At 65.6% G+C, this 221,959-nt stretch carries 227 protein-coding genes, 2 tRNA genes and 1 pseudogene (2 of these 230 running past the window's edge); 91 read left to right on the plus strand and 139 right to left on the minus strand.

Annotation, left to right across the window (positions count from 1 at the left end):
• The 5 genes from ACZ1I2_RS17945 to ACZ1I2_RS17965 all read right to left on the minus strand — a co-directional run.
• A protein-coding gene (locus ACZ1I2_RS17945) for a prolyl oligopeptidase family serine peptidase (protein WP_465176322.1) crosses the window boundary here: on the minus strand, positions 1-46 show its start. 1,952 nt of this gene lie to the left of the window's left edge; 46 of the gene's 1,998 nt are visible here — the first part of the coding sequence; it begins with the start codon at positions 44-46; its stop codon lies off the left edge, out of view.
• A gap of 59 nt (positions 47-105) precedes the next feature.
• Positions 106-942 (minus strand): alpha/beta hydrolase, encoded by an 837-nt coding sequence (locus ACZ1I2_RS17950; protein WP_465176321.1) that lies wholly within the window; start codon positions 940-942, stop codon positions 106-108.
• A 50-nt stretch (positions 943-992) separates the two neighbouring features.
• On the minus strand, positions 993-2,348 hold the full coding sequence (locus tag ACZ1I2_RS17955; protein WP_465176320.1) for an MFS transporter: 1,356 nt from the start codon (positions 2,346-2,348) through the stop codon (positions 993-995).
• A 71-nt stretch (positions 2,349-2,419) separates the two neighbouring features.
• The gene (locus tag ACZ1I2_RS17960) at positions 2,420-4,471 is read right to left on the minus strand and encodes a TonB-dependent receptor (protein WP_465176319.1); all 2,052 of its coding nucleotides are present in this window, start codon (positions 4,469-4,471) and stop codon (positions 2,420-2,422) included.
• Between the two features lie 246 nt (positions 4,472-4,717).
• Positions 4,718-5,713, minus strand: coding sequence for a GlxA family transcriptional regulator (locus tag ACZ1I2_RS17965; protein WP_465181494.1), 996 nt, complete (start codon positions 5,711-5,713; stop codon positions 4,718-4,720).
• Between the two features lie 61 nt (positions 5,714-5,774).
• Between ACZ1I2_RS17965 and ACZ1I2_RS17970 the strand changes: the two genes are divergently transcribed.
• Genes ACZ1I2_RS17970 through ACZ1I2_RS17990 form a run of 5 tightly spaced genes read left to right on the plus strand, consistent with a single transcriptional unit; the run spans position 5,775 to position 12,005 of the window.
• Complete coding sequence (locus ACZ1I2_RS17970) at positions 5,775-7,028, plus strand: sarcosine oxidase subunit beta family protein (protein ID WP_465173902.1); 1,254 nt, start codon at positions 5,775-5,777, stop codon at positions 7,026-7,028.
• Between the two features lie 13 nt (positions 7,029-7,041).
• A complete protein-coding gene (locus ACZ1I2_RS17975; protein WP_465172799.1) occupies positions 7,042-7,299 on the plus strand; it encodes a sarcosine oxidase subunit delta in 258 nt (85 codons plus the stop codon).
• A complete protein-coding gene (locus ACZ1I2_RS17980) occupies positions 7,287-10,250 on the plus strand; it encodes a sarcosine oxidase subunit alpha family protein (RefSeq protein ID WP_465176318.1) in 2,964 nt (987 codons plus the stop codon). Before ACZ1I2_RS17975 ends, ACZ1I2_RS17980 begins: the two co-directional genes overlap by 13 nt.
• 34 nt (positions 10,251-10,284) lie before the next feature.
• Entirely contained in the window at positions 10,285-10,752 is a 468-nt protein-coding gene (locus ACZ1I2_RS17985) for a sarcosine oxidase subunit gamma (protein WP_465172797.1), read from the plus strand.
• Positions 10,753-10,763: 11 nt separating this feature from the next.
• Positions 10,764-12,005 (plus strand): metal-dependent hydrolase family protein, encoded by a 1,242-nt coding sequence (locus tag ACZ1I2_RS17990; protein WP_465172796.1) that lies wholly within the window; start codon positions 10,764-10,766, stop codon positions 12,003-12,005.
• 307 nt (positions 12,006-12,312) lie between these two features.
• Here the strand turns inward: ACZ1I2_RS17990 and guaA are convergent, their stop codons facing one another.
• Both guaA and ACZ1I2_RS18000 read right to left on the minus strand, forming a co-directional pair.
• Positions 12,313-13,869, minus strand: a complete 1,557-nt coding sequence (guaA, locus tag ACZ1I2_RS17995; RefSeq protein WP_465172795.1) for a glutamine-hydrolyzing GMP synthase — start codon at positions 13,867-13,869, stop codon at positions 12,313-12,315.
• 59 nt (positions 13,870-13,928) lie between these two features.
• Positions 13,929-14,450 (minus strand): hypothetical protein, encoded by a 522-nt coding sequence (locus ACZ1I2_RS18000; RefSeq protein WP_465176317.1) that lies wholly within the window; start codon positions 14,448-14,450, stop codon positions 13,929-13,931.
• 105 nt (positions 14,451-14,555) lie between these two features.
• Here ACZ1I2_RS18000 and ACZ1I2_RS18005 point away from each other — a divergent pair, with 105 nt between their 5' ends.
• Positions 14,556-15,653, plus strand: a complete 1,098-nt coding sequence (locus ACZ1I2_RS18005) for a 50S ribosomal protein L11 methyltransferase (RefSeq protein WP_465176316.1) — start codon at positions 14,556-14,558, stop codon at positions 15,651-15,653.
• A 658-nt stretch (positions 15,654-16,311) separates the two neighbouring features.
• On the opposite strand, the gene ACZ1I2_RS18010 is transcribed toward ACZ1I2_RS18005, so the two are convergent.
• The 35 genes from ACZ1I2_RS18010 to rpsL form a co-directional block, all read right to left on the minus strand.
• The gene (locus ACZ1I2_RS18010; protein WP_465176315.1) at positions 16,312-18,444 is read right to left on the minus strand and encodes a prolyl oligopeptidase family serine peptidase; all 2,133 of its coding nucleotides are present in this window, start codon (positions 18,442-18,444) and stop codon (positions 16,312-16,314) included.
• Between the two features lie 97 nt (positions 18,445-18,541).
• Positions 18,542-18,964, minus strand: coding sequence for a 50S ribosomal protein L17 (rplQ, locus tag ACZ1I2_RS18015; protein WP_465172791.1), 423 nt, complete (start codon positions 18,962-18,964; stop codon positions 18,542-18,544).
• 186 nt (positions 18,965-19,150) lie between these two features.
• On the minus strand, positions 19,151-20,215 hold the full coding sequence (locus ACZ1I2_RS18020; RefSeq protein ID WP_372852003.1) for a DNA-directed RNA polymerase subunit alpha: 1,065 nt from the start codon (positions 20,213-20,215) through the stop codon (positions 19,151-19,153).
• A 94-nt stretch (positions 20,216-20,309) separates the two neighbouring features.
• A complete protein-coding gene (gene rpsK, locus ACZ1I2_RS18025; RefSeq protein WP_034161671.1) occupies positions 20,310-20,699 on the minus strand; it encodes a 30S ribosomal protein S11 in 390 nt (129 codons plus the stop codon).
• A 60-nt stretch (positions 20,700-20,759) separates the two neighbouring features.
• Entirely contained in the window at positions 20,760-21,128 is a 369-nt protein-coding gene (gene rpsM, locus ACZ1I2_RS18030; protein ID WP_465172789.1) for a 30S ribosomal protein S13, read from the minus strand.
• A 218-nt stretch (positions 21,129-21,346) separates the two neighbouring features.
• Positions 21,347-22,696: a sensor histidine kinase gene (locus ACZ1I2_RS18035; RefSeq protein WP_465176314.1), complete on the minus strand. Its 1,350-nt coding sequence runs from the start codon at positions 22,694-22,696 to the stop codon at positions 21,347-21,349.
• Positions 22,696-23,388, minus strand: a complete 693-nt coding sequence (locus tag ACZ1I2_RS18040) for a winged helix-turn-helix domain-containing protein (protein ID WP_465172787.1) — start codon at positions 23,386-23,388, stop codon at positions 22,696-22,698. Before ACZ1I2_RS18040 ends, ACZ1I2_RS18035 begins: the two co-directional genes overlap by 1 nt.
• Before the next feature lie 382 nt (positions 23,389-23,770).
• Positions 23,771-24,328, minus strand: a complete 558-nt coding sequence (locus tag ACZ1I2_RS18045) for an SRPBCC family protein (protein ID WP_465176313.1) — start codon at positions 24,326-24,328, stop codon at positions 23,771-23,773.
• A gap of 64 nt (positions 24,329-24,392) precedes the next feature.
• A complete protein-coding gene (locus ACZ1I2_RS18050) occupies positions 24,393-25,043 on the minus strand; it encodes an adenylate kinase (protein ID WP_465172785.1) in 651 nt (216 codons plus the stop codon).
• 31 nt (positions 25,044-25,074) lie between these two features.
• Complete coding sequence (gene secY / locus ACZ1I2_RS18055; protein ID WP_465176312.1) at positions 25,075-26,439, minus strand: preprotein translocase subunit SecY; 1,365 nt, start codon at positions 26,437-26,439, stop codon at positions 25,075-25,077.
• 190 nt (positions 26,440-26,629) lie between these two features.
• Entirely contained in the window at positions 26,630-27,172 is a 543-nt protein-coding gene (gene rplO, locus ACZ1I2_RS18060) for a 50S ribosomal protein L15 (RefSeq protein ID WP_465176311.1), read from the minus strand.
• Between the two features lie 119 nt (positions 27,173-27,291).
• Complete coding sequence (rpmD, locus tag ACZ1I2_RS18065) at positions 27,292-27,492, minus strand: 50S ribosomal protein L30 (protein ID WP_272626183.1); 201 nt, start codon at positions 27,490-27,492, stop codon at positions 27,292-27,294.
• Positions 27,493-27,497: 5 nt separating this feature from the next.
• The gene (gene rpsE / locus ACZ1I2_RS18070) at positions 27,498-28,220 is read right to left on the minus strand and encodes a 30S ribosomal protein S5 (protein WP_465176310.1); all 723 of its coding nucleotides are present in this window, start codon (positions 28,218-28,220) and stop codon (positions 27,498-27,500) included.
• Between the two features lie 2 nt (positions 28,221-28,222).
• Complete coding sequence (gene rplR, locus ACZ1I2_RS18075) at positions 28,223-28,582, minus strand: 50S ribosomal protein L18 (RefSeq protein ID WP_465172781.1); 360 nt, start codon at positions 28,580-28,582, stop codon at positions 28,223-28,225.
• Positions 28,582-29,115, minus strand: coding sequence for a 50S ribosomal protein L6 (gene rplF, locus ACZ1I2_RS18080; protein ID WP_465172780.1), 534 nt, complete (start codon positions 29,113-29,115; stop codon positions 28,582-28,584). Before rplF ends, rplR begins: the two co-directional genes overlap by 1 nt.
• Positions 29,115-29,510, minus strand: a complete 396-nt coding sequence (rpsH, locus tag ACZ1I2_RS18085; protein ID WP_272626176.1) for a 30S ribosomal protein S8 — start codon at positions 29,508-29,510, stop codon at positions 29,115-29,117. The genes rplF and rpsH overlap by 1 nt, the downstream gene beginning before the upstream one ends.
• A gap of 10 nt (positions 29,511-29,520) precedes the next feature.
• A complete protein-coding gene (rpsN, locus tag ACZ1I2_RS18090; RefSeq protein WP_372852027.1) occupies positions 29,521-29,826 on the minus strand; it encodes a 30S ribosomal protein S14 in 306 nt (101 codons plus the stop codon).
• A 1-nt stretch (position 29,827) separates the two neighbouring features.
• Entirely contained in the window at positions 29,828-30,385 is a 558-nt protein-coding gene (gene rplE / locus ACZ1I2_RS18095) for a 50S ribosomal protein L5 (RefSeq protein WP_465173901.1), read from the minus strand.
• A gap of 31 nt (positions 30,386-30,416) precedes the next feature.
• On the minus strand, positions 30,417-30,734 hold the full coding sequence (rplX, locus tag ACZ1I2_RS18100; RefSeq protein ID WP_301085640.1) for a 50S ribosomal protein L24: 318 nt from the start codon (positions 30,732-30,734) through the stop codon (positions 30,417-30,419).
• Positions 30,734-31,102: a 50S ribosomal protein L14 gene (rplN, locus tag ACZ1I2_RS18105; protein WP_332716285.1), complete on the minus strand. Its 369-nt coding sequence runs from the start codon at positions 31,100-31,102 to the stop codon at positions 30,734-30,736. The genes rplX and rplN overlap by 1 nt, the downstream gene beginning before the upstream one ends.
• A gap of 60 nt (positions 31,103-31,162) precedes the next feature.
• Entirely contained in the window at positions 31,163-31,435 is a 273-nt protein-coding gene (gene rpsQ, locus ACZ1I2_RS18110) for a 30S ribosomal protein S17 (protein ID WP_372852031.1), read from the minus strand.
• Positions 31,436-31,446: 11 nt separating this feature from the next.
• A complete protein-coding gene (rpmC, locus tag ACZ1I2_RS18115) occupies positions 31,447-31,665 on the minus strand; it encodes a 50S ribosomal protein L29 (protein WP_465172779.1) in 219 nt (72 codons plus the stop codon).
• A 1-nt stretch (position 31,666) separates the two neighbouring features.
• Positions 31,667-32,101 carry a 50S ribosomal protein L16 gene (gene rplP, locus ACZ1I2_RS18120; RefSeq protein ID WP_272626165.1) on the minus strand — a complete coding sequence of 145 codons (435 nt, stop codon included), beginning with the start codon at positions 32,099-32,101 and terminating at the stop codon, positions 31,667-31,669.
• A gap of 12 nt (positions 32,102-32,113) precedes the next feature.
• Positions 32,114-32,809 (minus strand): 30S ribosomal protein S3, encoded by a 696-nt coding sequence (gene rpsC, locus ACZ1I2_RS18125; protein WP_372852037.1) that lies wholly within the window; start codon positions 32,807-32,809, stop codon positions 32,114-32,116.
• On the minus strand, positions 32,809-33,186 hold the full coding sequence (rplV, locus tag ACZ1I2_RS18130) for a 50S ribosomal protein L22 (protein WP_272626161.1): 378 nt from the start codon (positions 33,184-33,186) through the stop codon (positions 32,809-32,811). Before rplV ends, rpsC begins: the two co-directional genes overlap by 1 nt.
• Entirely contained in the window at positions 33,186-33,461 is a 276-nt protein-coding gene (gene rpsS, locus ACZ1I2_RS18135; RefSeq protein WP_034161646.1) for a 30S ribosomal protein S19, read from the minus strand. Before rpsS ends, rplV begins: the two co-directional genes overlap by 1 nt.
• Before the next feature lie 5 nt (positions 33,462-33,466).
• Positions 33,467-34,303 (minus strand): 50S ribosomal protein L2, encoded by an 837-nt coding sequence (gene rplB, locus ACZ1I2_RS18140; protein WP_272626159.1) that lies wholly within the window; start codon positions 34,301-34,303, stop codon positions 33,467-33,469.
• Positions 34,303-34,620 carry a 50S ribosomal protein L23 gene (locus tag ACZ1I2_RS18145; protein WP_465176309.1) on the minus strand — a complete coding sequence of 106 codons (318 nt, stop codon included), beginning with the start codon at positions 34,618-34,620 and terminating at the stop codon, positions 34,303-34,305. The genes rplB and ACZ1I2_RS18145 overlap by 1 nt, the downstream gene beginning before the upstream one ends.
• Positions 34,613-35,242 carry a 50S ribosomal protein L4 gene (gene rplD / locus ACZ1I2_RS18150; RefSeq protein ID WP_465176308.1) on the minus strand — a complete coding sequence of 210 codons (630 nt, stop codon included), beginning with the start codon at positions 35,240-35,242 and terminating at the stop codon, positions 34,613-34,615. The genes ACZ1I2_RS18145 and rplD overlap by 8 nt, the downstream gene beginning before the upstream one ends.
• 2 nt (positions 35,243-35,244) lie before the next feature.
• Positions 35,245-36,000: a 50S ribosomal protein L3 gene (gene rplC / locus ACZ1I2_RS18155; RefSeq protein WP_465172776.1), complete on the minus strand. Its 756-nt coding sequence runs from the start codon at positions 35,998-36,000 to the stop codon at positions 35,245-35,247.
• Positions 36,001-36,201: 201 nt separating this feature from the next.
• Complete coding sequence (gene rpsJ / locus ACZ1I2_RS18160) at positions 36,202-36,513, minus strand: 30S ribosomal protein S10 (protein WP_034161642.1); 312 nt, start codon at positions 36,511-36,513, stop codon at positions 36,202-36,204.
• Positions 36,514-36,631: 118 nt separating this feature from the next.
• Positions 36,632-37,825 carry an elongation factor Tu gene (gene tuf / locus ACZ1I2_RS18165; protein WP_343890830.1) on the minus strand — a complete coding sequence of 398 codons (1,194 nt, stop codon included), beginning with the start codon at positions 37,823-37,825 and terminating at the stop codon, positions 36,632-36,634.
• A gap of 77 nt (positions 37,826-37,902) precedes the next feature.
• Positions 37,903-39,978: an elongation factor G gene (fusA, locus tag ACZ1I2_RS18170; RefSeq protein WP_465172775.1), complete on the minus strand. Its 2,076-nt coding sequence runs from the start codon at positions 39,976-39,978 to the stop codon at positions 37,903-37,905.
• Positions 39,979-40,047: 69 nt separating this feature from the next.
• Positions 40,048-40,518, minus strand: coding sequence for a 30S ribosomal protein S7 (gene rpsG, locus ACZ1I2_RS18175; protein ID WP_272626145.1), 471 nt, complete (start codon positions 40,516-40,518; stop codon positions 40,048-40,050).
• 76 nt (positions 40,519-40,594) lie between these two features.
• Positions 40,595-40,966, minus strand: a complete 372-nt coding sequence (gene rpsL / locus ACZ1I2_RS18180) for a 30S ribosomal protein S12 (protein ID WP_019516007.1) — start codon at positions 40,964-40,966, stop codon at positions 40,595-40,597.
• A 328-nt stretch (positions 40,967-41,294) separates the two neighbouring features.
• On the opposite strand from rpsL, the gene glpD reads away from it, so the two are divergent.
• Positions 41,295-42,749 (plus strand): glycerol-3-phosphate dehydrogenase, encoded by a 1,455-nt coding sequence (glpD, locus tag ACZ1I2_RS18185; RefSeq protein WP_465176307.1) that lies wholly within the window; start codon positions 41,295-41,297, stop codon positions 42,747-42,749.
• On the opposite strand, the gene ACZ1I2_RS18190 is transcribed toward glpD, so the two are convergent.
• The gene (locus tag ACZ1I2_RS18190) at positions 42,742-43,305 is read right to left on the minus strand and encodes a DUF4337 domain-containing protein (protein ID WP_465176306.1); all 564 of its coding nucleotides are present in this window, start codon (positions 43,303-43,305) and stop codon (positions 42,742-42,744) included. The two genes, glpD and ACZ1I2_RS18190, sit on opposite strands and share 8 nt — an antisense overlap.
• Positions 43,306-43,425: 120 nt before the next feature.
• Between ACZ1I2_RS18190 and trhO the strand changes: the two genes are divergently transcribed.
• From trhO to ACZ1I2_RS18205, 3 genes are all read left to right on the plus strand, one after another.
• Positions 43,426-44,364 (plus strand): oxygen-dependent tRNA uridine(34) hydroxylase TrhO, encoded by a 939-nt coding sequence (gene trhO, locus ACZ1I2_RS18195; protein ID WP_465176305.1) that lies wholly within the window; start codon positions 43,426-43,428, stop codon positions 44,362-44,364.
• A gap of 85 nt (positions 44,365-44,449) precedes the next feature.
• Complete coding sequence (locus ACZ1I2_RS18200; protein WP_465172771.1) at positions 44,450-44,800, plus strand: YciI family protein; 351 nt, start codon at positions 44,450-44,452, stop codon at positions 44,798-44,800.
• Entirely contained in the window at positions 44,797-46,014 is a 1,218-nt protein-coding gene (locus ACZ1I2_RS18205) for an RNA polymerase sigma factor (protein ID WP_465176304.1), read from the plus strand. The genes ACZ1I2_RS18200 and ACZ1I2_RS18205 overlap by 4 nt, the downstream gene beginning before the upstream one ends.
• A gap of 4 nt (positions 46,015-46,018) precedes the next feature.
• On the opposite strand, the gene ACZ1I2_RS18210 is transcribed toward ACZ1I2_RS18205, so the two are convergent.
• From ACZ1I2_RS18210 to ACZ1I2_RS18225, 4 genes are read right to left on the minus strand one after another with little or no spacing between them, the layout of a single operon-like run.
• Positions 46,019-47,437: a coniferyl aldehyde dehydrogenase gene (locus ACZ1I2_RS18210; RefSeq protein ID WP_465176303.1), complete on the minus strand. Its 1,419-nt coding sequence runs from the start codon at positions 47,435-47,437 to the stop codon at positions 46,019-46,021.
• Between the two features lie 34 nt (positions 47,438-47,471).
• Positions 47,472-47,921, minus strand: coding sequence for a hypothetical protein (locus tag ACZ1I2_RS18215; RefSeq protein WP_465176302.1), 450 nt, complete (start codon positions 47,919-47,921; stop codon positions 47,472-47,474).
• The gene (locus ACZ1I2_RS18220; protein ID WP_465176301.1) at positions 47,918-48,673 is read right to left on the minus strand and encodes a prepilin peptidase; all 756 of its coding nucleotides are present in this window, start codon (positions 48,671-48,673) and stop codon (positions 47,918-47,920) included. Before ACZ1I2_RS18220 ends, ACZ1I2_RS18215 begins: the two co-directional genes overlap by 4 nt.
• Positions 48,666-48,923, minus strand: a complete 258-nt coding sequence (locus tag ACZ1I2_RS18225) for a hypothetical protein (protein WP_465172766.1) — start codon at positions 48,921-48,923, stop codon at positions 48,666-48,668. Before ACZ1I2_RS18225 ends, ACZ1I2_RS18220 begins: the two co-directional genes overlap by 8 nt.
• Positions 48,924-49,042: 119 nt before the next feature.
• On the opposite strand from ACZ1I2_RS18225, the gene ACZ1I2_RS18230 reads away from it, so the two are divergent.
• Complete coding sequence (locus tag ACZ1I2_RS18230; protein WP_465176300.1) at positions 49,043-49,447, plus strand: acyl-CoA thioesterase; 405 nt, start codon at positions 49,043-49,045, stop codon at positions 49,445-49,447.
• Positions 49,448-49,707: 260 nt separating this feature from the next.
• Complete coding sequence (locus ACZ1I2_RS18235) at positions 49,708-50,895, plus strand: acetyl-CoA C-acyltransferase (protein ID WP_465176299.1); 1,188 nt, start codon at positions 49,708-49,710, stop codon at positions 50,893-50,895.
• A 347-nt stretch (positions 50,896-51,242) separates the two neighbouring features.
• Here the strand turns inward: ACZ1I2_RS18235 and ACZ1I2_RS18240 are convergent, their stop codons facing one another.
• The 4 genes from ACZ1I2_RS18240 to ACZ1I2_RS18255 form a co-directional block, all read right to left on the minus strand.
• Positions 51,243-52,151 (minus strand): IS3 family transposase, encoded by a 909-nt coding sequence (locus tag ACZ1I2_RS18240; RefSeq protein WP_465176237.1) that lies wholly within the window; start codon positions 52,149-52,151, stop codon positions 51,243-51,245.
• Positions 52,148-52,549 (minus strand): transposase, encoded by a 402-nt coding sequence (locus ACZ1I2_RS18245; RefSeq protein ID WP_465172448.1) that lies wholly within the window; start codon positions 52,547-52,549, stop codon positions 52,148-52,150. Before ACZ1I2_RS18245 ends, ACZ1I2_RS18240 begins: the two co-directional genes overlap by 4 nt.
• A gap of 144 nt (positions 52,550-52,693) precedes the next feature.
• A complete protein-coding gene (locus ACZ1I2_RS18250) occupies positions 52,694-53,149 on the minus strand; it encodes a GNAT family N-acetyltransferase (protein ID WP_465176298.1) in 456 nt (151 codons plus the stop codon).
• Positions 53,150-53,157: 8 nt separating this feature from the next.
• Positions 53,158-53,661 carry an SH3 domain-containing protein gene (locus tag ACZ1I2_RS18255; RefSeq protein WP_465176297.1) on the minus strand — a complete coding sequence of 168 codons (504 nt, stop codon included), beginning with the start codon at positions 53,659-53,661 and terminating at the stop codon, positions 53,158-53,160.
• Between the two features lie 96 nt (positions 53,662-53,757).
• On the opposite strand from ACZ1I2_RS18255, the gene ACZ1I2_RS18260 reads away from it, so the two are divergent.
• Positions 53,758-54,756 (plus strand): 2-hydroxyacid dehydrogenase, encoded by a 999-nt coding sequence (locus ACZ1I2_RS18260; protein ID WP_465176296.1) that lies wholly within the window; start codon positions 53,758-53,760, stop codon positions 54,754-54,756.
• Between the two features lie 10 nt (positions 54,757-54,766).
• The gene (locus ACZ1I2_RS18265) at positions 54,767-55,444 is read left to right on the plus strand and encodes a transglycosylase domain-containing protein (protein WP_465176295.1); all 678 of its coding nucleotides are present in this window, start codon (positions 54,767-54,769) and stop codon (positions 55,442-55,444) included.
• Here the strand turns inward: ACZ1I2_RS18265 and ACZ1I2_RS18270 are convergent.
• Positions 55,434-56,285: an ABC transporter permease gene (locus tag ACZ1I2_RS18270; RefSeq protein ID WP_465176294.1), complete on the minus strand. Its 852-nt coding sequence runs from the start codon at positions 56,283-56,285 to the stop codon at positions 55,434-55,436. The genes ACZ1I2_RS18265 and ACZ1I2_RS18270 overlap by 11 nt on opposite strands.
• A 63-nt stretch (positions 56,286-56,348) precedes the next feature.
• On the opposite strand from ACZ1I2_RS18270, the gene ACZ1I2_RS18275 reads away from it, so the two are divergent.
• The 3 genes from ACZ1I2_RS18275 (at position 56,349) to ACZ1I2_RS18285 (ending at position 59,601) form a co-directional block, all read left to right on the plus strand.
• Positions 56,349-57,053 carry a GcrA family cell cycle regulator gene (locus tag ACZ1I2_RS18275; RefSeq protein ID WP_465176293.1) on the plus strand — a complete coding sequence of 235 codons (705 nt, stop codon included), beginning with the start codon at positions 56,349-56,351 and terminating at the stop codon, positions 57,051-57,053.
• A 101-nt stretch (positions 57,054-57,154) separates the two neighbouring features.
• The gene (parE, locus tag ACZ1I2_RS18280; RefSeq protein WP_465172757.1) at positions 57,155-59,134 is read left to right on the plus strand and encodes a DNA topoisomerase IV subunit B; all 1,980 of its coding nucleotides are present in this window, start codon (positions 57,155-57,157) and stop codon (positions 59,132-59,134) included.
• 71 nt (positions 59,135-59,205) lie between these two features.
• Positions 59,206-59,601: a hypothetical protein gene (locus ACZ1I2_RS18285; protein ID WP_465176292.1), complete on the plus strand. Its 396-nt coding sequence runs from the start codon at positions 59,206-59,208 to the stop codon at positions 59,599-59,601.
• Positions 59,602-59,645: 44 nt separating this feature from the next.
• On the opposite strand, the gene ACZ1I2_RS18290 is transcribed toward ACZ1I2_RS18285, so the two are convergent.
• Genes ACZ1I2_RS18290 through ACZ1I2_RS18310 form a run of 5 tightly spaced genes read right to left on the minus strand, consistent with a single transcriptional unit; the run spans position 59,646 to position 62,809 of the window.
• On the minus strand, positions 59,646-59,900 hold the full coding sequence (locus ACZ1I2_RS18290) for a hypothetical protein (protein ID WP_465172755.1): 255 nt from the start codon (positions 59,898-59,900) through the stop codon (positions 59,646-59,648).
• Positions 59,897-60,424 (minus strand): GNAT family N-acetyltransferase, encoded by a 528-nt coding sequence (locus tag ACZ1I2_RS18295; protein ID WP_465176291.1) that lies wholly within the window; start codon positions 60,422-60,424, stop codon positions 59,897-59,899. Before ACZ1I2_RS18295 ends, ACZ1I2_RS18290 begins: the two co-directional genes overlap by 4 nt.
• Complete coding sequence (locus tag ACZ1I2_RS18300) at positions 60,421-61,212, minus strand: LysR family transcriptional regulator (protein ID WP_465172753.1); 792 nt, start codon at positions 61,210-61,212, stop codon at positions 60,421-60,423. Before ACZ1I2_RS18300 ends, ACZ1I2_RS18295 begins: the two co-directional genes overlap by 4 nt.
• Complete coding sequence (gene apaG, locus ACZ1I2_RS18305; RefSeq protein WP_465172752.1) at positions 61,209-61,607, minus strand: Co2+/Mg2+ efflux protein ApaG; 399 nt, start codon at positions 61,605-61,607, stop codon at positions 61,209-61,211. Before apaG ends, ACZ1I2_RS18300 begins: the two co-directional genes overlap by 4 nt.
• A complete protein-coding gene (locus ACZ1I2_RS18310) occupies positions 61,604-62,809 on the minus strand; it encodes a trans-sulfuration enzyme family protein (protein WP_465176290.1) in 1,206 nt (401 codons plus the stop codon). The genes apaG and ACZ1I2_RS18310 overlap by 4 nt, the downstream gene beginning before the upstream one ends.
• An 83-nt stretch (positions 62,810-62,892) precedes the next feature.
• On the opposite strand from ACZ1I2_RS18310, the gene ACZ1I2_RS18315 reads away from it, so the two are divergent.
• Positions 62,893-64,182 carry a phospholipid carrier-dependent glycosyltransferase gene (locus tag ACZ1I2_RS18315; RefSeq protein WP_465176289.1) on the plus strand — a complete coding sequence of 430 codons (1,290 nt, stop codon included), beginning with the start codon at positions 62,893-62,895 and terminating at the stop codon, positions 64,180-64,182.
• A gap of 7 nt (positions 64,183-64,189) precedes the next feature.
• Here ACZ1I2_RS18315 and ACZ1I2_RS18320 read toward each other — a convergent pair whose 3' ends face one another.
• The 4 genes from ACZ1I2_RS18320 to ACZ1I2_RS18335 all read right to left on the minus strand — a co-directional run bounded on the left by ACZ1I2_RS18320 (position 64,190) and on the right by ACZ1I2_RS18335 (position 69,884).
• Positions 64,190-65,293, minus strand: a complete 1,104-nt coding sequence (locus tag ACZ1I2_RS18320) for a glycosyltransferase family 2 protein (RefSeq protein ID WP_465172748.1) — start codon at positions 65,291-65,293, stop codon at positions 64,190-64,192.
• A complete protein-coding gene (gene leuB, locus ACZ1I2_RS18325; protein WP_465176288.1) occupies positions 65,290-66,336 on the minus strand; it encodes a 3-isopropylmalate dehydrogenase in 1,047 nt (348 codons plus the stop codon). The genes ACZ1I2_RS18320 and leuB overlap by 4 nt, the downstream gene beginning before the upstream one ends.
• A gap of 82 nt (positions 66,337-66,418) precedes the next feature.
• On the minus strand, positions 66,419-67,045 hold the full coding sequence (gene recO, locus ACZ1I2_RS18330) for a DNA repair protein RecO (protein WP_465172746.1): 627 nt from the start codon (positions 67,043-67,045) through the stop codon (positions 66,419-66,421).
• Positions 67,046-67,088: 43 nt separating this feature from the next.
• Positions 67,089-69,884 carry a DUF3857 domain-containing protein gene (locus ACZ1I2_RS18335; protein WP_465176287.1) on the minus strand — a complete coding sequence of 932 codons (2,796 nt, stop codon included), beginning with the start codon at positions 69,882-69,884 and terminating at the stop codon, positions 67,089-67,091.
• 818 nt (positions 69,885-70,702) lie between these two features.
• Here ACZ1I2_RS18335 and ACZ1I2_RS18340 point away from each other — a divergent pair.
• Positions 70,703-71,560: a helix-turn-helix domain-containing protein gene (locus tag ACZ1I2_RS18340; RefSeq protein ID WP_465181495.1), complete on the plus strand. Its 858-nt coding sequence runs from the start codon at positions 70,703-70,705 to the stop codon at positions 71,558-71,560.
• Positions 71,561-71,682: 122 nt separating this feature from the next.
• Here the strand turns inward: ACZ1I2_RS18340 and ACZ1I2_RS18345 are convergent, their stop codons facing one another.
• Positions 71,683-72,213, minus strand: coding sequence for a hypothetical protein (locus tag ACZ1I2_RS18345; protein ID WP_465176285.1), 531 nt, complete (start codon positions 72,211-72,213; stop codon positions 71,683-71,685).
• A 628-nt stretch (positions 72,214-72,841) separates the two neighbouring features.
• Between ACZ1I2_RS18345 and ACZ1I2_RS18350 the strand changes: the two genes are divergently transcribed.
• Genes ACZ1I2_RS18350 through ACZ1I2_RS18360 form a run of 3 tightly spaced genes read left to right on the plus strand, consistent with a single transcriptional unit; the run spans position 72,842 to position 77,333 of the window.
• Entirely contained in the window at positions 72,842-73,573 is a 732-nt protein-coding gene (locus ACZ1I2_RS18350; protein ID WP_465176284.1) for a helix-turn-helix domain-containing protein, read from the plus strand.
• The gene (locus ACZ1I2_RS18355; RefSeq protein ID WP_465176283.1) at positions 73,573-75,840 is read left to right on the plus strand and encodes a KGGVGR-motif variant AAA ATPase; all 2,268 of its coding nucleotides are present in this window, start codon (positions 73,573-73,575) and stop codon (positions 75,838-75,840) included. The genes ACZ1I2_RS18350 and ACZ1I2_RS18355 overlap by 1 nt, the downstream gene beginning before the upstream one ends.
• Positions 75,837-77,333, plus strand: a complete 1,497-nt coding sequence (locus ACZ1I2_RS18360; RefSeq protein ID WP_465176282.1) for a hypothetical protein — start codon at positions 75,837-75,839, stop codon at positions 77,331-77,333. Before ACZ1I2_RS18355 ends, ACZ1I2_RS18360 begins: the two co-directional genes overlap by 4 nt.
• Before the next feature lie 116 nt (positions 77,334-77,449).
• Here the strand turns inward: ACZ1I2_RS18360 and ACZ1I2_RS18365 are convergent.
• Positions 77,450-77,751: pseudogene (locus tag ACZ1I2_RS18365) on the minus strand (helix-hairpin-helix domain-containing protein); the annotation flags it as partial.
• 212 nt (positions 77,752-77,963) lie between these two features.
• On the opposite strand from ACZ1I2_RS18365, the gene ACZ1I2_RS18370 reads away from it, so the two are divergent.
• Positions 77,964-79,346: a PI-PLC domain-containing protein gene (locus tag ACZ1I2_RS18370; RefSeq protein ID WP_465176281.1), complete on the plus strand. Its 1,383-nt coding sequence runs from the start codon at positions 77,964-77,966 to the stop codon at positions 79,344-79,346.
• 758 nt (positions 79,347-80,104) lie between these two features.
• Entirely contained in the window at positions 80,105-82,894 is a 2,790-nt protein-coding gene (locus ACZ1I2_RS18375; protein ID WP_465176280.1) for a TonB-dependent receptor domain-containing protein, read from the plus strand.
• 198 nt (positions 82,895-83,092) lie between these two features.
• Here ACZ1I2_RS18375 and ACZ1I2_RS18380 read toward each other — a convergent pair whose 3' ends face one another.
• On the minus strand, positions 83,093-83,779 hold the full coding sequence (locus ACZ1I2_RS18380) for a TetR/AcrR family transcriptional regulator (RefSeq protein WP_465181496.1): 687 nt from the start codon (positions 83,777-83,779) through the stop codon (positions 83,093-83,095).
• 208 nt (positions 83,780-83,987) lie between these two features.
• On the opposite strand from ACZ1I2_RS18380, the gene ACZ1I2_RS18385 reads away from it, so the two are divergent.
• Positions 83,988-85,220, plus strand: coding sequence for a DUF3089 domain-containing protein (locus tag ACZ1I2_RS18385; protein ID WP_465176279.1), 1,233 nt, complete (start codon positions 83,988-83,990; stop codon positions 85,218-85,220).
• A gap of 171 nt (positions 85,221-85,391) precedes the next feature.
• Here the strand turns inward: ACZ1I2_RS18385 and uvrC are convergent, their stop codons facing one another.
• Positions 85,392-87,314, minus strand: a complete 1,923-nt coding sequence (gene uvrC / locus ACZ1I2_RS18390; protein WP_465176278.1) for an excinuclease ABC subunit UvrC — start codon at positions 87,312-87,314, stop codon at positions 85,392-85,394.
• A 69-nt stretch (positions 87,315-87,383) separates the two neighbouring features.
• On the opposite strand from uvrC, the gene ACZ1I2_RS18395 reads away from it, so the two are divergent.
• The gene (locus ACZ1I2_RS18395) at positions 87,384-88,103 is read left to right on the plus strand and encodes an SDR family oxidoreductase (protein WP_465176277.1); all 720 of its coding nucleotides are present in this window, start codon (positions 87,384-87,386) and stop codon (positions 88,101-88,103) included.
• Positions 88,104-88,106: 3 nt separating this feature from the next.
• On the opposite strand, the gene ACZ1I2_RS18400 is transcribed toward ACZ1I2_RS18395, so the two are convergent.
• From ACZ1I2_RS18400 to cyoA, 16 genes are all read right to left on the minus strand, one after another.
• Entirely contained in the window at positions 88,107-88,448 is a 342-nt protein-coding gene (locus tag ACZ1I2_RS18400; protein ID WP_465176276.1) for a hypothetical protein, read from the minus strand.
• A 130-nt stretch (positions 88,449-88,578) separates the two neighbouring features.
• Positions 88,579-90,462, minus strand: a complete 1,884-nt coding sequence (locus tag ACZ1I2_RS18405; RefSeq protein ID WP_465176275.1) for a M48 family metalloprotease — start codon at positions 90,460-90,462, stop codon at positions 88,579-88,581.
• Between the two features lie 5 nt (positions 90,463-90,467).
• A complete protein-coding gene (locus ACZ1I2_RS18410; RefSeq protein ID WP_465176274.1) occupies positions 90,468-90,830 on the minus strand; it encodes a hypothetical protein in 363 nt (120 codons plus the stop codon).
• Positions 90,739-92,610 (minus strand): hypothetical protein, encoded by a 1,872-nt coding sequence (locus ACZ1I2_RS18415; RefSeq protein ID WP_465176273.1) that lies wholly within the window; start codon positions 92,608-92,610, stop codon positions 90,739-90,741. Before ACZ1I2_RS18415 ends, ACZ1I2_RS18410 begins: the two co-directional genes overlap by 92 nt.
• Before the next feature lie 74 nt (positions 92,611-92,684).
• Entirely contained in the window at positions 92,685-93,239 is a 555-nt protein-coding gene (locus ACZ1I2_RS18420) for a F0F1 ATP synthase subunit B family protein (protein ID WP_465172729.1), read from the minus strand.
• Positions 93,232-93,726, minus strand: a complete 495-nt coding sequence (locus ACZ1I2_RS18425) for a F0F1 ATP synthase subunit B family protein (protein WP_465172728.1) — start codon at positions 93,724-93,726, stop codon at positions 93,232-93,234. The genes ACZ1I2_RS18420 and ACZ1I2_RS18425 overlap by 8 nt, the downstream gene beginning before the upstream one ends.
• A gap of 16 nt (positions 93,727-93,742) precedes the next feature.
• On the minus strand, positions 93,743-93,955 hold the full coding sequence (locus tag ACZ1I2_RS18430) for a F0F1 ATP synthase subunit C (RefSeq protein ID WP_055777096.1): 213 nt from the start codon (positions 93,953-93,955) through the stop codon (positions 93,743-93,745).
• A 64-nt stretch (positions 93,956-94,019) separates the two neighbouring features.
• Positions 94,020-94,787 carry a F0F1 ATP synthase subunit A gene (locus ACZ1I2_RS18435; RefSeq protein ID WP_465177113.1) on the minus strand — a complete coding sequence of 256 codons (768 nt, stop codon included), beginning with the start codon at positions 94,785-94,787 and terminating at the stop codon, positions 94,020-94,022.
• Positions 94,788-94,847: 60 nt separating this feature from the next.
• Positions 94,848-95,138, minus strand: a complete 291-nt coding sequence (locus ACZ1I2_RS18440) for an AtpZ/AtpI family protein (RefSeq protein ID WP_465172727.1) — start codon at positions 95,136-95,138, stop codon at positions 94,848-94,850.
• Between the two features lie 206 nt (positions 95,139-95,344).
• Positions 95,345-95,878, minus strand: coding sequence for a response regulator transcription factor (locus ACZ1I2_RS18445; RefSeq protein WP_465176272.1), 534 nt, complete (start codon positions 95,876-95,878; stop codon positions 95,345-95,347).
• Complete coding sequence (locus ACZ1I2_RS18450; protein WP_465176271.1) at positions 95,879-97,192, minus strand: ATP-binding protein; 1,314 nt, start codon at positions 97,190-97,192, stop codon at positions 95,879-95,881.
• Positions 97,192-97,890 carry an SURF1 family protein gene (locus ACZ1I2_RS18455; protein WP_465177112.1) on the minus strand — a complete coding sequence of 233 codons (699 nt, stop codon included), beginning with the start codon at positions 97,888-97,890 and terminating at the stop codon, positions 97,192-97,194. The genes ACZ1I2_RS18450 and ACZ1I2_RS18455 overlap by 1 nt, the downstream gene beginning before the upstream one ends.
• Positions 97,887-98,237: a cytochrome o ubiquinol oxidase subunit IV gene (cyoD, locus tag ACZ1I2_RS18460; protein WP_465172724.1), complete on the minus strand. Its 351-nt coding sequence runs from the start codon at positions 98,235-98,237 to the stop codon at positions 97,887-97,889. The genes ACZ1I2_RS18455 and cyoD overlap by 4 nt, the downstream gene beginning before the upstream one ends.
• Positions 98,234-98,893, minus strand: coding sequence for a cytochrome o ubiquinol oxidase subunit III (gene cyoC / locus ACZ1I2_RS18465; RefSeq protein ID WP_465172723.1), 660 nt, complete (start codon positions 98,891-98,893; stop codon positions 98,234-98,236). The genes cyoD and cyoC overlap by 4 nt, the downstream gene beginning before the upstream one ends.
• A 2-nt stretch (positions 98,894-98,895) precedes the next feature.
• Positions 98,896-100,896 (minus strand): cytochrome o ubiquinol oxidase subunit I, encoded by a 2,001-nt coding sequence (gene cyoB, locus ACZ1I2_RS18470; protein WP_465176270.1) that lies wholly within the window; start codon positions 100,894-100,896, stop codon positions 98,896-98,898.
• Positions 100,897-101,913 (minus strand): ubiquinol oxidase subunit II, encoded by a 1,017-nt coding sequence (cyoA, locus tag ACZ1I2_RS18475; protein WP_465177111.1) that lies wholly within the window; start codon positions 101,911-101,913, stop codon positions 100,897-100,899.
• 183 nt (positions 101,914-102,096) lie between these two features.
• On the opposite strand from cyoA, the gene ACZ1I2_RS18480 reads away from it, so the two are divergent.
• The gene (locus ACZ1I2_RS18480) at positions 102,097-103,428 is read left to right on the plus strand and encodes an MFS transporter (protein WP_465176269.1); all 1,332 of its coding nucleotides are present in this window, start codon (positions 102,097-102,099) and stop codon (positions 103,426-103,428) included.
• Positions 103,429-103,444: 16 nt separating this feature from the next.
• Here ACZ1I2_RS18480 and ACZ1I2_RS18485 read toward each other — a convergent pair whose 3' ends face one another.
• The 4 genes from ACZ1I2_RS18485 to ACZ1I2_RS18500 all read right to left on the minus strand — a co-directional run bounded on the left by ACZ1I2_RS18485 (position 103,445) and on the right by ACZ1I2_RS18500 (position 108,955).
• Entirely contained in the window at positions 103,445-103,816 is a 372-nt protein-coding gene (locus ACZ1I2_RS18485) for a YdbL family probable chaperone protein (RefSeq protein ID WP_465177110.1), read from the minus strand.
• A gap of 8 nt (positions 103,817-103,824) precedes the next feature.
• Positions 103,825-104,007 (minus strand): YnbE family lipoprotein, encoded by a 183-nt coding sequence (locus ACZ1I2_RS18490; protein ID WP_465176268.1) that lies wholly within the window; start codon positions 104,005-104,007, stop codon positions 103,825-103,827.
• 47 nt (positions 104,008-104,054) lie between these two features.
• A complete protein-coding gene (locus tag ACZ1I2_RS18495; RefSeq protein ID WP_465176267.1) occupies positions 104,055-107,261 on the minus strand; it encodes an intermembrane phospholipid transport YdbH family protein in 3,207 nt (1,068 codons plus the stop codon).
• A 122-nt stretch (positions 107,262-107,383) separates the two neighbouring features.
• Positions 107,384-108,955 carry a hypothetical protein gene (locus tag ACZ1I2_RS18500; RefSeq protein WP_465176266.1) on the minus strand — a complete coding sequence of 524 codons (1,572 nt, stop codon included), beginning with the start codon at positions 108,953-108,955 and terminating at the stop codon, positions 107,384-107,386.
• Between the two features lie 172 nt (positions 108,956-109,127).
• On the opposite strand from ACZ1I2_RS18500, the gene radC reads away from it, so the two are divergent.
• Entirely contained in the window at positions 109,128-109,811 is a 684-nt protein-coding gene (gene radC / locus ACZ1I2_RS18505) for a RadC family protein (RefSeq protein WP_465172717.1), read from the plus strand.
• A 257-nt stretch (positions 109,812-110,068) separates the two neighbouring features.
• A complete protein-coding gene (locus tag ACZ1I2_RS18510; protein ID WP_465176265.1) occupies positions 110,069-111,298 on the plus strand; it encodes a mandelate racemase/muconate lactonizing enzyme family protein in 1,230 nt (409 codons plus the stop codon).
• An 80-nt stretch (positions 111,299-111,378) separates the two neighbouring features.
• Here ACZ1I2_RS18510 and ACZ1I2_RS18515 read toward each other — a convergent pair whose 3' ends face one another.
• A complete protein-coding gene (locus tag ACZ1I2_RS18515; protein ID WP_465176264.1) occupies positions 111,379-111,867 on the minus strand; it encodes an EF-hand domain-containing protein in 489 nt (162 codons plus the stop codon).
• 314 nt (positions 111,868-112,181) lie between these two features.
• Between ACZ1I2_RS18515 and purB the strand changes: the two genes are divergently transcribed.
• Positions 112,182-113,489, plus strand: coding sequence for an adenylosuccinate lyase (gene purB, locus ACZ1I2_RS18520; protein ID WP_465176263.1), 1,308 nt, complete (start codon positions 112,182-112,184; stop codon positions 113,487-113,489).
• Positions 113,490-113,762: 273 nt separating this feature from the next.
• Here purB and ACZ1I2_RS18525 read toward each other — a convergent pair whose 3' ends face one another.
• Positions 113,763-114,626 (minus strand): sigma-70 family RNA polymerase sigma factor, encoded by an 864-nt coding sequence (locus ACZ1I2_RS18525; RefSeq protein ID WP_465176262.1) that lies wholly within the window; start codon positions 114,624-114,626, stop codon positions 113,763-113,765.
• A gap of 148 nt (positions 114,627-114,774) precedes the next feature.
• Here ACZ1I2_RS18525 and ACZ1I2_RS18530 point away from each other — a divergent pair, with 148 nt between their 5' ends.
• Entirely contained in the window at positions 114,775-115,080 is a 306-nt protein-coding gene (locus tag ACZ1I2_RS18530) for a hypothetical protein (RefSeq protein WP_465172712.1), read from the plus strand.
• Between the two features lie 53 nt (positions 115,081-115,133).
• Here the strand turns inward: ACZ1I2_RS18530 and dnaJ are convergent, their stop codons facing one another.
• Both dnaJ and dnaK read right to left on the minus strand, forming a co-directional pair.
• Positions 115,134-116,252 (minus strand): molecular chaperone DnaJ, encoded by a 1,119-nt coding sequence (gene dnaJ / locus ACZ1I2_RS18535; protein ID WP_465172711.1) that lies wholly within the window; start codon positions 116,250-116,252, stop codon positions 115,134-115,136.
• Between the two features lie 64 nt (positions 116,253-116,316).
• Complete coding sequence (gene dnaK / locus ACZ1I2_RS18540; protein ID WP_465172710.1) at positions 116,317-118,221, minus strand: molecular chaperone DnaK; 1,905 nt, start codon at positions 118,219-118,221, stop codon at positions 116,317-116,319.
• A 160-nt stretch (positions 118,222-118,381) separates the two neighbouring features.
• Here dnaK and ACZ1I2_RS18545 point away from each other — a divergent pair, with 160 nt between their 5' ends.
• Together ACZ1I2_RS18545 and ACZ1I2_RS18550 are read left to right on the plus strand one after the other, a co-directional pair.
• Positions 118,382-118,819 (plus strand): copper chaperone PCu(A)C, encoded by a 438-nt coding sequence (locus tag ACZ1I2_RS18545; RefSeq protein ID WP_465172709.1) that lies wholly within the window; start codon positions 118,382-118,384, stop codon positions 118,817-118,819.
• Positions 118,816-119,298 (plus strand): vgr related protein, encoded by a 483-nt coding sequence (locus tag ACZ1I2_RS18550; protein WP_465176261.1) that lies wholly within the window; start codon positions 118,816-118,818, stop codon positions 119,296-119,298. The genes ACZ1I2_RS18545 and ACZ1I2_RS18550 overlap by 4 nt, the downstream gene beginning before the upstream one ends.
• Position 119,299: 1 nt before the next feature.
• Here the strand turns inward: ACZ1I2_RS18550 and ACZ1I2_RS18555 are convergent, their stop codons facing one another.
• Positions 119,300-120,205 carry an ROK family protein gene (locus ACZ1I2_RS18555; RefSeq protein ID WP_465176260.1) on the minus strand — a complete coding sequence of 302 codons (906 nt, stop codon included), beginning with the start codon at positions 120,203-120,205 and terminating at the stop codon, positions 119,300-119,302.
• A gap of 117 nt (positions 120,206-120,322) precedes the next feature.
• Between ACZ1I2_RS18555 and ACZ1I2_RS18560 the strand changes: the two genes are divergently transcribed.
• A complete protein-coding gene (locus ACZ1I2_RS18560; protein WP_465176259.1) occupies positions 120,323-122,899 on the plus strand; it encodes a TonB-dependent receptor in 2,577 nt (858 codons plus the stop codon).
• Between the two features lie 63 nt (positions 122,900-122,962).
• On the opposite strand, the gene ACZ1I2_RS18565 is transcribed toward ACZ1I2_RS18560, so the two are convergent.
• Positions 122,963-125,314, minus strand: a complete 2,352-nt coding sequence (locus ACZ1I2_RS18565; RefSeq protein ID WP_465176258.1) for a TonB-dependent receptor — start codon at positions 125,312-125,314, stop codon at positions 122,963-122,965.
• 460 nt (positions 125,315-125,774) lie between these two features.
• Between ACZ1I2_RS18565 and ACZ1I2_RS18570 the strand changes: the two genes are divergently transcribed.
• The 12 genes from ACZ1I2_RS18570 to ACZ1I2_RS18625 all read left to right on the plus strand — a co-directional run bounded on the left by ACZ1I2_RS18570 (position 125,775) and on the right by ACZ1I2_RS18625 (position 137,325).
• On the plus strand, positions 125,775-126,734 hold the full coding sequence (locus ACZ1I2_RS18570; RefSeq protein WP_465176257.1) for an aldo/keto reductase: 960 nt from the start codon (positions 125,775-125,777) through the stop codon (positions 126,732-126,734).
• A gap of 22 nt (positions 126,735-126,756) precedes the next feature.
• Positions 126,757-127,734 (plus strand): TauD/TfdA dioxygenase family protein, encoded by a 978-nt coding sequence (locus ACZ1I2_RS18575; RefSeq protein WP_465172703.1) that lies wholly within the window; start codon positions 126,757-126,759, stop codon positions 127,732-127,734.
• Positions 127,734-128,822, plus strand: coding sequence for an ABC transporter substrate-binding protein (locus ACZ1I2_RS18580; protein WP_465176256.1), 1,089 nt, complete (start codon positions 127,734-127,736; stop codon positions 128,820-128,822). Before ACZ1I2_RS18575 ends, ACZ1I2_RS18580 begins: the two co-directional genes overlap by 1 nt.
• Positions 128,823-128,833: 11 nt before the next feature.
• Positions 128,834-129,694 (plus strand): ABC transporter permease, encoded by an 861-nt coding sequence (locus tag ACZ1I2_RS18585; protein ID WP_465172701.1) that lies wholly within the window; start codon positions 128,834-128,836, stop codon positions 129,692-129,694.
• Positions 129,691-130,437, plus strand: a complete 747-nt coding sequence (locus ACZ1I2_RS18590; protein WP_465172700.1) for an ABC transporter ATP-binding protein — start codon at positions 129,691-129,693, stop codon at positions 130,435-130,437. Before ACZ1I2_RS18585 ends, ACZ1I2_RS18590 begins: the two co-directional genes overlap by 4 nt.
• Positions 130,434-131,798 (plus strand): LLM class flavin-dependent oxidoreductase, encoded by a 1,365-nt coding sequence (locus ACZ1I2_RS18595; RefSeq protein WP_465176255.1) that lies wholly within the window; start codon positions 130,434-130,436, stop codon positions 131,796-131,798. Before ACZ1I2_RS18590 ends, ACZ1I2_RS18595 begins: the two co-directional genes overlap by 4 nt.
• Positions 131,795-132,604: an NADPH-dependent oxidoreductase gene (locus tag ACZ1I2_RS18600; RefSeq protein WP_465176254.1), complete on the plus strand. Its 810-nt coding sequence runs from the start codon at positions 131,795-131,797 to the stop codon at positions 132,602-132,604. The genes ACZ1I2_RS18595 and ACZ1I2_RS18600 overlap by 4 nt, the downstream gene beginning before the upstream one ends.
• A gap of 73 nt (positions 132,605-132,677) precedes the next feature.
• Positions 132,678-133,490, plus strand: a complete 813-nt coding sequence (locus ACZ1I2_RS18605) for a helix-turn-helix transcriptional regulator (RefSeq protein WP_465176253.1) — start codon at positions 132,678-132,680, stop codon at positions 133,488-133,490.
• A gap of 51 nt (positions 133,491-133,541) precedes the next feature.
• Positions 133,542-135,305: a serine hydrolase domain-containing protein gene (locus ACZ1I2_RS18610; RefSeq protein WP_465176252.1), complete on the plus strand. Its 1,764-nt coding sequence runs from the start codon at positions 133,542-133,544 to the stop codon at positions 135,303-135,305.
• An 81-nt stretch (positions 135,306-135,386) separates the two neighbouring features.
• Complete coding sequence (locus tag ACZ1I2_RS18615; protein WP_465176251.1) at positions 135,387-135,803, plus strand: DUF4383 domain-containing protein; 417 nt, start codon at positions 135,387-135,389, stop codon at positions 135,801-135,803.
• Positions 135,800-136,876, plus strand: a complete 1,077-nt coding sequence (locus tag ACZ1I2_RS18620) for a hypothetical protein (protein ID WP_465176250.1) — start codon at positions 135,800-135,802, stop codon at positions 136,874-136,876. Before ACZ1I2_RS18615 ends, ACZ1I2_RS18620 begins: the two co-directional genes overlap by 4 nt.
• A gap of 131 nt (positions 136,877-137,007) precedes the next feature.
• Positions 137,008-137,325: a hypothetical protein gene (locus tag ACZ1I2_RS18625; protein ID WP_465172693.1), complete on the plus strand. Its 318-nt coding sequence runs from the start codon at positions 137,008-137,010 to the stop codon at positions 137,323-137,325.
• On the opposite strand, the gene ACZ1I2_RS18630 is transcribed toward ACZ1I2_RS18625, so the two are convergent.
• Entirely contained in the window at positions 137,300-138,889 is a 1,590-nt protein-coding gene (locus ACZ1I2_RS18630; protein WP_465176249.1) for an FAD-binding oxidoreductase, read from the minus strand. The genes ACZ1I2_RS18625 and ACZ1I2_RS18630 overlap by 26 nt on opposite strands.
• A 130-nt stretch (positions 138,890-139,019) precedes the next feature.
• On the opposite strand from ACZ1I2_RS18630, the gene ACZ1I2_RS18635 reads away from it, so the two are divergent.
• On the plus strand, positions 139,020-139,892 hold the full coding sequence (locus tag ACZ1I2_RS18635) for a PhzF family phenazine biosynthesis protein (protein WP_465176248.1): 873 nt from the start codon (positions 139,020-139,022) through the stop codon (positions 139,890-139,892).
• Between the two features lie 155 nt (positions 139,893-140,047).
• Here ACZ1I2_RS18635 and glmS read toward each other — a convergent pair whose 3' ends face one another.
• From glmS to glmU, 3 genes are read right to left on the minus strand one after another with little or no spacing between them, the layout of a single operon-like run.
• Complete coding sequence (gene glmS / locus ACZ1I2_RS18640; protein WP_465176247.1) at positions 140,048-141,871, minus strand: glutamine--fructose-6-phosphate transaminase (isomerizing); 1,824 nt, start codon at positions 141,869-141,871, stop codon at positions 140,048-140,050.
• Positions 141,872-141,893: 22 nt separating this feature from the next.
• Positions 141,894-142,205, minus strand: coding sequence for a hypothetical protein (locus ACZ1I2_RS18645; protein WP_465172689.1), 312 nt, complete (start codon positions 142,203-142,205; stop codon positions 141,894-141,896).
• The gene (glmU, locus tag ACZ1I2_RS18650; protein ID WP_465181669.1) at positions 142,202-143,521 is read right to left on the minus strand and encodes a bifunctional UDP-N-acetylglucosamine diphosphorylase/glucosamine-1-phosphate N-acetyltransferase GlmU; all 1,320 of its coding nucleotides are present in this window, start codon (positions 143,519-143,521) and stop codon (positions 142,202-142,204) included. The genes ACZ1I2_RS18645 and glmU overlap by 4 nt, the downstream gene beginning before the upstream one ends.
• Before the next feature lie 164 nt (positions 143,522-143,685).
• On the opposite strand from glmU, the gene ACZ1I2_RS18655 reads away from it, so the two are divergent.
• Positions 143,686-144,360: an HAD-IA family hydrolase gene (locus ACZ1I2_RS18655; protein WP_465176245.1), complete on the plus strand. Its 675-nt coding sequence runs from the start codon at positions 143,686-143,688 to the stop codon at positions 144,358-144,360.
• Positions 144,357-144,734, plus strand: coding sequence for a hypothetical protein (locus ACZ1I2_RS18660; protein ID WP_465172686.1), 378 nt, complete (start codon positions 144,357-144,359; stop codon positions 144,732-144,734). The genes ACZ1I2_RS18655 and ACZ1I2_RS18660 overlap by 4 nt, the downstream gene beginning before the upstream one ends.
• Before the next feature lie 32 nt (positions 144,735-144,766).
• Here ACZ1I2_RS18660 and plsY read toward each other — a convergent pair whose 3' ends face one another.
• Positions 144,767-145,429, minus strand: a complete 663-nt coding sequence (plsY, locus tag ACZ1I2_RS18665; RefSeq protein WP_465172685.1) for a glycerol-3-phosphate 1-O-acyltransferase PlsY — start codon at positions 145,427-145,429, stop codon at positions 144,767-144,769.
• 166 nt (positions 145,430-145,595) lie between these two features.
• On the opposite strand from plsY, the gene ACZ1I2_RS18670 reads away from it, so the two are divergent.
• Positions 145,596-146,009: a nuclear transport factor 2 family protein gene (locus ACZ1I2_RS18670; protein WP_465172684.1), complete on the plus strand. Its 414-nt coding sequence runs from the start codon at positions 145,596-145,598 to the stop codon at positions 146,007-146,009.
• Between the two features lie 47 nt (positions 146,010-146,056).
• Here ACZ1I2_RS18670 and ACZ1I2_RS18675 read toward each other — a convergent pair whose 3' ends face one another.
• The 3 genes from ACZ1I2_RS18675 to ACZ1I2_RS18685 form a co-directional block, all read right to left on the minus strand.
• The gene (locus tag ACZ1I2_RS18675; RefSeq protein WP_465172683.1) at positions 146,057-146,581 is read right to left on the minus strand and encodes a hypothetical protein; all 525 of its coding nucleotides are present in this window, start codon (positions 146,579-146,581) and stop codon (positions 146,057-146,059) included.
• A 63-nt stretch (positions 146,582-146,644) separates the two neighbouring features.
• Positions 146,645-147,439 (minus strand): NPP1 family protein, encoded by a 795-nt coding sequence (locus ACZ1I2_RS18680; protein WP_465172682.1) that lies wholly within the window; start codon positions 147,437-147,439, stop codon positions 146,645-146,647.
• Between the two features lie 312 nt (positions 147,440-147,751).
• Complete coding sequence (locus ACZ1I2_RS18685; RefSeq protein WP_465176244.1) at positions 147,752-148,288, minus strand: RNA polymerase sigma factor; 537 nt, start codon at positions 148,286-148,288, stop codon at positions 147,752-147,754.
• Positions 148,289-148,505: 217 nt separating this feature from the next.
• Between ACZ1I2_RS18685 and ACZ1I2_RS18690 the strand changes: the two genes are divergently transcribed.
• The 10 genes from ACZ1I2_RS18690 to ACZ1I2_RS18735 all read left to right on the plus strand — a co-directional run bounded on the left by ACZ1I2_RS18690 (position 148,506) and on the right by ACZ1I2_RS18735 (position 158,152).
• Positions 148,506-149,732 carry an ATP-binding protein gene (locus ACZ1I2_RS18690; RefSeq protein WP_465172680.1) on the plus strand — a complete coding sequence of 409 codons (1,227 nt, stop codon included), beginning with the start codon at positions 148,506-148,508 and terminating at the stop codon, positions 149,730-149,732.
• Positions 149,733-149,805: 73 nt separating this feature from the next.
• Positions 149,806-150,855 (plus strand): substrate-binding domain-containing protein, encoded by a 1,050-nt coding sequence (locus ACZ1I2_RS18695; protein ID WP_465172679.1) that lies wholly within the window; start codon positions 149,806-149,808, stop codon positions 150,853-150,855.
• Complete coding sequence (pstC, locus tag ACZ1I2_RS18700) at positions 150,856-152,232, plus strand: phosphate ABC transporter permease subunit PstC (protein WP_465172678.1); 1,377 nt, start codon at positions 150,856-150,858, stop codon at positions 152,230-152,232.
• Positions 152,229-153,494 (plus strand): phosphate ABC transporter permease PstA, encoded by a 1,266-nt coding sequence (gene pstA, locus ACZ1I2_RS18705; RefSeq protein ID WP_465176243.1) that lies wholly within the window; start codon positions 152,229-152,231, stop codon positions 153,492-153,494. The genes pstC and pstA overlap by 4 nt, the downstream gene beginning before the upstream one ends.
• On the plus strand, positions 153,494-154,258 hold the full coding sequence (gene pstB, locus ACZ1I2_RS18710; protein ID WP_465172676.1) for a phosphate ABC transporter ATP-binding protein PstB: 765 nt from the start codon (positions 153,494-153,496) through the stop codon (positions 154,256-154,258). The genes pstA and pstB overlap by 1 nt, the downstream gene beginning before the upstream one ends.
• Before the next feature lie 17 nt (positions 154,259-154,275).
• Entirely contained in the window at positions 154,276-154,962 is a 687-nt protein-coding gene (phoU, locus tag ACZ1I2_RS18715; protein ID WP_465172675.1) for a phosphate signaling complex protein PhoU, read from the plus strand.
• A gap of 13 nt (positions 154,963-154,975) precedes the next feature.
• Positions 154,976-155,668, plus strand: a complete 693-nt coding sequence (gene phoB / locus ACZ1I2_RS18720; RefSeq protein ID WP_372852268.1) for a phosphate regulon transcriptional regulator PhoB — start codon at positions 154,976-154,978, stop codon at positions 155,666-155,668.
• 102 nt (positions 155,669-155,770) lie between these two features.
• Complete coding sequence (locus tag ACZ1I2_RS18725; RefSeq protein ID WP_465172674.1) at positions 155,771-156,061, plus strand: hypothetical protein; 291 nt, start codon at positions 155,771-155,773, stop codon at positions 156,059-156,061.
• A 92-nt stretch (positions 156,062-156,153) separates the two neighbouring features.
• Positions 156,154-157,053 carry an SDR family NAD(P)-dependent oxidoreductase gene (locus ACZ1I2_RS18730; protein WP_465176242.1) on the plus strand — a complete coding sequence of 300 codons (900 nt, stop codon included), beginning with the start codon at positions 156,154-156,156 and terminating at the stop codon, positions 157,051-157,053.
• A 67-nt stretch (positions 157,054-157,120) separates the two neighbouring features.
• Positions 157,121-158,152, plus strand: coding sequence for a hypothetical protein (locus ACZ1I2_RS18735; RefSeq protein WP_465176241.1), 1,032 nt, complete (start codon positions 157,121-157,123; stop codon positions 158,150-158,152).
• 59 nt (positions 158,153-158,211) lie between these two features.
• Here the strand turns inward: ACZ1I2_RS18735 and ACZ1I2_RS18740 are convergent, their stop codons facing one another.
• Both ACZ1I2_RS18740 and epsC read right to left on the minus strand, forming a co-directional pair.
• The gene (locus tag ACZ1I2_RS18740) at positions 158,212-158,556 is read right to left on the minus strand and encodes a DUF2794 domain-containing protein (protein ID WP_465172671.1); all 345 of its coding nucleotides are present in this window, start codon (positions 158,554-158,556) and stop codon (positions 158,212-158,214) included.
• A gap of 21 nt (positions 158,557-158,577) precedes the next feature.
• A complete protein-coding gene (gene epsC / locus ACZ1I2_RS18745) occupies positions 158,578-159,270 on the minus strand; it encodes a serine O-acetyltransferase EpsC (RefSeq protein WP_465172670.1) in 693 nt (230 codons plus the stop codon).
• Positions 159,271-159,425: 155 nt separating this feature from the next.
• On the opposite strand from epsC, the gene ACZ1I2_RS18750 reads away from it, so the two are divergent.
• A complete protein-coding gene (locus ACZ1I2_RS18750; RefSeq protein ID WP_465172669.1) occupies positions 159,426-160,196 on the plus strand; it encodes a sulfite exporter TauE/SafE family protein in 771 nt (256 codons plus the stop codon).
• A 127-nt stretch (positions 160,197-160,323) separates the two neighbouring features.
• Here the strand turns inward: ACZ1I2_RS18750 and ahpD are convergent, their stop codons facing one another.
• Positions 160,324-160,845 (minus strand): alkylhydroperoxidase, AhpD family, encoded by a 522-nt coding sequence (gene ahpD / locus ACZ1I2_RS18755; RefSeq protein ID WP_465172668.1) that lies wholly within the window; start codon positions 160,843-160,845, stop codon positions 160,324-160,326.
• A gap of 65 nt (positions 160,846-160,910) precedes the next feature.
• Positions 160,911-161,453, minus strand: a complete 543-nt coding sequence (locus ACZ1I2_RS18760; RefSeq protein WP_465176240.1) for a peroxiredoxin — start codon at positions 161,451-161,453, stop codon at positions 160,911-160,913.
• 143 nt (positions 161,454-161,596) lie between these two features.
• On the opposite strand from ACZ1I2_RS18760, the gene ACZ1I2_RS18765 reads away from it, so the two are divergent.
• Both ACZ1I2_RS18765 and ACZ1I2_RS18770 read left to right on the plus strand, forming a co-directional pair.
• The gene (locus ACZ1I2_RS18765; protein ID WP_465172666.1) at positions 161,597-162,496 is read left to right on the plus strand and encodes a hydrogen peroxide-inducible genes activator; all 900 of its coding nucleotides are present in this window, start codon (positions 161,597-161,599) and stop codon (positions 162,494-162,496) included.
• Positions 162,497-162,583: 87 nt separating this feature from the next.
• Positions 162,584-163,201 carry a fasciclin domain-containing protein gene (locus ACZ1I2_RS18770; RefSeq protein ID WP_465176239.1) on the plus strand — a complete coding sequence of 206 codons (618 nt, stop codon included), beginning with the start codon at positions 162,584-162,586 and terminating at the stop codon, positions 163,199-163,201.
• 6 nt (positions 163,202-163,207) lie between these two features.
• Here ACZ1I2_RS18770 and ACZ1I2_RS18775 read toward each other — a convergent pair whose 3' ends face one another.
• The 3 genes from ACZ1I2_RS18775 to pgsA are packed head-to-tail and all read right to left on the minus strand — an operon-like array spanning position 163,208 to position 164,465.
• A complete protein-coding gene (locus ACZ1I2_RS18775) occupies positions 163,208-163,651 on the minus strand; it encodes a molybdenum cofactor biosynthesis protein MoaE (RefSeq protein ID WP_465172664.1) in 444 nt (147 codons plus the stop codon).
• On the minus strand, positions 163,648-163,905 hold the full coding sequence (locus ACZ1I2_RS18780) for a MoaD/ThiS family protein (protein WP_465176238.1): 258 nt from the start codon (positions 163,903-163,905) through the stop codon (positions 163,648-163,650). Before ACZ1I2_RS18780 ends, ACZ1I2_RS18775 begins: the two co-directional genes overlap by 4 nt.
• Positions 163,906-163,913: 8 nt before the next feature.
• Complete coding sequence (gene pgsA, locus ACZ1I2_RS18785) at positions 163,914-164,465, minus strand: CDP-diacylglycerol--glycerol-3-phosphate 3-phosphatidyltransferase (protein ID WP_465172662.1); 552 nt, start codon at positions 164,463-164,465, stop codon at positions 163,914-163,916.
• A gap of 170 nt (positions 164,466-164,635) precedes the next feature.
• On the opposite strand from pgsA, the gene ACZ1I2_RS18790 reads away from it, so the two are divergent.
• A complete protein-coding gene (locus ACZ1I2_RS18790) occupies positions 164,636-165,925 on the plus strand; it encodes an MFS transporter (RefSeq protein WP_465177109.1) in 1,290 nt (429 codons plus the stop codon).
• A 76-nt stretch (positions 165,926-166,001) separates the two neighbouring features.
• Here the strand turns inward: ACZ1I2_RS18790 and ACZ1I2_RS18795 are convergent, their stop codons facing one another.
• The 3 genes from ACZ1I2_RS18795 to ACZ1I2_RS18805 all read right to left on the minus strand — a co-directional run bounded on the left by ACZ1I2_RS18795 (position 166,002) and on the right by ACZ1I2_RS18805 (position 167,783).
• A complete protein-coding gene (locus tag ACZ1I2_RS18795; RefSeq protein ID WP_465176237.1) occupies positions 166,002-166,910 on the minus strand; it encodes an IS3 family transposase in 909 nt (302 codons plus the stop codon).
• Positions 166,907-167,308: a transposase gene (locus ACZ1I2_RS18800; protein WP_465172448.1), complete on the minus strand. Its 402-nt coding sequence runs from the start codon at positions 167,306-167,308 to the stop codon at positions 166,907-166,909. The genes ACZ1I2_RS18795 and ACZ1I2_RS18800 overlap by 4 nt, the downstream gene beginning before the upstream one ends.
• Before the next feature lie 301 nt (positions 167,309-167,609).
• A complete protein-coding gene (locus ACZ1I2_RS18805) occupies positions 167,610-167,783 on the minus strand; it encodes a hypothetical protein (RefSeq protein WP_465172661.1) in 174 nt (57 codons plus the stop codon).
• Between the two features lie 157 nt (positions 167,784-167,940).
• Between ACZ1I2_RS18805 and ACZ1I2_RS18810 the strand changes: the two genes are divergently transcribed.
• Positions 167,941-169,482: a cation:proton antiporter gene (locus ACZ1I2_RS18810; RefSeq protein ID WP_465172660.1), complete on the plus strand. Its 1,542-nt coding sequence runs from the start codon at positions 167,941-167,943 to the stop codon at positions 169,480-169,482.
• Between the two features lie 32 nt (positions 169,483-169,514).
• A complete protein-coding gene (locus ACZ1I2_RS18815) occupies positions 169,515-170,354 on the plus strand; it encodes an oxygenase MpaB family protein (protein WP_465177108.1) in 840 nt (279 codons plus the stop codon).
• Positions 170,355-170,473: 119 nt separating this feature from the next.
• Here ACZ1I2_RS18815 and ACZ1I2_RS18820 read toward each other — a convergent pair whose 3' ends face one another.
• Both ACZ1I2_RS18820 and ACZ1I2_RS18825 read right to left on the minus strand, forming a co-directional pair.
• Entirely contained in the window at positions 170,474-171,373 is a 900-nt protein-coding gene (locus ACZ1I2_RS18820) for a diacylglycerol/lipid kinase family protein (RefSeq protein WP_465172659.1), read from the minus strand.
• Between the two features lie 30 nt (positions 171,374-171,403).
• Positions 171,404-172,270, minus strand: a complete 867-nt coding sequence (locus ACZ1I2_RS18825; RefSeq protein ID WP_465176236.1) for a metallophosphoesterase family protein — start codon at positions 172,268-172,270, stop codon at positions 171,404-171,406.
• 170 nt (positions 172,271-172,440) lie between these two features.
• On the opposite strand from ACZ1I2_RS18825, the gene ACZ1I2_RS18830 reads away from it, so the two are divergent.
• Positions 172,441-172,677, plus strand: coding sequence for a hypothetical protein (locus ACZ1I2_RS18830; protein ID WP_465172658.1), 237 nt, complete (start codon positions 172,441-172,443; stop codon positions 172,675-172,677).
• Positions 172,678-172,911: 234 nt separating this feature from the next.
• Here the strand turns inward: ACZ1I2_RS18830 and ACZ1I2_RS18835 are convergent, their stop codons facing one another.
• The 6 genes from ACZ1I2_RS18835 to ACZ1I2_RS18860 form a co-directional block, all read right to left on the minus strand.
• On the minus strand, positions 172,912-173,388 hold the full coding sequence (locus ACZ1I2_RS18835; protein ID WP_465176235.1) for a hypothetical protein: 477 nt from the start codon (positions 173,386-173,388) through the stop codon (positions 172,912-172,914).
• Positions 173,389-173,550: 162 nt separating this feature from the next.
• Positions 173,551-174,354 carry an alpha/beta fold hydrolase gene (locus ACZ1I2_RS18840; RefSeq protein WP_465176234.1) on the minus strand — a complete coding sequence of 268 codons (804 nt, stop codon included), beginning with the start codon at positions 174,352-174,354 and terminating at the stop codon, positions 173,551-173,553.
• A 19-nt stretch (positions 174,355-174,373) separates the two neighbouring features.
• Complete coding sequence (locus tag ACZ1I2_RS18845; protein WP_465176233.1) at positions 174,374-175,147, minus strand: SDR family oxidoreductase; 774 nt, start codon at positions 175,145-175,147, stop codon at positions 174,374-174,376.
• Positions 175,144-175,773 carry a glutathione binding-like protein gene (locus ACZ1I2_RS18850; protein ID WP_465176232.1) on the minus strand — a complete coding sequence of 210 codons (630 nt, stop codon included), beginning with the start codon at positions 175,771-175,773 and terminating at the stop codon, positions 175,144-175,146. The genes ACZ1I2_RS18845 and ACZ1I2_RS18850 overlap by 4 nt, the downstream gene beginning before the upstream one ends.
• Before the next feature lie 28 nt (positions 175,774-175,801).
• Positions 175,802-176,215 carry a hypothetical protein gene (locus tag ACZ1I2_RS18855; protein ID WP_465176231.1) on the minus strand — a complete coding sequence of 138 codons (414 nt, stop codon included), beginning with the start codon at positions 176,213-176,215 and terminating at the stop codon, positions 175,802-175,804.
• Positions 176,216-176,231: 16 nt separating this feature from the next.
• Complete coding sequence (locus ACZ1I2_RS18860; RefSeq protein WP_465176230.1) at positions 176,232-176,993, minus strand: SDR family oxidoreductase; 762 nt, start codon at positions 176,991-176,993, stop codon at positions 176,232-176,234.
• Between the two features lie 333 nt (positions 176,994-177,326).
• Here ACZ1I2_RS18860 and ACZ1I2_RS18865 point away from each other — a divergent pair, with 333 nt between their 5' ends.
• Entirely contained in the window at positions 177,327-178,148 is an 822-nt protein-coding gene (locus tag ACZ1I2_RS18865) for an alpha/beta fold hydrolase (protein ID WP_465176229.1), read from the plus strand.
• A gap of 45 nt (positions 178,149-178,193) precedes the next feature.
• On the opposite strand, the gene ACZ1I2_RS18870 is transcribed toward ACZ1I2_RS18865, so the two are convergent.
• From ACZ1I2_RS18870 to ACZ1I2_RS18895, 6 genes are all read right to left on the minus strand, one after another.
• Positions 178,194-179,906, minus strand: coding sequence for a sensor histidine kinase (locus ACZ1I2_RS18870; RefSeq protein ID WP_465176228.1), 1,713 nt, complete (start codon positions 179,904-179,906; stop codon positions 178,194-178,196).
• A 1-nt stretch (position 179,907) separates the two neighbouring features.
• Positions 179,908-180,309, minus strand: coding sequence for a response regulator transcription factor (locus ACZ1I2_RS18875; protein ID WP_465181497.1), 402 nt, complete (start codon positions 180,307-180,309; stop codon positions 179,908-179,910).
• A gap of 82 nt (positions 180,310-180,391) precedes the next feature.
• The gene (locus ACZ1I2_RS18880) at positions 180,392-181,039 is read right to left on the minus strand and encodes a response regulator transcription factor (RefSeq protein ID WP_465176226.1); all 648 of its coding nucleotides are present in this window, start codon (positions 181,037-181,039) and stop codon (positions 180,392-180,394) included.
• Positions 181,036-181,587 carry an RrF2 family transcriptional regulator gene (locus ACZ1I2_RS18885; protein WP_465176225.1) on the minus strand — a complete coding sequence of 184 codons (552 nt, stop codon included), beginning with the start codon at positions 181,585-181,587 and terminating at the stop codon, positions 181,036-181,038. Before ACZ1I2_RS18885 ends, ACZ1I2_RS18880 begins: the two co-directional genes overlap by 4 nt.
• A gap of 644 nt (positions 181,588-182,231) precedes the next feature.
• Positions 182,232-182,307, minus strand: a tRNA-Ala gene (locus ACZ1I2_RS18890).
• Positions 182,308-182,458: 151 nt separating this feature from the next.
• A complete protein-coding gene (locus ACZ1I2_RS18895) occupies positions 182,459-182,776 on the minus strand; it encodes an FYDLN acid domain-containing protein (protein ID WP_465172646.1) in 318 nt (105 codons plus the stop codon).
• 100 nt (positions 182,777-182,876) lie between these two features.
• Between ACZ1I2_RS18895 and aroA the strand changes: the two genes are divergently transcribed.
• The 8 genes from aroA (at position 182,877) to ACZ1I2_RS18935 (ending at position 190,627) form a co-directional block, all read left to right on the plus strand.
• Positions 182,877-184,223 (plus strand): 3-phosphoshikimate 1-carboxyvinyltransferase, encoded by a 1,347-nt coding sequence (gene aroA / locus ACZ1I2_RS18900; RefSeq protein WP_465176224.1) that lies wholly within the window; start codon positions 182,877-182,879, stop codon positions 184,221-184,223.
• The gene (gene cmk / locus ACZ1I2_RS18905; RefSeq protein ID WP_465172644.1) at positions 184,220-184,858 is read left to right on the plus strand and encodes a (d)CMP kinase; all 639 of its coding nucleotides are present in this window, start codon (positions 184,220-184,222) and stop codon (positions 184,856-184,858) included. Before aroA ends, cmk begins: the two co-directional genes overlap by 4 nt.
• Before the next feature lie 212 nt (positions 184,859-185,070).
• Positions 185,071-186,804: a 30S ribosomal protein S1 gene (rpsA, locus tag ACZ1I2_RS18910; RefSeq protein ID WP_465172643.1), complete on the plus strand. Its 1,734-nt coding sequence runs from the start codon at positions 185,071-185,073 to the stop codon at positions 186,802-186,804.
• 226 nt (positions 186,805-187,030) lie between these two features.
• On the plus strand, positions 187,031-187,309 hold the full coding sequence (gene ihfB, locus ACZ1I2_RS18915) for an integration host factor subunit beta (protein WP_465172642.1): 279 nt from the start codon (positions 187,031-187,033) through the stop codon (positions 187,307-187,309).
• A gap of 51 nt (positions 187,310-187,360) precedes the next feature.
• Positions 187,361-187,447, plus strand: a tRNA-Leu gene (locus ACZ1I2_RS18920).
• Between the two features lie 394 nt (positions 187,448-187,841).
• Positions 187,842-188,294 carry an RNA polymerase sigma factor gene (locus ACZ1I2_RS18925; RefSeq protein ID WP_465181498.1) on the plus strand — a complete coding sequence of 151 codons (453 nt, stop codon included), beginning with the start codon at positions 187,842-187,844 and terminating at the stop codon, positions 188,292-188,294.
• Positions 188,291-189,301, plus strand: coding sequence for a FecR family protein (locus ACZ1I2_RS18930; protein WP_465176222.1), 1,011 nt, complete (start codon positions 188,291-188,293; stop codon positions 189,299-189,301). Before ACZ1I2_RS18925 ends, ACZ1I2_RS18930 begins: the two co-directional genes overlap by 4 nt.
• 15 nt (positions 189,302-189,316) lie before the next feature.
• On the plus strand, positions 189,317-190,627 hold the full coding sequence (locus tag ACZ1I2_RS18935) for a M28 family peptidase (protein ID WP_465176221.1): 1,311 nt from the start codon (positions 189,317-189,319) through the stop codon (positions 190,625-190,627).
• Between the two features lie 122 nt (positions 190,628-190,749).
• On the opposite strand, the gene ACZ1I2_RS18940 is transcribed toward ACZ1I2_RS18935, so the two are convergent.
• The 5 genes from ACZ1I2_RS18940 to ACZ1I2_RS18960 form a co-directional block, all read right to left on the minus strand.
• Positions 190,750-193,950 carry a TonB-dependent receptor domain-containing protein gene (locus tag ACZ1I2_RS18940; RefSeq protein WP_465172638.1) on the minus strand — a complete coding sequence of 1,067 codons (3,201 nt, stop codon included), beginning with the start codon at positions 193,948-193,950 and terminating at the stop codon, positions 190,750-190,752.
• Positions 193,951-194,069: 119 nt separating this feature from the next.
• Positions 194,070-194,384, minus strand: coding sequence for a hypothetical protein (locus ACZ1I2_RS18945; protein ID WP_465176220.1), 315 nt, complete (start codon positions 194,382-194,384; stop codon positions 194,070-194,072).
• Between the two features lie 9 nt (positions 194,385-194,393).
• Complete coding sequence (locus tag ACZ1I2_RS18950) at positions 194,394-195,806, minus strand: MBOAT family O-acyltransferase (RefSeq protein ID WP_465176219.1); 1,413 nt, start codon at positions 195,804-195,806, stop codon at positions 194,394-194,396.
• 2 nt (positions 195,807-195,808) lie between these two features.
• Positions 195,809-197,044, minus strand: coding sequence for a GDSL-type esterase/lipase family protein (locus ACZ1I2_RS18955; RefSeq protein ID WP_465176218.1), 1,236 nt, complete (start codon positions 197,042-197,044; stop codon positions 195,809-195,811).
• Positions 197,041-198,024, minus strand: coding sequence for an SGNH/GDSL hydrolase family protein (locus ACZ1I2_RS18960; RefSeq protein ID WP_465181499.1), 984 nt, complete (start codon positions 198,022-198,024; stop codon positions 197,041-197,043). Before ACZ1I2_RS18960 ends, ACZ1I2_RS18955 begins: the two co-directional genes overlap by 4 nt.
• Before the next feature lie 557 nt (positions 198,025-198,581).
• Between ACZ1I2_RS18960 and ACZ1I2_RS18965 the strand changes: the two genes are divergently transcribed.
• Genes ACZ1I2_RS18965 through ACZ1I2_RS18975 form a run of 3 tightly spaced genes read left to right on the plus strand, consistent with a single transcriptional unit; the run spans position 198,582 to position 201,964 of the window.
• Positions 198,582-200,069 (plus strand): peptide ABC transporter substrate-binding protein, encoded by a 1,488-nt coding sequence (locus tag ACZ1I2_RS18965; protein ID WP_465176216.1) that lies wholly within the window; start codon positions 198,582-198,584, stop codon positions 200,067-200,069.
• Positions 200,066-201,526 carry an ABC transporter substrate-binding protein gene (locus tag ACZ1I2_RS18970; protein WP_465176215.1) on the plus strand — a complete coding sequence of 487 codons (1,461 nt, stop codon included), beginning with the start codon at positions 200,066-200,068 and terminating at the stop codon, positions 201,524-201,526. The genes ACZ1I2_RS18965 and ACZ1I2_RS18970 overlap by 4 nt, the downstream gene beginning before the upstream one ends.
• Positions 201,527-201,553: 27 nt before the next feature.
• Positions 201,554-201,964, plus strand: a complete 411-nt coding sequence (locus ACZ1I2_RS18975; protein ID WP_465176214.1) for a DUF4112 domain-containing protein — start codon at positions 201,554-201,556, stop codon at positions 201,962-201,964.
• A 17-nt stretch (positions 201,965-201,981) separates the two neighbouring features.
• Here the strand turns inward: ACZ1I2_RS18975 and ACZ1I2_RS18980 are convergent, their stop codons facing one another.
• The 9 genes from ACZ1I2_RS18980 to ACZ1I2_RS19020 all read right to left on the minus strand — a co-directional run bounded on the left by ACZ1I2_RS18980 (position 201,982) and on the right by ACZ1I2_RS19020 (position 209,349).
• Positions 201,982-202,692: a ribonuclease T2 family protein gene (locus ACZ1I2_RS18980; protein ID WP_465176213.1), complete on the minus strand. Its 711-nt coding sequence runs from the start codon at positions 202,690-202,692 to the stop codon at positions 201,982-201,984.
• The gene (locus tag ACZ1I2_RS18985) at positions 202,689-203,105 is read right to left on the minus strand and encodes a hypothetical protein (RefSeq protein WP_465172629.1); all 417 of its coding nucleotides are present in this window, start codon (positions 203,103-203,105) and stop codon (positions 202,689-202,691) included. The genes ACZ1I2_RS18980 and ACZ1I2_RS18985 overlap by 4 nt, the downstream gene beginning before the upstream one ends.
• A gap of 61 nt (positions 203,106-203,166) precedes the next feature.
• A complete protein-coding gene (gene nadC / locus ACZ1I2_RS18990) occupies positions 203,167-204,057 on the minus strand; it encodes a carboxylating nicotinate-nucleotide diphosphorylase (RefSeq protein WP_465176212.1) in 891 nt (296 codons plus the stop codon).
• Between the two features lie 138 nt (positions 204,058-204,195).
• On the minus strand, positions 204,196-204,711 hold the full coding sequence (locus tag ACZ1I2_RS18995) for a cupin domain-containing protein (protein WP_465176211.1): 516 nt from the start codon (positions 204,709-204,711) through the stop codon (positions 204,196-204,198).
• Between the two features lie 29 nt (positions 204,712-204,740).
• Complete coding sequence (gene nadA / locus ACZ1I2_RS19000; protein WP_465172626.1) at positions 204,741-205,751, minus strand: quinolinate synthase NadA; 1,011 nt, start codon at positions 205,749-205,751, stop codon at positions 204,741-204,743.
• A gap of 2 nt (positions 205,752-205,753) precedes the next feature.
• Complete coding sequence (locus tag ACZ1I2_RS19005) at positions 205,754-206,437, minus strand: DUF4230 domain-containing protein (RefSeq protein ID WP_465176210.1); 684 nt, start codon at positions 206,435-206,437, stop codon at positions 205,754-205,756.
• A complete protein-coding gene (locus tag ACZ1I2_RS19010) occupies positions 206,434-207,291 on the minus strand; it encodes an MBL fold metallo-hydrolase (protein ID WP_465176209.1) in 858 nt (285 codons plus the stop codon). Before ACZ1I2_RS19010 ends, ACZ1I2_RS19005 begins: the two co-directional genes overlap by 4 nt.
• Positions 207,292-207,370: 79 nt before the next feature.
• Positions 207,371-208,984 (minus strand): M56 family metallopeptidase, encoded by a 1,614-nt coding sequence (locus ACZ1I2_RS19015; RefSeq protein WP_465176208.1) that lies wholly within the window; start codon positions 208,982-208,984, stop codon positions 207,371-207,373.
• On the minus strand, positions 208,981-209,349 hold the full coding sequence (locus tag ACZ1I2_RS19020) for a BlaI/MecI/CopY family transcriptional regulator (RefSeq protein ID WP_372852358.1): 369 nt from the start codon (positions 209,347-209,349) through the stop codon (positions 208,981-208,983). The genes ACZ1I2_RS19015 and ACZ1I2_RS19020 overlap by 4 nt, the downstream gene beginning before the upstream one ends.
• Before the next feature lie 271 nt (positions 209,350-209,620).
• Here ACZ1I2_RS19020 and ACZ1I2_RS19025 point away from each other — a divergent pair, with 271 nt between their 5' ends.
• A complete protein-coding gene (locus ACZ1I2_RS19025) occupies positions 209,621-210,535 on the plus strand; it encodes an SMP-30/gluconolactonase/LRE family protein (protein ID WP_465176207.1) in 915 nt (304 codons plus the stop codon).
• A gap of 1 nt (position 210,536) precedes the next feature.
• Here the strand turns inward: ACZ1I2_RS19025 and ACZ1I2_RS19030 are convergent, their stop codons facing one another.
• The gene (locus tag ACZ1I2_RS19030) at positions 210,537-211,448 is read right to left on the minus strand and encodes a glycoside hydrolase family 25 protein (RefSeq protein WP_465176206.1); all 912 of its coding nucleotides are present in this window, start codon (positions 211,446-211,448) and stop codon (positions 210,537-210,539) included.
• A 2-nt stretch (positions 211,449-211,450) separates the two neighbouring features.
• Positions 211,451-211,885, minus strand: a complete 435-nt coding sequence (locus ACZ1I2_RS19035) for a hypothetical protein (protein ID WP_465176205.1) — start codon at positions 211,883-211,885, stop codon at positions 211,451-211,453.
• A 215-nt stretch (positions 211,886-212,100) separates the two neighbouring features.
• On the opposite strand from ACZ1I2_RS19035, the gene ACZ1I2_RS19040 reads away from it, so the two are divergent.
• The 11 genes from ACZ1I2_RS19040 to leuC form a co-directional block, all read left to right on the plus strand.
• Positions 212,101-212,808, plus strand: coding sequence for a CoA transferase subunit A (locus tag ACZ1I2_RS19040; RefSeq protein WP_465176204.1), 708 nt, complete (start codon positions 212,101-212,103; stop codon positions 212,806-212,808).
• A 272-nt stretch (positions 212,809-213,080) separates the two neighbouring features.
• Positions 213,081-213,842: an HAD family acid phosphatase gene (locus ACZ1I2_RS19045; RefSeq protein ID WP_465176203.1), complete on the plus strand. Its 762-nt coding sequence runs from the start codon at positions 213,081-213,083 to the stop codon at positions 213,840-213,842.
• Between the two features lie 3 nt (positions 213,843-213,845).
• Positions 213,846-214,481 (plus strand): 3-oxoacid CoA-transferase subunit B, encoded by a 636-nt coding sequence (locus ACZ1I2_RS19050; RefSeq protein WP_465172618.1) that lies wholly within the window; start codon positions 213,846-213,848, stop codon positions 214,479-214,481.
• Positions 214,481-215,365, plus strand: a complete 885-nt coding sequence (locus ACZ1I2_RS19055) for an alpha/beta hydrolase (RefSeq protein WP_465176202.1) — start codon at positions 214,481-214,483, stop codon at positions 215,363-215,365. Before ACZ1I2_RS19050 ends, ACZ1I2_RS19055 begins: the two co-directional genes overlap by 1 nt.
• A 177-nt stretch (positions 215,366-215,542) precedes the next feature.
• Positions 215,543-216,985: a S41 family peptidase gene (locus ACZ1I2_RS19060; RefSeq protein ID WP_465176201.1), complete on the plus strand. Its 1,443-nt coding sequence runs from the start codon at positions 215,543-215,545 to the stop codon at positions 216,983-216,985.
• A complete protein-coding gene (locus ACZ1I2_RS19065) occupies positions 216,986-217,948 on the plus strand; it encodes an NAD-dependent epimerase/dehydratase family protein (protein WP_465176200.1) in 963 nt (320 codons plus the stop codon).
• A 93-nt stretch (positions 217,949-218,041) separates the two neighbouring features.
• Complete coding sequence (locus ACZ1I2_RS19070; RefSeq protein ID WP_465176199.1) at positions 218,042-218,875, plus strand: c-type cytochrome; 834 nt, start codon at positions 218,042-218,044, stop codon at positions 218,873-218,875.
• A 291-nt stretch (positions 218,876-219,166) separates the two neighbouring features.
• Positions 219,167-219,697: a DUF5681 domain-containing protein gene (locus ACZ1I2_RS19075; protein ID WP_465176198.1), complete on the plus strand. Its 531-nt coding sequence runs from the start codon at positions 219,167-219,169 to the stop codon at positions 219,695-219,697.
• A 184-nt stretch (positions 219,698-219,881) separates the two neighbouring features.
• On the plus strand, positions 219,882-220,562 hold the full coding sequence (locus ACZ1I2_RS19080) for a Fe2+-dependent dioxygenase (protein ID WP_465176197.1): 681 nt from the start codon (positions 219,882-219,884) through the stop codon (positions 220,560-220,562).
• Complete coding sequence (locus ACZ1I2_RS19085; RefSeq protein ID WP_465176196.1) at positions 220,547-221,701, plus strand: alpha-hydroxy acid oxidase; 1,155 nt, start codon at positions 220,547-220,549, stop codon at positions 221,699-221,701. Before ACZ1I2_RS19080 ends, ACZ1I2_RS19085 begins: the two co-directional genes overlap by 16 nt.
• A gap of 69 nt (positions 221,702-221,770) precedes the next feature.
• Positions 221,771-221,959, plus strand: partial view of a 3-isopropylmalate dehydratase large subunit gene (leuC, locus tag ACZ1I2_RS19090; protein WP_465176195.1) — the 5' end (the start) only. The gene runs 1,254 nt beyond the window's last position; 189 of the gene's 1,443 nt are visible here — the first part of the coding sequence; the start codon lies at positions 221,771-221,773; its stop codon lies beyond the right edge, outside the window.

Consider the following 221,959-nt stretch of genomic DNA (forward strand, 5'->3'; position numbering starts at 1 on the left):
ATTCTTCCAGCCAGCGAAACGGATCGGCATACCGGACCGTCCCCATGCCGAATTCGACCCCTTCCGGACGCGCCTCGGCGGGTGGGTAAACAAGTGTCTCCAAGGTCACTTCGCGGGATTCAGCGTATCCGCCCACACGGCGCGGACGCCTTCGGCGACGATGTCGGCGATCACGGAACTATGGTCCTTGCCGGGAAAGATCCGCGTCGTGACCTTGAGCGACGGATACTGACGCAGCAGCAGCGTCTCGGCCATCAGGACCGGCGCGCTGACGATCCCCCAGGCGGCGAGGCTGAGCTTCCCGATCTCCAGTTCCCCTGCGCCGAAAAAAACGTCTGCCTTCAGGTCCTCGTTGGCGGCGGCATAGTCGGTCTCGAGCCGGAAAGCCGCCCGGTCCGCAGCGTTGCTGGACGGACTGCCAATGATGTAGCGGCGAAACGCGCCGGGCCGCGCGAACAGGGCATAGCTGGCGAACATACCCCCGCCGGAATGGCCCAACAGGCCGTGATCGTCGCTCATGCGGTATGTCTGCGACAAGGAAGGCCTGACCTCGTCGACGAGGAAGGCCAGGAAATCGTCGGCCTGTTGCGCCCCACCTTCGGGCACGCCAAGCTTACGGAAATAGTCGCCACCCGGCCCATCGAACAGGATGGACTTTCCGGGAGGCGCAAAGTCGATCGAGCGCCGGCGGCCGAACTCGCTCGCGCCTGCGTCGCTGGTGCAGCCGACCCCGACAATGATCATCTCGGGGGCCAACCCACCGACCACGAGGGTGTTGAGCAAGCCTACCGCCAGATGGAGCAGGAACGGCCCGTCGGTCAGCCAGAGCACGGGATAGCTTTTTTCAGGCATGACACCATAGCTGGTGGGCAACGCGACCTGGACCTCATAGTCCCAATCGAACGCAGCCGTGCGCATCGCCACCGCGGGTTCGATCGACATGGTGCATCGGGCGCCGGGCCGTTGCCAATCGGGTACGGACACTTCCATGACTATGCCTCCGTTCGAGCGGCCGGTGCTGAAACGTCGAGCGGGTGATTCATTCCCGTGCTCTCACGAGCGGTACTCTCGAAGGGCTTCTCGACAAGCCGCATCAGCACGATGCAGGCAATCCACGCCGGCACGGTTATGCAGAGGCCACCCCAGAACAGGCTCCTTGGTCCAGCGTTGATGACGTCTCCCAGGAACGCGGATCCCGCGATGCCCAGCCCGACCGCTGGCCCGTTCGTCATTGCGCGAAGCGCCATGATCCGCGCCCGAACTTCGGGCGGCGCCAAATCCTGCAACAGGGTAACGCTCGAGGCCCCGGCGATCGTCGAAACGACGACCTGAATGCCGACGCACGCAAAGACCTGCCAAGGCGACGTCGCAAAGGGGACCAGGCAGATCAAGGGAAGCGAAACGAGCAGCGACACCCAGATGGCGCGTGGGGCCGCGCGATAGCCAAGTCGCCGCTGCAGCAGACGCAACACGAAGTTGCCGGCGACGACCCCAATGATGCTCGCCACTGCGATGACCGAGCCCAGGACCATGCCGATATGAGCGGGACTGAGTCCGAAGATTCGCGTGAGCGATACCGGTGTCCATGCCAGAATGCTCGTCACCCCGAGCGCGAAGAAGGTCATTCCGGCGAAGACGAAGCCAACCGACTTCATGTTGGCCTTCAGAAAAGGCAGGATGGGCGCCGCGACCGGCCTTGCGCGCGCGCTGACACCCTGCACCGGCCCAATCGGCAACAGGAACACCATCGCCACGAAGACCGGGAAAGGCGCCGCAGCCACCAGGAAGGCCAGGCGCCAGTCTTCTAGCCCACCCAATGGCGCGGGGAGTGGCTTCAGTGCCTCAAGCAGCGCAAGCATTGCGCCGATCAGGATGAGGCCGCCCGCCATGCTCAGCGACACGGCGATATAGTAGATCATTGTCGCGGTTATTCGCGCCTTGCCGCGAAACAGTTCCGGCAACATCGACATGAAGATCGGCGCAATGCCAGCCTCGGACACCGCCACCGCCGCGGAGGCGACGAACAAGCCCAAAAATCCTCCGGCGAGGCCGCAGGCGGCCGTTCCAAGGGCCCAACTGAGGATACAGGCCGCGAGTATCCAGCGCCGGTCGTACCGGTCGGCCAACCAGGCGATGGGATAGGCGGCGATGACGGTAAACGCCGCGAAGCCAAGGCCCTGGATGAGACCGAGCTGCGTGTTGCTGAGGCGCAGCGTGCTGCTCATCTCGGCGGCGACCAGTCCGAATACCTGGCGGTCCACGATCGCATACAGCATCGATGCAACCATGACCGCGAGGGCCAGCCATGCGCGGATATCCGATACTTGCCGAAGGGATGATCGTTGCATTGGCCAGTCCTTACTTCATCAGCAATCGGTGGTGCGCAATCGCGCGAGCGTGCGCCACCGCTCGATCCCTATCAGAACCCGGCCTTGAACCGCGCGCCGATGATCCTTGGCGCCGGCTCGATATCCTGGCGGATCGCGCCGACCGGACCCGGGATGATCGGCGTTTTCACGTCCAGCAGATTGCTGGCGAACACCGAGACCTCATACTTCCCGAAATCCACCCCGAGTTGCGCATTGAGCAGGTCGCGTGAGCCGATCGCCACGTTTAATGCCGAACTGCGATTGATCAACGCGGAGCGTCCCGCATGCTGATAGTCCAGGCGGGCGAAACCCTGCGCGTCTCCGATCACCGGACGGCGATAGTCGATCGATCCCGACCAGCTCTCCCGCACCGCATAATCGACGGGGTCGCCGGGCCGATGCTCAGCGGTCGTGCCCTTATATTCAAGGTTGTTCCAGCCATAGGTTGCGCTGAGCGTCAGCCCGTTCACGGGACGCGCGCTCATCGAGATATCCGTACCCCAACCGTTCACGTCGCCGCCGTTCGTGATGTAACCGAAGGCAGCGCCGGTGGGGACGAACGAGCTCTGAACGTCCGTCCAGTCGGTATAGTAGACCGCCCCTTCCAGTGTCAGCCTACCGTCCAGCAATTGATGCTTGGTGCCGAACTCATAGGTCCACAGTCTGTCGGGATCATAGCTGGGCGGCCCGCCCGTGACCGACAGGTTGAAGCCGCCGCTGCGGAAGCCCTTGGCGCCGCTGAGATAGACCATCGATGTGGGCGAGAGATGGTAGCTGATGTTCAGGCGCGGGTTTAAGCTGGAAAAGTCGCCGCTATTGAAGAGCTTCGTATTGGCACCGAAGCTGCGGTTTACGGTATCGAGCGTCCGCGTCTCATGGAAATAGCGAAGGCCGCCGGTGATCGTCAGCACATCGGTTGCATTGAAGGTCAATTCGCCGAACGTCGCCCAGGCCTTGGATTTGAAGATCGCGGTGATCGAGGTAATGTCGAGGGGTAGCGTGCCAGGCGTCGTGACGGTCCGCGACGTTCCCGTCCGGTCGAGTTGCCGCCCGTAGACCCCGACCGTCCAGTCGAACCTGCCGCCCGGCGCGGACATCAGCCGAAGCTCGTCGCTCACCACGTCGATATTCGAGACCGATCCCAGACCGATGCCGGTAACATTGCAGGTGGCACACAGAATCGGCACGAACGGCACATAGGTGAAAGACTGATCCGTCACCGTATTGTTCTGGGCGTTCTGATATCCGAAGCTGTTGGTAAGAGAAGCCACTCCGAGATCCCAGTGAATCACGGCGTTCACGAGATCGTAGTTCGGATTGTTCCGTTCCGCGACACGGGAGGAGGTTTTCCTGGCCTTGCCGAAGTTCTGGTAATCCTGCGTCTGGTCCTGATGGAGCGCCAGGATCGACAGCTCCAGATTGTCGGCGAATTTGGCCAGGAGCTTGCCACGCAGGGTGAAGATCGTGGCGTCGTTCACGTCCTTCCTGCCGGTGACCGTGCTGTCGATCCAGCCGCCGGTATGTTCATAGCCCGCGACGAGGCGCACACCGAGCTGGTCCTTGGCCAGCGGCAGGTTGAGGACGCCGTTGACCCGCCAGGCGGTGTTGCCATCCTTCACCGACCCAATCTGGCTTTCGACACTTCCGCCGATCTGGTTCAGGTCTGGATCCGCGGTCAGGTAGCGGATCGTTCCGCCCATCGAGCCTTCGCCATAGAGCGTGCCCTGCGGACCGCGCAGCACCTCGACCTGCTTCATGTCGATGAGGCGCAGGTCGAGCGCCTGCGTCTGATCGTCGATGCTGATCGGCATCTCGTCGATATATTGGCCGAACGTCGGCAACCCGTTGGAGTTGGCCACGCCGCGTATCTGGATGCGCTGCTGTCCGGGACCCTGCTCGACGATCGACAGACCGGGGATGGAATATTGAAGGTCCTGCAAGCTGGCGGCCCCGCGCCGCGCGATTTCTTCGCCGGTAACGGCCGAGATCGCCAGCGGGACGTCGAGCAGGCGCTCTTCCCGCTTCTGCGCCGTCACGATGATATCATCCGCCTGGTCGACGCCTGGCGCTTCCTGCGCCTGCGCGCCAGCGGGAAGGAGCATTGCTGCCGTCGCTCCGAGGAGGAGCCGACTGCGCATCCGCGATAGATATTCGCAACCCCTTGTCATTTGCGTCCCTCCCAATATGAGCGCCGATGTCTGAGCGTATGATCCCCGATTTCCGTGTCCGTGTTCGGTTGGTGCCGAGTGGCCGGTGGATCATGGATACATTCGCAAAGAGCGCCGGAGTGACCGCGGGCGACAGAAATGCGCCCATTAGCGACATCGACGATTAGCCGATACGAGCCGCTAGCGCTGAGTGCGTATTTTGCCGGGCGATATCGCGAAGCGCTTCCGAAAGCTGCGCGAGAAATGGCTGGTGCTGGTAAATCCGCAGGCAATGGCAATCATCACTCTCGACAAATCCGTCTCCCGCAGAAGCCGCATCGCCTTGTCGAGCCTGATCCGCAGATAATGCTCCCGGATGGAGGTGCGCATGTGGGTTTTGAACAACCTCTCGAGTTGACGCAGCGAAAGGCCCGCGACCGACGCCAGTGCATCGCGTTCAAGCGGCTCTTCGATATGGGCTTCCATCGCTTCGAGGGCGGTGACCAGTCCTGGATGCGACACCCGATAGCGCTGGCTGATGGCTGCCCTTTGCGCGCCCTCGGCAGGTCGCTTCTGGGTTCGAATGAACCAGTCGCTGACAAGCTGGGCCAGTTCCGGGCCGTGCGCGTCGGCAATCAATTCCGTGACAAGATCGAGGCCGGCGGTTCCGCCGGCACAGGTGATGCGGGTCCTGTCGATGACGAACAAACCACGCTCGAACGCGAGGTTCGGGAATTCTTCGACGAATGCCGGCTCATGTTCCCAATGGATCGTGCAGCGATGCCCGCCCAATATCCCCGCTCGAGCAAGCAGATAGCCCCCCCCAGAGACACCGCCGACGACGACTCCGCGCGCGGCGAGCCGGCGAAGAACGGCAAAGGTAGGGCGATGGTCGAACAACGCCGGATTGCCGCCGGCACAGACGAGCAGCATGTCGACATTCAGAGTGCCGTCGACGATCCCGTCGACCTGCATGGCGACGTCCGTCGAAGGCCGGACGGGCTGGCCGTCGATCGAATAATGCGACCACTCATATAGCGCGCGTCCCGACAGGCGATTTGCTGCGCGAAACGGCTCGATGAGCGACGCATAGGACATCAGCGCGAAGTCCTCGATCAAGAGAAACCCCACACGCATCGGACGATCTCGCTGACCCAAAGTGTCGCCGCTGGACCCGGCTTTGTCGCTGCTGTGCATCACCGGTTCGTCGATAAGATCAAAGATGGGTCAGAAGCAACCAGCGGGGATGAGGAGGGAAATGCGCTATTCTTGGTCGAGCCTGATAACGCAGTCCCTCGGCAGGCATCGTGGCTGGACCCGAGTCTGGGCCGACCGCCCCGTCCAATCCGAGTATGACATCGTCGTGGTGGGTGGCGGCGGGCACGGTCTCGCCACTGCTTATTATCTGGCGAAGAACCACGGCATCAAGCGTATCGCGGTGCTCGAAAAAGGCTGGATCGGCGGCGGCAATGTTGGCCGAAACACGACGATTATCCGGTCCAACTATCTGTTGGATGGCAATATCCCGTTTTACGAATGGTCGCTCCGGCTTTGGGAAAAGCTCGAGCAGGACCTTAACTATAACGTCATGGTAAGCCAGCGCGGCGTCCTGAACCTCTTCCATAATGACTCCCAGCGGGACGAGGCCGTCCGGCGCGGCAATGCGATGCGGTTGCACGGCGTGGATGCGGAATTGCTCGATCGCGATCGGGTCCGCCGAATGGCGCCGTTCCTGGATTTCGAAAATGCGCGTTTTCCCATCATGGGCGGCCTGTTGCAGCCTCGCGGCGGAACGGTCCGCCACGACGCGGTCGCCTGGGGCTATGCCAGGGCTGCTTCGGCGCTCGGAGTCGATATCATCCAGGAGTGCGAAGTGCTCGGGGTCGAACGCGACGCGTCGGGCGCGGCAGTTGCACTGGAAACGAGCCGCGGCCGGATCGGGGCCGGACGCATCGGCCTTGCCGTTGCCGGCAACAGCTCGAGGGTAGCCGCACTGGCCGGCCTGAAGCTCCCGATCGAAAGCCATGTGCTGCAGGCTTTCGTCTCCGAAGGCCTCAAACCCGTCATTCCGGGTGTCATCACCTATGGAGCTGGGCACTTCTATATCAGCCAGTCGGACAAGGGCGGGCTGGTATTCGGCGGCAATCTCGACGGCTATAACAGCTATGCCCAGCGCGGGCAGATGACCACCGTGGAAGATGTCTGCGAGAGCGGCATGGCGCTCATGCCGATGATCGGACGCGCACGCATTCTGCGCAGCTGGGGCGGAATCATGGACATGTCGATGGACGGTTCGCCGATCATCGATACGACGCCGGTGTCCAATCTCTTCCTGAATGCCGGCTGGTGCTATGGCGGGTTCAAGGCGACGCCCGCGAGCGGGTGGTGCTTCGCCCATCTTCTCGCGACCGGTTCGTCCCACGCGCTGGCGTCGGCCTATCGCCTCGACCGCTTCGCGACCGGCGCGCTCATCAACGAAAAGGGCGAAGGCGCCCAACCCAACCTTCACTGAGACGGGCGAAGATATGCGTATCGATTGTCCTTATTGCGGCCCGCGCGATTCCGGCGAGTTCGTCTATCGAGGGGATGCCAGGCCAAGCCGACCCCTCTCGTCGGATACCGAAGCGTTCGTGGATTATGTCTATCTGCGCGACAACGTCGCAGGGTCGATGGACGAGCATTGGTATCATCTCCACGGCTGCCGCCAGTGGCTGAGGGTGCGGCGCAATACGCTCTCGCACGAGATCGAATCGTCCGTTCTTGCACGGGAATGCGGCTGGTGAGCCGTCTTCCCAATGGCGGGCAGCTGGATCGGTCGCGTGCCCTGAACTTCACCTTTGACGGACGCGACCTTTCCGGTTTCGCGGGCGACACGCTGGCTTCGGCATTGGTGGCCAATGGCGTGAAACTGGTAGGCCGGTCTTTCAAATATCACCGGCCGAGAGGATTGCTGTCCGCCGGCTCGGAAGAGCCCAACGCGCTGGTGACCCTGCGTGAAGGGGCGTTCGCCGAGCCCAACACCCGGGCGACGCTGGTCGAATTGTTCGATGGCCTGCAGGCGAAAAGCCAGAACCGCTGGCCCAGCCTCCGCTTCGATATGCTGGCGCTCAACCAGGCGATCGCGCCGCTGCTGGTCGCCGGATTCTACTACAAGACCTTCATGTGGCCGGCCGCCTTCTGGGAGCGTGTCTACGAACCGTTGATCCGACGCGCGGCTGGCCTTGGGCAACTTTCCGCGCTTCCGGATCCCGATCATTATGATCGCGAGCATGGCTTTTGCGATCTGCTGGTTATTGGCGGCGGACCGGCAGGACTGGCCGCCGCGCTGGCCGCGGCGCGATCCGGCATACGCGTGATCCTCGCAAACGAGGACTTTCAGCTTGGCGGCCGCCTGCTGTCGGAGCAGCATCTGATCGCCGACATGCCAGGCAGCTTATGGGCTGGTGAGACTGCCCGTGAACTCGAAGCGATGCCGAACGTCCGGATCCTCAATCGCACCACGATAGTGGGCGCCTATGACGGCCGGGAATATATCGCGGTCGAACGGCTGGCCGATCACCGCGCGCGGCCGGAAGCCGGTCAGCCCCGGCAGCGACTGTGGAAGATCGTCACGCGCGAAGCGGTTCTCGCGTCGGGTGCCATCGAACGGCCGCTCGTCTTCGGGGGAAATGATCGGCCAGGCGTTATGCTGGCCTCCGCGGTATCGACCTATATCAACCGCTTCGCGGCGCTTCCGGGCAAGCGCGCGGTGGTTTTCACGACCGGGGACAGCGGCTGGCGCACGGCTGCCGACCTGATCGCCGCCGGCGCCGAGATCGCGGCGATCGCGGATGCCCGCGACGCGGTTCCGGCGGCAGCGCGCGCGCCGGTGTCCCGACAGGTTCCCACCTATCTCGGGGCACGCATCGGCGATGCCCATGGCGCACCGCTTCGTTCGGTCGATCTGTACGCCGGTAACACGCGGCATCGAATCCGCACCGATCTCCTGGCGATGGCGGGCGGCTGGAATCCGGCCATCGGGCTTGGTTCGAACCTGGGCTCGCGGCCGGTCTGGTCGGAAGCGCTGGACACGTTCGTGCTGGAAAAGGGGCCGCCGGGGCTCCGGGTAGCCGGCGCCGCGAACGGGCGATATTCGCTCGGCGAGGCCGTGCGCGACGGCTGGTCGAGCGGCATCGAAGCAGCCCGTGCGCTGGGCCGCACAATTCCCGCAATGCCCAATCTGGCGGCGAGCGACGATCCATGCTCCGCCCGGCCGCTATGGTACATCCCCGAGCGCCGCGGAAAGGCGTTCGTCGATTTTCAGAACGACGTGACCGACAAGGATCTCGACCTTGCCGTCCAGGAAGGCTTCACCTCCGTCGAGCATCTGAAGCGGTACACCACGCTTGGCATGGCCACCGATCAGGGAAAGACCAGCGGCGTCAACGGCCATGCGCTTCTCGCCCGGGCGACCGGCAGATCGCTGGCCGAGACCGGCACGATCTTGTCCCGCCCTCCGTGGCAGCCGGTCGCCATCGGTGTGCTCGCGGGCCATCACCGCGGTCGCGATTTCAGGCCGGAGCGCCTTACCCCCAGCCATCACTGGGCGACCGAACAAGGCGCCGTCTTCACGGATGCGGCTTTGTGGAAGCGCGCGCAGTGGTTTCCGAAGCCTGGTGACAAGAACTGGCGCGAGACGGTCGATCGCGAGGTACGGCTGACCAGGACCGGCGTTGGGGTTTGCGACGTCTCGACCCTTGGCAAGATCGACATCCACGGACCCGATGCAGGAACGCTTCTCGACCGGCTGTACACCGGCACCTTCTCGACCCTGGCCATCGGGCGCGCGCGTTACGGCCTGATGCTGCGCGAGGACGGGTTCGTCTTCGACGATGGTACGACGACCCGCTTTGCGACGGACCGCTATTATCTGACGACGACGACCGTGAATGCCGGCCGGGTCATGCAGCATATCGACTATGCGCGGCAGGTGCTGTGGCCGGAGCTCGACGTCCAGGTGATCTCGGTGACCGAGCAATGGGCGAGCTTCTCCATCGCCGGGCCCACGTCACGCGCGCTGGTAGCGGATATGTTGCCCGGGTTCGACGTCTCCAACCAGTCATTCCCGCCGATGGCAGCCGCGGAACTCCTATGGGAAGGAATGGCGGCGCGACTGTTCCGGCTCTCTTTTTCCGGCGAGCTTGCCTACGAACTCTGCGTGCCGGCAAACGCGGGCGATGCCTTGATACGCCGGCTTTTCGAGTTGGGGGAGCGACATGGCATCACGCCCTACGGCACCGAGGCGCTCGGTGTGATGCGGATCGAGAAAGGACATGTGGCGGGCCCCGAGCTGAACGGGCAAACCACGGCCAAGGATCTGGGCGTGGCTCGGATGATGTCCACCAGGAAGGACTATATCGGCCGCCCCCTTTCGGGCCGCCCTGCCCTTGTGGACCCCGAACGCCCCGCGCTGGTCGGACTGATGCCTGTCGATCGAAGCCAGGCTTTCGTCAGTGGCGCGCGCCTGATCCCAGCCGGGCACCTCGCGACGGCTGCGAATGTCGAGGGGCATGTCACCTCAGTCGCCCATTCGCCGACGCTCGGCCACGGCATCGCCCTTGCGCTTCTCGCACGCGGACGGGACCGACATGGCGAACGGATCGTCGCGCACGATCCCTTGCGCAGCATGACCGTGGAAGCGGAGGTCTGCGATCCCGTGTTCTTCGATGCCGGGGGAGCGCGTGCCCGTGGGTGATGCCGTACGAATTACGGAGAAGCGGGACTTCTCCATGGCGGCGATCCTTGCGCGTCGTGGCGCAAGCGCGGCGATGATAAGCGACGTGCTGGCAGCCGATCTGCCGCTCGGCTCGAAGTGGATCGACTGCGGATCGCTGGTGATGATCGGCAGCGGGCCGGGAACCTGGCTGGCGCACCGGGAGCGCGATGGGGAAACTACTGGTTGGGTCGGTGACTTGCAGACGCGTCTCGCCGGCGTCGCCAGCGTATCCGATCAAAGCAGCGCCTATCGCATCTTCCGGATCGAGGGGCCCGGTGCGCGCACATTGTTGCAGCGCGGGGCGTCCGTCGATCTGGATGACTCGGCATTCCCGGCCGGCTCCGTCGCGTTCACCGCCATCGCGTATCTGGACGTCGTCATCCGGCGCCTCGACGAGGCGGATTGCTATGAACTGGCGGTCTTTCGCAGCTCCGCGGAGGGGTTTGTCCGTTGGCTCGAAGCTGCCGTCGACAGGCTCTGAAGGAAGCACTCGTGACGCAGATCGTCCTTGAGAACGCGCGGATTTTCGATGGCGCCTCGGCGGATTGTGCCGAGGGGATGTCCGTCGTGATCGAAAACGACATGATCCGCGAAATAACCGATCGTCCCGTCAAGTCTGAGGACGCGCATCGCATCGACATCGACGGCAAGACCCTGATGCCCGGGCTGATCGACCTGCATATCCATGCCTATTTTTCCGATCTCAACACGCAGGTGGTCGATCGGCGGGACGCGCCCTACCGCACCGCGCATGCTGCCAGGATGCTCGGCCATGCGCTCGACTGCGGCTTCACGACCGTGCGGGATATCGGCGGCGGAGATTACAGCCTCGCGTCCGCGATTGCCGACGGCCTGATCCGGAGCCCGAGATTCTTCTACGCTGGCAAGGTCCTGTCGATGACCGGCGGCCATGCCGACATGCGTTTGCCCGGCGAATCCCGGCACACGCATGGCTATTGCTCATGCGGATCGATGAACTTTGCCGGCGTGATCGTTGACGGCGTCGACGAGTGCCTGAAGGCGACGCGCGAGGAACTGCGCCGCGGCGCCCATTGCATCAAGATCATGGGATCGGGCGGCGTGATGTCCCCCACCGATCCGATCTGGATGAACCAGTTCTGCGAGGACGAAATCCGCACGATCGTCAGGGAATGCACGGAACGGCGCACCTATGTCGCCTCGCACTGCCACCCCGTCAGCGCGATCCGTCGTTCAATCGACTATGGCGTCCGCTGTATCGAGCATGCCACGCTGATCGACGCCGGAACCGCCGACTATGTCGCAACAAAGGGCGCCTATGTCGTGCCGACGATGGCGGTGATCTTCGCGACGATGGAGGTCGGCGCTCGCCTCGGCACGCCGCCGGAGAATCTGGAGAAGTTCAAGGTCGCGCATGAAATGGCCATCGCCGGGCTCGACCACATGCGCAACGCCGGCGTGAAAATGGGATACGGCACCGATCTGATGGGCCCCACCTACGACCAGCAGTGCCGCGAGTTCGAGTTGCGCGCCGAGGTGTTCACGCCGCTCGAAATGCTGCGCCAGGCTACGTCGGTGGGGGCGGAGATTCTCATGGAGGAAGGCAAACTCGGCTGTGTTCGACCCGGCGCGTACGCTGACCTGATCGTGGTCGACGGCGATCCATTGACCGACATAGGCCTCCTCACCGCCAATGGTCGCAACCTGGACCTGATCATGCGCAGCGGCGAGATCATCAAAAACAGGCTAGGCTAACGCACCAGCGGTACACCGGCGCCCAAGGAGCGGGATGCTCGGCCTCGGTCACAGGACGATGGTCTTGTTCCCGTCCTGGAAAGTCCGATGCTTGGTGTGCCGGCGGACCGCGCGCGAGAGGGGCTGTCGTACCCCTGACGGTATCGGCGGTTTTGGGGAGGACTAGCAGGTGGCACCGTCAGCGCGCCCGTCAATGCCGAGCGCTACTCTCGGATTGTCGTCGAATGTCTCTGTGCAGAACTGATTTTTAATCAGGTGCTTAGGTCGCATTCTGGCGTAGTCCCAGGCCCCTCTGGAGGGGCCTAAATCATTCCCACTCGATCGTGCCCGGCGGCTTCGACGTGTAGTCATAGGTCACGCGGTTGATGCCCTTCACTTCGTTCACGATGCGCGTCGCGACACGGGGGAGGAAGTCACCGGGGAACTGGAAGGCGACCGCGGTCATGCCGTCGGTCGAGGTGACCGCCCTGAGCGCCAGCACATTGTCATAGGTGCGGCCGTCGCCCATCACGCCGACGCTGCGCACCGGCAGCAGCACCGCAAAGGCCTGCCAGATCGCGTCATAGAGGCCCGCGTTGCGGATTTCCTCGAGATAGATGGCGTCGGCCTTGCGCAAGATGTCGCAGCGTTCCTTGGTGACCTCGCCGGGGATGCGGATGGCGAGGCCGGGGCCGGGGAACGGGTGCCGCCCGACGAAGATCTCCGGTAGGCCGAGCTCGCGGCCGAGCGCGCGGACTTCGTCCTTGAACAGTTCGCGCAGCGGCTCGACCAGCTTCATGTTCATGCGTTCGGGCAGGCCGCCGACATTGTGGTGGCTCTTGATCGTCACGGAAGGGCCGCCGGTAAAGCTGACGCTTTCGATCACATCGGGATAGAGCGTGCCCTGGGCGAGGAAATCCGCGCCGCCGATCTTGCGCGCTTCCTCCTCGAACAGGTCGATGAACGCGCCGCCGATGAACTTGCGCTTCTTTTCCGGATCAGTGAGGCCGGCAAGACCGCCCAGGAACTGCGCCTCCGCGTTCACATGGACCAGCGGGATGTTGTAATGGTTGCGGAATAGGGTGACCACCTGGTCCGCCTCGCCCGAGCGCATCAGGCCGTGATCGACGAACACGCAAGTCAGCTGCTCGCCGATCGCCTCGTGGATCAGCACCGCGGCGACCGCCGAATCGACGCCGCCGGACAGGCCGCAGATCACCTTGCCCTTGCCGACCTGGGCGCGGATGTCGGCGATCTTGGCGGCGCGGAATTCCGCCATGGTCCACTCGCCGGACAGGCCGCAGACATGGCGAGCGAAATTCGCGATCAGCTTCGCGCCGTCGGGCGTGTGGACCACCTCGGGGTGGAACTGCATCGCGTAATAGTGACGCTCGTCATCGGCGATGATCGCATAGGGCGCGCCCTTGCTGGCGGCGACGGGACGGAAGCCCGGGGCGAGCGCGGTGACCTTGTCGCCATGGCTCATCCAGACCTGGTGGTTCTCGCCCTCGCTCCACAGGCCGTCGAACAGCGCGCAAGCGTCGGTCACCTCGATCACGGCGCTGCCGAACTCACCGCTGTCGCCCAGGGTGACGGTGCCGCCGAGTTGCGCCATCAGGACCTGCTGGCCGTAGCAGATACCCATGATCGGCAAGCCGCTGTCGAGGATCTCCTGCGGGATACGCGGGCTGCCCTCTTCCAGCACGGAGGCCGGGCTGCCCGACAGGATCACGCCCTTGGGCTGCATCCGGGCAAAGGCCTCGGCGGCGGAATTGAACGGGGCGATCTCGCTATAGACCCCCGCTTCACGCACGCGGCGGGCGATGAGCTGAGTCACCTGGCTGCCGAAATCGACGATGAGGATCGAGTCGCTGGGCTGTGTCATGCGGCCAGATAGCAGATGCGGCCCGGGGGGGAAGCCCCGCCGAGGCAGTAGCGCGGCGTTTAGTTCGCCGCGACCGCCGGGCCGTCGATCGTGACCTGCTCCACGCCGCGCTCGCCGACGCGGCAGGTGAAGTCGCGGTGCTCGGACGCCGTGTCGCGATAATCCTCGCGCAGGCCGAGCGTGCCGCGGATGATCCAGTCGGACGCGACCGCATCGACGATCGTCACCTTGTCGATCTTGGCGACGCGGGCGTAGCGGCGCCCTTCCGATTCGGCCGAGGACACGCAGGCGTCGACCGCGGCTTCCTCGTCGGAGCGGGCGACCGAGACGGTACGGTTGCCTTCCTCCGGCCCGATGACGGGCGTCGGCTCGACTTCCTCGGCCGCCTTCTTCTTGCCGACGCCCGACAGGATCGCGAACAGGCCGCCGGCGAGAACCGCGCCGAGCAGCACGTCGCCACCGTCGATCTTGTCGTGATCGCCACGATGCCGCGAACCGTGGCGCTCCGCCTGGGCGGGAACTGAAGTGAGGCTCATCGCCACCAGCGCGGTGGCCGCGACTGCCTTGCCGAAAATCGTCATGTCCCGTCCCTTTCGATTCGATGACGTATCGATAGGTGAGTCGTGCTGTCCCGTCGATGAACCGCTTGTTTGGACAGCGGCCCCGCAACGTGCGAGGGGCCGCAGATGACGGATGACGGCAAGCTGGACGATATGGCGCGAGCCGGGTTCGAAGATCGAGTGGCGGCGGCGCAGGGCGACGGGCGGCAACTCGCCGATCTGGCGATGACCGCGAGCCGGATCGGCCTGGGTCCGCGCGTCTATGCACTCGCGCGCGAGGCGCAGGCACTCGCGCCCGATGACGCCGATGTCGCGAGCAGCACCGGCGAGCTGATCGCGGGCGGCGTGCCCGGATGGCATTTCTACATGGTGCTCGACGAGGCGCGCAACAGAGCGTTCGAGGCAGCGATCAAGCGTGCGGTGACGCCGGAGAGCCGCGTGCTGGATATCGGCGCCGGGACCGGACTGCTCGCGATGATGGCCGCGCGGGCCGGGGCAGCCTCCGTCACGAGCTGCGAGATGAACCCGGCGATTGCCGACGCCGCAACCGAGATCGTGGCGCTGAACGGCTATGCCGACCGGGTGCGCATCCTGTCGGCGCCATCGACCGCGATCGGACCCGAGGATCTCGGCGGCAAGGCGACGCTGATCGTCTCCGAAATCGTCTCCAACAATCTGCTGTCCGAGGACGTGCTGCCGACCATGGCGGACGCCGTCGAGCGGCTGCTCGCGCCGGGCGGCAAGATGATCCCCGAGGCCGGGCAGATCGTCGTCTCGCTGGCCGACTGGGACGGCTATGGGCGCGACGGGATGGAGGATGTCGCCGGGTTCGACATGCGGCCGTTCAACCGGCTGGAGCAGCGCCCCCTGCGGCTGAAGGTCGGCGATCGCGGAATCGAACTGCGCGGCGAGCCCGCCGATCTGTTCGATTTCGATTTCACCACCGGCGGCCCCTGGCCGCACGAGCAGCGCAGCATCGACCTGGTCGCCGACGGCAATTACATCAACGGCGTGATCCAGTGGATCCGCCTGAAGGTGGACGCGAAGAGCAGCTATGAGAACCGGCCGAAGCCGGAGACCATGTCGAACTGGGCCGCGCTGTTCGTGCCGTTCGGGCGCGAGATCGTGCCGCCGGCGGGCACCATCATCCGTGTTTACGGCGCGCACGACCGGCACAGCGTACGCATCTGGGTCGACGAGCAGATGATCGGAGCGGATCGCTAGAGCGGCGAGCGGAAATCTGATCCTTTGGGATGGAGCACCCGAAGGCGTATCGAGAGCCCGTATTGAAGGACAGGTGGTCGCGCGGAGCCTGTCCTTCGATACGCCCTCTCGATACGCCGCTACGCGGCACCTCGATGGCTACTCAGGACGAACGGGTGTTGGTGGCCGCGATTTAATGCAAGCTACTCTAGCCGCTCTCGTCATCTCCAAGCTGCAGCCTGGCAATGGTTCGACAATCGGAAAGAGCGCGCCGATCCAGGTCCGGCGAGGCGTGACATGCCAGATGCTGGATCATGGTTGAATCACTGCCGACGAGAAATGCGGGAGATATGGGACACCTAGGATGTCCCATATCTCCTGCCTGATGGCGTTAGATTTGATAATAATCGTTATATATCAGATTCTTATTCAAAACCTTCGATGCCGGCCAGCAACGAATATGGGACACGCGAAAGCCGTCGAGCGACCGGAAGGTGGCGCAAACGCAACTCCGCGTCCTCCTTTTGCTTCCCCGGCGAAGGCCGGGGTCCAGTTGGAATGGCGTTCGTGACGACGCGCAGCATCCGCTACCACCCCCCCAACTGGGCCCCGGCCTTCGCCGGGGAAGCGCGATGGGATAGGCGGCGTACGCGACCGCGGACAGGCAATGCTTCCCGCTTTAGCGCGTCGCCTTCACCGTCATGCCGGTCCAGGCCGCGGCGAAGGCCCAGCTGTCGGCGGCCTCGGCGATCACCTTGTCGGTCGGTTTGCCGGAACCATGGCCGGCGCGCGTCTCGATGCGGATGAGATGGGGCTTGGGCCCGATCCGCGCGGCCTGGAGCGCGGCGGTGTATTTGAAGCTGTGCCCGGGCACGACGCGGTCGTCGGTGTCGGCGGTCGTCACCATGATCGCCGGGTAATCCTGACCGTCCCTGATGTTGTGATAGGGCGAATAAGCGCGGAGCACGCGGAAATCGGCTTCCTTCGAGGGATAGCCATAATCGTCGACCCAGTAACGGCCTGCCGTGAAGCGATCGAAGCGCAGCATGTCCATCACGCCGACCTGCGGCAGCGCCGCGGCGAAGAGATCGGGGCGCTGATTGACCACCGCGCCGACCAGCAGGCCGCCGTTCGAGCCGCCCTGGATGGCGAGCTTGCCCTTAGAGGTCACGCCCTGCGCGATCAGGTCCTCGCCCGCCGCGATGAAATCGTCGAAGACATTCTGCTTGTGCGCCAGCCGGCCGCCATCGTGCCAGGCCTTGCCGTACTCGCCACCGCCACGGATATTGGCGACCGCGAGCACCCCGCCCTGCTCGAGCCAGGCGATCCGGGTCGCGGAAAAGGCCGGGTTCATCGAGACGTTGAAGCCGCCATAGGCATAGAGCAACGTCGGCGCCGGCCCGGCCGGCAAATCCTTGCGGCGGACGATGAACATCGGGACCTTCGTGCCGTCCTTCGATGCGTAGAAGCGCTGTGACACGTCATACAGGCCGGGCTCGAACGCCACCTTGGGTTTGGCCCAGGGCGTCGCGGCACCCGTCTTCAGATCGTAGCGATAGATGGTGGTGGGCGTCGCGAAGCTGGTGAAGGCGTAGAACAGCTCGTCATCATCCGCCGCGCCGCTGGTGCCGGCAACGCTGCCGATGCCGGGGAGCGCGACGACGCCGTCAGGCGTGCCGTCCAGGGCGTAGCGCCGCAGCTCCGACTTCACATCGACCAGATAGGAGGCGACCAGCTTGCCGCCGACGATCCCGGCACCCTCCAGCACTGCCTTGTCCTCCGGCACCACTTCATGGATCGCGGGCGCGGCCTGGCGCACGTCCATCGAGACGATGCGCAGGCGCGGCGCATTCTTGTCTGTCGTCCAGTAGAAGGTCGCGCCCACATTGCCGGCGAGCGACCATTCATTCTCCAGCCCCTTTACGATCGTGCGCGGCGTCGCTGCCGGATCGGTCAGGTCGAGGATGGTGATCTCGTAACGATTGTCAGTGCCTTCGGTGGTGGTGATGACCAGCCATTTGCCGTCCTCGGTCACCTGGGCACCATGCCCGCGCTTCGGCGCATCGGGCGTGGCGTAGATCAGCCGGTCCGCCGACTGGGCAGCGCCGAGCTTGTGGAAATAGACCTGCTGGTTCTCGTTCAACGCCTGGAACTTGGCGCCCTCCGCCGGCGCGGCGAAGCGCGAATAATAGAAGCCGGAGCCGTCCTTCGCCCAGGACAGGTTGGAGAATTTGACCCATTCGACCGTGTCGACGGCAATGGCGCCGGTCGCGACGTCGAGGATCTTCACCGTGCGCCAGTCGGTCCCGCCGTCCTGCACCGAATAAAGGATGTGCGTGCCATCCTCGGACGGGACCCATTCGCCGAGCGCGGTCGCGCCGTCCTTTGCCCAGGCATTCGGGTCGATCAGGACCCGGCCGGCACCATCGAGGGAGTCGCGGACGTACAGCACCGCCTGGTTCTGCAGGCCGCTGTTGCGCATGTAGAAATAGCGCCCACCCTTCTTCACCGGCACGCCGAACCGCTCATAATCGAGCAGCTGCTTCATGCGTGCAGCGAAGATGTCGCGCCCCGGCAGGCTTGCGAGATAGGCGTTGGTCACCGCATTCTCGTCGGCGACCCATTTGGCCACCGCCGTATCGGTGCGCACGTCATTCTCGAGCCAGCGATAGGGATCGGCGACCTTCACGCCGAACTGCTCGTCCACCGTGTCGCCACGGGTCGTCTGGGGATAGATCATGCTGGGGGCCTTGGTCTGAGCGGCGGCGGGAGTGGCGAGAAGGGACAAGATCAGCGGCAAGGCGCGACGCATCAAGGGCTTCCGGACAAGAAAAAAGGAGCCGCACCGTATCAGGTGCGACTCCTTTCTCAACTGATCCTCCCCGAGCAAGCTCGGGGAGGAATTAAATTTACGCGGCCTGATCGTAATCCTCGTCGGTCTGCACCGGGCCCGAATCCTGGCCCTTGGCGCTGACGTCGCGATCGACGAACTCGATGATCGCCATCGGCGATGCGTCCGAGGCGCGGATGCCGGCCTTGATGATGCGGGTATAGCCACCGTTGCGATCGGCGTAGCGCGACGCCAGGACGTCGAACAGCTTCACCAGCTGCGCATCGTCGAGCAGACGGGCATGCGCCAGGCGGCGGTTCGAAAGGCCGCCCTTCTTGGCGAGCGTGATCAGCTTCTCGACATAGGGGCGAAGTTCCTTCGCCTTGGCGGTCGTGGTCAGGATCTGCTCATGCTTGATGAGCGACGCCGACATGTTGCGGAACAGGGCGGTGCGGTGGGCCGAGGTCCGCTGAAGCTTACGGCCGCCTACGCGATGGCGCATGGTATCTTTCCTTCGTTCGTTAAGGGGCCGTTTGACGGAACCCCAGACCAGGCGAGGACGGTACGCTCGCCGATTAAACCGTCTCCCCGGCGAAGGCCGGGGCCGCTGTGTAACAAGGGAACCGGGTGCCACAAACCCAGCGGCCCCGGCCTCCGCCGGGGCGACGCCAGGTTTGTGGCGCGCCGCTTACCCCATGATTTCCTGCTCAAGCTTCTTGGCCATCTCTTCGATGTTCTCAGGCGGCCAGCCCGGGATTTCCATGCCGAGGCGCAGACCCATCGACGACAGCACTTCCTTGATTTCGTTCAGCGACTTGCGGCCGAAATTCGGGGTGCGCAGCATCTCTGCTTCGGTCTTCTGGACCAGATCGCCGATATAGATGATGTTGTCGTTCTTGAGGCAGTTGGCCGAACGCACCGACAGTTCGAGCTCGTCGACCTTCTTGAGAAGGTAACGATTGATCTGCTGGGTATCGCCCGAAACCTCGCCGGCCGAAGACGGCGCGGCATGGCCGATCGGTGCCGACGGACGGACCGACGAATCGTCGAAGTGAACGAACAGCGCGAGCTGGTCCTGCAGGATGCGGCCGGCATAACCGACTGCGTCCTCGGGCGTGATCGTGCCGTCGGTCTCGATGGTCAGCGTCAGCTTGTCGTAATCCAGTTCCTGGCCGACGCGGGTGTTCTCGACCTTGTACGACACCTGGCGCACGGGCGAGTAGAGCGCGTCGATCGGGATCAGGCCGATCGGAGCATCCGCCGGACGGTTTGCAACCGCAGCGACATAGCCCTTACCAACGTCAGCGGTCAGCTCCATGTTGAGCGTCGCGCCTTCGTCGAGGTGGCAGATCACGAGATCGGGGTTCATCACCTCGATATCGCCGGACACGGCGATGTCGCCGGCCTTCACGTCGGCCGGGCCGGTCGCGGAAAGCTGGAGACGCTTCGGGCCTTCGCCCTGCATGCGAAGCGCGATCTGCTTCACGTTCAGGACGATGTCGGTGACATCTTCACGCACGCCGGCAAGCGACGAGAATTCGTGAAGAACATTCTCGATCTTGATCGAGGTAACGGCAGCGCCCTGAAGCGAGGAGAGCAGCACGCGACGCAGCGCGTTGCCGAGCGTCAGGCCGAAGCCACGCTCGAGCGGTTCGGCCACGAAAGTCGCCTTGCGCTTGGGATCACCGCCCGGCTTCTTTTCGAGGCCATTGGGCTTCTTCAGTTCCTGCCAGTTCTTAGCATTGACGGACACGGGCTTCCCCTTGGTTTTGGGCCTGAGCGGGGTAACTCAGACCATGTGGGAATCGTCCGCGCGGCGCGATCAACCGCGCGCGGACGAGACGAAATCAGACGCGGCGGCGCTTGGAGGGCCGGACGCCATTATGCGGGATCGAGGTCACGTCGCGGATCGAAGTGATCTGGAAGCCGACCGCCTGCAGCGCGCGAAGCGCCGACTCGCGGCCCGAACCCGGACCCTTTACTTCCACTTCGAGCGTGCGGACGCCGTGCTCGGCGGCCTTCTTGCCGGCATCCTCGGCTGCGACCTGGGCCGCATACGGAGTCGACTTGCGGCTTCCCTTGAAGCCCATCATGCCGGCCGACGACCACGAGATCGCGTTGCCCTGGGCATCGGTGATCGTGATCATGGTGTTGTTGAAGCTGGCGTTCACGTGCGCGACGCCAGAGGTGATGTTCTTGCGCTCACGCCGCTTAATGCGCTGAGGTTCGCGTGCCATGTTGAAATCCTAACCCTGTAGCTGGAAGGCGAGCCGCCCCGAAAGGAACGGCTCAGCGCATCACTTCTTCTTGCCGGCGATCGGCTTGGCCTTGCCCTTGCGGGTGCGCGCATTGGTATGCGTGCGCTGGCCGCGGACCGGAAGGCCCTTGCGATGGCGAAGGCCGCGATAGCAGGCCAGATCCATCAGGCGCTTGATGTTCATCGCCGTCTGGCGACGAAGATCACCCTCGACCGTATAGTCGGCGTCGATCGCTTCGCGGATGTGCAGCACTTCCTGATCGGTCAGGTCCTGCACGCGGCGCTCAGGGGCGATGCCCAGCTTGGTGGTGATTTCCTTGGCCTTGGTATCGCCAATGCCGTGGATGTAGGTCAGCGCGATAACAACGCGCTTGTTGGTCGGGATGTTGACACCCGCAATACGAGCCATGAAATTTATTCTCCTGCTCCACAGGGCGTGCATGGCTGCAGCCGCCCCATCTCAACGCGTTAACATCCGAACGCAAGATAACGGCGTGCGCAAACATGCGCCGCCGGGACCCGGTGTTTCGGAATAATCGCCAAATAGGAGAGCGAGTCGCCCATGTCAAGCGCGACACCCCGATTCCCGACTATCGACCGGTTCGTCGCGCGTCCGCCGCAGGTCCTTTACGCCGGCAGAACGATCGCCGCAATCAGCCCTGGCGCATTATCGCCCAGCTCGAGCCGCCCGCCATGCAAGCGGGCGACCGCCTCGATCAGCGACAGACCAAGTCCGGCGCCGGGCGTGCTGCGCGCATTGTCCAGCCGGCCGAAGCGGCGCAGCGCCTGCTCGCGGTCCTCCGCGGCGATGCCGGGCCCACGATCCTCGACCTGGATTCGGACCTCACCCCCCTGCCCCGTCAGCCGCAAGGTCACCTCGCCACCCTGGGCGCCGTGGCGCAGCGCATTGTCGACCAGGTTGGCGATCGCCTGGGTCATCAACTCGCGGTGGAGGATCAGGCGCGGCGGATGAGTGTCGAGCACCGTCGCGAAGCGCAGGCCGGCATCCTCGGCCACGGGTGCGTAGAGTTCGGCGATCTCCTCGATCAACGCCGCGGGATCGATGCTGGCGAACCGATCGCGCGACACCGATTCCGACCGGCTGATCTCAATCAGCATGCTCAGCATGCGCATCACCAGATCGGTCTCGGTCAGGAGTCCGCCGAGCGCCGCCTCGCGCTGTGCCGGGTCGGCGAGCAGGACCGCGTTCTCGGTCTTGGTCCTGAGCCTGGCCAGCGGCGAGCGCAGATCATGCGCGAGGCTGTCGGTGACCAGCCGCAATTCGACCATCAGCCGCTCGACCTTGTCGAGCATCGCGTTGAGGCGGGTGGCAAGCCGGTCGAACGCATCTCCGCCGCCCGAAGCGCTGGCGACACGGCGTGACAGGTCACCGCCGGCCACGCCCTCGATCACGTCGGCGACCCGGTTCAGGCGGCGTCCGACATAGCGGGTCACGACCAGGCCACCGACGATGCCGAGCCCAAGCGACAACAGCATGGCAAGCAGCAATGCACGTTCGATCCCGCGTTGCACCTGTTCCCAGTCGTCGAGCATCCGCCCGCTGATGAGGCGCAGGGCGCCGATCCGCCGCACCGAATAGCCGGCATCGCGCAACGACCAGGGCGGCGATGCGCCGATCCGGCCAATGCGGAAATCGACCGATTCGGATGGAGCGATCGTCGCAATTTCCGGGCCGATGCCCGCCACGCGCTTCCCCCGCCCGTCGATCACCGCGATGATCAGCGAGAGGTCGCCAGGGGCCCGCGCTTCCTCGATCGTCTGGTCGAGCGCGCGCAGCCCACCTGCCCGCCAGACCGAGACGAGCGCATCGGCCTGTTCGGCGGTATCGCGACGCAGCGAATCGATCGCGTCGTCATGTACCTGCCGCCAGATGAAGGTCACCAGGACAAGATTTGAAACAAGGGCCAGCGCGATCGCGAGCAACGCAATGCGCGCCGTGACCGACAGACGCCACATCAGGTATCGGCCGAGAGCCGGTATCCCGCGCCGCGCACCGTGTGGAGAATCGGGGCGGCGAACCCTTCCTCGATCTTGCGGCGCAGCCGCCCGATATGGACGTCGACCACGTTCGATCCGGGATCGAAATGATAGTTCCAGATCTTTTCGAGCATCATCGTGCGCGTCACCACTTGCCCGGCATGGCGGGCGAGGAATTCGAGCAGGTTGAATTCGCGCGCGCCGAGCGCGATCGGCCGGCCGTCGCGCGCGACCGTGCGGGCGAGCAGGTCGATCTCCAGATCGCCGACGACAAGGCGAGTCGTCTGGTTTTCGCTGGCGACGCGATCGGCGCGGCGGAGCAGCGCCTCGATCCGCGCGGAAAGCTCCGCGAAGGAAAAGGGTTTGACGAGATAATCGTCAGCGCCGGCATGAAGCCCATCGACCCGGTCGTCGACCGTCGCCAGCGCGGACAGGATCAGGACGGGAGTACGGATGCCGGCCGCGCGGATCGCGCCGATCATCGCCAGGCCGTTCAGCCCGGGCAACATGCGGTCGGCAACGATCAGATCGAAAATGCCCTCGCTGGCGAGAAACAGGCCGTCGCGGCCGTCCCCACAGGTTTCGACGGCAAAACCGGCCTCTCCCAGCCCCTTGGCGAGATAGCCGGCCGTCGCGGCGTCGTCTTCGACGATCAGGATCTTGCGGGTCATCGGCGGCATTCCGGTCGGTGCCTTTCTGCCTTTACAGCAAAATTGGCCGGCGGAAAGCGAACCTTCCGCCGGCCACGACGCCCCCGGGAGTGCGGACGCCGATTCAAGGAGTTTGGTGCCCGGCGCGCTGGGCACGGACCCTGAGTAGCGGCCCGCCCCGCACCTGCCGATGACGGCGATGTGAAGAATTCGTCATGAAGCGCCGGCGAAGCGGCAAAGGCGCAAATCGCCCCTCCGTTCGTCCTGAGTAGACATTGAGCTTGTCGAAATGGCGTATCGAAGGACAAGCCTCGCGCCATGTCCTTCGATACGGGTCTTCGATACGCCTTCGGCTACTCAGCCCCTACTCACGACGAACGGAAGGGTTCAGCTTTGTCCGGCCCTAACGCTGCGGCGCCGGGGCGGGCGGCGGTGGGGCCTCGGCGGCGGATTTCAGGTTCAGCACCTGCAGCGCCAGGACCTCGTCGACCTTGGGCGCAAGCGTATCGGCGCCGGCGCGGACATAGCCGCTGACGATATAGCTGAGCGTCAAGCGCGTGGCGTTCGCGCCTTCAGGGGCAAGCTTGAAGGTCAACGTACCGACCACCGCTTCGGCCTGGAGCGGCCCCAGCGCGCCCGACAGGCGGATCATCTGGGGCGGCTGGATATAGAGGATCCGGGCATGCTCGACGCTGCCCCGACGATCGGGGAAACGTTCGCAGAAGCAGCCGGTCGCCTGGCCGTCCATGTAGAGATTGGTCGCATTGTCGCTGTAGGTGTGTTCCTTGCTCCACCAGCGCTGGGGCGAGCGCAGCGTATCCCAGGCCCTGGCAATCGGCGCGTCGATCGTGACGACCTGGCTGATCTCCATCGTGGTCGGGGTGGCGGACACGACTTCGGCTGCCGCCGGGCCGGCAAACGACAGCGCGATGACGGCGCCCAAAGGACCGAAAGGCTTCATCGACGCTCTCCCCCTGACCCGGCGCATCATATGCCCTGCGCCGGGAACGGCAAGCGACGCGGGCCTATTTCCCGTCGAGGATTGCCTCGATCGCCTGAGTCACCTGGTCGATATCCCCCATGCCGTCGACGCGCGACACCAGGCCGCGGGCCTCGTAGATCGGCAGGATCGGCGCGGTCTTGGCGCGATATTCGGCCATGCGGGTGCGCACGGTTTCCGCATTGTCGTCGGGACGGCGCTTGAACTCGGTCGAGCCGCACACATCGCAGACGCCCGGAACCCTGGGCTGCTTGTAATGATCGTGATAGCCCTCGCCGCACTTGGCGCAGGTGTAGCGACCGACGATGCGGTCGACGAGCGCCTCCTCATCGACGCTCAGCTCGATCACATGGTCGAGGGTCCGGCCGCGCTCGCTCAGCAACGCGTCGAGCTGCTCGGCCTGGGCGGCGGTGCGGGGATAGCCGTCGAAGATCACGCCATTGGCCGTGTCGGGCATGTCGAGCCGTTCACCGATGATGCCCGAGACGATCTCGTCCGAGACGAGTTCCCCCGCCTCCATCACCGATTTGGCCTTGAGGCCAACCGGGCTGCCGGACTTCACCGCGGCGCGCAGCATGTCGCCGGTGGAAAGCTGGACCATGCCCCGATCGGCCATCAACCGGCTCGCCTGGGTGCCCTTGCCCGCGCCCGGCGGACCCAGGAGAATGATATTCAAGGCCGTTCCCCTCATTTCGATGTCACCCCTCTCAACGGAGGCGGCCACCCTTCAACTTGGCCTTCTTGATCAGATCGCCATATTGATGCGCGAGCAAGTGGCTCTGGATCTGAGTCACCGTATCCATCGTCACGTTGACGACGATCAGCAGGCTGGTGCCGCCGAGATAGAACGGGATGCTCAGCGCCGACACCAGATATTCGGGCAACAGGCAGATGATCGTCAGATAGGCCGCACCGATCACGGTAATGCGCGTCAGCACATAATCGAAATAGGTTTCGGTGTTCTTGCCCGGACGGATGCCCGGAATGAAGCCGCCATAGCGCTTCAGATTGTCGGCCGTCTCCTCGGGATTGAACACCACGGCGGTGTAGAAGAACGAGAAGAAGATGATGCCCGCGCCGTACAGCCCCATATATACGGGCGATCCGTGCTGGAGATACTGGTTCAGGCCGATGATGACATCACCCCACCAGCTCTCGCCCGCGACGCGGTTGCCGGCGAACTGAGTGATCGTCAGCGGCATCAGCAGCAGCGACGAGGCGAAGATCGGCGGGATCACGCCCGCGGTGTTGAGCTTGAGCGGCAGATGGCTGCGATCGGCCTGCATGCCGCGCTGCGTCTGTCGCTTCGGATACTGGATCAGGATGCGGCGCTGCGCGCGCTCCATGAAGCAGATGAAGAGGATCAAGGCCACGACCGCGATGATGATGCCGATCAGGCGCACCGCATCGAGCGAGCCGGAGCGGCCGCCCTCGAACAGGTTGTACAGAGTACGTGGCAGGCTGGCGACGATGCCGGCCATGATGATCAGCGACATGCCGTTGCCGATGCCGCGGCTGGTGATCTGCTCACCGATCCACATCAGGAACATGGTGCCGCCGACCAGGCTGACCACCGCGCCGATACGGAACAGCATGCCGGGTTCGATCACGGCCTGCAGGCCATTGCTGGCACCCAGCGCCTCGAGCCCGACGGCGATGAAATAGCCCTGCACCGCGGTGAGGCCGACGGTGCCGTAGCGGGTATATTGGTTGAGCCGCTTGCGGCCGCTTTCGCCTTCCTTCTTGATCGCGGCGAGCGTCGGCGACAGAGATGTCGCGAGCTGAACGACGATCGAGGCAGTGATATAGGGCATCACGCCGAGCGCGATCAGGCTCATCCGGCTGAGCGAGCCGCCCGAAAAGGCGTTGAAGAAATCGAGCACGCCGCCCGACGTGTGCTGCGAAAGCTGGGCGAGCACGGACGGATCGATGCCCGGCAGCGGCACATAGCTGAGCATGCGGAAGATGATCAGCGCGCCGATCGTGAACCACAGGCGCTTCTTGAGATCAGTCGCCTGGGAGAATTTCGACAGGCTGATGCCGGAGGCCATCGAGTCGGCTGCGGATGCCATAAGTGTGATCGTCCCAAAAAAGCCTGGGGGGGAAACAAAAGCGGCGGGAAACGTTTTACCGCCCCGCCGCTCATATAGGGGCCCGATCGGGCTTGTCTAAGGGCTTTGATGCCGGATCCGCGACAACGGCGCGAGGCCGATCACAAAAACCCCTCGCGGTACCCGGCTCGCGCCGGGGCCCGCCGGGGCATTACGCCTTGAACGAAGCCTTGTGCGCGATGCGCTCGAGACGGGCCACGCCCTTCTTGGCCTTGGCCTTTTCGGCGGCGGGCACGACGACGAGAACGTCGACCTTGCCGCCTGCCTTCTCGACCGCCTCGATCGCGCCCTTCGACGCGCCGGCCACGGTGAAGCTGAGCTTCGCCGAGAATTCGCCCTTGCCGAGCAGACGGACGCCGTCCTTGCCGCCACGGGCCAGGCCAGCGGCCTTCAGCGCGTCATGGTCGAGCGCGGCACCGGCCTCGATCTTGCCGGCATCGACGGCCTTCTGGATCGCGCCCAGGTTCACCTCGGCATAATCCTTGGCGAAGATGTTGTTGAAGCCGCGCTTCGGCAGACGCATGTGGAGCGGCATCTGGCCGCCTTCGAAGCCGGCGATGGACACGCCCTCACGGCTCTTCTGGCCCTTGATGCCGCGGCCGCCGGTCTTGCCCTTGCCGGAACCGATACCACGGCCGACCCGCATACGGGACTTGCGGGCACCTGCATTGTCGCGGAGTTCGTTCAGTTTCATGTCGTGCACTCGCTTTCGCTTTTGTCGCGCTGATTAAAAAGGCTGAGGGCGGAACAGGTCGAACCTGCGTTCGAGCCGTTCCGCCCCTCACCCTCCCCTGACGGGGAGGATCATTGAGGTCAACCCTCGACCGATACCATGTGCGCGACCTTGCGGATCATGCCCCGAACCTCGGGGCTGTCCTGCAATTCGCGCGTCTTGTGCATCTTGTTGAGGCCGAGACCGATCAGCGTCGCGCGCTGATCCTTCTCGCGGCGGATCGGCGAACCCGTCTGGGTCACCTTGATCGTGCCGCCGGCGGCTTCTTTCTTCTTCGCCATCTGTCTTACTCCGCGATCGCTGCGGCGTCAGCCTCGGCGGCCTGCGAGCCACCACGGCCGAGCAGGTCGGCGATCTTCTTGCCGCGACGCTGCGCGACCGACTTCGGGCTGACCTGAGTGGTCAGCGCCTCGAAGGTCGCACGGATCATGTTGTACGGGTTCGACGTGCCGACCGACTTGGTCACCACATCGGCCACGCCCAGGCTCTCGAAGACGGCGCGCATCGGGCCGCCCGCGATGATGCCGGTGCCCTGCGGCGCCGAACGCACCGTCACGAGGCCGGCGCCGAAATGGCCCTTGCCGTCATGATGCAGCGTGCGACCCTCGCGGAGGGGAACGCGGACCATTGCCTTCTTGGCAGCAGCCGTCGCCTTGGAAATGGCTTCCGGCACTTCGCGCGCCTTGCCATGACCGAAGCCGACCCGGCCCTTGCCGTCGCCCACGACGACGAGTGCTGCGAAGCCGAAGCGCTTGCCGCCCTTCACCGTCTTCGAGACGCGGTTGATGTGGACCAGCTTCTCGATCAGCTCTTCGCCGCCATCGTCGGTCGCGCCGCGACGATCGTCGCGACGGCCACGATTGCCGTCACGACCGCCACGGCCGCGATTGTCGCCGCCGCCCGGGCCGCCACGGCCACGGCCGCCACGCGGACCACGGCCCTGCGGCGCGTCCTGCGGGGCAGTTTCGCCGCCGGCAACGACGTCCGTCGTGTTGATTTCGTCGGCCATTCTTAGAACTCCAATCCGGCTTCACGCGCGGCTTCCGCCAGCGCCTTCACGCGACCGTGGAACAGGAAGCCCCCACGGTCGAACACGACCTTGGTGACGCCTGCCTGCTTCGCCGCTTCGGCGACGCGCTTGCCGACCAGGACGGCAGCATCGATGTTCGCGCCGGACGTGCCGCGCACGTCCTTCTCCAGGGTGGAGGCGGAAGCGACCGTCTTGCCCTGGGCGTCGTCGATCACCTGAGCATAGATGTGCTTGCCCGAACGGTGCACCGACAGCCGCGGACGGCCGGCAGCACGACCGCGGAGCGCGGTGCGATTGCGAAGACGGCGCTTCGCAAAGAGGGAGAGACCTTTGGTGCTCATTACTTCTTTTTCCCTTCCTTGCGGAAGATGAACTCACCGTCGTACTTGATGCCCTTGCCCTTATAGGGCTCCGGCTTACGCCACTGACGGATCTCCGCGGCCAGCTGACCGACCTTCTGCTTGTCGGTTCCCGAAATCTCGACGGTCGTGTTGTCCGGCGTCTTCACCTCGAGGCCTTCCGGCACGTCGATGTTGACGTCGTGGCTGTAGCCGAGCTTCAGGTTCAGCACCCGGCCCTTGGCGTCCGCACGATAACCCACGCCGTTGATCAGCAGCTTCTTGGTGAAGCCGTCCGACACGCCGGTGATCAGGTTCTGCACCAGGGTACGCTGCATGCCCCAAAAGGCACGGGCGCGCTTGGTGTCGTTCGCCGGGTTCACCGAGATGCCGTCGTCCTCGAGGACGTAGCTGATCTCTTCGCGCAGCGGCATGGACAGGGTGCCCTTGGGGCCCTTGACGCTCAGCTGCTGGCCTTCGATCGTCGCGGTCGTACCGCTCGGGATCGCGACCGGCTTTTTACCGATGCGGCTCATCAGAATACCTCCGCCAGCACTTCGCCGCCGACATTCTGCTCGCGCGCTTCCGCGTCGGACAGAACGCCGCGAGGCGTCGAGACGATCGTGATGCCCAGGCCGTTCATGACGCGGGGCAGCTCGGTTGCGCCCGAATAGACGCGGCGACCGGGCTTCGAGACGCGCGCGACATGCTTGATCGCAGGCTGGCCCTCGAAATATTTCAGCTCGATGCGGATGCCCTTTGCGGGACCCATCTCTTCTTCGCTGTAGCCACGGATATAGCCCTCGCGCTGAAGCACGTCGAGCACACGGGCCCGCAGCTTGGACGCGGGCGACAGGACGGAGTCCTTGCGCGCGCGCTGGCCGTTGCGGATGCGGGTGAGCATATCACCCAGGGGATCGGTCAATGCCATCTCGTGATCCTTACCAGCTCGACTTCGTAACGCCCGGGATCAGGCCCTTGTTGGCCAGATCGCGCAGCTGAATACGGCAGAGGCGGAACTTGCGGTAATAAGCGCGGGGACGACCCGTCACCTCGCACCGGTTGCGGATGCGCGTCGGGTTACCGTTGCGCGGGATTTCCGCCATCTTCAGGCGAGCGATCAGGCGATCGCCGTCATCGAGCGAATTGTCCGCCGCGATCGCCTTCAGCTTCGCATAGGCGCCGGCGTATTTCTTCACCAGCAGCTTGCGACGCTCGTTCTTGTTCACAGAACTCTTCTTAGCCATCTTACGCTGCCTTCTTTTCTTCGTCGGCTTCGATCGGGAACGGGAAGCCGAACAGGCGGAGCAGCTCGCGCGCTTCGTCGTCGGTCTTCGCCGTGGTCGTCACGATCACGTCCATGCCGCGGATCTTGTCGACCTTGTCGTAGCTGATTTCCGGGAAGATCAGCTGCTCCTTCAGACCGCAGGCATAGTTGCCGCGACCATCGAAGCTCTTCGGGTTCAGCCCGCGGAAATCGCGAACGCGCGGCAGCGCGATCGTGATGAAGCGGTCGAGGAACTCGTACATGCGCTCGCGGCGAAGGGTGACCTTCACGCCGATCGGCATGCCTTCACGCAGCTTGAACTGCGCGATCGACTTCTTAGCCTTGGTGACGACGGGCTTCTGACCTGCGATCAGCTCCATCTCGCCAGCGGCCTGATCGACCTTCTTCTTGTCCTGCGTCGCTTCGCCAACGCCCATGTTCAGGACGATCTTGTCGAGGCGCGGGACCTCCATCACGTTCTTGTAACCGAACTTCTCGGTCATCGCCTTGACGATGCGATCCTCGTAGATCGCCTTCATCCGCGGCTTGTGCGCCGCCTTCTGATTTGCATCAGCCACTGATCGTCTCCCCGGACTTCACGGCCACGCGGACCTTCTTGCCGTCCTTGGTTTCAAAACGAACGCGCGTCGGCTTGCCGTCGGCGGTCACATGAGCGACCTTCGAGACGTGCAGCGGCGCTTCGGCGCGCTTCAGGCCGCCCTGGGGGTCGCCCTGGCTCGGCTTGGTGTGACGGATCGCGATGTTCACGCCCGACACGATGACCTTGCCGTCCTTGGGCAGGGCCTGGGTGACTTCACCGGTCTTGCCCTTGTCCTTGCCGGACAGGACGATGACGCGGTCACCCTTCTTGATCTTCGCAGCGGCCATTACAGAACCTCCGGCGCCAGGCTGATGATCTTCATGTGCTTGCGCGCACGCAGCTCGCGCACCACCGGGCCAAAGATACGGGTGCCGATCGGCTCCTCGTTCTTGTTGACCAGCACGGCCGCGTTCGAATCGAAGCGGATCACGGTGCCATCGGCGCGGCGAATGTCCTTCGCCGTACGCACGATGACGGCACGGTGCACGTCGCCCTTCTTCACGCGGGCACGGGGTGCCGCTTCCTTGATGCTGACGACGATGATGTCGCCAACGCCTGCCGTCCGGCGCTTGGACCCGCCAAGCACCTTGATGCACTGCACCCGCTTCGCGCCGCTGTTGTCAGCGACCTCGAGATTGGACTGCATCTGGATCATCGATCCGGTTCCTTCTCACATGGGGTCCGATTCCGACCGGGCCCCGCCTAAAACTCGGCCTTAGCCGTCGATGGTTGCCCGCTCGGGGGTCGCGTGGGTGTTGACCCGCTCGATCACCTTCCAGGTCTTCAGCTTGGAGATCGGCGCGGTCTCTTCGATCCGCACGGTTTCGCCCTGCTTGAACTCGTTGCCCTCGTCATGGGCATGATACTTCTTCGTACGGCGGATGATCTTGCCGTAGAGCGGGTGCTTCACCTTACGCTCAACGTTCACCACCACCGTCTTGTCGGTCTTGTCCGAGACGATCACCCCGGTCAGCACACGCTTCGGCATGTCGGTCTTCCTTACTTGGCTTCGGCCGAGCGCACGCGCTGGCTCTGCAGGGTCTTGATGCGAGCGATGTCGCGGCGGACCTCACGCACCCGGCTCGGCTTTTCGAGCTGGTTCGTGGCTGCCTGGAAACGGAGGTTGAACGCCTCGCGCTTCAGGTTGCCCAGCTCCTCGTCGAGCTGGTCCTCGGTCTTCGCCTTGAGGTCGGAGCGACGGGTGTCGATCTTGCTCATGTTATGCAACTCCCAGATGCGAGGTGTCGCCGAGACGGGCAACGACCTTCACCTTGATCGGCAGCTTCATCGCGGCGCGGCTGAACGCCACGGCAGCGATATCGCCAGGGACACCGTCCAGCTCGAACAGGATCCGGCCGGGCTTGACCCGGGCGGCCCAATATTCGGGCGAACCCTTGCCCTTGCCCATGCGGACTTCGGCGGGCTTCGACGTGACCGGAACGTCCGGGAACACGCGGATCCACAAACGCCCCTGGCGCTTGATGTGACGCGTGATCGCGCGGCGAGCCGCCTCGATCTGGCGTGCGGTGATCCGCTCCGGCTCCATCGCCTTCAGCCCGTAAGAGCCGAAGTTGAGGGTCGTGCCGCCCTTGGCATCGCCATGGATCCGGCCCTTGAAGGCCTTGCGGAACTTGGTTTTTTTCGGTTGCAGCATTGCTCTTGTTCCTTAGCGCGCCGGACGGACGCCGGAGGTTTGAGCCTCCATCATGATCCGGTCCTGCGCCATCGGGTCATGGCCCAGGATTTCGCCCTTGAAGATCCAGACCTTCACGCCGCACACGCCATAGGCGGTGTGTGCCTGCGCTTCGGCATAGTCCACGTTCGCGCGCAGCGTGTGCAGCGGAACGCGGCCTTCGCGGTACCATTCGGACCGGGCGATCTCGGCGCCGCCGAGACGGCCGCCGCAATTGATCCGGATACCCTCTGCGCCAAGGCGCATCGCCGACTGCACCGCACGCTTCATGGCGCGGCGGAACGCGATACGACGCTCGAGCTGATCGGCGATGCCCTGGGCGACGAGCTTGGCGTCGACTTCAGGCTTGCGAATCTCGACGATGTTCAGCGACACGTCGGACGAGGTCATCTTGCCGAGGAGACGGCGCAGCTTCTCGATGTCCGCACCCTTCTTGCCGATGATCACGCCGGGGCGCGCGGCATAGATGGACACGCGGCACAGCTTGGCCGGACGCTCGATCACCACCTTGGAGATCGCGGCCTGGGGCAGCGTCTTCATGATGAAGGTGCGGATCTTCAGATCCTCGAGCAGGAGGCGGCCGTAATCGGCGCCTTCCGCATACCAGCGGCTGTCCCAGGTACGGTTGATCTGGAGACGCAGACCGATCGGATTGCTCTTTTGACCCATTATGCTTCTTCCTGCTCGCGCACGACGATCCGCAGCCGCGAGAACGGCTTGAGGATGCGCGTCGACTTGCCACGACCGCGGGTCGCGAAACGCTTCATGACGATCGACTTGCCAACCGAGGCCTCCGAGACGACGAGCGCGTCGACGTCGAGATTGTGGTTGTTCTCCGCATTGGCGATCGCCGAGGCGAGAACCTTGCGGGCATCGACGGCCATCGCCTTGGTCGAGAATGCGAGGATGTTCATCGCATCGCCGGCCTTCTTGTTGCGGATCAGCGCCGCGACGAGACCGAGCTTCTGAGCCGAGCCGCGAATCTGCGTACCGACCGAGAGAGCTTCCTTCTCACCGACCTTGCGGGGGGATTTTGCCTTCGACATCAGCGCTTGCCCTTCTTGTCGGCGGCATGGCCGGGGAAGTAGCGGGTCGGCGCGAATTCGCCGAGCTTCATCCCAACCATGTCCTCGTTGACGGACACGGGCACGAACTTGCGACCGTTATAAACGGTGAAGGTCAGGCCAACGAACTGCGGCAGGATCGTGGAGCGGCGCGACCAGGTCTTGATCGGCGCACGCGCGTTGGTTTCCTGCGCGGTCTCTGCCTTCTTGAGCAGATGGAGGTCCACAAAGGGACCCTTCCAGACGGAACGAGCCATTGCGGTTAGCCCTTCTTCTTCGCGTGACGCGACCGGATGATCATCTTGTCGGTCGCCTTGTTGTGACGGGTGCGTGCACCCTTGGTCGGCTTGCCCCACGGGGTGACCGGATGACGGCCGCCCGAGGTCCGGCCTTCACCACCGCCGTGCGGATGGTCGACCGGGTTCTTGGCGACGCCGCGGGTCAGCGGGCGCTTGCCCAGCCAACGGTTGCGGCCGGCCTTGGCGAGGTTGGTGTTGCCGTTGTCCGGGTTGGACACCGCACCGACGGTCGCCATGCAGTTCGAGTGGATATAGCGCTGCTCGCCCGAGTTGAGGCGCACCATCACCATGCCCTTGTCGCGACCCACGACCTGCACATAGGTGCCCGCCGAACGTGCGAGCTGACCACCCTTGCCGGGCTTCATCTCGACGTTGTGGACGATCGTGCCGACCGGCATCTGACCGAGTTCCATGGCATTGCCAGGCTTCACGTCGGTCTTCTTGCCGGCAACCACCTTGTCGCCGACGGCAAGCCGCTGCGGCGCGATGATATAGGCAAGCTCTTCGTCCGGATACTTGATCAGGGCGATGAAGGCGGTGCGGTTGGGATCATATTCGATCCGCTCGACCGTGCCGTCCACGTCCCACTTGCGACGCTTGAAGTCGATCAGACGATAGCGCTGCTTGTGGCCGCCGGCGATGCCGCGCGAGGTCACATGGCCCTTGTTGTTGCGGCCGCCAGTCTTGCGCTTGCCTTCGGTCAGCGCCTTGATCGGGCCGCCCTTGTGCAGACCGCTGCGGTCGACGAGGATAAGTCCGCGTCGTGCCGGGCTGGTCGGGTTGTAATGCTTGAGTGCCATTACTGGATTCCCGTCGTCACATCGATCGACTGACCATCAGCCAGCGTCACGATCGCCTTCTTCATGTCGGAGCGCGTGTAGGGCGTGCCCTTCCACTTCTTTGTCTTGCCCTTCTGGACGATCGTGTTGACCCCCAGGACCTTGACGTTGAACAGCGCCTCGACGGCCGCCTTGATCTCAGGCTTGGTCGCGTCGTTCGAAACCTTGAACACGACCGCGTTCTGCTCGCTGAGCAGGGTCGCCTTCTCGGTGATGTGCGGAGCGACGATCACGTCATAATGACGAATGTCGATCTCGGCATTCTGCTTCTTAGCCATTGAAGCGCGCCTCCAGCTTTTCGACAGCGGAGCGCGTCAGCACCAGCGTGTCATGCTTCAGGATGTCGTAGACGTTCGCACCAGCGGCGGGCAGAACGTTGATCTGACGGAGGTTGCCGGCGGCGAGCGCGAAGCTCGTCTCGACTGCATCACCGTCGATCACCAACGCGGTCTTGCCGAAGCCGAGCTTCGCCAGGTCCGCGGTCAGCGCCTTGGTCTTGTTGTCCTTGACGGTCAGGCTGTCCATGACAATCAGCGAGCCGGCCTTGGCGTGGCTGCTGAGAGCCATGCGCAGACCAAGAGCGCGGATCTTCTTGTTCAGCGACGGATTGAAATCGCGAACGCGGGCGCCGTGAGCCTTACCGCCGCCGACGAAGGTCGGAGCGCGGCGATCGCCGTGACGCGCGGTACCGCCGCCCTTCTGGCGACCGAACTTCTTGCCGGTGCGGGCAACATCGGCGCGCTCGCGCGTGCCGCGTGCCGTGGCACGACGCTTTTCGAGCTGCCAGGTGACGACGCGGTGCAGGATGTCGGCGCGCGGATCGAGGCCGAAGACCTCGTCGTTGAGCTCGATATCGCTGGCCTTCGCGGCAGCGTCGAAGGACTGAATAGTGACCTTCATGTTCAGCCCTCCTGGCCTTCGGTCGCTTCCACGGCCTGGACGTCTTCTGCAGGCGTCTCGGCGGGAGCGGTGTTGCTGTTCGCGGCGGCCTTCAGGCCGGCCGGGTACGGTGCATCGGCGTGACGGGCGACCTTGACGGCGTCCTTGACGAGCAGCCAGCCGCCCTTCGAGCCGGGCACGGAGCCCTTCACGAAGATCAGGCCACGCTCGACGTCGGTCGATACGATTTCGAGATTCTGCTGGGTGCGGTTCTTGTCACCCATCTGGCCGGCCATCTTCTTGTTCTTGAAGACCTTGCCCGGATCCTGGCGCTGACCGGTCGAACCGAGCGAACGGTGCGAGACGGACACGCCGTGGGTGGCGCGCAGACCGCCGAAGCCCCAACGCTTCATGCCGCCCGCGAAACCCTTACCCTGGGTGACGCCCTGGATGTCGACGATCTGGCCGGCAACATAATGGTCGGCCGAAATCTCGGCGCCCACTTCGAGCACGGCGTCGTCGGAGACGCGGAATTCGGCAACCTTCGCCTTAGGCTCGACTTCGGCCTTGCCGAAGTGGCCGCGCTGCGGCTTGGCGACATTCTTCGCCTTGGCGGTGCCAGCACCAAGCTGGACAGCGGTATAACCATCACGGTCGGCCTCGCGAACGGCCACTACCTGCAGATTTTCCAGTGCCAGGACGGTGACGGGCACATGGCGCCCATCGTCCTGGAACAAGCGGGTCATCCCCATTTTCTTCGCGATCACGCCAGTGCGCATGATCAATGCTCCTATTACAGAGGCCCGCCGGAACGATTTCCGACGGGCGTGTCAGCCCAAAATATAATGCGTGCCCCGTCCCGGGCTGGTGTTCCCGCGAGAGCGGGAACGTGACGGGGGACGCAGACCCCGGCAAGCCGGGCGGTATCCCTGTATTTGATCTCGCCAGTGGCGAAACCGAACTCTTTTGGAGCGCGGCCTTTAGGCCAGCTTGATCTCCACGTCTACACCCGCGGCGAGATCGAGCTTCATCAGCGCGTCCACCGTCTGCGGGGTCGGCTGAACGATGTCCAGCATCCGCTTGTAGGTACGGACCTCGAACTGCTCACGCGACTTCTTGTCGATGTGCGGTCCGCGGTTCACCGTGAACTTCTCGATGCGCGTCGGGAGGGGAATGGGGCCGCGGATGAGTGCGCCAGTGCGGCGCGCCGTGTCGGCGATGTCGCCGGTGGCCTGATCGAGCACACGATGATCGAATGCCTTCAGACGAATCCGAATATTCTGCGTTTCCATAACCCTACCGATGCGAAAGAGCGGGTTGCCCGAGAGCAACCGAACCATTGTTCACTGAAATAGCAACCGCCCGATTTGCCACCGAGAAAGCGGCGAATCGGGCGGAGGCGCGTCTATATTACTTCGAGATGCCGCTGACAATCCCCGAACCAACGGTACGGCCACCCTCACGGATGGTGAAACGCTGGCCGACGTCCATGGCGATCGGCGCAATGAGCTTGACGCCCAGAGCGATGTTGTCGCCAGGCATGACCATCTCGGTGCCCTCGGGCAGCTCGACGGTGCCGGTCACGTCCGTGGTGCGGAAGTAGAACTGCGGACGATAGTTGGCGAAGAACGGCGTGTGACGGCCGCCCTCGTCCTTCGACAGCACATACACTTCCGACTGGAAGTCGGTGTGCGGCTTGATCGAGCCCGGCTTGCAGAGAACCTGGCCACGCTCGACCTCTTCACGGCCGACGCCGCGGATCAGCGCACCGATGTTGTCGCCGGCCTGGCCCTGGTCGAGCAGCTTGCGGAACATTTCGACGCCCGTGACGGTGGTCTTGCGGACTGCCGGGTGGATGCCAACGATCTCGACTTCCTCGCCGACCTTCACAACGCCGGTCTCGACGCGGCCGGTGACGACCGTGCCGCGACCCGAGATCGAGAACACGTCCTCGATCGGCATCATGAACGGCTTGTCGAGCGGACGCTCGGGCTGCGGGAGGTACTCGTCGACCGCCTGCATCAGCTTGAGCACGGCGTCATGGCCGATCTCGGGCTGCTTGTCGTCGAGCGCGCACACGGCCGAGCCACGGATGACCGGGATGTTGTCGCCGTCGAAATCATACTTCGAGAGCAGCTCGCGGATTTCCATCTCGACCAGTTCGAGGATTTCCTCGTCGTCGACCAGATCGACCTTGTTCATGAACACGACCATCGTCGGCACGCCGACCTGACGGGCGAGCAGGATGTGCTCGCGGGTCTGCGGCATCGGGCCGTCGGTGGCGGACACGACCAGGATCGCGCCGTCCATCTGGGCGGCACCGGTGATCATGTTCTTCACATAATCGGCGTGGCCCGGGCAATCGACGTGCGCATAGTGGCGCGCGGTCGTCTCATACTCGACGTGTGCGGTCGAGATGGTGATGCCGCGCTCGCGCTCTTCCGGAGCCTTGTCGATGTTGGCGTAGCTCGTGAACGTAGCGCCACCGGTCTCAGCCAACACCTTGGTGATGGCGGCCGTCAGCGACGTCTTGCCGTGATCGACATGGCCGATCGTGCCGATGTTGAGATGCGGCTTGGTCCGCTCGAACTTTGCTTTAGCCATTTTTCCTACCTTCTAGAATCAGATTCGCGGCCTTCAGGGCGCCACGCGAACGCGGCCCCTTAACGACCTATTTCAAGTTACGCCAGCTTCGCCTTCACTTCTTCGGCAACGTTGGCTGGCACTTCGTCATAATGCGAGAACTGCATGGTATATTGCGCGCGGCCCTGGCTGAACGAGCGGAGCTGGTTCACGTAACCGAACATGTTCGCCAGCGGGACGATCGCCTCCACCGCAGTCGCGTTGCCGCGGCTGTCGGTGCCCTGGATCTGGCCACGACGGCTGTTCAGATCGCCGATCACGTCGCCGAGATAATCCTCCGGCGTCACGACCTCGACCTTCATGATCGGCTCGAGCAGCTTGATGCCCGACTTCTGGGCCGCTTCGCGCATGGCGCCACGGGCACAGATTTCGAACGCCAGCGCCGACGAGTCGACGTCATGATATTTGCCGTCGATCAGCTGAACCTCGAAATCGATGATCGGGAAGCCGATCAGCGATCCGGTCTCGGCCGTCTCGCGCATGCCCTTCTCGACCGACGGGATATATTCCTTCGGAACGTTACCGCCCTTGATCTGGTCGGAGAAGACGAAGCCAGAACCGCGCTCGCCGGGAATGACCTTGATCTTGATCTCGGCGAACTGACCCGAACCACCCGACTGCTTCTTGTGGGTGTAGCTCATCTCGATCGGCTTCGCGAGATATTCGCGATACGCCACCTGCGGCGCGCCGACATTTGCCTCGACCTTGAACTCGCGCTTCATGCGATCGACCAGGATCTCGAGATGGAGCTCGCCCATGCCCTTGATGATGGTCTGGCCGCTCTCGACATCGGACGTAACGCGGAACGAAGGATCCTCGCGAGCGAGACGATTGAGCGCGATGCCCATCTTCTCCTGGTCGGCCTTCGTCTTCGGCTCCACCGCGACCTCGATGACGGGGTCCGGGAATTCCATGCGCTCGAGGATGATCGGAGCGTTCTGCGCGCAGAGCGTGTCACCGGTCGTGGTATCCTTGAGGCCCGCGAGAGCGACGATGTCGCCTGCGAACGCTTCCTGGATGTCCTCGCGGCTGTTCGCATGCATCAGCAGCATGCGGCCAACCTTTTCCTTCTTGTCCTTCACCGAGTTGGTGACGATCGAAGCGGCGTCGAGCTTGCCCGAATAGATGCGCGCAAAGGTCAGCGTACCGACGAACGGATCGTTCATGATCTTGAACGCCAGCGCCGAGAACGGGGCATCGTCGGCCGGCGGACGCGTATCCGGCGTCACGCCGTCGAGCTTCAGACCCTCGACGTCCTTGATGTCCAGCGGCGACGGCAGATAGTCGACCACTGCGTCGAGCAGCGGCTGAACGCCCTTGTTCTTGAACGCGGAGCCGCAGAGCACCGGCACGAACGAGAAGTTCAGCGTGCCCTTGCGGATCAGCTTCTTCAAGGTCGCAACGTCAGGCTCGTTGCCCTCGAGATACTGCTCCATGATGTCGTCGTCCTGCTCGACGGCCATCTCGATCAGCTCGGAACGCGCGTTTGCAGCCAGGTCGGCCAGGTCGGCCGGGATGTCCTGATATTCGAACTTCGCGCCGAGCGACTCTTCGAGCCAGATGATCGCGCGGTTCTCGACCAGGTCGACCAGGCCCTTGAAGTCGCCTTCGAGGCCGATCGGCAGATAGAGGACGGCCGGACGCGCGCCGAGGCGGTCCTTGATCATCTGCACGCACATGTTGAAGTTCGCGCCGGTGCGGTCGAGCTTGTTGATGAAGCACATCCGCGGGACGTGATACTTCTCGGCCTGACGCCACACGGTCTCGGACTGCGGCTCGACACCGGCAACGCCGTCGAAGCATGCAACCGCGCCATCGAGCACGCGCAGCGAACGCTCGACTTCAATGGTGAAGTCGACGTGGCCGGGGGTGTCGATGATGTTGATGCGGTGATCGTTCCAGAAGCACGTCGTTGCGGCCGACGTGATCGTGATCCCGCGCTCCTGCTCCTGCTCCATCCAGTCCATCGTGGCGGTGCCCTCATGGACCTCGCCGATCTTGTAGGACTTGCCGGTGTAATAGAGGATGCGCTCGGTCGTCGTCGTCTTGCCGGCGTCGATGTGCGCCATGATGCCGATGTTGCGGTACATGTCGAGCGGATGGCTGCGGGCCATGATCGGATTTTCCTTAGCGATGTAGGAGGCCGGGGAACTCCCGGCCTCTCGACATATAGGTAGTGGAGATTACCAGCGGTAGTGGCTGAAGGCGCGGTTCGCTTCGGCCATACGATGGGTGTCTTCGCGCTTCTTCACCGCGTTGCCGCGGTTGTTGGCGGCATCCATCAGCTCGCCCGACAGGCGGGCCGACATGGTGTTCTCCGACCGCGCGCGCGCAGCGGAGATCAGCCAGCGGATGGCCAGCGCCTGGGCGCGCTCGGGGCGCACTTCGACGGGGACCTGATAGGTCGCACCACCGACGCGGCGCGAACGGACTTCGATGCCCGGCTTCACATTGGCGAGCGCCTCGTGAAACACGCCGATCGGATCCTTCTTCGCGCGCTGCTCGACGGTTGCGAGAGCACCATAGACGATCAGTTCGGCGACGGACTTCTTGCCGTCCAGCATGACGCTGTTCATGAACTTGGAGAGAACCTCATCCCCATACTGGGGATCAGGCAGGATGACCCGCTTTTCGGGACGACGACGACGTGCCATTTCAATTTCCTTCTAAACTTCAGCCCTGGGGGTCGGAAGCTCCAGCACCGGCTTTCGCAGGGTGGAGCCGACCGGCTTACTTCGGACGCTTAGCGCCGTACTTGGAACGCGACTGGCGGCGATCCTTCACACCCTGCGTATCGAGCACACCGCGGAGAACGTGATAGCGGACGCCGGGAAGGTCGCGAACGCGGCCGCCACGGATCAGCACCACGGAGTGCTCCTGGAGGTTGTGCCCCTCGCCGGGGATGTAGCTGATGACTTCGCGCTGGTTGGTCAGGCGGACCTTGGCAACCTTGCGCAGAGCCGAGTTCGGCTTCTTCGGAGTCGTCGTATAGACGCGGGTGCAGACGCCGCGCTTCTGCGGGTTCTGCTCCATTGCAGGGACCTTGGACTTGGCCTTCTGCGGATCGCGGCCCTTGCGGACCAGCTGGTTGATCGTCGGCATGAATCTCTTCACCTTAGACTGTGGTTACTTTGCTGGAGCCATGACGCTCGGGAATACAAAAAGGACCGCTGGGTGGACTTTCGACCCCCCGGGCCCTGGAATGCATCCAGCAATGTTCAAGCTTGTCCCGACAGGTACGGTCCCGTCGGAGCAGCGGCGCCTATACAAGCCGACTCGGGGGTGGTCAATGGCGTGCGCCGGAACTCTTCCGATCGCGGTTCCCGCCGGGCGAGCGGTCGCCCGCAATATGACATTTCGAGAAGGCCGAATAGAATATTGAGCGGGCGCCGCGGCTATCCAGCGGCGGCGGCTGTGGTAACAGCGGCAGATGACTTACGACCTTCTCATCATCGGCGGCGGCATCAACGGCTGCGCGATCGCGCGCGAGGCATCGCTGCTCGGCCTCAAGGTGCTGCTGGTCGAGCGCGACGATCTGGCCGGGCATACATCCTCCGCCTCGACCAAGCTGATTCATGGCGGCCTGCGCTATCTCGAATATTACGAGTTCAAGCTGGTCGCCGAGGCGCTGCGCGAGCGCGAGCGGCTGATCCATGCCGCGCCGCACATCATCCGTCCCCTGCTGTTCGTGCTGCCGCAGGAGAATTCGGTGCGGCCCTGGTGGATGATCCGGCTTGGCCTTTATCTCTACGACATGCTGGGCGGGAAGATGTCCCTGCCCCGCTCGCGCGGCCTGCGTGTCGGCGACACCGCCTATTCCGCACCGCTCAAGGGCGGCAACCATGGTTTCGTCTATTCCGACGCGTTCGTCGACGATGCCCGGCTCACCGTGCTCAACGCGGTCGATGCGGCCGACAATGGCGCGGAGATAGCCGTCGGCGTAGCGCTCGATTCGGCACGGCGCGACGGCAATGTCTGGCGGGCGACCTTGTCCGACGGCCGCACTGTGGAGGCGCGGGCGATCGTCAACGCGGCCGGACCCTGGGTGCATCGCATGCTCGACGATCTCGGCGTCAGCGCGAAGAGCGGCGTGCGGCTGGTCAAGGGCAGCCATATCGTCGTGCCGAAACTCTATGAGGGCGAGCACGCCTATATCCTGCAGCTGCGCGACCGCCGCATCGTCTTCGCCATTCCCTATCAGGGCGACTTCACCGAGATCGGCACGACCGACATCCCGGTCGACCGTCCCGAGGATGCGACAATCAGCGCGGAGGAAGTCGCCTATCTGTGCGACGCGGCCAATACCCATTTCGTGAAGCAGATCGCGCCCGCCGATGTGACATCGACCTGGTCCGGCGTCCGGCCGCTCTATGACGACGGCGCCAGCGAAGCGAAGGCCGTCACGCGCGACTATGTGCTCGAGCTCGACACTGAAGGCCCTGCCCTGCTCAGCGTGTTCGGCGGCAAGATCACCACGGCGCGGCACCTTGCCGAGGAAGCGATGGGCAAGCTGGCCAAGCCGCTCGGCCTGACCGTTCATCCGGCGACACGGGCACGTGTCTTTCCGGGCGGCGCCATTCCCGACTTCGCGCTGTTCCTCGCGCAGGTCCGCACGACCTGGCCTTTCCTCGGCGAAGCGCGCTCCGAGCGCATGGCGCATGCCTATGGCACGATGCTGGCCGAGATGCTGGACGGCGTGACGGACGAAGCCGGCATGGGCGCGGATCTCGGCGGCGGGCTGACCGAGATCGAGGCGCGCTGGATGAAGCGCCGCGAATGGGCCCGCACGCCCGAGGATGCGCTGATGCGCCGGAGCAAGATCGGCCTGCACCTGACCGAGGCCGAGCGCGCCACCTTCGCCGACCGCTGGAACGCGCTCAGCTGAGAAAGCTCGCCAGCGCGTTCGGGTGGATCGCCCAGCCCGCGAAGCCGGCGATACCCATCAGCAACCCGAACCCGCCAAAGCCCCAGGCCGCGACCAGCAGCCACCGCGTCTCGGCCAGCGCGGCGACCGCCGCCAGCGACACCGCGATCGAGATGAGCGCGTCGCACATGTCGAACTGGTCGTCATGCAGGTTGAGCGCATCATATTGCGCGTCGTCCGCTTCAGCCTTCGCCTTGAGCCGCGGCGTCTCCGCGGCATATTTCGCTGCCTCGGCATCCATCGAGACGAGGGCCGTGCGCGCCGCGACGGAGGGCGCCGCTCCGGCGATCACCGCGATCTCGGCCTTGGCCGTCTCGACGATATGCGCCTTGGTCTTCGTTGCCTGATATTCCGACCAGGTATCGATCGCATCGCTTTTCGCGAGCTGCATCGCCTGGACCAGATTGTCGTCCTTGATGTTCGCCACCGCCATGAACACCGAGAGGATGACCACCGTCATCGCCACCAGTCGATTCAGCGTGCGGTCACGCCCACCCTCGGGGAGATCATCCTCCATGCATTGTCCTTCGTCATGAACATTCTCCCGGGAGCGAGAGAGTGGTGAGCGTGCCGGCCGCGCGCAATAGGGACTCGCCATTTTTGACGTAAGGGGCCGGGATACTCTAGCGGAGCCGGCATGGCCCCTCTTCGCGTTACCGCCCTTTATCGTTTCGCCCGCTTTCCGGATCCTGCCACGCTGCGCGATCCGCTCGCGCGCCTGTGCGACGAGAACGGCATCAAGGGCACGATCCTGCTGGCGAAGGAAGGCATCAACGGCACCATCGCCGGCGCGCCCGATGCGATCGAGCGCGTGCTCGACCATATCCGCGCCCTGCCCGGCTGCGCGGATATCGAGGTGAAGGACAGCCATGCGGAGAAGATGCCGTTCCACCGCATGAAAGTGCGCCTCAAGCGCGAGATCGTGACGATGGGCGAGCCCGATATCGATCCGCTGGAAGAGGTCGGCCATTATGTCCCGCCGGCGGAATGGAACGCGCTGATCGAGGCGCCCGGCACGATCCTGATCGATACCCGCAACGATTATGAGGTCGCGATCGGCACCTTCTCCGGCGCGATCGATCCGAAGACTCACAGCTTTCGCGATTTCCCCGCCTGGTTCCGCGCGCACCGCGACGAGTTCGCCGCCGCGCCGAAGATCGCGATGTTCTGCACCGGCGGCATCCGCTGCGAAAAGGCCACTGCCTTTCTCAAGGCGGAGGGACTCGAGGAGGTCTATCACCTCGAAGGCGGGATCCTGAAATATCTCGAAGAGGTGCCGGCCGAGCAGAGCCGCTGGGAAGGGGAATGTTTCGTGTTCGACCAGCGCGTCGCGGTGAAGCACGGGTTGGAGCTCGGCACGCACGCGCTCTGCCACGCCTGCCGCATGCCGGTGAGCCCGGAGGACCAGGCTTCCCCGCTTTATGTCGAGGGCGTCAGCTGCCCCGCCTGCCACGATTCCCGCAACGACGAACAGCGCGCGAGCTATGCCGAACGCCACCGCCAGGAACGCCTCGCCGAGGCGCGCGGCGAAGTCCATGTCGGCCGGCGCTTCCCGGACGACGGCGGCGCAAAATAAATTTCCGGACGCTGTCGAATCCGCTGCCCGTCGCCCGTCTCCGCTATACGATCGCAGGCCGCGATCGCTGATGGAGGACAAACCGATGCAGTACATACTCCTGGTCTATGAGGACGAGACGGTTTACGGCGACGAGCGTGACAACCCGGCCATGACGGAGATCATGCAGCGTCACATGGCGTTCGGCACCGAGCTCGGGGCGCGGCGCAAGGGTGGCGCCGGCCTGATGCCGACCAGCATGGCGACCACCGTGGTCACCCGCTCGGGCACGCAGACCATCCATGACGGCCCCTTCGCCGAGACCAAGGAGCAACTCGGCGGCTTCTACATCGTCGACGCGCCCGATCTGGATGCAGCGATCGCGATGGCGAAGAAACTCCCGGTCTATACGGACGGGTCGATCGAGATCCGGCCGGTGCTCGGCGGGAGCGATTGACCAGGGCGCTGGACCGGGCCGCGCGCGATCACGGCGCGCGCGTTCGCGCCGCGCTCGCGGCCCGGTTCCGCGATCTCGATATCGCCGAGGAAGCCTTTGCCGAGGCCTGCGCCCGGGCGGTGACGGCCTGGGCGACCGAGACTCCGCGCGATCCGGCCGCATGGCTCTACCGCGTCGCCGAGCGCGCCGCGCTCGATATGGTGCGGCGGCGCGCGGTGCGATCGGGCGCCACGCTGCCCGATCCCGAACCGCCGCCCAGCCCGGAGGAGGACATGATGGCCGACACCAGGCTGATCCCGGACGAGCGGCTCAAGCTGATCTTCGTCTGCTGCCATCCGGCGATCCACCCCGAGGCGCGCGCGGCCCTGACGCTCAAGCTGGTCTGCGGCCTGTCGACGCCCGAGATCGCCCGCGCCTTCCTCCTGCCCGAATCGACCTTGGCGCAGCGGCTGGTGCGCGCGAAGAACAAGATCGCCGGCGCTGGCGTACCCTTCGAGGTGCCCGGTCCCGATGCGTGGCCGGACCGGCTCGACGCAGTGCTGAGCACGATCGAGATCGCTTATGCCAAGGCACATGAGGATGGCGGCGGCAGCGGCCGCCACGCGGGCTATGCGCAGGAGATGCTGGGCATCACCGCCACGCTCGCCGCGCTGGCGCCGAACGAGCCCGAGGTGCTGGCGCTGGCGGCGACGGTCCGCTTCGCCGAGGCGCGCCGGCCGGCGCGGGTGGACGCCGCTGGAACGATGGTACCGCTCGACCGGCAGGATCCGGCGGCATGGGACAAGGCGCTGATCGCCGAGGCCCGGCCCTATCTCGCCCGCGCGCTTTCCGCCGGGCCACCGGGCAGGCGTACCCTGCAGGCGCTGATCCATGCGGAATGGTGCGCGCGGCTGTCGCTGGACCAGCGGGCGCCGTGGCGATCAGTGCTCGTCCTCTACGACGCGCTGCTCGCCCTGCGCGACGATGCGATCACCCGGCTCAACCGCGCCGTGGCGCTTGCCGAGATCGCCGGGCCGGAAACCGCGCTGGAGGAAGTCGATGCGCTGGACGCGCCGGGGCTGGCGGATTTCCTGCCCTATCACGCGGTGCGCGCCGATCTGCTTGCGAAGCTCGGGCTGACCGACGCGGCGCGAGAGGCTTATGACGCGGCCCTGAAGCTGGGTCCGGAACGCGCCGAGCGGCTGTGGCTGGAAGGTCGGCGCGCCGCGCTGTGAGGCCCTACCCCTTCATCTGCCGCGCGACCGCCTTCATCGTCGCCTTGCCATAAGGCGGCTTGAGCCCGGCGATCTTCGCCACGTCGAGCTTGACCTGCTTGTAGACGCTCTTGGCGTGGCTGAACGTGCGGAATCCATCGAGCCCGTGATAGGCGCCCATGCCCGATGGCCCGACCCCGCCGAACGGCAGATCCTCCATGCTGATATGGAAGATCACGTCGTCGAGCGTCACGCCGCCCGCGATCGTGCGGTCGAGCACCTGCCGCCGCTCCACCTCGTCGCTGCCGAAATAATAGAGACCGAGCGGCCGGTCGCGACGATTCACCTGGGCGATCGCGTCGCCGATCCCGTCATAGCGGCGCACCGGCAGGATCGGTCCGAAAATCTCCTCCTGCATCACCGCCATGTCGTCGGTCACGTCGGTCACGATGTGCAGCGGCATCTTCCGCGCATTGGAGGCGCCGAAATCCTCGTTCGCCGGGTTGATCGCCTCGACCTTCGCGCCCTTCGCCCGCGCATCGTCGAGCAACCCCTCGAGCCGCGCAAAATGCCGGTCGTTGATCACCGAGGTATAATCCGGATTGGCGAGCAGAGTCGGATACATCGCCGAGGCCGAGGCCTTCAGCCCGCGCACTACCTCAGCCTCCTGTGCTGCCTCGACCAGCATGTAATCCGGCGCGAGGCAGATCTGGCCGGCGTTCAGCATCTTGCCCAGCGCCACCCGCTCGGTCGCCTTGGCGAGGTCGGCCGACTTGCCGATGATCACCGGCGATTTGCCGCCTAGTTCCAGCGTCACTGGCGTCAGATTGTCCGCCGCGGCATGGAGGATATGCTTGCCCACTGCGGTCGCGCCGGTGAAGATCAGGTGATCGAACGGGAGTTCCGCAAACGCCTTGCCGACATCCGGCCCGCCCGACACGAAGGCGAGTTCGTCAGCCGCGAAATAATCGCCCACCACTTCCTCGAACAGCTCGGCGACGCGCGGGGTATATTCGCTCGTCTTCACCATCGCCCGGTTGCCCGCCGCGAGCACCCCGGCGAGCGGCGACATGACGAGATTGACCGGGAAATTCCACGGCGCGATCACCCCGACCACGCCCTTGGGCTGATATTCGATCCACGCTTTCGCGCCGAGCAGGCCAAGCGGGAACAGCACCGGGCGCTTTTCCGGGCGCGCCCATTTCTCGACCGATTTGAGCGCATGGTTGATTGGCGCGATCGAACTGGCGATGTCGGTCAGCATCGATTGCTCGCGGCTGCGATGGCCGAAATCCTCGCTCAGCGCGTCGCAGAACTTCGCGGCATTGTCGCTGATCATTGCCGCGGCGCGCTTCAGCCGGTCCTTGCGGACGGCGATCGACACCGGCAGTTCGGCCATGAACGCCGCGCGCTGCTGCGTGAGGATTTCCTGCATTGTCGCCATCGTCTCTCTCCCCTGCCCGCCCTTCGGCGTGGCGTTATGCAGCGCAGCCGATCAGGCCGGCCACCGGCACCACCACGCTGTCCTGTCCCGTCCGGTCGATCCTGAGCGTCGCCTCCGGCACCGAGGCGCCGTCCTTCAAATCGCCGCGCGTCACGATCGACATGGTCACCACCGCGGTCACGTCGCCCGCCTGGTACTGAGTCGTGCCGGCAAAGCCGAATCCGCCGGGATCATGCTGCTCGGTGCGCGGCAGATCGGCCACCGTGCCGCCGATCGACAGGCGGAGCTGCGCCGGATCGGCGCCCGCCATCGCGACCAGCGCGCGGCTGCCGGTCGCAGTCCACAGGAACGCGGCGCAACCGGTCTTGGGCAGTGCCTGAGTCGGGATCGCACCGATCGGCAGGCCGTCGATCGCGGCCGGCGGCGGAGTCTGGGCGGAAGCGGCGCCGGCGAGAAACAGCGGCAGGATCGCGAAAAACCTCATCCCGCCGATCCTAACAGGAACAGCCAGGCCGGGTAAGCGGCGATCGCAAGCAGCGCGCCGAACGGCATCCGGTCGTCGAGTTTCGCTGCCCGCCCGCGCACCATCCCGACCAGCACAAAGGCAAGCCCGGTCAGCGCCGCGAGCAGCAACACCGCCGGCAACATGCGCCAGCCGAGCCACAATCCGATCGCACCGAGCAGCTTGGGATCGCCCCCGCCCAGCCCCTCCCGGCCGCGGAGCCGCTTGTAGGAAAAGCCGATCAGCCACAACGATCCGAACCCCGCAACCCCACCGATCAGCCGTTCGGTCAGCACCGGCTCGACCCCGGCGACTCCCGCCGCCAGCCCGGCCAGCGCCAATGTGAGGGTCAACCGATCGGGCAACCAGAAATCGGTCACGTCCAGCGCCGCCAGCGTCAGCAACAGCCAGCCGAACACCGCTCCGGCCAAGGCGACAGGCCCCGGCACGACCAGCCCGGCGATCGCGCCGATGCCGAGCGCGGCAAGCTCGATCTGCCAGTGCAGCGGATCGATCGGCGCGCCGCAATGCCGGCACCGCCCCCGCGCCAGCGCGGCGCTGACCAGCGGAATCAGGTCGCGCGACCCCAGCACCGCGTCGCACCCGTCGCAATGCGAGCGCCCTTTCAGCACTGACCGGTCCTGTGGCCAGCGAATCACGATCGTGGCGAGGAAGCTGCCGATCACTGCGCCCAGCACCCCGAGCGCGACCGGCCACAGCCAGGACTCAGCCATTGGGCTTCTTGCGGATCAGGTACCGATACACGCCGACCATGTTGATCCCGAACAGCACGACATTCTGCGTGCCGAGCGCGAAGTCCTTGGTCAGCACCGATCCGGAAATCCACGCTATCGACGAGGCGAGGAACAGGACGAACCCCCAGCCCGTCACCTTCCGCCCCAGATCCAGCGAGACCATGGCCGCGGCGATCATCCCGCTGCCCGAAGCGAACCATTTGAGCGCGGTGGTGAGCGTGTCTTCCATCGTCCGGCGATACCCGCCCGCGCCTCCCGCGTCATGCCCAAGTTGGTACGTCGAATCTTTACGACGAATCCTTCTGCTTCGCTCTCGCCAAAACTTGCCGTTTACGATAAGGTAAGCCCATGCCCGACCCCCAATATGCCTCGCATAGCTATGCCATCGCGATCCATGCCGCCGACATCGATTTCATGGGGCATGTGAACAATGCGAGCTATCTGAAATGGGTCCAGGAAGCCGTGATCAACCATTGGCAGCGTTTCGCGCCCGCCGATGCCGTCGCCGCGCATCTCTGGGTCGCGCTCAAGCATGAGATCACCTATCGCCGCCCGACCTTCCTCGACGACGACGTCATCGCCACCGTGCTGCTCGAAAAGGTGCACGGCGCGCGCGCCTTTTACGAAACGGTGATCAAGCGCGGCGAGGAAGTGCTCGCCGAGGTCAAGTCGAGCTGGTGCTGCATCGATGCCGAGACGCTGCGTCCGGCACGCATCGCGCAGAATGTGATCGAGCGCTTCTTCAAGGACTGACGCGGGCACTTTGGCGCTAAAACCTTGTCCTTCCCCGGCGCAGGCCGGGTCCAGGTGAAAAGGTGGATGTAGCAGCGCGAGACGGCCATCATCATCGTCTCCCAACTGGACCCCGGCCTTCGCCGGGGAAGGCGCTAAACTTTGTCGAACACCGTAACCGCCGCCCTGCAAAACTGCAGTGCCGGGCTGCCTCACGGCGGTTTGTATTCGATCGCCCAGGCGCCTAGATCGCGGCCACCCCTCCCAACCGGAGCTCAAGCATGTCCGCCGATCCGATCGTCATCCTGTCCTATGCCCGCACGCCGATGGGCAGCTTCCAGGGATCGCTCTCCGGCGCGACTGCGACCGAGCTGGGCGCGACCGCGGTCGGCGGCGCGGTCGAGCGTGCGGGGCTTTCGGGCGAGGCGATCGAGCGCATCTATATGGGCTGCGTGCTGCCCGCCGGCCTCGGCCAGGCGCCGGCGCGCCAGGCCGCGCTGAAGGCGGGCCTGCCGAACCATATCGAGGCGACGACGGTCAACAAGATGTGCGGATCGGGCATGCAGGCAGCGATCATGGCGTCCGACGCGCTGGCGGCGGGCTCCGCCGACCTGATCGTCGCGGGCGGCATGGAGAGCATGACCAACGCGCCCTATCTCTCGATGCGGCACCGCGGCGGCGCGCGCATCGGCCATGACCGGCTGATGGACCATATGTATCTCGATGGCCTCGAGGATGCCTATGAGCCCGGCAAGCTGATGGGCAATTTCGCCGAGGATAGCGCCGCCGAATATCAGTTCACCCGCGCCCAGATGGACGATTTCGCCATCGCCTCGCTCGAGCGCGCGCAGAAAGCGCAGCAGTCGGGCGCGTTCGACCGGGAGATCGTGCCGATCGAGATCGCCGGTCGCAAGGGCCCGACCCAGGTCACCCTCGACGAGCAGCCGGCCAAGGGCGACGCCTCGAAGATCCCGACGCTCAAACCCGCCTTCTCGAAGGATGGCACGATCACCGCCGCCAATGCTTCCTCGATCTCGGACGGCGCGGCCGCCCTGGTGCTGACCCGTGCCTCGATCGCGGAGAAGCTCGGCCTCGACCCGATCGCCCGCATCGTCGCGCACGGCGCCCATGCTCATGCCCCGGCGCTGTTCACTACCGCCCCGGTCTTCGCGATGCGCAAGACGCTGGAAAGGGCCGGCTGGTCGGCGGAAGAGGTCGACCTGTTCGAGGTCAACGAGGCCTTTGCCGTCGTGGCGATGATCGCGATGCGCGACCTCGGCATCAGTCATGACCGCCTCAACATTCATGGCGGCGCTTGCGCGCTCGGCCACCCGATCGGCGCTTCGGGCGCACGCGTCCTCGCGACCCTGCTTTCGGCCCTGCAGACGGCCGGCGGCAAGCGCGGCATGGCTTCGCTCTGCATCGGCGGCGGCGAAGCCACCGCGATGGCCGTGGAGTTGATGCACTAGGCCGGAGCCGCGATGAAGGTGGATCGAGACAGCCGAAGTCGCCGTCACGCCGGACTGCATATTCCCGACACTCGTCGATTCAACATCGCGCGACTTTCTGCGATCTGGCGTTCGACGAAACTTGCCCGCGTTCCGTCCGCTTTTTCTCATGACCTGCGTGTGTTGGACGACGCGCGGTCCCTGTCTCAACCGAAAATTCGCTGATCCGGGACGGATTTCCCTGTTACCGCGGAACAGGGAATCGTTCATCAACATCTTGTTATTCAGTGATATATTGATGATCAGCCGGCCCCGAACGGCGAAAGAAAAAAAGAATTCCCTGATAATTCCCTGTGGAGTGACCCCCTTTAGTGAGACACGTTAATTAGAGAGAGCTCGGTTGCTTGTTTGAAGGGCTGCTGCGCAGCAGCCCTTCGCATGGTTTCCTCATACTCGTCGGGCGACCTGTAGGCCAAGGCGGAGTGCAGGCGCTGGCGATTGTAGACCTGCTCGATGAAGGTCCCGATCCGCTCGCGTGCGTCGGCGAGGTCGCGATAGCCGGTACCGTCGACCTCCTCCTGCTTCAGGGTCTTCATGAAGCTCTCGGCCATGGCGTTGTCGTAAGGGCAGCCCGCACGGCTCATGCTGGGGATGATGCCGGCGGCTTCGAGCCGGGCGATGTACGCGCCGCAAGCATATTGCACGCCTCGGTCGGAGTGATGGACCAGACCGTCCGCGGTCACCCTGCGTCGCTCCAGCGCCATGGCGAGCGCCTCGAGCGCCAGCTCGGCGCGCAGATGGTCCGCCATCGCCCAGCCGACCACCTTGCGGCTGAACGCGTCGAGGATCACCGCCAGATAGACGAACGCCTCGGCCAGATGGACATAGGTGATGTCCGCCACCCATAGCTGGTTGATCGCCATCGGTTGCATCGCGCGCGCCAGATTGGGCCACACCCGCCAGCCGTGCCGCGCATCCGTCGTCGCCGGCCGGAACGTCCGACCCCGCAGGCACAGCAGATTGTCCTCGCGCATCAGCCGGGCCACCCGCTTGTGGTTGACGCACCAACCGTCACGCCTGAGCAGCGCGGTGATCCGGCGATAGCCATAGAAGCGCTGCGCCAGGCACAGCCGCTGCACCTGATCGCGCAGCGCCGTCTCTTCCACTTTTGGCGCATGCTCGCGCCAGCGCCGGTAATAGCTGGCCCGGCTTACCCCGGCCAACTGGCACAGCGCCTCTGTCGACAGCGCCGATCCCTCGCCTTGCGAACCCGTCATCGCCTGGATCTCGGCGAAGACGTCGTCTCGCCAGCACCGTCGCTCGGCTGGCGTGACGCCTCGATACGCCGCAAGGCGCCTTTGAAAAAATCCAGCGCCACCTGCTGCTCGCCGATCTTGCGCTGCAAGGCCTCGATCTGACGCTGCGCTGTGGCAACATCGCGGATCTCACCAACCGCCGCCTGGCTAGCCATCGCATCCGCTACGCGCCCCGGACGACCCGGATCGCGCAGCGCCTGCTCCCCGCCCGCCCGCACCGCATTGCGCCACCGGTACAGCAGATTATCCCTGATCCCCAACTCGAGCGACAAGGCTGACACCCGCTCGCCCGACTCAATCCGACCCACAACCCACAGCTTGAACCCCCGGTCGTGCCGTCGTCGATGGTCCTTCGACATTCTTGCCCTCCATCCAGAGAGCTCTCTCTTATTTCATGTCTCAGTCTAGGGGGTCATTCCACCTGTTCCCTGCCCCGAAACAGGGAAATCGTCGGGTCTCCTGGCGACAGCGCCTGTTGGAGAATCCGCGGCCGCGCGGCGCCGCTAAAGCTCCAGCCGATAATAGCGGCTGAAATCCGTATCGATATAATCCGCGAACGGCCCGCAAGTCATGAATCCGGCCCGTTCGTACAATGCCCTGGCCGGCGCGAAGGGCGCGTTCGATCCGGTCTCCAGGCTCAGCCTCCTGTACCCGCGCGCCCTGCCCTCCGCGATCAGATGGTCGAGCATCGCCGCCGCCACGCCCTTGCGCAGGTGCGCCGGGGTGGTCCGCATCGACTTCAGCTCGCCATGATCGGCATCGAGCGCCTTCAGCGCACCGAGGCCGAGCAGATGCTCGCCCTCCCAGGCCGACCACAGCGAGACCGCCGGATCGCGCAACCCCGTCAGGTCCAGCGCGAAGACGCTTCCAGGCGGCGAATTCTCGAAGGCGGCGCGCAGATGGAATTCGAGCAGGGCGATGACGTCCGGATGAGTCAGGTCGTCACGAACGATCCGCATGTCCCGAATCAGCCCAGCGTCTCGTCCGGCGTCACGCCCCAGAGATGGTTCGCCTCGACATACCCCCCCTGCCCGCGCACGTCGAAATAGCACCAGCCCCGCGCGCATTTGCTGACCCGGCCGACCACGCCGGGCTCGGCCCGCCACACCACCCGGCCACCATAGCGCGGCGTGTCGCGCAATTCGGCGATGGTGCCGGTAACCAGCCCGGTGCGGGCGTCGCTGATCAGCGTGCCCATCATCCAGCCCTGGGTACCGCTCGGATCCTCGATCTTCACCCAGGCGCCGCGATCATAGCGGTCGATCACCTTCACCGGCAGGTCGGCACGCTGATAGAGCCAGCTGGCCGGATAGGTCTTGCCCGGACCGGTGCGCATCCGCGCCTTGCTGGCGGAGATGGAAGCGAAATAGGGCGTCTTCTTCTCCACCGACGCGGCGAGGGCAGGCGCAATGGCAGCTACGGCGACGCTTGCCGCGGCTGCTGCGAGCACGATGGTCGGTCCGAAACGCATAACTGGCCTTCTCTTGACGAGATTTCGTTTACCCCGTTCGGCACGCACGCTTCAACCACCGTTGACGGAGACAAAAGCCTTCGCCAAGCGAGTCTCATGGCCGAAACAAGACGCGTCCCGAACCCGAAGGTAATCGTCACCCGCGAACTCGCCGATCTGGTGATGGAGCGGATGGAGCAGTTGTTCGACACGACGCACAACCGCGGCGACGTTCCGATGAACCGTGCGCGGCTGGCCGAGGCGATGGCCGATTGCGACGTCTTCGTGCCGACCGTGACCGATACGATCGACGCGGCACTGATCGAGGGCGCGGGCGACCGGCTCAAGCTGATCGCCAATTTCGGCGCCGGCGTGAATCATATCGACCTGAAAGCGGCGCGCGCGCGCGGCATCGTCGTTACCAACACACCAGGCGTGCTGACCGAGGATACCGCCGACATCACCATGGCACTGATCCTCTCGGTGCCGCGCCGCCTCGCCGAGGGCGAGCGGCTGGTACGCGACGGCCATTGGAAGGGCTGGGCGCCGAGCGGGATGCTGGGGCACCGGATCGGCGGCAAGGCGCTGGGCATCGCCGGCATGGGCCGCATCGGCCGGGCGGTCGCCAGGCGGGCCCAGGCCTTCGGCCTGTCGATCCATTATCACAACCGCCACCGCCTGCCCGAAGCGGTCGAGGCGGAATTCGGCGCGACCTGGCACGATTCGCTCGATGGCATGCTCGGGGCGATCGATATCCTGACGATCCACACGCCGCGCAATGCCGATAGCGAGAACATGATCGACGCGCGGCGGCTCGCCCTGATGCGGCCCACCGCCTGCATCGTGAATACCGCGCGCGGCGGCATCGTCGACGAGGACGCGCTGATCGACGCGCTGGAGCATGGCCGGCTCGCCGGTGCCGGTCTCGACGTGTGGAAGTTCGAGCCGGAGATCGATCCGCGCATGCTGGCACTGCCCAATGTCATGCTGATCCCGCATATGGGTTCCGCCACCTATGAAGGCCGGATGGCGATGGGCGAGAAAGTGATCGCCAATATCCGCATGTGGGCCGACGGCCACCGGCCGCCCGACCAGGTGCTCGAGGGCTGGGTATAACGGAGCGACAATGAGGCGGGCACTTGGGCTCACCGCCGGCGTACTGGCTGCGGCGATCCTGCTCTTTGTCGCATTCGAGGGATATGCGCTGATCCGCGCCAATGCTCGCACCCCGACGATCATCGCCGAGAATGCGCAGCGAGAGGTGAAACTCGGCGATATCGGCAAGCGCCGCCTGACGATGCTGTTGCGAGTGGAGGACCCAGGCTTCTTCCACCATCGCGGCGTCGATTTCTCGACGCCTGGCCAGGGCGCGACTACGATGACCCAATCGCTGGTCAAGCGCCTCTACTTCGACGGCGGCTTCAAGCCGGGCTTCGCCAAGATCGAGCAGAGCCTCATCGCCCGCTTCGTGTTCGATCCGACGGTGAGCAAGCGCGACCAACTCGAGATATTCCTGAACAAGGCAAGTTTCGGCAGCGTTCACGGCCGCCCGGTGATCGGCTTTGCCGATGCGGCCCGCACTTTCTACCCAAGCACTTTCCATCAGACCGACGGCGCGTTGAGCGATCGACAGTATCTGGCGTTGGTCGCGATGCTGATGGCGCCAAACGCCCTAGATCCGGTACGTCACCCACATGAGAATGCGGAGCGGGTCGACCGGATCATGGCGATGCTTGCGGGAAAGTGCCGGCCGCGCGACCTGCGTGACGTCAGTTATCGGGATTGCGCGGCGATCAGTTCTTGAGCTTCCAGCCGCTCCGCAGCAGGCGGTAGCAGAGGATCGCGAGCGCCACGTCGAGCGCCAGGATGATGATGCTGCCCAGCATCACCGGCGAATCGGCTGTGCCGAGAAAGCCGTAGCGAAAGCCCGAGATGACATAGAAGAACGGGTTCACATGGCTGAACACGCGGAATGCGGGCGCGAGGTGATCGACCGAATAGAAGGTGCCGGAGAGCAGGGTCAGCGGCGCGATGAAGAAATTCTGCACTGCGGCGGCATGATCGAACTTCTCCGCCCAGATCGAGGTGAGGATGCCGATCAGCGCGAGGAATACCGATCCGAGCAGCCCGAACCACAGGATCGCGATGGGATGGCTCGGCGTGACATGCACGCCCGGCCACAGCGCCATCGCCAGCCACACCGTCAGCCCCACGCAAAAGGCGCGGGTTACTGCGCCACCGATCATCGCAACCAGCAATTCGGCGGTCGACAGCGGCGGCATCAGGTAGTCGACGATCGTCCCCTGGATCTTGCCGACCAGCAGCGAGAAGCTCGCATTGGCGAAGCTGTTCTGCAGCATGCCCATCACGATCAGCCCCGGCGCGATGAAATCGGCGAAGGGAACATCGACTCCGCCGACATGAACCGGGCGTTTTCCGCCCGTCGCGACGGTGAAAATGATCAAAAACAGCAGGGTCGTGATCGCCGGCGCCCATACCGTTTGAAGCTGCACCTTGAAGAAACGGCGCACCTCCTTGATATAGAGCGTTCGAAGACCGCCCCAATTGACGTTTCTGATCACGGGAACGCCGGGGGCGTTCATCACCGCCGACTGGATTTCGCCGATTGGGGGCTGGCTGCTCATCGCGGACGCGCTAATAGCTGCCGCCGCCGCCCGCAACCCGGCAATGCGATTTGAGGAATAAAGATGGCCTGGACCGACGAGCGAATCGATACGCTGAGGAAGATGTGGGAAGCTGGCCAGACCGCCAGCCAGATTGCGGAAGAACTGGGTGGCGTCAGCCGCAACGCCGTGATCGGCAAGGCGCATCGCCTTGGCCTGCAGTCACGCCCCTCGCCGGTGAAGCCGAACGAGCCCGACAAGGCGACCGCGGCTGCAGCGACCGCCGCCGCCGCGCCGCAGGCCAAGCCGGCGCCGCCCAAGGCGCCCGAGCGCGCGCCTCAGCCGGCCCCCGCCCCCGCGCCGATCGCCGCCAAGGTCGAGATCGACGAAGAGGATGAGGACGACGACGGCGACACCGATGCGCCCGTCGTCGCGGCGCCCGCTGCGCCGCAGCCGATCATGCGCTCGGTGGGCCCCGGCGGCTTCCTCCGCCAGGCACCGGGCGAGCAGCAGGCGCCGATCACCCCGGCCCCGCCACGCCGCCTCGTGCCGGCCAAGCCGTCGGCCGACATGGCGGGCAAGACCACGCTGCTCGATCTCAATGACAAGATCTGCAAATGGCCGCTCGGCCATCCCGGTGAGCCCGACTTCCATTTCTGCGGCGACAAGGTGAACCCGGGCTTCCCTTATTGCGTCGCGCATTGCGGCCATGCCTATCAGGCGCAGCTTCCGCGCCGCGATCGCCGCCCGCCGCCGCCCCTGCCCTTCGGCGGCCCGCGGGTCCGCTGATTCAAACCCTCTCCTCTCGTGGGAGAGGGGACAGGACCACCCTTCTCCCGGCGGGAGAAGGATTCTTGCGCTCCTGACTCACCGGACCCTATAGCTCTTCCATGGCCGAAGACCTTTTCGCTTCCTCATCCAAAGCAACCGCCGATTACAACGCCTCCTCGATCGAGGTGCTGGAGGGGCTCGAGCCCGTCCGGCGGCGGCCCGGCATGTATGTCGGCGGCACTGACGAACGCGCGCTGCATCATCTCGCCGCGGAGGTGCTCGACAATGCCATGGACGAGGCGGTCGCGGGCCATGCGACGCGGATCGAGGTCACGCTCGAGCCCGGCAACCGGCTGACCATCGTCGACAATGGCCGCGGCATGCCGGTCGATCCGCATCCGAAATTCCCGGACAAGTCGGCGCTCGAAGTGATCATGTCGATGCTGCATTCCGGCGGCAAGTTCGAGGGCAAGGCGTACAGCACGGCAGGCGGCCTCCACGGCGTCGGCGTCAGCGTGGTCAACGCGCTCTCGTCGGACACGGTTATCGAGGTCGCGCGGAACAAGGAGCTGTACCGCCAGCGTTTCTCGCGCGGCATCACGCTCGGCCCGCTCGAATCGCTGGGCGGCACGCCCAACCGGCGCGGCACCTCGGTCAGCTTCGTGCCCGACGAGCAGATCTTCGGGCCCGAACTCCACTTCAAGCCGGCTCGGCTCTACAAGCTCGCCCGCTCCAAGGCCTATCTCTTCGCCGGCGTCGAGATCCGCTGGAAGTGCGCGCCGGAGCTGATCGGCGACGATACCCCGCCCGAGGCCGTGTTCCAGTTTCCCGGCGGCCTGGCCGATCATCTGCGCGAGCAGATCAACGGGCGCGAATGCGCGACCGCGGATTTCTTCACCGGCAGCCAGGAATTCGCAGAGGGCAAGGGCCGCGTCGAATGGGCAGTCGCCTGGCCGTTGTGGAGTGACGGCAGCTATAGCTGGTACTGTAACACCATCCCGACTCCCGATGGCGGCACGCACGAGGCGGGCCTGCGCGCGGCGCTGGTGAAGGGCATTCGCGGCTTCGGCGAGCTGGTCGGACAGAAGAAGGCCAAGGAGATCGCGGCCGAGGACGTGATGACCGGCAGTGAGCTGATGCTCTCGGTCTTCATCCGCGATCCGCAATTCCAGAGCCAGACCAAGGACCGGCTGACCTCGCCCGAAGCCGCCCTGCTCGTCGAAAAGGCGATGCGCGACCATTTCGATCATTTCCTCGGCAACAATATGGAGCGCGGCAAGGCGCTGCTCGGTTATGTGCTGGAGCGGATGGACGAGCGCCTGCGTCGCAAGCAGGAGCGCGAGGTCAAGCGCAAGACCGCGACCTCGGCGCGCAAACTGCGACTTCCGGGAAAGCTTACCGACTGCTCCGCCGACGATCCGACGGGCACCGAGATTTTCATCGTCGAGGGCGATTCGGCCGGCGGTTCGGCCAAGCAGGCGCGCGACCGCAAGACCCAGGCGATCCTGCCGATCCGCGGCAAGATCCTGAACGTCGCCTCCGCCACCTCGGCCAAGATCCTCGCCAATCAGGAAATCGCCGACCTGATCCAGGCGCTGGGCTGCGGCACGCGCAAGGACTGCATTCCCGACAATCTGCGCTATGAGCGCATCGTCATCATGACCGACGCCGATGTGGACGGGGCGCATATCGCGACCCTGTTGATGACCTTTTTCTTCCAGGAGATGCCGGAACTGGTCCGTCGCGGGCATCTCTATCTCGCCCAGCCGCCGCTCTACCGCCTGACCGCCGGCACGAAGAGCCTCTACGCGATGGACGACGCCCACCGCGCGTCGATCGAGGCGAACGAGTTCAAGGGCAAGAAGGTCGATGTCGCGCGCTTCAAGGGCCTTGGCGAGATGAACCCGATGCAGCTCCGCGAAACCACGATGGATCCCAAGACCCGCGGCATGCTCCGCATCACCCTGCCCCAGGAATATGAGGAGCGCGCGGTGGTGAAGGATCTGGTCGACCGGCTGATGGGCAACAACCCGGCGCACCGCTTCGCCTTCATCCAGGAAAATGCCGCGCGCATGGACGAGGATGCGATCGACGCCTGATCCAGGCAGTCCTCCCTTTGTATCGAGCTGGATCGGGCGTAACAGTCCGGCGACACAGTTAGGATCCGCCAATGCACCGCGCGCTCGCCATCGCCCTTCTCCTGACCATGGCCCCTGCCGCCGCGCAGACCGTGCCGCCGGCAACCGCGGTCGTCGCAGATCCCGCGCTCGAGGCCCGTGCAAAGGATGTGGTCGCGATCCTCGGCGGCAAGGGCGACTATGACGCGGTATTCACAGCCGCCTTCCGGACCGCCGTGCCCAAGGACCAGTTCGATACGGTGACCGCACAACTCGTCGCCGCCTCGGGCCCGGTGACGGGCGTCGAGAAGCTGACCCCGGTCACGCCGCTGAGTGGAACGCTGCTGATCGGCTTCGAACGCGGAATCGCGACGATGCAGATTGCGCTGGACCCCGCCGCGCCACACCAGATCGCGGGACTGCGCGTAACCGGCGTCACTGCCCGCTAGCCCCCAATCCAGCTCGTCCGGCCTCGCCCGTGGGCGATGCGCGATCAGTCCTTCATGCGTTGCTGATGATAGCGCGTGCGCAGCGCTATCGCCGCGAGCATGTTGAGCACGCCCAGCGCGAGCGCCGCCATCGGGATGGCCGACGGCATCTGCGGCGCCCATTTGCTGCGGGCGATGGCCAGCAGCGCGCCTAGCAGTGCAAAGGCCACGCCGGTGTAGCGCAACGGACTGGCGACATTCCGCAACTCGCGCCGATAGGCGGCGCGCTGAACAGGGTCGGTCAGGTCGGGCTTGCTCATCTGTTTGTCCACTCCTCGGCGAGCATGCCCCAGATGAAGCTGTCGCGGACGCCGATATGCGTTTCCCATTCGCCGCGCAGGCGCCCTTCCAAGGTGAAGCCGAGCCGGGTCAGCAATCCGTTAGAAGCGGCATTGTCCGGATCGGTGTCAGCCATTACCCGGCGATGCCCTTCCTCCAGGAACAGCAGGTCGAGCAGCCGGCTGACGGCTTCGCGCGCATAGCCATGGCCCCAGTGGCGACGCAGGATCATATAGCCAATCTCGCTGACCCCGGCACGCCTGGCGCCGGCAGCGAGCGTGCCGATCGCCTCGCCGGTCCCGGCCAGGGTGATCGTCCAGCCGCGCCAGTCGGGTTTGGCACCGCGCGGCGCGAGATAGGCGCGCGTCTCTTCCAGATCGGCGTGCGGCGCGCTGGACCAGTATCGCATGACTGTCTCGTCGCGATAGGCCTCGTGCAGCGCCTCGGCGTCCCCGACGCCTTGCGGGCGCATCGCCAGATGGTCGCTCGAGAACGTCTCGCTCACGCCGTCAGCGCATCGACCAGCGAGCGCACCTTCTTCTGGCGCCATTGCGGCAGGGGCGCGACGATCCAGTAGCCGAGCGCGGATGGCCGGGCATCGCCGATAATAACCACCCGACCCGAGGCGAGGTCCGCGGCAGCCAGCAGTTCGGGCACGGTCGCCCGGCCGAGCCCCTGCGCCGCCGCATCGATTGCGAGGCCGGCATCGCCGACTCGCACGAGCGAGACGTCGGGGTCGTTGAGACAGCCCGGCCAGGAGATGCGCGTATCGATGCCGCCACCGGGCCGCTCGATCGTGACCATGCCCTCGGATTCGAGCGCTTCGCCCTCATGCTCGCCAGGTCCATCGCCCCAGCGGATCGCCAGATCGAGGTTCGCCTCGGTGAAGTCGACGTCATCGTCGGCGGAGACCAGCACGAAGCGCAGCTCGCCATCGGCGCGTGCGATCTCGGCGAGGCGCGGCATCAGCCATTTCTCGGTCAGGTCGCGCGGGGCGGCGATGGTCAGCGACTTGGAGGTCTGCCCGGCCTGCATGGCGCGGACGGCTTCCTCGAACTGGAGGAAGCCGTGGCGGAGCGCGGCAAGGCCCGCCTCACCCTCGGGCGTGAGTTCCAGGCCCTTGGTGGTGCGGCGGAACAGGACGACGCCGAGCGTGTCCTCCAGCGCGCGGATCTGCTGGCCGACCGCCGCCGGTGTGACCGCGAGCTCGTCCGCGGCGCGGGTGAAGGACAGATGCCGCGCGGCGGCGTCGAGCACGCGCAGGCCGTTGAGGGGAAGATGAGTCCGCTTCACGCGCCCACCGCCGGCGCGAGGAGCGCGAATTTGGGGATATCGACCTCGAACGCCGATCCGTCCTCGCCGATCATGTGATAGCTGCCCTGCATCGATCCGGTCGGCGTCGCCAGCGGGCAACCCGAGACATAGTCGAAGCTGCCGCCCGGCGCGATCAGCGGCTGCTCGCCGACCACACCCTCGCCCTCGACGGTGTGGCGCGCGCCGCGGCCGTCCGTGATGATCCAGTGGCGGGTCAGCAGTTGCACCGCCATCGGCCCCTCATTCTCCAGCCGGACATGATAGGCCCAGAACCAGCGGCCGCGGCCGGGCTCCGATTGCTCGGGCAGATAACTGACCGAGACGCGCACGATCACGCCGCGCGTCTCCGCGACATTGGGAAAAAGTGCCTTCACAGCCCCACCGCCCGCAGCGCGCCATCGAGATCCTCGATCACGTCCAGCGGATCCTCCAGGCCGACATTGAGGCGCAGCATGCCTTCGGTGACGCCCATCTCCAGCCTCTTTTCCTCGGCCACGCCCGAATGAGTGGTCGAGGCAGGATGAGTCATCAGCGAGCGCGAGTCGCCGATATTGTTCGAGATATCCACCAGGCTGAGCGCATCGAGCAGGCCGTGCGCCTGTTCACGCCCCTCGACCTCGAACGCGAAGATCGGGCCGCATGCGTCCATCTGCGCCATGGCGAGATTGTGCTGCGGATGGCTCGGCAATCCGGGATGCAGGATGCGCGGCACCCGTGCCTCCAGGAATTGCCCCACCTTCAGGCTGTTCTCGCTCTGGCGGCGGATGCGCAGGTCGAGCGTCTCCAGCCCCTTCAGCACCACCCAGGCATTGAACGCGCTGAGCGTCGGGCCGGTATTGCGGGTGAAGGGCAGCAGCGTGTTGTTGATGAAATCCTCGCTCCCGCAGACGGCGCCGGCAAGCACACGGCCCTGCCCGTCCATCATCTTGGTCGCCGAATAGGCGGTGACGTCCGCGCCGAACTCCATCGGCCGCTGCAGCGCGGGCGTGGCGAAGGCATTGTCGACGACGCTGACGATGCCGTGCGCGCGGGCAATGTCGCAGACGGCCTTCAGGTCGACGACGTCCATCGTCGGATTGGCCGGCGTTTCGAAGAAGAAGACCTTGGTCTCGGCCCGGACCGCGTCGGCGAATTGCTGCGGATCGCGTGCGTCGACAATGGTTACCCCGATGCCGAACTTCGGCAGCAAGGTGTCGGTGAGCCAGCGGCACGAGCCGAACGCGGCGCGACCCGCGACGATATGGTCGCCGGTCTGGAGCTGGCAGAGCAGCACCGCGGTCATCGCTGCCATGCCGGTCGTCATCGACCGGCACGCCTCGGCGCCTTCGAGCAGCGCGATGCGCTCCTCCAGCATCTGCACCGTGGGGTTCTGAAGGCGCGAATAGGTCATGCCGACCTGTTCGCCCGCGAAGCGCGCCGCGGCGTCGCCGGCGCAGTCATAGGCATAGCCCGAGGTCAGGAACAGCGCTTCCGACGTCTCGCCCCATTCGGAGCGCGCGGTCCCGCCGCGCACGGCCTGGGTGGCGGGGCGCCAGTTGCTGGTGATCGAGCGGTCTTGTCCGGTACGGCGTTTCATGCGGGACGCTTTGCCGGGACGGATTGCCCTGCGTCAATGGGCGACTCTTGAAAGGACGCTGCCGAAGTGGGAATGGCACGGTAATGACCGCCGAGTCGCAGCCCCGCCCGTACCGCGCCGCCGCGATCATCGGCCTCGTCGCGCAGTTGCTGTTCAGCTTCCGACTCACCACGCCGCACAAGCTGGTGTTCGACGAAACGCATTATGTCGCGGCCGCTCGCGTCCTAATGCAGTTGAGCGGCCCGTCGAATATCGAACATCCCTTGCTGGGCAAGGAGCTGATCGCGCTCGGCATGATGATCTTCGGCGACAACAGCCTGGGCTGGCGGATCATGTCGACCTATGCGGCGACCGCGGTGGTGCTCGGCATCTTCGCGATCCTGTGGATGCTGTTCGGCCGGGTACGCACGGCGACGATGGGCGCGCTGTTCGTACTGCTCAACATCACCGTGTTCATCCAGGCGCGGATCGGGATGCTGGACGGCTTCATGGCCGCGTTCGTCGTCACCGGCATCGCCGCCCTGCTCTGGGCGATGCGGGCACCACCCGGAAAGACCTGGCCGCGCTGGATCCTCGGATCGGTGCTGCTCGGCCTGGCGGTAGGCACCAAATGGGCGGCGGTACCCTATATCGCCTATGCGGCGGTCGCGCTTGTCGCGATCCGGCTGCGCGACGCCCGCGCGCGCAGGCGATCGATCTATGCCGCGCTCAATCCGGGCGACCAGACCTATTGGCCCGGCCTGCCCGTGGTGCCCGCGCTGTTCGCGCTCGGTGTGGTGAGCGTCGCGGTCTACAGCCTCACCTTCCTCCCGGCCTTCTTCTACGCCCAGTTCCCCCTGACGGCCGACGGCTTCATCAAGTTCCAGATGCAGATGTACGCCTCGCAGACCCAGGTCCTGCCACCGCACACCTATCAGTCCAGCTGGCCGACCTGGCCGCTGATGATCCGGCCGATCTGGTATCTGTACGAGTCGGTCGACGGGGCGATGCGCGGCATCCTGCTGGTCGGCAACCCGGCGATCCTGTGGGGCGGCCTGATTGCCGTGGGCGCCTGCCTTTACGCATGGCAGCGCGACGGATCTGCGAGGATGCTGGCCGTCGCGGCGCTGTGGATCGCGTCTTACGCGATATGGGCCATCATCCCCAAGTCCTTGGGTTTCTTCTATTATTATTACCTGTCGAGCATCTTCCTGGCGCTGCCGCTGGCTGCTGCGTTCGACCGGTTCGGCAAAGGGCGTTATGCGCATTGGGATGAGGGTTTTCTCCTGCTCGCCTTTTGCCTGTTCGTCTATTTCTACCCGATCATCGCAGCGATGCCGTTGAGTGATCCGCAGGATTTCCGCTACTGGATGTGGTTCCCGACATGGCCCTGAACCCCGGTCAATAGCGCCCCCAGGTGAAGCGCGAGGACAGCGCATAGTTCCACACCGCGCCGACCAGGATACCGGCCAGCGCGGAGAAGGCCCAGGTATCCGACCGCGCGTCGTAGAGGAAGGCCGCGACGCCGACATTGGCGATCGCGCCGACCGAGCAGACCGCGCAGAACGACACCCAGCCCTCGAACAGCTGCTTGGCGCCCTTCAGGCGGCTGTCGCGATAGGTCAGCGCGTTGTTGAGGAAGAAGTTGAAGGTCATCGCCACGCTGGTAGCGATGATCGTCGACACCAGGAAGCCGACATGCAGTTCCTTGAACAACGGCCCGAGCACGAGGAAATGCACGCCCGCGCCAAGAGCCCCGATCGCCGCGAACATGGCGAAGCGCACCGGCACGACCCGCCCGAACATGCGGTCGTAGATCGCGATCAGATATTCCATCGCGACGACGTGATCGAGCTTGCTCTCGCCCTCGGTGCGCAGGCGGAAGGTATAGGGCAGCTCGACGAACTTCAGCGGCCGCGGATTGGCGGTCATGATGTCGAGCAGGATCTTGAAGCCGATCGCCGACAGATGCGGTGACGCCTCGCGCACGATCTGCGTGCGGATCATGAAGAAGCCGCTCATCGGATCGTTGAGATCGGCCTTCAACACCTGGCGCGAGAGCTTCGTGGCGAAGGCCGATTTGGCGACCCGGTCATGATCCCAGTCGCCGGTGCCGCCACCCTCGACGAAGCGCGAGCCGATGACGAGATCGAGGGTTTCGTCCTGCAGCAGCCGGTCGAGCATGGCCGGCAGGATCGTCTCGTCATGCTGCATGTCGCCGTCGATCACCGCGACGATCGGCGCGGCGGTGGCCGACATGCCCTCGATACAGGCCGAGGAAAGCCCGCGCCGGCCGATCCGCTGGATTACGCGGACGCGCCGGTCGAGCCGCGCGATCTGGCGCGCGACGCCCGCCGTGCCGTCCGGACTGTTGTCGTCGACGAAGATCGCCTCCCACTCGCGCCCCCGGAGCGCGGCGTCGAGCCTGGCGATGAGCAGCGGCACGTTGCCCGCCTCGTTGAAGGTCGGGATGACGATCGCGAGATCGAGCAACGGACCGGTCATGCAAGCGCCGCCAGCACCGCGTCGGCCATGCCGCGGGTCGACAGCGTGCCGCCGAGATCGGCGGTGCGCGCGCCGTTCGCCAAAGCCGTGGCGACGGCGGCCTCGATCCGGTCGGCGGGCTCGGGCAGGTTCAGCGAGAAGCGCAGCATCATCGCCGCCGAGAGGATCGCCGCGGCCGGATTGGCCTTGCCCTGCCCGGCAATGTCCGGCGCGCTGCCATGGATCGGCTCGTACAGGCCCTTGCCCTGCGCATCGAGCGCGGCGGAGGGCAGCAGGCCGATCGAGCCGACACACATGCTCGCCAGATCGGAGAGGATATCGCCGAACAGATTGCCCGTCACGATCACGTCGAACTGGCCCGGATCGCGCACCAGCTGCATTGCCGCATTGTCCACCAACATGTGAGTCAGCGTGACGTCCGGATATTGCGCCGATGTTTCGATCACGACATCCCGCCACAATTGCGACGTTTCCAGCACATTGGCCTTGTCGATCGAGCAGAGCTTGCCGCGCCGGCGCTGGGCGGCCTGGAAACCGGAATGGGCGATGCGCGAGACCTCGCTCTCGTCATAGCTCATGATGTCATAGCCTTCGCGCAGCCCCGTCGGCGTGGTGCGCATGGCCTTTTCGCCGAAATAGACGTCGCCGTTGAGCTCGCGCAGGATCAACAGGTCGATCCGGCGGGCGATCTCCGGGCGGAGCGAGGACGCGTCCTCGAGCCCCGGAAAGAGCTTGGCGGGGCGCAGATTGGCGAACAGCGTCAGTTCCTTGCGCAGGCCGAGGATCGCCTGTTCCGGGCGCAGGCCGCGTTCGAGATTGTCGCAGGTCGGATCGCCGACCGAGCCGAACAGGATGGCGTCGGCGCGCTTCGCGAGGTCGAGCGTCCCGGGCGGGAGCGGATGGCCGGTGGTGTGATAGGCGATGCCGCCGACCAGCCCTTCCTCGAACGACAGGCCGAGATCGAGCGTCTCCAGCACGCGACGTGCCTCCGCGGTGACTTCGGGGCCGATGCCGTCTCCGGGCAGGATCGCGATCAAGGGCATTCAGACGTCCTCCAATAGTTCCGTTCGTGTCGGGTAGCGACCGATGCTTCGGCGCGAGCGCCCTTGCCTCAGGCGCGGGGACTCACGCAACCGCCCTTTTCAACCGGTCGATCAGCCGCGCGCGCGCCGCGAGGGTCTCGGCGCGGCGATCGGTCAGGACATCGCTCTCCAGCGCCTCCCCGGTGACGCGCAGCGCGGTGAGGATGTCGGGCCAGGCCGCCTCGCCGCCGGTGCGCAGGATGTCGGGCAGATCATCGGGTTCGAGCCCATAGCCGAGCTCGGCGAGGAGCAGCAGCTCGTAGCGGGCGAGCGCGACCGCCCAGCCGCGCGCGGCGGGCGCCGCCTCGATCGCGCCGATCACCCCGCCCAGCGCCGCGTGGAGGCGCGGATAGGGCTGCGCCTCGGGCAAGGCCGTCGCGGTCAACGCCGTCACCCATTCGAGCGCGGCGGCCGGCAGCGGCTCGGCGAAGAGCGGCGCGCGGCTGCGGATGAGCTCGACCGTGAGGCCGGCGAGCTGATCCTCGGTGCGGGCGCGCCATTCGCCCAGGATGAGGTTCGCCGGCTGCAGGATGGGGCGAATGGCGCGCGAGCGGCCGCCGCGGACATAACCCGCCTGCAGGCCGTGCGCCGCGGTGAGCGCGCGGACGATCGCGCCGTGCTCGCCATGCTGGCGGATCGCGAGGACCAGGGCTTCGGCGCGCAGGTGCATCGCAGCGCTGTAGTCGCCCGGGGCCGGTCAGGGGAGGACGAAATCACGGCACGATGCCGTATTTGGCATAGGTGCGGTCGATCTGCGGCGTCATCATGCGCGCGGCGGCGAGATCGCCCTCGCTCGCCTTGGCATCGCCCATGCGCTTGCGCACCACGCCGCGCATATACATGCTGGCGGGCAGGCCCGGTTCGAGATCGAGCGCGGCGTTGAGATCGCTCAGCGCATCCTCGAAGCGGTTCATGCGGAAATAGACCATCGCCCGGCTGTCCAGGATCGATTCAGGCGAGTCGCTCAGCTCGATCGCCTTGGTGCAGTCCTTAAGCGCGGTATCGAGCATGACGTTGAGCGTGCCCTTCACCCAGCAGCGCGCGTTGAGCAGCACCGGGCTGCCCGGGGTCGAAGCGATGGCGGCGTCGATCGTGGCGATGGCGCCGTCCTTGTCGCCGGAATCGCCCAGGATTTCGGCCTTGGCGGCCATGAAATTGGGCTTGTCCTTGCCGCCCTCGTCGATGCGCTGATCGAGCAGGGTCAGTGCCTGATCCTTCTTGCCATTGTCGGCGAGCAGGGAGGCGAGCTGGTTGATCGCAGCACCCGACGCCGGATCGACCTTGCGCGCCGCGGTGACGTCGTCGAGCGCCTTGGTCTTGTCGCCGGTCGCTTCGTAGAGGCGCGCGCGCCAGAGATAGAAATCGACGCTGGGATCGATCGCGATGGCGCGGGTCAGGTCCTCGATCGCCGCGCCGCGATCATAGATGCGCTCCAGGAACCAGGCGCGGTTGCGATAGGGCTCGGCCTTGTCGGGCTCGTCGGCGATGCCCTGCCTGTACTGGGCGAGGATCGGATCGAAGCGCTTGGCCTTCTTGCCCTCGGCGACGATCTGCCAGGGCGCGGCATAATTGGCGGGGGCGACGACGCGCAGCAGATGCTGCTTCGCCTGATCGAGCCGCTGGCGCTCGGCGCCTATGTCGGCGACCGCGATCTCCGCGCCGGTCGACATCAGATCGTCCTCGGTGGTGACCCAGCCATTGGCCAGGGTCGTGGTGCGCTGCAGCTTGTTGCCGGCCAGCGTCGCGGACAGCGTCTGGTTGCCTTCGAGCGTGAAGCCGGTGCCGCCATCGGGCAGGCGGATCTTCGTGCGGATCACGAAATGATGGGGATCCTCGGTCGCGACCGGGATGTCGCGCCAGGCCGGGCGAGTCCGGTCGGGCTGGAAATTGAGCTGGGTGACGGCGCGATCGAGCGCGTCGCGATAGCGTTCATTCTCCTTGTCCCAGTCGGGATAGGCGACGCCTGCCGCGTTGAGCGTCGCGGTGCCGGCGGCATCGTCGAAGCTGATGCTGCGCGACATGACGGTGGGATTGTCGAGATAGGGCCCGATCATCTTGCCGGCCATCTCGGTCAGCTGGTCCTTGCTCGCCTGGAGCGAGCCGGCGCGGAACAGCTCGGCGAGCTGGCCGCGCACCGTGATCGCGGCGCGGAACGGCGCGGGGAAATTGACCCCGGCGGTCTCGTCGAGCTCGATCTCGGCGCGCAGCTCGGGCCGGGCGCCGGGCCGGAGCGGCACCGGGATCAGCCCCGAGCCCGCCACGCGCACCGGCAGGACGAAGCGGAAGGGCGGCGCGTCATGCAGATCCTCCAGCCGCGCGCCGCCATCGGTGCCGTCGAGCCACAAGGCCTCGCCCGCCACGGTCGCGCGGACAAAGACATGGTCGAAGGCGCCGGGGGTCGGCAGGCGATCCTGCAACAGGTCGCCGAGCTGGCTGCTCGCCAGCACTGGCTCCGCCTCGATGCCGAGCTCGTGCAGGATCGTCAGCAGCAACAGCGTCTTGGCCTTGCAGTCGCCATAACGCAGGTTCCAGGTCTGGGTCGGCGTCTGGGGCACGTAATTGCCGCCATCCATGCCCTTGAACAGATAGCGCACCTTGCCCTGCACCAGCTGGAGCGCGAGCGCGGTGCGCTTGAGCGGATCGGTCTCGGCGGCCTTGATCTTCGCGATCTCGGCGGCGAGCGGGCTGCCCGCCACGACGAGGCCGTCCGTCGCGTAAAGCGGCGCCATCACCTTCGAGATGGTGTTCCAGCTGTCGAAGCTGGTCGCCTCGAGCATCGGCGGGCGGCGGAAGCGCGCGGGCGCGTCGGCGGGCATCTCGGCCTGCTTCGCCAACGGCAGCGCTATGGTCAGCTCTTGATAGCCGCCGGCGGTGGTCAGCACGGGCTGGGCGGCGCCGATATTGGCCTTCCAGTGGATGTCGACGTCCTGCGGCCAGATCAGCCGGCTGCGGGCGAACTGGATGCGCAGCGGCTCGGTGGGGAGCAGGGCGAAGGCCTGGACATTGCCCTTGAGCGTCGCGTCCTTCTCGGTGATCGAATAGCTCAGGTGCAGCACGTCGCCGACGCGCAGGCCCTCGACCGCCATGGTCGCGGTCAGGGTGCCGCTCAGCATGCGCTGCTCGAGCTGCTCCTCGCGGCGCAGCACCGAGAAACGCTCCCCGGCGGCGAGCAGATCGATATGCTCGGTACCGCGGATGATCTCCGCGCGGTGGACGATCAGGTCGCCCTTGTCCGGCGACCATTGCAGCTTCACCGTGCCGAGCGAATCCAGGATCTGGGTAGAGCCGACGCGCGCCGCGGTTTCGACATAGGCCGTGACCTGCCCGTCCTTCAGCCGCTGCTGATTGTCGAGGATCAGATAGACGGGGGAATCGTCCTTCACGGCGGCCGGGTCGATCGGCGGCGCGGGCTTCACCCAATCCGGCAGCGGGGCGTAAAGCGGCTTGTCGCCCGCGTGCGCGACGGAGCCGGCTGCGAGCAGCGTGGCGAAGAAGATAGGCCGAACCATGATATTACCCCTTGTGCCCCCCGACTCTAGCGCAGCGCGCCGAGGCGACAAGCGGGGGCGAAAAGGATTTTTGGCGCGGGGATTCGGTGCCGGGCGGCTCGTCGCCGGGGAGCGGCGGGGCCTGTGCGACTGGCCGATGGCGGGAAGCACGAAGAGCGCCGCCTGAACGACGGGGGACGATGGCGCCCTTCCCTGTGGCTCAAGAACAGCGACAGTAAAAGCGGGCGGTGCGGCCGGAAAGGCGGCAGTAAAACACCTATTATGCCAGGACACGTCGACCCCGATTTTTCCGGATGCCTGCGTGATGGCGCAAGACAAGCGGCAGAAGAGCCGGTGCGCCGGCGCGGCACGCGGGAAATTTGGCAGTCCTCGGCGCGCAGAACCCGGATCGAGTAGGCCCCCTATAGTTACCGATTTATGAGAACCGGTCGCAGGGACTCGCGGTGGTCGCGCGGCGCTGGACGTGAGGTACATGAATTGGGATGGTGTCTTGCGCGCGCCGTGTTTCGGCGGGATGGCGCCGGTGCGCGGGGCCGCCATGACGGCGCGGGACGATCGGGCATAGTGCAGCGCGGCTTCGATGGGCGGCAATGGCGGCTTCATGCGACGGTCCTCCTCGGCGGTGACGCTGGCATCGCTGGCGAGACTATTGAATCGACCTCGCGTCCCCGGGGCCAGGCAGGGCCTTGAAGGCGAGGCGCAGGCGGGAGCTCATGCGCTGCGGCGCCATTATCGCCGCCCTTCCCGAAACATTTGTGAAGTAAGCCGGACTCGCCTAGCGGAATGGCGCAAGAAACTTCATCGACTGAGCAACATCTATGTCGAACCTGAAGATGGATTTCCGCCAGCCCCCTGCCCGGCTGGCCGATCATTTCTCGTTTTTCTACCATTTTCAGCAGGACGACGATCGTTTCGAGGGAGTCGACCGCGCCGATTATGCGCAGTTCCGCTTCATCCTCCGCGGCGACAACGCGCGCTATCGCTTTATCGACGGCACCGAGCAGGCGATGCCGGACATCTATGTGCTGGGCCCCACCACCGGATCCTCGAGCCTGAGCTGCGACGGCGCGGCCGAGGCGATCGGCGTCGGGCTGATGCCGCTTGGCTGGGCGGCGCTGGTGCCGATGGACGCCTCGGCGGCCGCGAACCGGCTGTTCGATGCGAAGGACCTGTTCGGCCCCATCGTGACCGAGGTGTACGAGAAACTGCGCGCCACGCCGGATTTCGATGCGCGCGTCGCGATCCTGGAGGAGATGCTGGTCACGCTGATGACGCGGCAGAAACCGGGATATCAGGCATTCGTGGGCAAGGTGAACGCATGGCTGGCCAGCGCCATCGCGCCCGACATCAACGATCTGGTCGCGCTGACCGGCCTGTCGTTGCGGCAGGTCCAGCGCGGCTGCAAACGCTATTTCGGGTCGCCGCCCAAGGTGCTGGCGCGCAAATACCGGGCGCTGCGCGCGGCGGTGGCGATGATGCATCGCGACCCCGAGCTGGACGAGCTGCTGGTCGACGGGTTCTACGACCAGTCGCATGTGACGCGGGAGATCAAGCATTTCACGGGGATGACGCCGCGGGCCTTTGCGGAGAATCCGACGGAGCTGAACCGGGAGATTGCGAAGCGGATTGCGCTGGAGCGGGGGAACCCGATCCGGCGTAGTGGGGTGATTACTTGAGGTGGCGCGGGGTGGGGTAATTTCGTGCGGCGTCGGGAATACCGCACCTCTTCGCACTGGCCCGGGCTGGCGTGAGCGGGGGAGCCGGCGTTATCTCAATTAATTGACTGGCGCCGGAGATCTTAGCTCGCCAGCAGTTTAGTTAGGGCGTCCAGAGCCTTTTCTGCATAAGCGCCCACGATTCCTTCTGCGAATGCCCCAGTGAGGAACAGGATCGGTGGCGCTACCCACCTCGCCAGCAGCCCCTTCTCCGCCTTAGCGAGAAGAAGTTCCCGTGCGGCATTGAGTTCCACAAGTAGGACCTCACGCCCGTACGTCGCAGGGAACTCACCGTTATGGGCAGTCACCGCGTCCGTCAGTACCTCAAGTTCCCGGATCAATTCTACGCGAGCAGCTTCGACATCCGCTGCGCTCAGGTCTGGCAAATTTCCTTCAGCGCGTTGTTGGAGGTGGTGGAGCGTCTTTAATCCGGCAGCTCTTCGGGCGAGCGGCTCCGTATCAGCATGGCCAAGGAAAATGCGGCCGTCCGATGCATGAGAGGCGGCCACCCACTTTCCGATCTCGGGCATGAAATGAGAGAGCACTACGCTCTCTGCCGGCACGCGCGCATCGATCGATCCGGTATAATGCGGGACACCTGTCAGGTCGGACACGGCAGGTCGCTGTCGCCGATTGATCGCCACTCAAGCCGTACCCCTACTATTAACGCCCAAGTCACTAGGGCACCCTGTTAGAGTGCGGAAGTGATTCAGCAATGCGCGAACGACGGGCGCCGTTAATTATAGGTCCCCGATCGTCGAAGGGAACGAATGGCTCGCCGATGCCGCCGCGCCCGACATCAACAACCTGATCGACCTGACCGGCCTGTCGCTGCGGCAGGTCCAGCGCAACTGCAAACGCTATTTCGGTTCGCCGCCCAAGATGCCTGAAAGCGCCTTGATGCGACGAAATCGTCCCTGCTTGATTCAAATGTTTTCCAGAATCTGGTCTTGATGGGATGGGACGGTCCAGAGCGACGGAGCGACATGGTGGAACGGCAGATGAATCGAGCGACGACGCTGCGGATGTAGCGGCGGCGGAGGCGGAGGCGGAGCCGCGCCGCCGTCCAGGATGGAGAAAGGTCGTCGTTCGGGTGTATCGGACTCCTTTCAACTGGACGGCAGCGATGAGCGTTTACATCCTCCGAATCCCACCAACTGCCGGAACCATGCATGGTGAAACGCAATTTTTTGTTATTGATCGCTACTTGATCGTAGCATTCCAGATGATTAGAGTCGGTTTGTGAAGGGACCAGCCATCAAGAAGAAATCAAATTGGCCGGCGATCGACGCGGCGCTCGGCGAGTTTGCTCGGGACGGGCATCTCTCTCCGGCGATCTTCGCCGCCATCGCTGACCGGCTGCGCACGGCGATCGAAGCGCCCGAGACTCTACGGATCGACGAGGCGGCGACCACGATCGAAGCCTTATATCGCGAACTGATCGCCAATTCATCGCGCGCGGTGCGCGCCGCCTCGCGTGGCGAGGGTGAGGCTGATCTGGTCGCCGGCTATGCGTTGGGCAAGGTCGCATTTGCGCAGCTCCTAGCCGCCCGTGTCGCCGATACCCGGGCCGATGGTCGCTTTGTCGAGCACGTGCGCGATGCCCGATATCTTCCGCTCATCCGAGCTCTCCATGATGAGCCGCTCAACGTCACGGCGCTGCACGCAGCGGTCGGGGAGCGCACCGAAACAGTTAGCCGCAAGCTGGGAGCGTTGCGCGCGCTCGGCATCGTTGTATCGAAGAAACAGGGCAATGTCGTTGTCAACATGCTCACACCAGCGGCCCGTGCAATGGTCGGGCAACTGGGCCTCGCAACTGTAGCGGAGGAGGTCGTGCAGTCCGTCAAGACGCCGCGGGTCAAGGAGACGATCGAAAACAAGCGGGACGGCCTTGAAGACCACATGAAGAAGGCCGCGCATTTCGTAGCGCGCAGCAACGTCTTGCCGATTATCTCCCCCCGCAAGGTGGCGTGATGACGCGGCAGGGTACCCGCAACGGCAAGATCTCCACATTCTTCTCTTATAAAGGTGGTGTTGGTCGAACGATGGCGGTTGCCAATGTCGGTTTTATTGCAGCTATGGCCGGCAAGCGTGTACTGCTTATGGACTGGGATCTCGAAGCCCCGGGGCTCGCCGTCTATTTTCGCGGTATCACCGAGCACCAAGCAGCTGGCGACATCCGCAAGGCGCGTGGCGTACTCGACCTGTTCGTCGAATGGCGCGATACGCTGCTTGACGCCACCTCGACTGCTGCAGTCTCGCGCACCTTTCGCGCTTTCAATTCAGGAAAGCCATTTGCGGCGTGCGCTTGCCCACTACTCCCCGCCGAACGCCTGCCCGCCGGCGCCAAGCTCGACATCATCGGCGCTGGAAGCGCACAAATTGGCGGGGAGGATTTGGTCCCCTATGCCGAGGCGCTTTCGACGTTTCATTGGCCCAGCTTCTTCTCGGACTTCGCCGGTGGTGCGATGCTCGAGGCGCTACGCAAATGGGCTAAGCGCAACTATGACTTGGTCCTTGTCGACAGTCGCACTGGCTTAGCCGATGTCGCCGGCATCTGCACGATGCAGCTTCCCGACGAAGTGGTGCTGTGCTTCGTGCTCAACCGCCAGAACACCGAGGGCGTGGCCGACATCGCCGCCTCCATCCGCAGCGCCCGTGGCGAGGCCGTCGCGATCCGCCTCTCGCCCATGCGGGTCGCCAAGGACCGCCCAACCGAAGAGGCGGACGCGCGCGCCCGGGCGCAGCGCGAGATGCGCAACGCCGGCTTGCGCCAAGCTGATATCGAGGAAGACATGGCGAAGCTCGCGATCGCGGCGGCGCCGAATATCCCCTTCTACGAGACGCTCGCCCCGTTTGCCGCGACAAGTACCACGGCCGACCCGATGACCTTCGAATATCTGCGCATGACGCAAGAACTTGCTGGCGATGATCTCGAACTTCCTAAGGTCGACCAAGCGTGGATAGAGGCGGTGCGGCGGCGGTTGCAGCCGCGTATGACGACGCCAGATTATTTAACGTCGCTTGAAACCGCAGATCCCGATCGTGGTATCGAGGAAATCGATCGATTCCTCGACGGCGCGCTTGATGCGGATCCGACCCGCGAGCTTGATACCGAATATGTCGGGGCGCTGGTAAATGCCGCGTTTGAAAGCCGTGACTGGTATTGGGATGGCGATTATGAAGCCCAGACCCAAGCGCTAGGCGAAAAGGCGTTGTTGCTACTGCGCCAACTGCACGAGGTCGGTGATGGCGACTGGCGCTTGCAACTTGTCAATGCAATCGACGACTTTGAGGATGGGAGCTCGGGGAGCACCTCTGCGTTTATTACGCAGGCGAGAATCGATCGCGACAAGATTCTCGCCGAAGGACCACAGGTCGCAGCGATCCTAGTGCGGCGCGCATCCCTGCGGATACTGGATGCGGCGCGAGCGTTGGAGGACGCGCGTAGCCGGCCCAAAGCTCAGCGGTTGCTCAACGAGGCCGAACGGCTGCTAGACGGGCTTGCCGGGCCGCCTCAGGCGGAGGAGTTCGCCGCGCTCTCTAACAGCTATTCCGAGATTGCTGCGATGCGCGCGCAAATCTTCGCGCGGATCGGGAATCGCGAGCAGGCGGTCGAGCAATGGACACGAGTGCTCGAGCTGAACGAGTCCGCCAATTCTGACCGCTCGCCCGTGCTGATGGCGCAAGCCCAATTAGGCTTAGCCGAGCTGACACAGAATGCCGAGGAGAAAGCCGATCGCGTGCTACTCGCTGTCAAGCACTGGCGGCCGATCGTACTCCGCTCGATTGATCGGTTCGAATCCGCGACCAAGGCGGTCCTCGCCGCCAGCGATCCGGACCGGCGGGCGTTTGAGTTCCTTAATGTCGTAATTGGCGGGGCATCCGAGTTTGGCCGTCCTGTGCGTCCGCTGCCCCCCACCTACGAAACTGCGGCACGGTTCGTCGAGCTGCTCGAGCAGCTCATCGCAGCGCTTGGCAACATTGCGCCACGGCGCCGACGCGATGTCTTGCTGGACTGCGTTGTTGCGGCCGAACAACAACTGCAGCGCTTCGCGCGCGCGCAATCGCGTTTGCCGCGCGGTACGCAGGATGGCGAACGCGGCCCACGGCGCATGCGCGCGGCCTATATTTCGCTGTGCGAAGCGCTCGCCAATGCCGGCGCACCGGAAAAAGCGATTGAGGGGCTTCGCGAGCGTCTTGAAAAGACGCGCGCCAGGATTTCCAGCGAGCCGCGATGACGCACCCGCGCGACTGGCATGGGGAAAGCGATCCCGCGCATTTGTTCCTCGCCTTATGGCGCTATGTTCGCGGAATGGGAGCGGATCGGCTTGCTTATGCACGCGCCGCGCCCGCTTCCCTGAAGCCCGACCTCGACGCCGCGCTCCAGTGTTGCGACGGCGTCGCATCGGTGGAGGCTATCTGCGAGGCGCTCGTTGCGATCTGGGACGAGGCGACGAACTTCCAGGCGCGCCGATTGCGCGCGGGCTTAGCACTCGCCGCGATGCGGGAAATCGACACGGCGCTTCTCACCGTTCATCCTCGGAGTCCGCTGGTCGCCTCGAGCGCGGCGGCGCTGCCGGCCTGGCTTGAAGATGCGCGGGAGCGCAGAACTCTTACCGGAGCGTACGCCGCTGACGAGGCTCTCTCGCTTATCGCGCGTGGCCCCTTCGCTCGAAGCCCCAAGGTTCCCCGCGAGGAGGCTAGCTTTGTACTGGTCGATCAGTTCACTAGCGTAAAGGTTATCGATCTTACCGCCTTTGTCGAGGATGGCCGTCGGCTAAATCTCTCGCTGAAGGTGGTGGACCATTCCGCCGACCGCGGCGTCCCGGCTCGACGTGACCGCGCGGGCAGCGAGAAAGTGACCTTTGTGCCGCTCGCGGAAATGGGCGAGGATCTCCTCGCCAGCGTTACCAAGGACGAAGCGACCACCTTCATCGACGTCGTCAAGGGCAAGACATTCGCGCCGGCGGCGCTACTACGCATTGCGGTCGAGGCCTGCGCAGACAGTGATATCATCCTCGCGCCCGAGCTCACGGTCGATCGGACCGATATCGAGGAGGTCGCTGACTTCCTGTCGAGCCTTCCAGGCGTGCGGCCACGGCTAGTCCTCGCCGGCTCAGGACTTGTTCCCACCGACCAAACCGAAAGCTGCTATCCTTTTAACGAGGCGACCTTGCTAAATGGAAATGGCGCGCGTCTGTGGGCGCACCGCAAGGTGGCTGCCTATGCGATGCATCACGATGTCGCCGATAGCCTCGACATCGCTGGCCGCGGAGACGCCAAGGAGCTCATGGAGCGGATTTCTTGGTCCGATGATATCGTCATTGCCGATCTCGATGGCCTTGGCCGTTGCCTCGTGCTGATCTGCCAAGATCTAATGATGGGCGTGGTTGCTCAGCTAATCTCCGAGTTCCGGCCAGACTGGGTGTTGGTGCCGATCCTGGATAGCGGCACGGCGCTCAACCGTTGGCCGGCGCGCCGAGTGCGCGATCTGGCGGCTGGTGCCGAAGCTAGGTTTGTCGTCGTGAGCAGCCTCGCCATGAAGGCATGGTCGACGATCAAATACCCCGGCGAGGAGATTGGGGTCGCAGTCGGCCCAGCGTATATAAATGCTGGCGATGATGGTGTCGAGCGCGCAGCAGCGCAAACGGAGATCAGCCCGCAATCGCCTACCAAGCGCTATGCCACAGTGCGGTGGCGCTCGCTGAACGGTTGGCAATGCTATCGCTGAATTTTCCCACGATCGGGACGAAGCAGGCTTAGGTCGTTACCTGCCTCTCCTAGCGAAGGGTCTTTGTCGGCATCAGAAGGCTAGGATGGCTCGCCGGGAAAGCGCCGCCCCCTCCCCTACCGCCCGTGATAAAAATCATAAACCTGCCGCGCCACCAGCGCCGAGACCCCCGGCGCCTTTTGCAAATCCTCCAAGCTCGCATTGCGCACCGCCTGGCCCGTGCCGAAATGCATCAGCAGCGCCTTTTCCGCGCCGGGCCGATGACCGGGACCTCATCCAGCGGGCTTGCGCCGATGGCCTTGGCGCGTTTTGCCCGGTGGGCGCCGATCGCGACGCGGTGGACTTCGTCGCGCCGGCGCTGGAGGTGGAACAGGACGGGCACGTTGGTGGGCAGGGTCAGCTCTCGGCCGTCCATCAGGATAACGGTGACAGGATAACGGCTACATTCAACCCAGCAGGCAAGGCGGAGCGGCAGCGCCTGGCCGAGTAATTAAAGGCGCTGTCGCCCCATTCCCGGCCCCAGCCAAGAGCGCTGTTTCGCCTTCTAAACAATCCTCGATAACCGTGGGATCGACTTCCCGATTCCAATTTCGTGTGCGAAACAATCTGCCCTGGCGAGAGGATAAGATCATGGTCGCGAAGGGTATCGATTATTATCTTTATTCGGCTTCGGAAGATCTCCGCACCGATCTGGCCGTGCCGAAGGTTCATCGCTCACACGGCCCCGAGGCGAATTTCAAGCACAACAACTTCCACGTCCAGTCGGGCAACATCCCCGATCCGCTCAACTATACCGGCAGGCTCGAATGGGTCACGACCGATCGCGGCAAGGAGATGATCAGGCATTGGCAGAACATCAGCTCGCTCGACGGCAACCTCTACACCGGCACGATGCACAATATGTTCAACTCGCCGCCGCGGATCGGCAATCCGACCGTGTGCTGGGGCCTCTACGACGCGGGAGCGGGCGTGATCTCGGGGATGACCAACCAGCATCAGTTCTACGTCTATGCGACGCGCGATCAGCGCCGCTGGATGGGCGATCTCGCGAAGCGCAATCCGCGCGTCGCGCGCGGGCCCTTCGCCCGGTTCGCATTGCCCGGTTCCCATGATGCCGGCATGTTCGACATGCGCGCGGTACGGAAGGTAGTGCACAATCCCGCGTTCGTGCTCGCGCTCGGCGCGGCGATGGGCGTGGCCGCCGCCGCGCTCGGGCCGCGCGCCATCGCCAATCTCGCGATGACGCAGAAGGACAATATCCGCACGCAGCTGGACATCGGTACCCGCTATTTCGATTTTCGCCCCGGCTGGATGCATCCCGCGATCCGCCCCTTTTTCGGGAACACGCTCTACCACCAGCACGGACTGGTCCCCGGATATCCCTATGTGGATTTCCTGGTGGACGTGCTGCGCTGGCTCGAGGCCAATCCCGGCGAGATCGTGGTGGTCAACCCGAACACCCAGGGCTTCGCCGCCGATGCGATGGCGCCGACTGCCCAGGCCGTGCGGGACGCGCTCACTACCGCGATCGACAGGGTCAACCCGGCCCCGCGGATCGCCATCGGCAGGTCCGCCGATCTCGCCAGGAGCTACGATGCGCTGATCCGCGACAATACCCGCCTGATCTTCGCAAACGAGATCGAGAACGGGTCGCGCTTCTACAATAGCTGGAGCGGGGCCTATGCCACGTTGACGCCCGCCCCGATCATCAAGGCGTTTGAGGGCATGAGGCGCGACATGCCGGCGGGTGCCAACCATGTCGTGATGCAGATGCAGGCGACGGCGACCAAGATCGGTGCGGTCGTCGCGGCCTCGGTCGTCACGTCGAGCGACGCCTCCTCGCCCCTGCTCGCGACCAAGCCGGTGATGGATACGGCGACCAATCCCTGGCTGCGCGAGCATGCCGCCAAGCGGCTGTCGCCGGATCACCTGCTGGTGTTCCTCAACGACTTTGTCGACAATTGCATGGTCGAGACCGCGATCATGGTGACGGAGCAGCGCGCACGGGATTGAGCACGGCGCCTTGGTCCAGCCTGCCCTCATAGGCGGGGCAATCGCCTATGAGCGCACCGCGTTTGGTTCGGGCCTGGCGAAGAGGAAAGATGGTTCACGCGGAGACGCGGAGGCGCGGAGTTTTAGAGTAGCTTGCATTACATCGGAGCCACCAGCACCCGGTTCGTCCTGAGTAGGGATCGAGGTGCCGCGCAGCGGCGTATCGAGAGGGCGTATCGAGAGACGTGCGCCCGGAACAGTGCCTCGATATGAGCCCTCGATACGCGCCTACGGCGCTACTCGGTCTCACTCGGCACGAACGGGTGAAGGTAGGTCATCAGACTTTCGATAGCCTGTCCGAGATACGCGGTTCGCTCGACCGCGTTCAAACATCTTTGCGCCTTCGCGCCTCCGCGTGAACCCTTTCTTCCGCGACTTTCCACCTCGCACCGTTCCAAATGCGATCGCCCGCCTCATGGGAGGGATTTTGCTGGTCCTCGACCACGCACAGGCCAAGGCGGGGGTGCAGTGGGTGGGACCCTACCTAGATTCGCCGCGCCGTTTTCTCGAACGACAAGACGCAGCGGACGCGGCCCGATGGACCCCGGAACTAGTCCGGGGTGACGCTAAGGGGTGATGCGACGCGCCCTCACACCGATCGCCTTCTACCCCCAGAAAAAACACTCACTCACGCGAGAACGAGTATTGCATTCCGCCCTGCCCGGGTTCATGATCCGACCATAGCGCCGATAAGTGCGTATTCATGGGGGGATGTCGGAATGATCCGGTCAATTCTGTTGGGCAGTGTTGCGTCTCTGGCATGGATGTCCGCGGCGGCGGCGCAGACGGCGCCTCCTGCGCCGAGCCAGGAGCCCAGCGACAGCGGTGACAGGGACAGCGCCGATCGGGACATCGTCGTCACCGGATCGCGCATCGCCAATAACGGCTTCCAGCAGCCGACCCCCGTCACCGTGCTGGGCCAGGCGGAGATCGGGCGGCAGGCGCCGGTGACGATCGCCGATTATCTCAACAAGATGCCGTCCTTCGGCGGCACCACCTCCGCCAAGAACCCGGCGATCAACGTCGCGGGCGGCGGCATCGAATTCGTCAATCTGCGCAACCTGGGCGTGACGCGCACGCTGGTGCTGCTCGACAATCGCCGCGTGGTCGAGGCGACCACGACGGGCGGGGTGGACACCGTCACCCTGCCGCTCAACCTGATCAAGCGAGTCGAGGTGGTGACGGGCGGCGCCTCCGCCGCCTGGGGATCGGACGCGGTCGCCGGCGTGGTGAACTTCGTGCTCGACCGCGACTATCAGGGGCTCGGCGTCAATATCGACAGCGGCGTGACGGAGCGGGGGGACAGTGGCTATGTCAAGGCGACCGTCACCGCGGGAACGAGTTTCGCGGACGGCAAGGGGCATGTCGTCGCCGAGTTCGACTATGCCAACACGCCGCGCGGCGTCGACCTGAAGGATCGCAGCTTCTTCCGCAGCCGGGCGGTGGTGAACAACCCGGCCTATACCGCGACCAACGGCCAGCCCCGGCAAATCACCGTCAGCGGCACCGCGCCGTCCAACGTGTCGCCGGGGGGCGTCATCACCTCGGGTCCGCTCAGGGGAATCCAGTTCGTCGGGCCGAGCGGCACACCGGTGCCATATAATTTCGGGACCCAGTCCGGCCTGGTGCAATATGGCGGGGATATCGACAACACCGTCGGGCAGAACCGCGCGATTTCAACCGCGCTGAACTATGCGAATGCCTTTGCGCATGTCGATTACGAGATCACGCCCAACATCACGGCCTATGTCGAGGGGTTCTACGGCAAGTCCAATTACAACGAGAATGGCTATCTCTATTATCTGCGGCAGGGGAATCTGCCGATCAGCGTGGACAATGCCTATCTCGACCCGACGATCCGGTCGCGGCTGCTCGCGCAGGGACAGACCGGCTTCAACCTGGGCAAGGACACGGTCGATTTCGGCCCCCCGACATCGCACAACACGCGCGACGTGTGGCGGGGCGTGGTCGGCCTGAACGGCACGATCGGCGACAGCTGGAAATGGCATGGCTATTACACGCATGGCGACGTCACCGCGAAGCTCTATGCCTATAACGACACGATCATCGCCAAATTCATCGAGGCGGTGGACGCGGTGCGCAACCCGGCGACGGGCGCGATCGTCTGCCGCTCCACGCTGACCAACCCGAACAATGGCTGCGCGCCGCTCAACGTGTTCGGGGTCGGCGTCGCCTCGCCCGCCGCGATCGCCTATACCCACGGCACGGCGTATCAGCGCTCGAACGTGCAGCTCGACGTGGCCTCGTTCGACGCGACCGGCACGCTGTTCAGCCTGCCCGCCGGCGACGTCTCGATCGCGTTCGGCGGCGATTACATCAAGAACAAGGCCTCCTCCACGCAGGACGCGCTGGCGCTGGCGCGGCAATATGCGGTGCAGAATTTCCAGCCCTTTTCCGGCCAGCGGGACGTGAAGGAAGGGTTTTTCGAGACGGTGATCCCGCTGCTCAGGGACCTGCCGCTGGCGCAGAAGCTGGAATTCAACGGCGCAGTGCGGCTGACCGATTACAGCACCAGCGGCAATGTGGTGACGTGGAAGGTCGGGCTGTCCGACCAGCTGGCCGACGGCCTGCGCGTGCGCGGCACCATCTCCCGCGACATCCGCGCGCCGACGCTGAACGACCTGTTCTCGGGTGGCATCCTGACGCAGCAGCCGGTGCTCGACCCGTTCACGCAGAAGACCTATCCGCAATATACCAATGCGCGCGGCAACCCCGCGCTGCGGCCGGAACAGGGCAGCACGCTGACCGCCGGGGTGATCTACAGCCCGAGCTTCCTCAGGGGTCTCACGCTGTCGGTCGACTATTACCGGATCTCGCTGAAGGGCGCGATCACCTCGATCAGCGCGGCGCAGGAGCTGCAATATTGCTTCAGCGGGCAGGACCAATATTGCCAATATATCCACCGCGACAGCACCCAGGCGATCACCTCGATCGACACGGTGCCGATCAACGCCGCGAGCCTCAGGACGCAAGGGTGGGACTTCGAGGTGGATTACCGGCACGCCGTGGGCGCCGGCCGGTTCGAGCTGCGCGCGCTGGCGAATTACGTGCCCGTCTTCCGCCAGGTCGACGCGCTGGGCAACGTGACCAATTTCGCGGGGCAGATCGGCGATCTCAACCCGGGCGAGCCGAAGCTTCGGGCCAATATCACCACGATGTACGAGCAGGGGCCGTACTCGCTGGCGCTCAACGCGCACATCCTGGGCGCGGCGAAGCTCCAGAACAACTGGGTGAGCGGCGTCGATGTGGATGACAATTCAGTGCCGAGCTACGCGACGTTCGACCTGACCGGCATGGTGACCGTCAATGTCGGCAGCCGGTCGTTCAAGCTGACCCTGGGGATCGACAATCTGTTCGACCGGGACCCGATCGACATTCCGGTCATCCCGGCGACGGTGCAATATTCGGCGCCGGGGCTTGGCGGGCGGTTCGACCTGTACGACCCGCTCGGGCGGCGGTTCCGGGTCGGGGTGCGGACCAAATTCTAGGGGGTTTTCGCGTGCCCCCTCCCCGTTCGCCCTGAGCTTGTCGAAGGGCTGTTCTTTCTTCCGCGGAAGGGAAGAGCAGGGCTTCGACAACCCCGGATCAAGTCCGGGGCCGAACGGGAAAGGGTGAATCCGCCCAGCCAAATCTCGCCCCCAACTGGACCCCGGCCTTCGCCGGGGAAGCAGGAAGAAGGGCAGGCGCTATTCCGGCCTGCCGCCCTCGCAGATCGCGATGAAGCCGGCGGCCATGAACTTCGCCATGCGCTGCTTCACCGCGGCGAAATCGTCCGAGCGGTTGAGGCCGTTGGAGAGCTTGTCGATGCGGCCGGTGCGCGCGAGCGTGAGCATCAGCGCGCCGGTGACGAAATGATAGCCCCAGAAGATGTCGGTGTCGGCGCAGCCCGGCAGCGCGCGGCGCAGCAGGCCGATCAGGCGGAGCACCACCGGATCGAAATGCGCATCCATCAGCTCGGCGCCCCAGTGCGGCGTGTTGGCGACCTGGGCACCGAGCTTGGCATAGTTGCGCCAGCCTTCGTCGCCCTGGATGTACAGGTCGAGATCGGTGTCGAGAAAGGCGTGCAGCGCGCCCTCGACGGTGGGGGCGTCGCCTGCCGCCTGCTCATAGGCGTCGAGCGCCTGCATGCGCCGCTCGCTGGTCACCACCGCGCGGCGGGCGAAGACCGCGTCGAACAGCGCCTTCTTGTCGGCATAATAGTAATTGAGCAGCGTGTTGTGGACGCCGACCTGCTTCGCCACGTCCTTGAGCGTGACGCCGTACAGGCCGTGCTCCGCGAACAGCGCCTCGGCCGCATCGAGGATCTGCTCGGTCGTCGCGGCGCGCTGTTCCGCCTTGCGCGACTGGCGACGGGGTTCGGCTGCCTTGTTCACATCGTCCGCCTTCCAGCTTGCCCGGGGGGACGTCAAGGCAAAGATGACCGCAGGCCATAGCCCCGACGCGCCCTTCCGCCTGGGTAAGGAGACCCCAGGACCCCCGGAAAGAATATTCGCTATCGTTATAGTGAGTGTTTGACATCGCAAAGCGGGAAGTGCCAGATCCGCGCAATCGACGGGAATGGTCGGCAAAAAGGAGAGGTTCATGCGGATCGCCATGCCATGCGCGGGATCGGGCTCTGACGGAACGATGCGCGGCTGGTCCGCATGGGGGATCGCGGCGATCGCGGCGACCCTGATGAGCGCCACCCCCGCCGGTGCGGCGCCGCTGCCGGCGACCGACACGCCCGATTATGCCAGTCCCGCGGCATGGCTGTGCCGCCCCGATCAGGCCGGCGACGCGTGCAGCCGCTCCGATCAGGACGCCGTGGTCCTGCAGGCCGACGGGTCGACCAAGATCGAGCGCTTTCGCGCCGACCCGCGGGCGCCGGTCGACTGCTTCTATGTCTATCCCACCGTCTCGCGCGACCCGGGCGGCAACGCGACGATGAAGGTCGCGCCGGAATATGTCGCGGTGGTGAATCAGCAATTCGCCCGGTTCGGCGCGGTGTGCCGGCGCTATGCGCCGCTGTACCGGCAGGTGACGCTCGCGGCGCTCCACGCCAATATCCGCGGCGCGCCGATCCCGACCGACCGGCAGATGGGCTATGACGATGTGAAGCGCGCCTGGGACCATTATCTCGCCAACGACAATCATGGCCGGCCCGTGGTGCTGATCGGCCACTCGCAGGGATCGAGCGTGCTGGCGCAACTGGTCAGGAACGAGATCGACGGCAAGCCGGTACAGGCCCGGATTCTGTCAGTGATCCTGGCCGGATACCGGTTGCAGGTGCCGGTGGGCAAGGATGTCGGCGGCGATTTCAAGGCGATCCCGCTGTGCCGCGCCATGGGGCAGACGGGGTGCGCGATCAATTTCGCCTCGTTCCGCGCCGACAGCCCGCCACCGGCGGAGGCCCGGACGTTCGGCGCCTCGGCGGGTCCCGGCCTGGAGGCGGCATGCGTGAACCCGGCGGCGCTGGCCGGCGGCGTCGCACCGCTGCACGCCTATCTCGGCGCCGGTGCCGAGATGGTAACCGCCAGCGGCGAGCAGCAGGGCCCTTGGACCACCCCGCCCAAGCCGATCACCGAGCCGTTCGTCGAAGTGCCGGGCCTGCTCAGTGCGGAGTGCCGCAACGACGGGACCCACAATTATCTCGCGGTCGCCATCCATCCCGATCCGGCGGGCAAGCGCACGAACGTGATCGTGGGGGACGTCGTGATCGACGGGCGCAAGCTGCCGGACTGGGGGTTGCACCGGATCGACGTCAACCTGACGATGGGCAATCTGGTCGACGTCGTCCGCGCTCAGGCCAAGAGCTATCTGGCGGGGAAGCGATAGAGCGAAACCTGGTTGGCTGGAGTCACCTCTCCCCGTTCGCCCTGAGCTTGTCGGGCCGAAGGCGAGCGAAGCTCAACGGCTGTTCTTTCTTCCCAGGAAGAGAAGAGCAGGGCTTCGACAGGCTCAGCCCGAACGGAGGTAGTGGATCAATTCCGGCCGGGAAAGCCAATCCTACCGTCCGTGGTAGAAATCATAGACCTGCCGCGCCACCAGCGCCGAGACGCCGGGCGCCTTTTGCAGATCCTCCAGGCTCGCATTGCGCACCGCCCGCCCCGTGCCGAAATGCATCAGCAGCGCCTTTTTGCGCGCCGGGCCGATGCCGGGGACTTCGTCGAGCGGGCTCGCGCCGATGGCCTTGGCGCGTTTCGCGCGGTGGGCGCCGATCGCGAAGCGGTGGACTTCGTCGCGCAGGCGCTGGAGGTAGAACAGAACCGGCGCGTTGGTGGGCAGGGTCAGCTCGCGGCCGTCCATCAGGTGGAACACCTCGCGGCCCTCGCGCCCATGGTCCGGCCCCTTGGCGACGCCGACCAGGCACACATCCTCAATGCCGAGTTCCTCCAGCACGCCCTTCGCCGCGTTGAGCTGGCCGCGCCCGCCGTCGATCAGCACCAGATCGGGCCACTCGCCTGAATCCCGATCGGGGTCCTCGGCCTGGGCGCGGGCGAAGCGGCGGCTGAAGACTTCGCGCATCATGCCGAAATCGTCGCCGGGGATGGTCTTCGCGTCCTTGATATTGAACTTGCGATACTGGCCCTTGCGGAAACCCTCCGGGCCGGCGACGACCATCGCGCCAAGCGCGTTGGTGCCCTGGATATGGCTGTTATCGTAGATCTCGATCCGATCGGGCGGCTCGGCCAGGTCGAACAGGTCGGCGACCTCGCGCAGCAGCTTGGCCTGAGTGGTGCTTTCGGCGAGGCGGCGGTCGAGCGCTTCCTCGGCATTGCGCTTCGCCTGGTCGAGCAGGCGGCGGCGGGTGCCGCGCTGGGGGATGGAGATGGCGACCTTCGCCCCTGCCCGCTCGGCGAACGCCTCCTGCAGCAGCTCGGTCTCTTCCAGCTCGCGATCGACGAAGATGATGCGCGGCGGCGGGACCTCCTCGTAGAATTGGGTGAGGAAGCTCGCCAGCACCTCGGCCTCGGGCACGTCGTTGGTGTGGGCGGGGAAGAAGCTGCGATGGCCCCAATTCTGGCCGCCGCGGATGAAGAAAGCCTGGATGCCCATGACGCCATTCTTGTTGGCGAGCGCGAAGATATCGGCGTCCCCCACCCCTTCCGCGTTGATCGCCTGGCTGCCCTGGATGAAGGTGAGCGCCTTCAGCCGATCGCGGATGATCGCGGCCAGCTCGAAATCCATATTCTCGGCCGCCGCCTGCATCTGGCCGCCGAGCTTGGTCTGCACCTGAGTCGATTTGCCGGCGAGGAAGGCCTTGGCGTCGCCGATCAGCTCGCCATAATCCTCCTTCGAGATGCGATCGACGCAGGGGGCCGAGCAGCGCTTGATCTGGTAGAGCAGGCAGGGCCGGTCGCGCGTGCGGAAGAAGCTGTCGGTGCAGGAGCGGAGCAGGAACAGCTTCTGCAGCGCATTGAGCGTGTTGTTGACCGAGCCGGCGCTGGCGAAGGGGCCGTAATAATTGCCCTTGGCGCGGCGGGCGCCGCGATGCTTCTGGATGCGCGGGAAATCATGATCGGCGCGCAGCAGGATGAAGGGGAAGCTTTTGTCGTCGCGCAGCAGGACGTTGTAGGCGGGGCGGTAGCGCTTGATCAGCTGCGCCTCGAGCAGCAGCGCCTCCGCCTCGTTGTTGGTGGTGACGATGGTCATCGAGCGCGTCTGCGCGACCATGCGCTGGAGGCGTTTGGGCAGGCGATCGACCTGGGTGTAGTTGTTGACGCGGCTCTTCAGCGCGCGGGCCTTGCCGATATAGAGCACGTCGCCCTTGGCATCCTGCATGCGGTAGACGCCGGGGCGGGCGGGGAGCGTCTGCAGCACGTTGCGGATCGCGGCCACGCCAGCTTCAAGATCGGGCGCGTCCGATCCGCGCACGGTGAAGGTGGATTTCTCTTCGTTGAAGCGATCGGGGGCATTGGGGGTCGACATCGTTCCCCCAGTTAGGACTCCGGGGCGCGCGCAACAACGGGTATATCATGATCGGCAGAGGAGCTGGACATGCACATTAAGGGCAAGACGGCGGTGGTGACCGGGGGCAGCGATGGGATCGGGCTGGAGATCGCGCGGCACCTGAAGGAAGCGGGTGCCGAGGTGATCGTGGTCGGGCGTGACCGCGGGCGGCTGGCGTCCGCGTTGGCGGAGGGGTTCGACACGATCACCGCCGACCTGTCGGATGCCGCGGGGTGCGATGCTTTGGTGGCAGAACTGGCCAAGCGGCCGGTCGATATAGTGGTCAACAATGCCGGCATGGGCGCGACCTTTCAGGTCGGAGTGCCGTTCGACCTGGCTGAGATCGACCGCTGCATCTTCCTCAATCTCAATGCGCCGATCCGGCTGATCGCGGGCCTGCTCGACAGGCTGCGGGCGCGGCCGGAGGCGATGATCGTCAACGTCACCTCGGGGCTGGCGATTGCGCCCAGTGGGAAAGGCCCGGTCTATTGCGGGACCAAGGCGGGGTTGCGGAGCTTCACCATGGCGTTGCGGGCGCAATTGGCGGGCACGCGGGTGCATGTGATGGAGGCGCTGCCGCCGGTGGTCGAAACGCGCATGACCGAGGACAACAGGCACCGGAAGATGCCGGCGCCGGAATGCGGGCGGCAGATCGTGGCAGCGATGGCGCGCGGGCGGGAGCAGGCGAATGTCGGCATGACCGCGGTGCTGAACGCGGTGTACAATGTGTCACCCGCCATCGCACGGCGGGTGATGATCCGGTATTGACGCTTATTTGATCGCGGCGAGATCGGCCTTGGCCTTGGCCATCATCTCATCGGTGATCGCACCTTGAGCCAGCGGCTGAAGCGCATTGAGCGACAGAGCCTTGAACTGATCATAGGCGGGATGGGAAAGCATCTCGGGAAAATCGGCGGCCAGCACGGCCTTGCCGGCGGGGTCGGCGGCAATGGTCTCCACCGGGGTATCGAGCGTGAACTTCGCGGCGGGCGCGGCATCCGCGGTCGCTGCCGGCGTGGCGGCCGGGGCAGCCGGTGCCGCAGGGGCGGTCTGCGCCAGGGCAGGCGCCGCCGTCATCACGAACAGGGCGGCGGTAAAGGCGGCAAGCTTCATGGGGCGGTCTCTCCAAGGATGCAGGCACGCGACTCGGTGCCACGCACCCGGTGTAGCCGGGATCGATAAGGCGTGAAATGACGGCGGTGCTGCCAAAGGCGGAAATTCGGCCGGCGATACCGGGCGCCGATCAATCCTCCTTGTCGTCCGGCGTGAGCGCATCGTTGATCTGCGCGAGCAAGCCGCCGCTGCGCGCCTTGCTCGATGCACGCGCCAATGCGCGATCGACCTTGTCCTGATCGGCCGGCGACAGCTCAGCCATCTTCTTCTGCTGGCTGTCGTTCAACATCGCCGCGCGGCAGCTTTGCTCAAGGCCCTGATCGGCGACATCGAAGCATCGGTTGAGCGTGACGACGAGCATCTCGGCCTGTTTGGTCGCCATATAGATGGCGATATATTGCGGCAGAAACGCCTCGTCATCGTTGAAGCGGCGCTTTGCCTCGGCAATGACCGCCAGCGCCTTGGGATAATTGGCCATCCGCACGAGCAGATCGACATGGGCCTGGAAGCCCTGCAAATTCTGCTCGAGATAAGGATCGCGCAATATGATCGGCGCGGGCGCCGGCGCGGCCGGTTTGGGTGCGGGTTTCCTGCCCTTGCGCGGCGGCGCCTTTACCGGGACGGCGGCGTTGCCCGGCAAGCGTTCGGCGGTGGTATAGGCCTGGTCCGCACCGCGAAGATCGCCCTGAATCATCAGGATCTTCGCGCTGAGATTGCTGATCAGGGGCGTCGGGCCGTACCGCGTCGTCAGCGCGGGCTGCAGATCCAGCCTGGCCTGCGCGGCATCGCCCTTGATGACGCTGGCAAGCGCCCGTGTATAGGCCCCGACGGCTATGTCGGCATCCCGATATTCGGGCGTCGCGCGCAGCGACTTCAAAAAGGTCAGCGACGGCGGTTTTTCCACCGCGTCGTTATAGGCGAGCTTGTAATATTTGCGGAGGCCGTCGATCCGTTTCTCCGACGGGCGGTGCTGTGCCAGGTATTTCTTCTTGGTCTCCTTCAGCGCCACGACCATCGCGTTGCTGGCGAGATCCTTGACCCAGGATGTCAGCGTGTCGCCGACATTCTTCGACCCGCCGAGCGAGCCCAGCGTCTGCAGGCCCGTTTTCTTGGCATAATCGCCGGTCGTGGCGGCGATCGTGTCGAACATCGTGATCGACTCCTTGTCGTCGTTTCCGATGATCTCGAGGGCATCGAGCGCGCCGCTATAAGGATAACCGGCTGCGACCGCGAAATCGACGCCGGCGACGTCGGCCTTGTCCTCGTCGCCGCGGCTGAAAAACGCGTCGGTCAGCGACAAGGCGCCTTCAAGCTGGCGGCTGCGCGCCCAGATGGAGTCGCTCATCGCAACGGCTTCCTTGTCGGTCACCTCGTAGAGCCGCAGCTTGTTGCCGCTGGTATCGACCCGCTGTTGCGACAGCGTCGTTGCCATATCGACGGCACCGACGATCTGGCCGATCCCCCTCGACCGCTTCTTGGCGCGCGCCTCACGGGCGAAATGCGCCATGGCGAGATGGCTGAATTCGTGCGCCAGCAACCACACCACCTGCCCGTCGCTCCTGGCGCGGGACAGGACGCCGAACGGGACGACGATGACATTGTCGGCGAAGCTTTGCGGAACGAAACTGTTGGTGCCGACGATGCGCACCTTCACCGGCCCGACCGGCCGATACGGCCAGAATGGACGAAACGTGTCGATCAGCGCCGCGAGTTGCGCTTCGGTCGCCGGCATCGACAGGCCGGTGCCATATAGCTGGCCGCGATTGACCGATTGCGCCGCGAGCAACCCCTCCTTGCTGCCGGACGTCGCAATCGCTGCGTCGTTCTTCGCGAGATCGTCGGCGTCGACCCTGGTCTTCAGGAACGGGCCCTTCTTGCCGCTCTCGGTGAAGCCGCACATGCCCGGCAGACATTGCGGCATGGCCCGGGTCTCCGCGACCGGTGACAGCACGAGGCCAAGCGCCGCGGCAGCGGCAGAGATGCGGCACGATGTCCGCCCGACGTTTCGCAGCATCGCGTTCATTGCTGGATGCAGAGCCCGTCATCCTCTCCGGCACCCTTTCGCACGCCGCCCGGTTTGGCGCCGCCGAGGCGATCCCCGGTCTCGCGCCTGGTGACATCTCCGTCCGCGCAATATTTCATGGTATGCCGCACGTCCGCCGGACGAAGATAGACGGCACGCCCGTTGATCATCACCTTGAGATAGCCGAATTCATTCGTACCGCTGATGTCGAGTGGCGGCGGCGGCAGTTCCGCAGCGGTCAACCTGCCCGTCGACGCCCCCTGTTCGTCAAACGTCGTCAGCGGGTTTACCTTGTACTCCGTCACCTGGGGTCCGCCGCCGGCGGCGGCGGCGAGGAGTGCGATCAGGATCAACGACATTGCTATCCCCCACCTTCTCCGGCCCCGCAGCAGCAGAACCGGATGATTTCAGCCCCGGAAACAAGAGAATCACCGCACGGGAAACATCCAGCCTGTTCCAAATCGGCGCAAGCAAAATCCCCATGATGTTGAAGAATTCCAATACTATCACGATAGACAATGCCGCCAGATTGAACCTGTCCGGAAGAACGCTGACCTGGCGTGTCAAAATATAGAGTATCAGGACCATGTAGACGATCGCCGCGGCGAGGAAGATCGCCGCCTCGACCATCAGCCGTACCGACCCTTCGGCGTCGTCAGGCTTGCCGAACAGACGCTGCCGCGCGACGACCGCGCCGCCGAACAACAGCATCAGGAACGCGCCGATGGCGTTGGTGACATCCTGATCCGAAAGCGTGAACGGCGGAAACATCTGGCGCGCCACGCGCGGATAGGCGGCGCCTCGTTCGATCAGATTGTCGAGCGCCATCGCGTGGTAAAAGACGCCCGGCAACTGGCCGTGCGGGCCCGCCGAAACATAGTCGTTGCTGTCCCTGGTCGACATGCCGATCAGCACGATCTTCCTGGCCAGTGCCGATTGGCGGAACGCTGCGAGTTGCGCTGGATCGTCCTTGCCGAGCCGCAGCAGGCCATAGCTCACGCTATGCTGATAGGCGCAGGCAGCCTGAGGTTCGATCCTGAGACCAGAGAACAAGGCCTGCATGAAGGCGCGGAAGGTCCCCCCGCGACTGGGATCGGCGACACGGCAGCGACTGCCGGTGGTACCGTGCGCAAGCGAATCGACCTGGTTGGTGAACCGGTCCTGCTTGCCGACACCCCAGATCACCTCGACGGGCGTCTCGAACGCGGTCGACCAGCGCCAATCGTCCAGCCACGCGGCCCCGGTCCGTTTCGCTTCCTCCGGTGCCGGCGCGATCGAGGGGTCGTCCTTGCACCCATTCGTCGCGCAATAGGCGGCGTACAGCATCGCGGCGGGGTGCAAGGTGAAAGGCCGGTTTTCTCGCTGGGCGGCTTCGACCGGAAACACCAGCGGATAGCGCCGGTCATTGACCATGATCGGCACCGAGATCGCGATCGTCGCCAGCGCCGCCGCGCCCGGTTTCTCGACCGCGGCACGCTTGTCTTTCGGATCGACCGCGCTGGCGATCATGACGGGTGTGCCGCCTCGTTTCAGGATGCAATGGAGCTTGGCGAGCTCGCTCTTCAGGCAGCCCTTGTCATCCTTCCAGCCCTTTGGCCCATCATAGCGGGTGATGTCGGCAATGCCGCGCAGCATGCAGCGGAAGGGCGATGCGACCTGAGCATATTCCAGCGTGGCGCCGAGCCGGCCGGGGCAGGTGACAGGCGCCCCGGCAAAATCGAGCAGCTCGGCCTGGGTCATCCCGTCCGGGGCGAAATCGCCGAGTAGAAGGTCGATGAACATCGCCTCCGGTTTGCCATGCGCCCTCAGGCGCCCATCCGGCCCGTTATCGCCTTCCGCAACGGTGCGAAATATCTCGAGCAGGTGGATCGAATCCGGCGAGGCGTCCGACGGCGCCGCTGCCTGCATTCCCTGTTCGTCAAGCTCGACCACCGTGATGGCATTCCGCCCGACCTCCGAGCGGTCGCCATAATGATCCGCATAGATACGCTGCCAGACGTCGTGACTGCGCAGGTCGCCCCATTCGGCGATGCCGAACGGGTTGATCAGGAGGATCAGCAGAAACAGGAGCGCGCGCGTGACCGCATGCCGCGCGGCGATCGCGGCGAAACGCCCCCATTTAACCCAATCGATTCGCATGAGCCCCCCGGCAATCCGGAGAGGCTAATCACGGCAGCCAGCCTTGTCGAATCGGTTACCGCACCGAAATGGAGCTAGTTGAGGCGCCCGAGCCCGGCGATGGTCTGATCGATCAGCGGCTTGTCGGCGCTGGCGTCATGCTTCTCCGCGATGATCGCGGCGGCGGCGCGAGTGGCGGCATCGGCCGCCGTGGCGCGAACCTCGGCGATCGCGGCGCGCTCGGCCGCGGCGATCTTGTCCTCGGCCATCTTGCGGCGGCGGGCGACGAGATCGGCGGAGTCGCTTTCCGCCTTGGCGATCATCTGCTTCGCTTCGGCTTCGGCGTGCGCGATGATCGCGGCGGCATCGCCGGCGCTCGCCGCGTTGCGCGCCTTGGCTTCGGCAAGCTGCGCCTCGGCTTCGGTGCGGAGGCGCGTGGCCTCTTCGAGCTGCGTGCGGATCGTGGCGATCCGCGCGTCCAGCATGCCGGCGATCATCGCCGGCACCTTCTTCCAGAGGATCAGGCCGATGACGACCAGCATCGACAGTGCGACGAAGCCGGGCGCCGAAATGCCCAGCGCCGTGGGCTCGTGATGCAGCTCGGTCGTGCCGGTCGCTGCCGTCATGCTCTGATGATGCGCGTCAGCCATGCGCCAGTTCCGCCTTCACTTGCTGTTCGATCGCCGAACGATCGACCGCCACGCCCGAAAGCTTGGCGACGATGGCCTGCACCGCATCCACGGTCGCCGTCTCGATTTCGGCCATGGCCGTGGTCTTGGCGGTGCCGATGCGGGCGGTGGCGGTGACGAGTTCTTCGGCCATGGCCGTATCGCCCGCCTTCACCTTGGTCTCGGCCGTGGCCGACGCCTTGGCCTTGGCCTCCGTCACCGCGCGCAGGGCCTGGGACCGGGCCGAGTCCAGCCCGGTCTGATACTCAAGCTCCGACGCGCGGGCGGCGGCATTCGCGGCCTCCGCCGCGGCGAGGTCTCCGCCGATACGGGCGTTACGATCGTCGATCGTGCGCTCGATCTTAGGGACCATCGCCTTGCCGATCCCGAAATAGATCAGGGCAAATACGATCGCGAGCCAGAACAGCTGCGACGCGTAGATCTCTGGAATTTGGGATAGCTGCGGCATTGAGGTCGCTCTTCGCTTACTTGACGACGAAGAGGATGAGGATCGCGACGACGAACGCGATCAGGCCGAGCAGCTCGGATGCCGCGAAGCCGATGAACAGGCGGCCCTGCTGGCCGTCTGCCGCGCCCGGATTGCGCAGCGCGCCTTCGAGGAACGAGCCGAACACGTTGCCCACGCCGAGCGCGGCCATGCCGACGCCGATCGCCGCGAGGCCGGCACCGATGTACATTGCACCAAGATCAGTCATGATAAGCTCCCTAAAAATACGGTATTAAACGATAAAGTCGAATGACTTAGTGCAGGTGCACCGCGTCGTTGAGGTAAAGCGAGGTCAGCAGCGCGAAGACATAGGCCTGGATCGCGCACACCAGCAACTCGAGCGCGCTGACGCCGACGATCATCAGAAAGCTGAGCACGGTGACGATGAAGCCGATCGGGCTGCCGTCGAGGCCCGCGTTCAAGCCCTGCACCACGAAGCTGCCGAACACTTCGAGCAGGATGTGGCCGGCGGTCATCGCGACGAACAGTCGCAGGCCGAGGCTGAACGGGCGGACCATGAACGACACGAACTCGACCGGGATGATGACGGGCATCAGCCAGCCGGGCGCGCCGTGCGGCACGAACAGCGAGAAGAAGTGGAGGCCATGGCGCCAGAAGCCGACCGCGAGCACGATGCCGAACGACAGGAAGGCCAGCACCGCGGTGACGGTGATGTGGCTGGTCACGGCGAAGGTGTGCAGGCCCGGCACGATCGCCAGCGGCAGCACGCCGACCAGGTTCGCGAACAGGATGAACATGAAGATCGAGAAGATATAGGGCGCGAACTTCTTGCCCTCCGGTCCGATGTTCACCTGCATCATGTTGTCGATGAAGCCGACGACCGATTCAGCCGCGACCTGCCAGCGGGTCGGGACCAGCTGGCGCTTCATGCCGCCCCACATGAACAGGAACAGCAGCGCGAACACGACGACCATGAACAGCGCCGAGTTGGTGAAGGAAACATCGTATCCGAACAGCTCGATATGCCGGCCGAGCACGGGCTCGACCATGAACTGTTCCATCGGGTCAATTTTACCGGCCACGATCGCCTTACCCTTGTGCGTTGCTGTCGGAAGCGACGGTCATTCCGCGCGCTCCTTCGAGATCTTGAAGATGTTGCGGAACGCCGCGACGACGGCCAGCACGAGCAGGATCAGCAGCAGCCAGGGGCTGGTGCCGAGCCACTTGTCGAGCAGCCAGCCGATGAGGCCGCCACCGATCGGCGCGCCGATCAGCTCGGCCAGCACACGCGAGCCCTGCGAATAGCCCTTGGCGGGCTTCGCCGCAGGGTTCCCGGCAGTACGCGCCTCTTCGACCGCTCGCGCATTGGCGATACGGCTTTCAAGGTCATCGTTCTGGCGGTCGTCGGCCAACGCGAAAGCATCCTGATAAGAAAACGCCGCCGGGCTTGCGCACGGCGACGGAAAACATGGGGCGAGCCCCCGTTGCGGCGCCCGTTTAGAAAAGGGGTCGGCTTGAGTCAACCTTAACCGGGCGTTGCCCGACGGTGACATTGCGGTGCCTTTGACGGGCAGGTTCCGGCCGCCATTCCGGGACCTTGCACAAAGCCGAATCACGGTCACCGGATCGGCCGCTTCTCCAGCTTGCGCGCCAGCGTCCGCCGATGCATGCCGAGCCGGCGCGCGGTCTCCGAGATGTTGAACCCGGTTTCGGCGAGCATCTCGTTGATCCGTTCCCATTCGAGCGTCTTGATCGAGGTCGGGCGGTTGGTGAGCGGCGCCTCCGCGTCCCCATCCCCCCTGGCGAACGCGGCCTCGATATCGTCGGTGTTCGACGGCTTCACCAGATAATGGCAGGCGCCCAGCTTGATCGCCTCCACCGCGGTCGCGATGCTGGCGAAGCCGGTCAGCACGACGATCAGCATCGCCGGATCATGCGCGTGCAGCCGGGCGACGCAGGGCAGGCCCGATGCGGTGCCGAGCTTGAGGTCGACCACCGCGTATCCCGGACGTTCGGTCTCGAGCAGCGCGTCGAGCTCGGTGGGGCTGGTCGCGACACTGACGCGGTAGCCGCGCCGCTCGAAGGATCGCTGCAGGGTGCGGGCGAAGGTGGCGTCGTCCTCCACGATGACGAGGGTGCGGGCCTGGTCCATCTAGCCTCCTGCGGGTGCCGACGAGATCATCGGAAGAACGAGCCGCACTTCCGCCCCGCCCGCGATGTTACGCGCCTCCAGCCGGCCACCGAGGCGGCGCGCGACATTGGTGGCGAGGAACAGGCCGAGCCCGTGCCCTGCCCCCTTGGTCGACTGGTAGAGCTTGCCCACCGTCGCCAGATCCCGCGGCGCGAAGCCCGGCCCGTGATCGCGCACCACGATCGCGAGCATGTCGCCCTCCGCCTCGGCTTCGAGCACCACGCCATGGGACGATGCCTCGGCCGCATTGTCGAGCAGGTTCCATACTGCCTGGCGCAGCGCGGGCTCGACCACGATCACGGCGCCGCCCGCCGTGGCCGGATCGCACACAAAGGGAACCTCGGCATGGATCTCGGCCCAGGCATCGCCCACGCGGGCGATGAAGGCGCCTGCCGCCATGCTCTCCAGCGGCTCGCTGCGTGGCTGGCCGGCGGAATGGAGGATATCCGAGACGATCGACTTGCAGCGCTGCACCTCCGCCTGCATCTCCGCCACTTCGGCGGCAAGCGCCGGGTTCCGCGCGATCGCCGGCATGCGGCGCCAGTCGGCCAGGATGACTGACAACGAGCCAAGCGGCGTCCCCAGTTCATGCGCGGCGCCCGACGCAAACAGGCCCATGCGCACGATGCCCTCCTCTTCCGCGGCGCGGTGGCGCAGGTCGGCGAGATAGGCCTCGCGCGCCCGGAGGTTCCGGCTGATCCGGGTGATCAGCTGCACGAGCAGCGCGGCGACGAGGACGAAGCTGATCCAGCGGCCGATCGCGAACAGATCGGCGCTCTCGGCGATCAGCCCGCCGGGGAGCGCCAGCGGTACGAAGCGCAGGGTCAGCAGCCCGTAGCTCAGGCCGGTCGCCACGACGAGGACCGCCGCCAGCATGGGCGTCAGCAGGATCGCGCCGAGCACCACCTGGAGCAGATAGAGCGAGATGAAGGGATTGGCCGCGCCCCCGCTGAGATAGAGCTGGAAGGTGAGCGTGCCCATGTCGAGCAGCAGCGCCAGCATGATCTCGATGTCGCGCACGCGGTGCCGCCGCAGCGCGACCGAGGCGACGAGATTCGCCAGCCCGAGCGCCAGCGCGGCGCCCAGCATCCAGCCGAGCGGGAGCACCACGCCGAAGCCGAAATGCACGACCAGGATGGTCACGGTCTGGCCCGCCACCGCGATCCAGCGCAGCTGAGTGAGCTGGCGCATATTGTCGGCGGTGGCGTTCTCGGGCGAGGTGCCGCCCGGCATGGCGGACCGCCCGACCATCAGGGCGAGGAGCGGCGTGTCCATTACGCGGCCTCACGCCCGCGCAACAAAAGACGGATCGCCGCGATGCACAGCCCGGCCAGGGCGAACCAGGTCAGCGCATAGACGAGATGGCTGTTGCGGAACCGGACGACGGTCAACCCGCCAACGGGATAGCCGCCGGGATTGAGGGTGGCATCCGCATCGATGAAGAAGGGCGCGACTGGCCCGAGGTGCCGCGCCCCGGCGATCGCCGCCACATCGCGCGAATACCAGCGGTTTCCCGCCGGATCATTGCTGCGCAGGAAAGCGCCGTGCGGCTCGGTCATGCGCAGCAGGCCCGTGACGGTCACCGGCCCCCGCACCTGCCCGGCGGCGCGACGGGACGGATCGCGCACGCTCTCCGGGACGAACCCGCGATTGACCAGCACGATGCCCTGCGCCGTACGCAAGGGTGTGAGCACCCAGAAGCCGGCGCCGCGTTCGGTCACTGCCTGCACCAGCGCCTCGGCGCCGTGGTCGAAGACGCCGCGCGCGCGGACATGGCGATAGGCATCGGTCCCCTCGGCCACCCTGCCCCATTCGCCCGGCAGTGGCAGGCCCGCGGGCGGCGCGTGGACGCGCGCCTCGACGCGCGCGATCAGGTCGAGCTTCCAGCTGCGCCGCTCGATCTGCCATATGCCGAGGGCCGCGAAACCGATCGCCCCGAACAGGGCGAGACCGAGGAGGAGCAGGCGGCTCAGGGCTGGTTGCTCATCTCCGGCCCGTTCATCGGCATCATGTTCGCGTTGAGATGATGCATGATCCACAGCGACCCGCTGATGCAGATGAGGATCAGCACGGCCGTGAAGATATAGGCCATCAAGGTCCAGCCGCCCTCGACGCGCGGATTGACGTGGAGGAAGCAGACGGTGTGCACCAGGATCTGCGCGAAGGCGGCGACGATGATCACCGCCGCGGTCGCCTGGGGATTGCCGAGCGCGCCGGTCATCACCAGCCAGAAGGGCAAGGCCGTCAGCACCACCGACAGCAGGAAGCCGACCAGATAGGCACGGCGCGAACCGTGCGCGTGGGAAGCGTCAGCACTCATTGCACGGCCCCGAGCAGATAGACGAAAGTGAAGACGCCGATCCAGACGACGTCGAGGAAGTGCCAGAACATGCTGAGGCACATCAGCCGCTTCTGGTTTTCCGGATGCAGGCCGCGCTGGCCGAGCTGGAACAGCATCACGCCGATCCACAGGATGCCGAAGCTGACATGCAGGCCGTGAGTCGAGACCAGGGTGAAGAAGGCCGACAGGAAGGCGCTGCGTTGCGGCGTGGCGCCCTCGGCGATCAGATTGCCGAACTCGTAGAGCTCGACGCCGACAAAGGACGCGCCGAGCAGCGCGGTGACGATCAGCCACAGCCGGGTGCCGCCGAGCTTGCCCTGCTGCATCGCGATCATCGCGAAGCCATAGGTGATCGACGAGACGAGCAGGATCGCAGTGTTGAGCGCGACCAGCGGCAGCTCGAACAGCTCGCGCTGAGTCGGCCCGCCGGCATAGCTGGTGCTCAGCACGCCATAGGTCGCGAACAGCGTCGCGAAGATGAGCGCGTCGCTCATCAGGTAGATCCAGAAACCCAGCAGCGTGCTGCCCGCGGCAGGCTCATGGCCATGGTCACCGTCATGGCCGTGGCCGTCTTCCTCGATCAGGTAGAAGGTCGGGGTGCGGCCATCGGCATCGGCAAGCGTCGTCGTGCTCATGATCAGGCTCCCGCCGCGAGCAGCGCGGTGCGCTCGCCCTCGGTTTGCGCGACCTCATCGGCGGGGATGTAATAATCGCGGTTGTAGTTGAAGGTATGGCCGATCGCGACGACGAACAGGCCGACCAGGCTGACCGCGGCCAGCCACCAGATATACCACACCATCGCAAAGCCGAGCACCAGCGCGAGGCCGGACAGGATGACCCCGGCCCCGGTGTTGCGCGGCATGTGAATCGGGCGGAAACCGCTCACCGGGCGCTCCGCGCCGCGTTCCTTCATGTCGTACCAAGCGTCGAGATCGTGCGCGATCGGGGTGAAGGCGTAATTATAGGCCGGTGGCGGCGACGAGGTCGACCATTCCAGGGTGCGGCCGTCCCAGGGATCACCCGTGAAGTCGCGCAGCTTGTCGCGGTTCTTGATGCTCACCGCGATCTGGATGACGAAGGCGAGGATGCCGATCAGGATGATGACCGCGCCGATCGCGGCGATGACGAACCAGATCTGCAGGCTCGCATCGTCGAAATGGCGCACGCGGCGCGTCGTGCCCATCAGGCCGACGATGTAGATCGGCGTCCAGGCGACCCAATAGCCGATCACCCAGCCCCAGAAGGTCACCTTGCCCCAGAAGCGGTCGAGACGGAAGCCGAAGGCCTTGGGGAACCAATATTCCATGCCGGCGAACAGGCCGAACACCACGCCGCCGATGATGACGTTGTGGAAGTGCGCGACCAGGAACAACGAGTTGTGCAGCACGAAGTCGGCGGGCGGCACGGCGAGCAGCACGCCGGTCATGCCGCCGACCACGAAGGTCAGCATGAAGGCGACCACCCACATCATCGGCAGCTCGAAGCGGATCCGGCCGCGATACATGGTGAAGAGCCAGTTGAAGATCTTCGCGCCGGTCGGGATCGAGATCACCATGGTGGCGATGCCGAAGAAGCTGTTGACGCTGGCGCCCGAGCCCATGGTGAAGAAGTGGTGGAGCCACACCAGATAGCTCAGGATGGTGATCACCACCGTGGCATAGACCATCGACGAATAGCCGAAGAGGCGCTTGCCGGTGAAGGTCGAGGTGATTTCGGAATAGATGCCGAACACCGGCAGGACCAGGACGTACACCTCGGGGTGGCCCCAGATCCACACCAGGTTCCAGTACATCATCGGGTTGCCGCCGAGATCGTTGGTGAAGAAATTGGTGCCGGCATAGCGATCGAGCATCAGCAGCGCGAAGGCGCCGGTCAGCACCGGGAAGATCGCGATGGCGAGCACGTTGCTGCACAGAGCGGTCCAGCAGAACACCGGCATCTTCATCATCGTCATGCCCGGCGCGCGCATCTTGATGATGGTGGTGACCATGTTGATCGCGGACAGAGTCGTGCCGACGCCCGCTATCTGCAATGCCCAGAGATAATAATCCGGCCCCGTATCGGGACTGTTCTGCAGGTTGGTCACGGGCACGTAGTTGAGCCAGCCGCCGCGCGAGAATTCGCCGACGAACAGCGAGACCATGACGAGCAGCGCGCCCGCGACGGTGAGCCAGAAGCTGAGATTGTTGAGGAAGGGAAAGGACACGTCGCGCGCGCCGATCTGCAGCGGCATGACGAAATTGACCAGGCCGACGATCAGCGGGATCGCCACGAAGAAGATCATGATCGTCCCGTGCGCGGAGAAGATCTGGTCGTAATGATGCGCGGGGAAATAGCCCTGGTTGGCGCCGAAGGCGACGGCCTGCTGCGCGCGCATCATCAGTGCATCGGCGAAGCCGCGCAGCAGCATGATGATGCCGAGGATCATGTACATGACCCCGATCTTCTTGTGGTCGACGCTGGTCAGCCATTCGCGCCACAGCCAGCCCCACAGGCGGTATTTCGTCACCGCCGCCAGGATGCCGACGCCGATCAGCACGACGGCGATGAAGGTCACGAGCAGGATCGGCTCGTGGAGCGGGAAGGATTCGAGGGTGAGGCGGCCAAAGATCGTGCGCGCCAGGCTTTCGGTGAACATTTAACGCTCCTGGTGCGAATGCGGGGCGGGGCTGGCCTGCGCGCCGGGCGGCGGGGTGAGGCTTTCGCCGCTGTCCTTCTCGCCGTCCTGCTTGAACAGCGCGCCTTCGGCCTTGCCCTGGTCAGTGCGCGGCGCGGCGTGGCCGCCCTTTCCGGCATGCCGCATCATGTCGCTCATGCACGGCGTGCCCGGCTTGACGCAGCGATTGTAGATGCGGTCGAACAAAGTCGCGTCGACGCCACCGAAATAGAGTGGCGGCACCCTTTCGCTCGGGCGCTCCAGCAGAAGGAAGCCGCTGGTATCGAGCGTGCGGCCGCTCGCCTTCACCCGCGCGACCCAGGCGTCGAACCCACCCTTGTCGACGCCGTAAAGCTTGAAGCGCATGTCGGAAAAGCCGGCGCCGCTGTAATTGGCGGACATGCCCTCATAGCTGCCCGGCTTGTTGAGTACCGCGTGGAGCGTGCTGCGCATGCCCGGCATGGTGTAGATCATGCCGGCCAAGGTCGGCGCGTAGAAGGTGTTCATCATGTTGGTCGAGGTCATGTCGAACCGCACCTGGCGGTCGACCGGCAGCGCCAGTTCGTTGACCGTCGCGATGCCCTGTTCCGGATAGATGAACAGCCATTTCCAGTCGAGCGAGACGACCTGGATGACCAGCGGCTTTTCCTTCGGATCGACCGGCCTGCCCACTGTCACCCGGTCGAGCGGCCGGAACGGATCGAGCAGGTGCGTGCTCCACCAGGTCAGCGCGCCGAGGCAGATGATGATGAGCAGCGGTGCCGACCAGATGACCAGCTCCAGCGAAGTCGAGTGGTCGAAATGCGGATCATAGGTCGCGTCCTTGTTGGACGCGCGATAGCGCCAAGCGAACACGATGATCAGCGCGATCACGGGGATGATGATGACCAGCATCAACGCCGTCGAGATGTAGATGATGTCGCGCTGCTGCAGCGCGATGTCGCCCGCGGGGTTGAGCACGGCACGGTCGCAGGCCGAAACCAGCGCGACGAGCGGCATCAGGATGAGCGTTGGCACGAGTCGTCGACTCGCCGGCGTTGGGTGTTCGCGCATGGTCATCGCCTATCCCGACAGGTCTGGATGCCGACATTGGACATTTTGTCCGATACCCCCGAGAGCTTTTTATCGTGCAAGGCGTGTTGTAAAGTGGAATCCTGCCATCAGGCTGTGGAGCGAAGCGCCATGACTGCACCGATCGCTGCGTCGACCTCGACGCCCCTCGAGCGCGACGCGCGCCTGATCACGGCACGCGAACGCAAGATCGCGCCCGGCGAGATCGCGATCGGCGTGATCGTCGGCCGCACCAGCGAGTTCTTCGACTTCTTCGTCTATGCCATCGCTTCGGTCCTGGTGTTCCCCTCGCTGGTCTTCCCCTTTGTCGATGCGCTGACCGGCACAATGTATTCCTTCGCGCTCTTCGCGCTGGCGTTCATCGCCCGGCCGATCGGCTCGCTGATCTTCATGGCGATCGACCGCAACTACGGTCGCGGGGTGAAGCTGACGATCGCGCTGTTCCTGCTCGGCGGCTCGACCATGTCGATCGCCTTCCTGCCCAGCTATAATGACGTCGGCATCGTCGCGGTCTGGCTGCTCGCGCTGTTCCGGCTCGGCCAGGGCGCGGCCCTGGGTGGCGCGTGGGACGGGCTGCCGTCCCTGCTGTCGCTCAACGCGCCCCGGGATCGCCGCGGCTGGTATGCGATGATCCCGCAGCTCGGCGCGCCGCTCGGCCTGATCGTGGCGGCCGGCCTGTTCGCCTTTTTCCTCGCGACCCTGACCACTGCCGACTTTCTGAGCTGGGGCTGGCGTTATCCCTTCTTCGTCGCCTTCGCGATCAACGTGGTCGCGCTGTTCGCCCGCCTGCGCATCGTCGCCACGCCGGACTTCGAGCATCTGTTCGAGAGCCGCGAACTGCAGCCCGCGCCGATCGGCGAGACGCTGCGCGCGGAAGGCCGCACCGTCCTGCTCGGCGCCTTCGCGCCGCTGGCGAGCTTCGCGCTGTTCCACCTGGTGACGGTGTTCCCCCTGTCCTGGGTCGTGCTCTACACCGGCGAGGGCACGGTTCGCTTCCTGCTGATCGAGATGATCGGCGCGGGCGTCGGCGTGTTGTCGATGCTCGCCTCGGGCATCATCGCCGACCGGGTCGGGCGCCGCGCGGTGCTGGGCGTCTCCGCGGTACTGATCGGCGCCTATAGCGGCTTCGCCCCGCAACTGCTCAACGCGGGCGGCTTTGGCGAGACGCTGTACATGCTGGGCGGGTTCGTGCTGCTCGGCCTTGCCTTCGGCCAGTCCTCGGGCGTGGTAAACGGCAGCTTCTCGCGCGAGCGCCGCTATACCGGCGCGGCGCTCACCGCCAATCTCGCCTGGCTGATCGGCGCCGGCTTCGCGCCGCTGGTCGCGCTGACCCTGGCGAGCCGGTTCGGCCTGTGGTCAGTGGGCGTGTACCTGCTGTCCGGCGCGGTCTGCACGCTGGCCGCGCTCGGCATCAACAAGGAATGGGCGCGTCCGGGAGACTGATCGGCGACGCCGGAGATCAGACGCAGCGGGAATCGCGTTCCGGCGGGCCGGCGCCGCGCGTCGCCCAGATACCGCCCGGCGTCTTGTACTTCTCGCCCGGCGCGGTCTTCAGGATCAGGTTGCAGCCGCTGACGAACGCCATCTGCTCCACCGTCGCGCCCGACGCGGCGCTCTCGGTATATTTCGCCTTGCGCTGGATGTTGATGCTGTTGACCAGAGTGCGCAGGTCCGGGGTGCCGGCACCGACGATGCCGAGATAGCCGTCGGGCTGCTCACCCACCTGGCCGGCCGCGCGCGCCGCCTGATAGGCGGGGTCGCGCTGCGCATAGGCCGCCGTGGCAAGGCCCGCGACCCCAAGGGTCACCGCGATCGTCATCAGCTTCATCATCTTCTTCATCAGAAAATTCCCGGATTCTGCTGGATCAACGCCTTCGCCTCGCCGTCGAGCCGATAGACGACTTCCTGAGTCACGTTGATGTTGAGGTTGATCTCGATCGGCTTGTCCGGCGCGGTCACGTTGACGCAACCGGCGGTTGCGGCGGTGGCGCCCAAGGCCATGATCGAAAGCATTCTCTTCATCCCGTACCTCGTCGGTCTCCACTCTCGTTTCGTCAATCCTGTTTCGGTCATCGCAGTTTCTCGCTTTCGGCAGGCTGAATGGGCTGGATCGCGGGCGGAGTCTCCTCGGGCGGCTTGCCGCGCTTGCGCTGCTCCTCGAGCAGGGCGGGCAGGTTGCGCTGCACCAGGCGTTTCGGGTCGTAGAAGGATGCGGTCGCATCGATCAGGCCGCGAAAGGGTGCCTTGATCCGCACGTTGAAGATGAACGGCAGCTTCTGCAGCCGGTCGAGGATGAAGTTGCGCTTCGCCCCCTCGCCCTGGCCGACGCCTTCGAAGCGCACCTCAGTGATCATCTCGCCCGCGAGCGGACCGTTCATCACCAGCTCGAGGTTGCGATAGCGCAGCGATTTGAGCGCCTGGAAGGCGAGGTTGCCCCAGAAACCGACATCCTTCTGGCTGACCTCGCCGACATAAGCGATCGTGCCGCCGCCCGGGCGCACCGTCAGCCGGCCATGCTCGATCCGCCCACCCTGCTCGTCGAAGACCATCGGCAAGGTGCCGTCGAACACGCCGGTCGCATTGAGGTTCTTGAAATCGAACTGCTGGAGGAACTGGCCGGCATCCATGCCGGTGACGGTGAAGGTCATGCGGCGCTCGATGCTCTGGCCGAAATCGAGCATGGTCGGCTCGAGCACCAGCGACCCGCCGGCAAAGGGCCAGCGCCCTTCCTCGATCTGGACTCGCGTGCCGGCGAGCAGCCGGTAGCGGATGGTGCCGTCATTGACCGCGATGCCGGGATTGATCGTCTTGATCGTCGCGATCTGGCCCGGCGCGCTCTCCAGGTTGAGCAGATCGGTGAAGCGGATCTCGCCGGCGATGCCGGTGACCGGTCCCACGGCGGCGGCGAGATCGGTGCCGGGGGTGCGGAACACGCCGTCACTCGTCACCCCGGCCTGGTTCCAGCGAATATGGCCTTCGCCCGAGACGGTACCGACCACATTCTGAATCACGCCTTTGGTCAGCGAAGTGAGCTGTTCGGGCCGAAACGCCTCGCCAAAGGTGATGCCAGGCACGGTCAGGTCGGCATGGCCGCTGCCGTTCGACAGATCATGCTCGATCGCGACGCCGCTGACGAAGACCTGTTTTTCGGGCGTGCTCAGCCGACCGGTGGCGGTGATCCGGTTGTCGGCGAGACGGAGCGCCACGTCGCTGCCGGCGAGCGGCTCGAAGCGCGGCTGCGGATCGGCATCGGCAACCTTGAGCGTACCGCCGGTCAGGTCGAGCACGCCCTTGGCGAAGGTCCAGCGCCCCTGCGCTTCCGACATCAGCAGCGGCACATTGGCGATGCGCCCCGAACCGCCCTCGATCGTGCCGGCCATGGTGCCCCCGGACAAGCCGCCCTCGACTCGCGCGAAGGAGAGTTGGGTGACGCGGTCGGGCGCGCCGATCCGGACATCGACATGGCGAAGATCGGCGCGGGTATCGTGCAGCCGGAGCAGGAGGCTGGCGGCGGACAGCGTAAGCGGCGAACTGCCGATCGCGCCCGACAAGCGCAGCGCGCCGGACTGGACACCGCCGCCGATGCGACCGCCGTCGAGACGCAACATTGCGCCGTCGACCGGGCATAAAGTCGCGGATGTCTGCCCCAGCCTGAAACTCGACAGGGCAAGCGCACCGACCGACAGCGGCGCGCAGGTGCGATTGATCTGGAGCCGGTCGCGCCCGTCCCACAGGCCGTTCACCGGCAGGACGAGATTGTCGATGCGCCCGTCGGCGAGCGGCCCCGACAGAGTGACGCGCGTCGCGATACGGGTCGTGCCGCTTGGCGTCGCGGCGAAGCTGACCGGCGTCAGCGCGAGGCGGGCATTGCCGGCAGCATAGGGCTGCATGGTCGCGGTGCCGCTCACTGGCCCGCCCGCCACCGCCTGCGCGACGCGGATCGTGGCGGTCGGGAGGTTCCCGCCGCCCAGATCGACCGAGCCGTCGAACCGTACGCCCCCACCCGGCCAGGCATAGCCAATTCCTTCTCCACCGGCGATCGTCGCCCAGGCGCCGGAGGCACTTGCAAGCTGGAGACGCGAGACCCTGGCCTGGCCGCGTCCGCCGTCGAGCGAAACGGCGATATCGGCGTCGAGATCGGCGGATTGCGCGGCGGCCACCGCGGCGTCGACTGCCTTGTGGACCAGCGGCCCCACTGGCGTGCCCGCGCCCTTGTCGCGATAGGTGGCCAGCCGGGCCCGCATCAGCTTGCCCAACAGGGCATGGCGGGCACCGGCCTTGCCCTCGAACGCGATGCCCGCCGTGCCGAACCGGTAGGTCCCGGTGAGCGTGGTCGAATCGGCGGCAATACCCCGAGACGCGGCAATGCCCGACACAAGGTCGAGCTTGCCGGCCGTGCCGTCCGCCTTGCCGGCGAAATCGATCGTGCCGGTGAGGGTGTGGAGCTCGGCGGACGGATGGCGAATCTTCGCCACAGAGAGCTTCGCGTCCCCGCGCCAGCCGTCCAGCGCCTGCTCCAGCGTCACCGAGATGTCGGCGCCGGCATCGCTCAGCACGGCACCCGCGCAATCGAGCTTCCCGGCATGGACCGGCCCGCGCAAGGTCGGGCGCGCCGAGGCGATACGCACCGCCAGCACCGCCGTCGCGGGGCCGCTGACGCAGCCGCCGAGATCGAGCCGTTCGGTGATGGCCGCGACCTGACCGGCAAAACCGTCATTCAGCTTGCCCTGCCCGCTCAGCTTGATGCCGATCACGCCCTGCGGCGCGACCAGCCTGATCCGTGCATCCTGCACATCGGCAAAGAGCGCGGGCAGCGCGAAAGGCTTGCCCGAAGGCGCTGGCATCAGCTTGTCGAGCGCGCCGAGCGACAGCTTGCCGTCGATCAGCCGCGCGTTCATCCGGACATGGCCCGCACGGATCGCGGTGACGGTGGCGCCGGACAGGCCGATGCTGGTGCGCAGCTCGATCCAGTCAGCGACGAGATCGGGATGCGCCGGATCCCCGATCGATACGTTGGTCAGGCGCTGGCGGTTGAGGCCGAGATCGGCGATCTTGTAGCGCGCAGGCACGCCATAGCCCGTGAGCGCCTTGTCGATATAGCTTGACGCAATCGGCTTGCGCTGAGTCCAGAGCGCGACCAGCCCGGCGAGCAGGACCAGCGCCACGACGAGCACGACCCGGCGCACCCGCCGCCAGCGGGGCTTATCCTCGATCGCTTCGTCCAGACTCAGCTCGCCACTCCCGGTTGCGGCACAAGGGCACGCGCTCTTCAGCATAGGGCACGCCCAGGCACGTGCAATTGCGCGTGGCCACCCGGTCTCCAATTCCCGAACCCCGATGAGCGTTCCCGAAAGGGAAAATGGCAGCCGTGCCCGACCGTATCCTACCCCCGACGGCGCTACCGGTGTCCGCTCGAAACGACCCTGTAGACGGCGGAGCGGCCGTCCGACCAGACCGGTGCCAGATCGGCGGCCTGAACCCGTCCGACCGGAAAGCCGATCGTCCAGACATAGCCAAACGTCCCTCGATCGAAATCGCGGATCGCACGACCCAGGCCAGGGCTCCCCGGCACCGTCGGCGGATAGACGAGCTGAGACGGATCCCGATCATAAGGGGCCGCGGCCGGGTGCAGGGGACGGACAAGTTGTTGCCCCGCCAGCGACCATTGTTCGTTGGTGAAGACGCGTCGGCGCGCAATCGCGATCCCGGCAATATGGCTCAGTCGCGGATTGTTCCAATTGTCCGCCGCCGGCTCGTCGACCAGCACCAGCACCGCCGCCCCTTCCGGAAACAACGGCACCGCGCGCAACGCCTCTTCCTGGCGCTGGGCGAAAAGATCGAGCGCGATCGTCGAGGTGGCGGTCCTCACCAGAAAGAACGCCGCCGCCGCGAGCGCCAGCCGGCCCGCAAGCCGGTCTGCCCTTGGGCCTATCCTGATCGCGAGGACGGCCACCGCCACGGTGGCGGGCAGCACGCGCATATCGACGCAGGATGCCCCTGCATAGAAAGCGGGCAACAGAATGAAGGCGACTCCGCCAAGCAGGGCGGGCGCCGCCAACACCGGCGAGAAGGACAGAGCGCGCGAGCGAAGGGCAAGCGCCAGGAGGAGATATAGCAAACCGGCGCCGAGAATATCGTATAGCTGCCACCGTTCGCGAAGCAGCGACATTGCCCAGAACAGCTTCAACGGCCAATCGAACCAGTCGCCGGTCGCCCCGGTCAGCCGGTTTTCGCCAGCCGCAACCGTCAACAGCACAGGCAGCGCCATCGGAACACACATCAACGCCGCATGGACACCCGCACGCCATGGGTTGAGGCCCGCGCGCCGTCGCAACGCCCATTCCGCCCCGAACGCGAACAAGCCCAGCATTGCCCAACCAAAGGAATGGCTGACCCAGACCAGCGCGGAAATAGGCACGAACAGGACGATCCGCGTCCAAGGCCGCGCCTTGTGCGCCAGCCTGATCCAGAGGGCGAGACCAGCCAGCGCCAGCGCTGACGCGAGCGAGAAGTTCACAAAGCCCGACTGGAACGGAAAGGCATAAGCGAGCGGGAACGCAAAGGCGGCCGTCGGCGGCGGCCTGCCATGTACCTCCCGAACAAGCCACAGCATCGCGGCGACCATCAGCATCGGGATGGTCAGCACGACTAGCTTCGTCGCTGGCTCAAGCCCCATGACGGGCGCCAAAGCGAGCACTATTCCGTCCACGCCGAGATTGCCGACCAGGGCCCAATGAACCGCATAATGCTGCGCAAGCGGCAATGACCCAGCCTCCGCCATGATCCGGAAACGACCGATATGGCCGGGCAGGTCGGTCAAAGGCGGGATGGCCGGCGTCAGCAACGGCAATGCCGTGAGCAAAATGGCGAAGGTCGCGGCTGCGCGACTCTCCCACCAGCGCCGGTCCCGGTCGGGAAGCTGCGTCGGAGAATCTTCCGATACGGAATGCCGATCAATCGCGAGGTTCATTCCACGGACCTGAACCGACCGGTATCGAATACTCGCTTCATGGGATTTTCGCTCGCAGGCCGTGCAGGACGCCGGAACCACGGTTGCAGCCCGACTATAAGGGAACACGTAACAGGCGTCGCGGGATGCGCAATTGCGCGTGCCCATCGCTGCCCCTAGTCTCGGACAAAGGATGAGCGTTCCCGACAATGACAATAGCGGCCACCGTGCCCGCCTGCGCCAGCGGCTGAGCGAGGGCGGATCGGACGCGCTGCTCGATCATGAGCTGATCGAATATCTGCTCGCGCTGGCGATCCCACGGCGCGACACCAAGCCGCTGGCCAAGGCCTTGCTCGCCGAATTCGGCGGGATGGGTGGGCTGCTGACGGCCGACCATGAAGCGCTCGGGCGCGTGAAGGGCATGGGCGAAACGTCGGTCGCGGCGGTCAAGGTCGCGCATGCCATCGCGCTTCGCCTGCTGCGCGCCGAGGTGGCGGCGCGGCCAGTGCTGTCCAACTGGCAGGCGCTGCTCGATTATCTTCGCGCCGACATGGCCCACCATATCCATGAGCGGGTGCGGGTGCTTCACCTCAACACCAGGAACATGCTGATCCGCGACGAGCTGATGAGCGAGGGGTCGATCGACGAGGCGGCGGTCTATGTCCGCGAAGTGATCAAGCGGGCGATGGACCTGGGATCGGCGGCGCTCATCCTGGTCCACAACCATCCAAGCGGCGATCCTACGCCGAGCCGGGCCGATATCGAGATCACGCGCAACATGGTGGAGGGCGGGAAGCGCATGGGCATTACCGTGCACGACCATATCATCATGGGCACGAGCGGTCATTCCAGCCTGCGGGCGCTGGGGTTGATGTAGGGCGAAGGGACAAAGTCGACCGGCGTCACCCCCTCACTCCCGTCACCCCGGGCTTGTCCCCGGGGTCCATCGTTCCGGAAAACGCAACGCCGGGTGCGTACGAGGAAACATGGATGCCGGAACAAGTCCGGCATGACGGTGGAACGGGTCGCTCTCTGCTTCCCTCTCAGCTTTTGAGGAACGCCAAGGGGCGGTCGATTGACGTCGCGATTCCTGCCCGGATAGCCTTGCCTATCTGAAATCATGGGCCACATGCCATGCGCCGTCGCGATCTCCTGAAAGCGCTCGGCGCTGTCGCCCTTGCGCCGCTGTTCGGGACGCTCGACGCCCTTGCGGCGCCTGCACGCGGGCTGGTGAAGATCACCGCGATCAAGGCGATGCGGCTGAAGGAGGGGCAGACCCTCATCAGGATCGAGACCGATGCCGGGATCAGCGGCTATGGCGAGTGCGGCGCGGACGGGCCGACGGCGCGGTCAGTGATCGCGGCCTATAATGGCGGGGGCCGCCTTCCGCATCTCGGGCTGATCGGCAAGGACCCGCTGGCCATCCAGGTCCATTTCCACAACATGTTCTATGCCTATGAGCAGCGCGGTCGGGCGATCCGCGTGCTGAGCGGCATCGACATGGCCTTGTGGGACCTGGCGGGCAAGATCCTGAACCAGCCCGTATCGAAGCTGCTCGGTGGCAATTTCCGCGAGGAGATCGATCTTTATTCGCACTACCCGGGCGGCAATTATCTCGACAAGGCAGAATGGCGCGACCGGGTGCAGCAACTCGCGGCCGACCCATGGGGGTTCCAGGCGTACAAGGTCGACACGCATCACGTGCTCGGCGTGCCGATGCAGCAATATACGCCGTCGCTGGGCCCGCAGGATTTCCGCAGGATGGAGCGCGCCTATGCGTTGGCGCGCGAGGCGTTCGGCGACGACATCGACATCCTGGTCCATTGCCATTGCGAGTTCGACGTGCCGAGCGCCATCGGCATCGCGCGGGCGGTGGAGCCGATCCGTCCGCTCTATTTCGAGGATCCGCTCGCCCCGGCCTGGTCGGAAGGGTGGAACGCGCTGCGCCGCGCGACCAAGGTGCCGATCATGACCGGCGAGAATATGGAGCTGGCGGAATTTGCCGTGCCGTTCCTGGAGAATCAGGCCGTCGACATCTTCCAGCCCGACATCATCAATTCGGGCGGCATCACCGGTACGAGGATGATCGCGGAGATGGCGGCGCGCTACCGCATCCCGGTCGCGCTGCACAATGTCAGCGGGCTGCTGCTCAACATGGCGTCGCAGCAATTGGCAGCGGCCTTGTTCAACTGCCCGCGGATCGAATGCTCGCGCCGCGCGGTCGATTTCAAATGGGCGAAGGCGAACCCGCTGGTCATTAAGGGCGGGCACATGGCGGTGTCGCACGAGCCTGGGCTCGGGCTCGATATGGACGAGGCGTATCTGCGCGCGAACCTTGCGCCGGGCGAGCCGTGGTGGGGATGATCGGCCTAAACGGCGAACGGCCGCCGGGCCCGAAGGTCCGACGGCCGCCCCGGAGGGACTGCGCGTCCCGCTAGGTAGCTTTACGAGCCCTTGGTCAGGAACCCGGTGAGCTCGGTTTTCGACAGCGACTTGCTCTTGTCGGTGTCGGCGCTGGCAAAGGCCTGGTTGACCCAGGTCTTGGTCGCAGCGCTCTCCGCCTTGGTCGTCGGATCGCTCGCCGTCTTCAGCGCGACCATCCACGAACTGAACTCGGTCTCGTTGAGCGACCCGTTCGAGTCCTTGTCGTAGGTCGGGAACTCGGTGCTCACGACCTGCGCGATCTGGGCGGCGCTGGTGGCCGGCTGGGACGCGGTCTGGACCGGCGCCGCGGCAGGTTCAGCAGGGGCCGGCGTAGCCTGGGCGGTCTGAGCGGGCGCCGCCGCCGGATCGACCGGGGTCTGTTGCGGCGTGGTCTGCGCGATCTGGTCCGTCACCGGCGCAACCGGGCTCATCGCCTGGTCGACGGGCGAGGCCGTCTCGGGTGCCGCAGCATCGGGCGCGGCCGGAGTCGCCTCAGGCGTAGTCTGCACCGGCGCAGCTTGAGTAGTCGGCGCCGTCTGGGTGTCGGCAGGCTTATCCTGTGCCAGAACAGGGACAGAAATCGTCATAGCGCTGGCAAGAAGAATATATTTTAACATGTGCTCTCTCCGTTGGTGTTACTTCAAGATACATAAGCCGGTCAATTTCCCGTTGACCAAGACTTGAAGATAAAACCCCTCAGCCACCGAGATAGTTCATTTTTTCTCGATTTGAAGCTTCGCCTCGTCCCTGCTAACGCGCGGCTCATCGCGAGTCCGTTCAGGATTCGCGACGAACAGAAACCGGAATTTCAGGAACCGTTGCCATGGTGCCACGCTACTCACGCCCCGACATGGTCGCCATCTGGACGCCCGAAGCTCGATTCCGCATCTGGTTCGAGATCGAAGCGCACGCGACGGACGCGCTCGCCGAATTGGGCGTAGTCCCCAAGGAAGCCGCGAAGGCGATCTGGGAGAAGGGCGCGTTCGAGGTAGACCGGATCGACGAGATCGAGCGTGAGACCAAGCATGACGTGATCGCCTTCCTGACCAACGTCGCCGAGCATGTCGGGCCCGAGGCGCGCTTCATGCATCAGGGCATGACCTCGTCCGACGTGCTCGACACCTGCCTCGCAGTGCAGCTGGCGCGCGCGAGCGACATATTGATCGCCGATATCGACGCGCTGCTGGTGGTGCTGAAGCGCCGCGCGATCGAGCACAAGATGACCCCGACGATCGGGCGCAGCCACGGCATCCATGCCGAGCCGGTGACGTTCGGCCTCAAGCTCGCCCAGGCTTATGCCGAGTTCGACCGCAACCGCGCCCGGCTCGTCGCCGCGCGCGCCGATGTGGCGACCTGCGCCATCTCCGGCGCGGTCGGCACCTTCGCCAATATCGACCCGTTCGTGGAAAGCTATGTCGCCGAGAAGCTGGGGCTGAGCGTCGAGCCCGTCTCGACCCAGGTGATCCCGCGCGACCGCCACGCGATGTTCTTCGCGACCTTGGGCGTGATCGCCAGCTCGATCGAACGCCTCGCGATCGAGATCCGTCATCTCCAGCGCACCGAAGTGCTGGAGGCCGAGGAATATTTCTCGCCGGGGCAGAAGGGCTCGTCGGCGATGCCGCACAAGCGCAACCCGGTGCTGACGGAGAATCTGACCGGCCTGGCCCGCATGGTGCGCGGCTTTGTGACGCCGGCGCTGGAGAATGTGGCGCTGTGGCATGAGCGCGACATCAGCCATTCGTCGGTCGAGCGCTATATCGGGCCCGACGCGACGATCACGCTCGACTTCGCGCTGGCGCGGCTGGCGGGGGTGATGGACAAGCTGGTCGTCTATCCGGCGCGGATGGAGAAGAACCTCAACAAGATGGGCGGGCTCGTCCATTCGCAGCGCGTGCTGCTGGCGCTGACTCAGGCGGGGGTGAGCCGCGAGGACGCCTATCGCCTGGTCCAGCGCAACGCGATGAAGGTGTGGGAATCGGATGGCGCGCTGTCGCTACTCGATCTGCTCAAGGCCGATCCCGAGGTGACGGCAGCGCTCTCACCCGCAGAGATCGAGGACAAGTTCGACCTCGGTTATCACCTGAAGCATGTCGATACGATCTTCGCCCGGGTGTTCGGGACTGGTTATTGAAGCAAGATGTCACTGATCGGGCGGCGAAGCGTGCCGATTCGTCGATGAAGCGATTGCAAATGCTGCAACTGCGAAGGCGCGTAACAATATTGCGAGAGTCCGCAACAATCTCCACATAGGGCCTAGCCGGACTTTTCCGGCATCGGAGACCCTACCATGCGCTTCTTTGAAACCGTGGTCAGCACCATGCTGACGTTCACGGCTCTTGCGCTGGTGGTCGAGGTCGTTAGCCTCTGATCCATCGGCCCGCCCACCCCTTGTCTAAAGGGGTGGCTAGGCCGGCGGGATGGCCGACCAGCTCAATCCTTCCATGATATAGGTGGCGTAGTGGAAGTCCCGGATCACGGCGATCCGGTCACCGCGCCAATCGAGCAGCACGACAAAAATGGGTGGACCTGACTCGTCCCCACGCTTCCGGATCAGCAATGCCGGACGCCCCTCCGCGATGCCCACACTTGCCCGCCAGTCCGGCAGCGCAGCGTAGCGCGTGAAATAAATCGACACGTCGCGCGCACCGGACAGCGTCGTCCGATTGGCGAGATCCAGCTTCACATCCTCGGCCAGCAAGGCGCGCAGGGCATCCCAGTCATGGGCGTTGAAGCGGTCGGCATAGGCGCGAAGGCGTGCGCGCTCGGCAGGCGCGATGACCGCCGATATTTCCGCTTGTTGCGCAAGCGCGCGCAGCCTGGTCCGGCCGCGATGAAGCGCTGCTTTGACCGCTGGGACCGTCATGCCGAGAATCGCCGCGGTTTCGGCGAGCGAGTGACCCAGCACATCGACGAGCGCCACAGCCGATCGCTGTGCCGGCACGAGATGGAGGAAGCTGCCCAGCCCGGCCTCCACCGCGATCCGCCGGTCGGCCTCTTCGGTCGACGCATCGTCCGAGACGGCAAGAGCATCGCGCGCCTCCTGCCGCCGCCTGCGGCGTAGCGCATCGAGCGCGGTATTGTGGACGATGCGGAAGATCCAGGCGTCGGGCTCGGCCACCTGCGCGCCGGCGCCGAGTGCTTCGGCTGCCTTGGCGAGCGCATCCTGGACGACGTCCTCGCCATCAAAGGCCGACCCCATCATACGCGCGGCATAACGGTGCAGCCGCGGCCGCATCTCACCCAGCCAGTCGTTCAACCGGTCCGTCACACGCACCTCCACTTTTCCTCTAGCCCAGGGACGCCGCGGGAGACGCAAAGGATTCGGGTGAGGATTCTTTTTCGACCGCCGAATCCTTTGCGGGGTCGGCACCGTCTCATCCTCCGACGCGATGCCGCGTCGATAAGGAACCCACATCATGCAGAGAGTGACGCTGGTACGCTATGCGACCAAAGCCGAGACGTCGGACGAGAATGAACGGCTGGCGCGCGCCGTGTTCGACGAGGTACGCGCCAACGCGCCCGATAAGGTGGGCTATGCCCTGTTCCGCGACGGGGACGAATTTATCCACCTGTTCGTCAATCTGGCCGACGAGAGCGCCGATGCGGTGACCGGACTGCCGTCTTTCCAGGCCTATCAGACCGATCTGGCGTCGCGCTGCGCCACGCCGGTCGTGCCGGTGCGGTTGGCGGTCGAACTGGTCGACAGTTTCGGGATTGGTTGATCGCACAGGCCCTCCCCTGACCCCTCCCGCAAGCGGGAGGGGTATTCATAGGGTCAGCCGAGCGCGCTCTTCACTTTCTTGAAGAAGCTCGTGGTCTGCGGGTTTTCCTCGCCGGTTTCGGTGGCGCGGAACTGTTCGAGGAGTTCGCGCTGCCTGGCCGACAGCTTGGTCGGTGTCTCGACCTCGACCCTGATCACCAGGTCGCCACGCCCGCGGCCCTGCAGCACGGGCATGCCCGCGCCGCGCTGGCGCAGCTCGCGGCCGCTCTGGGTGCCGGCCGGGATCTTGATCGTGTGGCGCTCGCCGTCCGGCCCGGGGATGCGGATCTCGCCGCCCAGCGAGGCGGTGGTGAAGCTGATCGGCGCGCGGGCGAACAGGGTCGTGCCCTCGCGCTCGAACAGCGCGTGCCGCTGCACGTGCAGGAAGATGTAGAGATCGCCCGGAGGCGCCCCGCGCGCGCCGGCCTCGCCCTCGCCGGTCAGGCGCACACGCGTGCCCTCGTCGACGCCAGGTGGGATATTGACGGTGAGCGTCTTGGTCTTTTCGACCCGGCCCTCGCCGCGACAGGCGCTGCACGGGTCGGAGATGACCTGGCCCGCGCCGTGACAGCTCGGGCAGGTCCGCTCGACCACGAAGAAACCCTGCTGGGCGCGCACCTTGCCGTGCCCGGCACAGGTGCCGCAGGCCTTGGCGCTGGTGCCGGGATTGGCGCCGGTGCCCTTGCACGAATCGCAGGAGGCCGAAACGTCGACGGTGATGTCGGTCGATTTGCCGCGGAACGCGTCCTCGAGCGTGATCTCCATGTCGTAGCGCAGATCGGCGCCGCGCCGCGCGCCGCGCGGGGCCCGCCCGCCGCCGCCCATGAACTCGCCGAAGATATTTTCGAAGATGTCGCTGAACGCGCCGAAATCCTGCGCGCCCGCACCGGCGCCGCCACCGCCATTGCGGAACGCGGCATGGCCGAAACGATCATAGGCCGCACGTTTCTGCGGGTCCTTGAGGCAATCATAGGCCTCGCTGATCGCCTTGAAACGGGACTCGCTGTCCTTGCACCCGTCATTCTTGTCGGGGTGATATTTCATGGCGAGCTTGCGATAGGATGCCTTCAGCGTGGCATCGTCCGCTGTGCGCTCGCATTCGAGCAATTCGTAAAAATCGACTTCGGTGGTCATCTTGGGCCCCCGCCCTCCCCGTTACCCCTGCTCATCGCAGGAATAACGGGGGGAACGCAACAAGTTACGCTTTGGTATCGTCGACTTCCGAGAATTCGGCGTCGACCACGTCCTCGGCAGGAGCTTCCTGCGCCGCATCGGCGGCAGGCGAAGCTTCCGACTGGGCCTGCTTCTCGTAGATCGCCTGGCCGAGCTTCATCGCGACCTGCTGCAGGGCATTGGCCTGCTCGCGCATCGCTTCCGGATCGCCGCCCTCGACCGCCGTCTTGGCCGTGGCCACCGCCGCCTCGATCTCGGCCTTGAGCGACGCGTCGACCTTGTCGCCATTGTCGGCGAGCTGGCGCTCGGTGGTGTGGATCAGGCTGTCGAGCGTGTTCTTCGCCTCGGCTGCCTCACGACGCTTCTTGTCCTCCTCGGCGAACTGCTCGGCGTCGCGGACCATCTGGTCGATGTCGCGATCCGACAGGCCACCCGAGGCCTGGATGCGGATCTGCTGCTCCTTGCCCGTGCCCTTGTCCTTGGCGGACACGTTGACGATGCCGTTGGCGTCGATGTCGAAGGTGACCTCGATCTGCGGCACGCCGCGCGGCGCCGGCGGGATACCGACCAGGTCGAACTGGCCGAGGATCTTGTTGTCGGCGGCCATCTCGCGCTCGCCCTGGAAGACGCGGATCGTCACGGCCTGCTGATTGTCGTCAGCGGTCGAATAGGTCTGCGACTTCTTGGTCGGGATGGTGGTGTTGCGGTCGATCATGCGGGTGAACACGCCACCCAGCGTCTCGATGCCCAGCGACAGCGGCGTCACGTCGAGCAGCAGCACGTCCTTGACGTCGCCCTGCAGCACGCCGGCCTGGATCGCGGCGCCCATGGCGACGACCTCGTCCGGGTTGACGCCCGAATGCGGTTCCTTGCCGAAGAAATCCTTCACGACCTGGCGCACCTTGGGCATGCGGGTCATGCCGCCCACCAGGACGACCTCCGCAATATCGGCTGCCTTGAGGCCGGCATCGGCCAGCGCCTTGCGGCACGGCTCGAGCGTGCGCTGGATCAGATCCTCGACCAGCCGCTCCAGATCGGCGCGGGTGATCGTCTTCACCAGATGCTTCGGACCATTCTGGTCAGCAGTGATGAAGGGCAGGTTGACCTCGGTCGTCGCGGCGGACGACAGCTCGATCTTCGCCTTCTCGGCCGCTTCCTTCAGCCGCTGCAGCGCCAGCTTGTCCTTGGTCAGGTCAATGCCTTCGGCCTTTTTGAAGTCTTCGGCCAGGAAGCGCAGGATCTTGTCGTCGAAATCCTCGCCGCCGAGGAAGGTGTCGCCGTTCGTGGCCTTCACCTCGAACACGCCGTCGCCGATCTCGAGCACCGAGATGTCGAAGGTGCCGCCACCAAGGTCATACACCGCGATGGTCTTGCCGTCCTGCTTGTCGAGGCCATAGGCCAGCGCCGCTGCGGTCGGCTCGTTGATGATGCGCAGCACTTCGAGGCCGGCGATCTGGCCGGCGTCCTTGGTCGCCTGGCGCTGCGCGTCGTTGAAATACGCAGGAACGGTCACGACCGCCTGAGTCACCGTCTCGCCGAGATAGGCCTCGGCGGTTTCCTTCATCTTCTGCAACGTGAAGGCGGAGATCTGCGCCGGCGAATAATCCTTGCCGCCGGCCTTGACCCACGCGTCGCCATTCGGGCCCTTGACGATGTGGTACGGAACCAGCTCGGTGTCCTTCTTGGTCACCGGATCGTCGAAGCGGCGGCCGATCAGGCGCTTCACCGCGAAAATCGTGTTCTCGGGATTGGTCACCGCCTGGCGCTTGGCCGGCTGACCGATCAGCCGCTCGCCATCCTTGGCGAACGCGACGATCGAGGGCGTGGTGCGCGCCCCTTCCGCATTCTCAATGACCTTGGGCTTGCCGCCTTCCATCACGGAAACGCAGCTGTTGGTCGTGCCCAGATCGATACCGATTACTTTAGCCATGGTCCTCTTCGGCCCCCGTCTTCAAAAAAATTGCCTCTCGACCGCGCCCCCTGACTGGGCGACGCGGCACTTACTGCTGGCGATATAGGGGGGCTTTCGCTTGCCGCAAGATTTTCGACTCCCTAGAGGCCGGACAACATTCCCGAAGCGGGAGAATATGATGCGTATCCCTGCCCTCCTTGGTGTCCTGCTGGCGCTTGCCGGCTGCGAGAGTCCCAACGAAATCCATGTCACCAAGGCCTGGGTGAGGCTGGCCGCGGTGCCGCGCGGGCCGGCGGCGGCGTATTTCACACTGCATGGCGGACCCGCCGACGCGACTCTGGTCAGTGTGACCAGCGACGTCTCGATCCGCGCCGAGATGCACGAATCGATGCAGACAGGATCGATGGCCTCGATGAAGCCGATTCAGCAGGTCGCCCTGCCCGCCGGAGGCGAGGTCGCCTTCGCGCCGGGCGGCAAGCATGTGATGCTGTTCGATCTGAACCCCGGCATCAGGCCGGGCGCGCCGGTGCCCTTGCTGTTCACCTTCGCCGACGGCCAGCGCGTCACCTACAAGGCCACCGCCGTCGGTGCCGGCGAGGCTTCGCCGGGAAGTTGAGCGCCGACCGCTCCGGCCGCCCGCTGACCGCGGGCGAGATCGCGCTGGCGCGAAGCGTGTTCGGCGACGCGATCGATTATGCGCAAGTGCGAGTCACGCGGCGCAAATGGGCGTTCTTCCAGCCGCGCGAAACGGTGATGGCGCCGACCGGATCGATCCATTTCCATCCCGGGGGCAGCCGCTACCGCGACGATTTCGCCGCCGGGTCGCTCGACGACCAGGGGCTGTTCATCCATGAGATGACTCATGTCTGGCAGCACCAGAAGGGCATCAGCCTGCCGATCAGGCGGCACCCCTTTTGCCGCTACGATTATGCGATCCGGCCCGGCCTGCCGCTGCACCGTTACGGCATCGAGCAACAGGCTGAGATCGTCCGACACGCCTTCCTGTTGCGCCGGGGGGCGCGGGTGATCGGCGCGCCGGCACTGGCGCGGTACGAGGAGATATTGCCGTTCGGCACCGCGCTGGAGCGGGCCTGACCTATTTTTTCCCGGGCGCAGCGGGGCGAAGCGCCCGGATGCCGAGTTCGATCGCGCCGAGCGGCCCGGCATGGTTGCCGAGCGCGGCGGGCACGACATAAGCCTCGATCGGGTCGAGACCGGGGGCCGCGACATAGCCGCCCAGGCTCGCGACCAGTTTCTCGCGGATGCGCGGGAAAAGATGGGGCGTGCCGACCATCACGCCGCCCCCCATCACAATCCGGCGCGGGATGCCGGTCAGCACGAGCGTGTGCGCGAGCTGGGCCAGCGCATGGGCGACGCCGTCCCATACCGGATCGTCCGCGGCGAGCTGCTCCGCGGCCTTCCCTGCCCGCGCCCGGATCGCCGGTCCCGATGCGAGACCCTCGAGACAGTCGCCGTGAAAGGGACAGATGCCGGGCCAGCCATCACCGGACAACCGTACCGGACGGATATGGCCGAGCTCGGGATGAGACAGGCCATTCGTGGTTTCGCCGCCCATCACCAGCCCGATGCCGATCCCGGTGCCGACGGTGACATAGGCATGGTCGGCGACATCCCGCGCGGCACCCCAGCGCCCCTCGGCCAGCGCCGCCCCGGCCACATCGCTGTTGAAGCCCAGCGGCACGTTCGCGTGGCGCGAGAGTCGCCGCGCGACATCGGTGTTCGACCAGCCGGCCTTGGTCGTCGCGGTGATGAAGCCGTAGTTCGCCACCACCGGATCGATCGAGACCGGGCCGAAACTGGCGATGCCCAGCGCCTGATAGCCCGACCAGCGGCCAAGCACTGCCTCGACCGCCGCGAGCGTTTCGTCCGGCGTGGTCGTGGGGATGCGGACTTCGTCGCGGATATCGTCCGGGCCGGAGCCGAGAACGCAGATACATTTGGTGCCGCCAAGTTCGATGCCGGCGATCAGGGGATTGGTCATGCGGATGCTATCCGCTGCGCGCCCGAATACTGTCAATCGTAGGTCAATGCACGGACCGGCACATTCTTGCGACAAATGGAGTCTAGGGCTCCGACGGTGATTCGAGTTGGAGTGACCATGCGGCGTATCGGCATCCTGTTCCTGTTGGCCTCGGCCAGCGCCCCGGCCCTGGCGGCAGCGCAGGAGACGACGAACGCGGCGCCCGCCCCGGCGGCGGCGCAGAGCGACGACCAGGCCGATCCCGACGAGCCGGACATCATCGTGCGCGGCCAGCGCAACCTGCCCGGCGCGGTGATCGGCGATATCCAACCCGAGGAACAGCTCGGCCCGGCCGACATCCGATCCTATGGGGTGAGCTCGCTTTCCGACCTGCTCAACGAGCTGACCCCGCAGACGACCAGCGGACGCGGCAGCGGCGGGGCACCGGTGGTGCTGCTCAACGGCAAGCGCATCTCCGGCTTCTCCGAGATCCGCGACATCCCGACCGAGGCGATCGCGCGCGTCGACATCCTGCCCGAGGAAGTCGCGCTCAAATATGGCTATCGCGCCGACCAGAAAGTCGTGAACATCGTGCTGCGCCGCCGCTTTCGCGCGACCACGGTGGAACTGGCCGACCGGGTGCCGACAGCCGGCGGGCGCAACGATGCGCAAGGCGAGCTCGACCTGCTTCACATCCGCGGTGACGGCCGCTTCAACATGCATCTCCAATATGAGGCGCAGTCGGGGCTGACCGAGAATGAGCGCGATATCACCGATCCGGACCCCTATCGCAGCCTGCTTGCCTCGAGCCGCGATTTCAGCGCGAACACCATCTATGCACGGCCGATCGGCAAGGTCTCGGCGACGATCAACGGGCGGCTGGAATATACCGACAGCCTGCGCGCCAACGGCCTGCCCGATGGCGTGACCGACCCGACGCTCGACGGAGTCCTGCCGCTGCAACAGCGTAACTCCACGCTGACTGCGCATCTTGGCACCACGTGGAATGGCTCGATCAGTCCCAAATGGCGCTGGTCCGTCACCGGCAATTACGATCGCAGCGAGACCAAGACCTTCAGCGAGACGGGCGTCGACATTTCCGGCTCCGAGGTCGGCGCGCGCCCAGCCAACCGGGCTTATGGCGTCTCCAACGAGGCGGGCGTCGACGCGCTGCTCAACGGCCCGCTGTTCAAACTGCCGGCGGGCGATGTCTCGACCAGCATCAAGCTCGACGCGGATACCAGCGGCTTCGATTCGCGATCGTATCGCGCAACCGGAAACCAGACCGGCTCCGTCTCGCGCGATACCGTCAACGGCCAGGTCAACATCGATATCCCGATCGCGAGCAAGACCAACGGCTTCCTGCCGTTCCTCGGCAGGCTTTCGGCCAATTTCAACCTGGCCGAGGACCATCTTTCCGACTTCGGCACGCTGCAGACGCTCGGTTATGGCGCGAACTGGATTCCGGTCGAGGCGGTGCGCTTCATCGTCTCGCACACCGACCAGGAACAGGCACCGAGCGCCCAGCAGCTCGGCAATCCAGTGATCACCACGCCGAACGTGCGCGTGTTCGACTATGTGCAGGGCACGACCGTCGACATCACCTCGCTGACCGGCGGCAACGCCAATCTGCTCGCCAGCAACAATCATGTGACCAAGATCGGCCTGACCCTGAAGCCGTGGTCGCAAACCGACCTGAGCCTCACCGCCAACTACGTGACCAGCCGCACCGACGATCCGATCGCGGCCTTCCCGAGCGCGACGGCCGCCATCGAGGCGGCGTTCCCGAGCCGCTTCACCCGCGACGCATCGGGTCAGCTCACCCGGATCGACATGCGGCCGATCAACTTCGCCGAGAGCAGCCGGTCACAGCTGCGCTGGGGCGTCAACTTCTCCAAACCGATCAAATCGAAGGTGCAGAAGGAGCTCGAGGCATTCCGCGCGGGCACCGGGCCGAACCCGTTCGCCGGACTTCAGCCGCCAGGCGGATTCAGGCGACGGAATCAGGATGGTGCGAACACCACGCCCGACGGCAGCGCGCGCAACGGCGGCACGCCGGCGGGCGAGGCCCCGGCCGGGCAGCAGGGCGGCAACCCGCCGGGAGCACCCGGCGCTGGCCCCGGGGGCGGCGACGGCGGCCCACGCGCGGGCGGTTTCGGCGGGCGCGGCCCCGGCGGCGGCGGTTTTGGCGGGCGTGGCGGCGGATTCGGCGGCGGCGGCCAGGGCGGCGGGCGGCTGAACTTCGCGCTCTACCACACCTGGCATTTCAAGGAGGAAGTGCTGGTCCAGAATGGCGGGCCGCGGCTCGACCTGCTCAATGGCGATGCGACTGGCGGCAGCGGCGGCCAGTCGCGGCACGAGTTCGAGGCGCAGGCGGGCTACACCAACAACGGCATCGGTTTCCGCCTGTCGGGCAATTACCGCACCGGTACCGAGGTCAATGGCGGTACGGCGGCCGCGCCGGAACGACTGAACTTTTCGGGACTCGGCACGCTTGACCTGAGGCTGTTCGCCGATTTCGGCCAGCGGCTCGACCTGATCAAGAAGCATCCCTGGCTGCGCGGCACCCGCCTGACGATCGGGGTGACCAACATCTTCGACGGCAAGCAGCGCGTGACCGATGCCGCCGGGATCACGCCGGTCAGCTATCAGCCCGATTATCTCGATCCGCTGGGGCGGAGCGTGCGGGTCAGCATCCGGAAGCTGTTCTTCTGAGGGTTTGACGTGGCCGGGGGAGACTTCCCGGCCACGTCCCCTCCCTGTCTCAGAAATCCTGTCTCAGAAATTGACCCGGAAGGTCGCCCCTGCCGTGCGGGGCGTGCCGAGCTGGCCGGCATAGGCAAAGGGCGAAGTGCCGACGATCGCGGTGGTCGACAGGTTCTGGAAGTATTTCTTGTCGAACGCGTTGTTGACCCAGGCCGACACGTCGAACTGCCCATCGCGGAAGGACGTACCGACGCGGAAGTTGAACAGGGCATAGGGGTCGATCCGGCTATAGGGCCCGGCATCGGCGGTGCCGAACGTGCTGGAGCGATAGCTGAACTGGCCGATCGCATAGGGTCGCACGCCGTTCGCGAGCTGGACATGATAGTCGATCGACGCATTGGCGACCCATTCCGGCGCCTGGAACAGAGGCTTGCCGGTGAGATCGCACACGCCGGTGACTCCGACCGGGCACGGCGCATTGGCGTAGCTCTTGTACTTGGCGTCGTTGTACGAGCCATTGGCGTCGATCGTCAGATTGTTGGTCACCTTCAGCGACGCATCCACTTCGACGCCACGCGCCCGCACGTCGCCGACATTGGCGAGATAGGAGCGGTTGCCGTTGGTGGGCACGATGTTCGCCTGAAGCCCGGACAGATCGGTCGAGAAGGCGCTGAGGTTGAAGGTCAGGCGCCGGTCGAAGAACTGGGTCTTCAGGCCGATCTCCCAATTCTTCACGTCCTCGGGCTCCAGGACCAGCGGCGTTCCCGCCGAGACGGCGGCGTTGAGGTTCAGGCCCGACCCCTTGTAGCCGGTCGAATAGGACCCATAGACCAGCACATCGGGCGCGATCTTGTAGGCGATGCTGGCGAGGTACGAGACATTGTCGCCCGTCACCGACGTATTGTAGTGGAAGGGGATCGAGGTCGCCGGATTGGGGGTGCCCACGGTCGAGGTATCAGACCGGCCCCAACGCTTGTCGTGCGTGTAGCGGATGCCGGCGGTGAGCGTCAGCCGATCCGTGACCGAGTAGTTCGCCTGGCCGAACACCGCGACGCTGTCGACCGTGGTGCGGACATCGTCGAGATATTGCGAGCCGGGGGCGATGTTGATCGCCGCCGCCGCCGGGTTCGCGAGCCGGGCATAGGTGGTGTAGAAATTGCTCGCGTCCGTGCCGAACTGGTTGAGGATGAAATGATCGCGCAGCACCTGGTGGAACAGGTAACCGCCGACCTGCCAGGTGAATCGCCCGGGTTGTGAGGCAAGGCGGATTTCCTGCGAGAACTGATCGTCCTTGGTCTGGGCGACATTGACCTGGATGACGTCGAGCGGCGTGCCGTCGCTGTCCTGCAGCGGCGCGAAGTGCCAATAGCGCCACGCGCTGATCGACGTCAGCGTGACCGGGCCGAGATCCCAATCGGCCTGCAGCGACACGCCCTTCTGGTCGGTCTTCATGTTCTGAAGCGAATTGTTCTGGGTGTAGTCGAGGCTCCGCTTCGGCACGTACCCGAGCGCGGCGAGCGCCTGGAGCGTGCGGCCGGTGGTCGCGCTGAGGCTTGCGGGCAGGACCAGCTTGGTCGCGCTGACGCAGCAGGTATCGTCCTCGATAGAATAATCGCCGATCAGCCGCAGGGTGAAGTTGCTGGCGGGCGTGGCGAGAAGCTGGACGCGCGCACCGCTGCGCCCGACGCTGTTCGCGTTCACCCCGGTCTTGATATTGTCGAGCACGCCGTCGCGGTGAGTGTTGAATCCCGTGACGCGGAAAGCGAGCAGTCCATCGATGATCGGGCCGGTCACGCTCACGCGCTCCTGGTTGTAATTATACGTGCCGCCGGAGATTTCCGCCGTGCCCTTGAACTCGAACTCAGGTCCGCGCGTGGTGATGTTGAGCACGCCGGCCGAATTGTTGCGCCCGAACAACGTCCCCTGCGGGCCGCGCAGCACCTCGACCCGGTCGACATCGATCAGGTCCGACAGCGCCATGCCGGGACGGCCGAGATAGACCCCGTCGATATAGACGCCGACCGAAGTATCGAGCCCGTCCGACGCGGAGGAAACGCCGATGCCGCGAATACCGATCGAGGAATTGCGCGGATTGGAATTATAGGCGGTCAGGCTGGGCGTCTGGAACTGGACGTCCGTCAGCGTATAGCCGCCCTTGCGCTCCAGCGTCTCGCCCGAGACCACCGACAGGGCGATCGGCACGTCCTGCGCGCGCTCCGAAGTGCGGCGCGCGGTGACCACGACATCGGCGCCCTCATCGGAGGTTGTGGAGGGATCGGGCGCAGCCGCAGCGGCGACCGCTGCTCCTGCCTTCGCGACGACATCCTCCCCCTCCGGCCCCGCGCCGTGCGCGAAGGCCGGCTGGGCGAGCCCCATGCCCGCGATGATCGATGACAGCAGAAGTGACTGGCGGAACGTGTTCATGATGGCCTCCCTTGCCCCGGTAAATCGTCGATCGACGGGTCGCGGCCGCCCCTCTCCGGACGGCTCTGAACGAGGCCGGCCATCTCTCGACGCCATGCTTCGCTGCATGCCGCGGGACGGCCCGATCCGCCCCAGATCGAAGGCGCAAGGCTGATTCTTAATTCCTACTGAGTCAATGGGAATTGATTCTTCTGTGGCTCGAAGTTTTTCTAAAGGCGCCCCGCTTCACCAGTCGCCCCGGCGATTTTCTGTCGATCATATCCATTATGTATCAGCATCTTATCCTGGTATTCTGCCCTAACAGACGGCGCGCGCGAACGCGCGAACCATCGAGCGGTTCCCCACTTTAATTCCCATCAATAAGATATGGATTCTACGACGAAGGAAAGATATCCTACGTTCGCCGATCGGCCGCCCGCAGGCAGTCTTCGGTTTCAACTCTTCGTTCGGGAACCCGCAGATGCCGACCATTGGAAATCTAGACGTCAGCCGTCAGGGCTTTGGAGCGATGGGGCTGTCGCATGTCTACGGGCAGGCCGACGACGCCAGTTCGATCAAGACGCTGCACCGCGCGATCGACCTTGGGGTCACTTTTTTCGACACCGCCACGGGCTATGGCCCGGGGCATAATGAAGAGTTGCTGGGCAAGGCGATCAGGGATCGGCGCGACGGCCTCGTCATCGCCAGCAAGTTCGTGCCCCGCCCGAATGGCGGCGGCGTCGCGGTGCCGGCGGTCAAGGCGCGCGACGCGGTCGAGGCGAGCCTGACCCGGCTGGGCCTCGACCATATCGACCTGTATTACTTGCACCGCGTCGACCCCGACATCCCCATCGAGGAATCGATCGGCGACCTCGCCCGGCTGGTCGATGAGGGCAAGATCGGCGGCGTCGGCGTGTCGGAGGCATCGGCCGACGGCGTGCGCCGCGCACATGCGACTCATCCCCTGACCGCCTTGCAGAGCGAATATTCGCTATGGACCCGCGACGTCGAGGTCGAGATCCTGCCGACCGTCCGCGAACTGGGGATCGGTTTCGTCGCCTATAGCCCGCTGGGGCGCGGCTTCCTGGCGGGCGCGGAGATCAGCGATCCCGACGATCGACGCCGGCACCATCCCCGATTCCAGCCCGACGCGGTCGCCGCGAACAGCCTGCGCCGCGCGACGATCGAGCAGGTCGCCAAGCGCGTCGGGGCGACGGTGGCGCAGGTGAGCCTGGCCTGGGTGCTGTCCAAGGACGTCGTGCCGATCCCCGGCACGCGGCACATCAACCATCTCGAGGCCAATTGGGCGGCCAATCATCTCGAGCTCGATCCCGAATCGCTCGTCGCGCTCGAAGCGGCGTTCCCCCGGGGCGCGACCACCGGCGCCCGCTACCCGGCCGAGGCGCTCCGACTTGTCCCGCCCGAGCCCGTTGCCGCCTGAACGAACAGCTGAAGGAGCCGCCATGAACGCCGTCACCGCACTTCGCCCCGAAACCAACCGCGACCGCTTCACCTATGACCATATCACCGTGGAGGCGGTGACGCCGACGATCGGCGCCGAGATTTCCGGCGTCGACCTGCGCGAGCCGATCACGCCCGAGATCGCCGCCGACATCCAGCGCGCGCTGCACGACTGGCGCGTCGTGTTCTTCCGCGAGCAGGACATCAGCAACGACCAGATGAAGGCGTTCGGCCGGGCGTTCGGCCCGCTGACGCCGGCACATCCGATCGCGGAAGGGCTGCTCGACCATCCGGAAATCTGGGAACGATCGGTCGCCGAATATCGCGCCCGGCACGAACGCAACACCACCCTGCCCCCCGGCCGCGAGCCGCCGCGCGATTACAAGGGATGGCATATCGACATCACCTTCGTCGCGAACCCGAACCGCTATTCGATCCTGCACGGCGTCGAAATCCCGCCTTATGGGGGCGACACGCTCTTCGCCAATCTGGTGGCCGCCTATGAAGGCCTGTCGGCGCCGATCCGTACGTTGATCGACGGATTGCAGGCAGTCCACCGCACCACGGATTATGATGGCGGCACCCGCGAGCCACGCCGTGATGGCCGCACCAAGGGCCCGTTCGTCGCGCTCCACCCACTGGTCCGGATTCATCCCGAGACGGGCGAGAAGCTGCTGTTCCTCAACCCGGGCACGATCAGCCATATCGTCGGATTGAAGGAGCCGGAGAGCAAGGCGCTGCTCGACCTGCTCTTCTATGAGGTCACCCGACCCGAATATCAGGTCCGGTTCCACTGGCGGCCCAAATCGCTCGTGGTGTGGGACAATCAGGCGACGGCCCATGCCGGGCCGATCGACTATGCCCATTTCGACCTGGCGCGCGCGGTGCGCCGCATCACCGTCGCGGGCGAACTGACCCGCGGGCCCGACGGCTTCGTCTCGCAGCAGCTCGAGGGCGCGCTGTTCAACGTGCTCGGCTGATGCCGGTCGCGGCCAGATCGAAGCCATGGGGCTTTATCGCTCTGGCCGCGTTCGTCGCGGTCACGATCGGCCTGCTGGTGCTGTTCGCACCCAACCGACAGGCCAAGGCGGCGGGTGGACTGGCGCTGTCGGCGCCCCTGCCCGACACCGTGCCGGACGGCACGCTGCTGACGGTCGGCGATCCCGTGACGGAATGGGTGGTCCACCATAATGGCTGGGACAAGGACCTGCCGTTCCGGATCAAATGGGTGCAGATCACCGGCGGGCCCGACGTGACCGAGGCGTTCCACGCCAAGGCGCTCGATGTCGGCCTGGGCGCGAACGTGCCGCCGATCCATGCGACCTGGGTCGGCCTGCCGGTCAAGATCATTGCCACCGCCTATCGACACGACCCGCTGAACCACCCCGCCTTCGTGCTGGGGATCGCGCCAAAGGCCAATATCCGCACGATCGCCGATCTGCGCGGCAAGAGGATCGCGATCAGCCCGAGCCAGGTGCAGGGGCAGATCGTCCTCCAGACCTTGAAGAGCGCGGGCATCGCCAAGAGCGAAGTCACTCTGGTCGAGCTGCCGTCCAATATCGGCGGCGACGTCTATACCAGTGCGCTGGCCAGCGACGCGGTCGACATGGCGCCGATCGGCGGCGGGATCGTCGCCGAGCGCTATCTGCGCAAATATGGCGATGACGGCGCCACTGTCCTGAAGCATCCCGATTTCCGCGACGATCCCGTCTTCGCCTATGTACCGGTCGAGGTCCTGGAACACCCGGCCAAGGCCGCCGCGCTCAAGCAGTTCGTTGTCTTGTGGGGCCGGGCATGGTCGTGGCGCCAGACTCATCCGGAGGAGCTGGCGCGCGGCTATTATGTCGGCGAGCAGGGGCTGAAGCTGGAGGATGCGCGGCTGATCGTCACTGCGGCGGGCAGGCCCGACATCCCGGCCGAATGGACCGACGCGATCCGGTATCAGCAGGCCTCGATCGACATCCTGGCGCCTGAGCTGGGCAATCCACGCTTCGAGGCCGGCACGCTGTTCGACCGCCGTTTCGAAAAGCTCGCCGCTGACGGCTTCTCCGCAGCCAGTTCCAAATGACCGGAGGTGTCATGAACGCTCCCTTCCCCCAATTGGTGGTCGCGCCGCCCAAGCATTTCGCCCCGGCGCAGGTCGCGCGAAGCCAGCAATCGGGGGTGCGCCGGCTGGGCCTCGGCGCACCGCTCGCCTGGGGCTGGATCCTCGGGCCCGGGCTGCTGCTGCTCTACTGGTCCGTGCTGTCGGCGACCGGATGGCTTGACCCTCGGGTGCTGCCGGCGCCCTGGACCGCGGTCGAGACGGCGATCGAGCTGATCCGCGACGGGCGTCTTCAGGATAATCTCGCCGTGTCGGCCTGGCGCGCGGGACAGGGGCTGGTGTTCGGCACGACCGTCGGGGTCGTGCTTGCCCTGCTGTCCGGCCTGACCCTACTCGGCGGCTATGTGATTGATGGGCTGGTGCAGCTGAAACGCGGCATCCCGGTGCTCGCGCTGATCCCGTTCATGGTGCTGTGGTTCGGCGTCGGCGAAGGCATGAAGGTGACGGTCATTGCCGTCACGGTGTTCGCGCCGGTCTATATCCAGACGCACACTGCATTGCGGGCCATCGACCTGAAGCAGGTCGAGCTGGCCGAGACGCTTGAACTGAGCCGATGGGGCTTCATCCGCCATGTCGTGCTGCCCGGCGCGCTGCCGGGCCTGCTGACCGGCCTGCGCTTCGGCGTGACCGCGTCATGGCTGGCGCTGGTTGTCGTCGAGCAGCTCAATGCGACGAGCGGGATCGGCTATATGATCACGCTCGCGCGCAACTATGCGCAGACCGACATCATGCTGGTCGGGCTGGTCGTCTACGCGCTGCTCGGCCTGACCTCGGACGCCGCGGTGCGGCTGATCCAGCAGCGCGCGCTGCGCTGGCGCCGGACGCTCGCGTCGTGAGCGCCGTCGTGCAGGTCCGCGGGCTCGTTCGCCGCTTCACCCGGAAAGGCGTGCTCGAAGGCATCGATCTCGACATCGCCGCCGGCGAGTTCGTCGCGCTGCTCGGCCGCAGCGGATCGGGCAAGAGCACCCTGCTGCGCGCGCTCGCCGGGCTGGATCACGAAGCGGAAGGAACGGGCACGATCCTGGTGCCGGAACGCTTGTCGGTCGTGTTCCAGGACGCGCGGCTGCTGCCGTGGAAGCGCGTGCTCGACAATGTCCTGCTTGGGTTGACGGGCGCGGACCGGCGCGCGCGCGGGCTGAAGGCGCTCGACGAAGTCGGGCTGGCCGGGCGCGAGAATAGCTGGCCGTACGAGCTTTCCGGTGGCGAACAGCAGCGCGTGGCGCTGGCGCGGTCGCTGGTGCGCGGACCGGCGTTGCTGCTGGCCGACGAGCCGTTCGGCGCGCTCGATGCGCTGACGCGAATCCGCATGCACGCGCTGCTCCGGCGCCTGTCCGAAGTCTATAATCCCGCGGTCCTGCTCGTCACGCATGACGTCGACGAGGCGATCGAACTGTCCGACCGGGTGGTCGTGCTCGACGATGGCAAGATCGTCGCCGACATCCGCGTCGCCCTCCCACTCGATGGCGTGGCCCGGCGCGAACGGACCGCCGCGCTTCAGCACGAGCTGCTCGGCCTGCTCGGCGTCGCGGTCGATGCCGCCACCTCTCCCTATGCCCGCAGCGAAAGGATTCCCGCATGAGCACCGATCGGAAACTTCGTCTCGGCGCCTTTCTCCAGGCGACCGGCCATCACGTCTCCGCCTGGCTGCATCCCGACACCGATGCGGATGCGGGGCACAATCTGGAGCATTACAGGAATCTCGCGCGCACCGCGGAGCGCGGCAAGTTCGACCTGGTGTTCGTGGCCGACAGCCCTGGCGGCTATGCCGATTTCACCGACGAGGCGACCTTTCGCCAGAACGCCAAGGCAGCGCATTTCGAGCCGGTAACGCTCTGGGCGGCATTGTCGCAGGTGACCGAGCGCGTCGGTTTCGTCGCCACCTCCACCACCACATATGAAGACCCCTATACCACGGCGCGGAAATTCGCCTCGCTCGACTGGATCACCGGCGGACGCGCGGCATGGAACGTCGTCACCACCGGCGCCGACGTGTCGGCCAATTTCAGCCGCACCGAGCATCTCGAGCATTCGAAGCGCTACGAACGCGCCGAGGAATATATCGATGTCGTGAAGGGCCTGTGGGACAGTTACGAGGACGACGCGTTCGTGCGCGATCGCGCGTCCGGCGTCTTCCTCGACACGGAGAAATTCCATGTGCTCGGCCATCAGGGCGAGCATTTCCAGGTCCGCGGGCCGCTCAATATCGGGCGTCCGCCGCAGGGCTATCCGGTGATCGTCCAGGCCGGCGCGTCCGAGCCGGGCCGGGAACTGGCGGCGCGGACGGCCGAAGTGATTTTTACCGCCAATCTGCTGCTGGAGGATGCGCAGGAATTTTACGGCGATGTGAAGGCGCGGCTCAGCAAATATGGCCGACGGCGCGAGGATCTGCTGGTGATGCCGGGCATCTTCGCGGTGCTGGGCGGCACCGAGGCCGAAGCGCAGGCGAAATATGAGGAACTTCAGTCGCTGGTGCACCCGGCGATCGCCTGGGGCATTTTGAACCGGCATTATCAGGGCGTCGACCTGTCAAACTACACGCTCGACGATGTCGCGCCGCCGCTGCCCAACGACACCAATGGCAGCAAGAGCCGGCTGAAGCTGGTCTCCGATCTGGTCGAGCGCGAGCGGCCGACCCTGCGCCAGCTCTATCGCCAGGTCTCGACCGCGCGCGGCCACTTGACCACGGTCGGCACACCCGAGCAGGTCGCCGACCTGATCCAGACCTGGTTCGAGACCGGCGCGGCCGACGGCTTCAACGTCATGCCGCCCATCCTGCCGACCGGGCTAACCGATTTCGTCGATCAGGTCGTGCCGATCCTTCAGCGCCGCGGGCTGTTCCGCGAGGAGTATGAGGGCAAGACGTTGCGTGAGAATCTCGGGCTCAGGCGGCCGGTGAACAGCTTCGCAGGGCGCGCGGCTGCCGTGGCGGAGGCATCGTGAGCGAGGCACTTCAGGCGCGCTATCGCCATGACGGCGGCGCAGCGATCCACCGCAACCCCGCGATCGACCTGCTGATTGGGCATCGATCGGTGCGAGCCTATCTGCCCGACCCGCTGCCCGAGGGCACGATCGAGACCCTGGTTGCCGCAGCGCAATCGGCCGCATCCTCCTCCAACCTTCAGGTGTGGAGCGTGGTCGCGGTGCAGGACCCCGAACGCAAGGCGCGGCTGGCGGCGCTGGCCGGATCGCAGAAGCATATCGTCGAGGCGCCCTTGCTGCTCGTGTGGCTGATCGATTTCGACCGGCTGACTCAATTGGCGACCGCGCGCGGCGTGCCGGCCGAGGCGCTCGACTATACCGAAACCTTCCTGCTCGGATCGGTGGACACGTCGCTGGCGGCGCAGAATGCGGTGGTCGCGCTGGAATCGCTGGGGCTGGGATCGGTCTATATCGGCGGGATCCGCAACCGGCCTGCCGAGGTCGCGGCGGAACTCGACCTGCCGCCGCGGATGTTCCCGCTGTTCGGCCTGGTGGTCGGCGTGCCGGATCCGGCACGCCCGGCCTCGATCAAACCGCGCCTGCCGCAATCGTCCGTGCTGTTCCATGAGACCTATGCCTGGACCGACCGGCAGCATGACGGCGCGCATGCCTATGACGAGCGCCTGCGCAGCTTTCAGCGCGAGCAGGGCATGGCGGAGCGCGGCTGGACCGAGCTCGTGGGCGAGCGGACGCGCGGGCCACAATCCATGGCGGGCCGGCATGTCCTGCGGACGGTGCTGGGCGATCTCGGCTTCGCGCTTCGGTAATCGACGACAGGCCGATCCTGCTTTCGCCTGTTGCTCATCCGTGTTAGCTGAATAACACAGATGGGAGGCGTTCTTGGCCATTCGACGCGCGCGGCATGAATTCTGGGGTTCCGGGCCGGCCTATCGCGAAGCCGCCGGTTTTACCTTCCACCGCCTCGACGCGACGGCGCCCGAGGAAGAGGTCGAGACGCATAGTCATGACGAAGCACATTTCGTGCTCGTTCTCGGCGGGCGGTACATGTCCTCCGCCAAAGGCGCGCCGATAGCATCGTCCACGCCGCTGCTGCTGTTCAATCCGGCGGGCACCACCCACCGCGACCGTTTCTATCGCGGCCAGGGCAGTTTCCTCGCGGTGTCGGGCGGCCCGGCGAACGACGAGGGACAGGCGATCACCGTGCTCGATCCCTATGCGATCTGGACCGCGCATCGCCTTGCGCGGGAACTGGAGGATGTAGCGCTGCCGGCGCTCGGGCTCGACGGGCGGGCGCACCAGCTTGTCGCCAGCGTTATGCCATCGACTTCGGACGAAGCGCCCGGCGCCGCGGAACCGCCATCCTGGCTGCGCCGGGCGTTCGAGATGAGTTTCACCGCCAACGATAGCGAGCTGAGCGTCGCCGACATGGCGACCGAGGCGGGTGTGCATCCGGTGCATCTCGCCCGGGTGTTCAAACGCTATCTCGGCTGCTCGCCCGGCGAATATCTGCGCGGACGGCGGCTGGAGCGCGCGGCGGCGATGCTCGGGGCGCCGCACGCGTCGCTAGCCGATGTCGCCTGCGCCACCGGTTTTGCCGACCAAGCGCATTTCAGCCGCGCCTTCCGGTCGGCCTTTCGCAGCACGCCGCTGGCTTGGCGTCGCGAGCGCGATGTTGCGCGGATACAAGACTGAGGTGCCGCGATCCATGCAGGGATCGGCGACCCTTTCTGTCCGGAACCCGTCATGCGTATCATCAAGACCATTGCCTCGACCATGATCCTCACCGCCCTGCTGGCCACCCCGGCGCTCGCCGACCCCGCCGATTCCGGCAAGGCGAGCGCGCTGGCCGGCCTGTGGCAAGCGAAGAAGCGGTTCGGCCCGGACGTGCGCGGCGAACTCACTCTTGTCCGCGACGGCACGACATGGCGTGCGCAGATCGCCGGCAGCGATGCGATCGCCACTCTGGACGGAAACACCCTCACCTTCTCGCTCGCGAACGACGAAGGCAGTTTCCGGGGCAGGCTGATTGACGGCGGCAAGCGCATTCGCGGCCATTGGCTGCAACAGCGCACGGTCACGAGCGGCACCGCCTATCTGACCCCGGTCGAGCTGGTCGCGCAGGGAGCGGGTCAGTGGCGTGGTGAAGTCCGACCGCTGGACGACAGCTTCACACTGTATCTGAAGATCGATGCCGACCCCGATGGCAGCGCGCGCGTCTTCCTGCGCAATCCGGATCGCAATATAGGCCGGTTCATCGACCTGCAGCACATCACGCGGGACGGGGGCAAGATTACGCTGCTCGGCAAGCCCGGCGGCGCGGACAAGGAAGTGCCGATCTCCAGCGGCAGCTACGACGCCGAGAATGAGATACTCTCGGTCTTCATCCCGGGGCGCGGCGGCACCTATGATTTCGAGCGGGCGGGCGAGGAGAGCGATTTCCATCCCCGGCCGGGCAAAGCGCCCTATGCCTATCGCCCGCCGCTGGTCCGGGATGATGGCTGGCCGGTGGCGACGCTCGGCGCCGTGGGCATGTCGGTGCCGGCGATCGAGCGCTTCGTGCAGATGGTGATCGATACGCCGATCGATTCGGTCCACGCGCAGGACATCCACAGCGTGCTGATCGCGCGGCACGGCAAGCTCGTGCTCGAAGAATATTTCCACGGGCAGGATGGCAGCCAGCTGCACGACACGAGGTCGGCGGCGAAGAGCCTGATCTCGGTGATGATCGGCGCGGCGATTCAGGATGGTGCGAAACTGAGTCCTGCCACGCCGGTCTACAGCATGATGAACGGGGGCACCTTCCCCACTGGCCTGGAGCCGCGCAAACGCGCGATGACGCTCGAGCATCTGCTGACCATGTCGTCGGGTCTGCATTGCGACGATCGCGATCCGAAGGCGCCGGGCAACGAGGATGTGATGCAGAACCAGGACGCGCAGCCCGACTGGTATCGCTATGCGCTCGACCTGCCCATGGCCTCGGCGCCGGGCGAGGCCGCGATCTATTGCAGCACCAACCCGAACCTTACGGGCGGCGTTCTGGCCAGGGCGACCGGCGTGCGGCTGGAGGACAGTTTCGACCGGCTGATCGCCCGGCCGCTGCAGTTCGGCCGCTACGCCCTCAACGTCCAGCCGACCGGCGAGCCCTATATGGGCGGCGGCGCGCAGTTCATGCCGCGCGACTTCATGAAGCTCGGCCAGATGATGCTCGATGGCGGGACCTGGCATGGAAAGCGCATCGTGAGCGCTGACTGGGCGAAGCGTTCCACTGCCCCGATCCGCGAGATGCGCGGGCTTCATTACGGCTATTTCTGGTGGGGCATCGACCTTCCTTACAAGGGCAGGACGCTGCCGGCCTATTATGCCGCGGGCAATGGCGGGCAGGTGGTGATGGTCGTGCCCGCGCTCGATCTCGTCGTCGCGATCTTCGGGGGCAATTACAGCGACAAGGTGATGTACCTGCCGCAGGAGATCTACACGCCCCGATACATCCTGCCGGCAATCGAATAAGCGCCCGATTTCACGTCATTTCCCGTTCGCTTTCGCGCGCTCTTCACGGCAGGATAGGACAATCGCTGCCGGGAGGATGTGATGGATCGAGTACGCAAGATCGCATGGGGCTATTTCGCCGGCTTCATCGCGGTGGTCGCGATCGGCTATGTGCCGGGCTTCCATGACGCGGACGACAATCTCTTCGGGCTGTTCAAGCTCGATCTCTACGACGACAGCCTGCACCTTGCCTCCGGCATCTGGGCCGGTGTTGCCGCATGGCTCTCCTACCGGGCGTCGCGCGGCTATTTCCGGCTGTTCGGGCCGCTCTATTTTCTCGACGGCGTGCTCGGCCTGATCACCGGCAGCGGTTATCTCGACGGGGGCATCTTCCTCTACGGGCCGCTCGACCTGTCGCTGACGATCCGGTTCTTCGCCAACCTGCCGCATCTGCTGATCGGCGGATTCGCGATCTATACGGGCTATGTCCTCGCGCGGCGGCCTGACGCGGCGGCATGAAACGGCGCTGGAAGATCGCGATCGGCATCGGCGGCGTGGTGGCCGCGACGATCCTGATTCCGATGGCCTATATCGAGGTCGGTTGCCGCTCGCCGATCGCCGGGTTCGACCCGGGCGCCCCCTACAAGCCGATCCTGTCGCCCGCCGAGCGGCGGCCCGAGGCGCGGACCTTCCTGACCTATCCCGAATGGCACATCGTCTATTCGACAGAGAGCTATGGCCGGCACCTGACCGCGGGCCAACGGCCGAGCAGCTATGCGTTCGGCAGCGATATCGGCGGTTTCTGGTCGAGCTATTGCGCGCTCAACCGCGCGACGGCGGGCGGCGATGCGGGCGACGCCAAGATGATGATCTACACGATCGGCATCAGCTATACCGTCGAGATGCTGGTCAAGGCGGCCTATGAGCGGCTGATCGGACAATTCTTCGAATGGACCGGCGGCTGGCGCAGTGCCGACGACCTTTACGCGGCCGGCGTTCAGCGCGAATATGGCTGGTTCATGCACGAGACGCCCTGGTACAAATTCCCGTTCGGCAGGGCGTTGAGCGGGGAATGGCGGACGGCGGACAGCAGGAACCGGCTCCGGCATTATGAGCGCCGCTTCGCGCTCAGCGCCGAATATGGCGTGAAGGCGGGCTATGCGAAACTTATCGGATCGGCGGCGGGCGCGACGATGGACCCGGCGGCGCCCACGCTGCGGTTCGTGGCGACGGGCACGCCGGCGGCGATCCGGGCGATCGACCCGCGCCTCAAGCCGATCCGCGCGGCGGGCGGAATGACGGTGGTCGAGGCGCCGCGTTATGCGCAATTCACCGATCTGCTGGGCAAGCTCGCCGCCTCGCGGATCGGGATCGTCGAGATTTCCGGCAATGACGACGTCCTGGTCACTATCCTTGCTCCCGCCTCGGCCGGGCCGAAGCCGGAGGATGGTACCGTGCTCATTTCCCAACCGCTGGCCGATCGGCCCGGCTGGAGCCGCTATGGCATCTCGACCAGGGTCCCGAAGCTGCTCGCGCTGCTGCGCGCGATCAAGGCGCGCGGCGGGACGGTCGAGCATGTGTATGATTATTAGGGCTGAAGCGAACCGGATATTTCGGGGCCCCGTTAAACAAAGCCTCCTTGTGTCCCCGCGAAGGCGGGGACCCAGTCTGGGCTCCCGCCTTCGCGGGAGCACAACGGGTAGCTTCGCGCGGCCATGACACCGTGGCTGTAAGCACTCCCAGAAACCTGCTCCGCATCGCGGCGAAGGTCGCGCTGGTGCTGGGCGGCTGGACGGTGATCATGCTCGCCATGCCCTTTGTCGGGCCGGCGCGGCAGGTCGCGGTGGTCGGGGACCGGGCGCGGGCACTCCGCGCCATCGCCGCCGCGGGCGGGAGGGTGGTGGAGGTGCGCGACGGGGCCATCCTGGCCCGGTCCGACAGGCCCGGTTTCGTCGCCGCGCTCTATCGCAACGGCGCGCGGCTGGTGATCGAGGGGCGGATCGGCGCGGGCTGCTTCAGCCCCGCGACAAAGGCGGGCTGAACGCCGGCGCGTAGCGCGCATACCAGCTGTTGCTGAACAGCCCGTCCGGATCCCAGCGCCGCTTCTCCGCGAAAAAGGCGCCGATCTGCGGATAGGAGCGCTGGAGCTGCGCCGGCGTATAGTGAAGCTGATAGGGCAGGAAGAAGCGCCCGCCCTGCTTCACCGTCAGGTCGATCAGGTCGCTGGTCAGCTTCGCCATCGCCTTCGTGCCCTCGGCATCGGTCTTCTGGTTGAGATACAGCACAACCGAGAAGGCGGGCGCGGGCGCATAGCTCAGCGCATTGCTTTCGGTGTCGACCGCGCGGATCGAAGCATTGACCAGGTTCGCATGCTGTTGCTGGAATAGTGTGCGCATCGCATCGATGAACGGGACGATCCGGTCGCGCGGGATGAAATATTCGTGGAGGATGTCGGTCTCGGCCGGCAAGGCGTTGCGCAGATAGGCGACGCTGTCGTGCATCGGATCGTTGCGCGAGACGAGGCACGCCTCCCCATCCCCCATCGCCTGGGCGCGAGTGATGGTGCAGGTCTCCAGCCGGTGCTCGATATGTTTTTCGGACCACCATTTGGCCGAGGCGAAGAAGCTGCTGCGCTTGGCGAGATTGACGGTGAGGCGGCGCAACCTGGTCGAGCTCACCTCGGTCAGCGGCGCGCGGGTGAGGTTCTGGTCTTCCGATACCTTGCGGTAGCTATACACCAAAGCCTCGCGCAGCAGCGAGCCGGGCGCGGTCGAGAGATGGGTGTAGGTCAGTCCGACCGCCGGATCGGCCTCGAGCGTTGTGAAGGTCTTTGGAAACGCGCGATAGTCGATCATCGCGCGTTCGGAGCGGTAGACATCGTTGGGCACGACATCGAGCACCGCCGAGAGCAGCACGCCGAACAGGCCATAACCGCCGACGATATGGCTGAACAGATCGGGATTCTCGGCGCGGGACGCGGTGATGATCCGGCCGTCCGCCAGCATCACGCGCAGGCTGCGGATCGAGCGCATCACTGCCCCCGCCCGGTGGTCCATGCCGTGCGCGTTGACGGAGATCGAGCCGCCGACGGTGAAGATGTCGGTCGATTGCATCGCCTTGACCGCGAAGCGCGGATGGATCGCCTTCTGGATATCGTGCCAGGTCGCGCCGGCCCCCACCGTGACCGTCTGCGTCGCCGGGTCGAGCGCGATGCGGTTCAGGCCCTTCATGTCGAGCACCACTCCGCCACGGCGAAAGGCATGGCCGCCCATGCTGTGCTTCATGCCTGCGGGCGAAACGGTTAGGCCATGCGCGCGGGCATAGGCGATCGCGCCGGCCACGTCCTGCTCGCGCCGTACCGCGACCACGCCCGCCACCGGGGTGCGGCTGAGGCAGCTCGCGTCGTTGACAGTGCCGCCGCGCTGCGCCCAGGTCGGCTCGGGGACGTTGGCCGCATTGCCCTTCAGCGCGGGAAGCGGTGGCAGGATATCCCCGCAATCCTTGGCGCCGACCGGGTCGGCGGCAAGCGGCAGCGCGTAGAAGGTCGCGCTCGCCGCGATCAACGCGATCACCGAAACACCGATCAACAACTTTTTGCGTTTCATGGTGATTCCTCGATGCGGCGTGCCGGAGGATAGCGGTTCGGATGGCGCCTGCAACGCGCTTCGCAGCCAGGACAAGATCGGGAAATCCGGCTAGCGGCGGTTTCATCGACAGCGACGAACGGGATTCCCCATGGCGGACTACGACTATTGCACCGTGGACGTGTTCACGGACCGGCGTTTCGGCGGCAATCCGCTCGCGGTGTTCCCCGCCGCCGCCGGACTCGACACCGCCACCATGCAGGCGCTCGCGGCCGAGATGAATTACAGCGAGACTTCGTTCGTCTTGCCGCCGGCCGACCCGGCCAATACGGCGCAGGTCCGCATCTTCAACCGGACGGCGGAGATGCCCTTTGCCGGCCACCCGAATGTCGGGACGGCCTATGTCCTGGCGCAACTCGGGCTGGCGACGGGGCCGATCTTGCGGTTCGAGGAGATTGCCGGACTGGTCGAGGTTCGCCTGACGGGCGCCAGCGGCACGGAGATCGATGCGCCGCAGCCGCTGAGCCTGAAGGGCGACTTGCCGACGGCGGAGATCGCCGCGTGTCTTTCCCTGCCCAGGGAAGCGATCGTGCTGGCGGAGCATCCGCCGATCCGCGCGAGCGTTGGCGTCGATTTCGTGATCGTCGCCGTGGAACCGGAAGCGCTGGCCAAAGCCATACCCGATATCGCCGCCTATCGGCGCCTGGCCGATGCACGGCCCGAGCTTGAGGGTCGGCTGTCCATCTTCCTCTATGCGCTGTCCGGTGCGGGGGTGCGCGCGCGGATGTTCGCGCCCCTCGCCGGCACCTGGGAGGACCCGGCGACGGGCAGCGCCAATGCCACGCTGGCGGCGCTCCGCCTGTCGCTCTCCGGCGAGGAGACGCTTGCCTATGAGGCGGTGCAGGGCGTCGAGATGGGGCGGGAAAGCCGGCTGTCGCTCCGCGCCTGGCGCGCCGCCGACGGCATACGCGCCAGCGTCTGCGGGCGCTGCGTCAGTGTGTTCCGCGGGAAGGTGTCGTTGTAGCGCGATAGGCCGGCGCCCTCCCCTTCTGCCTCCCCGGCGGAGGCCGGGGCCCAGTTGGAACGGTTGATGTAACGGCGCGCAACGCCAACCATAATCGTCCCCCAACTGGACCCCGGCCTTCGCCGGGGAAGCAGTGGGTTGGCGGACGAGTCCCTCTATTCGACGGTCACCGATTTCGCGAGATTACGCGGCTGGTCGACATCCGTGCCCTTGGCCACCGCCACATGATAGGCGAGCAATTGCACCGGCACCGCATAGACCAACGGCGCGATCAGCGGGTGGACCTTGGGCATGGTGATGGTTGCCATGCACCCCTCGCCGGCCGCGGCGACACCGTCATAGTCCGAGATCAGCACGACCTTGCCACCGCGCGCCTGTACTTCCTGCATGTTCGACACGGTCTTCTCGAACAACGGGCCCGACGGGGCGATCACGATCACCGGTACATTTTCGTCGATCAGCGCGATCGGGCCGTGCTTCATCTCGCCTGCGGCATAGCCTTCGGCATGGATGTAGCTGATTTCCTTGAGCTTCAGCGCGCCTTCCAGCGCGAGTGGATAATCCGTGCCGCGCCCCAGATAGAGCACGTCGCGCGCACCAGCGATGACATGCGCCATGGCCTCGATCGACTCGTCATAGGCGAGCGCCCCATTCAGCGCAGCGGGCGCTTCGGCAAGATGCTTGACGATCGCCTTCTCGGCCGCCGCATCGAGCTTGCCCTTTGCGCGCGCCAGATTGGCGGCGAACGCGGCAAGCACCGCGAGCTGGCAGGTAAAGGCCTTGGTCGAGGCCACGCCGATCTCCGGCCCGGCGTGAGTCGGCAGCAACAGGTCGGCCTCGCGCGCCATCGAACTGGTCGGCACGTTGACGACCACCGCGATCGTCTGCCCTTCGGCCCGGGCGTGACGCAGCGCCGCGAGCGTATCCGCCGTCTCGCCCGACTGGCTGATGAAGAGGGCAAGGCCGCCCTCCTCCATCACCGGTTCGCGGTAGCGGAATTCCGATGCGACATCGAGATCGACCGGCACGCGGGCAAACTGCTCGAACCAGTATTTGGCGACCATGCCGGCATAGAAGCTGGTGCCGCAGGCGACGATGGTGACTCGCTTGATCGTGCTCAGGTCGAATTCCGGGATCGGCAGCGTGACCCGGTCCTCCATGCGCTGGAGATAGGAGCGCAGGGTCTGGGCGACGACGATCGGCTGCTCGTAAATCTCCTTGAGCATGTAATGCCGGTGGTTGCCCTTGGACACGAGCTCGCCGGTGACGCCCGAAATGGTGATGGGCCGCTCCACCGCCTCATTGTCGCGGTCGTAGATTTGCGCGCCCTCGCGCGTGATGACGACCCAGTCGCCTTCCTCGAGATAGGAGATGCGCTGCGTGAGCGGCGCGAGCGCGAGCGCGTCGGACCCAAGATAGGTCTCCCCGTCGCCATAGCCCACGACGAGCGGCGAGCCGAGGCGCGCGCCGATCAGCAGCCCGGGATGCTGGCGGAACAGGATGGCGAGCGCAAAGGCGCCGTGCAGCCGCGGCAGCACTTCGGCGACCGCCTCGGCCGGCTTCATCCCGTTTTCGACCTTCTCGCTGACCAGATGGGCGACGACTTCGGTATCCGTCTCGCTGTCGAAATGGCGGCCGCGCGCGATCAGCTCGTCGCGCAGCGCCTTGAAATTCTCGATGATGCCGTTGTGGACCAGCGCAACTTCGTTCGTCGCGTGTGGATGCGCGTTGTTGGTGGTCGGCCCGCCATGAGTCGCCCAGCGGGTATGCGCGATGCCGGTCCGGCCCGGCAGCGGTTCCTCGGCCAGTACATTCACGAGATTGACCAGCTTGCCCGAGGCGCGGCGGCGATCGATCACGCCGTCATGCACGGTCGCGATACCGGCTGAATCATAGCCGCGATATTCGAGCCGCTTGAGCCCGTCGAGCAGCCGGTCCGTGACCGCGTCCTTGCCGACGATTCCGACGATTCCGCACATAGAGAGTACCTTTAGACAGAGCTCAGTTCGCGAAGTTGGTGTCGACGAACGTCCATGTAAATATCAGCGGGTCGGGCTCGCTGCCGTTCGCCGCGACAAAAGCAGGCCGCCCCTTTTCCCAGATCCGGTGGATTTCATCCGGCATCGTCTCGGGGAACTCCATTTCCGCCTCGACGATCTCCAGCCAGGTGCCGGGCCGCTGGTAGATTTCCTGCAGCTTCGGCTCCATCGCCGTCATCATGGATTGCGATGCGGGGTCGAGCGCGCCGATCGCCTCGAGCACATAGCAATCGAGCAGCTTCAGAAAGGGTTTGCCCGCATAACGATCGCTCATGTCTTCGCGGCTTTGCGCGCGGCCATCGCCTCGCGGAATCGCTTCGCCCGGCCCGGCCGGGCCTCCTGTTTCGCGCGCGCGACCACCAGCGCATCGGCTTCGACATCCGCGGTGATGACCGATCCGGCACCGACCATCGCGCCGGCGCCTATCGTCACCGGGGCGACCAGCGCGCTGTTCGATCCGATGAACGCGCCCTCGCCGATGATGGTCTTGTACTTGAAATAGCCGTCATAATTGCAAGTGATCGTGCCCGCCCCGATGTTCGCGCCCGCGCCGATCTCGGCATCGCCGAGATAGGTCAGGTGGCTGGCCTTCGCGCCGGCGCCGAGCACCGCCTTCTTCATCTCGACGAAATTGCCGACCTTCGACTTCTCGCCCATCACCGCGCCGGGGCGCAGCCGCGCGAACGGGCCGACCTCCGCCCTGGGCCCGACCGTGGCGCCCTCGATATGGCTGAAGCCATGAATCGTCGCGCCGTCGGCGATGCTGGTGCCAGGGCCGAAAAACACATTGGGTTCGATCACCACATCGCGGCCGATCCGCGTGTCATAGGCGAACCATACCGTCTCGGGCGCGATCAGGGTCGCGCCTTCGGCCATGGCGCGCGCGCGGCGGCTATGCTGCCAGCTCGCCTCGACCGCGGCCAGCTCGCCCCGGCTGTTGACGCCGGCAACCTCGGCCGCATCGGTCTCGATCACCGCCGAGACGCGCCCATCCTCGGCTGCGAGCATGACGATGTCGGGCAGATAGAATTCGCCCGCCGCATTGTCGTTGCCGACCAGGGCGAGCAGCGCGAACAGATCCTCGCCGCGCACCGCCATCAGGCCGGAATTGCACAGAGTCTCGGCGCGCTCCTCGGGGGTCGCGTCCTTGAATTCGACCATCTTGGCGATGCGGCCCTCGCCGTCCGCGATCACCCGGCCATAAGCGGCCGGGTCGGCCGGGCGGAAGCCGAGCACCACCGTCGCCGGCTGGTCTGCCCCGTGCAGCCGCTCGAGCATCCGCGCCATGGTCGCGGTCGTGACGAGCGGCACGTCGCCATAGAGGATCAGGATGTCGCCGGCGAACCCGCCCCCCCCTGACTCTTTCAGCGCTTCTTCCGCCTGCTGCACGGCATGGCCGGTGCCAAGCTGCTCGCTCTGCACCACCGTCATCACGCCGAACGGCGAGACCGCTGCCTCGACCTGCTCACGGCCGGCGCCGGTCACCACCACGGTCTGGCCGGGCTTCAGCGCCGACACGCTGTCGATCAGGTGCAGCAGCATGGGCCGTCCGGCGATCGGATGGAGCACCTTGTGCAGGTCGGATTTCATGCGCGTGCCCTTGCCGGCGGCAAGGATGATGGCAGCGATGGGTCGATTGGTCACGGTACCTGAACCCTATTCCGTCGAGCCGGAACGAAAAAACGGCATTACTCGGCCGGCCCTGCCATGATTGTCTTGCCAATTCCATAGTGCCGCTGGCAGGCGCGGCTGCCATGACGAAGTTTTCATTCGATATCGTCGGTTTCGACCTGGACGGAACCTTCCTGGACACGATCGGCGATCTGCGCGCGGCGGTGAACCATACGCTGGCCGCGGCCGGGCGAGAGCCGCTGACCATCGAACAGGTCAAGCCGATGATCGGCGCCGGCGCGAAGATCATGCTGGAGCGAACGCTGGCGGCAACCGGCGGGTGCAGCGAGGAGGAGTTCCGCCACCTCTACAAGCTGCTGCTCGCTTATTACGAAGCGCATATCGCGGTGGAGAGCCGCCCCTTCCCCGGTGCGGTCGAGGCGATCGAGGCATTGCGGGCGATGGGCGTGAAGACCGCCATCGTCACCAACAAGTTCGAAGGCTTAGCGGAAAAGCTGCTGAGCGAACTCGGCCTGCGCGACCGCTTCGATACGCTGATCGGCGGCGACACCATGGGCAAGGGCTTCGCCAAGCCACACCGCGCTCCGATCGACGAGATGATCCGGCGCCTCGGCGGCGGCCGTGCGGCGTTTGTCGGCGATACGAGCTACGACATCCAGGCAGCGAAAAATGCCGGGGTGCCGGGCATTGCGGTCAGCTTCGGTTTCCTGCTGGGACCTGTGGAGGATCTGGGTGCGGATGCGATCATCGACAGCTATGCGGACCTGATTCCCACGCTTGAAAGGATGGCTCGTTGATCGATCGCGAAATGCTGGCCCGGCTGGCCTTTTGGGGGGCGTTGCTGTTCGCGGTGGTCATGGCGGTATTGCCCAAACCGCCGCACACACCGATCGATCAGTTCGGCGACAAGTTCGAACATATGCTGGCCTTCGGCACGCTCGCCGCGCTCGCCGCTGCCGGCTATCTCCAGACGCCGCTATTGCGGATCGCCGAACGCCTGTCCTTCTTCGGCGCGATGATCGAGCTGGTGCAATCGATCCCGGCGCTGCACCGCGATTGCGACATCAAGGACTGGATCGCGGATACCATGATCGTCATCCTGGTGCTCCTTCTCGCAGCACCCGTCCGACGCGCCATCGCCAAGCGGAATCACCAGATTTTTCCGCTATAGCCCGAGACATTTCCTCGAGCCGCTTCGCGTTTTCAAACCGGCTTCCGCCTGCCCAATCGTGGCTCCGTGCCCGCCAGAAGGCGGCCGATATTCGCCCGGTGACGCCAGATGACGTACGCCGCGCCTGTCGCCACCAGAAGAATATAGGCCACCGGCTGGTGAAACACCTGCATGAGGACGAATGCGGCAAGTGCCGCCAGGATTGAGCTCAGCGACACAATCCGCGACAGCGCCAGCACGACGGCGAAGACGATCGCCGCACCAAGCCCTACTTGCCATGAAATGGCCAGCAGCACGCCAAGGCCAGTCGCCGCCGACTTGCCACCGGTAAAGCGGATGAAGATTGACCGGCTGTGTCCGACAATGGCGAACAGCGCCACGGCCATGATCGCCCAGGGCAGCCACGCGCTCATGTCGATAACGGGCGGCTTGGCGGCCATGACCGCCGACAACGAATAGAACCAATAGCCAAAGGCGACGGCGGCGAAGCCCTTGAGCAGGTCGATCACCAACGCGGCCAGGGCCGGCGCTTTGCCCAGGGTTCGCAGGACATTCGTGGCACCCGTCGATCCGGAACCATGTTCTCGAATATCGATGCCCCGAAGCAGCTTCCCCAGCCAATATCCCGTAGGAATCGCGCCGCACAAATAGGCGACCACGCCTGCGAGAAGATTGTAGGCGATCCAGGCTGCCATGCAGAGTCCTCCGTGTCCCAACCGGTTTATACCAGCTTCGTACCCTACGATACGGCATCCGGGCCGGCCGATTCCACACCGTCCACGCTTTCCCGACAGGATTGAGTCACGCCGGTATTGCGCCCACATCTCTCAGCTGGCCGCCAAGAGCACAGGGGAGTTTGAGATGACGGATCGAAGCCTGCGCCTCGCGCTGGAGCGCCATTGGGAGGCTTCGGACGCCGGCGATTTCGAGGCCGAGCACGATATCTATCACGAAGACGCGGTGCTGCATTATCCCCAATCGGGCGAGCGCATTCGCGGTCGGCGCAATATCCGGGAGAGCCGGTATCTTCAGCCGAACAGGAAACGATTCACCGTCAACCGGATCGTCGGCGACGGGGATCTATGGGTTACGGAATTCATGCTCAGCTATGATGGCATTCCCTCCTATGCCGTCAGTATCATGGAGTTCGACAAGGGCCTGGTCGCCCGGGAAACGCAATATTTCGCCGACCCCTTCGAACCCGCGGCGTCGCGTGCCCATCTCGTCGATCCGGCTGCTCCGGCACACCTTCCTGATCGCCGCAGTGACGCATGACCCGGACTATCAGCCCGGCCTTCGCATCAAGCCGAGGCCCGTTGGAACTACGAGCCTTGTCCGATGTGTCCCGCCGGTTTCGCCTCCAGCGGTATCGATGCCCGAATACGGAATTTACTGTCGTCGATCTCGTCCATCCGAACCGGCCCGAGCATCCTGTATCCATCGGCACTGAGGGTGGCCGCGAGCCCGCCGAGCAACAGCTCCTCCCGCTTTTTCACATCGTCATCGCCGGTCGGAGGCGGAATCGTTGCCGTCAGCGCGCACTCGTCGACGCTGCATCCCAGCGCCACATCCAAAAGCCTGGGATAGGCCTGGCGCACATGCGCGACCGCTATCTCGCGCGCCGCGGGAAGATCTGGCCCATGCGCCTGAACTGCCCTTGATGACGGCGCGGCAATGCCGGGCGCCGGAGTCGGCGCCTGGACCACGACGACACCTTCGGGCGCCGGCGCCCGGCTGGTCTCGAAAGCCTGTCGGACGCACCAGAAGACCGCAACCGCGAGCACGGCCGCGATCAGCCCATATCCAGGCAACCATCCCCGCTTCGACTTCTCGTTGTCCTGTGGCATGCGAACTCCGGTGGAGCCTGGACGGATCCGCCCCGCGCCGGATCCAGCGCGGGGCGAACCAGGTTAGCAGATGGTCGATCCGGACGGGCAGCCCGGGGAATCGGTGCCGGAATCGAGGTTGGGATTGAACCCCGGCGTGATGCTCGTGTTTAACGCAGCCGCCAGGACGCCTGAGAAGCGGGACTCCTTGTTGTCGAAATTCGTGCCGGCGAAATTAAAGTTCGACACGGTGTCGCGGACGCTGATCGAGGGATAGCCCTTCCAGCTCACCAGCGGCTGGATCACCCAGCTGCCCGTGCCGTTCTCGGGCGGCTCGTCGCCATTATCGGTCTTGGAGAAGCGCCAGAGATGGGAAAAGCCCCAGGTCTCGTAATGATAGACCATCTTGACGTGCTGGCCGCTGGAATCGCTGACGAAGCGCAGCTGGCCGCCGCTCGTGGCGCGGGTGTCCCACCCGCCATGATCGCCGCGCGTGACACCCACCACGGTGCTGCCGGTGCCCTGGTCGGTGGTCCAGACGATAACCGATTCCCAATCATAGGCGTGCGAAAAGTCCGACTGCCAGAAATAGCTGTAGACACGCGCGCAAAAGCCGTTGTTGCAGCGGCTTCGCGAATACACGTTGCTCTGGCTGAGGTAATTGGCGTTGCGGCACGACGCCGGCGGCCGGGTGGCGTAGGTGGAAGCGCCCGCGCTGATGCCGCCCGAACTGTTGACGGCCGAAACGTTGAAGCAGACGTCCGTATCGAAATCGACCGCGGGCTGAAACCGCTTGTCCAGCGCCGTTGCCAGTGCCGGCAGCGGCGCGACCGGCGCCGGCCATCCCTGCGCCAGTGCCGATCCGGCGTTCAGCAGCATGAAAGCCCCGATGGCTGCGCCCAACCAGGCCCGAACCGGCGAGGCAGCGATGCGCCCTCGCGACCTTTTGTCATGCGATCCGCATGCCGTTTGAAATAGGCTTCCCATACAATCTCCCGTTGCAGAAAGGTGATACGCACACCGCACGCACTCACTTCCGCGGTCGAAAATGTCGCGGAAGGCGAGTCTGGAAATTCTCATGGTCGCTGGGCACCGGCACCGCGCGTCCTCACAGGAGAAGACGGAAAAGCGCGACGATCCGGACAGAGATTTCTCGCGCGGCGCGGCATGTCGCGCCGCCGGCGAGTCAGGTTACGGCCGCGCCCCGGCCGGCAGGCCCCGCTGTTCTAGCGCGAAACGCAGATCGGCAACCGCGCGCGTGCAATGCTTCTCGATCGCGGCGCGACTCATCTCCAGGTCGGCGGCGATGATCGCGATCGGCATGTCGTCCAACCGGCGGCGCAGAAAGATTTCGCGGCGCAGCGGCGGCATCTCGCGCAACGCCTGGACGAGAATCGTCACCCGCTGCCGGTAATCGAGCACCGTATCCGCGCGCGGATAGTCGCAAGCAATCGTATCGCACAGCGCCGCCGAGGGCGGTGCCGCGCGCATGCGGCGAAAATGATCATGCATCAGGTTGCGCGCGATCGCGTAACACAGCGCCGCCACGTTCGCGACCGATCGGCGCTCGGCATAGACATAATAGCGCAGATAGGTTTCCTGGACGATGTCCTCGCGCGCATCCTGGTCGCGCAGGCGATTTCCGATGAAGCGGCTCAGCCCCTCGCGCAGCGCGATCTCTTCACTGAGCGCGACGTTACGGCGTCGAAAGGAGGGGATCTCGTTCATCGGATCGCGTCTCGCGCAAAGCGCGGCTTGGGCGGCATCGCTGATAGCTGCATTGCCGCGTCCCTCCGGGCGCGAGTCGTCGCCGCGCCGTGAGTGAGGTAAGCCTGCCCGGTGAAAGCTGGATGACGCCAACATGACCGCGCCGCCATCGCGCATGACCGAATGACGCGGCGAGCAAGGCTGGCCGGGCCGGAGAGGAATGGGTAGAGGAGCGACAATGCTCACCGGGTTCGGCCATCGTACAGTCACTGCCATCGTCATCGCCATCGTCGCGGCGGGCGCGGTGTTGTTGATCTCGTCGGACGTCCCGGCGACGCTCGTCACCCTGGTCGGCGGCATCGCCGCCGCATTGCTCGCGGCCGGCGCGGGCGACGAAACGACCGAGGCATCGAACGCCAAGACCGACCCGACGGCCCCCGCAGTGCCGGAGATCATCGAGGTGATCGAGGCGGTCGTCGAGCCGGTGCTGATCATCAACCAGGGCCGCGTCACTCATGCGAACATGTCGGCGCGTGCGCTGCTTGGCGGACATATCGTGGGCGAGGATGTACGCCTTGCGATCCGTCATCCTGCCGCCGCGGAACGGCTTGCCGGCCCGGCCGGCAGCGTGCCGCAGGGACCGATCGACCTGGTCGGGCTCGGCACGCTCGATCAGCGTTGGCAAATGCATGTCGGGCGCGCCGCGGGCGGCCAGCGCATCGTCCATCTGATCGACCAGACGGGAAATTATGCCGCCGAGCGCATGCGCGTCGATTTCGTCGCCAATGCCAGCCACGAACTTCGCACGCCACTCGCCTCGATCCTCGGCTATATCGAAACCCTCGAGGAAGAGGCCGGCGCCGACAGGGCCGTGCGCAGCCGCTTCCTGAAGATCATGTTCGACGAATCGCGGCGGATGCAGCGGCTGGTCGAGGATCTGATCTCGCTCAGCCGGATCGAGGCGGAGAAATACCGGCTGCCGGACAGCGCGGTCGACCTGCGCGATCTGATCGGCGAAGTGCGGACTGAACTGCTCGACGCGCGCGATGCGCGCGGCAACGAGATCGTGGCGGATATCGCCGCGGACGTGCCGGCCGTCGCCGGCGACCGCGCGCAGCTGAGCCAGGTGCTCCACAATCTGATCGGCAATGCGATCAAATATGGCCGGCCCGGCGCACCGGTGTCGGTCCGGCTGTGGCGCGACCAGACGGGCATGGTGCGGATCAGCGTGGCCGATGAAGGCGACGGCATCGCGCCCGAGCATATCCCCCGGCTGACCGAACGATTCTACCGGGTCGACGCCGGGCGCAGCCGCGCGGCGGGCGGCACCGGCCTGGGTCTGGCGATCGTCAAGCATATCGTCGAGCGGCATCGCGGACGCCTCGATATCGCCAGTATCGTCGGCAAGGGCACTACCGTGACCGTGCTGCTTCCCGCTCACGGAGCGGGTGTCATCAAACGGTAACGCAACTGTCACACAGGCGCGTTGATCGCGCTGCTAGCGCGACTCAGGAATTGCTCCCGAGGAAACGCTCCACGTGACACGGACCACCCTGATTCTCGCTCTCAGCGCGCTCGCCCTCTCGGCCTGTGAGGACCAGGCGAATGGCGGCGGCGCGGGTTCGCGCGATCAGATCAGGGCGGTGGGATCGTCGACCGTCTTTCCCTTCACCACCCTGGTGGCCGAGCAATTCATCAACTCGAGCCCCAACGCCCGGACGCCGGTGATCGAATCGACCGGCACGGGCGCGGGCATGAAGCTGTTCTGCGCCGGCATCGGCGCCGCGCATCCCGATATCGAGGCGGCATCACGCCGCATGAAGGCGTCCGAATATGCGACCTGCAAGGCGAACGGTGCCGGCGACCTGCTGGAAATCCAGGTCGGGCTCGACGGCATCGCCTTTGCCGAGGCAAACAATGGCCCCAAATTCCAGCTGACCCCGGTCGACCTGTTCAAGGCGATGGCGGCCAGCCCGATGGGAGCGAAGAACAGCGCGCGCACCTGGCGCGAGGTGAATCCGGCGCTGCCGGCGACGCCGATCCAGATCTACGGTCCGCCCGCAACCAGCGGCACGCGCGATGCGCTGACCGAGCTGATCCTCAACAAGGGCTGCGAAACCGCGATACCCGCGATGAAGCCGCTGAAAGAGACGGACAAGGACGCTTACGACAAGGTCTGCAGCCGGGTGCGCGAGGACGGCGCCTATATCGATGCCGGCGAGAACGACAATCTGATCGTCCAGAAGCTGCAGTCCAACCCGAGCGCGATCGGCATCTTCGGCTATTCCTATCTCGAGGAAAATCGCGACGAGGTGAACGGCGTGCCGCTGAACGGCATCGAACCGACCTATGAGACGATCGCGCAGGATCGCTATCCCGGATCGCGTCCGTTGTTCCTGTACGTCAAGAAGGCGCACCTCAACGCGATCCCCGGCCTGCGCCGCTTCCTCGTCGAATATTCGAAGCTGTGGAACCCGAGCGGACCACTGGTGAGGCGCGGGCTGATTGCCTCCCCGCCAGAGGTTCGCGCGCAATCGGTATCGATCATCAAGCACGAGACTCTGCTCGACCCGAGCAAGCTCCACTAGATGTCGGCCCTTGCCCTTCTTTTCCTGATCGCCGGGCTGGGGCTGATCGGCTGGCTGACCGCGCGCGTCCGCGCCGTGAGCTTCCGGCGCGACAGCAGCGCGCGGTTCAGTTCGCTGCCGTCGCATCATGGCACCTATGTCGCGATGTGGACGGTGCTGCCGGCCGCCCTGTTTCTCGCGATCTGGTCGTCGGTTTCCCCGGCGCTCGTCACTGACGCGGTGCTGGAAACGCCCGCCGCGGCGCAATTGCCGGCCAACCGGTTCGAGCGCGCGTCGGTCCTGTCCGAGGCGCGCAATCTCGCCGCCGGGCGGAGCTTCGGTACCTTCAACCCGCTCTCGCAAACGCTCGCGCCGGCCTATGCCTCGGCGCAGAAGCGTTATGACTGGATCGGCAGCGCCGCCGCCCTGCTGCTGGCGTTCGCGGCAGGCGCCTGGGCCTTTACGCGCATTCGCCCGGCCTTTCGCGCGCGGACCCAGATCGAGCGGGTGGTGATGGTGCTGCTGCTCGCCGCATCGCTGATCGCGATCCTGACGACGCTCGGCATCGTCGCATCGTTGCTGTTCGAATCGGCGCGCTTCTTCCGCATGGTGCCGATCGGCGATTTCCTGTTCGGCACACACTGGAGCCCGCAGGTGATCCCGGCCAACGACCCCGGCTCGGCGCTCGGCGCGGTGCCCTTGTTCTGGGGCACTTTCTTCATCGGCGCGGTGATCGCGATGATCGTTGCGATCCCGTTCGGGCTGATGAGCGCGATCTATCTGACTCAATATGCCGCGCCGCGCGTGCGCGCCTGGATGAAGCCGACCCTCGAGATCCTGGCGGGCGTGCCGACCGTCGTTTACGGCTATTTCGCCGCGTTGACCGTGGCGCCCGCGGTGCGCGATCTCGCCGTGTCGCTCGGCGTGACCTGGGCGTCGTCGGAAAGCGCGCTCGCTGCCGGTCTGGTGATGGGGGTGATGATCATCCCCTTCGTCTCCTCCATGGCCGACGATTCGATCGCGGCCGTGCCCTCCTCGATGCGCGACGGCAGCCTCGCCATGGGCGCGACCTCGTCCGAGACGATCCGCCGGGTGCTGTTGCCCGCCGCGCTGCCCGGCGTTGTCGGCGGCGTCCTGCTTGCGGTCAGCCGGGCGATCGGCGAGACGATGATCGTGGTGATGGCCGCCTCGGGCGTCGCCACCATGACGCTCAACCCCTTCGCCAGCGCGACGACCGTGACCAAGCAGATCGTCGACCTGCTGACCGGCGAGGCCGAGTTCGACAGCCCCAAGACGCTCGCCGCCTTTGCGCTGGGACTGACGCTGTTCATCGTGACGCTGCTGCTCAACATCGTCGCGCTCACGGTCGTGAAACGGTATCGGGAGGCCTATGAATGAATAGTCTCCTGCCCGAAAAGGCACCGACCGACTGGCGTGCCGAGGCAATGCAGCGCCGCATCCGCCGCCGCTATCGGTCCGAACGCCGGTTCAAGCTGCTCGGGCTCGCGGCCGTGCTGCTGTCGGCGGGCTTCCTCGTCTTCCTGCTCGCCACGATGCTGGCGAACGGCATTGGCGGCTTCAGCCGCACCGAGATCAAGCTGCCGGTCGACTTTCCCAGGGCCGGCCTGACGCTCGATGCGACGCGGCTGTCGGGTCCGGGCGCCGACCTGGCGCTGGCCGGGGCCGGCATTCAGGGCGCGACCGATGGCGCGGCGATCGCCGCCTTCGGCAAGGATGGCGACCGGCTGATCTCCGATGGCGCATGGCTGAGCGTCCGTGCCGCGGTGAAGGCCGATCCGACGCTGCTGCGCGGCCGGGCGACGATCGCGGTCCCGGCATCTGACTCGATCGACATCGCCGCCAAGGGTGAAGGATTCCCCGAGGCCGAGGCGCAGGTGGCGAAGCTGAAGGCGGCGGGTGTGCTGACCACCGGCTTCAACCTGTCCTTCCTGCGCGAAGCGGATTCGACCGACCCGACCATGGTCGGCATCTGGGGCGCGCTGAAGGGATCGATCTATACCATGATCGTCACCCTGTTGCTGGCCTTCCCGATCGGCGTGCTCTCCGCGCTCTACCTCGAGGAATATGCGCCGCAGAATCGCTGGACCGACCTGATCGAAGTCTCGATCAACAACCTTGCGGCGGTGCCGTCGATCATCTTCGGCCTGCTTGGCCTGGCAGTGTTCCTCAACACCTTCCATCTGCCGCGCTCGGCGGCGATCGTCGGGGGCCTCACGCTTGCGCTGATGACGATGCCGGTGATCGTTATCGCCGGGCGCAACGCGATCAAGAGCGTGCCGCCCTCGATCCGCGATGCCGCGCTCGCGGTCGGCGCCTCGCCGGTGCAGGTAGTGTTCCACCATGTGCTGCCGCTCGCTTTGCCCGGCATCCTGACCGGCACGATCATCGGCATGGCGCGCGCGCTCGGCGAGACCGCGCCGCTGCTGATGATCGGCATGCGTGCCTTCATCGCCTCCCCGCCCGACCGGCTGACCGATCCCGCGACGGTGCTGCCGGTGCAGATCTTCCTCTGGTCCGATCAGGTCAATCGCGGTTTCGTCGAGAAGACCAGCGCGGCGATCATCGTGCTGCTCGTCTTCCTGCTCGCGATGAACGGCGTCGCGATCTACTTCCGCAACAAATTCGAGACCCGCTGGTAATGACTCAACATCTCAAGATGACGGCCAACCACGTCAACGTCTTCTACGGCAAGAAGCAGGCGATCAACGACGTGTCGATCGACATCGACCAGGATCTCGTGACGGCGTTCATCGGCCCGTCGGGCTGCGGCAAATCGACCTTCCTGCGCACGCTCAACCGGATGAATGACACCGTCGCCAGCGCGAAGGTGACCGGCGACATCCGGCTTGACGGCGAGGACATCTATGCGCCCGAAATGGACGTGGTGCAGCTTCGCGCCCGGGTCGGCATGGTGTTCCAGAAACCCAACCCCTTCCCCAAGTCGATCTTCGAGAATGTGGCCTATGGCCCGCGCATCCACGGCCTCGCATCGAACAAGAGCCAGCTTACCGGCATCGTCGAGCAGTCGCTGAAGCGCGCCGGCCTGTGGGAGGAAGTGAAGGACCGGCTGCAGGACAGCGGCACGGCGCTATCGGGCGGCCAGCAGCAGCGGCTGTGCATCGCCCGCGCCATCGCCGTCGACCCAGAAGTGATCCTGATGGACGAGCCCTGCTCGGCGCTCGATCCGATCGCCACCGCCAAGATCGAGGAGCTGATCCACGAATTGAAGGGCCGCTACGCCATCGTGATCGTGACGCACAACATGCAGCAGGCGGCGCGCGTGTCGCAGCGCACGGCGTTTTTCCATCTCGGCACGCTGATCGAATATGGTGCGACGTCCGACATCTTCACCAACCCGCGCGAGGAGCGCACCAGGGACTATATCACCGGCCGGTACGGCTGAGCCACGGGACATATTCAGTGAGCGAACATACGGTAAAGGCTTTCGACGACGATATCGGGCAGCTCCGCGGCCTGATCGCGGAGATGGGCGGGCTCGCCGAACAGGCGATCGGCTCGGCGATCGAGGCGCTGCAGCGGCACGACTTGGAAGGCGCCGCGAAGATCGTCGCCGACGACAAGAAGATCGACGCGCTGGAAATGCAGGTCGAGCAGCTTGCCGTGCGCATCATTGCGCTGCGCGCGCCGATGGCGGTCGACCTGCGCGAGGTAGTCGCGGCGCTGAAGATTGCCGGCGTGGTCGAGCGGATCGGCGATTACGCCAAGAACATCGCCAAGCGCGTGCCGCTGATCGACAGCCATGGCGAGATCGAGCCGCTATCGGTGCTGCCGGCGATGGCCACGCTCGCCGCCGCCCTCGTCCATGACGTGCTCGACGCCTTTGCCGCGCGCGATGCCGAGGCTGCGGTCTCGGTGTGCGAGCGCGACAAGGCAGTCGACGATTTCTACAACAGTCTCTTCCGGGTGCTCGTGACGCACATGATGGAGAACCCGAAGACGATCGGCCAGGTCGCCCACCTGCTGTTCATTGCCAAGAATCTGGAGCGTGTCGGCGACCACGCGACCAATGTTGCCGAAATGGTATATTATGCCGCAACGGGCACGCACATGGCCGAGCGTGACCGCGCGACGATCGAAACGATCTGAAGGAGCAAGACCGATGGCCCGAGCGAAAATGCTGCTGGTAGAGGATGATGCGGCGCTTGCCGAACTCCTGATCTATCATTTCAAGCGCGAGGATTTCGAGGTCAAGCAGACCCCGGATGGCGAGGAAGCCCTGCTGCTCGCCAAGGAACAGACCCCCGATATCGTGCTGCTCGACTGGATGGTCGAGGGGCTTTCGGGGATCGAAGTGTGCCGCCGCCTGCGCCGCATGCCCGAGACGGCGAACGTGCCGATCATCATGCTCACCGCACGCGGCGAGGAAGAGGATCGCGTGCGCGGGCTTGAGACCGGCGCCGACGATTATGTGACCAAGCCCTTCTCGCCGCGCGAACTGGTCGCACGGGTCGGCGCGGTGCTGCGCCGCGTGCGGCCGGCGCTCGCGGGCGAACAGCTCACGTACGGCGATGTCGAGATGGACACGGTCGGCCACAAGGTCCGCCGCGCGGGCGAAGTCGTGCCGCTCGGCCCGACCGAGTTCCGCCTGCTCAAGCATTTCCTCGAGCATCCGGGCTGGGTCTTCTCGCGCGAGCGCCTGCTCGATGCGGTGTGGGGGCATGATTCGGACATCGAATCGCGCACTGTCGACGTGCACATCCGCCGCCTGCGCAAGGCGATTAATGGGACGAACCGTCCGGATATCATCCGGACCGTCCGGTCTGCCGGCTACGCACTGGATTCGGGGGCCTAGGCCAGCGTCGAATCGGTTGCGAAACAGTGGAGCCATGCGCCCGCCCGCGCGTTTGGGGCGGGCGTGGGCGACAGCCTGCGCTTGAAAATGCAGGAGACAGTGATGAAACTCATGCTCTTGGCCGCTCTTGCGGTCGCAATGCCGGCGGTGGCGCAGGAAACGCCCGCCCCGCAGACGGCAGCCACCACCGATGCGGCGACGACACCCGATCCCGTCGGCGGCTATCAGCCCAGCCAGCCGGCATTGTCGGGCACGCCGCAGCCGGGCGTGAAGCCGACCTTCGTCCAGGCGCCTTCGCCCGACCAGGCCTTCCCCGCGCCCCCGCCGCTGGCGAAATACCCGATCTGCAAGCGCGGCCAGTTCGACAAGTGCATGCAGCGCGGCGGACGCTGATATGTCGGGCGGGCGCTAGGAAGCGCCCGCCACCACTTGCCTTGACGGTGCGATAGAATAGGAAGCGCTCCATCATCTTTGGGAGCGCCCGCATGACCATCAGTTTCAAGGACCGTGTCGCGATCGTCACCGGCGCAGGCGGCGGCCTGGGCCGCGCCTATGCGCTCGAACTGGCGAAGCGCGGCGCAAAGGTCGTCGTCAACGATCTGGGCGGGTCGCGCGACGGCACCGGCCATTCCGACGCAGCGCTGAAGGTCGTCGCCGAGATCGAGGCGGCCGGCGGCGAAGCCATGTCCGATGGCGGCAGCGTCACCGAATATGATCACATGGTCGAACTCGTCGCCAAGACGAAGGAGAAATGGGGCGGCGTCCACGTCCTGATCAACAATGCCGGCGTGCTGCGCGACAAGAGCTTCGCGAAGATGGAGCCGGCCGATTTCAAGTTCGTCGTCGATGTCCATCTGATCGGCTCGGCCAATGTCACCAAGGCCGCGTGGGAGACGATGCGCGAGCAGAATTACGGCCGCATCCTGATGACCGCCTCGTCCACCGGCCTGTACGGCAATTTCGGCCAGACCAATTACGGCGCCGCCAAGCTCGGCCTCGCCGGCTTCGCCAGGACGCTTTATCTCGAAGGCGCCAAGAACAACATCAAGGTCAACACGATCGCCCCGACCGCAGGCACGCGCATGACCGAGGACCTGTTTCCGCCCGAGGCCTTCCAGGCGTTCGCCCCGGAAAAGGCCGTTCCCGCCGCGCTGTATCTCGTGTCCGAGGATGCGCCGACCAACATGATCGTCGGCGCGGGCGCCGGCGTGTTCCAGGCGGCCTATGTCACCCTGACCCAGGGCAAGCTGCTGACCGGCGACGAGCTCAGTCCCGAAGGCATCGCTGCGCACTGGAGCGAGATCGTCGACCGCACCGGCGAGATGACCCCGCAATCCGGTGGCGAACAGGCCATGTCGATCCTGAGGAAGCTCCAAGGCGGCTGAACTGTAGCACTGTATTGCCATGGCAATACACTCGTGATATTCCTCCCGCAACAACAGGAGGAATGCCATGTACAGCGAGAGCGATCTTGACGACGCGGTAGCGGCGGGGGCCATCTCCCGCGAAGCTGCCGCGGCCCTGCGCAGCCATGTCGCCCGGAGCCATTCGGCACCGGCGGTGGACGAGGAGCATTTCAAGCTTCTCAGCGGGTTCAACGACATCTTCGTCGCCATCGCGGTCGGGCTCGTGCTCGTCGCGCTGGCCTGGATCGGCGAGTCGGTCTTCAAGCCGCTCGCCGGCGCACTCGTTGCCATCGCCGCGTGGGGGCTCGCGGAATATTTCACCCGGCAGCGCCGCATGGCCCTGCCCAGCATCCTGCTGCTGATCGCCTTTGTCGGCGGCGTCGCCGCGACCCTGATCGGCGTCATGGTGGAAATCGACCCGGACCTCTCGGACCGTACCAATGCAGTGATCGGCGCCGGCATCGGCCTGGTCGCCGCCGGCGCGGCATGGGTGCACTGGAAGCGCTTCATGGTGCCGATCACCGTCGCGGCCGGCGCGGCCGCCCTGGTCGCGGTCGCGGTGGCGCTGACACTCGCGGCGATTCCGGCGGCGAAGGACGCGATCTATCCGATCCTGCTCGCCGGCGGCCTTGCCGTGTTCGCGCTGGCAATGTGGTGGGACGTGTCGGACCGGGAGCGCCGCACGCGCCGCTCGGACGTCGCCTTCTGGCTGCATCTCGCCGCCGCGCCGCTGATCGCACATCCGGTGTTCCACATGCTCGGCGTGTTCAACGAGACCATCACGCTCGACATCGCGGCGATCGTGCTCGTGCTCTACCTCGTCTTCGCCTTCGTCGCGCTCGCGGTCGACCGTCGCGCGCTGCTGGTCTCCAGCCTCGCCTATGTCCTGTACGCGATGTACTCGCTGTTCCTTACGGCGGGCGCGGTAGAACTGGCCTGGGCCTTCACCGCGCTGGTGATCGGCTCGGCGCTGCTGACGCTCTCCGCCTTCTGGCACCCGATGCGCCGGCTCGTCGTCGGCACGCTGGGCAGCCTGAGTGAAAAACTTCCGCCAGTCGGGGCAATGGCCACCGCCTGACGCAAGAACCTGCCAAGCCAAACTGCCCCCGGCAGCCCTTGGGCCGCCGGGGTTCTTTTTTACAGATCCACGAGCTTCATCAGCCGGCGCTCCAGCGGTGCCAGCACGGGCGCGAGTTCGTGCCCGCGCTTCAAGACGACACCCGCTTCGTTGACCAGCGACCACATGCCCTGGCGGTTGCGCTGGGCGGGATGTTTCTGGATGCGGTATTCCGGCCGCTCGGCCGCGCGGCGGAAGGCAGCGAAGATCGCGGCGTCGCTGCCCAGTTCGATCGCATAGTCGCGCCAATGGCCGGCGGCGACCATCCGGCCATAGAGATCGAGGATACGAGTGAGTTCGAGGCGTTCGAAGCCGACCTGGCCGGCGCGTCCCTGCGGCAGCGGAAAAGGGGTTACCGTCCCCATCAGGCCTTTGCGCCCTGCCCGTCAGGCACGATCGCGCACGTTCTTGCGCTTGGGTTCGGACTCGGCGAGCAGCGCATCGAGCCGCTTGCGCATGGTCTCCAGTTCGCAGCGCAGCAGTTCCAGCTTTTGGGTCTGCGGATCGAACATGTCCTTGCACGGCGTGCCGTAAGCGAGGAATTCCTGCGGTTTCTGCCCGCCCTCGATCATCGTCGCGCGCGCGGGAATTCCGACCATGACCGCGCCTTCGGCCACGTCGCGCGTCACCACCGCGTTCGCGCCGATGCGAGAGCCGCGGCCAACGGTGATCGGCCCGAGCACCTGGGCGCCCGATCCGATGATCGCGCCCTCCATGATGGTCGGATGGCGCTTGCCCGCGACGCCATTGTCGGGGCTGGTGCCGCCCAGCGTGACGCATTGATAGATGGTGACGTTGTCGCCGATCTCCGCCGTCTCGCCGATCACGACGAAGCCGTGATCGATGAAGAAATTGCGCCCGATCTTCGCGCCTGGATGGATGTCGATCGCGGTGAAGGCGCGCGAGAAATGATTCACCAGCCGGGCGAGGAAATAGAATCGCGCGCCATACAGGCGATGCGCGACGCGGTGCCAGGCAAGCGCCCACACGCCCGGATAGGTCAGAATTTCCAGTCGAGACCGAGGCGCGGGATCGCGCGCCTTGATCGAATCGAGATAGGCGATCAATCGCTCCATCATCTCGCGTCCCCTTTGCAGCGCCCGTATCTAGGCGCTCAATACGGCGAATTAAAGGACCGGACTGCCGCTAACTTTCGAGGCATAAACCCTATCTTGCTTGTAGGATTTGGCAGGAACGGCGAATTCGGCGCAAATCGGTCGGAGAGTTTGCCCTGATGTTCGACGTTACGCTCGCGACCGTGGAAACCGTGCTGCCCTATATCGCGGTCGGCTTTGCCGCGCAGATGGTCGACGGGGCATTGGGCATGGCCTTTGGCGTGATCAACAACACGCTGCTGGTGAGCTTTCTCGGCGTGCCCCCCGCACTCGCCTCCGCCAGCGTGCATGCGGTGGAGACCTTCACCACCGCGGCATCGGGCGCGAGCCATATCTTCCACAAGAACGTCAACTGGAAGCTGTTCCGCCGCCTCGTCATCCCCGGCGTGATCGGCGGGGCGCTCGGCGCCTATGTGCTGAGCAATGTCGATGCCGCGGTCGCGAAACCGTTCGTGATGGCCTATCTCGCCTCGATCGGCCTGTACCTGCTCTTTCGTGCCTGGCGCGGCCGGGTCGAGCCGCGCGAGCCGAAGATCATCGAGCCGCTCGGCCTGGTCGGCGGCTTCCTCGATGCGGCGGGCGGCGGCGGCTGGGGGCCGGTGGTGACGTCCAATCTGCTGGTTCAGGGCGCGAGCCCGCGCAGTACGATCGGCACGGTCAACACATCGGAATTCTTCCTGACGGCGACCATTTCCGCGACGTTCATCGCGACCATGGGGTTCGCGGCCTTCACCTTGCAGACGGTAGGCCTGCTGATCGGCGGCCTGATCGCAGCGCCGTTCGGCGGGCTGCTGGCAAAGCGGGTACCGGCACGGCTACTGATGGCGATGGTCGGCGGGCTGCTGACGGTGACCAGCGCCTATACGATCTGGGCGGCGGTGATGAAGTAACTTCTTGCTCCCCTCCCCTTCAGGGGAGGGGCAGGGGGTGGGGGCTTCCGACTTCCAACGGCGTTGGCATATGCGGGACTGCCCCACCCCAACCCCTCCCCTGAAGGGGAGGGGCTTTATAGGGAAGTCAGTTCACTGCTGCATGCACGGTCGCGACCGCCGTCATCACCGCGCCGATACGCACGGCGGTCTGGATCGCCTCGGCGGTGGCGCCAGCTTTCTTCAGCACATTCTCATGCGCGTCGATGCACATGCCGCAGCCATTCATCGCCGAGACGGCGAGGCTGAACAGCTCGAAATCGACCTTGTCGATGCCCGGCGCGCCGATCACGTTCATGCGCAGCTTGGCCGGCATGGTGAGATATTCCTTGTTCCCGGCGAGATGCGTGAACCGGTAATAGACATTGTTCATCGCCATCACCGCCGCCGCCGCGCGGGCCGCATTAGCTGCCTCGGGCGAAAGCTTGTCGGCCACTTCGGCCTCCGTCGCATCGACCAAAGGCTTGTAGCCCGAGCCGTGCGCGCAGGTGAGCAGCAGGCCGTATTTCTGCTGGTCGGGCAGATGCGCTTCGTTGAGCAGCGAGCCGACATTCAGCCGGATATCCTTGGCGAAATCTGGCAGCGTAGCGGCGAATTCCTTGAGCGACATGATGTACTCCAATCAAGCGAAGGGGCGCGAGGCCGCTGGCCCCGCGCCCCTTCAACGTTCGTCAATTACCCGGCAACCTGGAGGACGTCGTCGCCCTTGTTCCAGTTGCACGGGCAGAGCTCGTCGGTCTGCAGCGCGTCGAGCACGCGGAGCGTCTCGGCGGGGTTGCGGCCGACGTTCAGACCGTTGACCTGCACCGCCTGGATGACATTGTCCGGGTCGATGATGAAGGTCGCGCGGTAAGCGACATGCTCGTTGGCATCGAGGATACCGAGCTTCGACGCGAGGACCGCGCCATTATCCGCCAGCCAGGGGAAGTCGGCAGCGGCCAGATCCGGATCCGACTTGCGCCAGGCCAGATGAACGTGCGCGGTGTCGGTCGAGGCGCCGATCAGCACGGCGTCGCGATCGGCGAAATCGTCCTTGAGCGCGGCATAACCCACGATTTCGGTCGGGCAGACGAAGGTGAAGTCCTTCGGCCAGTAGAACAGGATCTTCCAGCGGCCCGGAAACGCATCCTGGCTGAGCGTCTCGCCGGCGGGGAGCGCGTCGATGCCCTGCTGGACGGGAACGGTGAATTCGGGGAGCTTGTCACCGACAGTAAGCATATTGGCCTCCTCAAGAAATGGGTCGGCCTTCGGCATCCTCGCGACGCGGCGATTGATTCGCCGTCTGTGCTGAAGTGCATATAAGGCTGGCGTTTGATCGATCCAACAGGTTATTTAGGCCGTGTTGATCGATTGAGGCGATTATGGCCACTTACCTGCCGACCTTGAAACAGCTGCAATATCTCGTGGCGCTGAAGGACCATGGTCATTTCGGCCGGGCGGCGGATGCGTGCTTCGTTACCCAGTCGACCCTGTCCGCCGGCATCCGCGAGCTGGAGACGCTGATCGGCGTGACCCTGGTCGAGCGCACCCGCCGCGTGGTGCGCTTCACGCCGCTGGGCGACCGGATCGCCGACAAGGCGCGCCGGGTGCTGCGCGAGGCGGAGGAACTGGGCGACCTGGCCCGCGCCGCCGGGCGGCCGCTGTCGGGCGAGATGCGGATGAGCGTGATCCCGACCATCGCGCCCTTCATGCTGCCGCGTATCCTGCCGCGGCTCCGCCGCGACTATCCCGACCTGAAGCTGTTCCTGCGCGAGGAGCCGAGCGGGGCGGCGTGCGAGGGGCTACACAATGGCCGCACCGACTGCGTGCTGCTGGCCCTGCCCTATGCGTGCGGCGAGGTGGCGTCGCAATTCCTGTTCGACGACCGGCTGTTCGTCGCCGGCCCCGAAGGCGAGATCGGCAGCGCGACCGGGGCAATGCATGCCGATGACATCAATGAGGACCGGCTGTTGCTGCTCGAGGACGGGCATTGCCTGAAGGACCATGCCCTCGCGGCCTGCAACCGGCCCGAGCTGCGCGCCGAGGCAACGATGATGGGCACCTCGCTGCACACCATCGTCCAGATGGTCGACAACGGGCTTGGCGTGACGTTGCTGCCCGAGATGGCGCTGAAGGCGGGCATCCTCGACCACACGGGACTCACCGCACGGCCACTGGATGCCGCAAATCCTGCACGCCGTATCGCGCTGGTGTGGCGCCGTGCCTCCCCCCGCGAAAAGGATTTCCACCTGCTCGCGGAGGTACTTGCCGAGGCGCAGTAGCCTGCGGTTTGTGAAACCAATCAGCCGCCGGACCGTATCTTGTCCTGTGCGTCACCTCTGCGCGCATTCGATTAGCTGGAGAGACTGATGAAATTTTCCACCAAGCTTCCGGTTGTGGCGATGTCCGGCCTGTTGATGGTCGCGTCCGCTGAAGCGCGTCCCCCTCAGGCCGCCCCTGCCCCCGCCGCGCCGGCCGCTCCCGCAGCCGAGGCGGCTCCGAACCCGGCCGTCGGCGGCGCCGCGATGGACGCAGCCAAGCCGATCCCGGAAAACGCCGCTGCCGCGCCGAACCTGACCACCCTGGTCAGCGCCACAAAGGCAGCGGGCCTCGACGCGACTCTGGCCGGCCCCGGCCCCTTCACCGTGTTCGCGCCGACCAATGACGCGTTCGGCCGGCTCGCGCCCGGCACCGTCGACACGCTGATGAAGCCCGAGAACAAGGCCACGCTGGTCAAGGTGCTCAGCTATCATGTCGTGCCCGGCGCGATCACGCTCGAGCAGCTCAAGCAGCAGATGACCGCCGGCGGCGGCACCGCGAAGCTGACCACCGTCGAGGGCGAGCCCCTGACCGTCACCGATCTCAATGGCGCGATCCAGATCACCGACGTCAACGGCAACAAGAGCTATGTCGAAGTGCCCGATGTCCGCCAGTCGAACGGCGTGGTGCATGTCGTCAACGGCGTGCTGCTGCCCAAGCTGGGCTGAGCTGGGCTAGGGCTTGTCCCATCGCGCGGCGGCATGCGTGTCGCCGTCGCGCGGTTCCACCCAACGCGCTTCGTCACCGCGCGTCTCGCGCTTCCAGAAGGGCGCCTCGGTCTTCAGGCGATCGATCAGGAAGGCGCAGGATTCGAGCGCCGCGCCGCGATGCGCCGCCGCCGTGCCGACGAACACCACCAGCTCGCCCGGTCGCATCACGCCCACCCGGTGCACCACGCTTGCCGCGGCAAGGCCCCATCGGCCGGCCGCTTCCTCCGCGAGACTGCGCAGCGCGGCTTCGGTCGCCCCGGGATAATGTTCGAGCTCCAGCGTGGTGACGCCGTCATCGGCGCGCACCACGCCGGCAAAGGTGGCGATCCCGCCGACGCCCGCCGCGGTGATCGCAGCGAATTCGGCGGACTGGTCGATCGGCTCGTGCTGGACGGCGACGCGGATCATCCCCCGGTCACCGGCGGGAAGATCGCCACTTCGCGCGGAGTCCCGAGCGGGGAATCGAGGCCGACAAAAACCTGGTCCACGGCGGCGCGCAGCCGGCCGCGATCGGCCAGGGCTTGGGCATGGCCGTCGCTGCGCGTCGCCAGCCAGTCGATCAGATCCGTGACCCGCGCCAGTCCTTCGGGTGGGTTCACCGTTTCGCTGCCGGTGCCGATCGCTTCGCGCACCCAGGAGAAATAGAGCAGGTCGATCGCCATGACGGCGTTCAGTCCATGTGCTTCAGGCCGACCCGCAGATAGTCCCAGCCAGTGACCAGGGTCAGTACCGCGGCGCCCCAGAGGGCGGCGATGCTGAAGGTCTGGATCCAGGGAAAGGCGGGCAAGGCGCCGGCGAGGATCAGCCCGCCGAGCGAGACGAGCTGCAAGGTCGTCTTCCATTTGGCCAGCTTCGACACCGGCACCGAGACCTGTAGCTGGGCCAGGAACTCCCGCAGGCCCGAAATGGCGATCTCGCGCAGCAGGATGATGATGCCGGCGATCAGCGACCAGCCCGCGATGTCGCGCGTCGCGACCAGCATCAGCACCACCGACGCGATCATGATCTTGTCGGCGATCGGATCGAGAAAGATGCCGAGCTTCGAGACGGTGCCCTTCGACCGGGCGAGATAGCCGTCGAAATAATCGGTGATGCCCATCAAGCAATAGAGCGCGAAGGCGATCGCATAGCCCGCCGGCCAAGCCGGCCACCACAGGAAGCCGACGAGCAGCGGCACCGCGAGAATCCGCGAGAGGGTGAGGATATTGGGCAGGGTCAGCATCGCCACCGACCCTAGGAGCCGGCGCCCTCCCCCGCAAGCTGGAGTCGGGCCTCGAGAAAGGGCCACAGCCAGGGGCCGGCACGGCGGTTACCGACTATTCGGTTGCCGCCTCGTCTCCGGGTCGGCTATGCGATGCCCCTATTTCGCCACATGTGAGGCCGTTTCCCATCATGCTCAATGCGCTCGGCTTGCTGAAAGAGCGCCGGTTCATGCCGCTTTTCGTCACCCAGTTCCTCGGTGCCTTCAACGACAATCTCTTCAAGACTTCGATGGTGCTGTTCGCGACCTACCAGGTCTTCAACGACCCCAAGGTCGAACAGAGCTTCAATGCGCTCGCCACCGGGCTGGCGATCCTGCCCTTCTTCATATTGTCCGCCCTGGCGGGGCAGCTCGCCGACACGACCGACAAGGCGAAGATCATCCGGATCGTGAAGACCGCGGAAATCGCCATCATGCTCCTCGGCGCGGCCGGGTTGATGGTGGCGCGTGCCGGATTCTGGACCCTTGGACTCGGGCTGATGCTTGGTGCCGTGCTCTGCCTCGGCGCGCACTCGACCTTTTTCGGGCCGATCAAATACGCGATCCTGCCGCAGCATCTGAAGTCGGACGAAGTGCTGGGCGGTACCGGCCTGGTCGAGGCGGCGACCTATCTCGCCATCCTGCTGGGCACGATCTTCGCCGGCGTGCTGTCCGTCGAGGGCGCGGCGATCATGGGCATCTGCGTCGCGCTGGTCGGCTGGTTCACGGCGCGAATGATCCCCGCGGCACCGCGCGCGGGCGCGGTCCTCTCGATCAACTACAATCCCTTCACCGCCTCCTGGCGGCTGATCAACGCCACGATGCACATCCCGCGCCTGTTCCTCGCGATCTGCGCGATCAGTTTCTTCTGGACGATCGGTGCGGTGCTGATCGTCACTTTCCCGCCGCTGGTGAAGAACGTCCTTACCGCCGATCCGCAGGTCTCCAGCATCGTCATCGCGCTGTTCTCGATCGGGATCGCGATCGGGTCGATCGTCATCAATACCCTGCTCAAGGGGCGGGTATCGGCAAAATACGCCCCGGCCTCCGTGATCGCGATGGGGGGAATGGTGGTCGTCTTCTCGCTGATGATCCGCGCCTGGCCGGCCGCGCCGGCGGGCACGCTGTACGACTGGGTCGCCTTCTTCCAGATCCCCCGCGCGATCCCGCTCGTACTGGTGTTGATGGGCATCGCGATCACTGGTGGCATGTTCGTGGTTCCGCTCTACACCTTCCTCACCACCACGGTGACCAAGGACCAGACGGCGCGCACCGTCGCTGCCAACAATGTCGTCAATTCAGGCGCGATGGTGGTCGGGACGCTGCTGGTGCTGGGCGCGTCGGCGCTCGGCGTCACGCCCGACAACATGTTGTTCGTGGTCGCCGGCATGTGCCTGGTCTCGGCCTGGCTGGCGCAGAAGCTCCATCTGGCCTGCGATTAGGCCGGTCGTTCCCGGATCGCCGAAATTCCCTGTTCCTGCCCCGTAACAGGGAAGTAACAGGGTGGAGTGACCCCCTTTAGTGAGACACGTTAATTAGAGAGAGCTCGGTTGCTTGTTTGAAGGGCTGCTGCGCAGCAGCCCTTCGCATGGTTTCCTCATACTCGTCGGGCGACCTGTAGGCCAAGGCGGAGTGCAGGCGCTGGCGATTGTAGACCTGCTCGATGAAGGTCCCGATCCGCTCGCGTGCGTCGGCGAGGTCGCGATAGCCGGTACCGTCGACCTCCTCCTGCTTCAGGGTCTTCATGAAGCTCTCGGCCATGGCGTTGTCGTAAGGGCAGCCCGCACGGCTCATGCTGGGGATGATGCCGGCGGCTTCGAGCCGGGCGATGTACGCGCCGCAAGCATATTGCACGCCTCGGTCGGAGTGATGGACCAGACCGTCCGCGGTCACCCTGCGTCGCTCCAGCGCCATGGCGAGCGCCTCGAGCGCCAGCTCGGCGCGCAGATGGTCCGCCATCGCCCAGCCGACCACCTTGCGGCTGAACGCGTCGAGGATCACCGCCAGATAGACGAACGCCTCGGCCAGATGGACATAGGTGATGTCCGCCACCCATAGCTGGTTGATCGCCATCGGTTGCATCGCGCGCGCCAGATTGGGCCACACCCGCCAGCCGTGCCGCGCATCCGTCGTCGCCGGCCGGAACGTCCGACCCCGCAGGCACAGCAGATTGTCCTCGCGCATCAGCCGGGCCACCCGCTTGTGGTTGACGCACCAACCGTCACGCCTGAGCAGCGCGGTGATCCGGCGATAGCCATAGAAGCGCTGCGCCAGGCACAGCCGCTGCACCTGATCGCGCAGCGCCGTCTCTTCCACTTTTGGCGCATGCTCGCGCCAGCGCCGGTAATAGCTGGCCCGGCTTACCCCGGCCAACTGGCACAGCGCCTCTGTCGACAGCGCCGATCCCTCGCCTTGCGAACCCGTCATCGCCTGGATCTCGGCGAAGACGTCGTCTCGCCAGCACCGTCGCTCGGCTGGCGTGACGCCTCGATACGCCGCAAGGCGCCTTTGAAAAAATCCAGCGCCACCTGCTGCTCGCCGATCTTGCGCTGCAAGGCCTCGATCTGACGCTGCGCTGTGGCAACATCGCGGATCTCACCAACCGCCGCCTGGCTAGCCATCGCATCCGCTACGCGCCCCGGACGACCCGGATCGCGCAGCGCCTGCTCCCCGCCCGCCCGCACCGCATTGCGCCACCGGTACAGCAGATTATCCCTGATCCCCAACTCGAGCGACAAGGCTGACACCCGCTCGCCCGACTCAATCCGACCCACAACCCACAGCTTGAACCCCCGGTCGTGCCGTCGTCGATGGTCCTTCGACATTCTTGCCCTCCATCCAGAGAGCTCTCTCTTATTTCATGTCTCAGTCTAGGGGGGCATTCCAGGGAATTTTCATTTTTCTCGACCGTTTTAGCCGGCCTTCTTTGACATTTTCTATTTTTTTCAGAGTGTTAATGCCAATTCCCTGTTACCCGATAACAGGGAATTCATCCGCGCATAACAGCGAAATCCCTCTTCGCCAGCGATGAGAAACAGCGGGTTGGCGCCACGAGCGCCATCCGCCATCATCCTGCGACGATCGCCGTCTTCTTTGAATCGATGCGTGATCGTGCCGCGCCGGCCTTCAGAAGATGAAGGTGTAGATGCAGATGAAGAAGGCCGTGAAGCTCAGCGCGAACAGCTTCAGATCCTGATCGTCGTTGCGCGGCCGCGACGGACTCGCCGGCTGTGCCGAGACGAGCCGGCGGCGGAACGGGTGACGGGCGGCGGTAGCCGCAAGGGCGAGATGCTGGGCCATGCGGAACAGTTAACGCCGCGTTTACGATTCGCGCCAGCCCCGAATTTGGTGAACCCGAGTCCGATATCGGGACAGCGCAGACAAGGATTTTCCCAGACCCGAACTGGAACCAATCCAGGGTTGGACGATAGCGCCTCGAGCGGGTTAGGATTGCGCCGTGACCTTTTTCGAAAGCCTGATCGCGCTGCTGCTGATGGCGATCCTGCTCCTGCAGGTGGCGCGGCGCACCTGGATTCCCTATCCGACCATGCTGGCCGCCGCGGGGGTGATCGTCGCGCTGATTCCGGGCAGCCCGGTGATTCGCCTCGACGGACATACCGCGCTGGCGCTGTTCATCGCGCCGGTGCTGGTCGACGCCGCGTTCGATTTTCCGCTCGCCGCGATCCGCACCTTGTGGCGCCCGCTGCTCGCGCTGGCGGTCGGCGCGGTGCTGTTGACCACCGCGGTGGTCGCCTGGATCGGCTGGACCTTCGCCGGATTGCCGATCGCGGCGGCGATCACGCTGGGCGCGATCGTCGCGCCGCCCGATGCCGCGGCCGCGACCACGGTGCTGCGATCCGCCAAGCTGCCGCGCCGCACGGTCGAGGTGCTGACCGGCGAAAGCCTGCTCAACGATGCGACCGCGCTGCTGCTGTTCAGTGCCGCGCTCGCGGTCCAGAGCCATGGCGGGATCGATGGCGGCGTGGCGCTGCGCCTGGGCCTGGCGGTGCCGGGCGGCATCGCGCTCGGCATCGCCTGCGGCTGGGTCCATCGCTTTGTCGTGCCGTACACGCGCGGAACGCTCGGCGGAAACCTGCTCGAGTTCGTCAACACCTTCCTGGTGTGGATCATCGCCGACCGGCTCGGCCTGTCCGCCGTGCTGTGCGTGGTCGCGATGGCGATGTACCTCGCCAGTTCCCCGATCGTGCGCGCCAGCGCGCGCAACCGCATCCAGTCCTTCGCGGTGTGGGGCGGCGTGGTGTTCCTGCTCAACGTGCTCGCCTTCCTGCTGATGGGCATGCAGGTGCGCGAGATCGTCGGCGACATGCGGCCGGAGCGATTGCAGGAGGCGCTGAAGTTCGCGGGGCTGGTCGTCGCGGGCGTCGTCGTGACCCGTATCGCGTGGGTAGTGCTCTACAACCGGCTCGCGCGACATTTTGCGGCGATCCGCGGCCCCCTGAAGGCGCCGAGCCTGGCGCAGAGCATCGTGATCGGCTGGTGCGGCATGCGTGGGCTGGTGACGATGGCGACCGCCTTCGCCCTGCCCGCCGATTTTCCGGCGCGCGACATGATCCTGCTCGCCGCCTTCGGCGTGGTGCTGGCGACGCTGGTCGTGCAGGGCCTGACCCTGACGCCGCTGATCCGGCTGCTCAAGCTGCACGACGGCGGCGCCGAGGAGCGCGAGATGGCCAATGCCCGGAAATCCCTCGCCGACGTGGCCCTGGAGGCGATCGCCGATGCCAGGGGCAAGGTCGCCGAGGAAACGCGCCGCCAGCTCGAGATCGACCGGGACGCGTTGATCGACGCCGACGCCTGCACCGTCTTCGAGGAGCGCCAGAAGTTGAAGCGGACCGCCATCACCGCGCAGCGCGACCGGCTGCTCGCCCTCCGCGACGAGGAGAAGATCGGCGAAGATGCCTATGAGGTGCTTCAGGAAGAACTCGACTGGCGCGAGCTGGCGGTCGGACCTGAAGATATCCGCACGATCGAGGAAGGCTGACCTTGCCGACGAAACCCCTCCCCCATCGGCAGATCGGCGGTGTGATCGCACACGGCGTGCGGCGCGGACTCGTCCGGCAGGTGCGGGCCGTGTTCAACGATACGAAGAAGGGCGAGCGCCCGGTGGTGCGCAGCGACGACGCGCTGTTCGATCCCGGAACTGTCGTGTGGCGCGTGCACGGCGACGTGACGACGATGATGGTCGGCGGGGTCGCCGCCTTGCTGCTGCAGATGCTTCATCCCGCGGTGCTGGCGGGCGTGTGGGACCATTCCAATTTCCGCACCGACATGCTCGGCCGCCTGCGGCGCACCGCGCGGTTCATCGCGATGACCACCTATGGCGCGCGGGACGAAGCGGAAGCCGCGATCGCCCGGGTCCGCGGCATTCACGACAAGGTGGGCGGGGTGCTGCCCGACGGCACGCCCTATCGCGCTGGCGATCCGAAACTGCTCGCCTGGGTGCATGTCAGCGAGGCGACGAGCTTCCTCGACGCCTGGATCCGCTACAGCGAACCGGACATGTCGGCCGCTGACCAGGACCGGTATTTCGCCGAGTTCGCGCGCATTCCCGAGGCGCTGGGTGCCGATCCGGTGCCGCGCAGCCGGGCGGAGGCGACTGCGCTGATCGCCGCGATGCGGCCCGAACTGACCGTCGATGCGCGCACGCAGGAAGTTGCCGCGCTGGTGCTGAACCAGCCCGCCCGAACCCTGTCGGCGGGGCCGGTACAGGCGATCACCTTTCAGGCGGCGGTCGATCTGTTGCCGGATTGGGCACGGCACATGCACGGCCTTGCCGCGCCGCGCCTGACCCGGCCGCTGGTGCGCGCGGGCACGTTCGGGATCGCGCGCACTTTACGCTGGGCGTTCGGTTAGCCCCACTCCCCCGTTCGTTTCGAGCGACGTCGAGAAACATTAATGGAGCGCCTGACCCGGTTTCTCGACTTCGCTCGAAACGAACGGAAAAAGAGGAAAAACAGACTTGGACGTAGAAGTTAGTCGGCCGCCGGCGCGACGATCCGCAACGCCCCTGCCCTGATCCGGAACTCCAGCGGGAATTCGAGCTCGCGCACTTCGCCGTCGAGACCGACATCGACACCCTTGCGATGCGCATGGACGGTCAGCGTCTCGCACTCGCCATATTCGACGAAATCCTTGTGGTGGTCGGCCCGGCCCGCCACCGCGCGAAGGGCGAACCACAGCAGGGCGAACCGCCCCGGCGCGGCCAGCGCGAAGACCGACAGCTTGCCCTGGCTGAGCGACGCCCGCTCGCCGATCTGCCCGCGTTCGAGCGAATAGAGATTGTTGCCGACGAAGAGCAGCGACGTGACCAGCGGCTTCTGCCCCTCGCCCATGTCGAGGCTGAGCTGATAGCGCCGCAACCGCCTCCAGGCGTTCCAGGAAGCGGGAATCGACGCGAGCCATTTCGGCATGCCCAGCCTTTCGCGATAGGCGTCGCGTTGCCGAACCATCATCGGGTAAAGGCCGATCGACGCGTTGTTGGCGAAGACATGGCCGTTGACCTCGGCAAGGTCGATCGAGGTCGCGGTGCCGTGAACGGCCAGCGCCGCCGCCTCTTCGAGCGTCGCGGGGATACCGAGGTCGCGCGCGAGGTGGTTCAGCGTGCCGAGCGGCAACAGGCCCATTTCGACATCGCCATCCGCCAGCACGGCGGCGGCGCACGCCGCGGTGCCGTCTCCGCCACCGACGACCACGCGCTTGCTGGTGGCCGCGGCATCGCGCACCGCGTCCGCCGTATCTGGTCCATCGAGCAGGCGGACCGCGATATCGGCACCCGCAAAGGCATCGACCAGATGCTGTTCGAGATCCTCGCCGGCCGATGCGGCGGTGCCTCCCTTGCGGTTGACCAGGACGGGAAGCGGCAAATTCGACACAGACCCGTAACGATCGAGTGTCGCGCTTGTTCAGATCGAAATCGCGGGCGTCTGAAAGATATCGTCCGCCACCTCGCGCGACGTCCAGCTGTCGCCGTCGCGGGCGAAGCGGACATGGTTGCCGCGATTGAACGCGGCCCCGTCCCAGGCGATCACCTGCAGTTCGATATCGTCGTTGCGATGGACATGGATCCAGTTGAAGCTCTGCAGCTCGTCATTGCGGAGCCGCGTCGAGGTCGCGGTGCCCGCCTGGATGACGAGCGACCCGCCGGCGGTCTCCACCATGCGGCGTGCCGCCTCGGCATAGGTCCGGTGAAAATGCCCGGCCAGCGCGATATGTACGCCCGCGCGGCACATCGCGACCACCGCGTCGCGGTGGCGGCCGACCGCCTCGCTCAGTTCGCCACCCTCGCCGATCGGCATGGCGAACAGCGGGTGATGCGTGACGAGGATGCGCGTCTTCTGCGGCGCCACCGGGCCGAAGCGGTCGTGAACCATCGCGAGCTGGTCGCGATTGATCCGGCCATCCTTGAAGGTGAGCGAGCGTGCCGTGTTGATGCCGAGGATCGCGACCTCGTCATTCTCGAACCAGGGACAGAGATTGTCGTCGACATAGCGCTTGTAGCGATCGAGCGGCGCGAGGAAACGCCGGGCCACGTCATAAAGCGGCACGTCGTGATTGCCGGGAATGAGCAGCAGTTTCAGGCCCGCCGCGCGCAGCCGATCGAGCCAGGCCGCCGCCTCGCGGAACTGGGCAACACGCGCACGCTGCGTAAAATCGCCGCTGACGATGAGGAGATCGGGGCGATGCTCGGCCAGCCAGGCCTCGGTCGCCGCGACGATCCGGGGATCATGCGCACCGAAGTGAATATCCGAGAGGTGCGCGATCCGGGCCACGGCCGTCCAACGAGCGACGGCACGCCCGGTTTCATAACCGCCCTGCCGCATTTTTTCCTATTAAAAGCGTAGGAATTGATCCATGCAGACGGCGGACACAACGCCAGGACGGAGCGGGTGACGATCGCGTCTCCCCGTGACGTCCTGAAACAACTACGGAGAAACCGTCCATGAAGAAGTTCGTTATCCTGCCGCTCATCGCCGTCGCCTCGCTCGGCCTCGCCGCCTGCGACCCCAAGACGCCCGTCGACAACAGCGCGAACGCGACCGACGTCACGCTGAACAGCGAAGACACGCTGGACGTGAACGCGACCGACGAAGCCGCGCTGAACCTGACGGACAACGCGACCGCGGTGGACAATGCGATTGCCCCGCTGGACAGCGCCGGGAACGTCACGACCAACTGATTCCGACCCGGCGCTCCCTAGGCGTCGAACAGGCCGCGCGACCGGATGGTCGCGCGGCCTTTTTAATGCGCGACGCGCCGCCTGGATTTCATCCGATGGCCAAGGCGGACTATCGCAAAGCAAAGCAGCTCTGTATTTCCCAGTCATCCGATAGGGATTAGAGAGAAGCTGCGTTGATGCTCCCTAGCAGAACGTAACCTAAGGCCCGGCGCCCCTGGGTGCCGGGCCGCTACTTTAGGCCGTTAACCCATTGACGGCAGGCACGATGCCCGGCGTCCATCCGAGTTGGTCGAGGAAGGTCACGAGCTGAGCTGGGGCAGCATCCGCCGGCACAGCCCGTTGCCATTGTCGGTCTGCGATTGCGGTGTCGATGTAACGGAAGTCCACCATTCCCGACGGTAGCGGTGACATCCGGAGGTAGGGTCCAGCGTAGGGAGCCGTGTCGGTTTGCTGCACGCACAGATCGTGCATCGAGGTCCACCCGAATAGCGACCGGTTCAGGGGGCTTTCAGCGATCAGAATGGCGAGCTGTTCTATGCCAGCTATTGCTGATCGAAACGTTTCATCCCCAAGTGTTCGCTTCTGCCCGAAGATGGCAATAATGTTGGCCCACGGCTCACTCATGGAGGAAACCTGCGGCGAGAAGTACCGCCTGTCAAACGGCTGAAATGGCACTTCCGCCGGTCCAATAATTTGATGGACGCGCACCATGAGCCGATTGATCTGACCGACTTCGAGTGGCGCGTGATCGAGAGCGCTTCTTCAGTAGGTTCAAGCGCTTTTGTCATATCGCCATCCGATACGGCAAGCCGCCGAGAAATTCCTCGCGATGGTCCAACTCGCCTCAGCGCACCTGGGGCTCCGCAAATGAGTCTACGGCCGCATTCGGGTCTGCCCCTGTCTGGCCTTGGCCGCGTCCTCGATCAGCGCGCTGACCTCGGCAGGGTGCGACACCATCAGCGCGTGCGACGCGCCGTCCACCACCACCGTCTTTTTCGCGTGCGCGCGTTCCGCCATGAACTTCATCACGGCGGCTGGAATATTCCGGTCCGCGGTGCCGTAGATCATGAACGACGGCAGAGTCTTCCAGCTGGCGTTCCGGGACGGCTCGCCCAGCGCCGACAGGGTGACCGGCCGCTGGGTAGCCGCCATCGTCGCGGCCTGCGCGTCAGGGACATCGGCGGCGAACTGAGCGTGGAACGTCTCTTGGCGGATATAAAGATCCTCGTCGCCATCGGGCAAGGCGATCGCCGTCAGGCTGTCCCCAAGGGTGCTGCCGGGGAATTTCGAGGAGAGCGAGAGGCTCGATTCGCCCGTCTCCGGCGCGAAGCCGGCCACATAGACCAACGCCCTGACGTTGACGTTGCCGGTGGCCGCCTCGGTGATGACCGGCCCGCCATAGGAATGGCCGACCAGCACCACCGGCCCCTTGATCGACCGGACGATCGTGGAAACGGCGGCCGCGTCGTTCGCGACCCCGCGCAGCGGGTTGGCGGCGGCGATGGCGGTATAGCCATGCTTTTCGAGCAGCGTGATCACCGGAGCCCAGCTCGAGGATTCGGCGAAGGCGCCATGGACCAGCACGATCACCGGCTTTTCCGGCGCGGGCGCCGTCTGCGCCGCGGCGGGACCGGAAAGGATGAGTGCCACGGAAAACAGCGCGGGAAAAAGACGCATGACGATAGCTCCCTACTTCTCAGCCGGCGCGGATCGACAAGCGGCGCGGCTGCAGGCTGTCGCGCAGCCAGTCTTCGAATTTCAGCGACGCGATAAGCGCATCCGGCCCGGGGAGCAGCGAACGCTCGCCGAGTTCGGCACCGAAATAGCGGGCATGGACATCAGGCACGATGCGGCGGCCGTCCTCATGCGCGGTCGCGATCTCGGTCGCCACCTCGTCGAGCCTGAAGCATTCCGGCCCGGCGACTTCGAGGATCGCGTCGGACGGCTCGCTGAACACCGCGTCCGCCAGCGCATCGGCGACGTCCTCGCCGGCGATCGGTTGCACCAGCGCGGGCGAGATCGGAATCTCGCTCGCCGTGCCTTCCTGCACGACGTCGCTGATGAATTCGAAGAACTGAGTCGACCGCAATATGGTGAACGGGATGCCCGAGCTCGCGACCAGATCCTCCTGGATCTTTTTCGCGCGGAAATAGTCGCTGGCGATCAGGCCATCGAGACCGACGATCGACAAGGCGATGTGGTGGCGCACCCCGGCGGCCCGCCCGGCGGCAAGCAGGTTGCGGCCCGACGTCTCGAAGAAGCGCAGTGCCGTGGCACCATCCAGCGACGGCGAATTCGACACGTCGACGACGATCTCCGCCCCGTCGAGCGCTGCCGCCAGCCCGATGCCGGTAACGGTGTCGACGCCGAAAGTGGGAGATGCCTCGAAGACGCGCAGATCCTCCTGGCGCAGGTTGCGGACCAGCTTCTCGCCGATGCGGCCACTGCCGCCGATCACGACGATTTTCATGTCAGCGCATCGAAGGAGGAGGAGTCGATCAGGGGGCGCGGGTCGAACAGGCCCTCCTCGGCAAGCGCGCGGCGCACGGTCTCGCGTTCCGCGACACGCTCGAAATACCCCAGCATTTCGGGCGACATCGGTACCCCGAATGCCCGGGCCCATCGCAGCATGACGAACAGATAGGCGTCGGCCACGGTGAAGCGCGGGCCGAACAGATAGAGTTCGTTGATATGCTCCGAAATCAGATGCAGCCGCTGCGCCACCGCCGCGCTCGCGGCCGCCCTCTCCTTTTCATCGTCGGAATGCCAGAAGGGTTTGAAGGCGATGTGAAGCTCGGTGGAAAGCCAGGACAGCATCTCGATCAGCCGCGTACGGCCGAGCGGGCCGCCGGGCGCGAGATTGGGATCGAGTCCGGAAATGAAGTCCAGAACGGCGGTGTTCTCGGTAACGGCATTGCCGTCGTCGAGCACCAGCATGGGCACATAGCCCCGGGGGTTGATCGCCGTATAATCATAACCGTGCTCGGTGGTCTTGGTCTTGATGTCGACCCGCTCGAAATCGGCGGAAATCCCCGCTTCGTGCAGCGATATCCGGCCGGAGAGACTGCAAGCGCCAGGCGCGTAATAGAGCTTCATGCGATGAACTCCGTTGGAGAAATGGCCATCATGCCGGCGTCGCTGCGGGGCGGCGGTCGAGGACCGACCAGATGGTCAGTCCCCCACCGAGGAGCGCCGGCAGCGTGACCGCGGCGAAGTCGCGGAGGAGCGCCGAGGGCCCGCAAATGCCGACGGCTACCTCCCAGAAATGGAAGGTCGCGTGCGCGCCCAGCCATAGTGACGCCGCCGCCCAGAGCGTGGTTCGATAGGCAGGCCGCGCCGCGCCGAGCAGGAAGGCCGCGCCGATGAAGAGGAAGATCAGGCCGATATCCCGCAGGAAATGCTGATTGAACGGGCCGGTGGTGGTCACACCGGGCACCGCGAAATACCAGTTGGCCGGCGAGACGAGCATGAAGCAGCCATTCGCCAGGGCGCCGAGACCCAGTATGACGGCCGTTGCGAGGCAGAATTGCCTGAGCATCGCGCGATCTCCGCGCTTATCGGCGCGCCGGCGGCGGCACATTGGCCAGCCACCAGTCGAGCGTGGTCTTGCCGAGGCGGGCACCAGGGCCTGGCACCAGCGTCCGGTCGCTGACGGCGACGCCGAAATAGGGCGCGGCCGGATCGACGATCACCGCGCGCGGATCGCCGTCGAAGGCGAGCACCCGACGGACCGGCTCGTCGAGCGTGAACGCCTCCGGTCCCGCGATCTCGATCATATCGTTCGCCGGCTCTCCCAGCGCGACCTCGACGATCGCGCTCGCCACGTCCGCCGCCGCCATCGGCTGGAATTGCACGGCCGGCAGCCGGACCGCGCCGTCGACGGTGGAGAATTGGGCGATCTGGCGCAGGAATTCGAAGAACTGGGTGGCGTGCAGCAGCGTATGCGGCACCGGCGAGGCCTTGATCTGCTCCTCCTGGGCGAGCTTGGCGCGGAAATAGCCGCTGTCCTGCAGCCGGTCCGTACCGACGACCGAGAGCGCGACATGATGGCGGACGCCAGCGCCCAACTCGGCCGCGGTCAGATTGCGGCCGGCGGTCTGGAAGAACTCCATCGCCGCCGCTTCCTCGAACGACGGTGAGTTGGACACGTCGACGACGACCTCGGCCCCCGCCAGCGCGTCGGCGAGTCCTTCGCCGGTTATCGTGTTGACGCCCGTGTTCGGGGCGGCGGCGATCGCATCATGACCGCGCTCCTTCAGCTTCTCGACGACCTTGGAGCCGATCAGGCCGGTCCCGCCGATGACGACGATCTTCATGTTTTCCGTCCCTTGCTGGCGTTTCGCTACGAGGGGGAAACTGGGCGGATCGGCAGACTCTCGCCATCGTGCGGACGGCTGCATCGGCCACGCCAAAGGTCAGGCGAACCCCACCCTTGGGGCAGGTCCGGCGCCAGACTTCCCGGCATCGGCGAGCATCCATCGATGCCAGGCTCTCCCGACTCCCGACGATTTGGCGAAGGCGCTTTCAACCAGGGGATGGGCCAGCCTCGTCTCCTGCTCGATCGATCGTCGGCCGCCCCGCGGATAGGCGAGGCGGGTGCCGCAAGGGCGCCCGCGTCGGACCGCCCGAGCACGAAGAGGAGGCGTATCGTGCCGCTATTCACCACCAAGGACGGTCATGACATCTTCTACAAGGATTGGGGCCAGGGGCCCGTGGTCACATTCTCGCATGGCTGGCCGCTCAGCTCGGACGCCTGGAGCATCCAGATGCAGTTTTTGGCGGAGAGGGGCTTTCGCTGCATCGCGCACGACCGGCGCGGGCATGGAAAATCGGCCCAGACCAGCACGCGCAACGACATGGACGGTTATGCCGACGATCTCGCGGAACTGATCGAGGCGCTCGACCTGAAGGATATCGCGATGGTCGGTCATTCGACCGGCGGCGGCGAAGTGGCACGCTATATCGGCCGGCACGGCACCGCGCGGGTCGCCAAAGTCGTGCTGCTCGGCGCCGTGCCGCCCGTGATGCTCAAGAGCGAGGCCAATCCCGAGGGTCTGCCGATCGAGGTGTTCGATGGCCTACGCCGCGACATCCTCGCCAACCGCTCGAAATTCTACCAGGACTTCGCCATCCCCTTTTACGGCGCCAACCGGCCGGGCGCGACCGTGCCGCAGAGCCTGCTCGACGAGTTCTGGCTCATCAGCATGCAGGCCGGGCTCAAAAACGCCCATGACAGCATCAAGGCGTTCGGCGAGACCGACTTCACCGCGGACCTCGCCAGGTTCGACGTGCCGACATTGGTGGTGCACGGCGAGGATGACCAGATCGTGCCGATTGCGGATTCGGGTCACAAATCGTCCAGGCTCATCGCGGGCGCCAGGACGATCTTCTATCCCGGCCTGCCGCATGGCCTGACGGCGACGCATGCGGACCAGTTCAACGCCGACCTGCTCGCCTTTCTGCGCAGCTGAGCATTCGCTGTCCGGCGGCTCCGCGAAAGGGGCCGCCGGACGACATCATCCGGGAGCGATAGCGGGCAGCGTGACCTGGAAGATCGCCCCGCCGCCGAGATCATTCGACGCCGTCAGGGTGCCGCCATGCGCGGCGATGATCGACTGGCAAATGGCAAGGCCGATTCCCATGCCGTCGTCCTTGGTCGTGAAGAAGCTGTCGAAGATCAGGTCGAGATTCTCGTTCGGGATGCCGGGGCCATTGTCGCGAATGGAAAAGACGACGCGCCCCTCCCCATCCATGCCGGTTTGCAGGAATATCCTGCCCTTCCGGCCGCTATCCGGCGTCATGGCCTGAAGGGCATTCAGCACCAGGTTGACGAAGACCTGCTGCAACTGAACCCGATCGCCGAGCACGCGAGGAATCTCGCGGGCGTGCAGGACCGACAGGTCGATCGACCTGGAGGCGATCTCATAGCCCAGGAACAGCAAGGTTTCGTCGACGACCTCGTTGAGGTCGAGCGGAACCCGTTCCGGGGGATGACGGGTCGTCATGGCGCGAATGCGCCGCACGATGTCGCTGGCGTGCCGCGCGCTCTGCGCGATCCGGGTGGTGAGCTGGGTTACCTTCGCCAGGTTGGGGTCCTCGCGCGCCATCCAGCGCAGGCTGGTTTCGGCATTGGTGACGATCGCGGAGAGCGGCTGGTTGACCTCGTGCGCGATCGAGGTCGCGAGTTCACCCAGCGTCGAGATTCTGGCAGCATGAGTCAGATCGGTCTGAAGCTGGCGGAGCTGCGCTTCGGTTCGCAGGCGATCGGTAACGTCCTCCAGCGTTGCGAGATGCACGTCCACATTTTCCCTGGGCGCGGGAAAGGTGATCGAAAGCCGTACGTCACGGACGCGACCATCGAAGGTGACCAGCTTCACGACCTCGGAATAGTGCCGTTTCCCGGCGAAACGGGCGACGATGATGCGCTGCTGGCTGTCGTGCGACACCGTGAACATGAAGGCGACCGGCCCGATGACTTCGGCCGGCGTGGCGCACCCCAACAGCCGCGCCGCGCTCAGATTCGCCTGCACCACGCGCACTTCGCCGTCCGCCAGTTCGACCAGCTCGGGATGATCGTTCAGATACTGGTTCAGGCCCAGCTCGCTGATGCCTTCCGACTGGAGCTTGTCGTAGATCGGGCTCATGCAACTGGCATCGACCTGCAGCATGGCGGTCTGGGCGTGATGGATCAGGTCGAGATAACGGGCCTCGCTCCCGCGCGGGGAACCGGGACGCCCGCTCTTCGGGGCATCGGTAATGGTGAGGAACACCAGGTCGCCGCGCCGCGGCTCGACCGATCTCCAGATCGTGAGGACCGGGTCCTGCAATCGCCCCTCCGGCGCGATCCTGCGCACGCGGGTGTTCGAGGCGGCATTGTCGCTCGCCACGGCGACGATCAGCTCGGTAAGCACATCCCTGCTTCCAGGCGGCCAGAATGCCGACAGAGGCTGTCCAAGAACATGCTCGCGCCCTGCCGGCCAGCGGAGCAGATTTTCCACATCGTCGGCGACTTCCGCAGCATGCGTGCCGCTCAGGATGGCATGCATCCAGTCGGGCGATGCCTCGCCCCGCGCCACCGAATCGATGATCGGCCGCACTCGGGAGATGTCGAGCGTCCAACGCATTTCGTCGTGATAATGCAGGCCGCCGTCTCGAGGCGCGGCGGCTGCCTCCGGCATGGTCTCGCCGCTGCGCCCCGGCGGGGCGATGGAGGGGAAAGCTTCCCCCATGTCAGCGTTTCGGGTGCTCCCCGCCCGTGACCACGCTTCCGCTGAGCGCCCGGCGCACATGGCCGAGAAAGACCTCGTCGGCCACAGGCTTGGTCAGGCAGGCCAACGCGCCGGCGTCCATGGCGCGCGCATAGGATCCCTCATCCGTCGCGGACGTAATGACGATCACCGGAAGGTTCGAGCGGAGCGCGCGCAATTGCTGTTGCAGCTCGAACCCGTCGATACCGGGCATCCTGATATCGGTGACGAGGCAATTGAACCTGTCCGGCGCATAGTCCTTCAGAAACGCTGCCGCGCTGTCGAAGCCGCGGCATGGAAGGCTTTCAACCTGAAGGAGATCGCAAAGCGCCTCGCGCACGGCCTCGTCGTCATCCACGATGGCAATCACAGGCGGGTTCGACAAGCGCAGGCCTCTCACTGACAAGGCCCTTCTGGCCCCCCGTCGATGTCGCTGAATTCCGGGAAGATTGTAACCATACCATGGTCTAGGTCGCCCGGTCGCGCAGCGCAGCAGGGAGCATGTCCCAGGCGCGGACGAGCTCGCCGATCGATGCCGCCTGCATCTTCTTCATCACGCTGCTGCGGTGGAGCTTGACCGTTACCTCGCTGATGCCGAGCTCGAAGGCGATCTGCTTGTTGAGCCGCCCCTGCGCAACCAGCCGCAACACCTGCCGTTCGCGTGCCGTGAGCGTGGCGTAGCGGTCCGCCTGTTGCCGCACCGCCCTGGAATCCGCCCGCTGGGCAAGATCGCGCTTGATGCCCGCCGTCACCGCATCGAGCAACGACTGGTCCCGGAACGGCTTGGTCAGGAAGTCCACGGCGCCGGCCTTCATCGCCTGGACCGTCATCGGGATGTCGCCATGCCCGGTCAGGAAGATGATCGGCTTGGCGTTGCCATTGGCGGCGAGATGCTGCTGGAGATCGAGACCGCTCGATCCCGGCATGCGGACGTCGAGCACCATGCAGCCCGGGCGTTCGGGCAGGTCCGCATCGAGCAGTTCGCGCGTCGAACCGAATCCGGTCGCATCGATCCCCACCGACAGCATGAGTTCCTCGAGCGAGGCGCGAACCGCGGCATCGTCGTCGACGATGACGACCAGCGGACGCTCGCTGTCAGCGAAGAGCGCAGTCATGACGGTACCTCCTGATGCGAAGATGATGCGACGTGCGACGTGCGGGTGCGGCCCGCGATCCGGTTGCCGACCCACGCGTCCACCTTGGCCGGGAAGTCGGCGGGGGCCTTGCCGCTGACCGTTCGCCCCAGATCGCGCAGCGACGCGCGGGCAAGCGTGTCGCGCATCGATTTCTCGGCCTGCAACATCACGGCGTGGATCGCGCAGACTCCGTGCGTCGCCCAGCCCGGCGCCGCTTCGCCGAACACGGCGCAGCGCCCCCGGATCTCCTGGCAGTCGAACAACGGCTTTCGCCCTTCGATCGCGTCGACGATCTGGAGAACGCTGACCTCCTCGGGCGCGCGCGCGAGCCGATAGCCGCCGCGGACGCCCTCCGAAGCGCGGACTATCCCGGCCTTTTCGAGCTTGGGAAAAATCTTGGCGAGGAAGCTGTGCGAGATGCCCTGCAGGTCGGCGAGATCCCGGCTGCTCAGCGGCGCATCGCCCGAATCCGCCAGCCAGAGCAGGCAGTGAACCCCATATTCGACGCTGACGGTGAGATGAGCCATAACGCGGACAATATCACTCTGCGTTTGAGTCGGCAATTCGAAACGCGAACTGCTCGCACCACGCTTCACCCCAGCCGGCGCGGTCCGCGATCTAGTCGCTCCTCCCGAAATCCATGGCGCGGGACCTATCGGAATCATCGAGGCAGGCGACCCATCCGCTGGTCGAGCGCTGCCCAGACCAAGGTTCAGCCGAGGCCAGGTTTTGCGCCCACCCCCGGCCCGCGATCAGGTCGGCCGGCAGGACATCATCGTCGATCGTGGTGGCGAGCCCGGCCGATCGGCCGGCGCGGCACGTCCCCGGGTCCAGGCATGGCCATGCCGGCGTTCAGATGCAGCCGCGCGCTCGAACCGGCAGTGCAAACGGCGGTGGCTCCGCACCAGTAAGCCGGGGCGACCCTGGAGGGCCGTGTCAATCGGACGTGACAGGGATGATGAACGCAGGGGTTTTTCCGATTTCACCCTGCGGCCAACGAAATGGCAGTCGAGCGTCCAACCTGTCCGGCTCTTCGGGACACGATCAGGCCCCGGAACCGGCGGCCGGCCGCTTCCGCGATCAGCGCCGGAGCTGACGCGCCGCGTCTGGCGGGAGGCGGAGCTATCCCCGCACCGTCCAATTATACCAACAAAATCAATTTATAGGGAAATGGTGGAGCCGTGGGGGATCGAACCCCAGACCTCTGCAATGCCATCGCAGCGCTCTCCCAGCTGAGCTACGGCCCCATCGTCGCGGGTCTGGAATTTCCCGCGAAGGCGTCGCCCCTACCGAGGCGAGACGACCTTGGCAAGCGGTGTGATCACCATGCCGGTCGATTTTTAAGACAAACCTCGAAGCGACACCCCGGCCGAAGCCGGGGCGCCCCTTTTCATTGGATCAATGCTCGTCGTCGTCCGTCGGCGCTTCCACGCCGAGATCGTCGTCGCCGCCGAGATCGACCTCGTCGTCGGGCGAGGGCTCCTCGTCTTCACCGGTGTCGATATCCTCATCGTCGCCGACCAGATCGGCGTCCTTCTTGACGAGTTCCGGCTTCGGCGCGTCGAACGGCAGAGGCTGTTTGGATTTCAGAATCGGCTCGGGCACCCAGGTCGACCCGCATTCGATGCAGGTGACGGGATCGTCCTTGCCGAGATCGTAGAAGCGCGTTGCGCATTTCGGACACGACCGTTTCGTGCCCCATTCCGGCTTGATCATGCCGATTCGACCTTTCGAAGAAATGGGAGTTTTGCGAGTTGACCCGCAAAGTGGGGCGCGCCTTGCCATAGCGCAAGCGCACTGTCAAAAGCCCGCGCCAATGCCCCACCCCCTGCCCCGCCCGCTCCAGATCGCCCCTTCCGGCCCGCTGCACGGCACCGCCGTCGTGCCCGGCGACAAGTCGATCAGCCATCGCTCGCTGATGCTGTCGGCGCTCGCCGTCGGCGAAAGCCGGATCGAAGGGTTGCTGGAGGGCGAGGACGTGCTCGCCACCGCCGCGGCGATGCGGGCGATGGGCGCCGACATCCGGCGTGGCGAGGACGGCATCTGGACCGTCAACGGCGTCGGCGTCGGCGGGCTGCTGCAGCCGGAAGCGGCGTTCGACATGGGCAATTCGGGCACATCGACTCGACTGCTGATGGGCCTTGTCGCCTCGCACGCCATCACCGCGACGTTCATCGGCGACGCTTCCCTGTCGAAACGGCCGATGGGCCGCGTCATCGAGCCGCTGTCGCGCATGGGCGCCGACTTCACCGCAAGTCCGGGCGGGCGCCTGCCGCTGATGGTGCGCGGGCTGAACCCGGCGGTGCCGATCGAATACACGCTGCCGGTCGCCTCCGCCCAGGTGAAGTCGGCGATCCTGCTCGCCGGGCTCAACACCCCGGGCATCACCCGGGTGATCGAGCCGGTCGCGACGCGCGACCATAGCGAGCGCATGCTGCGCGGCTTCGGTGCGGAGCTGAGCGTCGAGGAAACGAATCAAGGCAGGATCATCTCGCTCGTCGGCGAGGCCGAGCTGAAGCCGCAATCGATCGTGGTGCCCGGCGATCCCTCGTCGGCCGCCTTCCTTGTCGTCGCGGCCTCGATCGTGCCGGGGTCGGACGTGCTCGTCATGAATGTCGGGCTGAACCCGACGCGCGCCGGCCTGTTCGAGGCATTGCGCATGATGGGCGCCGACATCGTCGAGGAAAATCCGCGACTCGTCGGCGGCGAGCCGGTCGCCGATCTCCGCGTACGCCATGCGCCGCTGCGCGCGATCGAGGTGCCAGCCTATCTCGCGCCGAGCATGATCGACGAATATCCCGTGCTGTTCGTCGCCGCGGCCTTTGCCGAGGGGCGGACCATCGCCCGCGGCGCGCATGAACTGCGCGTCAAGGAATCGGACCGGATCACCGCGATGGCCGATGCGCTGGGCGCGTGCGGCGTGCTGGTCGAGGAGTATGAGGACGGTGCCGCGATCCAGGGCAATGGCGGCGGGCCGATCGCCGGCGGCGCGACCATTGCCTCGCAGCTCGACCATCGCATCGCGATGAGCATGGCGGTGGCCGGCCTCGCCGCGAAATCCGCGCTGACCATCGACGACGTCTCGCCCATCGCAACATCCTACCCTATGTTCCTCGAAACGCTGGAGGGGTTGAAGGGTAAAGAAGTGGTTGCAGGGTCATGATCATCGCCGTCGACGGGCCCGCCGCATCGGGCAAGGGCACCATCGCCCGCGCGCTCGCGAAACGCTATGGCCTGCCCCATCTCGACACGGGGCTGCTCTACCGCGCGGTCGCGGCGAATGTGCAGCGGCTCGAGCTTGACCCGACGATCGAGGCCGATGCCGTCGCCGCCACCGATTTCGACGATCACCTGCTCGATGACCCTGAGCTGCGCAGCGACGAGATCGGCAAGAACGCCTCGGTGGTCTCCGCGCACCCGCTGGTGCGGGCGGCGCTGTTCCACCGCCAGCGCCGCTTCGCGCATCAGCCGGGCGGGGCGGTGCTCGACGGGCGCGACATCGGTACGGTCATCGCGCCCGACGCCGACGCCAAGCTGTTCATCCGCGCGACGCCGATGATCCGCGCCAAGCGCCGCCATGCCGAGCTGCGCGAGCGTGGGTCGCAGGTCAGTCTGGACCGGGTGCTGGCCGACATCCGTGCCCGCGACCTGCGCGATTCGACACGGGGCATCGCGCCCATGACACCGGCCGACGATGCCGCCTTGCTGGACACCAGCTTTCTCTCTATAGACGCCGCCATCCAGCGGGCGATTGCGCTCGTGGAGGCTCGGACAGCGGCGCAGGTGGCAACACCCTAGCCGGGCGAGGCGCGAAGCGGAAACGGCGCTCATCCTTGTCGGATGGTATCTGCCGATCCTGCTTACGCGCCCTTTTTCGCTTTGTCGGTGATCTTCACAAGGGCGATGGACGCTGGGCGTCGCGACCGGCAACCGGCCGCCGCGACATTTAGGCCAAGACCGCCGGAGACAACCGGCTGGCCGGAAACATAGTACTTAGGAATCAAAGATTTATGGCCACTTCGGCATCCCCCACGCGCGATGATTTCGCGGCACTTCTCGAAGCCACGCTCGGCGACGCAGACGGCTTTGAAGGCCGGGTCGTCAAGGGCACCGTCACCGCGATCGAGAATGATCTCGCGGTCATCGACGTCGGCCTCAAGTCGGAAGGCCGCGTGCCGCTCCGCGAATTCGCCATGCCCGGCCAGAAGGCCGATCTGAAGGTCGGCGACGAAGTCGAAGTCTATGTCGACCGAGTCGAGAATGTGCATGGCGAAGCGATGCTGTCGCGCGATCGCGCCCGCCGCGAAGCCGCCTGGGACAAGCTGGAAACCGAATTCGCCAAGACCGCCCGCGTCGAGGGCGTCATCTTCGGCCGCGTGAAGGGTGGCTTCACCGTCGACCTGAACGGCGCCGTGGCATTCCTGCCGGGCTCGCAGGTCGATATCCGCCCGGTCCGCGACGTGACCCCGCTGATGGACATCCCGCAGCCGTTCCAGATCCTGAAGATGGACCGCAAGCGCGGCAATATCGTCGTCTCGCGCCGCGCCATCCTGGAAGAGACCCGCGCCGAGCAGCGTTCGGGCCTGATCCTGTCGCTGGCCGAGGGCCAGGTGATCGACGGCGTCGTCAAGAACATCACCGATTATGGTGCGTTCGTTGACCTCGGCGGCATCGACGGCCTGCTGCACGTCACCGACCTGAGCTACAAGCGCGTCGGCCATCCGAGCGAAGTGCTGAACATCGGCGACACCGTCCGCGTTCAGATCATCCGCATCAACAAGGACACGCAGCGCATCTCGCTCGGCATGAAGCAGCTCGAGAGCGATCCGTGGGAAGGTGCAGCCGCCAAGTATCCGATCGGCGCCAAGCTGTCGGGCCGCGTGACCAACATCACCGAATATGGTGCGTTCGTCGAGCTGGAGCCGGGCATCGAGGGTCTCGTCCACGTCTCCGAAATGAGCTGGACCAAGAAGAACGTCCATCCGGGCAAGATCGTCTCGACCTCGCAGGAAGTCGATGTCGTCGTGCTCGAGGTCGATCCCGACAAGCGCCGCATCAGCCTTGGCCTCAAGCAGGCCCAGTCGAACCCGTGGGAGGCCTTCGCCGAAGCGCATCCCGTCGGCTCGACCGTCGAGGGTGAAGTCAAGAACGCCACCGAGTTCGGCCTGTTCATCGGCCTCGACAACGATGTCGACGGCATGGTCCACATGTCCGACATCGCCTGGGGCGTTTCGGGCGAGGACGCGCTCAACCTGCACCGCAAGGGCGAAATGGTTCAGGCCATCGTGCTCGACATCGATGCCGAAAAGGAGCGCATCTCGCTCGGCATGAAGCAGCTCGAGCGTGGCGCTCCGGCAGCCGGCGGCGCCGCAACCGCATCGAGCGGCGGCGGTTCGGGCGGCCTCAACAAGAACGCGATCGTCACGGTCACCGTTCTCGAAGTCCGCGACGCGGGCCTCGAGGTTCAGGTCGGCGACGATGGCGCGACGGGCTTCATCAAGCGCACCGATCTCGGCCGCGACCGCGACGAGCAGCGTCCGGAGCGTTTCCAGGTCGGCCAGAAGTTCGACGCGATGGTGACCGGTTTCGATCGTTCCAAGAAGCCGACCTTCTCGATCAAGGCGATGCAGATCTCCGAGGAGAAGCAGGCAGTTGCGCAGTATGGCTCGTCCGATTCGGGCGCGTCGCTGGGCGACATTCTCGGCGAGGCGCTCAAGGCGCGCAGCAGCGAAGCCAAGAAGTAAAACCCTCTTTCGGGGCGGGCGGGTTACCCCCGTCTGCCCCGAAATGGCGATTTTTTACAAATTTGCGTCGATTCGATCCTATTCGGCGGCCAGCACTTGATATAGATAAAGGTCCGGGACGGTCGTTTTTCAAGGCACCAAAAAGGCTGGAAAAATGATCGTCATTGGGGAAAAGATCGAGCGGCCGACGGCCGCCGTGCTTTGGTCTTGAGGAGTCGACGACGCCATGATCCGTTCCGAACTTGTCGAAATGCTCGCCGCGGATAACCCCGATCTCGCCCTTCGCGATGTCGAGGCGATCGTCACGACCTTCTTCGACGAGATCTCGAAGCGGCTGGCGACGGGCGGCCGCGTCGAACTGCGCGGTTTCGGCGCTTTCTCCACCCGGGCACGCGATGCCCGGACCGGCCGCAACCCGCGCACCGGGGAAGTGGTCGAAGTCGACGCCAAGCGCGTCCCCTATTTCAAGCCGGGCAAGGAAATGCGCGTTCGATTGAACGTCTGAGGGCCAACGCGGCTTGACGCCCGGCCCGGCTTGCGCTTCGTCGCAGGCGGCGCGGACGTGGCGAAACTGGTAGACGCACGGGACTTAAAATCCCTCGCTCGAAAGAGTATGCGGGTTCGAGTCCCGCCGTCCGCACCATTTCATGGGAATTCCTGTCCACGTCCCCGATCCGTCGGCGTCGCTTGCGCAGTCGGGGCGACCACCCGCTGGACGCTGTATCGTGTTCGGTAAATAACGGGCCTGCAATCAAGGGCGGCCGCCTGCACCACGGCCTCACGTCCACCGCAACTTAGGGTGCCGGCTCGAATCCGGTTTTCCCGGCCCGCGGCCTAAATATCCTTGCCGAGGATGCCGTCATCCCTATTCTGCCCAAGGGGGCAATAACCGCGGCGAGCACAGCCGACCGCCACCGCCTGAACTTTCTTTACGGGATGGGGAGCCTGCCGCGTCTAACGGATCGGGAGGATCGTGCATGCCAGATGCCGCCAGGCACCAATGGCTCGATGAAGTGGCCACGCAATATCGCACGCCGTTGCTGCGCTTCTTCCAGCGCCGTGTAGACCGCCGCGAGGATGCGGACGACCTGGTGCAGGACGTCTTCAGCCGCCTGGCGGGGCAGGATGTCGACACCATCGCCAACATCCAGGGCTATATCTTCCAGGTCGCCGCCAACGTGCTTCGCGACAAGGCCCGCCGCGCGAGCATCCGAAGCATCATGACCCAGGCCCCGGACGGGTTCGATGTCGAGGACGAGGCCGGTTTTTCCCCCGAGCGCATCCTGCAAAGCCGGGAAGCACTCCAGATCATGATCGCGGCGCTCTATGAGCTGCCTGAAACGGTGCGAATGACGTTCAGTCTCTATCATTTCGACGGGGTGGCGCAGGTCCAGATCGCGCGTCGCATGGGCCTGTCCGTCAGTACCGTCGAAAAGCATATGGCGAAAGCCAATAGCCACCTCCTCTACCGTCTGCGGAAAGTCCGATGAACAAGCGCTTCGACCAGATGGAAGAGACCGCCGCGGTCTGGGACGCGCGCCTGCGCGGTGCCAAGTCGACATTTCGTGATCGGCGGGCATTCCAGTCCTGGCTGCACGAGGACGATCTGCACCAGGCGACGCATGACCGGCTGCAGGCGGCATTGTCGAGCTTACGGGAGAATGCCGCCCTGCCGGAACTGAGCGCGTTGCGCGATGAAGCCCGTAATGGCGTTCATGAGAACCAACGGCGCCGCCTCGCTTCCGCCGTCGCCATGGCGGCTGCCATTGTCATGGTCGTGATGATCACGCTCGGCGCCCGGACCGACTATGGCGCGGAGGTCGTGGCCCGACTGCAGGGTAGCACATTCTATACGACCTCGCCCGGCGAGCGCACCAAGGTGACTCTCGCCGATGGCTCGGTGGTGACGCTGGATGGCGCCACCCGGCTGTCGGCGCTGCTTGGCGCCGGGCGTCGCGATATCACCTTGTTCGCCGGACGCGCGCTGTTCCAGGTCGCCAAGGACAAGCATCGCCCGTTTGTCGTCAAGGCGGGGGATCGGACCATCACGGCACTCGGCACCATATTCGATGTTCGCCTCTCCTCGCAGGAACTGCGCGTGACGCTCGTCGAAGGGAAAGTCGCGGTCCGTCCCGTCCAGTTCGCCCACGGCCCGGCCGAAGAGGTCCTGAAGCCGCGACAGCAGTTCGTGGCACGCGCCGGCATTGCGTCACCGCAGGTCCGGGCCGTCGACGCGGACAAGGCGCTGAGCTGGGCCGACGGGCAGGTCTTTTTCGAGGATGAACCTCTCGCCAGCGCGGTCGAGGAAATGAACCAATATTGGCCCGAGAAGATCGTGGTCGATCCGGCCGTGGCGGATTTGCGCATCAACGGCATGTTCCGCACGAACAATCAGGCCGGTTTTCTGGAGGCGCTGCAGGTGACCCTGCCCGTCAAGATCCGCGAAGGAAATGACCGATTGGTCGTTTCCGGACGCCCTGAAACCACCGCCGACTGATCGATAAGGGGACATATGCGCTTTTCATCTCTCGCCCTCGCCGCTGCCCTGCTGCCCGCCACGGCCATTGCCCAGGACAAACCGGACCCGGCCCGGCTCAAGGCCGATGTCGAGAAGCTGGTGAGCTTCGGTACGCGGCATACGCTCTCCTCGCCCGACGATCCGAAGCGCGGCATCGGCGCCGCGCGGCGCTGGTTCGCGGAGGAGATGAAACGGACCAGCGCGCGCTGCGGGGGCTGCATCGAGGTGTCGACGGTCGAGCGCATCTTCACTGGCGACCGAGCGCCCAATGGCGTGAATATCGTCGACGTGCTCGCGGTGCAGCCTGGCAGCGATCCCAATCGGGTGGTGATCGTGCAGGGTCATATCGACAGCCGCGTCACCAATGTGATGGACATCACCAGCGATGCCCCCGGCGCGAACGACGATGCGTCGGGCGTTGCCCTGGTGCTCGAATCCGCCCGTTTGCTGTCGGGGAAGAAGTTCAAGGCGACGATCATCTATGCCGCGCTGTCGGGCGAGGAGCAGGGCCTGTTCGGCGGACAGTTGCTGGCGGATACCGCCAGGGAACGCGGCTGGAAGGTCGCCGCCGTGCTCAACAACGATATCGTCGGCAACACGCTCGGCCAGAACGGCCAGCGCGTTGCCGACCGGGTGCGGGTCTTTTCCGAAGGGATCCGTTCCTCGGAAGACCAGACCGCTCAGATGGCCCGCCGGGTCGATGGCGGCGAGGATGACGGCCCCAGCCGCGCGCTGGCCAAGGCGATCGACCATGTCGCGGATGGCATCCCCGGCGGGTTCGACGTGTTCGTCGACCGGCGCAATGATCGCTTCGGCCGTGGCGGCGACCATGAGCCGTTCCTGAAACTCGGCTATCCGGCCGTGCGCTTCTCGGTCGGCATCGAAAACTACAACCAGCAGCATCAGGACCTGCGCACCGAGAACGGCGTGGTCTATGGCGACACGGTCGACAAGATGGACTTCCCCTATCTCGCCAGGGTGACGGCGATCAACGCGGCCACGATCACGCGCCTCGCGTCCGCGCCGGCAGCCCCGGCGCAGGTAAGCCTGAACGGTGCGCTGGGCATGAACACGACGGTGACCTGGACGCCGGTGCCCGATGCGAGCGGATACCGGATCCACTGGCGCCGCAACGACAAGCAGGACTGGACCGCCCATCGCGACGTCCCCGCCCCGGCGGGCGAACTGGTCCTGAAGGACGTGATCGTCGACGATGTGTTCATCGGCGTATCCGCCCTGTCGGCGGACGGGTCAGAAAGCCTCGTCACCTTTGGCGGCCGGGCGCCAAGGCCCGCAAGGCGCTGAAGCCATGCCTCCGCGGTACGAGCACCGCGGAGGGTAATTCTATCGGTGACGCTCCGGTTCATGAATGATCGCCATCCCGGCGCTGACCGGGATGGCGATGCGGAACTGGGCGAGAGATCCGTCTAGAATTTGAAGCGGAACCCCAGACGATAGCTCCGTCCGATCAGGTCGTAGGGCGCCGAGGTGCCGAACGAGGTGCCGCTGCTCGGGATCGGCTCGGGTTGACGATCGAACAGATTTTCGACGGCGCCGAATATCGTCACCTTCTTGCCGCCGATGCTGATGTCGTAATTCTGGGCAAGCTCGAAATACCAGACCGGATCGACATGATTGAACGCCGCCGGGATCCCCGTGCGGCTGGTCTCGGGCTGGTTGGTGATCTTGCCGGCCCCAAGGTACCGCGTGGTCAGCGTCGTGCGGCTCGGGCCCACGGCATAGGTTGCCGTCATGAGGCCACGCCACCGGAGGCTGGCGAACGTACCGAGCGTCGGAGGCGCCGAATCGCCGGGCAGATTGGTTTCGTCCTTCAGCCGCTGCGACACCAGCAGCCGGAGATTGAGCGCGCCGGGCAGGCTTTCCGAGATATCGCTGAGATTGGTCCGATAGCTCGCCTCATAGTCGATGCCTTCTACCGCCACATTCTGCGCGTTGATGCCGCTGGTGAAGATGGTGGCGTTGACCAGGTTGGTGGCGCCCGCCGCCTTGACGATCGACTGGCAGGCCGCCGCATTCTGCGGCCGGTTGAAGCCGTAGCACATGTCGATGATCTGCTGCGCGCCGACTGCGGTGATCGCGTCCTGGATATCGATCTTGTACCAGTCGACCGAGACGCTGAAGCCGGGCAGCCAGCGCGGCGTATACACCCCGCCCGCCGTCCAGGTATCGGCGATTTCAGGCTTCAGGTTGGGATTGCCGCCGCTCAGCGTGATGTTCGGCACCTGCGGGCTGCCGGGCTGGCTGCGATCGAGATAGGCGTTCACGAACTGGCTGGCCGGCGCGAACAGATCGTTGAGGTTCGGCGCGCGGATGTCGCGTGATCGCGTGCCACGCAGCCTCAGGCCGTCGACCAGTTCCCAGGTCAGGCCCGCCTTCCAGGTCGTCACCGCGCCGCTGGTCGAATAGTCGGTCCGCCGCACCGCGCCGTTCAATTCCAGATTCTTCGCGACGACCGAGTCCTTCAGCAGCGGCACCAGCACCTCGCCGAAGAACTCCTTCACATTATACCCGTTGCTGCCGGGCTTGAAGTTGCCGACGTTCCACTGCGACGCGACGGAAAGATCGTCGGCCGTCGCGGAAAAGGATTCCTTGCGATATTCGAAGCCGGCGGCGATCGAAACCGGCCCGGCCCAGGTGGAAAAGGGATTATACTGGGCGTCGATCGACCAGACGTCCTGGTAGAAATCCAGATCCTGGCGCGTCCGGTATCCTTGCGCGGCACCGGTGACCCAGGCGATCGACGCGGCGCCGAGCGATCCTTCGCCGAACACGTTCATCGGCACGCAGCCATTGGTCGGACTGGCCAGGGTCGAGCGGCAGATCGGCGCGCCGACCGCGACGCCCGGCACACCGCCGACCGCGGGGTTGGTGGTCGCGTCGATGGCCTGGTTGAAGCGGGTAAGGATGATGTTGTTGTCGCGGGTATACCACACATTGCTATGGCCGCGCTGGTAATAGGCGCGCCACCTGCCGCTATCGAGGAAGCTGCCCTCCAGCGCGAGCAGAACCCGATCCTGGCGGCGATTATAGCCCGCCTCGCCGATATGCGTGCCGGGCGTATTGATCATGTCGTAGAAGAGCCGGCTCATCTGGAACGAGGTGATCTTGGCGGTGTCCATCGCCTGCTGCACCGATACCGGGATGAACGGATTGTCGCGGGTAATGACGAGGTTTGTGGCACCCTGGCGGTTATAGACCGCCGACCAGTTGATCGTGTCGTTCCCGGCATAGCTCGCCTCGACGATCGCGTTGATCGAGTCGGTGAGCTCGTAGCTGAGCCGGCCATAGACGCTCCAATGCTTGTCGTCGGGCATCAGCGCACCGCGAATGGGCATGGATTCCACCGTCCCGCCGGCCTGTACCTGGCCCTGCTGGATCGGCCCGTAGACGAAGGTGCCGACCGTGCCGCCTGGGCCGAACGACATTCCCTTCAGCGGGCCGGCAGCGATCACGCCGCCTGGCGTGCTGTTATAGCCGGCATCGGTGCGCACGATCTGGCCGGGCTGACCATTGGTCGCCGTCCAGTCCGGATTGTTCAGCAGGCGCAGGCCGGGCTGAAACCATTTGCGCTGATGCTCGTAGAAATCGATCCTGTCGCCCTTGTAATAGGAGCCGCTGAGCAGGACATGGCCGCGGCCGCCCGCGAATTTCGCGCCCCAGGCAAGATCGCCGGTAATGATCCTCCCGTCGGAATAGTCGGTCTGGCTCGCGTTAAAGCTGCCCTTCAGGCCAGTGAATTTGGTGTCGAGGATGAAGTTGACGACGCCGGCCACCGCGTCCGAGCCATAGGCCGCCGACGCGCCGCCCGTCACCACATCGACCCGCTGCACCAGGTTCTGCGGCAGCAGATTGACGTCCACCGCAGGCGACATGCCGGAGCCGACGACGCGGCGGCCGTCAAGCAGCACGAGCGTGCGGGTGACGCCGAGATCGCGCGCGCTGAGCTGGTTCGCGCCACCGGTCGCGTTGGCGAACAGCGTCGTGGTGCGCGGCGTGTTGCCCGTTCCCATCGACGGCAACTGCGTGACATAATCGGCGATGTTGGTCGGGTTGCGCTCGGCGATGTCTTCGGAGCTCAGCACGGTGGTGGGTGTCGGCGCGTCGTTGCCGTTGCGCACGATGCGCGAACCGGTGACGATGACCTCGCTCGCCGGGACTTCGCTTTCCTCCGGTTCTCCCACCCCGCCGGGAGTCAGGCTGGTCGCGCGATCCTGAACGCGGACCGCCCGCGCTGAAGGAGCATCCTCATAGTTGATCGGCTGCCGCCGCACCGCGACTGGCTCAGGCGCCATGACCTTGCGCAGGGTGAGGACACTGCCGCCCTCAGCGCGCAGACCAGTCCCGTCAAGCAGGGCCTGCAGGGCCGCACGGGGCTCGACACTGCCGCGAACGCCTCTGGTCCGCTTGCCGGCGACCAGGGCGCTGGAGAAGATGATCTCCTGGTTCGCCTGCCGGGCGAAAGCGTTCAGCGCGCTTGCCAGATCACCGGCGGCAATGTCGAAAGTCCGTGACTGCTGGGCAGCCGCGGCAGGCGCGGTGGCAAGCAATAGCGCCGTCGCCACCGCCGAGCTGCAGCCATAGATGGAAATAAACCCCCTATTACGCATGATGACCCTCCCGCCGCGTTCATCGCGGTTCCGTCCTGTGAGACGCAGGGGGGGCCTGATCCCGCCAAAAAAATGTCATGAAACGCTTGAGCGCACTGCCTTCTCAGCCGGGGACAGGATCAGCCCTTTGCCTGATCGGTGGAACCGCCCGGCCAGCGCGCCGCCTCCATCTTCTTCCACAGGCGGTGCATTATGGCCCGCGCGTTGCCCAGTCCGGCGCGGTCGGTGGTGTCGCGCCAGCGATCGGCGTGATCGAGCAGTAGCGCGATGCGTGGCCCGGGTGTCTGTTCGGCGGCCCAATTGGTGATGGAACCGGCGTTGGTCAGGGTGAGCGAGAGCGTCATCACAGCAATGACGATCGACGTCCAGCGCAGCGCATGCATCTCCCCGGCCGGGCCGGGCAGATCGACGGGGAATTCGGAGGCTATGGGCATGCCAGGCTCCTAGAAGCGGTAATAGATGAACGGGGCGACGCCTTCGAAGCGCATCGCGTCGATGACGAGGATCAGCCCGGCCAGGCCGACACCGACCAGCGGCGCGGGCATGGTGCGGATGCGGATGGCCATGCCGCTCATCCACCGCGTCGGCACAGCGTGAATCGCCAGCCCGACGCCGATCAGCAGCACGATCAGCGGCGAGGCGGTGAAGCCGGCCGGGCTGCCGAACAGATCGAGCATACCCCCGAGATAGGCCATGGCGTCGCCGAAACTCGCCGCGCGGAAGAATATCCAGCCGAGCAGCACGACGTGGAAGGTGAGCAGCAGCCTCGCCCATACCGGCAGCGGCGGCCAGCTCTTCGGCGCATGATCGGCCCAGAAGCGCTCCACCGCCAGCGCGCCGCCATGCAGGCCGCCCCAGATGACGAAGGTCCAGCTGGCGCCGTGCCACAGGCCGCCGAGCAGCATGGTCAGCATCAGGTTGCGATAGGTGGCGAGCTTGCCGCCCCGGCTGCCGCCCAGCGCTTCGATATAGAGATAGTCGCGCAGCCATTGCGACAGAGTGATGTGCCAGCGCCGCCAGAAATCCTGCAGCGATGTCGCGCGGTAGGGCTGATCGAAATTGCGCGGGAAACGATAGCCGAGCAGCGCGGCCAGCCCGATCGCCATGTCGGTGTAAGCGGAGAAATCGCAATAGATCTGCACCGCATAGCCATAGGCGGCGAAGACCAGATCGAGCGACGAGTGGGAAGCGGGATCGGCGAATACCGGGTCTACAAAGCCTACCGCGAGCTCGGAGGCGATCACCGTCTTCTTGAACAGGCCCCAGACGATCAGCAGCAACGCCATCGACACCATCGACCGGTCGAGCTTCGGCCGCGACTGGAATTGCGGCACGAGATCGGCCGCGCGGACGATCGGCCCGGCAACGAGATGCGGGAAGAAGGACATCAGCAGCAGGATGTCGAGCAGGGCCGCCGGCTCAACGCGCCGGCGATAGACGTCGACGACATAGCTGATGCCCTGGAAGGTGAAGAAGGAAATGCCGATCGGCAGGATCACCCGCAGCATCGGCAGGTCGCGCTCGAAGCCGATCGCGGCCAGCGTGGCGCCGACCTGTTCGGTGAAGAAGTCGAAATATTTGAAGAAGCCGAGGATGATCAGATTGACCGCGACGCCGCAGAGCAGGAGCAGCTTGCGGCGATCGGCGAAACGATCGTTCGCCAGGCCCGCCGCGACCGCCCAGTTCATCAGCGCGGAGAAGATCAACAGCGGGACGAAACGCCAGTCCCATGCACCGTAAAAGACCCAGCTCGCGACAAGCAGCAGGATCTTGCGCCATTCGTTCGAGCGCGCGGACCAGACGAGGGTAAAGACGAAGAGGAAGAAAACGCCGAAGGTGAGCGTCGGAAACAGCATGGTTATTCCGCGGATGCGGCTCCCCTGTCGAGGTCGGCCTGGAGGCGCCGTGCGATCTCCAGTCCGCCCGCGGTGTTGAAATGGACATAGTCGCCGCGCATCAGCGGCACCTCGCGCTGGACCCAGTTGCGGGCCGCGCAGGGGCCGCCCATTCGGGCCTGCCAATCCCACAGGGCAAGGCCCATCTCACCCGCCACCCGGCGCTGGATGTCGCGCACGGCAGCGAGGGCGGGAGGCGCGAACAAGGAGGGTTGGTCGCCCGCGCCCTCGCAGCCGACCAGCGCGCCGGGTGCGTTGGTGCGCAGCGCAGGCTGGCGGCTGAGCGAATCCGGAGCGCCGAGCAGCAGCATCGGGACGTTGCCCGAGAGCAGGCGCAGCCGGGTGATCTGCGAGCGCAGCACGGCCTCGAACGCGACCGGATCGAAATGTGGCGCGAAGCCTTCGTTGGTGCCGAAGGCGAGGACAATCAGGTCGGGGCGATAGGCTTTCAGTTCCTCGGCCATTACGGCATCGTCGGTCCGCGCGAAATGGGCGAGTTGCGATCCGACCACGCCGAGATTGGACAGGGCGATGCCGCCATCGTCGCGGAAGGTCGCCCAGGACGTGAGGGTGAGAGGACGCCCGTCAGCGACAATCTCGACTGACGCGTCCGGCACGGTCGAACGGATCGTCCGGCAGACCGGCTGCCGCGACGGCGCCGTGAAATCCAGCCGGTGCTGATCCTCTCCATCGAACCGGACGCTGACGCCGCCAGCGTCCGGGCCACCGATTGCGCACAGGATGAACCGGTCGAACGCCATGCCCGGCGCGGCATTCAACGCCATGCTTGCGCCGGCACGTGTCGCGGTCATGCTGAAGCCGGAAAGGCCGAGCGGCGGTCGCGGCGCGGTCGCGCCCTTGCCGAAGGTCGCGCCGATCGCCCAGCCGGACGACATGGAGACCGTGACGCCGCGCGTGATATAGCCGTCATAGGGTCGCCCCGGCGGCAGCACGCCCCTGCCCCCGCCGCCGAACCGCGCCTGTAACAGGTCCCGCCAGGCGCCCGTCACCGCATCGCCGGCGGTGTGGCTGTCGCCGATCTGCAGGATATGAACCGGGGCGACGCCCTTCGCGACCCGCACGGCCTCGAGCCTGGCGAAATAGGGTGCCAGCGCCTCGGGGTTGCACAGCGGCCCGGCACAGGTCGACGCCACCGCGGGCGCCGAGAGCGCGGCCATGGTCATCAATGCAAGCTTCACTTCGCGGCTTCCCCGCCCCCGGTGGCGGGCGCGCCGGCAACGGTGCGGGCGGCATCGGCATAGCTGCGGATTCGACCGGCCAGCTCGCGCGTGATCCAGAGATAGCCGGTCATCGACATGTGCACGCCGTCCGCCGCGCGGATCAGGGTGCGCTTGCCGGATTTCGGATCGTTCAGATAGGTCGCGAAATTTCCTTTCGCGTCGGACGCGACCGGCCGCGTGTCGATGAACGGCACGCCGAGCGTCGCCATGCGCTCGGCATAGAAATCGTTGATCGCCATGACATCGGTATCGAGCGATTCCTTGCCGATGCGCGGCAGGCCCACCCAATAGACCATCGCGTGATGCCGGCGCAGCAAGGCGACGTAGCGATCGAGGCGTCCGCCGACTTCCTGTTGCCAGAGCGGCCGCATGAATTTGGCATATTTTCCCTGAGGCGTGATGATCCCCTGCGCATCGTTGGCGCCGAACGAAATGATCGCGATATCGAGCGGCGCATCACCGAGTTGCTCGGCGGCATGGGTTTCCAGGTTGAGGCTCTTGTAGCGGGTGAAGCCGGTGGCCGGCTGGCTGTACTTCACGACCTCGTAACCCGCCTTGTTCGGCAGTTGCTGCTCCAGCCCCCACCAGACGCCGTCGCCGAAACTGTCGCCGAACACGCCGATCTTGATCCGGTTGCCGGTCGCGACCGTCCGGACCAGTTGCTGGAACGGTGCGGCATATTGGCGGATCAGCGCATCCTCCGCCTGGGCCGACACCGGCATCGGCCGGGCGATGGCGGGCCGGGCCGGCGAGACGGCTGCCGCGGAGGCGCTGCTGCCGGTCTGGAAGGCCCAGCCGATCGCCCCCCCCACTGCAGTGCCCAGCAGGAGAACCGCCGTCCGGTCGAGCAGGATGCGCAGCGGAGGACGATGTGGCGAAGACATCAGGTCGAGATGGCGCGCGGCATCCTGCGGCGCCTGCACTATACCTTGCAACACGGCGTTCATACTTTCAGCGGGAGAGTGTATTCTATCCAACGCCGCATTCATGCGCCTATCTAGAGCATCTTGTCTACAGACTCGCGAGTGATTGCAGAATTTTACGGCACTCCGGCAACTTTGTCCGGGGCCTGTGCAATAAATCACTTGGAGTATTACTTGGCTATTTGTTCGAGTGATGAACTCCAACTGGCGATGCACGTGACGCTGACAAGATTCCGAATAATCACCCGGAGCGGTTCGGGCAGTTTTCTCGGATAGAATAGAGATGAATTTCAATCGGATCGTCATTCGCAATAGCATTGCAATGAAGGATGATGCTCTTCATCAAGCCTCACGGTGAACGCGGCGGATTCCGGCGGGATTCGCTGATCGGACGCGACCGGATCGGCTATTGTCCGCTTCTGTTCCGGGCCGCACGACAGGCAGGTGGAAGCTGGACGCGCAAGGCGGTAGGACCGGGCGTGGTTTCCCCCTCGCCCCTTCAGAATTTCCCCGATCGAAGCGGGATTCGATGGAAGCGTGGCCGCCTTTTGGGCATCGCTTTGTGCGTTGCGGTGCTGACCAGCAGCTGCGGCCGGAACGAGCGCGGCACGCATGGCGGCCTCGTCCGGCTGTCGGACGACGAGGTGAAGAATCTCGATCCCCAGAAGATCTCCGATCTCACGTCGCTGCGCGTCGCCGAGGACCAGTTCGAGGGACTGACCCGGCATCGCGGCGATGGGCAGGCCGAGCTGGGCCTGGCGAATGCGATGCGCTGCACCGCCGACAAGCTCTCCTGCAGCTTCACCCTGCGGCCCGGCCTGCGCTTCTCGGACGGCGCACCCATCACCGCCGCTACCTTCGCGGACGGTTTTGCCCGGCTGCGCGACCCGAAGACGACCGCGCCCAATGCCAAGCTGTTCGAGGGCATCGCGACCATCGCCGCCAGTGATCGGGCGACCGTGACCGTCACCTTGCACCGCCCTTTGCCCTGGCTGACCGAATTGCTTGCCCAGCCCGCGCTGGCGGCGCTGCCGATGCACCGGATCGCCGCGGTCGGGGATCGCTGGACCAGCGACCGCCCGCTCGTCACTTCAGGTGCCTATCGCCTCACCGGCTGGCGGCTCGGCGACCGGCTGACCCTGGCGCGCAACCCGGCCTGGCATGATCGCCCGGCCCCGACCTCGACCATCGTCTGGCAACCCGCTGAGGACAAGCTGGCGGCGCTCCGGCGCTTTCGCGGGAAAGAGGCGGACACGGTCAGCGACATTCCGGGAAGCCGGATCGACTGGGTACGCCAGCACTTGCCCGGCGCAGCGCGGATCGCGCCTTATGCCGGCACCTATTATCTCGCCTTCAACACCCGCAAGCCGCCGTTCGACGATGTCCGGGTCCGCCGCGCGCTGTCGATGGCAATCGACCGCGACTGGATCGCGACCAGATTGATGGGCACCGGCGAGACCGGCGCGCTGGGCCTGGTGCCCCCGGTGCTTGGCGGGGATGACCCCGACGTTTTCGCGAACCCCGATCGTCCAGCGGCTATTCGCGGCCTGCTCGCCAGGGCGGGATATGGCCCAGGACATCCGCTCGTGTTCGATGTGCGGTTCAACAGCGGCGGCGATCACCGGCGGATCGCGGTGGCGCTGGCGGCGATGTGGCGGCCTTATGGTGTGGAGGCGCGACTGCTCAACAGCGAGGCGGCGCTGCATTTCGCCGCGCTGCGGCTCGGCGACTTCCAGCTCGCCCGGTCCGGCTGGATCGCCGACGTGCCGCGCCCCGAGAATTTCCTCGCCGTACATCTGGGCAATGCCGGCGCGGTCAATTATTCGGGCTATGCCGATGCCGGCTATGACCGGCTGGTCGCGCAGGCGCTCGACACGGTCGACCCCGCCGCACGGGCCAAGCTGCTGCGCGCGGCGGAGGAGCGCCTGCTGCACGCCGCGCCGATCCTGCCGATCTATCATTATGTCAGCCGCTCGCTGGTGGCGCCCGAGGTTCGGGGATGGCAGGATAACGCAATGAACATCCATCCCAGCCGCCTGCTGTACCGGGAGCCGCGATGAGGGCGGGCGGCGCCTTGCTCCTGCTTGCGCTGCTCGGCGCAGTGCCGCTGTCGGGCTGCGGCCGGCGGTCGGATGCCGGACCGGTCGTGGTCAGCGCGATCGGCGGGGCGCCGAAGCTCGGCGATTCGTCGCTGGGGGCACTCGACACTCCCTCCCGCCTGCTCGTCGACTCGACCGCACAGGGACTGGTTCGTTTCGACGCCGCCGGGCAAATCGAGCCCGGCGTCGCCGAGCGCTGGATCGTGATCGACGATGGCATGAGCTACATCTTTCGCCTGCGCGACGCCGAGTGGAGCGACGGCCGGCCGGTGAGCGCCGAGGAAGTGGTGGCGATCCTCCGGCGACAGATCGCCACCCGATCCGACAACTCCCTGCTGCCCTTTCTCAGCGCGATCGACGAGATCGTCGAAATGACGCCGCAGGTGATCGAGATCCGGCTGAAGCGGCCGCGCCCGGATCTGCTCAAGCTGTTCGCGCAGCCCGAGCTTGCCCTTTTCCGCACACGACCGCCGGGCGGCAGCGGCCCGTTCCGGATCACCGAAACCTATCGCGACGGCGCGATGTTGCGCCCGGCGTTCGATCCCGCCCGCTCGCCGGACGAGGAGGCTGCCGAGCCAGGCCCCGAGCGGCATGTCCGCCTGATCGGCGAGCGGGCCGCAAGGGCCATCGCGCGGTTCGCCGCGCGCGATTCCGACATGGTCACCGGCGGCACTTTCGCCGAATGGCCGTTGCTGGGTTCTGCCGCGATCGCGCAGGCCAACCAGCGGATCGACCCCGCCGCCGGCCTGTTCGGCCTGGCGATCGTCAGCCGCAAGGGGTTCCTCGCCGAGGCGGCGAACCGTGCGGTCGTCGCCCGGTCGGTGGATCGCCAGGCGATCGTCACCGCCTTCGCGCCCGGCTGGAATGCGACGTCCCAACTCCTGCCCGACCGGCTCGATTCGGGGGCGGCGCCAACCCCCGGCTGGGTCGCCTCGGCGACCGATACGACGTCCGCGATCGACCGGGTCAATAACTGGCGCGCCGCGCATGACGGACCATTGTTGCTGCGCATAGCCCTTCCACCCGGGCCGGGCTCGACGATCCTGTACGGCATCGTCGCGGCGGGGCTCCAGCGGATCGGCATCGATACGCAGCGGGTCGCGATCGGCGCCGATGCCGATCTGCGCCTGATCGACGCGGTTGCTCCTTATGACAGCGCACGCTGGTATCTCGCCACCGCGTGCCAGCCTTGCGGCGCGGACGCCCAGACAGCGGTCGATGCAGCCCGCGACGCGCCGACGCTCGTGTTACGCGCCGCCCGGATCGCCGAGGCGGATGCGGCGGTTGCGGCGGATATCGCTTATATTCCGGTCGCCCGGCCGCTGCGCTGGTCGCTCGTCGCGCTGCGACTGGGGCAGTGGCAGGGGAACTCTCGCGCCTGGCACCCGTTGAATCACCTGCGTAACGACACCAAATGAGGTGATATGGCCAACCGTGCGACCCGAATGAGTCCCGAACCCCTTGGCGCGATCGCGGGCAGCCTGACCGGTAGCGACGCCGCGTCGGTGCGCAAACGCATCGTCGCGATGGAGCATCTGCTCGAAGGGCTGTTCACCATCCCGGGTACCAACCGCAAGGTCGGGCTCGACGTGATCCTCGACATCGTCCCGATCGGCGGCGGCGCGGTCGCCGCGCTGATGGGCGCATGGATGGCGTGGGAGGCCCGGAACCTGGGCATGTCAAAATCCCAGGTCGCGCGGATGGCCGGCAATATCGGCGTCGACTTCCTGCTCGGCCTGATCCCCTGGGTCGGCGCGGTGCCCGATTTCTTCTTCCGGTCGAACACCCGCAATCTGAAAATCATCAAACGCCATCTCGACAAGCACCACCCCTCGACGGTGGTGATCGACCAATAGCGTTTTGCGCGTCCGCCTCAGCGCGGCCCGCGCCAGATCTTCAATGCTGCCGTCGCCGGAAGACCGCCGCTGCCCGGCCTGCAGCGTTCATAGGCAAATCGCTTGTCGAGGCAGATCCACAGTTCGTCGAGCCAGCCTTGCCGATTGGCGGTCACCCGGATCGCGTTCGCCGGCAGGCCGGGATTGGCCTTCGCCATCGCCGCGGTGAAGCCGCCTACCGTCACGGCAGCGCGCGAGAGCGCATCCATGTCCGGATACCGCAACTTGGCATAAAGCCCGGTCGATCGCGCGAAATAGGCGGCCGGCGTGGTGCGCATGCAGGTGCCGTGCTTGGCCCATTCATGCTGAAGCAATTGCACCGAGGGGGTCGCGCAGAGATGCTTGCGGATCACCTGACGCGGCAGGATCGTCGTCGCGGCGCAATATTGCGGCCATTCCTTGCCGACGCCGTCCGGCCATAGCCCGTGCAGGGTGAAGCCGAAGCGATTGCCGCTGCCGCATTCGAGCCGTGCCGAGGCGTTGCGCGCACTGTCGTGGCAATATTGCGGGGCCCAGGTGACGGCCAGCGTATAGCCGCCGATCGGCAGCACGCGCTTCGGCTCGCTGCGGCTCGGCAAATCGGGGCGGGGACGCGCGAGATTGGCGGGAATCGCGCATTGATAGGCCTGGGCCTGGGCGACGCCCGGCGCGGCGGCGAGCAGGGCCGCGATGATGAGCGCCGGCTTCATGCGGCGGCTCCCGCCCTGGCGCCGAACCAGGGCCGTGCGTCCGGGCGGAACAGCATCACGACCGCATAGGCCTGAAGCACGGTCGAGAACAGGCCGAGCAGGCCGCTCAGCCCAAGCGAATAGCGCCCGCTCGGGATCGCATACAGCGTCCACGCCAGTGCCAGCGCGATGAAGATGGCGAGTATCCATTTGGCGATCATGCTCCCCTTGCGTGCGACCAGAAACCACAGGACCAGAGCGATGACGAAACCGATCGCGGTCATGAGCGGCAGGGTCGCGTCACCGAACATCTGGGGCTTAAGCAACGCCCGCTCCTCCCGCTCCGACCAGGACAGGACGGTGTTCACCACATCCACGCCGATGGCGGCGAGATAGAAGCGTTCGAACTGAATGATCGATTTCGGCCGTTCCATCGACTCCCCCCCACCAGCGCTGTCGGCGACAGCTTAGTCCTCTTTTGTTCTCATGCAACCGTCAGGTGGCGGCGGTGAAATCAAGCCCGATGTCCGCCGCCGGAGCGGACTGAGTCAGCCGCCCGACGCTGATGAAGGTCACGCCGGTTTCAGCGATCGCGCGGATCGTATCGAGCCGTACGCCGCCCGATGCCTCGGTCGGCACGCGGCCGCCGATCAGGGTCACCGCGCCGCGCAGCATCGGCGGGTCCATATTGTCGAGCAGCAGATGCGTCGCGCCGGCAGCCAGGGCGGGTTCGATCTGGTCAGTCGAATCGACTTCCACGATGATGCGCGCGATCCCCGCCTCCTTCGCGCGCCGCACCGCCTCGCCGATCCCGCCGGCGACCGCGACGTGATTGTCCTTGATCATCGCCGCGTCCCACAGCCCCATGCGGTGATTGGTCGCCCCGCCCATCCGCGTGGCGTATTTCTCCAGCACGCGCAGGCCCGGGATGGTCTTGCGGGTATCGAGCAAGGTGGCGCCGGTGCCGAGGATCCTGTCGACATAGCTGCGCGTCAGCGTTGCGATGCCCGACAGATGCTGGACGGTGTTGAGCGCCGAGCGCTCCGCCGTCAGCATCGCCCGGGCGCTGCCCTCCAGCCGCATCAGGTCGGTGCCCGCTGCGACCCGGTCGCCATCCTGGACCAGCCGCTCGATCCGCACCTGGGGATCGAGCGACCGGAAAAAGGCCTCGGCGATCGGCAGGCCGGCAACGACGATCGCGTCGCGGCTGTCCATCACGCCGGTGAAGCGGGCATCGGCCGGAATGACGGCGGTCGAGGTGATGTCGCCCGCATCGCCAAGATCCTCGGCCAGCGTCGCGGCGACAAAGGCCGGCAGGTCGAAACCGGGCAAAGCCCAGTCAGCCGCGCCGTCCGGCAGTGCCGGAGAGAGAGTGCCCGACATCATCATCCGCTCCGCCGCTGCTTTGGGTCAGCATTGTCGACACCCGGCGGCGAACGCAAGCATCCAGCCCGTCGCTGCGCAACAAAACCGATGCATCGCCCGATGCCGAAACCGCCCATGTCCGCCAACCACCCGCCGACGTTACACCTCGGGCAGCAGGTGCCCGTCGATCGCGACGGGAATCGCCTCGATCAGAACGAACACCACGCGACAGGGTTCGGTCCCGGGGTTGCGCCAGAGATGACTCGTGCCGCGCTGGATGACGATGTCGCCGGTCTCGAGATGCTCGACCTCGCCACCGTCGAGCTGCAGCTCGATCTCGCCATCCAGGATGATGGCATAGTCGATCGACCAGCTGCGGTGGGTGCGTGATTTCCGGCCCGGCAGGAAATCGACGACGCGGATCATCGATCCGCCTTCGTCGCCCGGCATCCGATCCCCGTCGCTGTCGTCATTGAGATTGGCGGGCACCTCGGGTGTCGCCCAGACCTGCGCCAGGGCTGCCTCCCCCGTGCCGGTGGTGACCGGGCGCAAGGTGTCGATGCTGTCCACGATCGACCAGCCGGCATCGTCATGCCCGGTCACGATCCGGCGGAACGGCGCGGTCATAACCGGACCACCGGGCAGGCCCTTCGCTTTTTTCTTGCGGAAGAACATGATCCTACTCCCCTCCCGCCTGGGCGACCCTAGTCGCCCGTCACCTTGACCGGCCCGAGATCGCCCATGCCGACCGTTGCGCTGGCCATGGACAGCATCGCGTCGAGGCTCTTCTTGGCGCGGAGGCGCAGGCCCTCCTCGATCTCGATGCGCGGCTCGAGATCGCGCAGCGCGACGTACAGCTTCTCCATCGTGTTGAGCGCCATGTACGGGCAGATGTTGCAGTTGCAGTTGCCGTCGGCACCGGGCGCGCCGATGAAATTCTTGTCCGGCACCGCCTTCTGCATCTGGTGGATGATGTGCGGCTCGGTCGCGACGATCAGCGTGTCGCCCTCCATCGCCAGCGCATATTCCAGGATGCCGCGGGTCGAGCCGACATAATCGGCATGGTCGAGGATATAGGGCGGGCATTCCGGATGCGCGACGACGGGCGCGCCGGGATGCTGTAGCTGGAGCTTGAGCAGCTCGGTTTCGCTGAACGCCTCGTGCACGATGCACACGCCCGGCCAGAGCAGCATGTCGCGCCCGGTCTTGCGCGCGAGATAGCCGCCGAGATTCTTGTCCGGGCCGAAGATGATCTTCTGGTCCTTCGGAATCTGGGCGAGGATCTTTTCGGCCGAAGAACTGGTGACGATGATGTCGCTGAGCGCCTTCACCTCGCAGGAGGAGTTGATGTAGGTCAGCGCGATATGATCGGGGTGCGCGGCGCGGAAGGCGGCGAACTGCTCGGGCGGGCAGCTGTCCTCCAGGCTGCATCCGGCGTTCATGTCGGGCAGCACCACGATCTTCTGGGGCGACAGGATCTTCGCGGTCTCGGCCATGAAGCGCACGCCGCAAAAGGCGATGACGTCGGCGTCGGTCGCTTCGGCCTTCTTGCTGAGATCGAGGCTGTCGCCGACGAAATCGGCAATGTCCTGGATCTCCGGCTTCTGGTAATAATGGGCGAGGATGACTGCGTTGCGCTCCTTGCGGAGCCGATCGATCTCGGCCCTGAGGTCGAGCCCGGTGAGCGTGCCGCCGATGCCGTTACGTGCGTCCATGGTTACTTCCTATTCCCCAAAACCTGGTCGAGCGAGCGGGTCGTGTCCCACACCTCGCTATTGTCCTTCGCCTCGTCGGCGAAGCGCACCTTCACCGTCACGTCCATGCCCGCCGCCTTGAGCGGCATGGCGAAACTCCGCTCCACCGCCCGGCGTGTGGCGTCGCGGGCGAGGTTCATCGGTACCGCTTCATGCGCCTGGCGCACCAGCTCCTGCTGACCGGCGCGGCGATTGGCATCCTGCAGCTTCGCATCGGCATCGGTAAAGGCCGACAAGATGCCGCCTTCGCCATATTCGCGCATCTGGGTGAGGTCGATCTGCGGCGGGGAGACCTCGATGGGCGGCAGCACCACGCCAAGCGTGCGCGTGCCGGCATCCCAGGACACGTCCTTCTGCCGCAGCTTGGCGAGATCGACCTCGTAGCGGACCATGCCGGGCATGATCAGCGTCTTCTTCGCGCTCAGCCCGAATTGCGACTGAGTCGATGTCGTCACCGCCACGAACCGCGCGGCGAAGGCCGACAGGCGGTTCTGCTCCTTCAGGCCCTGAAGCGAGGCGCTCGCGATCGTCACCGGATCGGGGCCCTTCATCTTGCCGCTGACATAATAGCCGAGCGCCCAGAAGGCGCCCGCGATGAACAGGGCGATCAGCGCCAGCGCGCCGGCGAACTTGCCGAGGAACTTCATGCGGCCATCTCCCAGTCGTCGCCCCTGAGGGAGACAACGCCCCGGTCGCGCAGATCGATCAGATGGGCAAGCACGGATCGCTCCGCCGCGGGAAACAGTCGAGGGTCGATGCCGACATACATGCGCTCGACCATCGCCGGAATCGCCCGGGGCTCGGCACGGAGCAGGCGGAGGATCTGGCCCTCGCGCTGCTTGCGATGGCCGATCATGCCGCGGACGAGGCGCCGGGGATTCTCCACCGGATCGCCATGCGCCGGGTAATAGATGCGGTCGTCGCGGTGCATCAGCTTGTCGAGGCTCGCCATATAGGCCGCCATGTCGCCATCCGGCGGCGAGACGATGGTGGTCGACCAGCCCATCACATGATCGCCGGAGAACAGCGCCTTGCTCTCGGACAGCGCGAAGGCGAGATGGTTCGAGGTATGGCCCGGCGTGGCGACGGCAGTGAGCGTCCAGCCTTCGCCGGATACCGACTCCCCATCGGCCAGCACACGATCCGGCGCATAGTCGCCATCGAACGACGCGTCGGCGCGGGGGCCGAGATCGTCGAGCGCCAGCGGGGCGCAGCCGATGATCGGCGCGCCGGTCGCTGCCTTCAGCGCGCGCGAGGCCGGGCTGTGGTCGCGGTGGGTATGGGTGATGATGATGGCGGTGACGGGGCGACCCGCGATCGCGCGGATCAGCGCCTCGACATGGCCGGCATCGTCGGGCCCTGGATCGATCACGGCCAGATCGCGCGTGCCGACCAGATGCGTCTGGGTGCCGGTGTAGGTGAAAGGCGACGGATTGGGCGCGAGGATGCGGGTGACGAGCGGTTCGAGCTGCTCGGCGACGCCAGGTAGTTGCTCGCTCATGATGGCGAGATGGCGGGTCGGCGCCGGGATGGCAAGGGCACAGAAAGCCCCTCCCCCGAAGGGGAGGGGTGAAGATCGCTCAGTTTGCCCTGGCGATATTCTCTTCCATGTCCTGGATCGCTTCGTCGATCGCCTTGATCGCTTCGTTGCGGGCGACCTCGTCCATGGCCTGGTCGTTGCGCATGCGGGCCTGCGCGTTGCGCAACCCTTCGAGTGCCGAGCGATAGGCGTTGCGCTCGATGTCCTTGCTCCGTGCCGCCACCGCGGCGCCTTCTCGCGCCATCTTCTCGATGCGGTTGGTGCAGATGATGATGATCCGCTTGTCGCCCTTCTTCTCGTTGATCACCGTCTCGTGGCGCTGCCCGTCGCCGGGGCAGTTGCGCGAGGAGACCTCGGGCATGGGGGGCATCGGCGGCATGGCGCCCATGCCGTGAAAGTCCTCGGTCACCGTCTTGCCGTCCTTGTCGCGGCGGACGATGCGGACGACCCTGCGCTTGGTGACTTTCCCATCGGGCGAAACGGTGGTGGTGGCGCTGTCCTCGTCATCGCCCCATGCCGGCGGCGCGGGGGGAGCAGGCGGGGCTGGCGGGGCGACCGGTGCGGGGCCGACTTCCTGGACCGGCATCGGCGCGGGGATGGCGCCGACGGCGGGGACGGCCGGGACAGCAGCGGGCGCCGGCACCGGCGCCGGGGCGACGAGCGGCGCCACGGCGGCGATCGGGTTCAGCTCGGCGAGGCTCACGCCGGTCGCCTTCTCCATGCCCGAGCGGACGCGCTCGGCGGCCTGGGTGCCGGAGGCGGTGACGCCCAGCCCGGCCACGGTCAGCATCGCGACCGCGGCACAGCCGCTGACGAGGCGAAGGCGCGACGTCTTGTTGGTGGTCAGCATTCTCAGTCTCCCTTTCAGATCCTCGATGGTGTGCAGGTGGCATGCGGCCGACACGGCGCCGCCATGCGCCGCCTTGACGATGGCGCAGGCATAGGTGTGCCGCAGCATGGGGTTCTTGCCGGCGAGCACGCGGGCGTCGTTGGCGATCTCCTGGTCGGCACGGAAGGCGCGGAAGGCACGCCAGGCGATCGGGTTGAACCAGTGCAGTGCGAGCACCACCAGCGCGATCCAGTTGGCGATCAGATCGCCGCGATGATGGTGGCCGACTTCATGGGCGAGCGCGAGATCACGCTCCTCCAGATCGTAGCGCTCGGTGAAGTCGCGCGGAAAGGCGACGTAACGGCGCCAGATGCCAAAGGCGAGCGGACCGCTGGCGGCGTCGGTCTCGATCAGCTGGATGCCGCCCTCGATCTCCGTCTCGCGCGCCGTCTGGTCGAGCATGCGGCGGACGAAGCGGGCATGCGCCGTGGCGTGCCAGGCAATGAACGCCGCCGCTCCCAGCACCCAGAGCGAGACCAGCAAGGGGCCAAGCGAGGGATTTTGGGCAACGGGCGCGGCGGCGTCTCCGCCGAGCGGCTCGATCACATAGACCGTGATCTGCTCGCTCGCTCGGATCACCGGCGCGACTGCGATCTCGCGCCAGGACTGGGGTAAGGGCGGCAGGAACAGCCTGAGCGCGGGCAAGGCCCAGAGCGCATAGGCGATGTCCGGCCCGAAGGCGCGGCGGACGGGGCCACGCAGCAGCAGCACCGCGACCATCAGCACGGCGGAGGCGATCAGCGCCTCGATCGCCCACGCCGTCACGACTTCAGGCCTTTGAGCAGCGCCTCGATCTCGGCGATGTCTTCGTTGGTCAGCGCGTCGCGCTCGGCGAGATGCGCGACCAAAGGGGTCAGCTTGCCACCGAACAGCCGGTCCATCAGGCGGCGCGATTCACCCTCGACATAGTCGCCGCGCGCGACGAGCGGCCGGTAGAGATAGCGGCGGCCATCTTCCTGGTGTCCGATGATGTTCTTGGCGAGCAGACGGCCGAGCAGGGTCTTCACGGTATTGGCCGACCAGTCGCGCTCCGGCGGGATGCGCTCGGCTACGTCCTGCGCGGTCAGGGGCGACTCATCCCAGAGCACCTCCATCACCGCATGTTCGGCATCGCTGATCCGTTCGCTCACGACTCGCTCCCCGTAATGACCACATCTGTAATCGTCTCGATTACATCTGTAGTCAATTGGCTGAACGGTCGATGAATGCGGCGCCTCCCACGCCACCTGTCCCCCCGGACTTGTTCCGGGGTCCATCGGGCCGTGGGCGCTGCGCGAGGAACGAGGCACTGGCGGTGCGTACTCGCCGACGAATTCGCCACAGGCCCGATGGATGCCGGAACAAGTCCGGCATGACGGAGGGGGTGTTGCGCTGTAGGTTGCCCAAAAGAGGGAGAGGAAGATGAGCCAGTTCACCACCGTCGCTACCGGTCTGCGCTTCCCGGAGGGTCCCGTGGCGATGCCGGACGGCAGCGTGATCCTGGTCGAGATCGCCGCGGGGCGGATCACCCGGGTCAAGCCCGACGGATCGACCGAGACGGTGGCCGAACCGGGCGGCGGGCCAAACGGGCTGGCGATGGGGCCGGACGGCAAGCTCTATTGCTGCAACAATGGCGGCTTCCATTATGTCGAGCGTGGCGGGCTGCTGATCCCGCATGGCCAGCCCGACGATTATTCGGGCGGACGGATCGAGCGGATCGATCTCGCGACCGGTGCGGTCGAGATACTCTACAAGGATGGCGATTTCGGCTGCGTGCTGCGCGGCCCGAACGATATCGTGTTCGATGCGCATGGCGGCTTCTGGTTCACCGACCATGGCAAGAACCGTCCGCGCGAGCGCGACATCACCGGCATCTTCTACGCCAAGGCCGATGGCAGTCATCTGGAGGAAGTGGTCTTCCCCAGCGAGAACCCGAACGGCGTAGGCCTCTCGCCTGACGGCGCGACACTCTATGCGGCTGAGACCTATACCTGTCGGCTGATGGCCTTTCGTATCACCGCGCCGGGCAAGATCGATCCGACTGTGGGTCTCGGCGGCGCGGGCATCCCGCTCTATCGGCCGGCCGGCTACAAGTTCTTCGACTCGCTCGGGGTCGAGGAGAGCGGCAATATCTGCGTCGCGACGATCGGCGAGAGCGGGATCAGCGTGATCTCGCCGTCGGGCGAGCTGGTCGAGTTCGTGGCGACCCCTGATCCCTTCACCACCAACATCTGCTGGGGTGGGGCCGACCGGCGCACCGCCTACATCACCCTGTCAGGCACGGGCCAACTGGTCAGCATGGAATGGCCGCGTCCGGGCCTGAAGCTGGCCTATTGAGTCAGCCCGCCCATTGCGCCGCGAGCTGCGCGGCGGTGCCGTTGAAGTGATCGAGATCGAGCGCGCCGATCCCATTGCCGGGGATGCCCGGGATGTTCGCGACCTTCTCGGCATATTGCCACAGCCAATAGGTCGCCCAGCTTTTCTGCACGACCGCGGTCGGGCCATATTGCGCGAGCCATAGCCGGTGCGCGCCGAAAAACGGGTCGACGCGGGTGCCGAGATCGGCCTTGGCCAGCTCCCCGCTATAGATCACCGCTTTCCGGCCGAGCTTCTGCTCGATCAGGGTGAGGAATTCGCGCGCGATATCCAGCGTCATCTGGTTGCCGTTGGTGCGCTCGTAATCGAGCGCGACCAGCGTCTTGTCATCGGGCTTGGCCCAGCCGAGGAAATTCTCGACCTGCTGCTTGGCCGGCGCGGCGGTGCCCCAGTGATAGGCGCCCCACAACATGCCCGCCGCGAGCGCCGCGGGGCGGCGGTCGTCATACAGCGAGTCGCGCCCGGTGCCCCCCGTCGTCACCTTGTGGATGATGCCGCGCACCCCGGCCGCAAAGGCCTGGGGAAAGCTGGTCACCACATCGCCGTGATAGATGTCCAGCACCAGCGGCACCGCCGGCGGGAACGGAATCGCGGGGGCGGGCGTGACCGGCGTGCCGGTCTGCGGCACGGTGACGGGCGCAGGCCCCGCCTTGAACGGACCGCAGCCCCCGCTCCAGGCAAAGGCATCCTCGGCGATCTTGTACCAGAGCGGATTGCCTTCGACCGAATCGCCGGCGACGATCGCGGAGACGGCGAGTATGGTGCCGGGTTGCGCCTTGCGCAGCACCGGCGCGGTGGTCGATGGCGCGCCCTGGCGGAGGTTGACGAGGGAGGTGGTCTGCACCTGCCCGGTGACGAGGATCTGCGCGACCATGATCAGCCCACTGAGCCATCGGCTGCAGTCGCCGTCACTGTAGCGGATGGCGGCGGTGGCGCAGGGATCGGCGGCGTATAGGCCGGCGGTGTCGTGGCGATCGTTACGGCGACGGTCTCGCGCGACATGAAGCCTTCGACGAAATCGGCGCCCGAATAGCCCGCCGCCATCAGCATGAAGATCTGTTGCGCGCTGATATGAGCGAGATCGGTGACCAGGCTCACCGCCGCGAGCGCGCCCGCGATAAATCCGATGCCGAACGATATCAGGACCCGGCTCGGCTGGATCATGTCGCCGGTGGTGGCCGTGGTGCCGCTGGCGGCATCGTTCAGCTTCTTGATGCCGACGATCGCGCGGATGCCCTGCCCGAGCATTCCCATCGCGCCGCCAAGTCCGATGACCTGCAACCAGCTAACCGCATCAAGTGTGGCGGACATCGGCCCCTCTCCTTCCAACGGTGTGGCTCACCCCATGCTTGAGGAATCGGGCAACCCCAACAAGCGCAACTAGGCTCGATTCGACTATATCGCTGGCGCGCCGGGTTGAATCGACTGCGTGCATTTCCTGCAACTGCGCTTGCAACAACCGCCCGATTGACCGGGGCGCGTGCCGATGGCTTATGCGCGCCAAACATGTCTAGGAGATCATGGCGATGAAGAAGCTCTATCCCGATGCAGCGGCAGCGCTCGAGGGTATCCTGTTCGACGGCATGACGATCTGCGCGGGCGGGTTCGGTCTGTGCGGCATTCCCGAGCGGCTGATCGACGCGATCCGCGATGCGGGCACGAAAGAGCTGACCATCGCCAGCAACAATGCCGGTGTCGATGGCGAGGGCCTGGGCAAGCTGCTCCGCACGCGCCAGGTGAAGAAGATGATCTCCTCCTATGTCGGCGAGAACAAGGAGTTCGAGCGGCAATATCTGGCGGGCGAGCTCGAGGTGGAATTCTGTCCCCAGGGCACTTTGGCCGAGCGCTGCCGCGCGGGCGGCGCGGGTATTCCCGGCTTCTACACCAAGACCGGCGTCGGCACCCAGGTGGCCGAGGGCAAGGAAGTGAAGGTCTTCGACGGGCAGGAATATATCCTGGAACGCGGCATCCGGGCCGACCTGGCGATCATCAAGGGCTGGAAGGCGGACGAGAGCGGCAATTTGATCTTCCGCAAGACCGCGCGCAACTTCAACGCGCCGATGGCGACCGCGGGCAAGATCTGCGTCGCCGAGGTGGAGGAAGTCGTGCCGGTCGGGTCGCTCGATCCGGACTGCATCCATCTGCCGGGGATTTATGTGAAGCGGATGATCGTCGGCAGCCCTTACGACAAGAAGATCGAGTTCAGGACGGTGCGCGAGCGGGTGGCGGCGTGACGTTGCGCGCTTTTTCTCCCCTCCCGCTGGCGGGAGGGGTCGGGGGAGGGCCTGTCCGAAACAGCGCCCTCCTTTCGGGGACATGCCCTCCCCTAACCCCTCCCGCCAGCGGGAGGGGAATGATTTTGGCCCTTGCTGCGCTCCTCGCGGGCTGCGCGCATGCCGAGGCTCCGGTACGGGTCGCGCCTCCCCCGCCGGAACCGGTCGTTCAGGCGCCGCCACCGCAGCCTCCGATACCCGCACCGCCCCCCGCCCCGACCGTCCCACCCGGCATGCAATATCTCTACGGCTCGGGCGAAGGCTCGGCGATCAGCCTCCAGGCGTGGCGCGGCCTCACCGGTTATGTCGCGCAGCAGGTTCGCAGGCGGCCGCGCGACAGCGTGGTTCTCGCCGCCGGCACGACGCTTGCCGCGCCGAGCTTCGTGCCGTGTGCGAAGAAGCCCTTCGCCGCGGTGTTCGACGTGGACGAGACGGTGCTGCTCAACCTCGGCTTCGAATATGCCGACGCGGCCAACCCGCAGCCCTATGACGAAGCGCGCTGGCAGGCCTGGGAGAAGACCGGCGCCGACAAGGTCGTGCCAACGCCCGGCGCGCTCCAGGCGCTGACCGCGCTGCGCAAGCTGGGCGTGACGGTGGTGTTCAACACCAACCGCTCGGCCGGCAATGCCGCGCAGACGACCGCCGCGATCGACGGCGCGGGCCTCGGCCCGGCGGTGCATGGCGATACGCTGTTCCTGTCGGGCGACGACGCCACGGGCTCCAAGAAGGACGGCCGGCGCGCGGTGATCGCCGCGAAATATTGCGTGCTCGCGATGGGCGGCGACCAGCTCGGCGATTTCAGCGACCTGTTCAATGCCGGCCTGGCGCCCGCCCCGCGCCGAGAGGCAACCCTGGCCGTGGCGATCGCGGCCAAATGGGGCGCCGGCTGGTTCGTGCTCCCCAACCCCGTCTATGGCAGTGGCCTCAAGGGCGGGTTCGACGACGTATTTCCTGCAGACAAACGCTGGGCCATGCCCGCGACGACGGAGAAGTAAGACATGGCCTGGACCCGTGACGACATGGCGGCGCGTGCCGCGCGCGAGCTGCAAGACGGATTCTACGTCAATCTCGGCATCGGCATCCCGACCCTGGTGGCGAACCATATCCCCGAAGGCGTGACCGTCACGCTTCAGTCCGAGAACGGCATGCTCGGCATCGGGCCGTTCCCCTATGACGACGAAGTCGACCCCGACCTGATCAACGCCGGCAAGCAGACGATCAGCGAGCTGCCGCAATCGGCCTATTTCGGATCGGACCAGAGCTTCGCGATGATCCGCGGCGGGCATATCGACCTGACCGTGCTCGGCGCGATGGAAGTGGCCGAGAATGGCGACATCGCCAACTGGATGATCCCGGGCAAGATGATCAAGGGCATGGGCGGCGCGATGGATCTGGTCGCCGGCGTGAAGAAGATCATCGTCGTGATGGAGCACACCAGCAAGAATGGCGACCCGAAGTTCATCCCGGCCTGCACTCTGCCGCTGACCGGCAAGAATGTGGTCGACATGGTCATCACCGACCTGGCGGTGTTCCAGCGCCCCGATCACAGCTCGCCTTTCAAGCTGATCGAGACGGCGCCGGGCGTGACGGCGGATGAGGTAGCGGCGAAGACGACGGCACAGTATCTGGCCTGATGCGGCGTGCCCTCGCCGCCGTCGCGCTTGTCCTCCTCGTCTCGCTCGGGCTGACCGTGGCGCTCGTCTCCCCGCCGGGCCTGCTCAGCCTGTATGACGGCACCCTGGGCGGCGGGACCGGGGCGAGCCGGCCGGGCAGCGCCCTGCCCTTCGGTACGCACGGCCAGACGCTCGACGTCTGGCGGCCCGCCGGCAAGGTCAGCGCAAAGCGGCCAGTGCTGATCTTCTGGTATGGCGGTGGCTGGGTGAAGGGCGACCGCCGCGCGTACGCCTTTGCCGCCCGCGCCTTCGCCAAGGCCGGTTTCGTCGTTGTCGTACCCGACTATCGCAAGGTGCCGGGCGTGCGCTTTCCCGCCTTTCTGCAGGACGGCGCCGAGGCGGTGAAATGGACGCGCGACCATGTCGCCGACTTCGGCGGCGACCCGGGGCGGATCGCCATCGCCGGCCATTCCGCCGGTGCCTATACCGTCGCGATGCTGGCGCTCGACCGGCGCTGGCTCGAAGCGGAGGGCGTCGACCCCGGCATCGTCAAGGCAGCGATCGGGCTGAGCGGGCCCTATGATTTCTATCCCTGGACCTCGCCGCGATCCGAAGCGGCGATGATGGGCGTAGCCGATCCGGCGATGACTCAGCCGATCCGTTTCGCCCGCGCCGACGCGCCGCCGATGCTGCTGATCACCGGCGACAGGGACACCACCGTCAGGCCGCGCAACGCCATCCATCTCGCGGCGCGGCTGAAGGCGCTCGGCGCGCCGGTGACCTTGCGCATCCATCCGGAGCTCAATCACGAGGATGTGGTGATGGCGCTGTCCAAACCGTTTCGCGCCAAGGCGCCGGTGCTCGCGGAAAGTGTGGCGTTCCTGGAGGCGGCGCTCAAGGAATAGGGTCGTCCCCTTCCCTTCCTCCCCGGGGAAGGCCGGGGCCCAGTCGGGAAGGTGGAGGCAACGACTCGTAACGCCAGACAATCAGCCGCTCCCAACTGGGCCCCGGCCTTCGCCGGGGAAGGCAAAAGAGGTCGCCTGTGTTGCGTCGATAATACGCGCTGCGGTAGGAGGTGATCCATGTTGATCGCCGCGCTTCTCCCGCTCCTGCTTGCCGCCATGCCCGTCGAGCGCGACTGGTCCCAGGCGTTGCGCCAGGACGCGCAGGCACTGCATGACGATGCGGCGGCCAATCATCCCGGGCCGATCAACACGCTCGACCCCGACTTCGCCAAGCGCAACGACCAGGGCCTGGACCTGGCGCTGAAACGGGCCGGGCAGGTGCGTGACTTCGCGGGCTATTGGTATGCGATGAAGGCCTATGTCGCCTCGTTCGAGGACGGGCATATGGGGTTCGGCACGACCGGCGAGGCGCCGAAGTTCGACACCAGATGGCCCGGATTCCTCACCGGCTTCGACGCGGCCGGTGCGCAGCGCGTGGTGTCGCGCGCCGACGATGCGCCGTTGCCGCTCGGCGCCCGGCTCGCCTCGTGCGACGGCATGCCGGCGGAGTCGCTCGCGGCGGAGAATGTCGGCGCGTTCGAGGGCCGATGGTTCCTGAAATCCCGCCATATGTGGCGCGGCGGCGAGCTGTTCGTCGATCGCGGCAACCCGTTCATCAGGCGCCCGGCGACCTGCGTGTTCGAGGTCGGCGGCAGGCTCGAACAGGTCAGCCTCACCTGGAAACCCATCGCGCCCGAGGCGCTCACGCCGCGGCTCTGGACCGCCAGCCAGCTGATCCGCCCGCCGGTCGGCGCGCGGACCCTGGCCGACGGGACTCGCTGGTATGGGCTCAGCGACTTCAACGGCGATCCCGGTTCGGATGCCGGGCGCAACCTGCCCGGCGTGATCGCAGGCATGAAAGCGGATCGCGCCGCGCTGGTCGCCGCGCCCGCGATCGTGCTGGACCTGCGCGGCAACAATGGCGGATCGTCCGACTGGTCGCGCCAGATCGCCGCGATCCTGTGGGGCGAGCAGCGCTTCGCCGGGCTCGATATCGACTCGGATTCGGTCGAGTGGCGCGCGTCCGAGGCCAATATCGCGTCGCTGGTCGAGACGCGCGAACAGCGCAAGGCGATCCTCTCGCCCGAGGCCAGGAAGTGGTTCGACCGCACCATCGCCGGCATGCAGGCGGCCCATGCCAAGGGCGAGACGCTGTGGCGCGACCCGGAGGACAAGGAGCCGCCGGTCCCCGGCGATCCGCCTGCCCCGCCGCGGGGCCCGGTCTATTTCGTCACCGATTCGGGCTGCGGATCGGCCTGTCTCGACGCGGCCGATCTGTGGGCGGCGCTGGGCGCGATCCAGATCGGCCAGCAGACCAGCGCCGACACGCTCTACATGGACGTGCGCCAGGACGTGCTGCCGAGCGGCGTCGCGCGGCTGTCAGTGCCGATGAAGGTCTATCGCGGCCGCAAGCGCGGATCGAACGTGCCGCTCGACCCGGTCCATGTCTTTCCGGGCAATCTGCGCGATACCGCGGCGCTGGAGGCATGGGTCGCGACCCTGCCCGAACGGAGGAAGTGAATGCGTGTCCTGCTGACCGGATCGAGCGGCTGGCTCGGCCGTTTCCTGGCCCCCCGGCTGCGCGCGCTCGGCCATGAGGTGACCGGGCTCGACGTGGCGCCTGGCACCGACACCGATGTGATCGGCAGCGTCGCCGACCGGCCGCTGATCGACCGGCTGTTCGGCGAGCGCGGGATCGAGGCGGTGATTCACGGCGGCGCGCTGCACAAGCCGGATATCGTGCGCTATCCCAACCAGACCTTCATCGACGTGAACAGCAGCGGCACGCTCCACCTGCTCGAGGCGGCCGTCGCCAGCGGCGCGAGCCGGTTCGTCTTCACCTCGACCACCTCGCTGATGATCTCGACCGCGATCCGCGAAGCGCGCGGCGACACGGCGGTGTGGATCGACGAGGAGATGGCGCCGCTAGAGCCGCGTAACATCTATGGCGTGACCAAGCTCGCCGCCGAGCAATTGTGCCGGCTGATCCATGCCGATCACGGCCTGCCCGTTATGATCCTGCGCACCTCACGCTTCTTCCCCGAAGACGACGACACGCATCTCGTGCTGTCGGGCGAGAACATGAAGGCGAACGAGCTGCTCCACCGCCGCCTCACCGTGGAGGATGCGGCCGAGGCGCATATCGTCGCGCTGGATCGCGCCCCGGAGATCGGGTTCGGCACCTTCATCGTCTCCGCCCCCACGCCGTTTGCACGGGACGAGGTGGCGGCGCTGAAGGCCGATGCGCCCGCCGTGATCGCGCGGCATTACCCCGATGCGGCGGCGCTCTATGCGCGGCGCGGGTGGCAGCTGCCGCCGTCGATCGACCGGGTCTATGACGCGAGCCTTGCCGAGCGCGTGCTGGGTTTCCGCTGCGCGACCGATTTCGCCGCGGTGCTGGAGGCGCTGCGCGACGAGGCGGAACTGCCGTTCGCGCATGACGCGGACTATGTTTCGCCGAAGGAAGTCTTCGTCGCAAACTAGTCGCCACAGTCGCGCGACCGCAGCACCGACACTCCGTTCCGCCTAGGCGCCCCGCTCGATTTTTTGAGGAAGCGGGAGTTTTTCGTGCGGATAGTGAAGCGTATCGTCCTTGGGCTGGTCGCGATCGTCGTGCTGGCGGTTATGGTCCTCTACGCAGGATCGGAATGGAAGATGCGGCGCGGCTATGACGTCGCCTTGACGCCGATCGCGGTGCCGCACGACGCGGCCTCGATCGCCGAGGGCGCGCGGCTCGCCAAGATCACCGGCTGCCGCGATTGCCACGGCGCCAATGGCGGCGGCACGGTGATGCTGAAGGACCCGATGATCGGCACCATTGCCCCGCCGCCCTTTTCGCGGGTGGCGGCGCGCTACAGCGATGCCGAGCTGCTCCGCGCGATCCGGCACGGCGTGCGGCGCGACGGCAGCGCGTTGTTCATCATGCCGACCGACGCGCACACCTACCTGGCCGACGACGACGCCGCGCGGATCATCGCCTGGATCCGCTCGCTCAAGCCGCAGCCGACCGATTCCCGCGAGAAGACGAGTCTCGGGCCGCTCGGCCGCGGACTGGTGCTTGCCGGCAAGGTGCGGCCGAGCGTGCAGCTCCCGGATGTCTCGGTGCGGACTCGCCCGGCGGATACCGGCAAATATTTCGTCGATATCTCCTGTGCCGCCTGCCACAAACTGCACGAGCCCTCGCCCTCGCATGACGGCAAGCAGATCGTGCCGGCGCTGGCGCCGATGGCCGCCGCCTATGACCCGGCCGCGTTCCGCACCCTGCTGCGCACCGGCGTCGGCGCCTCCAAGCGCGACCTGGGCCTGATGCGGGTGGTCGCGGTCGCCGGGATGCACGCGCTGACCGATCAGGAGATCGCGGCGATCCAGGCCTATCTGACGGCGGAAGCGGCCAAGGTGCCGGCGCGATAGCCGGGCTCGCCAAAGTGCCACTCCCCTTCGCTGTTATCGACCGATAACAGCGAAGGAACAGGGAAGCATTACCTTTTCCCCTTTCAACGTCGGTTTGTTGCAACTATTACATAAATATATCAGTACCTTAAAGAGCGCTTCCCTGTTATCCGTAACAGGGAAAGCGCCGCGCGGAACAGGGAATGGCCGTTGCAGGAACAGCGAACGCCCGGGCCGTGACGCAGCGGCTCGATTCAAATGTCCGCGCAAAGCGGCTTTTATCCGGCGATCATTCATCGACGGGAAACTGCCATGACGAAGCGGAAGGTTGAATCAGGTGCGACGGGCTATGCGATCGGGCGTTGCAAGCCGCCGGTCGAATATCGTTTCCGCAAGGGGCAATCGGGCAACCCCGCGGGCCGGCCGCGCCGGACCGGCGCACCGGGCGACCGGCTGCGCGGCGCGGCCGAGCCGACGCAGCAGATGATCCTGGACGAAGCCTATGGCCTGGTCACGGTATGCGACGGCGACAGCGAAATCGAGATGCCGATGAACCAGGCGGTATTCCGCGCGATCGGGCTGGCGGCCCTGAAGGGCAGCCTGAATGCGCAACGGCGCTGGGCCGAGATGGTGCAGGCGGCGGAGGCGGCGCAGAAGCGCGCGCAGGTCGCGATCTACAATGTGGCCGAACGCGGGGACAAGGAAGTCGCCGTGCGGCTGCACCGATGGAAGGAGGAGAGTGAAGACGACGTCCCCCCTTATGACCATTATGCGGAGGATATCATCATCGATAGCCGGTCGGGTGCGGTGGTCATCCGGGATGACGGGGACGCGGAAACCTGAGACGGCGCCGCCCGCCATTGGCGGAGGGCGCAGGACGGGCAATGTCTGCCCGGCGTTGCTGACGGCCAGCTACCGCTTCTGATTGCCCGCCGCCCGTTTTTCCTTGATGGCCGTCAATCGCCAGGGATGTAATCCTGCTAGACGCCATGGCCCGGCCCCACCCAAGTGTCCGCAAGGATCCGATATGCTGCTCCACATTCCCAGCCTGTTTTCCGCCGAGGAAGCACGCGACGCGCGCGCGCGGCTCGAGGCGGCGGATTGGGTGGATGGCCGGCGGACCGCCGGGCATCAGGCGGCGCAGGTCAAGAACAACCTGCAGCTGGCCCTGGACGATCCGGTCGCACGATCGCTTGGCGACCTGATCCTCGAAAGGCTCGCCGCGACACCGTTGTTCATCGCAGCGACGCTGCCGCTGCGCGTGCTGCCGCCGCGGTTCAACCGCTACGAAGGCGGGGGAACCTATGGCGCTCATGTCGACAGTGCGATCTTCCCCATCCCCGGCACGCCGACGCGCGTGCGCACCGATGTCTCGACGACCGTCTTCTTCAGCGATCCCGACGATTATGACGGCGGTGAGCTGGTGGTGGAGGACACGTTCGGCGAGCACCGGGTGAAGCTGCCCGCCGGCGACATGATCGTCTATCCCGGCTCCAGCCTGCACCACGTGACGCCCGTGACGCGCGGCACGCGCTTCGCCGCCTTCTTCTGGACTCAGAGCCTGGTGCCGCCCGATCCCCAGCGCAAATTGCTGTTCGACCTCGACACCGCCATTCAGCGCCTCACCGCGGATCACCCAGAGCATGCGTCGATCGACGGGCTGACAAACGTCTATCACAATCTGCTGCGCCAATGGTCGATCACATGACCCTGTTGCCGCCGCTCACCGCGATACCGCCCGACCTGCGCAGCCTGGCGGATTATGAGGAGAGGGCCCGTCACCACATCGACCCCGCCGCCTGGGAGCATCTCCAGGGCGGCGCCGGGGCGGGACTCACGCTCATCGAAAACCGCGCCGCCTTCGACCGGCTTCGCCTGTTGCCGCGCATCCTGGCGGACCTGACCGGCGGGAGCACCGCGATCGAGTTGTTCGGGCGGTCGCATGCCACCCCGATCCTGCTCGCCCCGCTCGCCTATCAGCGCCTCGCCCATCCCGACGGCGAACTGGCGACGGTCCGCGCCGCGACGGCGATGGAGATCGGCATGGTCGCCAGCACCTTGTCCAGCGTCACGCTGGAAGAGATCGCCGGAGCGGGGCGAGGCGCGGCGCTGGAACTGGGCAGCGATCCGGCACCACTCTGGTTCCAGCTCTATCTTCAGGAAGACCGTAGCTGGACGACCGACCTGGTACGGCGGGCCGAAGCTGCGGGGTATGACGCGATCGTGCTCACCGTCGATGCGTCGATCAAGCGCTCCGACTTCACCCTTCCCGCCGGCGTGGAAGCCGCCAATCTCCGCGGCATGCCGGGCCTGCGCCAGACGAGCATGCCGCAGGGCCGCATCCTGTTCGGGACGCCGCTCGTCGACGCGGCACCGGGATGGGCGGATCTGGCGTGGCTGCGGTCGCTGACCAGCCTTCCCCTGATCGTCAAGGGCGTGCTGGCGGCGGACGATGCGCGCCTGGCCGTCGCGGCGGGCGCGGACGGGCTGATCATCTCCAATCACGGCGGGCGGGTGCTCGATGGCCTTCCGTCGCCACTCGACGTGATGCCCGGCATAATCGATGCGGTCGGTGGCAAGGTTCCGTTGCTGCTCGATGGCGGCGTGCGCGGCGGGACCGACATCGCCAAGGCGCTCGCGCTGGGCGCTGCCGCGGTCCTGATCGGTCGCCCGCAGATGCACGCGCTTGCCGTCGCCGGAATGGCAGGCGTCGCGCATATGCTGCATATCCTGCGGGCCGAGCTGGAGCTTGTCATGGCGCAGCTGGGGTGCCGGACGGTGGACGATCTGGACAAGAACGTCCTGTTGCTCCCGCACGCCCAGGCCGCGGCGAGCTCGCGCGTGTGAACCCAGGCTATGCGTAACTAAATGCCGCGCGCGCTTGATCGCGCGCAAGAAAGGGCTAGATGCCGCCGCATGGCTTCCCGTCCGCTCACCTTGTACGAAAAGATCTGGGCCGCTCATGTCGTCGAACGGCGCGATGACGGCACCTGCCTGATCTATATCGACCGCCACCTCGTCCATGAGGTCACCAGCCCGCAGGCCTTTGCCGGCCTTCGCGCGGGCGGCCGCAAGGTGCGCCGGCCCGATCTGACCCTGGCGGTG

Source organism: Sphingomonas sp. BL-S-29 (assembly GCF_055521495.1).

Coding starts and splice junctions, on each gene's coding strand:
- rpsE (WP_465176310.1), bottom strand. CDS start 28,220: ATGGCCGACGAAATCAACACGACGGACGTCGTTGCCGGCGGCGAAACT.
- pstA (WP_465176243.1), top strand. CDS start 152,229: ATGAATAGTCTCCTGCCCGAAAAGGCACCGACCGACTGGCGTGCCGAG.
- rpsL (WP_019516007.1), bottom strand. CDS start 40,966: ATGCCGACGATCAACCAGCTGGTCCGCAAGGGCCGCGATCCGCAGAAG.
- ACZ1I2_RS18940 (WP_465172638.1), bottom strand. CDS start 193,950: ATGCGTAATAGGGGGTTTATTTCCATCTATGGCTGCAGCTCGGCGGTG.
- ACZ1I2_RS18240 (WP_465176237.1), bottom strand. CDS start 52,151: ATGACGGGTTCGCAAGGCGAGGGATCGGCGCTGTCGACAGAGGCGCTG.
- rpsQ (WP_372852031.1), bottom strand. CDS start 31,435: ATGCCGAAGCGTGTGCTGACCGGGGTGATCGTCTCGGACAAGACCGAC.
- ACZ1I2_RS18570 (WP_465176257.1), top strand. CDS start 125,775: ATGCCGACCATTGGAAATCTAGACGTCAGCCGTCAGGGCTTTGGAGCG.
- ACZ1I2_RS18750 (WP_465172669.1), top strand. CDS start 159,426: ATGTTCGACGTTACGCTCGCGACCGTGGAAACCGTGCTGCCCTATATC.
- rpmD (WP_272626183.1), bottom strand. CDS start 27,492: ATGGCGAAGAAGAAAGAAGCCGCCGGCGGCACGATCAAGGTGACCCAG.
- fusA (WP_465172775.1), bottom strand. CDS start 39,978: ATGGCCCGCAGCCATCCGCTCGACATGTACCGCAACATCGGCATCATG.
- rpsN (WP_372852027.1), bottom strand. CDS start 29,826: ATGGCTAAGAAGAGTTCTGTGAACAAGAACGAGCGTCGCAAGCTGCTG.
- ACZ1I2_RS18685 (WP_465176244.1), bottom strand. CDS start 148,288: ATGAACGAGATCCCCTCCTTTCGACGCCGTAACGTCGCGCTCAGTGAA.
- ACZ1I2_RS17980 (WP_465176318.1), top strand. CDS start 7,287: ATGCGGCTGGTGAGCCGTCTTCCCAATGGCGGGCAGCTGGATCGGTCG.
- rplE (WP_465173901.1), bottom strand. CDS start 30,385: ATGAAGGCGATCTACGAGGATCGCATCGTCAAGGCGATGACCGAGAAG.
- ACZ1I2_RS18770 (WP_465176239.1), top strand. CDS start 162,584: ATGAAATTTTCCACCAAGCTTCCGGTTGTGGCGATGTCCGGCCTGTTG.
- ACZ1I2_RS18835 (WP_465176235.1), bottom strand. CDS start 173,388: ATGGTGCGCGTCCATCAAATTATTGGACCGGCGGAAGTGCCATTTCAG.
- guaA (WP_465172795.1), bottom strand. CDS start 13,869: ATGACACAGCCCAGCGACTCGATCCTCATCGTCGATTTCGGCAGCCAG.
- ACZ1I2_RS18230 (WP_465176300.1), top strand. CDS start 49,043: ATGCCCGACCCCCAATATGCCTCGCATAGCTATGCCATCGCGATCCAT.
- ACZ1I2_RS18040 (WP_465172787.1), bottom strand. CDS start 23,388: ATGACCCGCAAGATCCTGATCGTCGAAGACGACGCCGCGACGGCCGGC.
- purB (WP_465176263.1), top strand. CDS start 112,182: ATGGTGCCACGCTACTCACGCCCCGACATGGTCGCCATCTGGACGCCC.
- ACZ1I2_RS18850 (WP_465176232.1), bottom strand. CDS start 175,773: ATGAAGCTCTATTACGCGCCTGGCGCTTGCAGTCTCTCCGGCCGGATA.
- ACZ1I2_RS18290 (WP_465172755.1), bottom strand. CDS start 59,900: ATGAGCAAGCCCGACCTGACCGACCCTGTTCAGCGCGCCGCCTATCGG.
- rpsA (WP_465172643.1), top strand. CDS start 185,071: ATGGCCACTTCGGCATCCCCCACGCGCGATGATTTCGCGGCACTTCTC.
- ACZ1I2_RS19080 (WP_465176197.1), top strand. CDS start 219,882: ATGCTGCTCCACATTCCCAGCCTGTTTTCCGCCGAGGAAGCACGCGAC.
- rpsS (WP_034161646.1), bottom strand. CDS start 33,461: ATGGCTCGTTCCGTCTGGAAGGGTCCCTTTGTGGACCTCCATCTGCTC.
- ACZ1I2_RS18585 (WP_465172701.1), top strand. CDS start 128,834: ATGAACGCTCCCTTCCCCCAATTGGTGGTCGCGCCGCCCAAGCATTTC.
- ACZ1I2_RS18655 (WP_465176245.1), top strand. CDS start 143,686: ATGACGAAGTTTTCATTCGATATCGTCGGTTTCGACCTGGACGGAACC.
- ACZ1I2_RS19085 (WP_465176196.1), top strand. CDS start 220,547: ATGGTCGATCACATGACCCTGTTGCCGCCGCTCACCGCGATACCGCCC.
- leuB (WP_465176288.1), bottom strand. CDS start 66,336: ATGCCCTTGATCGCGATCCTGCCCGGAGACGGCATCGGCCCCGAAGTC.
- glpD (WP_465176307.1), top strand. CDS start 41,295: ATGACTTACGACCTTCTCATCATCGGCGGCGGCATCAACGGCTGCGCG.
- plsY (WP_465172685.1), bottom strand. CDS start 145,429: ATGGCAGCCTGGATCGCCTACAATCTTCTCGCAGGCGTGGTCGCCTAT.
- ACZ1I2_RS18255 (WP_465176297.1), bottom strand. CDS start 53,661: ATGCGTTTCGGACCGACCATCGTGCTCGCAGCAGCCGCGGCAAGCGTC.
- ACZ1I2_RS18995 (WP_465176211.1), bottom strand. CDS start 204,711: ATGTTCTTCCGCAAGAAAAAAGCGAAGGGCCTGCCCGGTGGTCCGGTT.
- ACZ1I2_RS18735 (WP_465176241.1), top strand. CDS start 157,121: ATGTACAGCGAGAGCGATCTTGACGACGCGGTAGCGGCGGGGGCCATC.
- ACZ1I2_RS18265 (WP_465176295.1), top strand. CDS start 54,767: ATGAGGCGGGCACTTGGGCTCACCGCCGGCGTACTGGCTGCGGCGATC.
- rpsG (WP_272626145.1), bottom strand. CDS start 40,518: ATGGCACGTCGTCGTCGTCCCGAAAAGCGGGTCATCCTGCCTGATCCC.
- ACZ1I2_RS17975 (WP_465172799.1), top strand. CDS start 7,042: ATGCGTATCGATTGTCCTTATTGCGGCCCGCGCGATTCCGGCGAGTTC.
- ACZ1I2_RS18935 (WP_465176221.1), top strand. CDS start 189,317: ATGCGCTTTTCATCTCTCGCCCTCGCCGCTGCCCTGCTGCCCGCCACG.
- ACZ1I2_RS18870 (WP_465176228.1), bottom strand. CDS start 179,906: ATGGGGGAAGCTTTCCCCTCCATCGCCCCGCCGGGGCGCAGCGGCGAG.
- ACZ1I2_RS18795 (WP_465176237.1), bottom strand. CDS start 166,910: ATGACGGGTTCGCAAGGCGAGGGATCGGCGCTGTCGACAGAGGCGCTG.
- ACZ1I2_RS18860 (WP_465176230.1), bottom strand. CDS start 176,993: ATGAAGATCGTCGTCATCGGCGGGACCGGCCTGATCGGCTCCAAGGTC.
- ACZ1I2_RS18435 (WP_465177113.1), bottom strand. CDS start 94,787: ATGGAACAGTTCATGGTCGAGCCCGTGCTCGGCCGGCATATCGAGCTG.
- aroA (WP_465176224.1), top strand. CDS start 182,877: ATGCCCCACCCCCTGCCCCGCCCGCTCCAGATCGCCCCTTCCGGCCCG.
- rplX (WP_301085640.1), bottom strand. CDS start 30,734: ATGGCCGCTGCGAAGATCAAGAAGGGTGACCGCGTCATCGTCCTGTCC.
- ACZ1I2_RS18405 (WP_465176275.1), bottom strand. CDS start 90,462: ATGCTGCGAAACGTCGGGCGGACATCGTGCCGCATCTCTGCCGCTGCC.
- cmk (WP_465172644.1), top strand. CDS start 184,220: ATGATCATCGCCGTCGACGGGCCCGCCGCATCGGGCAAGGGCACCATC.
- rpsH (WP_272626176.1), bottom strand. CDS start 29,510: ATGGCATTGACCGATCCCCTGGGTGATATGCTCACCCGCATCCGCAAC.
- ACZ1I2_RS18010 (WP_465176315.1), bottom strand. CDS start 18,444: ATGCGTCGCGCCTTGCCGCTGATCTTGTCCCTTCTCGCCACTCCCGCC.
- ACZ1I2_RS18220 (WP_465176301.1), bottom strand. CDS start 48,673: ATGGCTGAGTCCTGGCTGTGGCCGGTCGCGCTCGGGGTGCTGGGCGCA.
- radC (WP_465172717.1), top strand. CDS start 109,128: ATGAGCGTTCCCGACAATGACAATAGCGGCCACCGTGCCCGCCTGCGC.
- ACZ1I2_RS18950 (WP_465176219.1), bottom strand. CDS start 195,806: ATGCTGTTTCCGACGCTCACCTTCGGCGTTTTCTTCCTCTTCGTCTTT.
- glmS (WP_465176247.1), bottom strand. CDS start 141,871: ATGTGCGGAATCGTCGGAATCGTCGGCAAGGACGCGGTCACGGACCGG.
- ACZ1I2_RS18275 (WP_465176293.1), top strand. CDS start 56,349: ATGGCCTGGACCGACGAGCGAATCGATACGCTGAGGAAGATGTGGGAA.
- ACZ1I2_RS17965 (WP_465181494.1), bottom strand. CDS start 5,713: ATGCACAGCAGCGACAAAGCCGGGTCCAGCGGCGACACTTTGGGTCAG.
- rpsJ (WP_034161642.1), bottom strand. CDS start 36,513: ATGGAAACGCAGAATATTCGGATTCGTCTGAAGGCATTCGATCATCGT.
- ACZ1I2_RS18630 (WP_465176249.1), bottom strand. CDS start 138,889: ATGAAACGCAAAAAGTTGTTGATCGGTGTTTCGGTGATCGCGTTGATC.
- ACZ1I2_RS18790 (WP_465177109.1), top strand. CDS start 164,636: ATGCTCAATGCGCTCGGCTTGCTGAAAGAGCGCCGGTTCATGCCGCTT.
- ACZ1I2_RS19045 (WP_465176203.1), top strand. CDS start 213,081: ATGCAATATCTCTACGGCTCGGGCGAAGGCTCGGCGATCAGCCTCCAG.
- cyoB (WP_465176270.1), bottom strand. CDS start 100,896: ATGTTCACCGAAAGCCTGGCGCGCACGATCTTTGGCCGCCTCACCCTC.
- ACZ1I2_RS18285 (WP_465176292.1), top strand. CDS start 59,206: ATGCACCGCGCGCTCGCCATCGCCCTTCTCCTGACCATGGCCCCTGCC.
- rplR (WP_465172781.1), bottom strand. CDS start 28,582: ATGAGCACCAAAGGTCTCTCCCTCTTTGCGAAGCGCCGTCTTCGCAAT.
- uvrC (WP_465176278.1), bottom strand. CDS start 87,314: ATGTCGACCCCCAATGCCCCCGATCGCTTCAACGAAGAGAAATCCACC.
- ACZ1I2_RS19055 (WP_465176202.1), top strand. CDS start 214,481: ATGCGGCGTGCCCTCGCCGCCGTCGCGCTTGTCCTCCTCGTCTCGCTC.
- dnaJ (WP_465172711.1), bottom strand. CDS start 116,252: ATGACCACCGAAGTCGATTTTTACGAATTGCTCGAATGCGAGCGCACA.
- ACZ1I2_RS18580 (WP_465176256.1), top strand. CDS start 127,734: ATGCCGGTCGCGGCCAGATCGAAGCCATGGGGCTTTATCGCTCTGGCC.
- ACZ1I2_RS18530 (WP_465172712.1), top strand. CDS start 114,775: ATGCAGAGAGTGACGCTGGTACGCTATGCGACCAAAGCCGAGACGTCG.
- ACZ1I2_RS18260 (WP_465176296.1), top strand. CDS start 53,758: ATGGCCGAAACAAGACGCGTCCCGAACCCGAAGGTAATCGTCACCCGC.
- ACZ1I2_RS18880 (WP_465176226.1), bottom strand. CDS start 181,039: ATGACTGCGCTCTTCGCTGACAGCGAGCGTCCGCTGGTCGTCATCGTC.
- ACZ1I2_RS18000 (WP_465176317.1), bottom strand. CDS start 14,450: ATGACGATTTTCGGCAAGGCAGTCGCGGCCACCGCGCTGGTGGCGATG.
- ACZ1I2_RS18845 (WP_465176233.1), bottom strand. CDS start 175,147: ATGAAAATCGTCGTGATCGGCGGCAGTGGCCGCATCGGCGAGAAGCTG.
- pstC (WP_465172678.1), top strand. CDS start 150,856: ATGTCGGCCCTTGCCCTTCTTTTCCTGATCGCCGGGCTGGGGCTGATC.
- ACZ1I2_RS18775 (WP_465172664.1), bottom strand. CDS start 163,651: ATGATCCGCGTCGCCGTCCAGCACGAGCCGATCGACCAGTCCGCCGAA.
- ahpD (WP_465172668.1), bottom strand. CDS start 160,845: ATGTCGCTCAAGGAATTCGCCGCTACGCTGCCAGATTTCGCCAAGGAT.
- pstB (WP_465172676.1), top strand. CDS start 153,494: ATGACTCAACATCTCAAGATGACGGCCAACCACGTCAACGTCTTCTAC.
- rplP (WP_272626165.1), bottom strand. CDS start 32,101: ATGCTGCAACCGAAAAAAACCAAGTTCCGCAAGGCCTTCAAGGGCCGG.
- ACZ1I2_RS18760 (WP_465176240.1), bottom strand. CDS start 161,453: ATGCTTACTGTCGGTGACAAGCTCCCCGAATTCACCGTTCCCGTCCAG.
- rpsK (WP_034161671.1), bottom strand. CDS start 20,699: ATGGCACGCGAACCTCAGCGCATTAAGCGGCGTGAGCGCAAGAACATC.
- ACZ1I2_RS17950 (WP_465176321.1), bottom strand. CDS start 942: ATGTCGATCGAACCCGCGGTGGCGATGCGCACGGCTGCGTTCGATTGG.
- ACZ1I2_RS18980 (WP_465176213.1), bottom strand. CDS start 202,692: ATGAAGCCGGCGCTCATCATCGCGGCCCTGCTCGCCGCCGCGCCGGGC.
- ACZ1I2_RS18270 (WP_465176294.1), bottom strand. CDS start 56,285: ATGAGCAGCCAGCCCCCAATCGGCGAAATCCAGTCGGCGGTGATGAAC.
- ACZ1I2_RS19010 (WP_465176209.1), bottom strand. CDS start 207,291: ATGAGCGAGCAACTACCTGGCGTCGCCGAGCAGCTCGAACCGCTCGTC.
- ACZ1I2_RS18560 (WP_465176259.1), top strand. CDS start 120,323: ATGCGGCGTATCGGCATCCTGTTCCTGTTGGCCTCGGCCAGCGCCCCG.
- trhO (WP_465176305.1), top strand. CDS start 43,426: ATGGCCCCTCTTCGCGTTACCGCCCTTTATCGTTTCGCCCGCTTTCCG.
- ACZ1I2_RS18970 (WP_465176215.1), top strand. CDS start 200,066: ATGAGGGCGGGCGGCGCCTTGCTCCTGCTTGCGCTGCTCGGCGCAGTG.
- ACZ1I2_RS18320 (WP_465172748.1), bottom strand. CDS start 65,293: ATGACCGGTCCGTTGCTCGATCTCGCGATCGTCATCCCGACCTTCAAC.
- recO (WP_465172746.1), bottom strand. CDS start 67,045: ATGCACCTGCGCGCCGAAGCCCTGGTCCTCGCGATCCGCCAGCATGGC.
- ACZ1I2_RS19035 (WP_465176205.1), bottom strand. CDS start 211,885: ATGTCCGCCACACTTGATGCGGTTAGCTGGTTGCAGGTCATCGGACTT.
- ACZ1I2_RS18780 (WP_465176238.1), bottom strand. CDS start 163,905: ATGGCGATCGACCTGCTCTATTTCTCCTGGGTGCGCGAAGCGATCGGC.
- ACZ1I2_RS18005 (WP_465176316.1), top strand. CDS start 14,556: ATGACGGATGACGGCAAGCTGGACGATATGGCGCGAGCCGGGTTCGAA.
- ACZ1I2_RS18985 (WP_465172629.1), bottom strand. CDS start 203,105: ATGGAACGGCCGAAATCGATCATTCAGTTCGAACGCTTCTATCTCGCC.
- ACZ1I2_RS18620 (WP_465176250.1), top strand. CDS start 135,800: ATGAAACGGCGCTGGAAGATCGCGATCGGCATCGGCGGCGTGGTGGCC.
- ACZ1I2_RS18575 (WP_465172703.1), top strand. CDS start 126,757: ATGAACGCCGTCACCGCACTTCGCCCCGAAACCAACCGCGACCGCTTC.
- cyoD (WP_465172724.1), bottom strand. CDS start 98,237: ATGAGTGCTGACGCTTCCCACGCGCACGGTTCGCGCCGTGCCTATCTG.
- ACZ1I2_RS18445 (WP_465176272.1), bottom strand. CDS start 95,878: ATGGACCAGGCCCGCACCCTCGTCATCGTGGAGGACGACGCCACCTTC.
- parE (WP_465172757.1), top strand. CDS start 57,155: ATGGCCGAAGACCTTTTCGCTTCCTCATCCAAAGCAACCGCCGATTAC.
- dnaK (WP_465172710.1), bottom strand. CDS start 118,221: ATGGCTAAAGTAATCGGTATCGATCTGGGCACGACCAACAGCTGCGTT.
- ACZ1I2_RS18510 (WP_465176265.1), top strand. CDS start 110,069: ATGCGCCGTCGCGATCTCCTGAAAGCGCTCGGCGCTGTCGCCCTTGCG.
- ACZ1I2_RS19050 (WP_465172618.1), top strand. CDS start 213,846: ATGGCCTGGACCCGTGACGACATGGCGGCGCGTGCCGCGCGCGAGCTG.
- rpsM (WP_465172789.1), bottom strand. CDS start 21,128: ATGGCTCGTATTGCGGGTGTCAACATCCCGACCAACAAGCGCGTTGTT.
- rplN (WP_332716285.1), bottom strand. CDS start 31,102: ATGATCCAGATGCAGTCCAATCTCGAGGTCGCTGACAACAGCGGCGCG.
- ACZ1I2_RS18595 (WP_465176255.1), top strand. CDS start 130,434: ATGAGCACCGATCGGAAACTTCGTCTCGGCGCCTTTCTCCAGGCGACC.
- ACZ1I2_RS18335 (WP_465176287.1), bottom strand. CDS start 69,884: ATGGTTCGGCCTATCTTCTTCGCCACGCTGCTCGCAGCCGGCTCCGTC.
- ACZ1I2_RS18565 (WP_465176258.1), bottom strand. CDS start 125,314: ATGAACACGTTCCGCCAGTCACTTCTGCTGTCATCGATCATCGCGGGC.
- ACZ1I2_RS19040 (WP_465176204.1), top strand. CDS start 212,101: ATGAAGAAGCTCTATCCCGATGCAGCGGCAGCGCTCGAGGGTATCCTG.
- ACZ1I2_RS18840 (WP_465176234.1), bottom strand. CDS start 174,354: ATGCGTCTTTTTCCCGCGCTGTTTTCCGTGGCACTCATCCTTTCCGGT.
- secY (WP_465176312.1), bottom strand. CDS start 26,439: ATGGCATCCGCAGCCGACTCGATGGCCTCCGGCATCAGCCTGTCGAAA.
- ihfB (WP_465172642.1), top strand. CDS start 187,031: ATGATCCGTTCCGAACTTGTCGAAATGCTCGCCGCGGATAACCCCGAT.
- ACZ1I2_RS18930 (WP_465176222.1), top strand. CDS start 188,291: ATGAACAAGCGCTTCGACCAGATGGAAGAGACCGCCGCGGTCTGGGAC.
- ACZ1I2_RS18145 (WP_465176309.1), bottom strand. CDS start 34,620: ATGGCTAAGAAGCAGAATGCCGAGATCGACATTCGTCATTATGACGTG.
- ACZ1I2_RS18245 (WP_465172448.1), bottom strand. CDS start 52,549: ATGTCGAAGGACCATCGACGACGGCACGACCGGGGGTTCAAGCTGTGG.
- ACZ1I2_RS18670 (WP_465172684.1), top strand. CDS start 145,596: ATGACGGATCGAAGCCTGCGCCTCGCGCTGGAGCGCCATTGGGAGGCT.
- rplD (WP_465176308.1), bottom strand. CDS start 35,242: ATGAAGGTCACTATTCAGTCCTTCGACGCTGCCGCGAAGGCCAGCGAT.
- ACZ1I2_RS18340 (WP_465181495.1), top strand. CDS start 70,703: ATGTCGAACCTGAAGATGGATTTCCGCCAGCCCCCTGCCCGGCTGGCC.
- ACZ1I2_RS18250 (WP_465176298.1), bottom strand. CDS start 53,149: ATGCGGATCGTTCGTGACGACCTGACTCATCCGGACGTCATCGCCCTG.
- rplO (WP_465176311.1), bottom strand. CDS start 27,172: ATGAAACTGAACGAACTCCGCGACAATGCAGGTGCCCGCAAGTCCCGT.
- rpmC (WP_465172779.1), bottom strand. CDS start 31,665: ATGAGCAAGATCGACACCCGTCGCTCCGACCTCAAGGCGAAGACCGAG.
- ACZ1I2_RS18430 (WP_055777096.1), bottom strand. CDS start 93,955: ATGTACATCGGTGCCGGCCTCGCGGCGATCGGCGTCGGCATGGCCGCG.
- ACZ1I2_RS18615 (WP_465176251.1), top strand. CDS start 135,387: ATGGATCGAGTACGCAAGATCGCATGGGGCTATTTCGCCGGCTTCATC.
- ACZ1I2_RS18885 (WP_465176225.1), bottom strand. CDS start 181,587: ATGGCTCATCTCACCGTCAGCGTCGAATATGGGGTTCACTGCCTGCTC.
- ACZ1I2_RS18730 (WP_465176242.1), top strand. CDS start 156,154: ATGACCATCAGTTTCAAGGACCGTGTCGCGATCGTCACCGGCGCAGGC.
- ACZ1I2_RS18485 (WP_465177110.1), bottom strand. CDS start 103,816: ATGATGAAGCTGATGACGATCGCGGTGACCCTTGGGGTCGCGGGCCTT.
- ACZ1I2_RS18035 (WP_465176314.1), bottom strand. CDS start 22,696: ATGTGGCGTCTGTCGGTCACGGCGCGCATTGCGTTGCTCGCGATCGCG.
- epsC (WP_465172670.1), bottom strand. CDS start 159,270: ATGATGGAGCGATTGATCGCCTATCTCGATTCGATCAAGGCGCGCGAT.
- ACZ1I2_RS18310 (WP_465176290.1), bottom strand. CDS start 62,809: ATGAAACGCCGTACCGGACAAGACCGCTCGATCACCAGCAACTGGCGC.
- ACZ1I2_RS18235 (WP_465176299.1), top strand. CDS start 49,708: ATGTCCGCCGATCCGATCGTCATCCTGTCCTATGCCCGCACGCCGATG.
- ACZ1I2_RS17985 (WP_465172797.1), top strand. CDS start 10,285: ATGGCGGCGATCCTTGCGCGTCGTGGCGCAAGCGCGGCGATGATAAGC.
- ACZ1I2_RS18645 (WP_465172689.1), bottom strand. CDS start 142,205: ATGAGCGATCGTTATGCGGGCAAACCCTTTCTGAAGCTGCTCGATTGC.
- ACZ1I2_RS18740 (WP_465172671.1), bottom strand. CDS start 158,556: ATGGGGACGGTAACCCCTTTTCCGCTGCCGCAGGGACGCGCCGGCCAG.
- ACZ1I2_RS19065 (WP_465176200.1), top strand. CDS start 216,986: ATGCGTGTCCTGCTGACCGGATCGAGCGGCTGGCTCGGCCGTTTCCTG.
- ACZ1I2_RS18410 (WP_465176274.1), bottom strand. CDS start 90,830: ATGTCGTTGATCCTGATCGCACTCCTCGCCGCCGCCGCCGGCGGCGGA.
- ACZ1I2_RS18395 (WP_465176277.1), top strand. CDS start 87,384: ATGCACATTAAGGGCAAGACGGCGGTGGTGACCGGGGGCAGCGATGGG.
- ACZ1I2_RS18725 (WP_465172674.1), top strand. CDS start 155,771: ATGAAACTCATGCTCTTGGCCGCTCTTGCGGTCGCAATGCCGGCGGTG.
- ACZ1I2_RS18805 (WP_465172661.1), bottom strand. CDS start 167,783: ATGGCCCAGCATCTCGCCCTTGCGGCTACCGCCGCCCGTCACCCGTTC.
- ACZ1I2_RS18555 (WP_465176260.1), bottom strand. CDS start 120,205: ATGACCAATCCCCTGATCGCCGGCATCGAACTTGGCGGCACCAAATGT.
- ACZ1I2_RS18490 (WP_465176268.1), bottom strand. CDS start 104,007: ATGAAGAGAATGCTTTCGATCATGGCCTTGGGCGCCACCGCCGCAACC.
- ACZ1I2_RS18200 (WP_465172771.1), top strand. CDS start 44,450: ATGCAGTACATACTCCTGGTCTATGAGGACGAGACGGTTTACGGCGAC.
- phoB (WP_372852268.1), top strand. CDS start 154,976: ATGGCCCGAGCGAAAATGCTGCTGGTAGAGGATGATGCGGCGCTTGCC.
- glmU (WP_465181669.1), bottom strand. CDS start 143,521: ATGAAATCCGACCTGCACAAGGTGCTCCATCCGATCGCCGGACGGCCC.
- ACZ1I2_RS17970 (WP_465173902.1), top strand. CDS start 5,775: ATGCGCTATTCTTGGTCGAGCCTGATAACGCAGTCCCTCGGCAGGCAT.
- rplQ (WP_465172791.1), bottom strand. CDS start 18,964: ATGCGCCATCGCGTAGGCGGCCGTAAGCTTCAGCGGACCTCGGCCCAC.
- ACZ1I2_RS18495 (WP_465176267.1), bottom strand. CDS start 107,261: ATGCTGAAGAGCGCGTGCCCTTGTGCCGCAACCGGGAGTGGCGAGCTG.
- ACZ1I2_RS18360 (WP_465176282.1), top strand. CDS start 75,837: ATGACGCACCCGCGCGACTGGCATGGGGAAAGCGATCCCGCGCATTTG.
- ACZ1I2_RS18545 (WP_465172709.1), top strand. CDS start 118,382: ATGCGTATCCCTGCCCTCCTTGGTGTCCTGCTGGCGCTTGCCGGCTGC.
- rplV (WP_272626161.1), bottom strand. CDS start 33,186: ATGTCGAAGGCAAAATCCCCCCGCAAGGTCGGTGAGAAGGAAGCTCTC.
- ACZ1I2_RS18635 (WP_465176248.1), top strand. CDS start 139,020: ATGGCGGACTACGACTATTGCACCGTGGACGTGTTCACGGACCGGCGT.
- nadC (WP_465176212.1), bottom strand. CDS start 204,057: ATGATGTCGGGCACTCTCTCTCCGGCACTGCCGGACGGCGCGGCTGAC.
- rpsC (WP_372852037.1), bottom strand. CDS start 32,809: ATGGGTCAAAAGAGCAATCCGATCGGTCTGCGTCTCCAGATCAACCGT.
- ACZ1I2_RS17955 (WP_465176320.1), bottom strand. CDS start 2,348: ATGCAACGATCATCCCTTCGGCAAGTATCGGATATCCGCGCATGGCTG.
- nadA (WP_465172626.1), bottom strand. CDS start 205,751: ATGGACGCACGTAACGGCATCGGCGGCACGCTCACCGGGCTCGACCTC.
- rplF (WP_465172780.1), bottom strand. CDS start 29,115: ATGAGCCGCATCGGTAAAAAGCCGGTCGCGATCCCGAGCGGTACGACC.
- ACZ1I2_RS18765 (WP_465172666.1), top strand. CDS start 161,597: ATGGCCACTTACCTGCCGACCTTGAAACAGCTGCAATATCTCGTGGCG.
- ACZ1I2_RS19075 (WP_465176198.1), top strand. CDS start 219,167: ATGACGAAGCGGAAGGTTGAATCAGGTGCGACGGGCTATGCGATCGGG.
- ACZ1I2_RS18215 (WP_465176302.1), bottom strand. CDS start 47,921: ATGAGGTTTTTCGCGATCCTGCCGCTGTTTCTCGCCGGCGCCGCTTCC.
- ACZ1I2_RS18480 (WP_465176269.1), top strand. CDS start 102,097: ATGACTGCACCGATCGCTGCGTCGACCTCGACGCCCCTCGAGCGCGAC.
- ACZ1I2_RS18680 (WP_465172682.1), bottom strand. CDS start 147,439: ATGCTGCTGAACGCCGGATCGGCACTGGCGCAGGGATGGCCGGCGCCG.
- ACZ1I2_RS18690 (WP_465172680.1), top strand. CDS start 148,506: ATGCTCACCGGGTTCGGCCATCGTACAGTCACTGCCATCGTCATCGCC.
- ACZ1I2_RS18225 (WP_465172766.1), bottom strand. CDS start 48,923: ATGGAAGACACGCTCACCACCGCGCTCAAATGGTTCGCTTCGGGCAGC.
- ACZ1I2_RS18190 (WP_465176306.1), bottom strand. CDS start 43,305: ATGGAGGATGATCTCCCCGAGGGTGGGCGTGACCGCACGCTGAATCGA.
- tuf (WP_343890830.1), bottom strand. CDS start 37,825: ATGGCTAAAGCAAAGTTCGAGCGGACCAAGCCGCATCTCAACATCGGC.
- ACZ1I2_RS18830 (WP_465172658.1), top strand. CDS start 172,441: ATGAAGAAGTTCGTTATCCTGCCGCTCATCGCCGTCGCCTCGCTCGGC.
- ACZ1I2_RS18400 (WP_465176276.1), bottom strand. CDS start 88,448: ATGAAGCTTGCCGCCTTTACCGCCGCCCTGTTCGTGATGACGGCGGCG.
- ACZ1I2_RS18375 (WP_465176280.1), top strand. CDS start 80,105: ATGATCCGGTCAATTCTGTTGGGCAGTGTTGCGTCTCTGGCATGGATG.
- ACZ1I2_RS19005 (WP_465176210.1), bottom strand. CDS start 206,437: ATGAAGTTCCTCGGCAAGTTCGCCGGCGCGCTGGCGCTGATCGCCCTG.
- ACZ1I2_RS18675 (WP_465172683.1), bottom strand. CDS start 146,581: ATGCCACAGGACAACGAGAAGTCGAAGCGGGGATGGTTGCCTGGATAT.
- ACZ1I2_RS18355 (WP_465176283.1), top strand. CDS start 73,573: ATGACGCGGCAGGGTACCCGCAACGGCAAGATCTCCACATTCTTCTCT.
- cyoC (WP_465172723.1), bottom strand. CDS start 98,893: ATGAGCACGACGACGCTTGCCGATGCCGATGGCCGCACCCCGACCTTC.
- ACZ1I2_RS19030 (WP_465176206.1), bottom strand. CDS start 211,448: ATGGTCGCGCAGATCCTCGTCACCGGGCAGGTGCAGACCACCTCCCTC.
- ACZ1I2_RS18045 (WP_465176313.1), bottom strand. CDS start 24,328: ATGAAGCCTTTCGGTCCTTTGGGCGCCGTCATCGCGCTGTCGTTTGCC.
- rplC (WP_465172776.1), bottom strand. CDS start 36,000: ATGCGCACTGGCGTGATCGCGAAGAAAATGGGGATGACCCGCTTGTTC.
- ACZ1I2_RS18610 (WP_465176252.1), top strand. CDS start 133,542: ATGCGTATCATCAAGACCATTGCCTCGACCATGATCCTCACCGCCCTG.
- ACZ1I2_RS18975 (WP_465176214.1), top strand. CDS start 201,554: ATGAGTCCCGAACCCCTTGGCGCGATCGCGGGCAGCCTGACCGGTAGC.
- ACZ1I2_RS18450 (WP_465176271.1), bottom strand. CDS start 97,192: ATGGACACGCCGCTCCTCGCCCTGATGGTCGGGCGGTCCGCCATGCCG.
- ACZ1I2_RS18945 (WP_465176220.1), bottom strand. CDS start 194,384: ATGCCCATAGCCTCCGAATTCCCCGTCGATCTGCCCGGCCCGGCCGGG.
- ACZ1I2_RS18895 (WP_465172646.1), bottom strand. CDS start 182,776: ATGATCAAGCCGGAATGGGGCACGAAACGGTCGTGTCCGAAATGCGCA.
- ACZ1I2_RS18500 (WP_465176266.1), bottom strand. CDS start 108,955: ATGAACCTCGCGATTGATCGGCATTCCGTATCGGAAGATTCTCCGACG.
- ACZ1I2_RS18420 (WP_465172729.1), bottom strand. CDS start 93,239: ATGGCTGACGCGCATCATCAGAGCATGACGGCAGCGACCGGCACGACC.
- ACZ1I2_RS18210 (WP_465176303.1), bottom strand. CDS start 47,437: ATGGCGACAATGCAGGAAATCCTCACGCAGCAGCGCGCGGCGTTCATG.
- ACZ1I2_RS19060 (WP_465176201.1), top strand. CDS start 215,543: ATGTTGATCGCCGCGCTTCTCCCGCTCCTGCTTGCCGCCATGCCCGTC.
- ACZ1I2_RS18315 (WP_465176289.1), top strand. CDS start 62,893: ATGACCGCCGAGTCGCAGCCCCGCCCGTACCGCGCCGCCGCGATCATC.
- ACZ1I2_RS18855 (WP_465176231.1), bottom strand. CDS start 176,215: ATGCTCAGGCAATTCTGCCTCGCAACGGCCGTCATACTGGGTCTCGGC.
- ACZ1I2_RS19025 (WP_465176207.1), top strand. CDS start 209,621: ATGAGCCAGTTCACCACCGTCGCTACCGGTCTGCGCTTCCCGGAGGGT.
- ACZ1I2_RS18800 (WP_465172448.1), bottom strand. CDS start 167,308: ATGTCGAAGGACCATCGACGACGGCACGACCGGGGGTTCAAGCTGTGG.
- ACZ1I2_RS17960 (WP_465176319.1), bottom strand. CDS start 4,471: ATGCTCCTTCCCGCTGGCGCGCAGGCGCAGGAAGCGCCAGGCGTCGAC.
- ACZ1I2_RS18415 (WP_465176273.1), bottom strand. CDS start 92,610: ATGCGAATCGATTGGGTTAAATGGGGGCGTTTCGCCGCGATCGCCGCG.
- pgsA (WP_465172662.1), bottom strand. CDS start 164,465: ATGCTGACCCTGCCCAATATCCTCACCCTCTCGCGGATTCTCGCGGTG.
- ACZ1I2_RS18385 (WP_465176279.1), top strand. CDS start 83,988: ATGCGGATCGCCATGCCATGCGCGGGATCGGGCTCTGACGGAACGATG.
- rplB (WP_272626159.1), bottom strand. CDS start 34,303: ATGGCACTCAAGCATTACAACCCGACCAGCCCGGCACGACGCGGACTT.
- ACZ1I2_RS18370 (WP_465176281.1), top strand. CDS start 77,964: ATGGTCGCGAAGGGTATCGATTATTATCTTTATTCGGCTTCGGAAGAT.
- ACZ1I2_RS18425 (WP_465172728.1), bottom strand. CDS start 93,726: ATGCCGCAGCTATCCCAAATTCCAGAGATCTACGCGTCGCAGCTGTTC.
- cyoA (WP_465177111.1), bottom strand. CDS start 101,913: ATGCCGCTCGTCGCGCTGGTTTCGGCCTGCGACCGTGCCGTGCTCAAC.